At 65.9% G+C, this 206,235-nt stretch carries 199 protein-coding genes, 1 tRNA gene, 1 other RNA gene and 3 pseudogenes; 100 read left to right on the forward strand and 104 right to left on the reverse strand.

Translation table 11 applies throughout. From position 1 onward, the window contains the following. Positions 1-240: 240 nt before the first annotated feature. From AC07YR_RS07245 to AC07YR_RS07280, 8 genes are all read left to right on the forward strand, one after another. Positions 241-450 (forward strand): hypothetical protein, encoded by a 210-nt coding sequence (locus AC07YR_RS07245; protein ID WP_494733552.1) that lies wholly within the window; start codon positions 241-243, stop codon positions 448-450. 398 nt (positions 451-848) lie between these two features. Further along, positions 849-2,444 carry a glycoside hydrolase family 68 protein gene (locus AC07YR_RS07250; protein WP_055801323.1) on the forward strand — a complete coding sequence of 532 codons (1,596 nt, stop codon included), beginning with the start codon at positions 849-851 and terminating at the stop codon, positions 2,442-2,444. A gap of 222 nt (positions 2,445-2,666) precedes the next feature. Beyond that, entirely contained in the window at positions 2,667-3,116 is a 450-nt protein-coding gene (locus tag AC07YR_RS07255; protein ID WP_436056497.1) for a hypothetical protein, read from the forward strand. Between the two features lie 88 nt (positions 3,117-3,204). After that, positions 3,205-3,666 (forward strand): Asp23/Gls24 family envelope stress response protein, encoded by a 462-nt coding sequence (locus AC07YR_RS07260; protein WP_436056498.1) that lies wholly within the window; start codon positions 3,205-3,207, stop codon positions 3,664-3,666. Further along, positions 3,663-3,854, forward strand: coding sequence for a hypothetical protein (locus AC07YR_RS07265; protein WP_436056499.1), 192 nt, complete (start codon positions 3,663-3,665; stop codon positions 3,852-3,854). The genes AC07YR_RS07260 and AC07YR_RS07265 overlap by 4 nt, the downstream gene beginning before the upstream one ends. After that, positions 3,851-4,234 carry a hypothetical protein gene (locus AC07YR_RS07270; RefSeq protein ID WP_055801313.1) on the forward strand — a complete coding sequence of 128 codons (384 nt, stop codon included), beginning with the start codon at positions 3,851-3,853 and terminating at the stop codon, positions 4,232-4,234. The genes AC07YR_RS07265 and AC07YR_RS07270 overlap by 4 nt, the downstream gene beginning before the upstream one ends. Then, entirely contained in the window at positions 4,231-4,899 is a 669-nt protein-coding gene (locus tag AC07YR_RS07275) for a hypothetical protein (RefSeq protein WP_494733553.1), read from the forward strand. Before AC07YR_RS07270 ends, AC07YR_RS07275 begins: the two co-directional genes overlap by 4 nt. Next, the gene (locus tag AC07YR_RS07280) at positions 4,896-5,507 is read left to right on the forward strand and encodes a hypothetical protein (RefSeq protein ID WP_436056501.1); all 612 of its coding nucleotides are present in this window, start codon (positions 4,896-4,898) and stop codon (positions 5,505-5,507) included. Before AC07YR_RS07275 ends, AC07YR_RS07280 begins: the two co-directional genes overlap by 4 nt. Positions 5,508-5,547: 40 nt before the next feature. Here the strand turns inward: AC07YR_RS07280 and AC07YR_RS07285 are convergent, their stop codons facing one another. Next, positions 5,548-7,413, reverse strand: a complete 1,866-nt coding sequence (locus AC07YR_RS07285; RefSeq protein WP_494733554.1) for a glycoside hydrolase family 13 protein — start codon at positions 7,411-7,413, stop codon at positions 5,548-5,550. Between the two features lie 109 nt (positions 7,414-7,522). Here AC07YR_RS07285 and AC07YR_RS07290 point away from each other — a divergent pair, with 109 nt between their 5' ends. The 5 genes from AC07YR_RS07290 to AC07YR_RS07310 all read left to right on the forward strand — a co-directional run bounded on the left by AC07YR_RS07290 (position 7,523) and on the right by AC07YR_RS07310 (position 12,189). Then, complete coding sequence (locus AC07YR_RS07290; RefSeq protein WP_436056502.1) at positions 7,523-8,809, forward strand: ABC transporter substrate-binding protein; 1,287 nt, start codon at positions 7,523-7,525, stop codon at positions 8,807-8,809. Between the two features lie 6 nt (positions 8,810-8,815). Beyond that, complete coding sequence (locus AC07YR_RS07295; protein ID WP_436056503.1) at positions 8,816-9,853, forward strand: carbohydrate ABC transporter permease; 1,038 nt, start codon at positions 8,816-8,818, stop codon at positions 9,851-9,853. After that, positions 9,850-10,746 (forward strand): carbohydrate ABC transporter permease, encoded by an 897-nt coding sequence (locus AC07YR_RS07300; protein WP_436056504.1) that lies wholly within the window; start codon positions 9,850-9,852, stop codon positions 10,744-10,746. The genes AC07YR_RS07295 and AC07YR_RS07300 overlap by 4 nt, the downstream gene beginning before the upstream one ends. Positions 10,747-10,754: 8 nt before the next feature. Beyond that, positions 10,755-11,024: a hypothetical protein gene (locus tag AC07YR_RS07305; protein ID WP_436056505.1), complete on the forward strand. Its 270-nt coding sequence runs from the start codon at positions 10,755-10,757 to the stop codon at positions 11,022-11,024. A 100-nt stretch (positions 11,025-11,124) separates the two neighbouring features. Continuing rightward, entirely contained in the window at positions 11,125-12,189 is a 1,065-nt protein-coding gene (locus AC07YR_RS07310; protein ID WP_494733555.1) for a LacI family DNA-binding transcriptional regulator, read from the forward strand. 44 nt (positions 12,190-12,233) lie between these two features. On the opposite strand, the gene AC07YR_RS07315 is transcribed toward AC07YR_RS07310, so the two are convergent. Beyond that, entirely contained in the window at positions 12,234-13,202 is a 969-nt protein-coding gene (locus tag AC07YR_RS07315; RefSeq protein ID WP_494733556.1) for a DUF8083 family protein, read from the reverse strand. A 10-nt stretch (positions 13,203-13,212) separates the two neighbouring features. Then, a complete protein-coding gene (locus AC07YR_RS07320; protein WP_494733557.1) occupies positions 13,213-14,019 on the reverse strand; it encodes an exodeoxyribonuclease III in 807 nt (268 codons plus the stop codon). Between the two features lie 322 nt (positions 14,020-14,341). Between AC07YR_RS07320 and AC07YR_RS07325 the strand changes: the two genes are divergently transcribed. Genes AC07YR_RS07325 through AC07YR_RS07340 form a run of 4 tightly spaced genes read left to right on the forward strand, consistent with a single transcriptional unit; the run spans position 14,342 to position 18,694 of the window. Beyond that, entirely contained in the window at positions 14,342-15,841 is a 1,500-nt protein-coding gene (locus tag AC07YR_RS07325; RefSeq protein WP_494733558.1) for a CoA-acylating methylmalonate-semialdehyde dehydrogenase, read from the forward strand. Continuing rightward, positions 15,841-16,953 carry an enoyl-CoA hydratase/isomerase family protein gene (locus tag AC07YR_RS07330; RefSeq protein WP_494733559.1) on the forward strand — a complete coding sequence of 371 codons (1,113 nt, stop codon included), beginning with the start codon at positions 15,841-15,843 and terminating at the stop codon, positions 16,951-16,953. Before AC07YR_RS07325 ends, AC07YR_RS07330 begins: the two co-directional genes overlap by 1 nt. Then, positions 16,946-17,878 (forward strand): 3-hydroxyisobutyrate dehydrogenase, encoded by a 933-nt coding sequence (gene mmsB, locus AC07YR_RS07335; protein ID WP_494733560.1) that lies wholly within the window; start codon positions 16,946-16,948, stop codon positions 17,876-17,878. Before AC07YR_RS07330 ends, mmsB begins: the two co-directional genes overlap by 8 nt. Positions 17,879-17,914: 36 nt before the next feature. Beyond that, positions 17,915-18,694: an enoyl-CoA hydratase gene (locus tag AC07YR_RS07340; RefSeq protein WP_436056509.1), complete on the forward strand. Its 780-nt coding sequence runs from the start codon at positions 17,915-17,917 to the stop codon at positions 18,692-18,694. Positions 18,695-18,743: 49 nt separating this feature from the next. Here AC07YR_RS07340 and AC07YR_RS07345 read toward each other — a convergent pair whose 3' ends face one another. From AC07YR_RS07345 to AC07YR_RS07360, 4 genes are all read right to left on the reverse strand, one after another. Beyond that, the gene (locus tag AC07YR_RS07345; RefSeq protein ID WP_494733561.1) at positions 18,744-19,376 is read right to left on the reverse strand and encodes a class I SAM-dependent methyltransferase; all 633 of its coding nucleotides are present in this window, start codon (positions 19,374-19,376) and stop codon (positions 18,744-18,746) included. Between the two features lie 142 nt (positions 19,377-19,518). Beyond that, positions 19,519-19,947: a DUF1761 domain-containing protein gene (locus tag AC07YR_RS07350; protein ID WP_055801269.1), complete on the reverse strand. Its 429-nt coding sequence runs from the start codon at positions 19,945-19,947 to the stop codon at positions 19,519-19,521. A gap of 87 nt (positions 19,948-20,034) precedes the next feature. After that, on the reverse strand, positions 20,035-20,541 hold the full coding sequence (locus tag AC07YR_RS07355; RefSeq protein WP_494733562.1) for a MarR family winged helix-turn-helix transcriptional regulator: 507 nt from the start codon (positions 20,539-20,541) through the stop codon (positions 20,035-20,037). Positions 20,542-20,566: 25 nt separating this feature from the next. Beyond that, entirely contained in the window at positions 20,567-22,345 is a 1,779-nt protein-coding gene (locus AC07YR_RS07360) for an AMP-binding protein (RefSeq protein WP_494733563.1), read from the reverse strand. 159 nt (positions 22,346-22,504) lie between these two features. Here AC07YR_RS07360 and AC07YR_RS07365 point away from each other — a divergent pair, with 159 nt between their 5' ends. Beyond that, positions 22,505-23,638 (forward strand): acyl-CoA dehydrogenase family protein, encoded by a 1,134-nt coding sequence (locus AC07YR_RS07365; protein WP_494733718.1) that lies wholly within the window; start codon positions 22,505-22,507, stop codon positions 23,636-23,638. Between the two features lie 24 nt (positions 23,639-23,662). On the opposite strand, the gene AC07YR_RS07370 is transcribed toward AC07YR_RS07365, so the two are convergent. Both AC07YR_RS07370 and AC07YR_RS07375 read right to left on the reverse strand, forming a co-directional pair. Next, on the reverse strand, positions 23,663-24,235 hold the full coding sequence (locus tag AC07YR_RS07370; protein WP_055801256.1) for a dihydrofolate reductase family protein: 573 nt from the start codon (positions 24,233-24,235) through the stop codon (positions 23,663-23,665). Between the two features lie 61 nt (positions 24,236-24,296). Further along, a complete protein-coding gene (locus AC07YR_RS07375; protein WP_494733564.1) occupies positions 24,297-24,839 on the reverse strand; it encodes a GNAT family N-acetyltransferase in 543 nt (180 codons plus the stop codon). A gap of 170 nt (positions 24,840-25,009) precedes the next feature. Between AC07YR_RS07375 and AC07YR_RS07380 the strand changes: the two genes are divergently transcribed. From AC07YR_RS07380 to AC07YR_RS07395, 4 genes are all read left to right on the forward strand, one after another. Continuing rightward, positions 25,010-25,411 (forward strand): cytochrome c oxidase subunit 4, encoded by a 402-nt coding sequence (locus tag AC07YR_RS07380; RefSeq protein WP_055801251.1) that lies wholly within the window; start codon positions 25,010-25,012, stop codon positions 25,409-25,411. A 346-nt stretch (positions 25,412-25,757) separates the two neighbouring features. After that, positions 25,758-26,051: a hypothetical protein gene (locus AC07YR_RS07385; RefSeq protein WP_494733565.1), complete on the forward strand. Its 294-nt coding sequence runs from the start codon at positions 25,758-25,760 to the stop codon at positions 26,049-26,051. Positions 26,052-26,196: 145 nt separating this feature from the next. Next, positions 26,197-26,931 (forward strand): TetR/AcrR family transcriptional regulator C-terminal domain-containing protein, encoded by a 735-nt coding sequence (locus tag AC07YR_RS07390; RefSeq protein WP_494733566.1) that lies wholly within the window; start codon positions 26,197-26,199, stop codon positions 26,929-26,931. Between the two features lie 24 nt (positions 26,932-26,955). After that, positions 26,956-27,954: a prenyltransferase/squalene oxidase repeat-containing protein gene (locus tag AC07YR_RS07395; RefSeq protein WP_494733567.1), complete on the forward strand. Its 999-nt coding sequence runs from the start codon at positions 26,956-26,958 to the stop codon at positions 27,952-27,954. Positions 27,955-27,981: 27 nt separating this feature from the next. Here the strand turns inward: AC07YR_RS07395 and AC07YR_RS07400 are convergent, their stop codons facing one another. Beyond that, the gene (locus tag AC07YR_RS07400; protein WP_494733568.1) at positions 27,982-29,019 is read right to left on the reverse strand and encodes a helix-turn-helix transcriptional regulator; all 1,038 of its coding nucleotides are present in this window, start codon (positions 29,017-29,019) and stop codon (positions 27,982-27,984) included. A gap of 120 nt (positions 29,020-29,139) precedes the next feature. On the opposite strand from AC07YR_RS07400, the gene AC07YR_RS07405 reads away from it, so the two are divergent. After that, positions 29,140-29,538 carry a DUF1304 domain-containing protein gene (locus AC07YR_RS07405; protein ID WP_494733569.1) on the forward strand — a complete coding sequence of 133 codons (399 nt, stop codon included), beginning with the start codon at positions 29,140-29,142 and terminating at the stop codon, positions 29,536-29,538. Positions 29,539-29,773: 235 nt separating this feature from the next. Continuing rightward, a complete protein-coding gene (locus AC07YR_RS07410; protein WP_494733570.1) occupies positions 29,774-31,480 on the forward strand; it encodes an alpha/beta fold hydrolase in 1,707 nt (568 codons plus the stop codon). Between the two features lies 1 nt (position 31,481). Here the strand turns inward: AC07YR_RS07410 and AC07YR_RS07415 are convergent, their stop codons facing one another. The 4 genes and pseudogenes from AC07YR_RS07415 to AC07YR_RS07430 form a co-directional block, all read right to left on the reverse strand. Next, positions 31,482-31,733, reverse strand: coding sequence for a KGG domain-containing protein (locus AC07YR_RS07415; protein WP_436059244.1), 252 nt, complete (start codon positions 31,731-31,733; stop codon positions 31,482-31,484). Between the two features lie 182 nt (positions 31,734-31,915). After that, a pseudogene (locus AC07YR_RS07420) lies at positions 31,916-32,401 on the reverse strand (SDR family NAD(P)-dependent oxidoreductase); the annotation flags it as partial. Positions 32,402-32,517: 116 nt separating this feature from the next. Next, positions 32,518-32,943 (reverse strand): NAD(+)--rifampin ADP-ribosyltransferase, encoded by a 426-nt coding sequence (arr, locus tag AC07YR_RS07425; RefSeq protein WP_494733571.1) that lies wholly within the window; start codon positions 32,941-32,943, stop codon positions 32,518-32,520. 30 nt (positions 32,944-32,973) lie between these two features. Further along, the gene (locus AC07YR_RS07430; RefSeq protein ID WP_494733572.1) at positions 32,974-33,369 is read right to left on the reverse strand and encodes a hypothetical protein; all 396 of its coding nucleotides are present in this window, start codon (positions 33,367-33,369) and stop codon (positions 32,974-32,976) included. Positions 33,370-33,525: 156 nt separating this feature from the next. On the opposite strand from AC07YR_RS07430, the gene AC07YR_RS07435 reads away from it, so the two are divergent. Both AC07YR_RS07435 and AC07YR_RS07440 read left to right on the forward strand, forming a co-directional pair. After that, entirely contained in the window at positions 33,526-34,092 is a 567-nt protein-coding gene (locus tag AC07YR_RS07435) for a dihydrofolate reductase family protein (RefSeq protein WP_055801225.1), read from the forward strand. Between the two features lie 10 nt (positions 34,093-34,102). Continuing rightward, positions 34,103-35,176: a DNA polymerase IV gene (locus AC07YR_RS07440; RefSeq protein ID WP_494733573.1), complete on the forward strand. Its 1,074-nt coding sequence runs from the start codon at positions 34,103-34,105 to the stop codon at positions 35,174-35,176. 78 nt (positions 35,177-35,254) lie between these two features. Here AC07YR_RS07440 and AC07YR_RS07445 read toward each other — a convergent pair whose 3' ends face one another. Then, a complete protein-coding gene (locus AC07YR_RS07445) occupies positions 35,255-36,124 on the reverse strand; it encodes an AraC family transcriptional regulator (RefSeq protein ID WP_494733574.1) in 870 nt (289 codons plus the stop codon). A gap of 92 nt (positions 36,125-36,216) precedes the next feature. Then, on the reverse strand, positions 36,217-36,846 hold the full coding sequence (locus AC07YR_RS07450; protein ID WP_494733575.1) for a hypothetical protein: 630 nt from the start codon (positions 36,844-36,846) through the stop codon (positions 36,217-36,219). 469 nt (positions 36,847-37,315) lie between these two features. On the opposite strand from AC07YR_RS07450, the gene AC07YR_RS07455 reads away from it, so the two are divergent. Next, positions 37,316-37,618: an antibiotic biosynthesis monooxygenase family protein gene (locus tag AC07YR_RS07455; protein ID WP_494733576.1), complete on the forward strand. Its 303-nt coding sequence runs from the start codon at positions 37,316-37,318 to the stop codon at positions 37,616-37,618. 19 nt (positions 37,619-37,637) lie between these two features. After that, positions 37,638-37,949: a hypothetical protein gene (locus tag AC07YR_RS07460; protein ID WP_055801214.1), complete on the forward strand. Its 312-nt coding sequence runs from the start codon at positions 37,638-37,640 to the stop codon at positions 37,947-37,949. A 202-nt stretch (positions 37,950-38,151) separates the two neighbouring features. On the opposite strand, the gene AC07YR_RS07465 is transcribed toward AC07YR_RS07460, so the two are convergent. Together AC07YR_RS07465 and AC07YR_RS07470 are read right to left on the reverse strand one after the other, a co-directional pair. Then, positions 38,152-38,781, reverse strand: coding sequence for a suppressor of fused domain protein (locus tag AC07YR_RS07465; protein WP_494733577.1), 630 nt, complete (start codon positions 38,779-38,781; stop codon positions 38,152-38,154). Between the two features lie 56 nt (positions 38,782-38,837). Further along, positions 38,838-39,974 (reverse strand): FAD-dependent oxidoreductase, encoded by a 1,137-nt coding sequence (locus tag AC07YR_RS07470; RefSeq protein ID WP_494733578.1) that lies wholly within the window; start codon positions 39,972-39,974, stop codon positions 38,838-38,840. Positions 39,975-40,244: 270 nt separating this feature from the next. Here AC07YR_RS07470 and AC07YR_RS07475 point away from each other — a divergent pair, with 270 nt between their 5' ends. After that, on the forward strand, positions 40,245-40,712 hold the full coding sequence (locus tag AC07YR_RS07475) for a hypothetical protein (protein WP_494733579.1): 468 nt from the start codon (positions 40,245-40,247) through the stop codon (positions 40,710-40,712). Positions 40,713-40,850: 138 nt separating this feature from the next. Here AC07YR_RS07475 and AC07YR_RS07480 read toward each other — a convergent pair whose 3' ends face one another. Next, positions 40,851-41,414 (reverse strand): hypothetical protein, encoded by a 564-nt coding sequence (locus tag AC07YR_RS07480; RefSeq protein ID WP_494733580.1) that lies wholly within the window; start codon positions 41,412-41,414, stop codon positions 40,851-40,853. Between the two features lie 209 nt (positions 41,415-41,623). Further along, positions 41,624-42,031 (reverse strand): hypothetical protein, encoded by a 408-nt coding sequence (locus AC07YR_RS07485; protein WP_494733581.1) that lies wholly within the window; start codon positions 42,029-42,031, stop codon positions 41,624-41,626. Between the two features lie 271 nt (positions 42,032-42,302). Here AC07YR_RS07485 and AC07YR_RS07490 point away from each other — a divergent pair, with 271 nt between their 5' ends. Next, positions 42,303-42,521: a hypothetical protein gene (locus AC07YR_RS07490; RefSeq protein WP_494733582.1), complete on the forward strand. Its 219-nt coding sequence runs from the start codon at positions 42,303-42,305 to the stop codon at positions 42,519-42,521. 48 nt (positions 42,522-42,569) lie between these two features. On the opposite strand, the gene AC07YR_RS07495 is transcribed toward AC07YR_RS07490, so the two are convergent. Then, positions 42,570-42,845 carry a hypothetical protein gene (locus tag AC07YR_RS07495; RefSeq protein ID WP_494733583.1) on the reverse strand — a complete coding sequence of 92 codons (276 nt, stop codon included), beginning with the start codon at positions 42,843-42,845 and terminating at the stop codon, positions 42,570-42,572. 406 nt (positions 42,846-43,251) lie between these two features. On the opposite strand from AC07YR_RS07495, the pseudogene AC07YR_RS07500 reads away from it, so the two are divergent. After that, positions 43,252-43,844 (forward strand): annotated as a pseudogene (locus AC07YR_RS07500) (recombinase family protein). A gap of 123 nt (positions 43,845-43,967) precedes the next feature. Here the strand turns inward: AC07YR_RS07500 and AC07YR_RS07505 are convergent. The 8 genes from AC07YR_RS07505 to AC07YR_RS07540 form a co-directional block, all read right to left on the reverse strand. After that, positions 43,968-44,171, reverse strand: coding sequence for a cold-shock protein (locus AC07YR_RS07505; RefSeq protein ID WP_013599688.1), 204 nt, complete (start codon positions 44,169-44,171; stop codon positions 43,968-43,970). A 144-nt stretch (positions 44,172-44,315) separates the two neighbouring features. Further along, positions 44,316-45,230, reverse strand: a complete 915-nt coding sequence (locus AC07YR_RS07510) for an alpha/beta fold hydrolase (RefSeq protein ID WP_494733584.1) — start codon at positions 45,228-45,230, stop codon at positions 44,316-44,318. An 11-nt stretch (positions 45,231-45,241) separates the two neighbouring features. After that, positions 45,242-47,998, reverse strand: a complete 2,757-nt coding sequence (locus tag AC07YR_RS07515) for a PEP/pyruvate-binding domain-containing protein (protein WP_494733585.1) — start codon at positions 47,996-47,998, stop codon at positions 45,242-45,244. 9 nt (positions 47,999-48,007) lie between these two features. After that, on the reverse strand, positions 48,008-48,325 hold the full coding sequence (locus tag AC07YR_RS07520; RefSeq protein WP_436056534.1) for a hypothetical protein: 318 nt from the start codon (positions 48,323-48,325) through the stop codon (positions 48,008-48,010). 91 nt (positions 48,326-48,416) lie between these two features. Further along, the gene (locus AC07YR_RS07525; protein ID WP_494733586.1) at positions 48,417-49,568 is read right to left on the reverse strand and encodes a GGDEF domain-containing protein; all 1,152 of its coding nucleotides are present in this window, start codon (positions 49,566-49,568) and stop codon (positions 48,417-48,419) included. Between the two features lie 140 nt (positions 49,569-49,708). After that, complete coding sequence (locus AC07YR_RS07530) at positions 49,709-50,764, reverse strand: zinc-dependent alcohol dehydrogenase family protein (RefSeq protein ID WP_494733587.1); 1,056 nt, start codon at positions 50,762-50,764, stop codon at positions 49,709-49,711. Positions 50,765-50,849: 85 nt separating this feature from the next. Further along, positions 50,850-51,476: a response regulator gene (locus AC07YR_RS07535; RefSeq protein ID WP_494733588.1), complete on the reverse strand. Its 627-nt coding sequence runs from the start codon at positions 51,474-51,476 to the stop codon at positions 50,850-50,852. Further along, positions 51,473-52,633, reverse strand: a complete 1,161-nt coding sequence (locus tag AC07YR_RS07540) for a sensor histidine kinase (RefSeq protein ID WP_494733589.1) — start codon at positions 52,631-52,633, stop codon at positions 51,473-51,475. The genes AC07YR_RS07535 and AC07YR_RS07540 overlap by 4 nt, the downstream gene beginning before the upstream one ends. Before the next feature lie 240 nt (positions 52,634-52,873). Here AC07YR_RS07540 and AC07YR_RS07545 point away from each other — a divergent pair, with 240 nt between their 5' ends. Both AC07YR_RS07545 and AC07YR_RS07550 read left to right on the forward strand, forming a co-directional pair. Then, positions 52,874-53,467 carry a GlcG/HbpS family heme-binding protein gene (locus AC07YR_RS07545; protein WP_494733590.1) on the forward strand — a complete coding sequence of 198 codons (594 nt, stop codon included), beginning with the start codon at positions 52,874-52,876 and terminating at the stop codon, positions 53,465-53,467. 55 nt (positions 53,468-53,522) lie between these two features. Continuing rightward, entirely contained in the window at positions 53,523-54,185 is a 663-nt protein-coding gene (locus tag AC07YR_RS07550; RefSeq protein ID WP_494733591.1) for an ankyrin repeat domain-containing protein, read from the forward strand. Between the two features lie 149 nt (positions 54,186-54,334). Here the strand turns inward: AC07YR_RS07550 and AC07YR_RS07555 are convergent, their stop codons facing one another. From AC07YR_RS07555 to AC07YR_RS07565, 3 genes are all read right to left on the reverse strand, one after another. After that, positions 54,335-55,519 carry an acetyl-CoA acetyltransferase gene (locus AC07YR_RS07555; RefSeq protein WP_494733592.1) on the reverse strand — a complete coding sequence of 395 codons (1,185 nt, stop codon included), beginning with the start codon at positions 55,517-55,519 and terminating at the stop codon, positions 54,335-54,337. Continuing rightward, positions 55,516-56,220, reverse strand: a complete 705-nt coding sequence (locus tag AC07YR_RS07560) for a 3-oxoacid CoA-transferase subunit B (RefSeq protein ID WP_494733593.1) — start codon at positions 56,218-56,220, stop codon at positions 55,516-55,518. The genes AC07YR_RS07555 and AC07YR_RS07560 overlap by 4 nt, the downstream gene beginning before the upstream one ends. A 69-nt stretch (positions 56,221-56,289) precedes the next feature. Then, positions 56,290-57,009, reverse strand: coding sequence for a CoA transferase subunit A (locus AC07YR_RS07565; RefSeq protein WP_436056543.1), 720 nt, complete (start codon positions 57,007-57,009; stop codon positions 56,290-56,292). Positions 57,010-57,209: 200 nt separating this feature from the next. Between AC07YR_RS07565 and AC07YR_RS07570 the strand changes: the two genes are divergently transcribed. The 3 genes from AC07YR_RS07570 to AC07YR_RS07580 all read left to right on the forward strand — a co-directional run bounded on the left by AC07YR_RS07570 (position 57,210) and on the right by AC07YR_RS07580 (position 60,166). After that, the gene (locus AC07YR_RS07570) at positions 57,210-57,995 is read left to right on the forward strand and encodes an IclR family transcriptional regulator (protein ID WP_494733594.1); all 786 of its coding nucleotides are present in this window, start codon (positions 57,210-57,212) and stop codon (positions 57,993-57,995) included. Positions 57,996-58,293: 298 nt separating this feature from the next. Then, positions 58,294-59,259: a plastocyanin/azurin family copper-binding protein gene (locus AC07YR_RS07575; RefSeq protein ID WP_436056545.1), complete on the forward strand. Its 966-nt coding sequence runs from the start codon at positions 58,294-58,296 to the stop codon at positions 59,257-59,259. Positions 59,260-59,275: 16 nt separating this feature from the next. Beyond that, positions 59,276-60,166 carry an NADP-dependent oxidoreductase gene (locus AC07YR_RS07580; protein ID WP_494733595.1) on the forward strand — a complete coding sequence of 297 codons (891 nt, stop codon included), beginning with the start codon at positions 59,276-59,278 and terminating at the stop codon, positions 60,164-60,166. 13 nt (positions 60,167-60,179) lie between these two features. Here AC07YR_RS07580 and nadE read toward each other — a convergent pair whose 3' ends face one another. Together nadE and AC07YR_RS07590 are read right to left on the reverse strand one after the other, a co-directional pair. After that, entirely contained in the window at positions 60,180-61,001 is an 822-nt protein-coding gene (nadE, locus tag AC07YR_RS07585; RefSeq protein ID WP_494733596.1) for an NAD(+) synthase, read from the reverse strand. Positions 61,002-61,065: 64 nt separating this feature from the next. After that, positions 61,066-62,112: a LacI family DNA-binding transcriptional regulator gene (locus AC07YR_RS07590; RefSeq protein ID WP_494733597.1), complete on the reverse strand. Its 1,047-nt coding sequence runs from the start codon at positions 62,110-62,112 to the stop codon at positions 61,066-61,068. A gap of 241 nt (positions 62,113-62,353) precedes the next feature. Here AC07YR_RS07590 and AC07YR_RS07595 point away from each other — a divergent pair, with 241 nt between their 5' ends. From AC07YR_RS07595 to AC07YR_RS07670, 16 genes are all read left to right on the forward strand, one after another. Beyond that, a complete protein-coding gene (locus AC07YR_RS07595) occupies positions 62,354-63,202 on the forward strand; it encodes a sugar phosphate isomerase/epimerase family protein (RefSeq protein WP_494733598.1) in 849 nt (282 codons plus the stop codon). Continuing rightward, complete coding sequence (locus tag AC07YR_RS07600; RefSeq protein ID WP_494733599.1) at positions 63,199-64,209, forward strand: Gfo/Idh/MocA family protein; 1,011 nt, start codon at positions 63,199-63,201, stop codon at positions 64,207-64,209. Before AC07YR_RS07595 ends, AC07YR_RS07600 begins: the two co-directional genes overlap by 4 nt. A 206-nt stretch (positions 64,210-64,415) precedes the next feature. Further along, positions 64,416-65,939 carry an ABC transporter substrate-binding protein gene (locus AC07YR_RS07605; RefSeq protein WP_494733600.1) on the forward strand — a complete coding sequence of 508 codons (1,524 nt, stop codon included), beginning with the start codon at positions 64,416-64,418 and terminating at the stop codon, positions 65,937-65,939. A gap of 6 nt (positions 65,940-65,945) precedes the next feature. After that, on the forward strand, positions 65,946-66,887 hold the full coding sequence (locus tag AC07YR_RS07610; protein ID WP_436056552.1) for an ABC transporter permease: 942 nt from the start codon (positions 65,946-65,948) through the stop codon (positions 66,885-66,887). Next, positions 66,884-68,743 carry a dipeptide/oligopeptide/nickel ABC transporter permease/ATP-binding protein gene (locus tag AC07YR_RS07615; protein ID WP_494733601.1) on the forward strand — a complete coding sequence of 620 codons (1,860 nt, stop codon included), beginning with the start codon at positions 66,884-66,886 and terminating at the stop codon, positions 68,741-68,743. Before AC07YR_RS07610 ends, AC07YR_RS07615 begins: the two co-directional genes overlap by 4 nt. A gap of 50 nt (positions 68,744-68,793) precedes the next feature. Then, the gene (locus tag AC07YR_RS07620) at positions 68,794-69,639 is read left to right on the forward strand and encodes an ATP-binding cassette domain-containing protein (RefSeq protein ID WP_494733719.1); all 846 of its coding nucleotides are present in this window, start codon (positions 68,794-68,796) and stop codon (positions 69,637-69,639) included. A gap of 76 nt (positions 69,640-69,715) precedes the next feature. Further along, complete coding sequence (locus AC07YR_RS07625; RefSeq protein ID WP_494733602.1) at positions 69,716-70,576, forward strand: sugar phosphate isomerase/epimerase family protein; 861 nt, start codon at positions 69,716-69,718, stop codon at positions 70,574-70,576. 31 nt (positions 70,577-70,607) lie between these two features. Continuing rightward, positions 70,608-71,774, forward strand: coding sequence for a Gfo/Idh/MocA family protein (locus AC07YR_RS07630; RefSeq protein ID WP_494733603.1), 1,167 nt, complete (start codon positions 70,608-70,610; stop codon positions 71,772-71,774). Between the two features lie 130 nt (positions 71,775-71,904). Next, the gene (locus AC07YR_RS07635) at positions 71,905-72,966 is read left to right on the forward strand and encodes a LacI family DNA-binding transcriptional regulator (protein ID WP_494733604.1); all 1,062 of its coding nucleotides are present in this window, start codon (positions 71,905-71,907) and stop codon (positions 72,964-72,966) included. A 115-nt stretch (positions 72,967-73,081) separates the two neighbouring features. Next, complete coding sequence (gene uxaC, locus AC07YR_RS07640; RefSeq protein ID WP_494733605.1) at positions 73,082-74,488, forward strand: glucuronate isomerase; 1,407 nt, start codon at positions 73,082-73,084, stop codon at positions 74,486-74,488. Next, positions 74,485-75,927, forward strand: coding sequence for a mannitol dehydrogenase family protein (locus AC07YR_RS07645; RefSeq protein ID WP_494733606.1), 1,443 nt, complete (start codon positions 74,485-74,487; stop codon positions 75,925-75,927). The genes uxaC and AC07YR_RS07645 overlap by 4 nt, the downstream gene beginning before the upstream one ends. Positions 75,928-76,132: 205 nt before the next feature. Next, positions 76,133-77,971, forward strand: coding sequence for a beta-glucuronidase (uidA, locus tag AC07YR_RS07650; protein ID WP_494733607.1), 1,839 nt, complete (start codon positions 76,133-76,135; stop codon positions 77,969-77,971). A gap of 59 nt (positions 77,972-78,030) precedes the next feature. Continuing rightward, positions 78,031-79,404 (forward strand): glucuronide transporter, encoded by a 1,374-nt coding sequence (uidB, locus tag AC07YR_RS07655; RefSeq protein ID WP_494733608.1) that lies wholly within the window; start codon positions 78,031-78,033, stop codon positions 79,402-79,404. Between the two features lie 44 nt (positions 79,405-79,448). Beyond that, on the forward strand, positions 79,449-80,678 hold the full coding sequence (manD, locus tag AC07YR_RS07660; protein WP_055801126.1) for a D-mannonate dehydratase ManD: 1,230 nt from the start codon (positions 79,449-79,451) through the stop codon (positions 80,676-80,678). Positions 80,679-80,757: 79 nt separating this feature from the next. Next, the gene (locus AC07YR_RS07665; RefSeq protein ID WP_494733720.1) at positions 80,758-83,052 is read left to right on the forward strand and encodes a gluconokinase, GntK/IdnK-type; all 2,295 of its coding nucleotides are present in this window, start codon (positions 80,758-80,760) and stop codon (positions 83,050-83,052) included. Between the two features lie 80 nt (positions 83,053-83,132). After that, positions 83,133-84,395, forward strand: a complete 1,263-nt coding sequence (locus tag AC07YR_RS07670) for an FAD-dependent oxidoreductase (protein WP_494733609.1) — start codon at positions 83,133-83,135, stop codon at positions 84,393-84,395. Here AC07YR_RS07670 and AC07YR_RS07675 read toward each other — a convergent pair. Genes AC07YR_RS07675 through acsA form a run of 5 tightly spaced genes read right to left on the reverse strand, consistent with a single transcriptional unit; the run spans position 84,384 to position 89,799 of the window. Then, positions 84,384-84,626 (reverse strand): acyl carrier protein, encoded by a 243-nt coding sequence (locus tag AC07YR_RS07675; RefSeq protein WP_055801120.1) that lies wholly within the window; start codon positions 84,624-84,626, stop codon positions 84,384-84,386. The genes AC07YR_RS07670 and AC07YR_RS07675 overlap by 12 nt on opposite strands. Beyond that, a complete protein-coding gene (locus AC07YR_RS07680; protein ID WP_494733610.1) occupies positions 84,623-86,008 on the reverse strand; it encodes a dihydrolipoamide acetyltransferase family protein in 1,386 nt (461 codons plus the stop codon). The genes AC07YR_RS07675 and AC07YR_RS07680 overlap by 4 nt, the downstream gene beginning before the upstream one ends. After that, positions 86,001-86,981, reverse strand: a complete 981-nt coding sequence (locus AC07YR_RS07685) for an alpha-ketoacid dehydrogenase subunit beta (protein ID WP_055801115.1) — start codon at positions 86,979-86,981, stop codon at positions 86,001-86,003. Before AC07YR_RS07685 ends, AC07YR_RS07680 begins: the two co-directional genes overlap by 8 nt. Further along, positions 86,978-87,979 (reverse strand): pyruvate dehydrogenase (acetyl-transferring) E1 component subunit alpha, encoded by a 1,002-nt coding sequence (pdhA, locus tag AC07YR_RS07690; protein WP_494733611.1) that lies wholly within the window; start codon positions 87,977-87,979, stop codon positions 86,978-86,980. Before pdhA ends, AC07YR_RS07685 begins: the two co-directional genes overlap by 4 nt. Next, on the reverse strand, positions 87,976-89,799 hold the full coding sequence (acsA, locus tag AC07YR_RS07695; RefSeq protein ID WP_494733612.1) for an acetate--CoA ligase: 1,824 nt from the start codon (positions 89,797-89,799) through the stop codon (positions 87,976-87,978). Before acsA ends, pdhA begins: the two co-directional genes overlap by 4 nt. A gap of 149 nt (positions 89,800-89,948) precedes the next feature. On the opposite strand from acsA, the gene pyrE reads away from it, so the two are divergent. The 4 genes from pyrE to AC07YR_RS07715 all read left to right on the forward strand — a co-directional run bounded on the left by pyrE (position 89,949) and on the right by AC07YR_RS07715 (position 93,244). Then, the gene (gene pyrE / locus AC07YR_RS07700; RefSeq protein WP_494733613.1) at positions 89,949-90,533 is read left to right on the forward strand and encodes an orotate phosphoribosyltransferase; all 585 of its coding nucleotides are present in this window, start codon (positions 89,949-89,951) and stop codon (positions 90,531-90,533) included. Between the two features lie 136 nt (positions 90,534-90,669). Next, the gene (locus AC07YR_RS07705; RefSeq protein WP_055801107.1) at positions 90,670-91,434 is read left to right on the forward strand and encodes a GAF and ANTAR domain-containing protein; all 765 of its coding nucleotides are present in this window, start codon (positions 90,670-90,672) and stop codon (positions 91,432-91,434) included. A gap of 122 nt (positions 91,435-91,556) precedes the next feature. Continuing rightward, positions 91,557-92,150, forward strand: a complete 594-nt coding sequence (locus tag AC07YR_RS07710) for a hypothetical protein (RefSeq protein ID WP_436056568.1) — start codon at positions 91,557-91,559, stop codon at positions 92,148-92,150. A 50-nt stretch (positions 92,151-92,200) separates the two neighbouring features. Continuing rightward, positions 92,201-93,244, forward strand: a complete 1,044-nt coding sequence (locus AC07YR_RS07715; RefSeq protein WP_494733614.1) for a thioesterase domain-containing protein — start codon at positions 92,201-92,203, stop codon at positions 93,242-93,244. A 72-nt stretch (positions 93,245-93,316) separates the two neighbouring features. On the opposite strand, the gene AC07YR_RS07720 is transcribed toward AC07YR_RS07715, so the two are convergent. Next, positions 93,317-94,147 carry an HAD-IIA family hydrolase gene (locus AC07YR_RS07720; protein WP_028272259.1) on the reverse strand — a complete coding sequence of 277 codons (831 nt, stop codon included), beginning with the start codon at positions 94,145-94,147 and terminating at the stop codon, positions 93,317-93,319. 271 nt (positions 94,148-94,418) lie between these two features. On the opposite strand from AC07YR_RS07720, the gene AC07YR_RS07725 reads away from it, so the two are divergent. The 4 genes from AC07YR_RS07725 to AC07YR_RS07740 all read left to right on the forward strand — a co-directional run bounded on the left by AC07YR_RS07725 (position 94,419) and on the right by AC07YR_RS07740 (position 97,748). After that, positions 94,419-95,378, forward strand: a complete 960-nt coding sequence (locus AC07YR_RS07725) for a hypothetical protein (protein WP_494733615.1) — start codon at positions 94,419-94,421, stop codon at positions 95,376-95,378. A 20-nt stretch (positions 95,379-95,398) separates the two neighbouring features. After that, positions 95,399-96,082, forward strand: coding sequence for a TrmH family RNA methyltransferase (locus AC07YR_RS07730; protein ID WP_494733616.1), 684 nt, complete (start codon positions 95,399-95,401; stop codon positions 96,080-96,082). Positions 96,083-96,303: 221 nt separating this feature from the next. Beyond that, positions 96,304-97,323: a class II fructose-bisphosphate aldolase gene (fbaA, locus tag AC07YR_RS07735; protein WP_028272257.1), complete on the forward strand. Its 1,020-nt coding sequence runs from the start codon at positions 96,304-96,306 to the stop codon at positions 97,321-97,323. 2 nt (positions 97,324-97,325) lie between these two features. After that, positions 97,326-97,748, forward strand: a complete 423-nt coding sequence (locus AC07YR_RS07740) for a DUF3151 domain-containing protein (protein WP_055801094.1) — start codon at positions 97,326-97,328, stop codon at positions 97,746-97,748. Between the two features lie 68 nt (positions 97,749-97,816). Here the strand turns inward: AC07YR_RS07740 and AC07YR_RS07745 are convergent, their stop codons facing one another. Then, entirely contained in the window at positions 97,817-98,449 is a 633-nt protein-coding gene (locus AC07YR_RS07745; protein WP_028272255.1) for a uracil-DNA glycosylase family protein, read from the reverse strand. Between the two features lie 436 nt (positions 98,450-98,885). On the opposite strand from AC07YR_RS07745, the gene AC07YR_RS07750 reads away from it, so the two are divergent. After that, positions 98,886-100,175: an adenylosuccinate synthase gene (locus AC07YR_RS07750; protein ID WP_028272254.1), complete on the forward strand. Its 1,290-nt coding sequence runs from the start codon at positions 98,886-98,888 to the stop codon at positions 100,173-100,175. Between the two features lie 110 nt (positions 100,176-100,285). Here the strand turns inward: AC07YR_RS07750 and AC07YR_RS07755 are convergent, their stop codons facing one another. Further along, complete coding sequence (locus tag AC07YR_RS07755) at positions 100,286-100,477, reverse strand: hypothetical protein (protein ID WP_055801091.1); 192 nt, start codon at positions 100,475-100,477, stop codon at positions 100,286-100,288. A gap of 296 nt (positions 100,478-100,773) precedes the next feature. Here AC07YR_RS07755 and AC07YR_RS07760 point away from each other — a divergent pair, with 296 nt between their 5' ends. The 3 genes from AC07YR_RS07760 to AC07YR_RS07770 all read left to right on the forward strand — a co-directional run bounded on the left by AC07YR_RS07760 (position 100,774) and on the right by AC07YR_RS07770 (position 103,058). Next, the gene (locus AC07YR_RS07760; protein WP_494733617.1) at positions 100,774-101,223 is read left to right on the forward strand and encodes an Hpt domain-containing protein; all 450 of its coding nucleotides are present in this window, start codon (positions 100,774-100,776) and stop codon (positions 101,221-101,223) included. Between the two features lie 444 nt (positions 101,224-101,667). Continuing rightward, positions 101,668-102,222 (forward strand): RNA polymerase sigma factor, encoded by a 555-nt coding sequence (locus AC07YR_RS07765; protein WP_055801086.1) that lies wholly within the window; start codon positions 101,668-101,670, stop codon positions 102,220-102,222. Then, positions 102,219-103,058 (forward strand): hypothetical protein, encoded by an 840-nt coding sequence (locus AC07YR_RS07770; RefSeq protein ID WP_494733618.1) that lies wholly within the window; start codon positions 102,219-102,221, stop codon positions 103,056-103,058. The genes AC07YR_RS07765 and AC07YR_RS07770 overlap by 4 nt, the downstream gene beginning before the upstream one ends. A gap of 23 nt (positions 103,059-103,081) precedes the next feature. Here AC07YR_RS07770 and AC07YR_RS07775 read toward each other — a convergent pair whose 3' ends face one another. The 4 genes from AC07YR_RS07775 to acs are packed head-to-tail and all read right to left on the reverse strand — an operon-like array spanning position 103,082 to position 108,267. Beyond that, positions 103,082-103,579, reverse strand: coding sequence for a CoA-binding protein (locus tag AC07YR_RS07775; protein ID WP_055801080.1), 498 nt, complete (start codon positions 103,577-103,579; stop codon positions 103,082-103,084). Further along, positions 103,576-104,916: an O-acetylhomoserine aminocarboxypropyltransferase/cysteine synthase family protein gene (locus AC07YR_RS07780; RefSeq protein ID WP_494733619.1), complete on the reverse strand. Its 1,341-nt coding sequence runs from the start codon at positions 104,914-104,916 to the stop codon at positions 103,576-103,578. Before AC07YR_RS07780 ends, AC07YR_RS07775 begins: the two co-directional genes overlap by 4 nt. Further along, entirely contained in the window at positions 104,916-106,124 is a 1,209-nt protein-coding gene (sfnG, locus tag AC07YR_RS07785) for a dimethylsulfone monooxygenase SfnG (protein WP_494733620.1), read from the reverse strand. The genes AC07YR_RS07780 and sfnG overlap by 1 nt, the downstream gene beginning before the upstream one ends. Before the next feature lie 10 nt (positions 106,125-106,134). After that, entirely contained in the window at positions 106,135-108,267 is a 2,133-nt protein-coding gene (gene acs, locus AC07YR_RS07790; RefSeq protein ID WP_494733621.1) for an acetate--CoA ligase, read from the reverse strand. A gap of 304 nt (positions 108,268-108,571) precedes the next feature. Between acs and AC07YR_RS07795 the strand changes: the two genes are divergently transcribed. The 7 genes from AC07YR_RS07795 to AC07YR_RS07825 all read left to right on the forward strand — a co-directional run bounded on the left by AC07YR_RS07795 (position 108,572) and on the right by AC07YR_RS07825 (position 112,459). Beyond that, positions 108,572-108,997 carry a CoA-binding protein gene (locus tag AC07YR_RS07795; RefSeq protein ID WP_055801072.1) on the forward strand — a complete coding sequence of 142 codons (426 nt, stop codon included), beginning with the start codon at positions 108,572-108,574 and terminating at the stop codon, positions 108,995-108,997. 42 nt (positions 108,998-109,039) lie between these two features. Then, the gene (locus tag AC07YR_RS07800; RefSeq protein ID WP_436056578.1) at positions 109,040-109,450 is read left to right on the forward strand and encodes an MmcQ/YjbR family DNA-binding protein; all 411 of its coding nucleotides are present in this window, start codon (positions 109,040-109,042) and stop codon (positions 109,448-109,450) included. Beyond that, entirely contained in the window at positions 109,447-110,043 is a 597-nt protein-coding gene (locus AC07YR_RS07805; protein ID WP_436056579.1) for a DUF1990 domain-containing protein, read from the forward strand. The genes AC07YR_RS07800 and AC07YR_RS07805 overlap by 4 nt, the downstream gene beginning before the upstream one ends. Positions 110,044-110,057: 14 nt before the next feature. Then, a complete protein-coding gene (locus AC07YR_RS07810) occupies positions 110,058-110,708 on the forward strand; it encodes a hypothetical protein (RefSeq protein ID WP_494733622.1) in 651 nt (216 codons plus the stop codon). 5 nt (positions 110,709-110,713) lie between these two features. Further along, entirely contained in the window at positions 110,714-111,031 is a 318-nt protein-coding gene (locus AC07YR_RS07815; RefSeq protein ID WP_055801063.1) for a putative quinol monooxygenase, read from the forward strand. A gap of 75 nt (positions 111,032-111,106) precedes the next feature. Further along, positions 111,107-111,400, forward strand: a complete 294-nt coding sequence (locus tag AC07YR_RS07820; RefSeq protein ID WP_436056581.1) for a DUF503 domain-containing protein — start codon at positions 111,107-111,109, stop codon at positions 111,398-111,400. A 117-nt stretch (positions 111,401-111,517) separates the two neighbouring features. Beyond that, entirely contained in the window at positions 111,518-112,459 is a 942-nt protein-coding gene (locus AC07YR_RS07825; RefSeq protein ID WP_494733623.1) for a type IV toxin-antitoxin system AbiEi family antitoxin, read from the forward strand. A gap of 70 nt (positions 112,460-112,529) precedes the next feature. Here AC07YR_RS07825 and purL read toward each other — a convergent pair whose 3' ends face one another. Genes purL through purS form a run of 3 tightly spaced genes read right to left on the reverse strand, consistent with a single transcriptional unit; the run spans position 112,530 to position 115,871 of the window. Beyond that, complete coding sequence (gene purL, locus AC07YR_RS07830; RefSeq protein ID WP_055801061.1) at positions 112,530-114,848, reverse strand: phosphoribosylformylglycinamidine synthase subunit PurL; 2,319 nt, start codon at positions 114,846-114,848, stop codon at positions 112,530-112,532. Then, positions 114,845-115,618, reverse strand: coding sequence for a phosphoribosylformylglycinamidine synthase subunit PurQ (gene purQ / locus AC07YR_RS07835; RefSeq protein WP_494733624.1), 774 nt, complete (start codon positions 115,616-115,618; stop codon positions 114,845-114,847). The genes purL and purQ overlap by 4 nt, the downstream gene beginning before the upstream one ends. A 1-nt stretch (position 115,619) precedes the next feature. Next, a complete protein-coding gene (purS, locus tag AC07YR_RS07840) occupies positions 115,620-115,871 on the reverse strand; it encodes a phosphoribosylformylglycinamidine synthase subunit PurS (RefSeq protein ID WP_011690410.1) in 252 nt (83 codons plus the stop codon). 264 nt (positions 115,872-116,135) lie between these two features. Here purS and AC07YR_RS07845 point away from each other — a divergent pair, with 264 nt between their 5' ends. Then, a complete protein-coding gene (locus AC07YR_RS07845) occupies positions 116,136-116,321 on the forward strand; it encodes a hypothetical protein (protein ID WP_055801054.1) in 186 nt (61 codons plus the stop codon). A 286-nt stretch (positions 116,322-116,607) separates the two neighbouring features. Then, complete coding sequence (locus AC07YR_RS07850; RefSeq protein WP_494733625.1) at positions 116,608-119,745, forward strand: S8 family serine peptidase; 3,138 nt, start codon at positions 116,608-116,610, stop codon at positions 119,743-119,745. A gap of 115 nt (positions 119,746-119,860) precedes the next feature. Here AC07YR_RS07850 and AC07YR_RS07855 read toward each other — a convergent pair whose 3' ends face one another. From AC07YR_RS07855 to AC07YR_RS07865, 3 genes are read right to left on the reverse strand one after another with little or no spacing between them, the layout of a single operon-like run. Next, entirely contained in the window at positions 119,861-120,244 is a 384-nt protein-coding gene (locus AC07YR_RS07855; RefSeq protein WP_494733626.1) for a serine protease inhibitor, read from the reverse strand. Beyond that, the gene (locus AC07YR_RS07860; RefSeq protein ID WP_436056586.1) at positions 120,241-121,185 is read right to left on the reverse strand and encodes a 3-methyladenine DNA glycosylase; all 945 of its coding nucleotides are present in this window, start codon (positions 121,183-121,185) and stop codon (positions 120,241-120,243) included. Before AC07YR_RS07860 ends, AC07YR_RS07855 begins: the two co-directional genes overlap by 4 nt. Before the next feature lie 4 nt (positions 121,186-121,189). Next, complete coding sequence (locus AC07YR_RS07865) at positions 121,190-121,741, reverse strand: SSI family serine proteinase inhibitor (RefSeq protein WP_494733627.1); 552 nt, start codon at positions 121,739-121,741, stop codon at positions 121,190-121,192. A 279-nt stretch (positions 121,742-122,020) separates the two neighbouring features. On the opposite strand from AC07YR_RS07865, the gene AC07YR_RS07870 reads away from it, so the two are divergent. Then, positions 122,021-125,041: a S8 family serine peptidase gene (locus AC07YR_RS07870; protein WP_494733628.1), complete on the forward strand. Its 3,021-nt coding sequence runs from the start codon at positions 122,021-122,023 to the stop codon at positions 125,039-125,041. A 40-nt stretch (positions 125,042-125,081) separates the two neighbouring features. Here the strand turns inward: AC07YR_RS07870 and AC07YR_RS07875 are convergent, their stop codons facing one another. Continuing rightward, on the reverse strand, positions 125,082-125,600 hold the full coding sequence (locus AC07YR_RS07875) for a MarR family winged helix-turn-helix transcriptional regulator (protein ID WP_436056589.1): 519 nt from the start codon (positions 125,598-125,600) through the stop codon (positions 125,082-125,084). 78 nt (positions 125,601-125,678) lie between these two features. On the opposite strand from AC07YR_RS07875, the gene AC07YR_RS07880 reads away from it, so the two are divergent. Then, the gene (locus AC07YR_RS07880) at positions 125,679-125,906 is read left to right on the forward strand and encodes a hypothetical protein (protein WP_494733629.1); all 228 of its coding nucleotides are present in this window, start codon (positions 125,679-125,681) and stop codon (positions 125,904-125,906) included. A 159-nt stretch (positions 125,907-126,065) separates the two neighbouring features. Further along, entirely contained in the window at positions 126,066-126,248 is a 183-nt protein-coding gene (locus tag AC07YR_RS07885; protein ID WP_156372364.1) for a hypothetical protein, read from the forward strand. Positions 126,249-126,392: 144 nt separating this feature from the next. Here AC07YR_RS07885 and AC07YR_RS07890 read toward each other — a convergent pair whose 3' ends face one another. From AC07YR_RS07890 to AC07YR_RS07915, 6 genes are all read right to left on the reverse strand, one after another. Next, on the reverse strand, positions 126,393-127,751 hold the full coding sequence (locus AC07YR_RS07890) for an aspartate kinase (RefSeq protein ID WP_494733630.1): 1,359 nt from the start codon (positions 127,749-127,751) through the stop codon (positions 126,393-126,395). A 134-nt stretch (positions 127,752-127,885) separates the two neighbouring features. Next, positions 127,886-128,473 carry a GNAT family N-acetyltransferase gene (locus AC07YR_RS07895; RefSeq protein ID WP_494733631.1) on the reverse strand — a complete coding sequence of 196 codons (588 nt, stop codon included), beginning with the start codon at positions 128,471-128,473 and terminating at the stop codon, positions 127,886-127,888. Positions 128,474-128,494: 21 nt separating this feature from the next. Further along, on the reverse strand, positions 128,495-129,094 hold the full coding sequence (gene recR, locus AC07YR_RS07900) for a recombination mediator RecR (RefSeq protein ID WP_055801029.1): 600 nt from the start codon (positions 129,092-129,094) through the stop codon (positions 128,495-128,497). A 60-nt stretch (positions 129,095-129,154) separates the two neighbouring features. After that, positions 129,155-132,400: a DNA polymerase III subunit gamma and tau gene (locus AC07YR_RS07905; protein WP_494733632.1), complete on the reverse strand. Its 3,246-nt coding sequence runs from the start codon at positions 132,398-132,400 to the stop codon at positions 129,155-129,157. Between the two features lie 51 nt (positions 132,401-132,451). Further along, positions 132,452-132,548: signal recognition particle sRNA small type (gene ffs, locus AC07YR_RS07910), an RNA gene on the reverse strand. 68 nt (positions 132,549-132,616) lie between these two features. Further along, a complete protein-coding gene (locus tag AC07YR_RS07915) occupies positions 132,617-132,970 on the reverse strand; it encodes a hypothetical protein (protein WP_494733633.1) in 354 nt (117 codons plus the stop codon). A gap of 404 nt (positions 132,971-133,374) precedes the next feature. On the opposite strand from AC07YR_RS07915, the gene AC07YR_RS07920 reads away from it, so the two are divergent. Beyond that, positions 133,375-133,459: transfer RNA gene (locus AC07YR_RS07920), tRNA-Ser, on the forward strand. A gap of 70 nt (positions 133,460-133,529) precedes the next feature. Here the strand turns inward: AC07YR_RS07920 and AC07YR_RS07925 are convergent. Further along, on the reverse strand, positions 133,530-134,459 hold the full coding sequence (locus AC07YR_RS07925; RefSeq protein WP_436056592.1) for an oxygenase MpaB family protein: 930 nt from the start codon (positions 134,457-134,459) through the stop codon (positions 133,530-133,532). A 610-nt stretch (positions 134,460-135,069) separates the two neighbouring features. Between AC07YR_RS07925 and AC07YR_RS07930 the strand changes: the two are divergent. Next, positions 135,070-135,423: pseudogene (locus AC07YR_RS07930) on the forward strand (M23 family metallopeptidase); the annotation flags it as partial. A 74-nt stretch (positions 135,424-135,497) separates the two neighbouring features. On the opposite strand, the gene AC07YR_RS07935 reads toward AC07YR_RS07930, so the two are convergent. Further along, entirely contained in the window at positions 135,498-135,989 is a 492-nt protein-coding gene (locus AC07YR_RS07935; protein WP_494733724.1) for a hypothetical protein, read from the reverse strand. 190 nt (positions 135,990-136,179) lie between these two features. Here AC07YR_RS07935 and AC07YR_RS07940 point away from each other — a divergent pair, with 190 nt between their 5' ends. The 3 genes from AC07YR_RS07940 to AC07YR_RS07950 all read left to right on the forward strand — a co-directional run bounded on the left by AC07YR_RS07940 (position 136,180) and on the right by AC07YR_RS07950 (position 139,246). Then, entirely contained in the window at positions 136,180-136,665 is a 486-nt protein-coding gene (locus tag AC07YR_RS07940) for a glutathione peroxidase (RefSeq protein WP_436056594.1), read from the forward strand. 234 nt (positions 136,666-136,899) lie between these two features. After that, positions 136,900-138,111 carry a formaldehyde dehydrogenase, glutathione-independent gene (gene fdhA, locus AC07YR_RS07945; RefSeq protein WP_055801011.1) on the forward strand — a complete coding sequence of 404 codons (1,212 nt, stop codon included), beginning with the start codon at positions 136,900-136,902 and terminating at the stop codon, positions 138,109-138,111. A 196-nt stretch (positions 138,112-138,307) separates the two neighbouring features. Then, on the forward strand, positions 138,308-139,246 hold the full coding sequence (locus tag AC07YR_RS07950; protein ID WP_055801009.1) for a phosphodiesterase: 939 nt from the start codon (positions 138,308-138,310) through the stop codon (positions 139,244-139,246). A gap of 18 nt (positions 139,247-139,264) precedes the next feature. On the opposite strand, the gene AC07YR_RS07955 is transcribed toward AC07YR_RS07950, so the two are convergent. Beyond that, complete coding sequence (locus AC07YR_RS07955; RefSeq protein WP_436056595.1) at positions 139,265-140,740, reverse strand: stealth family protein; 1,476 nt, start codon at positions 140,738-140,740, stop codon at positions 139,265-139,267. Positions 140,741-140,937: 197 nt separating this feature from the next. Continuing rightward, positions 140,938-141,852, reverse strand: a complete 915-nt coding sequence (locus AC07YR_RS07960) for a hypothetical protein (protein ID WP_494733634.1) — start codon at positions 141,850-141,852, stop codon at positions 140,938-140,940. Positions 141,853-141,998: 146 nt separating this feature from the next. On the opposite strand from AC07YR_RS07960, the gene AC07YR_RS07965 reads away from it, so the two are divergent. Both AC07YR_RS07965 and AC07YR_RS07970 read left to right on the forward strand, forming a co-directional pair. Further along, positions 141,999-142,298: a type II toxin-antitoxin system VapB family antitoxin gene (locus AC07YR_RS07965; RefSeq protein ID WP_028272925.1), complete on the forward strand. Its 300-nt coding sequence runs from the start codon at positions 141,999-142,001 to the stop codon at positions 142,296-142,298. After that, on the forward strand, positions 142,291-142,956 hold the full coding sequence (locus AC07YR_RS07970; RefSeq protein ID WP_494733635.1) for a LytR C-terminal domain-containing protein: 666 nt from the start codon (positions 142,291-142,293) through the stop codon (positions 142,954-142,956). The genes AC07YR_RS07965 and AC07YR_RS07970 overlap by 8 nt, the downstream gene beginning before the upstream one ends. A 61-nt stretch (positions 142,957-143,017) precedes the next feature. Here the strand turns inward: AC07YR_RS07970 and AC07YR_RS07975 are convergent, their stop codons facing one another. The 16 genes from AC07YR_RS07975 to AC07YR_RS08050 form a co-directional block, all read right to left on the reverse strand. Beyond that, positions 143,018-143,641, reverse strand: a complete 624-nt coding sequence (locus AC07YR_RS07975) for a TetR/AcrR family transcriptional regulator (protein WP_055801003.1) — start codon at positions 143,639-143,641, stop codon at positions 143,018-143,020. A gap of 52 nt (positions 143,642-143,693) precedes the next feature. Further along, positions 143,694-144,428: a DsbA family oxidoreductase gene (locus AC07YR_RS07980; RefSeq protein WP_494733636.1), complete on the reverse strand. Its 735-nt coding sequence runs from the start codon at positions 144,426-144,428 to the stop codon at positions 143,694-143,696. Positions 144,429-144,447: 19 nt separating this feature from the next. Continuing rightward, positions 144,448-145,029, reverse strand: coding sequence for a GNAT family N-acetyltransferase (locus AC07YR_RS07985; protein ID WP_436056599.1), 582 nt, complete (start codon positions 145,027-145,029; stop codon positions 144,448-144,450). 10 nt (positions 145,030-145,039) lie between these two features. After that, positions 145,040-145,522 (reverse strand): heme-degrading domain-containing protein, encoded by a 483-nt coding sequence (locus AC07YR_RS07990; RefSeq protein ID WP_390251807.1) that lies wholly within the window; start codon positions 145,520-145,522, stop codon positions 145,040-145,042. Next, positions 145,515-146,549, reverse strand: coding sequence for a Gfo/Idh/MocA family protein (locus AC07YR_RS07995; RefSeq protein ID WP_494733637.1), 1,035 nt, complete (start codon positions 146,547-146,549; stop codon positions 145,515-145,517). The genes AC07YR_RS07990 and AC07YR_RS07995 overlap by 8 nt, the downstream gene beginning before the upstream one ends. Next, the gene (locus AC07YR_RS08000; RefSeq protein WP_494733638.1) at positions 146,542-147,444 is read right to left on the reverse strand and encodes a TolB family protein; all 903 of its coding nucleotides are present in this window, start codon (positions 147,442-147,444) and stop codon (positions 146,542-146,544) included. Before AC07YR_RS08000 ends, AC07YR_RS07995 begins: the two co-directional genes overlap by 8 nt. A 2-nt stretch (positions 147,445-147,446) precedes the next feature. Continuing rightward, complete coding sequence (locus tag AC07YR_RS08005; protein ID WP_494733639.1) at positions 147,447-148,310, reverse strand: 3-keto-disaccharide hydrolase; 864 nt, start codon at positions 148,308-148,310, stop codon at positions 147,447-147,449. Between the two features lie 2 nt (positions 148,311-148,312). Then, complete coding sequence (locus AC07YR_RS08010; RefSeq protein ID WP_494733640.1) at positions 148,313-149,314, reverse strand: sugar phosphate isomerase/epimerase family protein; 1,002 nt, start codon at positions 149,312-149,314, stop codon at positions 148,313-148,315. A 1-nt stretch (position 149,315) separates the two neighbouring features. Beyond that, entirely contained in the window at positions 149,316-150,512 is a 1,197-nt protein-coding gene (locus tag AC07YR_RS08015) for a Gfo/Idh/MocA family protein (RefSeq protein ID WP_494733641.1), read from the reverse strand. A 10-nt stretch (positions 150,513-150,522) separates the two neighbouring features. Further along, on the reverse strand, positions 150,523-151,641 hold the full coding sequence (locus AC07YR_RS08020) for a Gfo/Idh/MocA family protein (protein ID WP_494733642.1): 1,119 nt from the start codon (positions 151,639-151,641) through the stop codon (positions 150,523-150,525). Next, the gene (locus tag AC07YR_RS08025; protein ID WP_494733643.1) at positions 151,638-152,399 is read right to left on the reverse strand and encodes a sugar phosphate isomerase/epimerase family protein; all 762 of its coding nucleotides are present in this window, start codon (positions 152,397-152,399) and stop codon (positions 151,638-151,640) included. Before AC07YR_RS08025 ends, AC07YR_RS08020 begins: the two co-directional genes overlap by 4 nt. Before the next feature lie 49 nt (positions 152,400-152,448). Then, complete coding sequence (locus AC07YR_RS08030) at positions 152,449-153,342, reverse strand: carbohydrate ABC transporter permease (RefSeq protein ID WP_494733644.1); 894 nt, start codon at positions 153,340-153,342, stop codon at positions 152,449-152,451. After that, on the reverse strand, positions 153,342-154,319 hold the full coding sequence (locus AC07YR_RS08035; protein WP_436056607.1) for a carbohydrate ABC transporter permease: 978 nt from the start codon (positions 154,317-154,319) through the stop codon (positions 153,342-153,344). Before AC07YR_RS08035 ends, AC07YR_RS08030 begins: the two co-directional genes overlap by 1 nt. A gap of 12 nt (positions 154,320-154,331) precedes the next feature. Further along, a complete protein-coding gene (locus AC07YR_RS08040) occupies positions 154,332-155,654 on the reverse strand; it encodes an ABC transporter substrate-binding protein (protein ID WP_494733645.1) in 1,323 nt (440 codons plus the stop codon). A 106-nt stretch (positions 155,655-155,760) separates the two neighbouring features. Then, a complete protein-coding gene (locus AC07YR_RS08045; RefSeq protein ID WP_494733646.1) occupies positions 155,761-156,597 on the reverse strand; it encodes a hypothetical protein in 837 nt (278 codons plus the stop codon). Beyond that, entirely contained in the window at positions 156,594-157,706 is a 1,113-nt protein-coding gene (locus tag AC07YR_RS08050; RefSeq protein WP_494733647.1) for a Gfo/Idh/MocA family protein, read from the reverse strand. The genes AC07YR_RS08045 and AC07YR_RS08050 overlap by 4 nt, the downstream gene beginning before the upstream one ends. A 186-nt stretch (positions 157,707-157,892) precedes the next feature. Here AC07YR_RS08050 and AC07YR_RS08055 point away from each other — a divergent pair, with 186 nt between their 5' ends. Together AC07YR_RS08055 and AC07YR_RS08060 are read left to right on the forward strand one after the other, a co-directional pair. Next, a complete protein-coding gene (locus AC07YR_RS08055) occupies positions 157,893-159,125 on the forward strand; it encodes an ROK family transcriptional regulator (protein ID WP_055800961.1) in 1,233 nt (410 codons plus the stop codon). An 83-nt stretch (positions 159,126-159,208) separates the two neighbouring features. After that, complete coding sequence (locus AC07YR_RS08060; protein ID WP_055800958.1) at positions 159,209-160,402, forward strand: MFS transporter; 1,194 nt, start codon at positions 159,209-159,211, stop codon at positions 160,400-160,402. A gap of 229 nt (positions 160,403-160,631) precedes the next feature. Here the strand turns inward: AC07YR_RS08060 and aceB are convergent, their stop codons facing one another. Beyond that, on the reverse strand, positions 160,632-162,296 hold the full coding sequence (gene aceB, locus AC07YR_RS08065) for a malate synthase A (protein ID WP_494733648.1): 1,665 nt from the start codon (positions 162,294-162,296) through the stop codon (positions 160,632-160,634). Positions 162,297-162,522: 226 nt separating this feature from the next. Beyond that, on the reverse strand, positions 162,523-163,839 hold the full coding sequence (gene aceA / locus AC07YR_RS08070) for an isocitrate lyase (RefSeq protein ID WP_055800952.1): 1,317 nt from the start codon (positions 163,837-163,839) through the stop codon (positions 162,523-162,525). A gap of 181 nt (positions 163,840-164,020) precedes the next feature. Between aceA and AC07YR_RS08075 the strand changes: the two genes are divergently transcribed. Continuing rightward, entirely contained in the window at positions 164,021-165,508 is a 1,488-nt protein-coding gene (locus AC07YR_RS08075) for a helix-turn-helix domain-containing protein (RefSeq protein WP_494733649.1), read from the forward strand. Between the two features lie 142 nt (positions 165,509-165,650). Here the strand turns inward: AC07YR_RS08075 and AC07YR_RS08080 are convergent, their stop codons facing one another. The 3 genes from AC07YR_RS08080 to AC07YR_RS08090 are packed head-to-tail and all read right to left on the reverse strand — an operon-like array spanning position 165,651 to position 168,771. Further along, a complete protein-coding gene (locus AC07YR_RS08080) occupies positions 165,651-166,676 on the reverse strand; it encodes a TAXI family TRAP transporter solute-binding subunit (protein ID WP_494733650.1) in 1,026 nt (341 codons plus the stop codon). Then, entirely contained in the window at positions 166,673-168,106 is a 1,434-nt protein-coding gene (locus tag AC07YR_RS08085; RefSeq protein WP_494733651.1) for a HAMP domain-containing sensor histidine kinase, read from the reverse strand. Before AC07YR_RS08085 ends, AC07YR_RS08080 begins: the two co-directional genes overlap by 4 nt. Next, complete coding sequence (locus tag AC07YR_RS08090; protein WP_028271128.1) at positions 168,103-168,771, reverse strand: response regulator transcription factor; 669 nt, start codon at positions 168,769-168,771, stop codon at positions 168,103-168,105. Before AC07YR_RS08090 ends, AC07YR_RS08085 begins: the two co-directional genes overlap by 4 nt. 257 nt (positions 168,772-169,028) lie before the next feature. Here AC07YR_RS08090 and AC07YR_RS08095 point away from each other — a divergent pair, with 257 nt between their 5' ends. Then, entirely contained in the window at positions 169,029-170,423 is a 1,395-nt protein-coding gene (locus AC07YR_RS08095) for an MFS transporter (RefSeq protein WP_055802386.1), read from the forward strand. A 199-nt stretch (positions 170,424-170,622) separates the two neighbouring features. Further along, positions 170,623-172,371: a pyruvate dehydrogenase gene (locus AC07YR_RS08100; protein ID WP_436056618.1), complete on the forward strand. Its 1,749-nt coding sequence runs from the start codon at positions 170,623-170,625 to the stop codon at positions 172,369-172,371. A gap of 135 nt (positions 172,372-172,506) precedes the next feature. Here AC07YR_RS08100 and AC07YR_RS08105 read toward each other — a convergent pair whose 3' ends face one another. Then, positions 172,507-172,863: an iron chaperone gene (locus AC07YR_RS08105; protein WP_436056619.1), complete on the reverse strand. Its 357-nt coding sequence runs from the start codon at positions 172,861-172,863 to the stop codon at positions 172,507-172,509. Positions 172,864-173,080: 217 nt separating this feature from the next. Between AC07YR_RS08105 and AC07YR_RS08110 the strand changes: the two genes are divergently transcribed. After that, positions 173,081-174,352 carry a serpin family protein gene (locus tag AC07YR_RS08110; RefSeq protein WP_436056620.1) on the forward strand — a complete coding sequence of 424 codons (1,272 nt, stop codon included), beginning with the start codon at positions 173,081-173,083 and terminating at the stop codon, positions 174,350-174,352. Between the two features lie 156 nt (positions 174,353-174,508). Here the strand turns inward: AC07YR_RS08110 and AC07YR_RS08115 are convergent, their stop codons facing one another. Further along, complete coding sequence (locus tag AC07YR_RS08115) at positions 174,509-175,351, reverse strand: hydroxymethylpyrimidine/phosphomethylpyrimidine kinase (RefSeq protein WP_494733652.1); 843 nt, start codon at positions 175,349-175,351, stop codon at positions 174,509-174,511. 252 nt (positions 175,352-175,603) lie between these two features. Between AC07YR_RS08115 and AC07YR_RS08120 the strand changes: the two genes are divergently transcribed. Continuing rightward, positions 175,604-176,299: a queuosine precursor transporter gene (locus AC07YR_RS08120; RefSeq protein WP_494733653.1), complete on the forward strand. Its 696-nt coding sequence runs from the start codon at positions 175,604-175,606 to the stop codon at positions 176,297-176,299. Positions 176,300-176,410: 111 nt separating this feature from the next. On the opposite strand, the gene AC07YR_RS08125 is transcribed toward AC07YR_RS08120, so the two are convergent. The 9 genes from AC07YR_RS08125 to AC07YR_RS08165 form a co-directional block, all read right to left on the reverse strand. Beyond that, the gene (locus tag AC07YR_RS08125) at positions 176,411-177,355 is read right to left on the reverse strand and encodes a type IV toxin-antitoxin system AbiEi family antitoxin domain-containing protein (protein WP_494733654.1); all 945 of its coding nucleotides are present in this window, start codon (positions 177,353-177,355) and stop codon (positions 176,411-176,413) included. Positions 177,356-177,507: 152 nt separating this feature from the next. Next, positions 177,508-178,815, reverse strand: a complete 1,308-nt coding sequence (tgt, locus tag AC07YR_RS08130) for a tRNA guanosine(34) transglycosylase Tgt (RefSeq protein ID WP_494733655.1) — start codon at positions 178,813-178,815, stop codon at positions 177,508-177,510. 43 nt (positions 178,816-178,858) lie between these two features. After that, on the reverse strand, positions 178,859-179,584 hold the full coding sequence (locus AC07YR_RS08135; RefSeq protein WP_055800919.1) for an SRPBCC family protein: 726 nt from the start codon (positions 179,582-179,584) through the stop codon (positions 178,859-178,861). A gap of 60 nt (positions 179,585-179,644) precedes the next feature. Continuing rightward, positions 179,645-180,655, reverse strand: coding sequence for a DUF6707 family protein (locus AC07YR_RS08140; RefSeq protein ID WP_436056625.1), 1,011 nt, complete (start codon positions 180,653-180,655; stop codon positions 179,645-179,647). Positions 180,656-180,764: 109 nt separating this feature from the next. After that, positions 180,765-181,304, reverse strand: coding sequence for an NUDIX hydrolase family protein (locus AC07YR_RS08145; protein ID WP_028271117.1), 540 nt, complete (start codon positions 181,302-181,304; stop codon positions 180,765-180,767). 44 nt (positions 181,305-181,348) lie between these two features. Beyond that, a complete protein-coding gene (locus AC07YR_RS08150) occupies positions 181,349-181,993 on the reverse strand; it encodes an RraA family protein (RefSeq protein WP_494733656.1) in 645 nt (214 codons plus the stop codon). Continuing rightward, positions 181,990-182,469, reverse strand: a complete 480-nt coding sequence (locus AC07YR_RS08155; RefSeq protein ID WP_494733657.1) for a RidA family protein — start codon at positions 182,467-182,469, stop codon at positions 181,990-181,992. The genes AC07YR_RS08150 and AC07YR_RS08155 overlap by 4 nt, the downstream gene beginning before the upstream one ends. Next, entirely contained in the window at positions 182,466-183,830 is a 1,365-nt protein-coding gene (locus AC07YR_RS08160; RefSeq protein WP_494733658.1) for an MFS transporter, read from the reverse strand. Before AC07YR_RS08160 ends, AC07YR_RS08155 begins: the two co-directional genes overlap by 4 nt. Before the next feature lie 179 nt (positions 183,831-184,009). Next, on the reverse strand, positions 184,010-185,203 hold the full coding sequence (locus AC07YR_RS08165) for a PucR family transcriptional regulator (protein WP_436056629.1): 1,194 nt from the start codon (positions 185,201-185,203) through the stop codon (positions 184,010-184,012). A 196-nt stretch (positions 185,204-185,399) separates the two neighbouring features. Between AC07YR_RS08165 and AC07YR_RS08170 the strand changes: the two genes are divergently transcribed. From AC07YR_RS08170 to AC07YR_RS08190, 5 genes are read left to right on the forward strand one after another with little or no spacing between them, the layout of a single operon-like run. After that, entirely contained in the window at positions 185,400-186,737 is a 1,338-nt protein-coding gene (locus tag AC07YR_RS08170; RefSeq protein ID WP_494733659.1) for an MFS transporter, read from the forward strand. Next, the gene (locus AC07YR_RS08175) at positions 186,734-188,359 is read left to right on the forward strand and encodes a thiamine pyrophosphate-dependent enzyme (protein WP_494733660.1); all 1,626 of its coding nucleotides are present in this window, start codon (positions 186,734-186,736) and stop codon (positions 188,357-188,359) included. Before AC07YR_RS08170 ends, AC07YR_RS08175 begins: the two co-directional genes overlap by 4 nt. Before the next feature lie 12 nt (positions 188,360-188,371). Next, complete coding sequence (locus tag AC07YR_RS08180; protein WP_494733661.1) at positions 188,372-189,826, forward strand: gamma-aminobutyraldehyde dehydrogenase; 1,455 nt, start codon at positions 188,372-188,374, stop codon at positions 189,824-189,826. A 28-nt stretch (positions 189,827-189,854) separates the two neighbouring features. Then, positions 189,855-191,612: an amidohydrolase gene (locus tag AC07YR_RS08185; RefSeq protein WP_494733662.1), complete on the forward strand. Its 1,758-nt coding sequence runs from the start codon at positions 189,855-189,857 to the stop codon at positions 191,610-191,612. Positions 191,613-191,621: 9 nt separating this feature from the next. Continuing rightward, positions 191,622-192,884, forward strand: coding sequence for a M20 family metallo-hydrolase (locus AC07YR_RS08190; RefSeq protein ID WP_494733663.1), 1,263 nt, complete (start codon positions 191,622-191,624; stop codon positions 192,882-192,884). Positions 192,885-192,907: 23 nt separating this feature from the next. Here the strand turns inward: AC07YR_RS08190 and AC07YR_RS08195 are convergent, their stop codons facing one another. Next, the gene (locus tag AC07YR_RS08195) at positions 192,908-193,624 is read right to left on the reverse strand and encodes a VOC family protein (protein WP_494733664.1); all 717 of its coding nucleotides are present in this window, start codon (positions 193,622-193,624) and stop codon (positions 192,908-192,910) included. Positions 193,625-193,719: 95 nt separating this feature from the next. Here AC07YR_RS08195 and AC07YR_RS08200 point away from each other — a divergent pair, with 95 nt between their 5' ends. Continuing rightward, positions 193,720-194,316, forward strand: a complete 597-nt coding sequence (locus tag AC07YR_RS08200; protein WP_436056636.1) for a YdeI/OmpD-associated family protein — start codon at positions 193,720-193,722, stop codon at positions 194,314-194,316. Between the two features lie 38 nt (positions 194,317-194,354). Here AC07YR_RS08200 and AC07YR_RS08205 read toward each other — a convergent pair whose 3' ends face one another. The 4 genes from AC07YR_RS08205 to AC07YR_RS08220 form a co-directional block, all read right to left on the reverse strand. Beyond that, on the reverse strand, positions 194,355-195,545 hold the full coding sequence (locus AC07YR_RS08205; protein WP_494733665.1) for an ABC transporter ATP-binding protein: 1,191 nt from the start codon (positions 195,543-195,545) through the stop codon (positions 194,355-194,357). Then, entirely contained in the window at positions 195,542-197,134 is a 1,593-nt protein-coding gene (locus tag AC07YR_RS08210; RefSeq protein ID WP_055800884.1) for an ABC transporter permease, read from the reverse strand. The genes AC07YR_RS08205 and AC07YR_RS08210 overlap by 4 nt, the downstream gene beginning before the upstream one ends. Positions 197,135-197,138: 4 nt before the next feature. Next, positions 197,139-198,194 carry an iron ABC transporter substrate-binding protein gene (locus tag AC07YR_RS08215; protein ID WP_055800881.1) on the reverse strand — a complete coding sequence of 352 codons (1,056 nt, stop codon included), beginning with the start codon at positions 198,192-198,194 and terminating at the stop codon, positions 197,139-197,141. A gap of 165 nt (positions 198,195-198,359) precedes the next feature. After that, positions 198,360-199,538, reverse strand: a complete 1,179-nt coding sequence (locus AC07YR_RS08220) for a glycoside hydrolase family 76 protein (RefSeq protein ID WP_494733666.1) — start codon at positions 199,536-199,538, stop codon at positions 198,360-198,362. A gap of 157 nt (positions 199,539-199,695) precedes the next feature. Between AC07YR_RS08220 and AC07YR_RS08225 the strand changes: the two genes are divergently transcribed. Both AC07YR_RS08225 and AC07YR_RS08230 read left to right on the forward strand, forming a co-directional pair. After that, positions 199,696-200,532 (forward strand): SDR family NAD(P)-dependent oxidoreductase, encoded by an 837-nt coding sequence (locus AC07YR_RS08225; RefSeq protein ID WP_494733667.1) that lies wholly within the window; start codon positions 199,696-199,698, stop codon positions 200,530-200,532. Positions 200,533-200,552: 20 nt separating this feature from the next. Then, complete coding sequence (locus AC07YR_RS08230) at positions 200,553-201,767, forward strand: acyl-CoA dehydrogenase family protein (protein WP_494733721.1); 1,215 nt, start codon at positions 200,553-200,555, stop codon at positions 201,765-201,767. 107 nt (positions 201,768-201,874) lie between these two features. Here the strand turns inward: AC07YR_RS08230 and AC07YR_RS08235 are convergent, their stop codons facing one another. From AC07YR_RS08235 to AC07YR_RS08250, 4 genes are all read right to left on the reverse strand, one after another. Next, positions 201,875-202,699 carry a DUF1684 domain-containing protein gene (locus AC07YR_RS08235; RefSeq protein ID WP_494733668.1) on the reverse strand — a complete coding sequence of 275 codons (825 nt, stop codon included), beginning with the start codon at positions 202,697-202,699 and terminating at the stop codon, positions 201,875-201,877. Positions 202,700-202,734: 35 nt separating this feature from the next. Then, positions 202,735-203,346, reverse strand: a complete 612-nt coding sequence (locus AC07YR_RS08240) for a TetR/AcrR family transcriptional regulator (protein WP_436056642.1) — start codon at positions 203,344-203,346, stop codon at positions 202,735-202,737. A gap of 118 nt (positions 203,347-203,464) precedes the next feature. Next, entirely contained in the window at positions 203,465-204,058 is a 594-nt protein-coding gene (locus tag AC07YR_RS08245) for a TetR/AcrR family transcriptional regulator (protein WP_436056643.1), read from the reverse strand. Then, on the reverse strand, positions 204,055-205,071 hold the full coding sequence (locus AC07YR_RS08250; protein ID WP_082506784.1) for an aldo/keto reductase: 1,017 nt from the start codon (positions 205,069-205,071) through the stop codon (positions 204,055-204,057). The genes AC07YR_RS08245 and AC07YR_RS08250 overlap by 4 nt, the downstream gene beginning before the upstream one ends. A 171-nt stretch (positions 205,072-205,242) precedes the next feature. On the opposite strand from AC07YR_RS08250, the gene AC07YR_RS08255 reads away from it, so the two are divergent. Together AC07YR_RS08255 and AC07YR_RS08260 are read left to right on the forward strand one after the other, a co-directional pair. Continuing rightward, positions 205,243-205,923 carry an NADPH-dependent F420 reductase gene (locus AC07YR_RS08255; RefSeq protein ID WP_494733669.1) on the forward strand — a complete coding sequence of 227 codons (681 nt, stop codon included), beginning with the start codon at positions 205,243-205,245 and terminating at the stop codon, positions 205,921-205,923. A gap of 13 nt (positions 205,924-205,936) precedes the next feature. Then, positions 205,937-206,235: hypothetical protein (locus AC07YR_RS08260; RefSeq protein ID WP_494733670.1), on the forward strand; the 299-nt coding region annotated here is incomplete at its 3' end.

Here is a 206,235-nt window from a genome sequence, read left to right on the forward strand (position 1 = left end):
CCGCCCGCCCGCCCGAGCAGTTTCGACGCGCAAATATCCCTGTGACGCGCAAATGCTCCCGCGCCCCCCGTATTCCGGTGTCGCAAGGTAATTTGCGTGTCGCCAGGCGATTTGCGCGTCGTCAGGATCAGGCTGGCGCGCAGCCCCTGATGATATTCCTGCTGCTATCGGGCCCCGAACCTGAGGCTGGCGCGCATCGTCAGGCTGCGTGACGGAGTCTTCAATCCCGTCAGCAGCGTCATGGCGAGTGTCCCGCTTCTGCTGAGCCATGGCGTCAGCTCCAGGCTCGAGGCCCGGGCGGCGGTTTCGGGGGAGCGGCTGCCGGTAAAGCTCGACGGCGCCGGAATCCTTTCCGTCGATGATGCCTCCCTGACCTCCGGAAAGGTGGGACTGATGGTATTCGACCGCCGGGCAGCGTATCAGGATGTGCGGGCGACAGGCTCCGTTTGAACCCGTCCGGCCGCCGCGTCCAGGTGAATTGCGGGTGGCCAGCGGGTGACTTTTCACACTAAATCTGATTTATCGCGCAACATTTGACTCGAAAAAGTGGATGTGGCACGCGCGCGCAATGGGCAATGTAAGCGCTTGCACAAACGGAGCGAAACTCGGTTTTTAGCCGCTCGAAACACGGCTTGATAAGCCTGCTTATGCGTGCCAGCGTAGAGACCGGCGCAGGAAAGGGTTCCTTTCCGAAGCGCCTTCCGGGGCCCTACCCAAGCCCCGTCCCCCTCGACACAAAGGCGTCCTCGATGACGCCCGCCGTGTCATCGGGAACGCCGGAGTTTCGGGGAATGAGGGCAGATGCCCGTCTTCCACGAATGGTCTCAACTCCGCGAGAAGAGCAACAAATGCACAAGCACCCCAATACACACCGGATGCTGCGGTGGCGCCCTGCCGCCGCAGCACTGGCAACGGCCGTGGCGGCTTCCGCCTTCCTTGCGGTTCCCTCGGCTTTGGCCAACGAACCCTCGGACCCGCCCGCCACCCAGCAGATGCCGGCACCCACGCCCGGCTTCCCGCTGCCCACCGATCACAGCCAGCAGGCGTATGATCCGGCGGCGGACTTCACCTCAAAGTGGACCCGCGCCGACGCCAAGCAGATCATGGCGCAGAGCGACTCCACCGTGGCACCCGGCCAGAACTCCATGAGTCCGGATGTCACCATGCCGGAAATCCCCGAGGATTTCCCCGCCATGAACGACGACGTCTGGGTCTGGGACACCTGGTCCCTCACCGACGAAAATGCGAACCAGATCAGCTACAAGGGCTATGACGTCATCTTTTCCCTGGTGGCTGACCGGCACGCCGGCTACGGCTTCGACCAGCGGCACTGGAACGCCCGGATCGGTTACTTCTTCCGCAAGACCAACGCCGATCCGGCCAAGGACAAGTGGAACTACGGCGGACACCTGTTCCTGGACAACACCTCCATCGGCAACACGGAATGGTCCGGTTCCACCCGCCTGATGCAGGGCAACCAGGTCAACGTGTTCTACACGGCCACCACGTTCTACGACGTTGCCGAGCGCAATGCTGGCGGCGGCGGCATCGCGCCGGACGCTGCCATTGCCAAGGCACTCGGCAACATCCACGCCGACAAGAACGGCGTCACGTTTGACGGCTTCAAGCACACCAAACTGCTGGAACCGGACGGCAAGATGTACCAGAACAAGGCACAGAACCCGGGCTTCGCCTTCCGCGACCCGTACACGTTCGCCGACCCCGCCCACCCGGGCAAGACCTTCATGGTTTTCGAAGGCAACACCGGCGGCAAGCGCGGCGAATACGAGTGCAAGCCCGAGGACCTGGGCTACAAGGCCGGCGACCCGAACGCCGAGAGCCTCAACGAGGTCAACAGCAGCGGCGCCTACTACCAGACCGCCAACGTGGGACTGGCCGTGGCAGACAACAAGGACCTGACCAAATGGTCCTTCCTGCCGCCGGTTCTCTCGGCCAACTGCGTCAACGACCAGACCGAGCGTCCGCAGATCTTCATCCAGAACGAAGGCGGGAAGAACAAGTACTACCTGTTCACCATCAGCCACCAGTTCACCTATGCGGCCGGCATGCGCGGCCCCGACGGTGTCTACGGCTTCGTCGGTGACGGCGTCCGGTCCGACTACCAGCCGATGAACAACAGCGGCCTGGCCCTGGGCTCGCCCACGGACCTCAACCTTCCGTCCGAGTCCCCGGAAGCACCCACTCCGAACCAGAACGGCCGCCAGTTCCAGGCCTACTCGCACTACGTGCAGCCGGGTGGCCTGGTGCAGTCCTTCATCGACAACGTGAACGGCGTCCGCGGCGGCTCACTCTCGCCCACCGTGAAGATCAACTTCCGTGACGGCGTGTCCAAGGTGGACCGCACCTTCGGCAAGAACGGACTCGGTCCGTTCGGTTACCTGCCCACGAACGTCAAGGTTGGCGGCGAAGGCCTCTACAAGTAAGCCTCGTCTGGCTAGCTAGCAGGCGCAGTAAACGGCAGGGCCGTCCGGAACCTCTCCGGGCGGCCCTGCCGCTTTTTTCCCTTATATAGGTAGGACCTTCCGCCCGCCGCTTGGGATCCCGGAGGCCATCCGGGCTAGACTCGCACGCCGGGGACAGAACGCCATCGCCGCCTGAAGCCGGAAACGGAACGGGCGGCACAATCTCGACCAGAAAAGTGACTCTTGAACAACCTCTCACGCACTCTGACCGCAGCCGCCCTCTTCGCCGCACTGGCGCTCACCGCATGCTCCGCGCCCGAAGCCGGCAGCGCGCCGTCGTCGTCCGCTCCCGCAACAGCAGTGGCAACGGCGACACCCACCCCCACCAAAAGCTCCGGACCATACGGGGACTTTTCCTCCGCGGCGGAGGCGTGCACCACCATCTCCCAGCAGGCCACCGGCGCCTCGCTGTTCCCGCTCTCGGCCGCACAGGGCAAAACCGCGGAACTGGAACAGCTCAAAGCGGAGCTCAGCGACACTGCCGAACGCGTGCCGGACGAGCTGAAAGCCGATTTTGCCCACCTCAACGAGGTGGCCGTCGCCGGGCTGAGCGACCAGACGGTGTACTCCAGCGGAAAGTTCGACGCCGCCATGGCCCCCGTTACCGGCTGGCTCGCCGCCAACTGCAAATAGCGGATTCCGGCGTGGCCATTTTCACTGGCGTCCGGCCGCTTGTCGCGGCCAAGGGATAGGGTGGTGTTCAAGAGAAGGGGAGTGCCTGATGGAATACCAGAACCCACATCCCGCGCCGGGGGCCCACGCTGATCCAGCCGTTGCCCTGACGGCCGGCACCGGACGTACCGTCATTTCCGAAACGGCAGTTGCCAAGGTCGCCGGCATCGCAGCCCGGGCCGTTCCGGGAGTGTATTCGCTCGGCACCGGTCCGTCCCGCGCCCTCGGAGCCATCCGCGATGCCGTCGGCAGCTCGGACCATGCCGCCGGCGTCCACGCAGAGGTCGGCGAGACGCAGGTGGCAGTGGACATCAACCTCGTGGCCGTCTACGGGACCCCGCTGCACTCCCTGGCGAACCAGGTACGTGCCGCCGTCTACACCGCCGTCGAAGAGCTCGTGGGCCTGCAGGTCATCGAGGTAAACGTGGAGATCAATGACGTCTACGTGGCGGGGCCGGCAAAGCCCGGACTGCCCGCGGAAGCCCGGACCGAAAGGGAGGCCATCCAGTGAACCTGACCGTGGTGGGAATTGCAGTGGGCGCCTTCGTGGCCTTTATGGCTTTCCAGTTCGGCGTCTGGGGCTTCCTGGTCTCGCTGCTTTTCATGGGGATCGGAGCCCTCCTTGGCCGTGCCGCGGAAGGGAAACTTGACCTGCGCAGCGTGTTCGACGCCATCACCGGCCGGCGCTCGTCCTCATGAGCAGCACGGCCGGAACCGTGGCCGGCGGCTCCGTGATGGCCGGGCACAACCGCATCAGTACCCAGGCGCTCACCAGCCTTGCCCGGGCCGCCGCCGCTGAAGCGCTGGGCGTCCCGGCACACGACGTCCGGGCAGACTGGTCCGACGACGACGGCCTGCTGGCCCTCTCGCTGGTCCTCCCGATCAGGATTCCGCCGCTCACCACGGTCCTGCGCGACCCCGGCCGGGTCGCCGGCTTCGGCGGCTCCATCCGGGACCGCGCCGTCGCGGCCAGATCCGTGATCCTGCACCGCGTTGCGGAGCTTAGCGGGGCGCAGCTGAGCCGGGTGGACATCCGCATCAGCGGCGCCGCCATCAGCGAAGGGGGAAGGGTCCAGTGAACAACGCCACCGACGTCCGCTCAAAGGGCAGCCACGCGGCAGGCAACGGGGAATCCGGTGCAGCCTCCGCGGTCAGCGCCCCGGACCCCCGCGGCGCCGGCATGCGCCGGATCCTGGACCGCGAAACACGCTCCTCCCGTGCAGGGGTGGCCGGAATCGCTGCTGTCCTGGTGATCATCCTGTGCGGCTACGGACTCCTCGAGGCCGCAGTCCGTGCGATCGGGCAGCCGCCGTGGCTCATCGATCCGCAGACCGCCGCGGAACGCATCATCGCGCTCCCGCAGGGCATCCCCCCGCTGCTGCTCGGCGCCATCGGAGCCGTGACGGCCATGGCGGGTCTGTTCTTCTTCCTTAATGCAGTGCTGCCCGGCCGCCGCGCCCGGCACCTGCTTCCGGACCGCCGCGCCGGAGTGGTGGCTGATGACGAAGTGATCGCCTCCGCCCTTGCCCGCCGTGCCAGGCTGGCCGCAAACGTCACGCAGGAACAGGTGATGGTGGTGGTGTCCCAACGGCAGGTGATAGTCAACGTGCGGCCCACCTCGGGCGTGCCGGTCAGCGAAAACGCCGTCCTGGCAGCCGTGCTCGACGAGCTGCGGGACATGGCTCCGGAACCGATGCCCGAAGTGCGCGTCAATGTGGCCACGTCAGGAGTGATCGGGGCATGAACAACACCCCCAGGACGCTGAACAGGATCCTGATCGGAATCCTCGGACTGAAACTGCTCGCCATCGGACTCTTACTGGTTGTGCTGGCCGCCGTCCCCGCGGCGGCATCATGGTGGCAGCAGTGGTCCGCCGGTGTATGGAGCGGAATGAGCCAGCTGCTACAGCGCACCAACATTCCCGGCCGCCAGGAAAGCTGGCTCTGGGCGGTCCTTGCGCTGCTACTCGCAGTGGTCATTGCCTTGATGGTCGCCTGGGTGGCCCAGCAGGGCAAGGGCCGCGCCGGCCTGATCCTTGCCGAGGACGACGCCGAGGGCGTCCCCGGCAATGTGCGGATCGGCGGCGGCGTTGCCGAGCAGGCGCTGCGGGCGGCGTTGGCCGAACGGCAGGACCTGGCCGGCGCCACCGTGGCCACCTACGAGGTCCGGGGGGAGCCCGCGCTGAAGATCCGGCTGCAGCCCCGGCAGGGAGTGGCTCCGCACCTCCTCGCCGCGGATGTCTCGGCCCTCGTGGAGGCGCTCGACGCCGTCGTCGGCAAACGCATCCCGGTGCTGATCCACATCGGCACCGGCGCCCGTTCCCGGTTCAGCCGCGCGGAACGCGTCCGCTAGCCCCCGCGCGCCAGACAGCCACGAGCCAGGTCTCCGTCAGCTAGATCGCCACGAGGTAGGCGGCCGAGTTCGGCGCAAGTTTCCGTGTGCCTCCCGGCACCGTCCCGGATTCCGTCGGGCCGTCCGTCACCGCCTCCGGCCTGCTGGCAAGGGCAACCCGGTAGCCCCCCGGCAGCGCGGCCGCGGCGATGCCCATGTTGGCGACCACCAGGACATCCCTGTTCTGGAAAGCGAGCACACCCTCCTCGGGAGCATGCACATCGGCCCAGCGGAAGGTTCCTGCGCCCAGCCGGTGTTCCTTGCGGAGTGCCAGCGCGGCACGGTACAGCTCTAAGGTGGAACCGTCGACGCCGTCCTGCCGGTCCGCGGCCAGTTCACCGAATGATTTCGGCTGGGGGAGCCAGGGGGCGGCGGGCGCGCTGCCGGTGAACCCGGACGCGAATCCGTAGCCGGGCTCGGCAGCTTTCCATGGGAGCGGCACACGGCAGCCGTCGCGCCCCCGCTCCACTCCGTTGGTTCGGAAGAACGTGGGGTCCTGGCGGGCTTCGGCCGGGACCGTGGTGTGCTCCGGCAGGCCCAGTTCTTCCCCCTGGTAGAGATAAGCCGAGCCGGGGAGGGCAAGTGAAACCATGGTGGCTGCCCGGGCACGCGCGAGGCCCAGCCGGGCGTCGGGCTGTTCGTCTTCGGCGGCGATGCCCTTCGGAAACGTGGTGGGGTCCTTCAGCCCGAAGCGGGTGGTGTGCCGGACCGTGTCGTGGTTGCTGAGGACCCAGGTTGTGGTGGCTCCCACCGTGGCGGCAGCCCGCAGTGAATCCTCAACGGCCACGGCCGTCCGCTCCGCATCCCAGCCCGCCAGCAGGAAGTCGAAGTTGAACGCCTGCTGCATTTCATCGGGCCGGACGTACCGTGCCAGCCGCTCGGCCGGCTCCACCCAGGCCTCGGCCACCATCATGCGGTCGCCGTCGTACTCGGCCAGCACCCGGTTCCAGTCGCGGTAGATGTCGTGCACGCCGTCCTGGTCAAAGAAGGGCGACGGCGGGTAAAGCGGCGAGACCACCTGGTGCTCGTCGGCGGAATCAGCGGCAGCGTGGGCGCGGTGCGGCTCCTCGGCCTCGGTGTGGCCGCCGTGGGCTTCGCCCGGCAGTTCGCTGGCTCCTTCCACCATCGCAGCGGAGCCCTCCCAGTCCGGCAGGCCCGCTTCCTTGACCATGCCGTGGGCCACGTCCACACGGAAGCCGTCCACGCCGCGGTCCAGCCAGAACCGCAGCACGGAGCGCATTTCCTCCTGGACCTCGGCGTTGTCCCAGTTCAGGTCCGGCTGCTTGGTGTCGAAGAGGTGCAGGTACCATTGGCCGGGCCTGCCGTCGGCCTCCGTGACGCGGGTCCAGGCCGGTCCGCCGAAGATGGATTTCCAGTTGTTCGGCGCCAGGTCGCCGTCTCCCGATCCGGGGACGGAATCCTTGCCCGGCCGGAACATGTACCGGTCGCGCTCGCGCGAACCCGGGGCCGCGGCGAGCGCCGCCTGGAACCAGGCGTGTTCGTCCGAGGTGTGGTTGGGGACCAGGTCAACGATGACCTTCAAGCCCAGCCGGTGAGCTTTCTGCAACATCTCATCGAAGTCCGCCAGGGCGCCGAAAAGCGGATCCACCTCACGGTAATCCGCCACGTCATACCCGGCGTCGGCCTGCGGCGACTTGTAGAAGGGGGACAGCCACACGGCATCCACGCCGAGCCCCTGCAAGTAGTCCAAATGCGCCGTCACACCGCTCAGATCGCCCATGCCGTCTCCGTTGGCATCGGCAAAGGACCGCGGGTAGACCTGGTATACGACGGCGCTGGCCCACCACTTCGGAATCGAGGAACCGTCTGTCGGGACTGGGCTGTGTGCCACAGATATCCTTTCCATAAACTTCGGTGTAAACGCTTGCATTTCTCACCGCAACGTTACTAGTGTGATGGGCACCACTTCAACCGCACCGCCGATTTTGCTCGACACTCAGCGAGGAGTCTCCTTTATGAAATCCCCTAAGTTCCTTTTGCCGGCCGCTGCCGCCGGCGTCCTAGCGTTAACCCTGTCCGCCTGCGGAGGCGGCGGCGGCACCACGGGCGGGGGTGGCGGCGGCGACGCTGAACAAGGCCTCGACGGCCGCGGCCCCATCACCTACGTCCAGGGCAAGGACAACAGCAACGTCGTCCGCCCGCTGGTCGACAAATGGAATGCCGAGCACCCGAACGAGAAGGTTACGTTCAAGGAGCAGACCGACCAGGCGGACCAGCAGCACGATGACCTGGTCCAGCACTTCCAGGCGAAGGACGCCGGCTACGACGTCGTCGATGTCGACGTCGTCTGGACAGCCGAGTTCGCGGCCAAGGGCTGGCTCCAACCGCTCAAGGACAAGATGGCGCTCGACACATCCGCCATGCTCAAGCCGACGGTGGAGAGCGGCACCTACAAGGGGACCCTTTACGCGGCCCCGCAGACCTCAGACGGCGGTATCCTCTACTACCGCAAGGATCTGGTTCCCACCGCACCCAAGACGTGGGAAGAAATGATGGGCATGTGCTCCATCGCCAAGGCCAATAACATCGGCTGCTACGCGGGCCAGTTCAGCAAGTACGAGGGCCTGACAGTCAACGCTTCCGAGGCCATCAACTCCTTCGGCGGCTCCGTGCTGGACAAGGACGGCAAGCCCAGCCTGAACACGGCTGATGCCAAGGCAGGCCTCGAGAACCTGGCGAAGGCCTACGCTGACGGCAACATCCCCAAGGAAGCTATCACGTACAAGGAAGAAGAAAGCCGGCAGGCATTCCAGGACGGCAAGCTGCTGTTCCTGCGCAACTGGCCGTACGTCTACAACCTGGCCACCACTGAAGGGTCCTCCAAGGTGAAGGACGTCCTGGGCATGACCGCCCTTCCGGGCAAGGACGGCCCGGGTGCCTCCTCGCTCGGCGGCCACAACCTCGCTGTCAGTGTCTACTCGAAGAACAAGGCCACGGCCCTGGACTTCCTGAAGTTCATGACCTCGGAAGAAACCGAGAAGTTCTATGCCACCCAGGGCTCGCTGGCCCCGGTACTGGGCTCGCTGTACGAGGACAAGGAACTCGTCGCCAAGCTGCCGTACCTTCCGGTCTTGAAGACCTCCATCGAGAACGCCGTGCCGCGTCCGGTATCGCCGTTCTACCCGGCGGTTACCAAGGCCATCCAGGAAAATGCATACTCTGCCATCAAGGGGGAGAAAACCGTGGAATCTGCTTTGTCGGACATGCAAAAGTCCATCGAATCCGCTAGCGCGGGACAGTAGCCACTCATGGCAACCGAATTGGGCCCGACGCCGGTAAAGTCACCGGCGTCGGGCGGTACCCCGATCCATCACGGACCCAAGGGGGTCGGTGAGGACAACAAGATCCTCAGTCAGGGCAAGTGGGCTTCCTGGCTCCTCGCCCCCACCATCATCGCCCTGGCCATCGTGATCGTTTACCCGATCATCAGCGCCATCGTGATGTCCTTCCAGAAGGATGCCGGCCTCGATCCGGTCACCGGGCTGTTCACCGCAGGCGGGCCGGCAGGCGTCCAGAACTACGTGAACTGGCTTGCTCAGCAGTGTGCGGCCCCCGGCGGCGGAACGGTGGCATGCCCGCCCGGAACCCTCGGCGGCCAGTTCTGGTCAGCCACGGCAACAACGTTCTTCTTCACCGTGGTGACCGTGACGCTGGAGACCGTTCTCGGTTTCTGGATGGCCCTCATCATGGCCAGGACGTTCCGCGGCCGCAGCCTGGTCCGTGCAGCAGTCCTGGTTCCGTGGGCCATTCCCACCGCCGTGACCGCCAAGCTCTGGCTGTTCATTTTCGCCTTCGAAGGCATCGCCAACAAGCTGTTCAACACCACCATCCTGTGGACGGGCAGTGAGTGGCCGGCCAAGTGGGCCGTGATCATCGCAGACGTCTGGAAGACCACGCCGTTCATGGCACTGCTGATCCTCGCAGGCCTCCAGATGATTCCTGCGGAGGTCTATGAGGCCGCCAAGGTTGACGGCGCCACCACCTGGCAGCGGTTCCGGATGATCACCCTTCCGCTGGTCAAGCCGGCGCTGATGGTGGCGGTCCTGTTCCGTACGCTGGATGCACTGCGGATGTTCGACCTCCCGTACATCCTGACCGGCGGCGCCAACAACACCACTACGCTGTCCATCCTGGTGATCAACCAAATCAGGCAAGGGTTCAACGCGGCTGCGGCATTGTCCACGATTACGTTCATCATCATCTTCCTGGTTGCGTTCATCTTTGTGCGCTTCCTGGGTGCGAACGTCGTGGAACAAAGCGGAGCCACTGGTAAGGGGAAGAAATGAGCGCCGGGACAGCCACGACTGCCCTCAGGGCACAGCAGGACAGGGGCCGGAAGGCTGCCCAGAACAGGGAGAAGTGGGCGCAGGGACGCACGTACATCAGCGCCGTCGTCGTCCTGATCTGGTGCCTGGCGCCGGCCTACTGGATGGTGGTGACGGCATTCCGCGATGTGGGCTTCACCTACGACACTTCGATCCTGCCCACCCATGTCACGCTGGATAACTTCAATACGGCCTTCGATACATCCTTCGGCAACAGGTTCGGCCAGGCGCTGCTCAACAGTATTTTCATCGGCGTCGTCGTCACGGTAGTGTCGCTGCTGATCGGTGTGTTCGCCGCCTACGCGCTGGCCCGCCTGAACTTCCGGTTCAAGTATCTGGTGCTGGGCTTCATCCTGGGGGCGTCCATGTTCCCGGGCGTCGCCCTCATCACCCCGCTGTTCCAGCTCTTCACCAACATCGGCTGGATGGGCACTTACCAGGCGCTGATCATCCCGAACATCTCCTTCGTGCTGCCTCTGACCGTGTACACGATGACCTCTTTCTTCCGCGAAATGCCGTGGGAACTCGAGGAATCGGCACGGGTGGACGGCTGCACGCAGGGCCAGGCGTTCCGGAAGGTCATCCTGCCGCTGGCGGCACCGGCCATCTTCACCACAGCCATCCTGGCGTTCATCTCCTCCTGGAATGAATTCCTGATCGCCAGCCAGCTGTCCAGCGACGCGACCCAGCCGGTGACGGTGGCAATTGCCAGCTTCGCCGGAGCGCAGCCAAACCAGATTCCGTACACGGCCATCATGGCCGCCGGAACCATCGTCACCATTCCACTGGTGATCCTGGTCCTGGTCTTCCAGCGCAAGATTGTTGCCGGCCTCACCGCCGGCGCTGTTAAGTGATCCGTCGCGTGGCAGGTTCGGCAACGGGCAAGGAACAGAACCAGGGGCTCGTTCGCAGTGAGCACAAGCGTGCCCGCTCGGGTGAGGATTTCGACATCATCATCGGCTTCCTGGGCTTCTGGGCCGTCGTCCTGCTGGTGGTCACCGTCTGGATGGAGGTGACCGCCCAGCCGGCCCTCGGCTGGGCGCTGGGCCTGCTGGCCACGCTGCTGGCGCTGTACGGGATGGTGCGGCTCCGCCGGCGCCTGCCGGCCAGGACCGCTACACGTAAGAAATAGGAGCTGATCAAAGGCTCAAAGCTGAAGCGGAATAGACTGGCTTGTTGCCGCAGGAACACCCAGGTAGCAAGAATCTGCGAACAGCAAGCAAGGGGAATCCGTGGCACGCACAACAGACAGGGCTCAACGGGGCGGCCATTCCGGCGTCAGCATTGAGGACGTCGCCGCAGCAGCCGGGGTTTCCACAGCGACAGTCTCGCGCGCAGTCCGCGGACTGCCCAGGGTTTCGCCGGCCACCCGGGAAAAAATTCTCGAGGTGGCCGGCGCTTTGGGCTACGTGGCATCTTCCTCCGCGTCGGGCCTGGCCACCGGGCGGACAAAAACCATCGGTGTGCTGGCGCCGTTCGTCAGCCGCTGGTTCTTCTCCAAGGCGATCGAGGGCGCGGACCGGGAACTGCACGCGCGCCAGTACAACCTCTCGTTGTTCAACCTGGGCGGCCACGGCAGCAACCGCGAGCGGCTCTTCAGCAAGACCATGGTCTACAAGCAGATCGATGCCCTCCTGGTGCTTTGTATGGCGCTGACCCATGAGGAACTCGAACACCTGCAGAAGATTGACATTCCCCTGGTGGTGGTCGGCGGCCACGTGGAGGAGTGCCCCTACATCGGCATTGACGACTACGCCGCGGCGTCCACTGCCGTCCGGCACCTGATCAGCCTGGGCCACAAGGACATCGCGCTACTGCACGGCGACGACGAAACCGACCTCAACTTCGATGTTCCCCGCGTCCGTATCAAGGCGTTCCAGGACGTCATGGCAGGATCCGGGCTGACGGTGCGCCCGGAATGGGACGAGTGGGGCGACTTCACGGTGCGCAGCGGCCAGGACGCCTTCACCAGGATGTGGGCCCGGCCCGGCCCGAAGCCCACCGCCATCTTCTGCGCGTCGGACGAGATGGCCATGGGGGTCATTTTCGAGGCCACCAAAATGGGCGTACGGATCCCTGAGGACCTGTCCGTCATCGGGATCGACGACCATGACTTCTCGGACGCCATGGGGCTGACCACCGTGAGGCAGCGGCCTGACGAACAGGCCGAACTGGGCACCAAGATGCTGCTGGACGAACTGGACGGCGCCGTGGGGGCGGTCCGCTCACAGGTCGCGCCCCACCAGCTGATCGTTAGAAGGACGACGGCGCCGCCCCCGTCCCGCGCGCAGGTTTAGCCGCGCACAGGTTTAGCCGCGCACAGGTTTAGCCGCGCACAGGTTTAGGAGGCCCGCGCCAGCTGCCTGATGGGAATCCAGCGCGAGGCCAGCCGGCGGTAGGCAGCCGCGGCTCCGGTCATGTCCCCCTCAGCCAGGCATTCGATGCCCAGGCGCACGTCCATGGGCGACTCATCCGGGTACACCTTGTCCGCCACCGCACCGTAATCCAGTTCCACGACCGAACCGGGGTGGAAGAGTTCCAGCCACTCGGTCAGCTGGGTCATGTCGTCCAGCATGTCCAGGTCGGGGGCTGCCAGGGCAAGGTTGGCTACGGCATAGCGGACGCGTTCCAGCGCTGCACCGATCGGTGCCCATACCCGGACCGTGATGATCCGTCCGTCCGACTCCACCACATCCTGGGGGTCGGATTCCTGGAATAGCGAGAACCAGCTGAAAGGGATGCCCCAGGTGGACGCCCGCGTGTGGACGCGGCTGGTGCCCTCGCGGGCCTTCACCAGGTCAATGCGCTCCTGGTGCTTGTCCCGCTGTTCCTCCGGAATCAGCAGCTCAGCGAGCGGACCGTGGATACCCTCCATGAGGGCGTTGGCAGCCAGTCCGGCCCGCAGCACGAGCTGGCTGGGACAGTACAGCAGAGCCTGTTCTTCACTACCGGCGCCTGCAGCGGCGGTGCCGGCAACGGCGTCACCGGGCCCGCCGGCGTCGGACGTCCCGGACGCATCGGGTGCGCCGGAAGACTTCTGCGTCATTGGCTGTTTCGGCTCCGGGGGAGCCGGAATGACCCGGACCAGGTCGGTGCGCCCGGTGGGGAAGGGGTCGCCGCCGGGGCGGGTGATCCGGCCGAGGGACGCCTGCAGCTCAGCGTTTTCCACCGCCGCGCGGGAAGCAGTCCTGGCACCCGCCGCCCGGAGCGCTGCGCGTTGATCCTCCGGAAAAGCGGTGAGCGGCTCGTAGATCCGCAGTGCGGAGGAGAAAGGCAGGCCCGCCTGGCCCCGGTAGATGTTGCCCGTCATCGCGGCCCCATCAGTCGGCCAGTTCCACGATGACCGGAGCGTGGTCCGAAGCGCCCTTGCCCTTGCGTTCCTCGCGGTCGATCGAGGCACCGGTCACGCGGGCGGCGAGGGCGGGGGAGGCCAGGACGAAGTCGATACGCATGCCCTCTTTCTTGGGGAAGCGGAGCTGCGTGTAGTCCCAGTAGGTGTAGATGCCCGGGCCCGGCGTGTGCGGACGGACGACGTCCTGGAACCCGGCGGCTTCGAAGGCGTGGAAGGCGGCGCGCTCGGGTTCGCTGACATGGGTCATGGCGTTGGCGCGGAAGAAGTCAATGTCCCAGACGTCGTCGTCCTGCGGTGCGATGTTCCAGTCGCCCATCAGGGCGATCTGCGCCTCGGGGTTATCAGTGACCCAGGTCTGGGCGTGCGTTTTCAGCATGTCCAGCCAGCTGAGCTTGTAGGGCATGTGCTCGTCATCGAGGGAGCGGCCGTTGGGAACATAGAGGCTCCACACCCGGACGCCGCCGCAGGTGGCGCCGATGGCGCGGGCCTCCTGAACGGGGTCTTTTCCGTTCTTGCCGAAGACCGGCTGGTCAAGGAAGGAGCGTTCCACGTCCTCAAGCCCCACGCGCGAGACGATGGCCACGCCGTTCCACTGGCTCACGCCGAAGTGGGCCACCTCGTAGCCCATGCGCTCAAAGAGTTCCCAGGGGAAATTGTCGTCCTTGCACTTGGTTTCCTGGATGGCCAGCACGTCGCAGTCACTGCGCTCGAGCCAGGCCTCCACACGGTCGGCGCGGGCACGGAGGGAGTTCACATTCCAGGTAGCAATCTTCACAGTTCCTAACTTACCGAACTTGGGCGCCGGGCATCTGTCCAGCGCAGCTCTTTGCCGCCGTCGTGACCCTGTTTCGCCAAGAAGGTGGGCAAACACGCGGGGCGCACGGCGACTACGGGGACGGAAGCCAGCAAAGAAGGTCACGACGGCGGGCCCCACCGGGTCGCCACCTCGCCGTCGCCCGCCCCGGCGGCGCTCAGCGGCGCTCGACGGCGGTGGCCAGGGGGCGCGCGCGGCCCTCCCGCACTCTGGAATTTAGTAGGAAGTCCGAGTATATTCAGCTTCAGGATGATGTAGGTCACATGCAAAGGAGCATTCCGCCATGGTTCGCGAGCTTTCCCATTACATAGACGGGCAAAGGGTTGAAGGCACCTCCGGGCGCTTCAGCGACGTCTACGATCCCTGCACCGGGCAGGTCCAGGCCAGGCTGCCGCTGGCCAGCGCCGAGGAAGTCCGCAACGCCATCGCCAGCGCGGAGAAGGCCCAGGTGGAGTGGGGCGCCATGAATCCCCAGCGCCGCGGCCGGATCCTGCTGAAATTCGTGGACCTGGTGAACGAGCACATCGACGAACTCGCCGCGTTGCTCTCCTCCGAACACGGCAAGACCCTCCCGGACGCCAAGGGGGACATCCAGCGCGGCATCGAGGTGGTGGAATTCGCTGCCGGCGCCCCGCACCTGCTCAAGGGCGAGTTCTCGGACAACGCCGGGACCGGCATCGACGTGCATTCGCTGCGCCAGCCCCTCGGCGTGGTGGCCGGCATTACGCCGTTCAACTTCCCTGCGATGATTCCGCTGTGGAAGTCCGGACCGGCCCTGGCCGCAGGCAACGCGTTCATCCTCAAGCCCTCGGAGCGCGACCCTTCGGTACCGCTGCGCCTCGCCGAATTGTTCACCGAAGCGGGAGTCCCGGACGGTGTGTTCAACGTGGTCAACGGGGGCAAGGAAGCAGTGGACGCCCTCCTCGAGGACGAGCGGGTGAAGGCCATCGGCTTCGTGGGCTCCACCCCGATCGCCCAGTACATCTACGCCACGGCGGCCGCCCACGGCAAGCGCGCACAGTGCTTCGGCGGAGCTAAGAACCACATGGTGATCATGCCGGATGCGGACCTGGACATGGCTGTGGATGCACTGATGGGAGCAGGCTACGGCTCCGCCGGCGAACGCTGCATGGCCATCTCCGTGGCCGTCCCGGTGGGCAAGGAAACGGCCGACGCCCTGGTCTCCAAGCTGGAGGAACGCGTCAAGCACCTCCGGGTGGGGCACAGCCTGGACAAGGACTCGGACTTCGGGCCCGTGGTGGCAGCGTCCGCCAAGGAACGGATCGAAGGCTACATCCAGTCCGGCGTGGATGAGGGCGCCACCCTGGTGACAGACGGCCGCGGCCTCACCGTGGACGGCTACGACGGCGGATTCTGGGTGGGCCCCACCCTCTTCGACAACGTCACCAAGGACATGAAGATCTACAAGGAGGAAATCTTCGGGCCCGTGCTGAGCGTCCTCCGCGCCTCCGATTACGACGAAGCCCTCCGGCTCTGCAGCGAGCATGAGTTCGGCAACGGCGTGGCCATTTTCACCCGCGACGGCGACGCCGCCCGTGACTTCGCCAGCCGTGTGCAGGTGGGTATGGTGGGCATCAACGTTCCCATCCCGGTGCCCATCGCCTACTACACGTTCGGCGGCTGGAAGGCTTCCGGCTTCGGGGACCTGAACCAGCATGGGGCCGACGCGTTCCGTTTCTACACCAAGACCAAGACCGTGACCACCCGCTGGCCCTCCGGCATCCGGCAGGGCGCCAGCTACGTGATGCCGGAAGGCAGCTGATGAGCGCAGGACCTACCGCAGGTACGAACACGGCAAGCCCCGATGAGACGCCCACTGACGAGGTCCTGTTTGAGCGGCGCGGCCACCTCGGCGTCATCACGCTGAACCGGCCCAGGGCGGTGAACGCGCTCACCGCAGGCATGGCGGCCGCCATGCTGGAACAGCTCACTGCATGGGCGGACGACGACGGCGTGGCCACAGTTCTGGTGCACGGCTCCGGGGAGCGGGGGTTGTGCGCTGGGGGCGACATCGTGGCCATCTATGAGGACATGCTGGCGGGCGGTGACGCCACCGCGGACTTCTGGCGCACCGAGTACCGGCTGAACGCACTGATCGACGGGTACCCCAAGCCGTATGTGGCCTTTATGGACGGCCTGGTGCTGGGCGGCGGTGTGGGGATCTCGGCGCACGGGTCCGTGCGTGTGGTCACCGAACGCACCCGCACCGGCATGCCGGAGACCACCATCGGTTTTGTGCCCGACGTCGGCGGCACCCTGCTGCTGGCCCGCTCGCCGGGGGAGGCGGGCACCCATGCGGCCCTGACGGGCGCCCACCTGAGCGGCGCGGATGCCCTGTTCCTGGGCCTGGCGGACCACTTTGTGGCGTCCGGGAACCTTCCCGCGCTGGCGGCCGCGCTGGAAACCGAAACGGCGGAAGCCGCCGTCGGACGCTTCGCGGAGACGCCGCCGGTGTCGGTGCTGGCCGGGCAGCGGGACTGGATCGATTCCTGCTACGCAAGTGACGACGCGGAGGACATCCTCCGCAGGCTCCGCACCTTCGACGGCGAAGCCGCCGCTGAGGCGGCTGAGGCGGCGGACACCATCGAGGCGAAGTCGCCCACTTCCGTGAAGGTGGCGCTGGCATCGCTCCGCCGCGCGCGTGGCCTGAGCCTGGCGGAAGTCCTCGCCGAGGAGTACCGCGTGGGCCTGCGGTTCCTGGCCCGCGCGGACTTCCGCGAAGGCATCCGCGCCCAGGTGGTGGACAAGGACCGGAACCCGCAGTGGAAGCCGGCCACGCTGCACGAGGTCTCCGCCGCCGACGTCGCCAGGTTCTTCGAGCCGCTGGGGGACCGGGAGCTCAACCTGCAATCTAAGGAGGCCCGCAATGTCTGAAACAACAGGAGCCGGGAACCGGGGACACGTGGCGTTCCTCGGGCTGGGACACATGGGCGGGCCCATGGCCGTCAACCTGGTCAAGGCCGGGTACACGGTGGCAGGGTTCGACGTGGTGCCCGCAGCGCTGGACGCGGCCCGGGAGCACGGTGTGCCCACCGTGGCGTCACCGGCCGAAGCTGTGGCCGGTGCGGATGTGGTGCTCACAATGTTCCCCAGCGGCCAGCATGTCCTGGATGCCTACCGCGGGTCGGGCGGCCAGCCGGGCCTGCTGGACGTGGCCGGACCGGGCACCATGTTCCTGGACTGCTCCACCATCAATGTGGACGAAGCCCGCGCAGCGTCAGCGATCGCCGTTGCCGCAGGCCACCGGGCCGTGGACGCCCCCGTCTCGGGAGGCGTGGTGGGTGCCGAGGCCGGAACCCTGACCTTCATGGTGGGCGCACTCGCTGAGGACTTCGACGCCGTGCGGCCCCTGCTGGAAGTGATGGGCAAGCGCGTGGTCCATTGCGGCGGCCACGGGGCGGGCCAGGCCGCGAAGGTCTGCAACAACCTGATCCTGGGTGTTTCCATGATCGCGGTGAGCGAAGCGTTCGTGCTCGGCGAGAAGCTGGGGCTCACGCACCAGGCCCTCTTCGACGTTGCGTCCGCGGCATCCGGGCAGTGCTGGGCGCTGACCACCAACTGCCCCGTTCCGGGGCCGGTGCCCACCAGCCCCGCCAACCGCGACTATCAGCCGGGATTCGCCGGCGCGCTGATGGCCAAGGACCTCAAGCTGGCCCTGAACGCGCTGCAAAGCACCGGAGTGGCCGCCCGGATGGGCCCGCTGGCATCGGAGATCTACGATACGTTTGCGGCTGAAGGCGGGGCGGGCCGGGACTTCTCCGGCATCATCACGGATATCCGGGACAAGTCCGCGCACTAGGCAGTTTTCGAAGCAGAACCACGTGAGGAGTCAGGCATGACGGAGCAGTACGGGAACATTCTGGTGGAGCGGCGCGGACGCGTGGGGCTGGTGACGCTGAACCGGCCCGAAGCGCTGAATGCGCTGAACAAAGCCACCATGGATGAACTCGTGGCCGCCGTCACGGCCATGGACGCGGATCCCGCAGTGGGCGCCGTGGTGGTCACAGGGTCCGGCAAGGCGTTTGCCGCCGGCGCGGACATCAAGGAGATGGCCGACCAGGGCTACATGGACATGTATGCCGCGGACTGGTTCCGCGGATGGGAGGATTTCACCAGGCTCCGCATTCCGGTGGTGGCGGCTGTCTCCGGCTTCGCCCTGGGCGGCGGCTGCGAACTGGCCATGATGTGCGATTTCATCATCGCGGGGGACAACGCCAAGTTCGGCCAGCCCGAGATCAACCTGGGCGTCCTGCCGGGCATGGGCGGATCGCAGCGGCTCACCCGGGCCGTGGGCAAGGCAAAAGCCATGGACCTGATCCTCACCGGCCGGTTCATGGACGCGGAGGAAGCGGAGCGCGCCGGGCTCGTCTCCAGGGTGGTGCCGGCGGCAGACGTTGTGGAAGAGGCTGTGAAAGTGGCCGAGGTGATTGCCTCCAAGTCAAAGTCGGCTGCGATGCTGGCCAAGGAAGCCGTCAACGCCGCCTTCGAAACCGGACTGGGTCAGGGCGTGCTTTTCGAGCGCCGCCTCTTCCACTCGCTGTTCGCCACCGAGGACCAGAAGGAAGGCATGGCCGCTTTCACGGAGAAGCGGCAGCCGGTCTTCAGGCACCGCTAGGGGTTCGGTTCCCAGCGCCCGGGCGCGGCTAGCCAGCGCCGGGGCGCCGTTAGGGCCTTGGCGCCCGGCGGTGGGCTCGGAGCACTGAATCGGTGACGGTCACAGTGCCGCCGGCCGCGTCCGTCACGGACCTCGGGCGGGCCTCGCAGACGTCGATTTCCCATTCGTCCGGGTCCAGGCCGGCGGCGATTTCCTCCGGTGTGAATAGCAGGCCGGGATCGCCGGGGCGGTGGACTCCCGTTTGCAGGTCCGATGGGTGGTGGCCGACGATCAGGAGCGTTCCGCCGGGTGCCACGGACGCGGCGAGCCGGTGATACAGCTCGGTCCGTTCGGGCGCCGGAAGGTGCATGAACTGCGCGGACACGAGGTCGAACGTGCCGGGCGGCGGCGGTGAAGCCGTCAGATCGTGATGCGCCCAAGTGATCCGGGCAGCCGCCTCCGCGTCCTGCGCTGCCCGTTCGGCTGCCCGGGCCAGAGCCACCGAGGAGATGTCCACGGCCGTGACCCGCCAGCCCTGGCGTGCCAGCCAGAGGGAATCGGCGCCTTCGCCGCTGCCCACGTCCAAGGCAGAGCCGGGACGCAGGCCGGCGGTCTCGGCCAGCAGGTTCGCGTTCGGGTTGCGGCTCCAGACCGAGCCGTGCTGGCGGTAGCGCTCATCCCAGAACGACTCGTCAAACTTCATCCATACTCTCCTTGCTGGCCGGCGCTCGCGTCCCGGCAGGGTGCCCTCAGGGGCGGTCCGCGCTACGCCGTGACAATGCCACGATACGCCGTGACGGCTTCCTCCAGTTCCTCCGGCCCAGCAGCCCGGCTCAGTGGCGCAGCTAGGCGGCGCTAATGCCGAACAGGCCGATAATCAGGCCCATGACCACCAGGGTCACCAGTTCGTGGGCGCAGTTTAGAATGGTCAGCCCGGCCGGGCGGCCCTCGAAGGCGTCGTGCGTGATGAAGCGGGCGGCCGTGAAACCGGCCCAGAGGATGACGGCGGTGATCAGGGTGTTGGCCAGGAAGTTGCCGCCGTAGAAGTGCTGGGAGATGGCGGCGGATCCGGCCAGGACCAGGGCGCTGATGAAGCTGACCACCAGCGTGATCAGGATGGGTTTGACGGCGTCCTTTGCTTCCCCGCTGGGCGAAACCTTCGCGACCTTCATCCAGTAGTTGCCGAACACCTTCGGGGTGTACCAGACCGAGCCCACCACCATGCTGGACAGGGTGGCCAGCAGTACCGCCCAGATATTGATTTCCGGAATCATTGCGCTCTCCTCGGGTCCAGCGTCAGGTCATGTCCTAGACATCAGCAGTCTAGGGCCGGCTGTGGCTTCTTCAAGGCAAAACGGTAGTCAGTCGGCGAAGTCGCCGGCGTTCTGCCGGAATCGCCCGAGGATCCGGATCAGCTGGTCCACGTCCTGGCTGGCGAAACCGGACTGGCCGAATACCTCGGTGTTGAGTGCCGCCGTCGCCCGTTTGGCCAGGGTGCGTCCTTCGGTGGTGAGTTCGATCAGGGTGGTGCGCCCGTCGGTCGGGTGCGGGGAGCGGACCACGAGGCCCGCGCCCTGGAGGCGGTCGACGGCGTTGGTCACCGAGGTGGGGTGGACCTGCAGGAGCGCGCTGGCCTTGTTCATGGGCAGCGCGCCGCTGCGGGCGAAACTCAGGAGCGCCAGGAGTTCGTACCGGGCGAAGGTGAGGCCGAAGGGCTTAAGGACGCCCTCGATCCGGGCCAGCAGGATCTGCTGGGTGCGCATGATGGCCGTGATGGCCGCCATGGGCGCGGCGACATCGCCCCAGCCATGCCGTTCCCAGTTGCGCTGGGCGTCGGCAATGGGATCGCGCGGGAGCGGGTTTCCCATGGCACCTCCTGACATGTGGGTTGCTTCAGCCTAGCTTTTCAGCCCCGGGGCTTTTCAAACCCGGGAAATCCGTCTCCGAGTACTCGACGCCGAGGCCTTCGGGCTGCGGGCCGCCGCCGTGCCGGAGCTCTTCGCTGTGCCGGAGTTCCACGCGCCGGATTTTGCCCGAGATGGTCTTGGGCAGTTCCGCGAACTCCAGCCGCCGGATGCGCTTGAACGGGGCCAGATGGTCACGGCAGTAGCGCAGGATGTCTTCGGCCAGTTCGGGGCCGGGCTGGTGCCCGGCGGCCAGGACCACAAACGCCTTCGGCACGGACAGTTTCAGCGGATCGGGGGATGGGACGACGGCGGCCTCCGCCACGGCGGGGTGTTCGATCAGGACGCTTTCCAGCTCGAACGGGGACAGCCGGTAGTCGGAGGATTTGAAGACGTCGTCGCCGCGGCCCACGTAGGTGATGATGCCGCGCTCGTCCCGGCTGGCCATGTCCCCCGTGTGGTAATAACCGTCACGGAAGGCGTCGGCGGTCTTCTCCGGGTCGCCGTAGTAGGCCTTCATCAGCCCCGCGGGGCGGGGGTCCAGGCGGAGGCAGAGCTCGCCGTCGTCGGCCTCTTCTCCCGTTGCGGGGTCAACGAGCACCACGTCGTAGCCGGGCAGCGGCCTGCCCATGGCGCCGATCTTGATCGGCTGGCCCGGGGTGTTGGCCACCTGCACTGTGGATTCGGTCTGGCCGAAGCCGTCCCGGATGGTCTGGCCCCAGGCGCGGTGGACCTGGTCGATCACCTCGGCGTTGAGGGGTTCGCCGGCGGACACCACCTTGGTGGGCGGGTTCTTCAGGACAGTCAGGTCCGCCTGGATCAGCATGCGCCACACTGTGGGCGGGGCACAGAAACTGGTCACTTTTTCCCGGTCCATCTGTTCCATGAGCGCCTTGGCGTCGAACCGGCTGTAGTTGTAGATGAACACGCACGCCTCGGCGATCCAGGGCGTGAACACGTTGGACCAGGCGTGCTTGGCCCATCCGGGGGAGGCGACATTGAGGTGCACATCGCCGGGGCCCAGCCCGATCCAGAACATGGTGGACAGGTGGCCCACGGGGTAGGACGTGTGCGTGTGTTCCACCAGTTTGGCCTTCGAGGTGGTGCCTGATGTGAAGTAGAGGAGTAAGGTCTCGTCCGCCTTGGTGGGCGCGTCCGGCGCGAAGTCCGTCGGAGCGCTGTGGGAATCGGCGTACTGCAGCGCGGCTGAGTGTTCATCGGCGCTATCTGTGCTGGACACATCGGTGCTGCTGCGCTCGCCGTCGGCAATTTCAATGAGCTTGTAGTTGCCGGGAACGCCGGCAAACTTGCCGATGTTGGAACTTCCGACGGCGGCCCAGCCCGCTTCGCCGCGCTCCACCCGGTCCGCCAGGTCCGCGGGACCCATGAGCGTGGTGGTGGGGATCATGACGATTCCCAGTTTGATGCCGGCCAGCATGAGCTCCCACAGTTCCACCTGGTTGCCGAGCATGATGATCATGCGGTCACCACGGCGGACGCCGCGGCCGCGGAGCCAGTTGGCCACCTGGTTGGAACGCTCGGAAAGCTCCCCGAAGCTCCGCCTGGTGGCGCTGCCGTCCTGCTCCACGATCACCAGGGCCGGTTTGGTGCCCTTGGCGGGGTCCGCGGCGATCTGGTCGAACCAGTCGAGGGCGAAGTTGAATTCTTCGAAGCGGGGCCACTGGAATTCATCCCGTGCCCGGCCGTAGTCCTCGCGCAGGGCCAGAAGCCTGTCCCTCGCGGCCCGGAAGTCGTCGGTGACTGTCATGGGGCCCTTTCGCCTAGTGATCCATATCACTGTGCAATATACTAGGACATCCAAGGGTTTGGAAGAGCGAAGGGATGCGTGCCGGTGCAGCCACAACGACGTGACGGCGGGGAAATCACAACAGTTGCGGAGCAGCCGCCGTTCCCGGATGCGGACCTCATGTACATCGTGGACCTGCTGCCGGAGGGGGAGCGGTCGCGCTACCTGGAGGTGCGGGACTTCCTGCAGTCCCGTATCCGCGCAGCGTCCATCGAATACTGGAACCGCGAGGAATTTCCGTTCGGACTGCTGGCCGAAATGGGCAAGTACGGGCTGGGCGGGCTGCAGACGGACGGGACGTCGGCTCTCTTCAAAGGCCTGATGTATGTCGAAGTGGCCCGGGCGGATGTGTCCCTGTCGGCGCTGGTGGGCATCCACAATGAGCTGATCGTGGGGATGATCGACGAGCTCGGTTCGGACGAGCAGAAGCAGCGGTGGCTGCCCGGGTTGCAGGCGTTCACCCAGCTGGGAGCCTTCGCGCTGACGGAGCCGGAGCACGGCTCGGACATTGCCGGCGGCCTCGAAACGTCAGCGCGGCTGGAGCGCGGCGAATGGGTGATCAACGGCGCCAAGCGGTGGATCGGTGCCGGGACCATCGCCGACTTTGCGCTGGTCTGGGCCCGGGATGAGGCGGACGGCCAGATCAAGGGGTTCATCGTGGAAACGGACCGGCCCGGCTATTCCGCCACAAAGATCTGCAACAAGATCGGCCTGCGGATCATGCAGAACGCGGACATCGTTCTCGAGGAGGTCCGGATTCCGGAGTCCAACCTCCTGCCCGGTGCCACGGATTTTTCCAAGGCCAACGACCTCCTCCGCGACTCGCGTGCCTGGGTGGGCTGGCAGGCTGCCGGGATCCAGCTGGCGGCGTTCGACGTCGCCCGTTCCTATGCCCTGGAACGGAAGCAGTTCGGCAAGGAGCTGGCCCGGTTCCAGCTGATCCAGCAGCAGCTGGCCGAAATCCTTGGCAATGCCAGTGCCTCCCTGGCGCTCATGGCCCAGCTGGCCCGGATCCAGCAGGACGGCAAGCTGGAAATGGTCCAGGCGGCCATGGCGAAGTCCACCACCACCCGGCTGGCGCGGGCCTCAGTGGCGATGGGCAGGTCCCTGCTGGGCGGCAACGGCATCAGCAGCGACTACGAGATGGGCAAGCTGTTTGGCGACGCCGAAATTCTGTACACGTACGAGGGCAGCTACGAGATCAACTCACTGATCGTGGCCCGGGCCGTGACCGGGAAGTCCGCGTTCGTCTGAGGGTTATCTTTATTCCCGTTCTCTTTAGTCCTGGCCGCGCTCGTAGTGGAGGAGAACCACGCCGTTGCCGAACGCATGTGTGCCGGCCAGCTTGAGGTTCATTCGGACGTCCGGTGACTCGAACAGCGGCCGGCCGTTGCCCTGGCCCAGGACCACAGGGTGGACGTAGATCCTGTATTCATCCACCAGGCCGAGCCGCAGGAACGTCGCGGTCAGATTGGCGCCGCTGAGCGCAATGTCGCCGCCCGGCTGCGCCTTTAGTTCCGCGATTTCTTCAGGCACGACGTCGTGCTTCACGGTTGTGTTCCAGCCGGCTTCGGTGAGGGTCCGGGAGAACACGATTTTGGGAATCTCGCGCCAGATCGCTGCGAACTCGGCCTCGACCGCCGTGCTGTTCGGATCCTGGTCGGCGGTTGGCCAGTAATCGGCCATCAGTTCGTAGGTGACCCGCCCATCAATGAACGCGCCCATCTCCCTGCAGACATCGTTGAAGTGCTGGTGCAGTTCCTCGTCCACCATGTTCCAGCTGATGTCGCGGTTCAGCCCTTCGAAGTATCCGTCCACCGAAACTGACGCGATCAGAATGATCTTCCGCATGTCGATCCCTTCGTGGCAGGGCGGGCACCCGGGCGGGGCCGCCGTCGTACCCTCCAGTGAATCACTCAAGGATGCGTTGGAACAGGACATGGTCCTGCCAGGAGCCTGCAATCTTGAGGTAGGACGGTGCCAGGCCGATCTCTTCAAACCCGGCGCGGGACAATACTTTGCGGGAAGGCGTGTTGTGTTCGAGGGTGGCCGCCTGGACCCGGTGCAGGCCGAGCTCGTCCTTCGCTGCAGCCAGCACGGATGTGATGGCTGAGCTGCAGACGCCGCGGCCGTTGAAGTCCTTGTCCACCCAGTAACCGACGTGGGCGCTGAGGAACGGGCCGCGGACGATTCCTGTCAGCGTGATCGCTCCGACAATGCGGCTGCCGGCCAGCAGAACCCACGGCACCTCCTGCCCCGCAGCCTGCAGGGCGAGCTTGGATTCGATGACGGCGCGCTGGCCGGCAGCCGTGAAGAACTCGGCAGCCCGGGCCGGTTCCCAGGGGGCAAGGTGGTCCCGGTTCAGCACGTACGCCGCACTGAGCCGCTCAGCATCAGCAGCCTGAAGCAACCGCATTTGGATATCGCCGGTCACGGTGGCGGCCTGAGTAGTCATCCTCCGACTCTATCCGCGGGAGGCTGCCCTGCCCGGGGAGGGGCCGGTAGGGATGGTGCCGCGGCAAGGGGGGTCCTTCGTCCCTTCCGCGGGGCGGGGAGTGAAGGCCACAGTTGGATCAGGAGGGTTGCGCTTGCCTAACCCCGGTTTGATTCGCAGAAAGAGGAGTCATGAAAATCGAATCCTGGATTTTCGGAGGCATGGCCATTTTCTTCGTACCCGTTGGGGTGGTCTACGGCTTCGTCACGGAGTGGACCGAGCCGGTTGGCTTCCTGGCCTTATGGCTGGTGGGTGGCCTGGCGGGGCTGATCGGCGGCTACCTTGGCTACACGGGCCGGCGGGTGGGGATGCGTCCCGAGGACCGTCATGATGCGGAGATCCACGAGGGCGCAGGCGAGCAGGGCCAGTTCAGTCCCTGGAGCTGGTGGCCCATTGCCCTGGGCTTTTCCGCGGCAACCGGGTTCCTGGGCTTGGCAATTGGATTCTGGATCCTCTACATCGGTGCAGGGTTTGCACTGGTTGCGCTGATTGGCTGGGTATTTGAATACAGCCGCGGAGACCACGCCCACTAGCTAAGAGGTGCAAGGCGCGCGCCCGGAGAGGGCGTCGAGCAAAAAAATTCGCCCATCGACTTGAAACTAAGCCTACTTATGATTAGGGTTGAAGTTATGAAGGGGTGCGGCGTTATGCGCACTGACGCCCTTTCGGAAGGTCCCAACGGGACCGGACAGCTTGGGAGAATGGCCTGTTCCATAGGCGCTCCCGGTGCCCGCCGAGGCGAAGAGCTGTAAGCAACCAAAAAGAGATGCGGTGAACCGCGGCCTGAACCTGGGCTGCAGCCACCTTGGTAATCGCGTAACCGCGGTGCCGGGGGAGTGTTTGCGTGCATCAAAATCGAGGGAGCAAAAGATGTCAGTTATGAAGAAAGCTACTACCGCCGTTGCCGGATCGCTGTTCCTGGTGGGGATGGCCGCAGGGCCTTCGATGGCTGCGGACAACAGCACTGTCAACGACGGCCTGGTGAGCGTCACTGTCGGCGATGTGACAGTCCTTGAGGACGTCAATGTCGGCGTAGCCGCTGATGTGACGGCACAGATCTGTGGTGTGGAAGTCGGGCCGGTCGCCGTTCTGGGTGAGGCTGTCGACGCCACGAGCACCGAGTCTGTCGTCTGCGACGACAATGGCGGTCCGGTCACTATTATTCAGAACTGACGGACTGCGCCTGCGTAGAGGGCGTTGATGTCCTCTAGCGCAAACAAAAAGCGGCGGGGCCATCTGGTCCCGCCGCTTTTGCCGTCCGTAGAGCTGGTGTACGTAGTACACTCGTGGCAACAAAATCGCAAGGTAAGGTGCCCACATGACGCAGCAGGCGGAAGCCACGCGCCGAATCCCGCTGAACCGGGAGCGGGTGCTGACTGCCGCCGTCGTACTCGCCGACGAAGCGGGCATCGAGGCGCTCAGCATGAGGCGCCTGGCGCAGGAGCTCGGCGTCGTACCGATGGCGCTCTACAAGCACGTCGCCAACAAGGAGGAGCTCCTCGACGGCATGGTGGACGTCCTAGTCGGCGAAATCGATCCTCCCGCCCGCGATACCGGGTGGCAGAGCGCGGTCCGGTTACGGGTGCTTTCAGCGAGGAAAGCCCTATTGCGGCATCCGTGGGCCCGGCAGGTGCTTGAGTCCCGCACCACCCGGACACCGGCGGTCCTTGGCTACATGGACTCGTTCATCGGGATGTTCCTGGCCGGCGGCTTCTCCGTGGACCTCACCCATCACGTAATGCATGCACTCGGCAGCCGCATGTGGGGGTTCACCCAGGAGCTGTTCGACGATTCCGCCGGCAATGCGGCGGCCGGGGTGGCGCCGTCAGGGGTAACGCCGGAAACGCAGGAGGCCATGCTCCGGGAGATGGCGCAGCGCTATCCGAACATCCTGCAAGTAGCCATGGCGGCCAATCACGACGACGGATCCGTGGTGTCGCAGGGCTGCGACGACCAGTTTGAATTCGAGTTCGCGCTTGACCTCCTCCTGGCCGGGTTCGAGCGCTTCCACCGGCAGGGCTGGACGTCGGAGCGGGCGAAGCTGGAGCGGTAGCCCGCCGGATGCTAGCTTGTGGGGATGGAGGCACTCGACTGGCTGCTTGACTCCGATCCCGCGATCCGCTGGCAGGTCCTGCGCGACCTCACGGACGCGCCGCCTGAGGAAGTGCAGTCCGAGCGTGCCCGCGTCGCCACCCAAGGCTGGGGCGCCCGCCTGCTCGCGCTGCAGGACGGCAACGGTCAGTGGGACGGCGGAACGTACTTCCCGGCGCAGTTCGACGAGTCGGAGCCAGGCCAGCCCTGGACTGCAACCACTTACAGCCTGTTGCTGCTGCGCGATTTCGGGCTTGATCCCCGCGGCGGCCGGGCACGCCGCGCCGTCGAGCTCGTCCGCGACAACAGCCGCTGGGAGGAAGGCGATCAGCCGTTCTTCGAGGGCGAGGTGGAGCCGTGCGTCAACGGCATGGCCGTGGCACTTGGCGCCTACTTCGGTGAGAAGGTCGACGGCGTCGTGGAGCGTCTGCTGGGTGAGCAGCTCGTCGACGGCGGATGGAACTGCGAGGCGGAACGCGGTTCGGTGCGTTCGTCGTTCGGGACAACCATCAACGTGCTCGAAGGGCTGCTGGAACACGAGCACGCGACCGGCGGGTCCCCGGACTCAATCGAGGCCAGGCAGCGCGCCGAGGAGTACCTGCTGGAACGCGGGCTCCTTCGGCGCAAGACCACCGGCGAACTGATCGACCGAGACTGGCTGGAGTTTTCCTACCCCACCCGCTGGTTTTACGACGTGCTGCGCGGCCTCGACTACTTCCGCGCGGCATCCACCAGTCCGGACGAACGCATCGCCGAAGCGGTGGAGGTGCTGCGCTCCAAGCAGCAGCCCAATGGCACCTGGCTGCTGGAAAACACGCATCCGGGCCGGATCCACTTCGCCTTGGAGGACGGTGACGGGCGCCCGAGCCGGTGGAACACCCTAAGGGCGCTGCGGGTGCTCGGATGGTATGAGGGCAGTATCGCTGGCGGCAGTGCTCGAGCGATGCCGCTGCGGGAAACCACGGGGGGCAACGGGCCGGGCTGACCTCGTAGCTAGCCGGAACCGGCCACCTCAGCCGAGAAGTCTCGCCACCAGTTCGCCGCGGCTCCCGACTCCCACCTTGTCGAAGAGGGACTTCAGGTGGTCATGGACCGTGTGGGGCGAGATGAACAAATGGTCGGCTATGTCCGTCGTCGCCGAGCCGGAGACCACCTCAAGGCAGACCTCCCGCTCCCGGGCCGTGGCGCCGTAGGCGGCGAGCAGGAGGCTCACCATTTCGTGGGTGGTGGCGGGTTCCACGGTGACCACCATCTGCCCGGGGTCGTCCCCGGTGATGAGCCGGCTGGCCTGGAGCACCACCCAATGATCTCCGGCGTCGCGCATCCTCATGCGGGCCGTCCCGGAAACAGAAGCCTTCGCGGCAGCCACCACCGCGTAGAGCGTCATGCTGAAACGGCCGGGCGCCTCATCGTCCAGCTGAGCCAGCCAGGTGGCGGCTGCCTCAGTCGCGGCACGCAGCTCACCGCGCGGTCCGACCAACACGATCACCGGACCCTCCGGCCCGTGCGCCGCGTGCCGCTCCGCGCGGACCGCGACCCGGGTGGCCGCGGCCAGGGCTGATGCGATGGAACTCAGGAATTCCACTTCCCGGTCGGTGAAGTCCGCGCCCGGCTCACGGAAGAGCCCGCCCACGGCCCAGCAGGCGGCATCGGCCCGGAACACCGCACGGAGTTCGTGCTCCAGCCCCTGCGGACGGAGCAGGTCGTTGAGCCGCACGCTCCTGACCACATCGCGGTGCGGCACATCGGAGAGCCGGGCGGCCGGTACCGGCCGCCGGATCAGCGCCGCGAAGGCATTCGGCTCCGTGCCCGCATATTCGGTCTCGGCGAAGCGCGCGGCGTATTCATCGGGCACAGGCCAGGGCGGCCAGTTGGTGATCGACGTCATGATGAGGGAGTCCGGGTCGACGCCGGACCAGCAGGCCTGCTGAAACGGCACGGTGTGATGGACGACGGCGAGCGCTGCAGCATGCAGCTCGGCTACGCCCATGCCGGTGGTCGCCATGGCCGAAATCTCGCGCTGGGCCCGCTGTGCACGATCTGCCCACATGCTTTCAGTATCCGCCCCCAAGGACGGACTGCAATCCCCAAATTGGGGGATGGCGGAGGCGCTGGCGGAACCCCCTGGGCGGGGATGGGACAGGCTTCGCGGCGGACGTAGTCTTCGACCATGAACGCCGTTGCCCAACTGTTTGCGCTGCTGGAAGCCCTGATCTATATCGCGGTGTTTCCCCTTGAGGCCTTTCTCCTGCGCCGCCCCGCTGTGCAGAGATTCCTCAGCACCCCTGCAGAAAATGTCCCCGCCGTCATGATGTGGGCGATTCCCGTCGGCTTCCGCAATCTCCTCATAGCTTTGGGGGTCATTGCGGGACTCGTGGCGTTGAATACCGGGAACGACGTGGTCGGCCGGACGCTGGTTACCTACTGCTGCGCGTACATGGTCCTGGGTGGATCCACCATGGCCCTGGCCGATGCGCTGGGACACTACCCCAAGAAGGGCGACAGCATTCCGGGAACTCTTGCCGCCACTGTGCCGGCCCTCATTGCGCTCGCAGCCTCGGTGTTCTGAGCGGGCATTGGCCGCCGTTCTGAACGCAGGGACAAACGAAGGCCCGCCTATGGGGGACAGACGGACCTTCGCAGTTAAGACGGTACGCCTCTTCTAAATACCCATCGAGTGGAGATGCATTACTGCCGCGCGCCGGCAACTTCGGGACCTGATCGCGGCGTGCGTCACCGTCCTTTCCGAGTCCCGGCCTGCGGCGTAGTCTGCCTCTTATCACGACACCCGGGCGGGAGGATCTTTGGATGGCTACGCCGAGCTGCGGGCGTTCCGCGGCACGCACCCGTACCGATCGGTGACGGTCGGCGGCGTCGAATGGAAGTACATCGCCGGCCCGGTGCCCGACGAGGCCATGCCGGCACTTCTCGTCCTGGGCGGCGGGTTCTCCTTCGGCGATTCCGCGTTCCGCACGATCACTGCCTTCGAACCGCACTTCCGGGTGCTCTCACCCTCGTATCCGTCGGTGCGGACAATGGCCGAACTCGTGGCAGGGGTTGCGGCCATCCTCGACGCAGAGGGTATCCAGTCCGCGAGCATTTTCGGCCACTCCCTCGGCGCCGGCGTCGCGCACGCCTTTGCATGCCACTATCCGCAGCGCGTGGACAAGCTCATCCTGTCCGGGTTCGGTCTCTATACCCGTGGTCACGTGCGCCTGGTGAGCGCCTTCGTCGGTCTGTTCTCGATACTGCCCAAAGATGCCCTGGCGGCTTTCTACCGTCCGAGGATCGCACGCCTTGTCGCAGGGGCGGAAGCCGACGAACGTGCTTTCCTCAGCGCCTACACGGAAGACCTTTTCGCAGCACACACGAAGGAATCGGCCCTTGCCCGCCTGGCAGTCGTGCTGGATCTGGCGGCGCATCCGGACCGTTACGCCGCCTCGTCCACCTTCGAGCGTCCGGACGACGTGCTGGTGATCGCCGCTGCCGACGACCGCGGTTTCACCCCGCGCGAACGCGAAGCGTTGCTTGCCGCCTACCCCGGCGCCCGTGCCTATGTTTTTGGCGAGGGCGGCCACCTGACGGCCGTCACCCACCCGGCTGAATACGCCGACGTCGTCGAACGCTTCCTCAAGGGCCGTCCCCTTCCCGCGGGGCGTAGCGAAAACCCGGCCGTGGCGGCCCTGGAGGCCAGGCTGGCCGGCTTCCGTGCCAGGCACCAGTACCGCACGCTCGACGTTGACGGTGTGCGCTGGCGCTACCTTTCGGGCGGCTCGGGCGAACAAACGGTGCTTCTGCCCGCCGGTGGTACACGGATGCCGGACATGTACCTGCTGCTGATCGAGGCGCTGGAGCGGGACTTCCGAGTCCTCGCGCCGGCCTACCCCGCCGGTGCCGGCATCGCCGGGCTCGCGGACGGACTGGCCGCGATCCTTGACGCCGAGGGAGTCAATCAGGCGGATGTGCTGGGCTCGTCTTTCGGCGGATTTGTGGCCCAGACGTTCGCCCGCCGGCATCCGGAGCGCGTGCGGCGCCTGGTGCTGGCGAACACCGGCAGCCCTGCCGCGGCCCCGCTCCCTTGGCTCCCGCTCCTCATCCGCTTCCTCTCCGTCCTTCCCGAAAGCGCCGTGCGATCCCTGACCGGCCGGAACTGGCGCCGCTGGTTTGTCCCGGACTCACAGGACGACGCGAGTTTCTGGACCATGCTGCTGTCGGACGTACTCAGCCGGCTGGGCAAGGAGGATCTGCTGTCCGGCCTACGGGAGATGAAGGAGTTTGCCCATCTTCCGGCCGAACGGGCAGGCGGGGTGCGCACGCCCACCCCGCCTGTACCGGTGCTGCTGATCGAATCGGAGCGGGACGAGGCGTTCCCGCCCCGGGCACGTGCGGCTCTCCGCGCCCTTTATCCGTTTGCGGAGATCCGTCTTTTCGCGGGCGCGGGCCACGGGGTCATGGCGACGCGGACCGCCGAGTACCTCGCCACCGTGGGGGAGTTCCTTCGCCGACTCTGACCTAGGCAGCCCTGATTTTCACGGGAGCCCGGCCAGGTGCGAGCAGGCGTCCCACAAGCGCTTGCGGACTTCGGGATCCGATCCCATGCCCGGCGTCGGGAGCTCCTTGCGCTTTGCCCAGAGCTTGCCGGAGACCGCCGCCGTTTCCCCCGAGGTGGCGAGCCAGAGCGCTGTGTCTGCCGCCTTTTCGGCCGGCGCACCGAGCGCGTTCGTGATCCAGCGAAAGGGGCCCCCGACGTCGAGCAGCAGCGATGTGTTCTTGACCAGTCCCGGATGGACGGCATTCGCCACCACGCCCGAGCCGTGCAGGCGCTCAGCGAACTCTTGGGTGAGCAGAACCCTGGCCAGCATTGTGGGCGGGGTCGAGCGCAGGTAGCTGTACCTGCCCTTGGCTGTCTGGAGGTCGTCGAGATTGAGTTTGGTGTTGCCGTATTTGGACGCGATATTCACGATGCGGGACGTGCGCGCGGCCCCGGACGGCCGGCCCGCAACTCCGCCGTCCCCTGGCGGTACGGCCGCGGCGTGTTTGAGTGCGTCCAGCAGGAGGTTGGTCAGCAGGAAGTAGGCCATCACATTGGTGGCGAAGGTCAGTTCGAGCCCGTCGGGGGTCACATGCCGCTCTTTGCGGAACACTCCCGCTGCGTTGACGAGCACGTCGAGCCGGTCATGGCGCGACAGGAACCCGGCGGCCGCCGCACGGATTGAGGACTGGACTGAAAGGTCACAGGTCAGCGGCTCAAGCCGGGCGTCAGGGACGAAGAGGCGGATGCCCTTAACCGCCTCTTCGGCCCGGGCCCCTGAGCGCCCCACCACCACGACCAACGCGCCCTCGCGGGCAAGTCCGGTTGCCACGGCTTTTCCCAGGCCGCTCGCAGCCCCCGTCACCAGCGCCACGGTTCCATCCATGGAAGCCATCGTCATCGCCTCCTGAGGCTTGTCCTGCCAACTAGGTCGCCGCCTTGCCGCCGGGCGCTTTAGGCCCTCCGTCTCGACTGGTCACATCACAGCACACCATAGTCGGGTTGACCAGCGTTGAATCAGTTGATTGCCTCAATGCCAAGCCGCTTGAGTTCTTCAAGGTGGTTCCGCATGTTCTGAAGCACCCCGGGGGAGTGCGGCTGCCAATCCAGGATCTCGTCAACCACTCGCAGTGGCGCTCGGGCGCGGTAGGACCTCGTCGGGTTGCCCGGGAACTTCTTGTCCGTCAGATTGGGGTCATCCTCAAAGGGGCCCGTGGGTTCCACACGGTAGATTCTGCCGGGTCCCTCGCCCACGCCGAGTTCCGCTCCCCAAGTAGCCGCATCGAGGGTTGCGGTCAGGTAGATGAAGTTCGCCCGCTTTCGCTCCCCGAAATTCGAACTGTAGCCGGGTTCCAGCAGGTCCCCCGGCTTCAGCTCAGCCTTCGTGCCGTGGTAGAAGGGCCCGGGATCCTTGGCCTCGGACGACAGCGGTTCGTTGTCCATGCACACCCTCCTCGAAGTTGGGCTACCACTCTAGCTCGCCGACGGCTGATGCCACGGTTTTTGGGCCGGGGTCGTGAGGGAGGCCAGCGCGGCCGCCAGGGCGGGCACGTAGAACCAGCCAATGGTTGCGGAAGCGAGCAGGGTGAAGATGGTGAGGGCAACGGTGGTCGCGACGGATGAGGGCATCCGTGCCGGTCCCCTCACTAGGAGAGGCAGGCCGGTCAGAGCGACGGGGATCAGCACCAGCACAAAGACGTAAGGTCCTACGTTCTCGAGCAGGGTTGAGGCAGTGACTTGGTCTGGCCCGTCATTCGAAATTATCGCTGTGCTGTACACAGGAACCAGGAGTAGCACCAGGGAGGCTGCAATCGTGAGCGAGAAGGCAAGGATCTGGCGAACACTTTTCGGATCCGAGCGGTATCTCATGTGTCCCCCCAAAGTGGAGTTGCGTCTAAGCCAACGAAAGCACGGTTTTAGGCATTCGACCAGACGATTTCATCGCTTTCGATGTCCGCTCGGATGCCGTCCAGCCCGAAGACTTGGGGCTCGTTGATCGCGCGCCAGCGGGCTACAGTTGGCGCCATGCGAAAACTCATAGTTCAGCAGTGGGTCACCGTGGACAACATCGCCGCGGAGGAGAACGGCGGGCTCAGCTTCGTGTCAGGGGAGGCGTTTTCCGAGACCACCAACAAGGCGTTCAAGGCAAGCCTGATGGGGTTCATCGACTCTGTCGACACGATGATTCTCGGCGCGAATACCTACAACCAGAACAAGGACTACTGGCCATCTGCCAATGAACAAGGTGAATACGGTGAGAAGCTCAACAACCTGACCAAGTTCGTCGCCTCGTCGACGCTGGCTGACGCGCCATGGGGTGACTTTCCCGCCGCGACCCTAACGCGCGACCCGGCCGCCACCATCCGGGAGCTCAAGGAGGAGAGCGGCAAGGACATCTGGCTGTGGGGGAGCTTGAGGCTCATGCACTCACTGATGGACGCCGGCGTCGTCGATGAAGTCCGGATGCTGGTCTGTCCGGCGTCACGCGGCAAGGGAAAACGGATTTTCGAGGATTGGCAAGACCTGCGGCTGCTTGAGGCCACCCCGTTCGAAAACGGCGTGGTACTTCTGCGCTACGAGATCAAGAAATAAGCGCCAAGGAGTGAGCGGAATCCGGTGGGTACTGCACGTCGATCTCGACCAGTTCATTGCGGCTGTCGAAGTGCTCCGGCGGCCGGAGCTTGCGGGCAAACCGATCATTGTCGGCGGTCGGGGCGACCCCACGGAACGAGCTGTGGTGTCGACCGCATCCTATGAAGCAAGGGCGTTCGGCGTGGGTTCCGGAATGCCCTTACGCATTGCGGCCCGGAAAGTGCCCGACGCCGTGATCCTGCCCGTCGATCACGAGGCGTACCTCGCGGCGTCTGAAACGGTGATGGCTACCCTGCGTTCGCAGCCCGGCGCCACCGTGCAGGTGCTGGGTTGGGATGAAGCCTTTGTAGGCATTGAGACAGAGAATCCGGAAGCCTACGCCCGGCAGGTGCAGGCCGCTGTCCTGGAGCGGACGCAGCTGCATTGCAGCGTGGGCATCGGCGATACCCTGGTCCGGGCCAAGGTAGCCACCGGCTTCGGCAAGCCGGCCGGAGTCTTCCGCCTCACCGCCGGGAACTGGCTGGAGGTCATGGGCAGTCGGCCCACCAAGGATCTGTGGGGCGTCGGAACCAAAGTGTCGGGCCGACTGGCCAGACTCGGCATCAACACCGTCGCCGAGCTCGCCGCGTGCGACCCCCAAGACCTGGTCCCGGAGTTCGGCCCCAGGATGGGTCCTTGGTACGCGGAGCTCGGACGCGGGGACGGCGCCAGCGTTGTGGACGACACCCCGTGGGTTGCCCGCGGGCATAGCCGGGAGACCACCTTCCAGCGGGACCTGACCGAGCCCGCCCAGGTGGACGACGCCGTCAGGGAACTGACAGCGCGCGTCCTTGAGGATGTTGTGGCTGAAGGGCGGCCCGTCATCGGATTAACCCTCAAAGTTCGGTACGCGCCGTTCTCCACCAAGACCCACGCGAAAAAGATCCCCGAGACTTTCGACCGGCACGAAATCCTCGCGCGGGCTTTGGACCTCGCGGCCGGAATCGAAGCGGGCCGACCGATCCGGCTCCTGGGCCTGCGGGCCGAAATGGCCATGCCCGATGATGCCCGAAAGGGACATACGCCGACCCGCAGCGGCTGGTGACGGCGTCGGTCCTTTCTTACTTCCGCGAATGAACCCTTCGCGGAAGCAACCAACGCCGGAACGTTTCCCCGAATGCAGCTATCTGGTATCGGTGGTGATTGCTTCGATGGGGATCCATAGTTGGCCGCGGCCACTAGAGCCGTCTGGTTCCGACTGGACGCTCAGCAGTTGTGGTCCGGGCGCCCAGCGATATGGATTCGCGGGGAACCATTCGGCCGCTGCGTCAGCCCAAAGATGCTGCAGGACCTCGGGAAACTTGCCTTCTGTCTCGAACACAACCCATAGCCCGGCCGGGATATCCGTAGAGTCGTATCCGACCGGCGCCGTCCGTGATGATGCCGCAGCGCGCCAGTAATCCAATTCGCTTCCCTCTGTTCCCGGGTCCTCGAGATTTTCGGTGACAGCGAGCAGCCCGAACGGCTCCGTGTCCGATAACTGTGCCAGTCGCGGCCTCACCGTCGAGTCCAGGTTCCGCTCGAACTCTTCGATTAGCGGATTCGGACCCTCGTAGATGAGCCGGACACGTGTCTTGAGCCCGATAAGGCGGAAGGCGTCCTTCTTCACTATGCGGTGCTTCATGTCGGCACTCCCTTCGATTCGAAGATGGAATCTCAATTGCGGTTGTGAATGGAGCACGACGCCCGGGCGTCGCGCCTGTGACGGAGTGAGCCCGTGCATGGATTTGAAAGCCCGGGTGAACGCTTCGGCCGACCCATACCCGTACCGGATCGCTACGTCCAGTACCGCCTGGCCAGCGACAATTTCCGCTGCCGCTGCCGTCAGCCGCCGGCGCCGGATGTATTCGGACAATGGCAAGCCCGCGAGTGAGGCAAACATTCGCCGAAAGTGGTACTCCGAGGTGAGAGCCACCTGTGCCAGACGTCCAACGTCGATCTGCGAGGCAAGGTCAGCCTCGATGAGCTCGATAGCCCGGTTCCATTCCTGCACGGCTGCCTCCTTCCTTCACTACGGTACGGAGACTCCGACCCGTTGACCCGACAATGCCTGCCCGAAAAGATCAGTCGTCGGTCGACGCGAGGTCAGGCGTAGGCCAGGCTCATCAGCAGTGCCTTGAGTTGGACGTATTGGTCAGTTGCCATCCAGGCTCTGGCTGCGCCCCTGTTTGGGAACGCGGGGTCGTTGAACAGAACTCGGGTGCTCAGGCCGCCGTTCGCCGTTGAAACGAGATTGCACCACGATGAGACGCACTCACCTTGCGCCAGTGAACGGGGATCGCTTAGCCCCATGAAGTAGGCGTCGCCATCACCATAGGACTCCACGACGAAGCCGAAAACGGGCTCGGCGCCGTCCGGTGCAGCCATTCCAGGAACAGCCACTTGATCGAACACCCGACGCGATACGGGACCGCCAGCACAACCAGCGGTCAAGCCATTTCCCAGGGAGAGCAGATCATTGCCTCCGCTGTCAGCGACGATCGCTTCAACGCCGGGGAGGCCTGCAGGGGGGAGCACGGTTCGCACCGTCCATGCTTCCGGATAGGCGAAGGAGATGTGTCCGTCCGGGAAAGTGAAGGTCTTCAGTGCTGGAGATGCGTGCTTCGCCGACGAAGCGGGCAGCTCTGACCCTGATACCGCACTGGCGGCAGAGGCCGCCGGTGCCGCAGCTGACAGAAATGCTAGCGCTGGTGTGGGTTCGGCCGTGTCGTTCACGGTCACGTTCGAGGCGGCGGCAGGGCCGGTTCCTGGCTGTGGCCCACATCCGGCGAGTACAAGGCCGACGGCGAAACCCGCCATGCTGACGGCCGTGAAGATTCCGGCGCGATTGGAATTCATTGTTATAACCCCCAATATCTGTGACGGCGGGCTGAATGTCCCGCTCGGTAACTAAATTTCCGGGACGTCGCGTGGAGTTACAGTCAGAGCAAAAAAACATCCGGTGATGGCCACCCGGGACAATTCGGTTCACGACGAACGGCGCGCAGCGCCAAGATGGATGCTTCTGTCAGCGAAAGCACCCCCTCCGTGAGACGGCACGATGGGTAACGGGTGTCGGGTTAGCTGGGCAGTCGCGGTCATAGGAACCGCCCCAAATGCCATCAACAGGATGAATTCTCCATCATGGCCGACCGAGTGGAGCGTTCCTAACTAACGATCTATGCGAACCTGCGAGACTTGCCTAATGATTACCGAGCACGCGCTGCTTCCCGTCATTTCCGGTCATGAAGAAGATTTTGAGGCAGCGTTCGACCGGGCTAGATCGATTATTGCGTCGACGCCAGGCTTTATCTCGTTGTCGCTCTCGCGTTCGATCGAAAATCCCAGCACTTATTTGCTGCTCGTGCAGTGGGACAGTTTGGAGGACCACACCGTTGGTTTCAGGGGATCCCCGCAGTACCAGCAGTGGCGGCAGCTACTGCACAGATTTTACGAACCGTTTCCCTTGGTCGAACACTACGAGCTCGTGAACTCTGCTCCTCGATAGAAAGCCTTAGGGGGCAGATGTGAAATACATCCTCGTTTTGCAATGGCCAGTTACCTCTGAGGCCGACTTTGATGCGCTCATCTCGATGGAGGATCTGCTTGAGGCAGACCTCCCGGATGCACACGGTTTCGTGGACGGCCACGACTTCGATGCCGGCGAGATGAACATCTTCGTCCACACCGACCGACCACTCGAAGCGTTTCAGGACGCGATGACATCGCTGCGCCCTGACCCACGATGGGTCGGCGTACGGGCGGCATACAGGCCGGCCGATGGAGATCGTTATGTGGTCGTGTGGCCCAAGACGCTTGAAGTGTTCTCAGTGTCGTGACGCGGAGAATCCGTGCTCTGCTTTCATGGCTGCGACAATCCTCTGGACGTTGGACATGCTGCCGGGCACCACTGCGTCCGACACTCGGATGGTAGTCCCACAGACCCACACGTCCTCCCTAAAGTTTGCCGAAGGGCTACGAGGCCAGACACAACGGGCGCACATATCGATGCCCTAAGGGAGTCGGATCACAGGTTAGTTATCAAGGTCTTTCATTGCGCAGTGCCCACGAGGGCCAGCGAAGGATTGAGCGTCTTTCTATCCCCGCTGGCAAGTCTCTGTCCAGGTCCCAGGATCTAACGCCGGTCCCTTCCCAGATTCCGAAGAGCTCGTCGGATCGGTTACCGTGCCTGTACTCGGCTTCCTCGGGAAAGACCGGCAAGGCGTCGAGGAACGCGACGTGCCGGCCGTTCGTCAGCTGGAGTTCCGGGATCAGGTCATCGGGACGTTCGGTTAGCACCCATCCCGTGAATTTCCGACCCTTTATGACTTTCCAATTGCCTGCCACAAAGACGCCGTGTTGAGGCACTGTGTTGCTTTTGAGGACGCTCAAAACCATGTTGGCGAACGCCTCTTTTACCGCCTCGGAACCGGACTTCACTCCCACGAAGAGCTCAACGGCGTGCTGTCTGGCTCCCGGGCCATGGCGGGTGGCGCCAGCCGAAGCATAGAGGTGGACGCCCATCCGGCTCGTACCTTTTGGCCACTCGAAGACGCCCACAGATTCCCCTGAGTGCGTACGCATATCGTGGTACTCCGGCTCAGATCCGACTACTGCAACGTAGTGCTCGCGCAGCTCCTCAACCACCGACATGCTCCCCATGAGTTCCATCTAACCATCGACTAACGGTCGCCAAGTGACATTTAGCGCTGCGAATAGTCCGCCACTTATCGCTGCGAATCTGGGGCTCGTCGCTCGTTCCGAAAGGGGAGCGCGTTTAACACCGCATTGCGCATCGTGATGCCCGATCGGGTCTTGGGTACGAGGAGGCGCGATGCTATGCCGGCGCCCCGTTGTAGCGGTCGGATGTGTTTGCGGTGCGTGTGTTCATAGCCGGCGAAAGCGGCGGTGTGGTCGTCCGGGTGGGCGGCAATCGCGTCGGCGAGGGTCTTGGCCCCGACGATCGCGCTGCTGGAGCCGTCACCGAACAACGAGATGCAACTCGCCGCGTCACCGAGCAGCACCACGCGGCCGGCAGTCCACTGCGGTACGTCCACGCGGGTGACGGCGTCGAAGTACCTATCGTCGGACGCGCCCCATTTCTCAAGCGCGAGCGTGGTGAGCCATCCGCCGCCGGCGTAGGTGGACTCGACGAGGCGTCTGCCTTGTTCCGCGTCGCGGTAGTCGAAATCGTGCTGTCCCCGGAAGATGAATGCGAACCCGGGCTTCCCACCCGCCGGATGGATGGTCAAGGAGGTTCCCGGTTCGTTGTACAACAGCACGGTGCGCGCATCCTCGATCGGTGCAGGGGCGCGCACGGTGCCCACGAACATGCCGAACAGGCGGGAAAAACGTTCTTCGGGGCCGAACGCCAAGCGCCGAACGGTGGAGTGGAGTCCGTCGGCTCCGACGACCAGGTCGAAGCGACGGGAAGGGGCCCGCTGAAACTCGACGTCGATTCCGCCGCCGTCCTGGTGCAAAGCGGTGATCGAGTCGTCCCGGATGATGAGACTTGTCTCTTGGGCCTTCTCGAGCAACAGGGCGACGAGTTCATTGCGTGCGACCTCGACCTCCTCGTGGCGGTCGACACGCTGGCGCGTGCGGATCGTCGCCTGTGGCCGCCCGTCGGCGCCGACGAAGACCAGGCGCTCGACACCGGTGGCAGCCTCCTCCAGGCGCGACCAGATGCCCATTTGCCGTGCAACAGCGACCGCTCCTGCGCGTACGTCGACAGGGTTGCCGCTAGATGGTGTGTCGGCCGCTCGTTCCACAATCGTGACCGACCAACCGGACTTCGCCAGCCAGTACGCGGCGGTCGAGCCGGCAATGCCGCCGCCAGAGAGCAGTACGCTGCGATCCACCATGCCCTCATTCAAGCACTCAACGCCAGAGGTAAGTCCGCATCGCTGGGGATTCCACGTCGGCAACCCTTACCGGGCCGAAAAGATGGGCGGCCCGGTGTATCCGACGAAAAGTCATTTCACAGCGAGAACGACGCGTTTTGGGAGATAGCGATGGAATGCGGGCGGCCAGGACCCGGTCTTAGGGATGGGCTGTTTTGGGGACCTGATTCTGGTCTACGCTCTGGGTCATGGCAAGCGGAACTGAGACCCAGTGAGCTATGAGAGGAGCGAATGGTGCGAATACTCATTGGATCTAGCAGTGTACAAAGCATCAATGCCGTCGTCGCGTCCACGGCGGCTGAACAGGCTCCGTGGCTGACGGGGATCGCGCTTATCCCACAAGCTCCTGGCGAGATAACGTTATCGACGGATGCAGACATGTTGGGGTCGGCATCCGTGCAGCTTGAGAGTCTGAGCCTGATGGCAGTTGCAAGCGCTGCCGAAACATTGCCGGTCGTCCCGACTGGTCCCGTTGGCGAGCGGCGGCCGTTTCAGGCTCGCTTGTCGATCAGCGCACGGGACGTTGCAGGCTCGCTACACGTCGATTTGGAGTTGCCGCGCCTGGTGGCAGCTGATCAGAGCGGCGCGTCAACAGCGTGGGAGGAGGTGCCTCCGAGGGCTCATATTCTCTTGGTCGATACCCACATTATGGGCAGGGCGCAGATGGAAATTGCCTACCTGCGGTTTCGCTACGTCTGATTGGAACTCCTTATCCGGAGGCTGACCGAGATGCTTCTATATCTTTCAAGTAGGTGCATGCCGCAGTCGTGAGCTAAAACGGCGAACTGATTCCGGCCGAGTTGGTCCGCGGTTCGCGCTTGTTTTTGTAGAGATAGGTCAGGAAGGACCAGCGTGGTCGGTATGGTCCGAGAGTAGGCTGAGACCTGCTTCTCCGGTGGCTACTTCCAGATCTCCCTTGTCTGTCCCGATTGCTGCGATTTTCCAGGACCGCTGGAGCTCCGCCGGCTTCTTCGGGGGAAGGTCGAGCAATCCGTAGAAGGACAGCTCGCTGAACTCCCGCAAGTGCCCCGTGGGGGATCCCATGCCGGCAAACAGAGGCTGGAACTTGATAGTTCCATTGTTCACTTCTGCGAATCCCTGTTCCCACCTGCTGCTCAGTGAACCGGGGAGAGCCTTGGGGTACCGGATTGCGCATTCGATGAGTCCGCGCTCAACGTCCCGGAGGAGACGAGTCTCCCTTTCCGCCGTTGCCAGTCGCGAGACTATGAGCGTAAGGGCAGCCATGACGGCGACTGTGAGGGCAATTGCGGGCCAGAGGCCAAGTGGTTCACGGAGGGTGCTGGAGACCAAAAAGCCAACTAAGAGCACCCACCAGTACGATCGCGTGAGGGCCTTTTCCCACCTTCCGAGTGGCGAGGGTTTCTTTATCTCAGCTGCCATGTTTTGATCCTAGCCCGCACTGATATGCACGCCAGGAGGAATTGGATCTTGAACGAGAGCCGAACCCTCACCGGGCCGAAAACTGGCAGACCACTACAACGGGCGAAAATATCGCCAGGATTGACCAGCCTCGTGGAATGCGACCCTCTACGGGACGCTTCTGGACGCTGAGCAGCTCAGTTTGCCATCAAGCCTGACTCGGAATTGCTTTAGGCTTTCGGAGATGCCTCTGCAGCGGCAGCTGCCTGGCGTAGTAGAACCTCGAGCCGATCCTCAAAATTTTCTCGGGCTCCGAAAAATGTGTGGTCGGTTAGTCGGAAACCGAAGGTGTCGAATGCGTGCGCATCAATATGGACGCCGTGCTCCGCTGCTCGCACGCGCACTGTTAACGCCACCGGTATTTTCCGGCGGCTCCATGAAAATAGGTTGCCCCAGAGGCGATACTGCAGATTGGATCCCGTTCGTATTTCAAGGAGTTCACCGTCCTGGTGGATCCTTGCCTTGTCCGACGCAAACGCTTTGGAGATTGCCGTCAGCGCTTCGTCCTGAGTGAGCGGCGACGACCAGTGTTCGGTCTTTTCAAACAGCGGCTTTGTTCGGCTTCCGTCTATCTCCATTGCACTACTCCTCGCGCCAGTAACGTAATGACAGCCTAGTCTTGGGGCGTGGGAAGCGGAGAGCAATCTCTGCGTTCTCGCGGTCATCGGTCCAACGGATGGAAGCCAGCCACTGGAGGTATGGTCCGAAGCTGTTTCGTCATCAGCCGAACCCATACCGGGACGTCGGCCTGCCATCTGACGCGTCTGCCGCTCAGTGGGGTCCGGGCCCCGGAATCGTGGAATGCTTCTTGCAAGGCACCGCATGAACGTGTCTTCCAGAGGAGCGGGCATGGACGAGATAATTTTCGGATCAATACTTCTGATAGCTGGAGTCATCAGCCTTTTCACCGCCCGACGTGCTGTTGAGAAAGGCGCGGCGCGGCTTAGGGACTGGGCGCCGAACTCGGATCGAAGAATTTTGAAGGTTGGATCTGCCTTTCGATCGGCCTTCACTGTTCTTTGCCTCGTCCTCGGAATTGGCTTCATTTTGTTCGGCATCGTCAAATAACGTTGGAGCGCGCGACGGGTTGGGAGAAGATTCGTGTTCACGAGGAAGCTAAGTGGTTGGGCCCCTGTCCTCGTCTCTCTGGTCAGTAACCTCAAAATCTGGCTTGCTGTCGGAAGGTCTACTTTTCGAGATCAGCTCCTGGCGATACCTCTCGACCTTGGTGGCGTAGTCGCCGCCCCAGCCAACGGCAAAATAAGCACCCACGCCGATTGAAATCATGAGCATGGCAGTCCCGCCGGCTTCGGGTCCACCTATCCAGTAAACGACCGCGGAAAGAGCCAGAACCGCCAGGATAACGAGAAGAACCTTCCCAGCTTTCCTCATGTCGCTACTCCGAATTAGGGTCATTATTCATGTTGGGGTCCTTGGTGCGAGGGTACCGACGAGTCGCGGTGGGAGCCATACCTTTGCAGCTGACTTTTCGCTGATAAGGCTTGGGACCTTCCGTTTGACCAGCGAGCTGGGCATCCTGTTTTCCGTACGCTGCAGGCCGAGGTACCCTTCCGGGCACCCGCGCGCACCCACCACCCCACGAAACACAGCGAAACATTTCTCGCACACCTGCCCGTACAAGCCGTCCCGTAAGCCGGTCCTCTTCCGGGCGGACCCACCCCTCACCTGCACAAACGCAGTCCTGCGGAGAGCCGCCGCCGTAAGACCCGTCCGGTGGCATGCCCGGTGACGGTGGCATATCTGGTCCACCTAAAAGTCGCGTGGCACACTGTTGCGCATGACCGCTTTGCTGGTCGGCTACGCGCGGGTGTCCACGGAGCAGCAGGACCTCACGGCGCAGCGCGACGCCTTGGCAGCCTTGGGGATCACTCCGGACCGGATCTACGTGGATCACGGGCTGACCGGTACTGACCGGAACCGTCCGGGCCTCCGGGAAGCGATGGCGGCCTGCCGGGACGGTGACACGTTCGTGGTGACAAAGCTGGACCGCCTGGCCAGGTCGGTGCGTGACGCCCACGAGATCGTCGACGAGCTTGCCCAGCGGAATGTGAAACTCAGCATCGGCGGATCGGTGCACGATCCAACTGACCCGGTCGGAAAACTGCTGTTCAATGTCTTGGCCATGGTGGCTGAATTCGAGAGCGACCTGATAGGTGCCCGCACGCGCGAAGGCATGAAGATCGCGAAAGCCAAAGGCCGCCTGCGCGGAAAGAAGCCCAAGCTGTCACCTGCGCAGGAGGCTCATTTGGTGAAACTGCACGACGCCGGCGAACACACCACGGGCGAACTCGCAGAGCTCTTTCCGTGGTCAGGTCCACGGTGTACCGGGCAGTACAGCGCGCCAGGCACAAGACAGGACCGGCCCGCTAACCGCCGGCCCTCCGGGAGTTGCGGGATTGCCAACGCAACAGCCCCTTCGAACCGGATGGTTCGGAGGGGCTGTTGTTGGTGCAGGGTGGGCCGGCTGGGCGCCGGCGCCTTTACCCTAAGCCTTTAGAGAGGGCGGATGTTCTCTGCCTGCGGGCCCTTCGGACCCTGGGTCACATCGAATTCGACCTTCTGGTTCTCATCCAGTGAACGGTAACCGCTGCTTGCGATCGCCGAGTAGTGGGCGAAAACGTCAGCTGATCCGTCATCGGGGGCAATGAAGCCAAAACCCTTTTCGGCGTTGAACCATTTAACTGTGCCTGTTGCCATGGCTGCATTCCTTTATGTGACTCTGATTTTCTCTGCAGACACGGAGGCCCGCAGAGCGGAGAACGTCCCCCGCTGTCCCCAACGTACGGGGCTGACGCATAACGTGCAAGGGTATAAGTGCCCTTGCGACACTTTGTGTCTCTCTCAGTTGTCCGCGGCATACATGGCAAGCAGGTCCCGGCCGAACTGGTGCGGCGATGTTTCGGACGGGCTATGGCCTCCGCGGTAGACCGAAATCCGGGCACCTATCGACTGCGCGAACTGGCGGTGCAGCCGTAGCGGCCAAAGATCGTGCTCTCCCACGGCCACGAATTTCGGCACATTGGCGGCGGCGATGGCCCGCCGGAGGTCCGGCACTTGTTTCATCAGTTCGTAGATGTCCCGGACCGATTGCCGCCGCGTAAACCGGAACCGTTCCCGGACAAACCGCAGCCGGTTGGGGGAGACCTTGTTGACGTTGCGACGGATGGCCCAGATCATCACCGCGGCCCCCACGCGGCCGTTGGCCCAGCCGGTGAACCGCCCGATCCTGCTGACTCCGCGGAAACACTGTCCCGTCAAGGGCGGGCAGCTGAGCAGCGTGAGGCTGCGGAACAGTTCCGGGCGCTGCGAGTAGGCGATCTGCGCCAGGATCGCGGCAAAGGAGTAGCCCACCACATGCGACGGACCTTCGCCCGACTCAAGAACAGCGAGGAAGTCGTTCACGAAGAGCTCATAGTCATAATGCCTTCGGGGCGGGACGAGGTTCTCCGGGCCGGCGCCTGCCGATTGGTACTGGCCCGCCAGATCGTAACTCAGCACGTAGAAGCCTGCCTCGGCGAGTTCGGGCATCATCACGGCGAAATCCTCCTTGGAACCCGTGGCCCCGGGAACCAGCACCACCCGCGGGTTCTGCGGCTTGCCCATGGTGACCACCGCGAGGCCTCCGCTCGGTGCTGCAAACCGGCTACTCGTCGAGCCCTCAGGAAGGACGGCCCAGTCCCAGTCGCGGATCTCCGCGTCCCTCTGCGTTGCGTCATCCGCAACCCCACCGGCGGAACGGGGTTCCTCCTGCGCCATGGAAAAGAGCCTCACCACGTTACGGTTCCGGCCGCGCCGTCCACGGTGACGGTCTGCCCGTCGCGCAGCCGAACGGTGGCATCGGCAACACCCACGACGGCGGGGATGCCGTACTCGCGGGCCACCACCGCCCCGTGAGAGATGACGCCGCCCATCTCCATCACCAGTGCGCCTGCTGTCATGAACAGCGGCGTCCAGCCGGGATCAGTGGAGGGGGCCACCAGGATTTCCCCGGGTTCCAGATGAGCCCCGACCGGATCCATCACGACCCGGACCTTCCCGGTGGCGGTGCCTGCGGACGCCGGCGTCCCTGACAGTCGGTCCGGCGCCGCGGTCCCGGGCAACGCGGAGGCCGCCGCCATCATGGCTGCCTCGACGTCGGTGCCGTCCGAGAGCAGGAGGCGCGGCACGCGCCGCCGCCGCAATTCGACGTCGTACAGCCGACGGCGGCCGGCGACGATTCCTTTCAGGTCGGCCCCGCGCAGGCCCACCCGCAACTCATCGAAGTCCAGGAAGAACACGTCGCCGGCGTCCGCGACGGTGCCGGTCCCCGCCAGCTCGGCACCCACGGCCGTGAGCTGCCGGTGCATCTCCGCGAGCACCATCACGATGTAGAACTTGGGCAATTCACGCTGGCCGCACAGCTGGCGTGCCCGGCGCAGGCACAGCGCCACGAGTCGCCCACGCAGCCGGCCCTTCTTCCCGGCCCGTTCCACCAGCTCGCTGATCCGGGCCTCCGCATGATCGGTGGCCCTCGCAAACTGGCGGTCCGGCGCCTGTTCGGGATCCTCCACCCGGAGATAATTCGAGATCATTCCCAACAGATGGTCCGGTTCCTCAGCCCACCTCGGCATCCCCAGGTCGATCTCCGCCACGGCCCGGTGGCCGTACTTGGTCAGGAACTTCCGCAGCCCGTCCTGGGCAGCGGCTGGCAGCGTGCCCGCCTGGTAGAGGTCAGCAAGCCCGTCAGGCCGCAGCTCCGAAAACACCCGCCGCACTTCCGGGTCCCGGCCCAGGGAGACCGCCAGATGCCACAGTTCCAGGTCCATAATGGTGGTCACGTTATGCGGAAGCCCCCGAAGGACTGCCTCAAGTTCGCGCGGCTGGGCAATCCCGCGGAGCAGCCTGCGGGCCGCGGCCAGCATCAGGTACCCCACGGACGGACCCGGCAGAGTGGCCTGGATCAACCCGTTGATGACATCGGTTCCCAAGACGTCCTCCGCGTGCTGGAGCCGCCTCGCCGCAGAGGCGGGAAGGGGGAGCGTCAGCCGGGCTTCGAGGCGGTCCTGGAAGCGGCGGGCCCTGCGCAGTTCCCCGTCCGGCCACAGCAGAGTACGGGTCATCGCCGGAACGAGCCCTGCCATCAGGCCCAGGCTCTGGGTTCCTTCGCTGCCCTTTGCTTCCGTCCTGGCGGGGCCCGGAGTGGCCTTCCGGTCCGATCTCTTGCGGGCCGGCCGGACAATGTTGAACCTCGGGTCCTCCAGCAGCCACGGGAAGACGGCAGCCGACCTTCCGTCCGCGAGCGGCAGCATCCTCACCAGTGCCTTCCGGCCGGATTTGCTGCGGATGATCGGTGTCAGGTCGATGTACATCCGCAATCCCGGGTTCACGTACTTCCAGGGACCCTTGTTGCCCCGCATGAGTCCAAGGACCGAGAGCCCCATCGGGGTGATGGGGCGCGTGAGTCCCTGGAGCAGCGTGCCGCACAGGTAGACGCGCGTATCCGCGCCGGATGCCGCGCCGGCCGCGCCCGAGGCCGCATCCGTTCCGGCTTGTCCGCCGAGCGGGTCGTCGTCCGGCAGCGGATACAGCGTGGTGATGGGCCGCGACTGGGTCAGCCAGGCCTTCCCGCCGGGGTCGATCACCCACTCCACGTCCTGGGGTGCGCCAAAAAGCCGCTGGGCGGCGTCACCGAGGGACGCCAGTTCGCGCAGCTGGGTCTCGTTCAGGCCGGGCGCCGTGCCATCCGGCCGCTGCAGGCTCCGGCTCGATGCCGTGTCCACCACGAAGTGATCGGGATTCACGGCGCCGGACACTACCGCCTGTCCCGGCCCGGCAGCGGCGTCTATGACGGTCTCGGTGCGCGTCCCGGTCACCGGGTTGGCGGTGAACAGCACGCCGGCCATGCCGGCGTCGACCATTTGTTGAACGACGACGGCGAGGCCCACCTCGCGGTGACTGATCCCGTTCGAAGTGCGGTAGGCCACCGCCCGGTCGGTCCACAGGGAGGCCCAGCAGCGCCGGACGGCCTCGACGACGGCATCGGCGCCGGCGACGTCCATGAAGGAGTCCTGCTGCCCCGCAAAACTTGCAAACGGCAGGTCCTCGGCGGTGGCCGAAGACCGCACCGCCACCGGTGTGTTGCCCATCGCCGCGTAGGCCCCGCGGACTGCGGCCTCGACCTCGGACGGCACCGGTGCTGCTACCACCGTCTCCCGGGCACGCCGCGCGAGTTCGTCACGGTCCCCGTCCGACAGCCCGGCGGCGCCGTCCGGGCCGGCGCCGTCCAAGGCAGCCCCGTCCAAGGCAGCACCGTCCAGGCGGGCGGCAATGGCGTCGAGCTCCGCTGTCGCGGCCATCCGGTAACCCGCCGTCGTCAGGCAGAAACCAGGCGGAACCGGAAAGCCGGCCGCCACGAGTCTTCCGAGGTTCAGGGCCTTGCCGCCCACCAGGGCCAGCGACCCAGAGGGCAGCTCACCGAGCTCAATAACAAGGCTCCCGCGGCCGCCGGCGTCGTCCGGTTCCGGACCAGGGGTTACCGAAACCATGCCCTGCTCCTAGCTGTTGTCCGCATCCTCTCCGGTGTCCTCCCACATGACGTCCAGATTGTGGAAGATCACGGGGCCGTCGCACAGTGCGGCCATCTTCGCTGCGAACTCCGACGTCTCCGGGCGGCCGGAGTTCTCCATCGCCGAGTCAAAGGAATCAAAGTCGACGATGGTGAAGTAGGTCCCTGGATGGTCCCGGTCCGCGGTGGCAACAATGCGGCGGAACGTGGGCGTCGTGCTGCCCTCTGTTCTCGACGGACGGCCCAGCTCTTCAATTTCCTTGATGCGGGAGGACTGGAATTGGATGATCTGCACAAACCCGGCCATGACGGCTCCTTGACGGCGGTGGATGCTGATGCGGATCACGCTAGACCCCGCGGCGGGGCGCGCAAAGGGGACAAGTGCCCTACTTTGCGGGCTACGGCGCGGGGAGTCCCCGGACTGTGCGGTTGCGGCCCTGCGATTTGGCCTCGTAGAGGGCGGCGTCCGCCGTCGCGATCAGCTCATCGAGGCCGGACGGGCCGTGGCCGATGGGCGCGATGCCGTAGCTGACCGTGGGCATCCGGGAACCGTCGGGACCGCGGACTGCCCTCAAATGCCGGTTGATTTCCTTTGTGATGGCTTCTGCCCGGTCCGGGCTCACACCCGGCAGAAGGAAGATGAACTCCTCGCCGCCGTAGCGTCCCACAAGATCTGTTGAGCGGACCGTGCCGTTGCAGGCGGCGGCGAAGGACTGCAGAGCCGTGTCGCCGGCAGCGTGGCCGTAGGTATCGTTGACCGCCTTGAAATGGTCCAGGTCGGCCAGGATCAGGGAGCCCAGCGCCCGGGTGTGCCGCAGCCGCTGCAGCTCATCGGAGGCCAAATCCAGGAACGCCGCACGGTTGAGGAGCCCCGTGAGGCCGTCCTGGGTGGCCACGGCCCGGAGCGCGCGCGTCTGCTGTTCGCTGCTTAGGGCCGCCATGCTGAAGGACACCACTACCAGCAGCACCATGGTGACCAGGGTGGTGACCGCCGAGCCGAAATAGGTCACGAAGATCCGGCCGTCCGGGCCTTCGCCGAGATACACGATCAGCCGGCCGGAGTAGTAGGCCGAGAAGAAGGCAGCGGCGATGGCCAACGGGATCCGGACCCTGGAGTAGCCCGGTTCCAGCCGCCAGAGTTCGCGCGAGGCAAGGCCCAGCATCAGGCTCATCAGGGCGAGGAAGACGGCGCCTCCAGCCCAGATGTTCACGCCCGGATTTTCGAAGGCTGACGACACGGTCACAACGGCAGGACCCGCCGCCAGCTGCCAGGAACGCGGCCGCGAAGCCCGCAGGGACCTGGCACCGGCCCACACGCACGCCGCCCCGGCCACTAGCAGGCAGTTCCCCAGCGGATTGGCCCACACCTGGTGCGGTGTTCCGTTGAAGAGGTAGGAAGCGGATCCCGCGAGGAAGAGCGTCAGGGCCACGCACCACCAGGCGCTGTACGGGGACCGCGTGCTCCGGTATGCGGCAAAGTAGAACAGGAGCGCCAGCGTGAACGCGACAATGGCGAAGGCAACCCTGAGGGTTAAGGTGTCGAGTTGCATTCAGTTCCCCCGGCTCGCAACGAAGCGACGTCCCGGACGGCACGCGGCCCGAGACACTACGCAGACTTAGTATCGCATTCGGTGGCACCGGCGGAGCGCCGGCGTCGCGCCTGTTAAGTGCGTGCGGGCCGTCGGCCGGATCAGGGAGTCAGCAGCACCTTGATGGCGCGCCTTTCATCCATCGCCTTGTACGCCTCCGGCGCTTCCTCCAGCGGCATCACGGAGTCAAAGACGCGGCCGGGGTTGATGGCTCCGGCCAGCACATCCGCCAGCAGTTCGGGGATGTACGTCCGGGCCGGAGCCATGCCGCCGGCGATGGAGACGTTGGAGTCGAACAAGTAGCGCAGCGTGACCTCGGCTCCGCCCGTGGGAACGCCAACGAAACCCAGCGCCCCGCCGGGCCGGACACAGTGCAGCGCCTGCTCCATGGATTCCTTCGTGCCCACGCATTCCAGCACCGAATCGGACAGCACTCCGCCCAGCAACTCGCGGACCTTGGCCACGCCGTCGTCGCCCCGTTCCTCCACGATGTCCGTGGCGCCGAACTCGCGGGCCAGCGCCTGCCGGTCCGCGTGGCGGGACATGGCAATGATCCGCTCTGCCCCCAGCCGTTTGGCCGCGAGGACACCGCAAAGTCCGACGGCGCCGTCGCCCACCACGACAACGGTGCGGCCCGGTGCGACTTTGGCCGCAAGTGCCGCGTGGTGGCCGGTGGCCATGACATCGGAGAGCGTCAGCAGGTTGGCTGTGAGCGCAGCGTCCGGCTCGGTGACACCCGGAACCTTGACCAGGGTGCTCTCCGCCCGCGGAACCCGGACGGCCTGGCCCTGGCCGCCGTCGATCGTGTGCCCGGTGTCATCCCGGCCGCCCCAGCCGGCCAGGTGGTCGCAGGCGACGGTGACGCCATTGAGGCACTGCGGGCACTCGCCGCAGCTGACCACGAACGGCGCGATGACAAAATCGCCCTCCGCCAGCTCGGTCACGCCTTCTCCGATGCTCTCCACCACACCGACGAATTCGTGGCCGATGGCCGTCGGCTTCTTCGTGGGCCTGACGCCGCGGTACGGCCACAGGTCCGAGCCGCACACGCAGGACGCGGTGACCCTGACCACCACATCGGTGGGCAGCTGGATGGTGGGGTAGTCCCGGTCTTCAACCCGGATGTCTCCGGGGCCGTGGATGATGGTGGCGCGCATGGGTGGGCTCCTTCGATGGGGTGCTGGGCCAGGTCCGAGTCTAAACCCGGCTGCGGGACGCGCGCTTGGCTGCGGCAAGGATCCGCTAGCGCATTCCCTCGCGCCGGATCGCAGTAGCAATCGCCGCGGCCCGGGTCTCCACGCCGAGTTTGGCATAGATGTGCGCCAGATGGGTTTTCACGGTGGCCTCGGAGATGAACAGCCGCCGGCCGAGCTCCCTGTTGCTGAGGCCTTCAATCAGCAGGCTCAAGAGCTCCGCCTCACGGGGCGTCAGGATCTCGTCCGGGTTCCGCAGCTGTTGGAAGAGCCGCGACGCCACGGGTGCGCTCATCACGCTCTTGCCCTGCACCGCCCCGCGGATGGCGGCGAAGATCTCCTCCGGCGCCGCGTCCTTGAGCAGGTAGCCCATGGCTCCCGCGTCGACGGCCCGGACAATGTCGGCATCCGAGTCATACGTGGTGAACACCAGCACGGCCTGCCTGGCATTTTGCCGGCGCAGCTGCTTGATGGCCTCGATTCCGTCCATGCCCGGACCCATCGCCAGGTCCATCACCACCACCGCAGGACTGCGCTGCTCCGCCAGGGCCAGGGCGTCCTCGCCGGAAGCCGCCTCAGCCGCCACCTCGATGTCCGGCTGCGTTCCCAGCAGCGCCTTGAGGCCGCTGCGGACCACCAGATGGTCGTCCACCAGCAGCACGGTGATGGGCTTCACTGTTCGTCACCCGTGGGCAGTTGCGCGGCCACGATCGTCCCTTCCCCGGGGCTGCTTTCCACCGAAAATACTCCGCCCAGCTGCTCCACCCGCTGGCGCATCGCCCGGAGGCCGTAGCCTCCGGCGTCCGACGGCGGTGCCAGCGACAGCGGGTCGAAACCGGCGCCGTCGTCGTACACATCCAAAGTGACGGCGCCCGGCAGGAAGCCCAGCGTCACGGTGGCGTTCGCCGCCGCTGCGTGCAAATGCGTGTTCGCTGCGGCGCTCTGGACCACCCGTATCAGCGCGTGCCGGACATCGGCGGGGACTGGGCGCGGCTCGCCGGTGACCAGCAGGCGCACGCCCGGGAGGTACTGGGAAGCTGCCTGGCTCAGGGCGTCAGGCAGCGGCGCGCTGTCCAGGCCGGGGCTGGCGAGTTCGTGGACCAGGCTGCGCGTGTCCGCCAGGTTCCGGCGCAGCATCCCGCTGGCGGAGAGGACGTCGTCGCGCGCGGCTTGGCTGGGCCAGGACCGGTTCGCGGCCTCCAGCAGGAGGAGGCTGCTGGCCAGGCCCTGCGTCACGGTGTCGTGGATTTCCCGGGACACGCGTTCGCGCTCCTCGATGGTTCCGGCCCGGCGCTCGCTGGCCGCCAGCCGCCCCTGGGCCAGGGACACCTCGGCGTGCAGCCGGCGCTGCTCGGCGGCGTCCTGCTCGATCCGGTCATAGATGAGCGTAAGCATGACGCCCACGGCCACAGGCCCCAGGAGCATGGCAACATCGCTGCCGCCGCTCAACCGGAACAGTCCGACGGCCGTGGCCGCCGCCGTCGCACCTCCCGCCAGGTAGGCCACCCAGCCGCTGAACGCGGTCCGGCAGAGGAAGAACAGCGCAAACGAGCACCAGGCAAAGCTGGGCGCCGCGATCACCAGCACCGCCCAGAGCGCCACCAAGACGAACATCCACACCGCCCACGGCCGCCTGCGCTGTGAGAGCACGGCGATCACGGCATAGAGCGAACACACCGCCGCGGCGAGAGCCAGCACCCACAGGTTGTCCGCGGGGCTGTGCCGCATCACGTAGCGGACGGCCGACGCCACCAGCAGCACGGCAAAACCAAGATGGACGACGGCGTCAATGCGGCCCAGCGGTGTCCGAAGGGCTGGTGGTAAGGAGGGCATGGGGGTCCGGTTCCGGTGGAGGAGTTCTCTTCACCATGCTAGGGCCCGCGCCGTTATTGGTCTCTCAGTCTTTTGGCTGATACGTCCAGCCCGATGGGGGAGCCTGCGGCAGACCATTGCCGGATGCCGGCTCCGTCCCCGGCCGGAAGGATGGATTCGAGGCCCGGGAACGAACCCGGGCAGTGCCGCTGAGGTCACCGGAAAACGCAAGCCCCTGATGCTCATATCCAAGGAGAACCCGTGAAGAAGTCCAACAAGATCGCCGCCGCTGCCGCCGCCGGAGCGCTGCTCCTGACCGGCGGGCTGACGGCTGCGGCCAACGCCGTGCCCGCACCTGTTGCTGCGCCGGCAGCGGTTGCCGGCGCGGTGCCCGCCGTCGATGTCCAGCCGGCGCCAGAAACCGTGGTGGCGCAGAACCGGATCAGCGTGGGTGCCTCCGCGGACGCCGTCAAGTCCGCCCTCGCCAAGTGCCAGGCCGACAAGCTGCCGTTCGTGACGGTGGCCCTGGTGGACAGGTTCGGCACCGTCCAGGCACTCCTCCGCGGCGACAATGCAGCCGAGCACACCATCGAGGCGGCGCAGCAGAAGGCCTACACCGCTGCCGCCTTCGGAACGCCCACCAGTGAGCTCGCCAAGCGCATCAACGGCAACGGCCCCAGCATCGCAGACCTTCCCGGCACCCTGTTCCTTGCCGGCGGCGTCCCGCTCAAGGTCAACGGGGTGTCCGTGGCCGGCATCGGCGTAGGCGGCGCCCCCGACGGTGCCCTGGACGAAGCCTGCGCAACGGCGGGCGCCGAGGCCATCGCCGCTGCGGTCGCCGGAACCGCGAAGTAGGCTCTGGTTCATGGGGCGGTCCAGGACCTGGCGCAGGACGTCGAGCAGGCGCCGATTGGCTGTGCTCGTAGCCACCGGCGGCATGGCAGCTTTCCTAGCTGGCTGCCAGGCGAGTCCGGGACAGCCGGAGCGGCTGGACTCCCCGCCGTCGACCGTGAACGTCACTCCCGCGACGCCCACGGCAACGCCGTCGGCAGTGGCTCCGCCGGCGTTGCCCCCTGGGGCGCAGGCGGAGCTCGACCAGCGGCTCATCCGGGCGGCCAAAGCCAATGACGCCGGTGCCGTTGCGGAGCTCATCCGGGCTGGCGGCAACGTCAATGCCAAGGACGCCATCCAGGACTCGGCGTTCCTCTATGCCGGGGCCGAGGGCTTCAACGAAGTGCTGCAGCTGACCCTGGCAGCCGGGGCGGACGTGCGCAGCACCAACCGCTTCGGCGGAACGGCGCTCATCCCCGCGAGCGAACACGGGCATGTGGACACCGTGCGGATCCTCATCGCTGCCGGCGTGCCCGTGAACCACGTGAACAACCTCGGCTGGACCGCTATGCAGGAAGCCATCCTGCTCAACGACGGCGGTCCCAGGCAGCAGGACGTGGTCCGGTTGTTGCTCGAAGCCGGCGCCGACCCCGGCATCCGGGATCCCCAGGGACGCACTGCTCTGGAAAATGCTGAGCGGCTGGGGTTCAGCGGGATCGCCGCCATGATCCGGGGCGGCTAGCCCAACTGCTGCTACTTACATGGGTGGGGTAGACGGCCTAGCGCCGTCCCGACCTTCTTTCGACGGCCACAAGGCCCGACACGCGAGTACATGCGCGTGTCGGGCGCTGCCTGTGGACAAAAGAAGGTCATGGCGGGGGAGGACTCCGGTTAGACGGCCTCGAGGACGCTGACGTAGTTGGCGATCCCGACGCCGCCCATGTTCTGCACCGCAGCCCGGCGCGGGTTGGTCAGCTGCATGTCGCCCGCGGTCCCGGTGAGCTGCATCGCGGCGATGACGTGCTGCGAGACGCCGGTGGCGCCCACGGGGTGGCCCTTGGCCTTGAGTCCGCCGGAGACGTTGATGGGCAGCTTGCCGTCCTTGAAAACCCAGCCCTCCTCGATGGCGCGGGTACCCTGGCCCGGTTCTGTCAGTCCCATGGCCTCATAGATCAGCAGCTCGGCGATGGTGAAGCAGTCGTGCACTTCGGCGAAATCCAGGGCGTCAAGCCCGACGCCGGCCATCCCCAGCGCGCGCTGCCAGGACGCGCGCGTCGCTGCGAACGCGGTGGGGTCCCGGCGTTCCCCCGGGAAGAAGTCGTTGGCCTGGCCGAAACCGGCGAGCCGCACCGGGGCGGTTGCCCCGCCCGTCGGCGAGACGGACAGCACGACGGCGGCGGCGCCGTCGGACACGGGGGAGCAGTCGGTGCGGCGCAGCGGGTCCGCCACCATCGGGTTCTTGTCCGAGACGGTGCGGCAGAACTCTTCGCCGAGGTCCTTGCGGAGCTGGGCGTAGGGGTTGTCCACACCGTTGCGGTGGTTCTTCGCCGCGATGGTGCCCAGGACGTCGGACACCGGTCCGTAGCGCTTCTCGTAGTGCTTGGCCACTTCGGCGAACAGGCCGGTGAAGCCGGTGCTGGAGGCCTTGCCGGCCATGTCGTAGTCGGCTCCCAGGAGGGCGGCTCCCACGACGTCGGCGCCGGCGTGCGTCATCTTTTCGGCGCCGATGACCAGCACGGTCTTCGCGGTGCCGGCGAGCAGCGACTTGGTGCCCTGCTGGAACGCGGCCGACCCGGAGGCGCAGGCGTTCTCGACCCGGGTGGACGGGACGTTAGCCAGCTGCTCCGAAACCTGCAGTGCCAGCGAGGACGGGAACGCCAGCGGCATCATGCCGGAGTTGAACTGGCCGAGGTAGATCTCGTCAATCTGACCCGGCTCGATCCCGGCGTTGGCGATCGCCTCCGTGGCGACCTGGACAATCAGGGATTCCAAGGTCTCGTCCGTGAGTTTGCCGAAGCGGCTGTGGCCCCAGCCGGTCAGCAGGACGTCTTTGCCGAACTGTTCGCGCAGGCTCATGCGATGGCTCCTTCAAGGGTGCTGGCTTCTATGGTGGGGGTTGCGTCGAGGGAGGGGGCGACGTCGAAGAGGGCTTCGGTCTTACCGCGGAGTTCCTCCACGGAGACGCCCGGCGCAAGGCGGGTCAGCGTGAGCTGCCGGACGCCGTCGTCCGTCTTGTCAAGGTCAAACACTGCGAGGTCGCTGATGATCCGGTCCACGCAGCTCAGGCCGGTGAGCGGAAGGGTGCACTCCTTGACGATCTTGGCGGTGCCGTCCTTGGCGTTGTGTTCGGTCAGCACCACAACGCGCGGGGTGCCGGCCACCAGGTCCATGGCGCCGCCCATGCCCTTGACCATCTTGCCGGGGATGGTCCAGTTGGCGAGATCGCCGGCTCCGGACACCTGCATGGCGCCCAGGATGGCGACCTTAACGTGGCCGCCGCGGATCATGCCGAAGGAGGCAGCGGAGTCGAAGATGCTGCCGCCGGGGAGGACCGTAACGGTCTGCTTGCCGGCGTTGATGAGGTCGGCGTCCTCTTCGCCTTCGTAGGGGAATGGTCCCATGCCGAGCAGGCCGTTCTCGCTCTGCAGGACCACGCGGACGCCGTCGCGCAGGTTGTTGGCGACCAGCGTGGGGATGCCGATGCCAAGGTTCACGTAGTCGCCGTCGTTCAGTTCTTCGGCCGCGATGGCAGCCATTTCGTCCCTGGTCCAGGCCATGGGGTTCTCCTTGGGTTTTCTTGAAGTCTTGGGGCTTAAGTGTTCGTTCGCGCTGTGTGGCGGGGCGGTTCAGGCGGGAACGGGCTCGGAAGCGCGGGGCCGGACCGTCCGCTGTTCGATGTCCTTGACCCGGCCGCTGGCCTGGACAAGGCGCTGGACGAAGACGCCGGGGGTGATGATGTTGTTCGGGTCCAGCTGGCCGGGTTCGACGATGACCTCGGCCTCCGCGACGGTCACGGCGCCGGCCGTGGCCACCACCGGGTTGAAGTTGCGGGCGGTGTAGCGGTAGATCAGGTTGCCGTCGGTGTCGGCGGTGTGCGCGTGCACCAGGGCGACGTCGGCACGGATGGCGCGCTCCTGGACGTACGTTTCGCCGTCGAACTCGGCGAGCGGTTTGCCTTCGGCGACGAGGGTCCCGACGCCGGTTTTGGTGTAGAAAGCCGGAATGCCGGCACCGCCGGCGCGGAGGCGCTCGGCCAGGGTGCCCTGCGGGGTGAACTCCACCTCCAGCTTGCCGGCAAGGTACTGCTCGGCGAACAGCTTATTCTCGCCCACATAGGAAGCGATCACCTTGCGGACCTGTCCGGCCTCAATCAGGATGCCGAGGCCTTTGCCGTCCACGCCCATGTTGTTGGACACCACGGTGAGGTCCTTGACGCCCGAATCGCGCACCGCCTCGATCAGGTCCGCCGGGATGCCGCTGAGGCCAAAGCCTCCGACGGCGAGCGTCATGCCGTCCCGCAGTACGTCCTGCAGCGCGGCGGCCGCTCCGGATTTCAGCTTTGACATCGCATCTCCTCATTGAGCTCGTGACGCAGTCCACTTTGTGGACTGTTCTTCTGCTGTTGGAGCCTACGGTGCCGAAATGGGGGCTGTCAATGGACGATTAATGCGCCAAAGATGCCGTTTTTACAGTGTGGACGGTAGGCTGGTGAGTGTCCATAATATGGATGGTCTGGGCAGATTAAACGTAACTGCGAGGAAAAAAGATGTCTTCATTACCGGTCCAAGGCGCACAAGTCGTCAGCCGTGTCGCGTCCCTGCTGCGCATTGTTGGACGGAAACCGGAAGGTTCCCCGCTCGTGGAACTCGTCAGGGAATCCGGGCTCACGCGCCCCACCGTGCACCGGCTGCTTTCCTCGCTGGCCTCCGAAGGCCTGCTGGACCAGGACCCGCAAAGCGGAAACTGGGTGCTGGGACCGGAGATCCTGCTGATGGGTTCCGTTGCCTCAGCCCGCTTTCCGCTCGAGGACATTGCCCGGCCCAGCCTCCGCCGGCTCGCCGAGGAGACCGGCGAAAGCGCGTTCTTCTCCATCCGCCGCGGAGCGGAAACGGTGTGCCTGCTCCGCGAGGAGGGCAGCTTCCCGGTGCGTTCCTTTGTGCTCCACGAGGGCGTCCGCTTCCCGCTGGGGGTGGCGTCTGCCGGAACCGCGATCATGGCCTTCCTGCCTGAGGCGGAGCAGGAGGAGCTTCTGGCGGACTGGCCCATGCACGCGGGCAATTTTGCTGCGGCGCACACCGAAGCCCTGGTCCGGGAGAACCTGGCCAAGACCCGGCAGGCCGGCTACTCGGTCAACCCCGGACTGGTGCTGGAGGGCAGCTGGGGGATGGGCGCAGCGGTATTCGACCAGCGCGGGCGCCCGGCCTGGGCGTTGTCGCTGACCGGGATTGAGCCGCGGTTCCGCGGCGACAGGCAGGAGATGCTGGGCCGCCTCCTGCTGGAGGAGGCGCACCGGATCTCCACGCTGCTGACCCGTTCGCAGGGCCGTTCCTAGCGCCCGGACGATTGCGCCGGACTATCGACAAATGGTGCGCCCCGGAGCACGATTTAAACTGCAACGGCGATGTCCAACCGTCCGGACCGACCGCCATGACGCTGGCGTCATCCGGTCTTCTCCGTGGCCAACGAATCTACAGTCGCATCCCTCAGGGGAGTGCGGGCGGGCCGCCGGAGCATAGTGACTGCAGACCCGCCCGAGCCTGGGTAGGCGCGGCGCAGGAGAGTGCCGGAACCGGCCGACCGGTTTCCCGGCGTAGACGAAAAACAGGGAACACAACGAAGGAATGAGTCTTATGGCTCTCCACCAAGAAAGCCGCCACATTCCGCGCCTGGTGCGCGCCCTCGTGGCGGCGTTAATCTCGCTGCTAATGCCCGTGGCACTTGGCGGCATCGCCGTCGCCGACGGCGGAAAGTCAGCCCGGACCTGGACTGTGCAGGTCGGTTCCGAATCATCGGACCAGGCGATTCAGGGGATGTCGTTCCTCCCCGAAAATATTTACATCAATGCCGGGGACAAAATCACCTGGAAGGCGAACTCAGCGGAAATCCACACCGTCACCTTCCTCGCTGAAGGCCAGTCGCTGGAGTCCACGCAACCGTTCAACCCGGCCAATCCGCAATACGTGAATCAGCAGGGCGGAAAGTCCTACGATGGAAAGTCCTACTTCAACTCCGGTGTGATGACCAACGTTTCCGACAGCGGTTTCAACGAGGTGGGACGCTACACCCTGAAATTCCCGGATTCCGGCGAGTTCACGTACTACTGCCTGGTCCACGGGATGGCCATGAAGGGCACCGTGCATGTGCGGGTGGCCGGGACAGACTACCCGTACACTCAGTCGCAGTATGACCGTCAGTCACAGAAGCAGGAGCGGAAGATCCTGCGGGACGGCAAGGACCAGTGGGAGGCGGCGCGGGCCAAAGCCGACAACCACACCGTCATCGCGGGAACTGACAATGAGACGGCCATGCTCATGCGGTTCGTCCGCGACCACATCGTGGTGCATGTTGGCGACACGGTGACGTTCGTCAATGACGGCATGGGAGCCCCGCACACTGTCACCTTCGGTGAGGAACCGGCAGATGAGTTTGCCGCCGTGGGCGATCCCGCTGACTTCACCGGCGGGGACCTCAGCTCCGGCCTGATGCTGCCGAAGAGCACCTTTACCGTGAAGTTCAACAAGGCCGGAGAGTTTGATTACATCTGCGCCCTGCACGACTTCATGGGAATGAAGGGCACTGTGGAAGTCAGGGACTGAACCTATGGGCGTCAGAATGCAGTTTGCGGAATTTGGCAGCCCCGACGTGGTCACCCCGGCTGAGGAGGAGCTGCCGCCGCCGGGCAACGACGAAGTGCAGGTGGCCGTCCGAGCCGTCGCCGTCAACCCGGTGGACTGGAAGGTTGTTGCCGGCTACCTGGAGCGGTTCTTCCCGCTGCAGCTGCCCGCGGTTCCGGGCTGTGAAGCGGCGGGAAAGGTCACGGCTGTCGGCAGCGGGGTCACAGACTTCGGGGTGGGCGAAGATGTCATCTGGAACGGGATCGTCGGCGGCTACCGTTCCGTTGCCAACTTTCCGGCCGGCCAGCTCACGCCCAAACCGGCGGGCCTGGACGTCGAGCAGGCAGCATGCATGGCGATAGCCGGAGGTGCCGCGTATTCCGCCTTGGTCCAGCTGGGGGCCGGTCCGGGGGATACGGTGCTGGTCCACGGTGCGGCGGGAGGCGTGGGCTCGGCAGCCGTCCAGATTGCCCGGAACCTTGGCACCCGCGTCATCGGCACTGCGTCGGAACCGAACCATGAGTATCTGCGCGGGCTCGGAGCCGAGCCCGTGACCTACGGCGACGGGCTCGTGGAGCGCGTCCGCTCCCTGGGCAGCATCACCGCGGTGGTGGACACCGTTGGCGGGGAGGAGTCGACGGCGGCAACGGTCGCGTTGCTGGGCGGCCACGGCACCGCGGTGACCACGGTGCCCGGGAAGGTATCCAACGCCGCCGGAATTGCCCCGCTCCGGCTGCTCGACGGAAGGGTGGCGGAAGCTGCCAGGCTGGGCGCCGACGGAAAGCTGCGTTTCAACATCCAGGAACGGCTGCCCCTCACCGACGCGGCGCGGGCGCTGGACATCAGCCGGGCCGGCCACGTCCGGGGCAAGCTCGTGCTTATTCCGTAGGAGTCGAGCCGCGCTACTTCCACCACGTATCGAAGATGGTGACCGGGACAGTGCGCTTGTGGCGGGTGCGGAGGTACTTCTGCTCGATCGATTCGGCAACGGCGTCCGGGACGTCGCGGCCTTCCAGGTAGTCGTCGATCTGGTCGTAGCTCAGTCCAAGCTCGTCCTCGTCCGTGCGGCCGGGCTTGCCGTCGAGCAGGTCTGCCGTGGGCACCTTCTCCCAGATCCGGGCAGGGGCTCCGAGCTCGGCGAGGAGTGCCCTGTTCTGGCGCTTGTTCAGCCCGAACAGAGGCAGGATGTCCGCGCCGCCGTCGCCAAACTTGGTGAAGAAGCCGGTGACGGACTCGGCGCCGTGGTCCGTACCGATGACCAGGTAGTTGTGCTCGCCGGCGAGGGCGTACTGCGCGATCATGCGGGTGCGGGCCTTGGTGTTGCCCTTGTGGAAGTCGGAGATACCGTTGCCCACGGTCTTCTCGAATTCGTCCTCAAAGCCGTCCACCGCAGCGGAGATGTTGAACGTCCACTCGGTCTTGGCCTTGATGAAGTCCAGGGCGGCCTGGGCGTCGTCCTCGTCGTGCTGCACGCCGTAGGGGAGACGGACCGCCACGAAATTGGCGTCCGTTCCTTCCGCCGCGAGCTCTTCAACGGCCAGCTGGGCAAGCCGTCCCGCGAGCGAGGAATCAAGGCCTCCGGAGATACCCAGGACGAAGCCTTTGGTATTTGTCGCCTTGAGGTAATCCTTCAGGAACGTGACGCGTTTGCGCACCTCCCCGGCGGGGTCGATCCGGGGCTGGACGCCCATTTCTTCAATGATCCTGGCCTGGAGTTCGCGCATGTGATCCAGACTAGTCAGCAGTGTCAACCATGCTCAACTGTGTCTGCCTGAATCAGCCCCGGAATTACTGCGTCCCAAGCCCCGGCGCAGCCTGCGTCGGCGCAGGCCCGGTGGAGCCACGGACGGTCAGATGCGTGGGCATCACGGAACGGCTGCGGGTGCCGCCTCCCGCCAGCGGGTTCAGCTGGGCCAGCAGCATGGAGACTGCCACGCGGCCGGCCTGTTCGATCGGGGAGGCCATGGTGGTCAGCGGCGGATTGCAGAAGTCAGCGCCGAAGATGTCGTCGCAGCCCACAATGCTCATGTCCTGCGGAACACGGATGCCTCGTTCGCGGAGGCGCTGGAGCATTCCGATGGCGATGAGGTCGTTGAACGCGATGCAGGCAGTCACCCCGCTGTGCACGGCGGCGTCCGCGGCTGCTGCGCCGGACTGCGTCTTCGGAGCGAAGGGACCCAGCCTGCGCACCTCCACGCCGCGTTCCTTGGCTGCCTCGGACAGGGCCGTCCAGCGCCGCGTGCTGGACTGGGACGTTGCGGGTCCGGCGATGTAGGCGATGCGCGTGTGGCCCAGCGAAACGAGGTGGTCCAGGGCCTGGCTGGTGGCTGACGGGGTATCAATGAGGACGGCGGGAACGCCGGGGACGTCGCGGTTGACCGTGACCATCGGCATCTTCGCCGCAGCCGCGAGCAGGGCGTCGTCGCTCAGCCGGGAGGCGGCCACCACAATCCCGTCAGCACTCTTGCGCAACTGCTCCATGGTGCTGGCCTCCACCTCATCGGATTCCTCCGTGTCCACCAGCAGCTGGGTGTATCCGGCCGCCTTGAGCTGGAGCTGGGTGCCCCGGATGAGGTCGAAATAGAAGGGGTTGGTGATGTCCGGAACCAGCACTCCCACTGCGCCGGTGCGGCCGGAGCTCAGCGCCTTGGCCTGGCTGTTGGGGATGTAGTTCAACTGCGCCGCGGCCGCCTCGATCCGCTGCCGTGTCCTGATGTTGACACGGTCGGGCGTGGAGAGCGCCCGGGACACGGTAGAGGCCGCCACACCGCAGAGCGCGGCAATGTCGTGGATGGTGGGCGGGCGGTCCACAGCTGCTGGTTGCGTCGTAGCCACGGCGCTCCTCTCTGAACGTGGTGGCCGGGCCGTGACGGCCGGGTCGGGTAGGCGGGCCTGTGACTGCCGCCACAGAACCGTTCTGCAAAGGATGCCACAGATTGTCAAAGTTTGGCAACCGGTTGTCATGCGGGATCCGGCTGGCTAAACTGGGCTGGACACCGTTTGTGAACTGCGTCACCGCACTGGAGCCTGAATGACAGCTGCCCGGCGCGGCGGCCGCGAGCCCCAGGAGATCCGCGTGAGCGAAACAACCACCGCAGTCTGGCCCCTCTCAGGTTTCGGGGACGAGATAGATCCGGATCCTGCGGTGCAGGCCGCGGTCCTGCTGGCACTGGGGGCAAGCCACATCGAAGTGCGCAGTGCCTGGGGTACCAACGTCTCCGAGCTTGAACCGCCGCAGGTCGCGGCCCTCAAGGAAATCCTTGATGAAAAGGGCCTCAAGGTCTCGGCCGTCGCCAGCCCCATCGGCAAGGTGGACGTGAGCCTCCCGGTGGAACACGAACTGGACCGGCTGCGCCAGATCATTTCCGTGGCCAAGGGCCTGGACACCAAATACATCCGGATCTTCTCCTTCTACCGCGCCGGGGACCAGAGCGCCCAAGACATCCGCGACGACGTCATGGTCCGCATGGGTGCGCTGGCAGCGCTGGCTGCGGAGTCCGGCGTCGTGCTCCTGCATGAAAACGAAAAAGGCATCTTCGGTGACACTCCCGAGCGGGTCCTGGACCTCATGAAGACCGTGGATTCCCCGGCACTGCGCATTGCCTGGGACAACGCCAACTTCGTCCAGGTGGGCGTTAAGCCGTACACCGACGGCTATGCCATGCTGCGGCCGTACCTTGAGTACTTCCAGGTCAAGGACGCTCTGGCCGGCACCGGCGAAGTGGTTCCCTCCGGCGAGGGCGACGGCGAACTGGATGCCACCATCGCCGCGCTGAAGGCGGACGGTTACACCGGCTTCGCCTCGCTGGAACCTCACCTGGCCAGCGCCCATGAGCTGGGCGGTTTCTCGGGCCCGGTTGCGTTCGGCATCGCGGCCCGGGCCTTCGCGGCGCTTGCTGCCAAGAACGGGGTTGAACTCTCTTGAGCACGTCGGTGGCCGTCATCGGCTGCGGCGATGTTTCCGCCGTGCACTTCGAAGCGGTGGCAAAGCTCGACGGAGCCACGCTGGTTGCGGTCTGCGATTCGGATCCGCACCGGCTGGCGGCCGCGACGGCCGCCCATGGCGTCCCCGGCTTCGCAGACCACCTCAGCCTCATCGAGGCGGTCCGGCCGGACGTTGTGCACATCTGCACCCCGCACGACCAGCATGCCTCGCTGGCCGCGGACTGCCTGGAACGCGGCGTCAATGTGATCGTCGAAAAGCCGCTGGCCCACACACTGGCGGAGGGCCGGCGGCTGGTCGAGGCCGCCTCAGCAGGTACCGCGAAAATAGCGGTGTGCTTCCAGAACCGGTACAACGCGACGTCGCAGGCTATGCACGCCCTCCTGCGGTCCGGCGAGCTGGGCGCGGTGGTGGGGGCCTCCGCAACGGTCATGTGGCAGCGCTCCGCCGAGTACTACGAAAGCCGGCCGTGGCGCGGGACCTGGGCAGGCGGCGGTGGCGGTCTCATGATGAACCAGGCCATCCACACCGTGGACCTGCTTCAGTGGCTGGTGGGGGATGTCGTGTCCGTCACCGGCAACGCTTCCACCCGCTTCCTGGCCGGTGCCATCGAAGTGGAGGACACCGCGGAGTTCGTCGCAGAACATGAGGGCGGGGTCCGGAGCGCGTTCTATGCCACCCTGGCCAATGCCTACAACGCCCCCGTAACGCTTGATGTTGTCACGGAAAAGGCGGTCCTGAGCCTGCACGGCGACCTTACGGTGACGCATGCGGACGGCCGCGTGGATGTCATCCCGGAGCGCACGAGCGAGTCCGGCGGCCGGTCCTACTGGGGGGTCTCGCACGAATTGCTGATCAACGACTTTTACGGCCGGCTGGATGACCCGGAGCCGTTCTGGATCAGCCCCGCAGAGGCCGAAAAATCACTGCGCATCATCAAGGATGTCTACCGGCAGAGCTACCCGGAGTCGGCTGACAGGGTGTCCTGAAGCCATTGAAGCAACCGGTTGTCGGACATCAGATGGCCTGAGAATGTTTCATTCCCGCCCTCGGAAAGCAATTCTGCAACATCTTTGACAATCGGTTGCCAAACGAAGCAACAATGCGTACTGTGAGTCTCACAAGGCCGGTGTGGCCTACGCCACACCGGCCTTACTCTGCAAGTCTCCCGTTCCACAGATCCAAGGAGCCAACAATGAAGTTAGGTCCCAAGGCGGTAGCAACCGCCCTCACCGTCAGCGCGGCGCTCGCCCTGACCGCATGCGGCGGGACGGCAAACTCCGGCCCGAAAGCCGCTGCTGCCACTGCGCTGACCATCGGCACCATCCAGGACGTACGCTCCTGGGACCCGGCCCAGGCGCACGTGGGTCACGTCCTGCAGCCCTACCAGGCTGTGTACGACACCTTGATCCTCCGCGAGCCGGACGGAAAGCTCAGTCCGATGCTTGCCACCGAGTGGAAGTACAACGAGGCCAACACCAAGCTGACGGTTGACCTGCGCACGGACGTCACCTTCAGCGATGGCGCCAAGTTCGACGCCGAGGCTGCCAAAGCCAACATGGACCACTTCAAGAAGGCCAACGGCCCGCAGATGGCCCAGCTCGCATCAGTCTCCGACGTGGCCGTGGTGGATGCGGACACCATCGACATCAACCTTTCCGTCCCGGACCCTGCCCTGGAGTACTTCCTCAGCCAGGCCGCCGGCCTGATGGGCAGCCCCAAGGCACTCGGTACCGAAGGGATCAAGACCGAACCCGCCGGCTCGGGACCGTATGTCATGGACAAGGCCGCTTCGGTCAAGGATTCCCAGACCGTGTTCAATGCGCGAAAGGACTACTGGAACAAGGACCTGCAGAAGTACCAGAAGCTCACGTTCAAGATCCTGACGGACATCACGGCGCGCACAAATGCCCTGGTCTCTGGCCAGGTGGACGCCACCATCCTGGACCCCAAGACGGGCAAACAGGCCGAGGGCGCCAAGATGAAGCTCGCCGCCAACGAGGTGGACTGGCAGGGGCTGCTGCTGCTTGATCGCGACGGCACCAAGAACCCTGCGCTCAAGGACGTCAAGGTCCGCCAGGCCGTCAACTACGCGTTTGACCGCAAGACCATCCTCGACCAGGTCATGCTGGGCCAGGGCACTCCCACGTCGCAGCCGTTCGGCAAGGCCAGCGGAGCCTGGACCGAAGAGCTGGAAAACCACTACAGCTACGATCCGGCAAAGGCCAAGCAGCTCCTCAAGGAAGCCGGCTACGAAAACGGATTCACGATGGAAATCCCCGCCGTCCCGAACTTCGAAACCCAGATTTCCGTGGTCAAGCAGCAGCTGGCTGATGTGGGCATCACGCTCAATGTCGGCGCTGCGATCACGAATACCTTCACCTCGGATGTTGCAGCCCAGAAGTTCACCACCATGTACTTCTCCCTTTTCCAGGGCGAGCCGACGGTTGCCATCAACCAGATCATCTCCACGAAGGCGCTCTACAACCCGTTCAAGAACGCCAACCCGGAGCTGGACAAGGAGATCGAGGCAGTGCGCGCCGGTGGAGCCGACGCCGGCAAGCTGGCCCAGGACGTCAACAAGTACGTGGTGGAGCAGGCATGGTTCGCGCCGCTGTTCCGTGTGAACCAGATGTACTACCACAACTCCAAGGTTGAGGTAACGCCGCAGATCCAGCAGGCCGTCCCGTCCATCTACAACTACTCACCCGCCAAGTAGGGCACCATGATCAGGTTCATTGCGAAAAGGCTGGGCAGCGGGGCGGTGGTGCTGCTTGTTGTCTCTGCGCTCACGTTCTTCCTGCTGTATATGTCCAGCGGCAGCATCGCCCGGAACATTCTGGGCGACCAGGCCACCGCTGAACAAGTGGCCTTGAAGGAACAGGAGCTGGGACTGGACCAGCCACTCGTTGTCCGCTACCTCGCCTGGGTGGGCGATGCCCTGGCTGGAAACCTTGGCGCATCCTGGTTCACCTCCGAACCGGTAGCCAACTCCCTGGCCAGCCGGATTCCGGTCACCATGACCATGGTTTTCGTAGCAATGATCCTGATCGCCATTTGCGCCGCACTGATCGGTGTAGCCGCTGCAGTCAAGCGCGGCTGGGTGGACAGGGTGGTCCAGGTTGGCGCCATCATCGGCGACTCCGTTCCGGGGTTCGTCATCGGCGTCATCCTGGTCACCATCCTGGCCATCCAGCTGGGCCTCTTCCCCGCCACGAGCACCATCTCACCGGACTCCGGCGCGGACGCCTGGGTCTACTCGATGTCCCTCCCGGTGATCGCCCTGCTGATCAACGGAGTCACCGGCGGCGCGCAGCAGATCCGCAGCGCCGTCATCAAGCAGCTCGAGCGGGACTATGTCCGCACGCTGCGGAGCCGGGGCATCGGCGAGCGCGAAATCCTGTTCAAGCACGTGCTGCGGAGCGCCGCCCCGGCCGGACTGACCGTGCTGAGCCTGCAGCTGATCGGCATGCTCGGGGGTGTGGTCATCATCGAGCAGATCTTCGCCCTCCCGGGTATGGGGCCGATGGCGGTCACGGCAACCACCCAGACGGATCTTCCGGTGGTGATGGGCGTCGTGATGTACACGGTGGTCGTCGTCATTGTGGTGAACCTGCTGGTGGACATTCTTAATGGCTGGCTGAACCCGAAGGTACGTGTGTCATGAGCGATTCTGTAGAAACAGCGGCTGTCGCCGACAGCGCCGTCGCCGTCGCCCCGCCCACGGGCCAGTCCGGCACGGTGGTCCGCTCCACAGTGATCCGGCGCCTGGTCAGGAACCCGCTCGGCATCGCCGCGCTGCTGATCCTGCTGACCATCTCCGTGCTCGCCGTCCTGGCTCCCGTCCTGGCGCCGTTCGATGAGAACTACGCGAATATTGCTAAGACCCTGGCCGAGCCGGATGCCGTGAACATCCTCGGCACGGACAGCGCCGGCCGCGATGTCTGGAGCCGGCTTCTCTTCGGCGCCCAGCTGACGCTCCTTTCCGCCTTGCTCTGCGCCGGGGTTGCCATCACCATCGGCCTGCCGGCCGGGCTGATCGCCGGCTACTACTCCGGGAAATTCGAGGCAGTCTCTAACTGGATGGTCAGCATCACCATGAGCCTCCCCGGCCTGATTGTGCTGCTCACCATCCGGGCCGCTTTCGGTCCGTCGGTTTGGATTTCCATGATTGCCTTCGGCATCCTGATCAGCCCGGCCTACTTCCGGCTGACTCGGACCGCCGTCCAGTCGGTCCGCAACGAGCTGTACGTCGACGCCGCCCGCGTGTCAGGGCTGTCTGACTGGAGCATCATTGTCCGCCACATCTTCTCCGTGGTCCGGGCACCGATCATCATTCAGACTGCAGCCATCGCCGGCGTGGCCATCGCCATCCAGTCCGGCCTGGAGTTCCTTGGCCTGGGCGACCCTTCCAAAGCCACCTGGGGTGTGATGCTCAGCGAGGGCTTCAAGAACGTCTACCTGAACCCGACACTGCTCTTCTGGCCGGCGCTGGCTATGGCGCTCACCATCGGCGGCCTGGTGCTCCTTGGCAATGCCATCCGCGATGCCCTGGAAGACGGCGAGAAGATCAAGCATCGCAAGAAGAAGGTCCATGCAGCGGAAGCCGCTGCTTCAGCCAGCGCCTCTAAGGTAGCGCGCAAGACCCTTGCCGCCGTCGAAGCCGGAACCGAACACCACCTGGTCAAGGTGACCAACCTCGGCGTCGGGTACCCGCAGGCGGACGGCTCGGTCAAGAAGGTAGTGGACGACGTCTCCTTCCACGTGGACCGCGGCGAAATCCTGGGCATCGTGGGCGAGTCCGGATCGGGCAAGTCCCAGACGGCGTTCTCGATCCTTGGCCTGCTGCCTGACACCGCCCGTATAGTGGGCGGCGCCATCCAGTTCGACGGCAACTACACCGTGGCCCCGGGCGACGACAAGGTCAACCAGGACCGGCTGTCCAAGCTTCGCGGCAAGCGGATCTCCTACATTCCGCAGGAACCCATGAGCAACCTGGATCCGGCCTTCACCATCGGCTACCAGTTGGTCACGCCGATGGTGCGCGTCCTGGGAATCTCCAAGGCGGAAGCCACCGAACGTGCCATGAAGCTGCTGTCCGACGTCGGAATTGTCCACCCCGACCGCACCTTCAGGGCGTACCCGCACGAAGTCTCCGGCGGTATGGCACAGCGTGTGCTCATCGCCGGCGCCATCAGCTGCGAACCGGACCTCATCATTGCCGATGAGCCCACTACGGCCCTGGACGTCACCGTGCAGGCCGAGGTCCTGGACCTCATCCGTGACCTTCAGCGCCGCCTCGGCGTCGGCGTGATCCTGGTGACGCACAACTTCGGCGTGGTGGCCGACCTTTGCGACCGCGTGGCCGTGATGCAGAACGGCCGCCTGGTTGAGGAAGGATCCGTCCGCGACATCCTCCGCAACCCGAAGGAGCCCTACACCCAGACCCTCCTGGCGTCGATGCTGGAAGGCAAAACCCCCATGTCCATGCTTGTATCCAGCCAGAAGGAGCCGGTCGCGTGAGCACTGTTGAAGTCAACGAAATTGCCCCGCTCCCCACGGGCCCGCTTCTGATGGTGGACAACCTGGTTGTCGAATACCCAAGCAAGACGTTCCGGGCCAAGCCCTTCCGGGCCCTGACTGACATCAACATCACCATCGGCCGGGGCGAGACCCTCGGCCTGGTGGGGGAGTCCGGTTCCGGCAAGACCACCCTGGGCCGTGCGGTCCTGGGCCTGGCCCCGGTGACGGGCGGCAAGATCACCTTCGAAGGCAAGGACATCAGCCACGCCACCCGCAGGCAGCGGCGGACCCTGAGCCGTGACCTGCAGGTGGTGTTCCAGGACCCTTACACCTCGCTCAACCCGGCCCTGGAGATCGGCGCCATCCTGGCCGAACCCCTTGGCGTGCAGGGCATGGAACAGGCTGCCGCCAAGAAGCGCGTCAAGGAACTCCTGGACCAGGTGGGGCTGCCTTCGGATGCCATCCACCGCCTGCCGCGGGAGTTCAGCGGCGGCCAGCGCCAGCGCGTGGCCATTGCCCGGGCACTGGCCCTTTCGCCAAAGCTGATCGTCTGCGACGAACCCGTCAGCGCGCTTGACCTCTCCACCCAGGCACGCGTGCTGGACCTGTTCCTTCAGATCCAGAAGGACACCGGAGTTTCGTACCTGTTCGTCTCGCACGACCTTGACGTGGTCCGGCACATCAGCCACCGTGTGGCAGTGATGTACCACGGCGAAATCGTCGAGCAGGGACCTGCCGAAGTGGTGACCCGTGACCCCGAACATCCCTATACCCAGCGTCTCCTGCTGGCGTCCCCAGTACCCGATCCGGACCGGCAGGAACAACGCCGGGCGGATCGCCACCGCCTGCTGGACATCCAGCGGCAACAGACCGAACAGGCCGGCGCGCTCGCCTGACACCGGGCGTCAGCCACGGCAGCAGCAATAACAGCAAAGCGGCCCTCGAGGGTCCGGAACATTACGGAGGAACACAGTGGCCAAAATTGGCGTACAGGCGATGATGCTCAGAGACAGCTTCGCCGAGGTGGGGGCGTTCGAGACGCTCCGCAAGGTCAGCGCGATCGGTTACAACGCCGTCGAGATTTCCCAGATCCCGATGACCCCGGAGAACGTCGCCGAGCTGGACCGCTCCCGGACTGAACTGGGCATGGACATCGCGGCGCTGTCCGTCGCGACGGAGACCCCCAAGGGCCGCCCTGGCGACTCCCTGGCAGAGCACTTCGACAAGATCGTGGACGACGCCAAGCGGCTGGACTCAAAGCTCCTGCGGATCGGCATGCTGCCCTTCCCGGCCATGAAGTCGATCGGTGCCGTGGTGGATTTCGCCAAGCAGGCCAACGAATACGCTGAGCGCCTGCAGGAACAGGGCCTGGGCCTGTACTACCACAACCACCACATCGAGTTCGCGAAGTTCGACGGCAAGTTCATGCTGGACATCATCGCCGAGAACTCCCCGGCCATGGGTATGGAAATCGACGTGCACTGGGTGCAGCGCGGCGGGCTTGACCCGGTCCGCACACTGGAAAAGTACGCCGGCCGCACCGCCATGGTGCACCTGAAGGACTACCGGATCGGCGAGCTGCCCGAAGCCTCCTTCGACATGCTCGATTCCGGGGACATCATGGGATTCATGGCCGAATTCAAGAACGTTGTCCAGTTCGCGGAAGTGGGCGAAGGCAACCTGGACTTCGCCTCCATCATCCCCGCCGCGCAGGCTGCCGGCGCCGAGTACATGCTGGTGGATCAGGACGAGCTCTACGGCCGCACCGTCTGGGACGCTTTGCAGACTTCGTACGACAACCTCGTGGCTCTGGGCCACTCGAACCTTTTCTAGACCGCACCGACTGACTACGGAGAATCAGCACATGAGCAAGAAAGTACGCCTCGGCATCATCGGCCTGGGCCAGCAGGGCGGCGCCTACGCCAAGTTCATCACGGACGGCCTGGTCCCCAACATGGAGATCGGCGCCATCTGCGATATCGATCCCGCGAAGAAGGACCTGGCCTCGGCCGCGTACCCGCACGTTCCCTTCTACGATGACTACATCGCCATGCTGGAAAGCGGCGACGTGGACGCCGTCGTCACCTGCGTGCCGCACTTCCTGCACCCGGAGATGGGCATCGAGACGCTCAAGCGCGACATCCACGCGCTCGTGGAGAAGCCGGCCGGCGTTTACACCAAGCAGGTCAAGGAGCTCAACGAGTTTGCCGCTGGCAAGCCTGAGCTGTCCTTCGCCATCATGTTCAACCAGCGCAACAACCCGCTGTACCAGAAGCTGAAGGAAATCGTCGACAACGGCGAGATCGGCAGCATCCGCCGCAGCAACTGGATCATCACCAACTGGTGGCGTCCGCAGGGGTACTACAACTCCAGCGAATGGCGCGCCACGTGGGGCGGCGAAGGCGGCGGCGTCCTGGTCAACCAGGCACCGCACCAGCTGGACCTGTGGCAGTGGATCTGCGGCGTCCCCAAGTCCGTCTACTCCAAGGTTGCCTACGGCTTCCGCCGCGACATCGCAGTGGAGGATGAAGTCACCGCCGTCGTGGACTACGGCAACGGCGCCACCGGCGTCTTCGTCACGGCCACGCACGACCTCGTAGGAACCGACCGCTTCGAGATCCTGGGCGACCAGGGCAAGATCGTCGTCGAAAATTCCAAGACCGCAACGGTGACCCGCCTGAAGAAGCCCGAACGCGAACTCAGCGACGCCATGGACATGAATGATGTCCGCAAGCTCTTTATGGGCGAGCTGAACCCCGCGGAGTACTACACCACCGAAGTCATCGAGTTCGAGTCCGTATGGGGCGGCCAGCACGCCGGTGTCCTGGAGAACTTTGCCGCCAACATCCTGGACGGCACCCCGCTGCTTGCTCCGGGATCGGACGGCATCAACGGTGTCCGCCTCGCCAACGCCATCCACCTCTCCAGCTGGACCGGCACCGAAGTGGGGCTGGACTTCGATGAGGACGTGTTCCTGGCCGAGCTGAACAAGCGCATCGCGGACGAAGGCAAGTTCCCCGAGCGTTCATAGCCCGGGTCGGGGCCGGCGCGGCAACCGCTGGCCATCCCTAGCCCAACTAGCTCGCAGTTAATGTCGTTTTGAGCCCTGAAAACGACATTAACTGCGACCCAGTTGGGGTGTTCCTCGTTAGGATGGGGCGGTGACTGAACCCAAGACGCCGGACGCTGCGGCCCCACCAGCTCCGGCGAAGAAGCATTCCCGGGACGGCAAATCCAACGCCACAATCTACGACATTGCCAAGGTTGCCGGCGTCAATCCGTCCACGGTTTCCCGGGCGCTCAGCAAGCCGGGCCGGGTCAGCGCCAAGACGCAGAAACTCATCGAGGACGCCGCCGCCGAGCTGAACTACCAGGTCAACCCGTTTGCCCGGGCGCTGCCCACCGGCCGGACCAACACCTTCGGCCTGATCGTCGCGGATATCACCAACCCCACGTTCTTCGACATCATCCGCGGCGCGGAAACCACCGCCACGGTGCGGGACTACACCCTGGTGCTGGCCGAGTCCGCTGAGTCCGCCGTTACCGAGCTGACGGCAGCGCGCCGCATGATGGCCACCGTGGACGGCCTCATTCTGGCCAGCCCGCGCATGGACGACGACGACATCCGCGCCCTCGCCCGCGACAAGCCGGTGGTGGTCATCAACCGCGAGGTCGACGGCGTGCCCTGCGTGGTGCCCGACGTGAACAAGGGCATCAGCGAGGCAGTCCGCAGCCTGGCCGCGAACGGCCACCGGAAGGTTGCCTTTGTTGCCGGGCCGCCGCAGTCGTGGATGTCCGCCCGCCGTTGGGAAGGCGTGCAGGCCGCCTGCGAGTGGTCCCGGCTGGAAGCCGTACGGCTGGAATCGAGCAAACCCACGGTCGACGGCGGCAGGCAGGTAGCGCGCGACGTCCGCGCCAGCGGCGCCACGGCCGTGCTGACGTACAACGACCTCCTGGCCATCGGCCTTATGCAGGAACTCCAGGCTGCGGGCATGGTGGTGCCGGACCAGATCAGCATCGTGGGCTTCGACGACATCTTCGGGGCGGATTTCACCACACCCCCGCTCACCACCGTCCGCTCGCCGCTGGGGGAGTGCGGCTCCGGCGCCACAACGCTGCTCCTTGACCTGCTGCACGGCACGGGTGACCCGGCGGGGACGCTGCGCGTCGAGACGGAGCTGGTGCTGCGGGGGTCCAGCGGACGGCTCCTCCCCGCGGGCTGAGTCCGGGCCGCCCCGTCCCGGCCACCCACCCCGGCCGCGCGGCCGCCCTCGCAACTTAATGGCAATTTATGGCAACCGGTTGACAAAAGGCTGGAACAGGCCGGACCATTGAGCTATGTCACAGTCGATTGCAGCCAACCCAGACCGGCTCCTGCCCGCGGATCCCGGAACGCGCAGCATTGCGCGCGACCTCCTGCAGCGCGTCCAGGACCTGCCCATCATTTCCCCGCACGGGCACGTTGACGCCGCAGTCATCGAGCACAACACCCCCTTCCCGGACCCGGCAGCGCTGCTGGTCAGCCCGGACCATTACGTCACCCGGCTGATCCACGCCAGCGGGGTTCCGCTGGACCGGCTGCGCGGCTCGAACACCGCGGAGCCGGACTCCCGCACCGTCTGGCGCGAGTTCTGCCAGGCCTGGCCGCTGTTCGAGGGCACCGCCTCCGGCTACTGGCTCCGCACCCAGTTCGACAGCGTCTTCGGCCTCCAGCAGGAGATCAGCGCCGAGACTGCCGATGCCAGCTACGATGCCATTTCCGCCAAGCTGATGGAGCCCGGCTTTCGGCCCCGCCAGCTCTTCAAGGACTTCAACATCGAGGTCCTGGCCACCACGGACGATCCCCTGGACAGCCTGGCCAGCCACAAGGCAATCGCCCAGGACCCCACGTTCCACGGCCGCGTCCTGCCCACGTTCCGCCCTGACCAGTACCTGAACATCGCGCATCCCGCATGGTCCGCCAACGTTGACCGCCTCATCGCGGCAGCGGGCGACGGCGCCACCGGTTACGCCGGCTACATCACCGCGCTGGAAAACCGGCGTCGCTATTTCGTGGAGCACGGCGCCGTTTCCGCGGACCACGGCGTCCGCACGCCCGCAACGCTGAAGCTCGACGCCGGTGACGCGGCAAAGCTGTTTGACCGCGCCCGTTCCGGCCAGACCACGGCGCGGGACCGCGAAGACTTTGAAGCGCACATGATGTACCAGATGGCGCGGATGTCCGTGGAAGACGGCCTGGTGATGACCATCCACCCGGGGTCTTACCGCAACCACCACGAACCCACGTTCAACGCTTATGGCGCCGACACCGGCCACGACATCCCGTTCGCCGTCAACTACACCGAGGCGATCCGCCCGCTGCTGCAGGACTTCGGCACGGCCAAGGACTTCCACCTGGTGCTCTTCACCTTGGACGAGACCGTGTTTTCCCGTGAACTCGCGCCGCTGGCGGGCTTCTACCCGTCCGTGTACCTCGGCGCCCCGTGGTGGTTCCTGGATGCACCGGACGCCATGCTGCGTTTCCGCTCGGCCGTCACCGAGACTGCCGGGTTCTCCCGCTCGTCCGGCTTCATCGACGACACCCGCGCCTTCTGCTCCATCCCGGCACGGCACGATGCGTCCCGCCGGATCGAGGCCTCCTTCCTGGCCCGGCTCGTGGCCGAGCACCGCGTCAGCGAGGACCGCGCCCACGAACTGATCGTCGACCTCGTCGACGGTTCGCCCCGAAGGGTCTTCAAGCTGTGAGCACCGAACTGCGACCTAATGCTGCCGAGGAAGCAGGGCCCGCTACGGACCTTCCCCGGCTGAACCGCCGGCTGCGCCCGTCCGCCAAGGCGCCAGTGCGCATCGTCCACCTGGGTCTGGGCGCCTTCCACCGCTCGCACCAGGCCTGGTACACCCACCAGGCGGGGGACGCCGCAGACTGGGGCATCGCCGCCTTCACCGGCCGCCGGCCTGACGCAGCGCTGGCGCTGGCCGAACAGGACGGGCTGTACACCGTGGTGGAGCGCGCCGACGGCGGCGACACCTTCGCCGTGGTCAGCAGCATCGTGGAGGCCGTGGACGGCGCCAACGTGCAGCGCCTGGCGGAGCTGATCGCGGCTCCCGCCACCGCCCTCGTCACCCTGACCATTACCGAAGCGGCCTACCGCCTCGGGGCCGACGGGCACCTCGACGCCAAGGCGCCCGACGTCGTCGCCGACCTTTCGCTGCTGGCCGGCAACGGATTCCCGACGACGCCGCTGGGCCGGCTGGTGCTGGCCCTCGCCGCCCGCCGGGCTGCCGGAGCGGGACCGCTCGCCGTGGTCTGCTGCGACAACCTCTCCAACAACGGCACCGTGGCGCACAACGCCGTGGTGGGCATGGCCCGCGCGTGGGACGCTGGCCTCGCTGACTGGATCGATGCCAACATCAGCTTCGTCAGCACCTCGGTGGACCGCATTACGCCGCGCATCACTGACGCGGATGTCGCTGCTGTCCAAGCCGCGTGCGGCTATCGGGACACTTCGCCCGTCGTTGCCGAGCCCTTCGCCAACTGGGTGCTCAGCGGGGAATTCCCTGCCGGCCGCCCTCGCTGGGAAGACGCCGGCGCGGTGTTCGTGGCCGACATCGAGCCGTACGAGAACCGCAAACTGTGGCTCCTGAACGGCGCCCACTCGCTGCTGGCGTACGCGGGCCAACTCCGCGGCCACACCACCGTGGCGCAGGCCCTGGCGGATCCGCTGTGCCTTCAGGCCGTGGAAAAGTTCTGGGACGAAGCCGAAGCGAACCTGTCCGGGCCGGGTGGAAACGCCGCCGGGCTGCAGATCCCGGAGTACCGTGCCGCCCTGCTGGCACGCTTCAGCAACGCCAGGATCGCGCACCACCTCGCGCAGATCGCCATGGACGGCAGCACCAAGCTGCGGATGCGTGCCGTTCAGGTGCTGCAGGCCGAGCGTGCCGCGGGCAGGAGCGGGGCGGCGGCCGCACTCATGATTGCCGCCTGGATGGACTACAGCGCTGTCGCCGCCGCGTTCCAGGATCCGCTGGCCGAGGCCGTGGCTGCAGCCAACCTGCTCGGCGGCACCGAACGGATCCGCGCCCTGCTCAACATCGTGGACCCGGTCCTGGCAGGGGACGGCGCCGTCGTGGACCTGATCGAAAACCTGTGCGGAACGTTCGGGGAGCTGGCTGTCTCCTGCTAGCGTCCTCCGCACGCGCTGCTGCCCGGCTCCCGGATCACCGGGATCCGGGCAGCGGTGTTTAATGAACTTTCAACAAAATTTTATGGCAACCGCTTGCCATTTGATTGCCAAGTGATTAGCATTACAAGAAGAGCAAAACCGGCGCACCGCCGTACTCGCCAGAATCCCCCCGGCACAGACCGCAAAGACGCGATAGGACCCCCAGATGCTGAAGCCCCAAGCCAGCGAAACGCGCGAACTGGTCAACCTCGACGGCCTCTACGCGTTCAAGGTGGACTTTGACCGCGCCGGCCACCGCGAGGAATGGTTCAGGGCGCCCCTGGACACCGGGCTGGAGATGGGCGTCCCCGCCAGCTACAACGACGTCTTCCCGGACAAAGCAATCCGCGACCATGTGGGCTACGTCTGGTACCAGCGCGAAGTCCGCGTCCCGCGCGGCTGGGCAGGTGAGCGCATCCACCTCCGCCTCGACTCGGCCACCCACGAGGGCATGGTGTGGGCCGATGAGGTCCTCGTGGCCCAGCACACCGGCGGCTACATGCCCTTCAGCGCGGACATCACGGACCACGTCACTCCGGGCAAGACGTTCCGGCTCACCGTCGCCGTCAACAACGAGCTCACCCAGGCCACCATTCCGCCGGGCAGCATCACCGTCACGGAAGACGGCCGGCGCCAGCAGAGCTACCTCCACGACTTCTACAACTACGCCGGCCTGCACCGCAGCCTCTGGCTGTACAGCACCCCGGCGGTCACCGTGGACGACATCACGGTGGTCACCGGCTTCGACGGCCCCACCGGCACGGTGGACTACACGATCGCGACGGCGGACGCCACCGCCGGTGGGACGGACAGTGCAACGGTGACCGTTTCGCTCAAGGACGCCGACGGCGTCGAAGTTGCCCGCGCGGACGGTGCCAGCGGCGCACTGGTGATCAACGACGTCGTGCTCTGGCAGCCCGGCGCCGCGTACCTCTATAGCCTGACCGCCGAAATCCGCGAGGGCGGCCGGCTGCTGGACAGCTACACGCTGCCCGTCGGCGTCCGCACCGTCGAAGCCCGCGGCAAGGAATTCCTCATCAACGGGGAGCCGTTCTACTTCACCGGCTTCGGCATGCACGAGGACCACGTCACCGTCGGCAAGGGACACAGCAACGCCCAGATGGTCAACGACTTCCAGCTCCTGGACTGGGTGGGCGCCAACTCGTTCCGTACCTCGCACTACCCCTACGCCGAGGAAGTCATGGACTTCGCCGACCGCCACGGCATTGTGGTCATCGACGAGACCGCGGCCGTGGGCCTCCACCTGGGCTTTGGCGCAGTGTTTGGCGGCATCGCCAAGAAGACCTACGAGGACGGCGTTGTGGACGCCAATACGGCGGCCAACCACCGGCAGGCGATCACCGAGCTCGTGGCCCGGGACAAGAACCACCCGTCCGTGGTCATCTGGTCCATAGCCAATGAACCCAACGGGTCCGAGGAAGGGGCACGCGAGTACTTCCAGCCCTTGGCGGAACTCACCCGCGAACTGGACCCCACCCGGCCCGTGGGCTACGTCAACGTCATGTTCGACACCCCGGACAAGGAACTGCTCGGGGACCTCTTCGACGTCATCCTGCTCAACCGCTACTACGGCTGGTACCTGAACAACGGGGACCTGGAATCAGCGGAGCAGGTCCTGGAGAAGGAACTGCGCGAATGGGAAGCCAAGTACGGCAAGCCCATGATCATGACCGAGTACGGGCCGGACACCATGCCCGGCTTCCACTCCATTTATGAGCAGCCCTGGAGCGAGGAATACCAGGCCGCCTTCCTGGCCATGTACCACCGGGTGTTCGACCGGGTGGACGCCATGGTGGGCGAGCAGGTCTGGAACTTCGCGGACTTCCAGACGTCAAACGGCATCATGCGCGTGGACGGCAACAAGAAGGGCGTCTTCACCCGCGACCGCCGGCCCAAGCCCGCCGCGTACGCCCTCCGCCAGCGCTGGACCGCGCTGGCAGCCACCAAGAACGCCACCCCGAACAGCAGCGTCACCACCCCCTAGCGTTTTGACCATTTTTTCGCCGGCTCCGCGGAGCCGGCACCGGGTAAAGGAGCCCAATTATGAAAAAACTCGGCAAGCTCAGCATCCTCGGCTACGGCGCCGGCGATGCGGCCAACAACCTCGCCTTCACCTCGGCCACCATGTTCCTCCTGGTCTACTACACGGACGTTGCAGGCATCTCGGCCGCCGCGGCAGGCACCCTGCTGCTGGTGGTCAGGATCTTTGACGCGTTCGCCGATGTTTTCGCCGGACGCATGGTGGACCGCACCTTCAGCAGGCGCTTCGGGAAGTTCCGTCCGTTCATCATGTTCGGCTCCATCCCGCTGCTGCTCCTGAGCGTGGCAACGTTCTCCGTCCCGCAGCTGGGCGAATCCGGCACCCTGCTCTACGCCTACGTCACCTACGCGGCACTCGGCCTGGCCTACAGCCTGGTCAACATCCCCTACGGCTCCCTGGCCGGCGCCATGACCCAGGACCCGGGGGAGCGCGCCAAGCTCGGCTCCGCCCGCATGGTGGGCGGCCTGCTGGTCGGTTCGGCCCTCGGCATCTTCGTGGCACCGCTGATCAAGCCGGGCGCTGACCTGCAGTCAACCTTCACCACCATCACCCTGGTGTTCGTTGTCATCGGCGCGGCCTTGTACTTCTTTACCGTCATGACCGCCAAGGAACGCGTCCACCGCGCCGTCCCGAACGTCTCGGTCAAGCAGAGCATGGAAACCCTGAAGGGCAACAAGCCCCTCCTGATGCTGTGCATCAGCTCGTTCTTCTTCCTCTCCGGCTACCTGGCACTGACCTCGGTGCAGCTGTACTACCTGCGCGACGTCCTCGGCAACCTGGGCCTGTACCCGGTGCTGTCCATCATTCAGCTGGCCGCCACCTTCGTACTGGCCGGGTTCATGCCCAGGCTGGTCCGCACCATCGGCAAGAAGCGCGTCTACATCTACTCGTCCGTGCTCACCGTCATCGGCGGCACCATCATCTTCCTCACCCCTGCCAGCCAGGTCTGGATCGGCTTCTCCGGCCTCGTGATCAGCCTGGTGGGCGTCCTCGCGGTCAACATCGTGGTGTGGGCCCTGGAAGCAGACACGGTGGAATACGGCGAATGGAAGACCGGTGTCCGCACCGAGGGCATCACCTACGCACTGTTCTCGTTCACCCGCAAGACCGGCCAGGCCGTAGGCGGCGCCCTCGCCGCCTACGCACTGGCACTGGGCGGCTACAAGTCCGGCGGTGCACAGACTGCCGACGCCCTCTTCGGAATCCAGCTGGCAGCCGGCGCCATCCCGGCAGTGCTGACCATCCTCGCCGTCCTGGTCATGTCCAAGTACAAACTGACCGACGCCATGCACGCCGGGATCCTCACCGAAATCCAGGCACGCCGCACCAGCGAAGAACGCGCAGACGCCGCCAAGCCTCTCACCACTTCCAACTAAGCCCCGACCTACCCTCGACCCAGCCCCGCTCGAAAGGAACAGCTGTGAAAATCATTGCCGCGGAAGTCTTCGTGACAAGCCCGTCCCGTAACTTCGTGACCCTCCGGATCACCACGGAGGACGGCGTGACCGGCATCGGTGACGCCACCCTGAACGGCCGCGAACTCGCCGTCGCCGCCTACCTCAAGGAACACGTCGCGCAGCTGCTGATCGGCAAGGACCCGCACCGGATCGAGGACACCTGGCAGTTCCTGTACCGCAGCTCCTACTGGCGCCGCGGCCCGGTGACCATGGCTGCCATCGCCGCCGTGGACATGGCGCTCTGGGACATCAAGGGCAAGGTGGCCGGCATGCCGGTGTACCAGCTCCTCGGCGGTGCCTCCCGCAACGGCCTGCGCGCCTACGGCCACGCCTCCGGCGCGGACATCCCTTCCCTGTTCGACTCCGTCCGCGAGCACCTGGAACTCGGTTACAAGTCCGTCCGCATCCAGACCGCCGTCCCGGGCATCAAGGCCGTCTACGGCGTCGCCGCGCAGGCCCAGGCCTCAGGCGAGCGCTACGACTACGAGCCCGCCGGCCGCGGCGCGTTCCCGGTGGAGGAAGACTGGGACACCCGGGCGTACCTGCGCCACCTGCCCACCGTTTTCGAAGCCGTCCGGAACGAGTTCGGCCCGGAACTGCCGCTGCTGCACGACGGCCACCACCGCATGACCCCGATCCAGGCCGCCAAGCTGGGCAAGGCTCTGGAACCGTATGACCTGTTCTGGCTCGAGGACTGCACCCCGGCTGAGAACCAGGAAGCCCTGCGCCTGGTCCGCCAGCACACCACCACCCCGCTGGCCATCGGTGAAATCTTCAACACCGTGTACGACTACCAGACCATCATCAAGGAACAGCTGATCGACTACGTCCGGGCAGCCTCCACGCACTTCGGCGGGATCTCCCCGCTGAAGAAGGTCATGGACTTTGCCGCGCAGTACCAGATCAAGTCCGGCTTCCACGGCCCCACCGACATCTCCCCGGTCGGTTTCGCCGCGCAGCTGCACGTGGGCCTGGCCATCCACAACTACGGCATCCAGGAATACATGCAGCACTCGGACAAGACCAACGAGGTCTTCGAACAGTCCATGACCTTCAAGGACGGCTACCTGCACCCGGGCGACAAGCCCGGCATCGGCGTCGAATTCAACGAGGAAGCAGCAGCCGCGTTCCCGTACCAGCAGGCCTACCTGCCCTATAACCGCCTCGTTGACGGCACCGTCCATGACTGGTGAGGCGCGGGTCGTGACAGAGCAGCCCGTGACAGAGCAGCACCTGGTTGAACACGGCACCACCAAACACCGCATAATCGTCATGGGCGTCTCCGGCTGCGGCAAGACGACCATCGGCGACCTGGTGGCCCGCGAACTGGGCGTGCCCTTCCTCGACGGCGATTCGCTCCACCCCGTGGAGAACGTCGCCAAGATGGCCGCCGGCACGCCGCTGACGGACGAGGACCGCTGGCCCTGGCTGGCCACCGTGGGTTCCGAACTCGCAGCCGCCGGGAACGGAGGCCTGGTGCTGGCATGCTCGGCGCTCAAGCGCAGCTACCGTGACGCCATCCGGGAACAGGCGCCGGACACCGTGTTCCTGCACCTGCACGGCAGCAAAGAGGTGCTGAGGGCACGGACTGAAGGCCGCTCCGGGCACTTCATGCCGCCCGCCCTGCTTGATTCCCAGCTCGCAACGCTGGAACCGCTCGGCGCCGACGAAGCCGGCATCGTGGTGGACATCGCCGCCCCCGTAGACCATGTGGTGGCCGAAGCACTGGCCGGGATCGCCGCCGCCGTGCGTTCCACGGCTGCCGCCGTCGTCGGAATTCCCGACGGCGGGACTTCCGCCGGTGCCGCAGGCACCCAGCCGCGCCAGTTCGACGTCGACCTCCAAGCCGCGCCGTTCAACCTCGACGACGCAGCGGTCCAGTGGGTGAACAGCACCCTGGAGTCGATGAGCCTCGAGGAAAAGATCGGGCAGCTGTTCATCAACCACAACAACGACTACTCCCCGGATTACCTCGACGGCGTGCTGGAGAACTACCACGTGGGCGGCATACGCTACCGGCCCGGCCCCTCCGCCGCGGTGCAGGAGCACATCCGCTACGCGCAGTCCAAGACCCGCATCCCGCTGCTGGTGGCCTCCAACCCGGAAATGGGCGGAGCCGGAAGCTGCGACGACGGAACGTTCGTGTCCACGCACCTACAGGCCGGCTCGCACCCGGACAAGGCCATCGCCCGGCAGATGGGCCAGGTGGCCGGCGTCGAAACCGCCGCGCTGGGCTGCAACTGGGCCTTCGCGCCGATCGTCGACATCCACTACAACTGGCGGAACACGGTCATCTCCACCCGGGCCTTCGGCAACACGCCGGAGATCGTGGTGGAGCGCGCCAAGGAGTACTTCGACGGCATCAGCGAGTCACCCACCGCCTGCGCCATGAAGCACTTCCCGGGCGACGGCATGGACGAACGCGACCAGCACGTGGTCACGTCCTACAACACCCTTGGCTACGAGGAGTGGAACCGGAGCTACGGGCACGTCTACCGGGAAATGATCGGGCACGGCGTGCAGTCCATCATGATCGGGCACATCGGGGCGCCGGAACTTTCCCGGCATTTCCGTCCCGGCCTGGCGGACAAGGACATCCGGCCGGCCACGCTGGCGCCGGAACTGCTCCAGGACCTGCTCCGCGGCGAACTCGGCTTCAACGGGCTTATCCTCACGGACGCCTCGCAGATGATCGGCCTGACCCAGGCCATGAAGCGCAGGGACCTGGTGCCGGCCACCATCGCGGCGGGCTGCGACATGTTCCTGTTCTTCCGCAATCCCGCGGAAGATTTCCAGTACATGCTGGACGGCTACAAGTCCGGCGTCATCACCGAGCAGCGCCTGCATGACGCGCTGCGCCGGATCCTGGCCCTCAAGGCCTCGCTGGGGCTGCACCAGAAGGGGCGCAACGAGCTGGTGCCGCCGGTGGAAGCACTCGCCGTGATCGGCAGTGCCGCCCACCGGGCCGTCGCCGCCGAAATCGCGGACAAGACCGTCACCCTCGTCAAGGACACCGCCAACAACCTGCCCATCACGCCGGCGACGCACAAACGCATCCGCCTGTACGGCATCTCCGGCGGTTCGGACTTCACCCGCGCCGACCCGCTGGCCTACCTGGACACCGTCAAGGCGGAGCTGGAAAACGCCGGGTTTGAGGTGCACCTGTTCAAGACGGCGGACCAGCGTGAGGCGGCAGGGGAGACCGGTGTGAACTTCATGTCGGTCATCTCCGAGGAAGCCACCGGCGACTACGCGGACAAGTACGACGCCGCTTTCGTGTTCGCCAATGTGAAGGGCTTCGCCCAGGAGGCAGCCATCCGGATCAAGTGGTCCACCCCGATGGCCGCGGAGATCCCGTGGTACGTCACCGAGGTCCCCACCGTGTTCGTCTCGCTCAACCAGCCCAACCACCTGATTGACGTGCCGATGGTGAAGACCGCCATCCACGCCCACGCAGGGTCGCCCGAGGCCATTCGGGCGACCGTCCAAAAGATCATGGGCAGTTCGGAATTCCAGGGAACGTTCAACGAGAACGTGTTCTGCGATTCCTTCGACACCCGGCTCTGATCCGGTTCAGGCAGGACACCCGGGCCGCACGCGCAGCAATTGCGCGTGCGGCCTTTGTGTGTCCGGCGTAGCGTGGGTGCATGGAGCAAACGGGGTGCGTTGTTGCCGGCGGAGGGCCGGCGGGGATGATGCTGGGCCTGTTGCTGGCCCGGGCCGGAGTGGAGGTCACTGTGCTCGAAAAGCACGGCGATTTCCTGCGCGATTTCCGTGGCGACACCGTGCACGCCTCCACCATCAGGCTGATCGACGAACTGGGACTCGGCGACGAGTTCCGGAAGCTTCCGCAGAGCAGGTTGAACGCCGCCGCCTTCCCCCTCCCCAACGGCGGGATGCTGACGCTCGGCGATTTCGCCTCCTTGAAGCCGCCCTACAATTACATCGCCATGATGCCGCAGTGGGACTTCCTGAATTTCCTGGCCACCGAGGCCGCGCGCGAACCCACATTCCGGCTCCTGATGAGGCATGAAGCCACATCGCTAATGTTCGACGACGGCCGCGTCACCGGCGTCCGCTACCGGACACGTGCGGGCAGCGACGAGGCAAGTACCGAAGGGGCGATCCACGCGGACCTCGTGGTGGCCACGGACGGGCGCCATTCCGTGCTGCGCCGGTCCGCCGGCCTGCAGTCGAAGGAGTACCCCGTTCCCTTCGACACCTGGTGGTTCAAGCTCCCGCGCCACGCGTCGGAAAAAGGCGCCGTGGCGGGCATCGTCCCGGCGTTCCGGGGCCGCGAAGCCATGATTGCGCTGTTCCGCGACGACTACTACCAGATGGGATACCTCGGCCCCAAGGGAACGGATGCCCGGATCCGTGCCGAGGGAGTTGAACGGTTCAGGGAACGCGTCGCCGCCTTGCGGCCGGACCTGGCCGACCGTGTGGACGCCATCCGTTCGCTGGAGGACCTTCACTTCCTGGATGTGCGGCTGGACCGGCTGCGGCGCTGGTACGTTGACGGGCTGTTATGCATCGGCGACGCCGCCCATGCCATGTCCCCGGCAGGCGGGGTGGGCATCAACCTGGCCATCCAGGATGCGGTGGCCGCGGCCGCAAGGCTGGCACCGGGCCTGCTCCAAGGCCAGGTGACGCTGCATGATCTGGCTGCGGTGGAACGGCGGCGCCGGATGCCCACCGTTCTTCTCCAGACCGTTCAGCGCATCATGCACCGGGCGGTTTTCGTGCCCCTGTTCGCCGGGAGGAGGTCCGGGGTTCCGTCAGTGGTGTTGTTTCTTGCCAGGCACGTTCCGGCGCTGACAAGGCTCATGCCGCGGCTCATCGCCTTCGGACCCAGGCCGGAGCATGCACCCGACTTTGCCCGCCGGGCCCAGCCGCGCTCAGCCGCGTGAGGCGACGTAGTCGATCAGGCCCCTCACCGTGGCCACGGAGGCGTAGTCGCGTTCAGGGATGTCGACGCCCGTGGCCTCATCGATGGTCTCCACCAGCCTCAGGAAATCCAGCGAATCCAGCTCGAGGTCCTGCCGCAGCCGGGACCCTTCGTCGAGACCGTCAAGGTCCACGTCCGGGGCTACCTGGTTGATGGCCGCGTGCACGGCCTGCCGTGCGTCCTGCTCATTCATAGCTCCTCCGGTTTTTGCAGCAGTTCGTCGATCCGGGCCAGGAAGCGGGCCCCCCGGAGTCCGTCGCTCACCCGGTGGTCGGCTGACAATGTGGCAGTGACTGCGGGCCGCACACCGAGCATGCCGTCCTGCGCCCAGGGCTGCTCCACCACCTTGCCCAGGCCCACCATGGCCACCTGCGGCGGGTAGATGACGCCGTACACAGCCTCCACCCCCAAGTCGCCCAGATTAGTGACCGTGATGGTGGGGTCGGCCATTTCCGCGCGCTGCAAGCGCCCCGCCCGCGCCCGGCCCACCAGGTCCCGCAGCTTCTGCATCAGCACGTCCACGGCCAGGGTGTCGGCATCGTGGATGGCAGGCGCCACCAGGCCGCCGTGCCGCAGGGCCACGGCAACGCCCAGGTGCACGGTGCTGCTCGGCCGGAACACCCCGTCGGTGAAGAAGCCGTTGACTTCCGGAATTTCCCGGGCGGCCACTGCTGTGGCCTTCAACAGCAGGGCCGAGGGAACCAGCCGCGAGGCCACCGGCCGCTGTTCGTTGACCTGCTGCATCCATCCGATGGCGGCACGAAGATCCAGCGTGGTGCTGACGTAGTAGTGCGGGATGGTCTGCTTGGACCGGGTCATGAGCGAGCCGATGGACCGGCGGAGGCTGGACAAGCGGTCCTGCGCGTCCGGCGACGGCGTTTCTTCCGCTGCCGGTTCTTCTTCCGGTTCTTTTTCCGGTGCCGGGGCCTCCGCGGGAGCGGACGCCCCGGCTCCCTGCACGGCACGCTGGATGTCAGCCTCGGTGACGGCGCCGTCCGGGCCTGTCCCCGGCACCGTGCCGATGTCGACGCCGAGCTGGTCCGCCAGGCGCCGTGCCCGGGGCGAGGACCGCACCCGGGTCCCGTGGGGTGCCGGCGCAGCTTCGGGAACCGGCGCAGCCTCAGGAACCGGCCGATCGGACCGCGCGGCCGCCGCGCGTTCCACGTCGGCGCGGGTGACCGCCCCGTGCTTGCCTGTCCCGCGGATCCCGGACGGATCCACGCCGAGCTGGTGGGCCAAGTGCCGGACCGGGGGAGGAACCTGCGCCGCGGCTGCTTCCGGACCAGCCTTTGCCGGCGGGACCGCCGGCTGCCCTCCTGCCTGGCCGGCGCCGTCGTCCGGGGTCCGGGTGATCCGGGCCAGGGGAGTGCCGATGGGAACAGTGGTGCCCACATCCACCAGGAGCTCGGCCACGACGCCCTCTTCGAAGGTTTCGACGTCCATGACGGTCTTGTCCGTGTCCACCACGGCCACCACATCTCCGCGGTGCACGTAGTCGCCGGGTTTAATCAGCCACTCCACCATCTTGCCGTGCTCCATGTCCGCACCAAGGGACGGCATCCTGAAATCACCCACGGGCGCCTACCGCTTCCCGGGCTGCGGCGACGATGCGCTCCGCCGTGGGCAGTGCCGCCAGTTCCAGGTGTTTGGCGTAGGGCAACGGCACTTCGGCGCTGCAGACGCGGCCCACCGGTGCGTCCAGGTCGAAGAAGGCGTTCTCCGTGATCCGCGCGGACAGCTCTGCGGAGATGCTGCCGCTCCGCCAGCCTTCGTCCACCACCACTGCGCGGTGGGTCCGGGCCACGCTCCCCAGGACGGCGGCGTCGTCGAGCGGGCGCAGCACGCGCAAGTCCAGCACCTCCGCGTCGATTCCCTCGGCTGCCAACTGCGTGGCGGCGTCGAGCACTGCCGGTAGCGTTCCGCCGTAGGTGATGAGCGAAATGTCCTTGCCGGGGCGGCGGACGGCGGCCGTACTGATATCCACCGGGCCGGCGTCGTCAGCGAGGTCCCCGGCCACGTTGTACAGGGTTCCGTGCTCGAAGATCAGCACCGGATCCGGGTCTTCCAGCGCCGTCCACAGCATCCCCCGGGCATCCTCCAGGGTTGCGGGGGTGAGGATCCGCAGCCCCGGGATGTGGGCGTACCACCCCTCCAGGCTGTGTGAGTGCTGGGCTCCCAGCTGGCGCCCGGCTCCCGTGGTCATCCGGATGACCAGCGGCACGTTGAACTGCCCGCCGGACATGTGCAGCAGGGTGGCCGCGTTGTTCACCAGCTGGTCCAGCGCCAGCAGGCTGAAATTGACGGTCATGATCTCCACAATGGGCCGCATCCCGCCCAGGGCCGCCCCGATGCCTGCGCCCACAAAGCCGGATTCGGACAGCGGAGTGTCCCGGATCCGCTCCGGGCCGAACTCCTCGAACAGGCCAAGGCTCACCGCGAAGCATCCGCCGTACGCGCCAACATCCTCGCCCATGAGGAACACCCGTTCGTCGCGCTGGAGGGCGTCCCGGATGGCAGCCCGCATGGCTTCGCGGTAGGTGGTCTTCATTGCGGGCTCCGCTCGCTGTACACGAACCGGGTCAGTTCCTCCACCGGTTCCAGCGTGCCGGCTTCGGCAAACTCCACGGCGGCCTTCACTTCCGCGTCCACGTCCTGCTGGATCTTCTTCCAGTCCTTCTCCGTCAGCTGGCCGGCGGTTTCCAGGGCGTTCCGGAGAGTGCTGATCGGATCGCGCTCCATCCAGCGGGAGACCTCCGTTTTTTCCCGGTACCGTTCGGGATCGAACATGGAATGGGCCCTGAACCGGTAGGTCCGGAGCTCGAGGAAGTGCGGTCCGCCGCCGGCCCGGACGGCGTCCACGGCACGGCGCGCAGCCTCTTCGACGGCGAGCACATCCATCCCGTCCGCGGACCACGAGGAGATCTCGTACGCGGCGGCCTTGAGGGCAATATCGGTCTGCGATTCGGAGCGGGCCAGCGCGGTGCCCATGGCGTACAGATTGTTCTCGCAGCAGAACAGGACCGGCAGCTGCCAGAGCGCGGCGAGGTTCAGGCTTTCGTGGAATGCGCCTTCGGCTACGGCGCCTTCGCCGAAAAAGCAGGCGGTCACCCGGGAGCGTCCGGACATTTTATCGGCGAGCGCCAGGCCCACGGCCAGCGGCAGCCCGCCTGCCACGATCGCGTTGCCTCCGTAGAAGCGGGTGGCGGCGTCGAACAGGTGCATGGAGCCGCCGCGGCCGCGGCAGCAGCCTTCCACATAGCCGTACATCTCGGCCAGGATGGCTCCCGCGGACACACCGCGCAGCAGCGCATGGCCGTGTTCCCGGTATGTTGCCACCACGGCGTCGTCCGGAGCCAGGGTGCTCATCACACCCGCGGCGACCGCTTCCTCTCCGATATAGACGTGCAGGAACCCCCGGATTTTCGCCGCGCTGTAGAGCTCCACGCACTGCTCCTCGAGCCGCCGCACGCGCAGCATCTGATGGAGCAGGTGGCGTGTATGGTCGGAGTCCGCGCTTCCGGATCCCCGCGCTGATGTGCCGCTCACGCCGGCGCTCCGGGGTAGCTGCCGGGCGGGGTCTCGATGGTAGACGTGTCACCTTCGGGGAGGCCGAGTTCGCGGGCTTTCAGGAGCCGCCGGAGGATCTTGCCGCTCCGGGTCTTGGGCAGCGCGTCGGTGAAGTCCAGCAGCCGGGGGGCAACCGCCGGGCCCAGCCGTTTGCGGGCAAAGCCGATGATGTCCAGCTTGAGCGCCTCCGAGGGCTGCCACCCGGTGCGGAGTTCCACGAAGGCCTTGACCACTTCGCCGGCCAGGTGGTCGGGGACGCCGATCACCCCGGCCTCGGCCACCGCTTCGTGCTCCATCAGCGAGCTCTCCACCTCGAATGGTCCGATCAGGTGCCCGGAGGACTTGATGACGTCGTCGCCCCGGCCGACGAACCAGAAGTACCCGTCCGCGTCCTGCTTGGCCAGGTCTCCGGTGAGGTACCAGCCGCCGGCGAAGCAGCGCCGGTACCGTTCGTCTTCATGGAGGTAGCCGCGGAACATGGACGGCCAGCCCGGCCGGAGCGCCAGTTCGCCCACCGCATCCGGTGCGGTGACCAGCACGGCCTCGCCGTCCCGGAGCACCGGCTTGCCGTCCGGATCCCGCGCCACAATCGCGGCCTCAACGCCGGGCAGGGGACGGCCCATGGAGCCGGGCCGGATCTCCATGGCGGGGTAGTTCGAGATCATGATGCCGCCGGTTTCGGTCTGCCACCAGTTGTCGTGGACGGGCCGGCCGAACGCTTCCTGTCCCCACACCACCACTTCGGGGTTGAGCGGTTCGCCCACGCTGGCCACAAACCGCAGGGCGGACAGGTCATGCCCGGCGGCGTGGCCGGCGCCGGCCTTCATCAGCATGCGCAGGGCGGTGGGGGCGGTGTACCAGACGGTGACGTGCTGCTCGGCGAGGATCCGGTACCACCGGTCCGCGTCCATCTCCTCTTCGTCCACAATGGTGGTCACGCCGTGGGTGAGGGGAGCGATCACACCGTACGAGGTGCCGGTGACCCAGCCGGGGTCCGCCGTGCACCAGTAGACGTCGTCCGGGTGCAGGTCCAGCGCAAAGAATCCGGTGGCGCGGTGGGCGGTGACGGCGTCATGCACGTGGATCGCCCCTTTGGGGGTGCCGGTGGTCCCGCTGGTGAAGTGCAGCAGGGCCATTTCTTCGGCGCGGGTGGGTGCCGCCTCGAGCGGCTGCGCGTCCCGCATGAGTTCGGCCAGGTCCAGCGTTCCGGGGTCCGGCAGGCCCTCGGCATCGATCAGCAGCACGTGCTCCAGTTCAGGCAGCAGGTCTCGGATCGGGGCAACCTTCCGCCGGTACAGCGCCCGCGTGGTGACCAGGGCGCGGCCGGCACCCAGATGAAGGCGCTGGCGGACGGGCTCCGGGCCGAAAGCGGAGAACAGGGGGCAGAAAACGCTGGCATTCTTGAGCGTCCCCAATACCGCGACGTACAACTCCGGGCTGCGGCCCATGAGCGAAAAGACCCGTTCCCCGCGGCCGATTCCCAGCCCGTGCAGGACGCCGGCAAACCGTCCGGTCTGTTCGGCCAGTTCCGCGTAACTGAGGGAGCGCGCCGTACCGTCGGCGCGGATGAAACGCAGGGCCTCATGGCCGGCCCGATCGCCCGCGGCGTGGCGGTCCACAGCCTCGTAGGCTATGTTGACGCCGCCATCCGGCAGCCCTGCCAGCTCATGACGCGCCTCATCCCAGGAGAAAGCGGCGCGGCTGGCGTCGTAGTCCACCATGTTCGGGCGGACTGCCAGGCCATGGACGTCCTTCGGGATTGCGGACCAGCGGGTGGATGGAGCGGTTCCGGCCGTCATGGTTCAATCGGACTCCTCGCCGGGAGAACTGGCTAGAGTAGAAAGTCCCGTGGGACGCCCCGGCCCGCTCTCCTGCCCATGTTCCGGCCCGTTCTCCCGCCAGCACAGGACGCGCCGTCACAAACCGCGGAGCCACTAAACTGGACCCCATGACTGCCACCAGCCCCCGTGCAGCTGACGCTGCTGCCGCCCGTGCCCGCCTGCTTGAACTCATCAAGGAACTCGCCGTTGTCCGCGGCAAGGTGATCCTGTCCAGCGGGGCCGAAGCCGACTACTACATCGACCTCCGACGCATCACGTTGCACCACGAGGCGTCCAAGCTGGTGGGCCAGGTCATGCTCTCGCTGATCGACGACGCCGGCATCGACTTTGAGTGCGCCGGCGGCCTCACCATGGGCGCCGATCCGGTGGGCACCGCCGTGATGAATGCCGCCGTGGACGCCGGCCGCACCGTGGACGCGTTTGTTGTCCGCAAGGCCCAGAAGTCCTACGGCATGGGCCGCCAGGTGGAAGGACCCTCCGTGGAGGGCCGCAAGGTCCTGGTGCTCGAGGACACGTCCACCACCGGCGGGTCCGCACTGACCGCCGTCGAGGGTGTCCGCAAGGCCGGCGGCAACGTTGTGGCCGTCGGCGTAATTGTGGACCGCGACACCGGCGCCAAGGAAAAAATCGAAGCGGAGACCGGAGTTCCCTACCTGTTCGCGTTCGGCAAGGATGAGCTCGGCCTGAGCTAGCGTGCGTGCCGCCGGCGGCGGACAATTCAGCGGCGGACAATTCAGCCGGGAGCTAACCCCGCTTGAATGGCCAAGAGGCGGCACCCTACAATTTGCGTAGCTCAAATTCAAGTCACGCACCTGGAGAGACCGCGCCATGCTCCCGTCCAACCCAGCACCCAACACCGTCGAACAGATCCAGAACCTCATCCTGGAGAGTGCCGACTTCGAGGACTTCCTCAACGAACTGGCGCGCTTTTCCGCGCACCAGATGGCGGGCGACGGCGACGACGCCCTGTGCGGCATCACGCTGCTCCGGGACCGCAAGGCGGCCACCATCGGCTGGAGCAGCGATTCCGCGCGCGAGGTGGATGAGATCCAGTATTCGCTCTCGCAGGGGCCCTGCCTGACGGCCGCCGAGGAAGAACGGGAAGTCCACGTTCCGGACCTTTTCGAAGAGGACCGCTGGGGCCCTGACTACGCCGATGCTGTTGCCTCGCACGGACTGCGTTCGGTGTTGTCCCTCCCGTTCCACCTCCAGGGCGATGCGAAGGCCGCCCTGAACCTCTACTCGGATGTCCCGCACAAGTTCGATGAGAAAGCGGCGGCGCGCGCCCGGGGGTACACGCGCGAAGTGTCTCAGGCCCTGCGCCTGGCCGTCAGGTTCTCGCTGCACACAGACAGTGCCACCAACCTCCGGGCAACGCTGGAGTCCCGGACCACGATCGACATCGCCGTGGGCATCGTCATGGCGCAGAACCGCTGCAGCCAGGAGGCGGCCGTGCAGATCCTGACGGACGCGTCCAGCAACAGCAACGTCAAGCTGCGGGACATCGCCAGATCCTTGGTGGATTCCGTCGGCGGAGCGGGCACCCGGACCCACTTCGAGGAGCCCAGGCAGGGCAAGTCCCGGGTCGGCTGACCGCACGGCAGGTCCGGGTCGGCTGAACCGGGCCACGCCGCAGGCTTGTGTTGGACGGGCCGCGGAAGCTACGCTGTCCGAGGTTGAGCCGTCGGCCATAGACACCCTTTTTTGGAGTACCTATGGACCGCAAACTTCACGCCCTCGTTAAGCTGGACGTCGCTGCAAATGTTGTTCGGATCGACGTCCGGGGCAGCCTCAACCAGGAATCCCGACCCGCCCTGGTGCACGTCATCCGCCGTATCCGCCGCATGGGTGTCACTGCCCACATCCGGGTGGATCTCTCGCAGGCCGCGTTCGTGGAATCGCCCGCTTTGGTGGGGCTCCGCAACGACCTCAACGCGGTCGACGGCGACACCTCCGGCGGCGGCTCCGCGGCGGGTTCAGGCGTTTCGCTCGAATTCATGCCCAGACCGGACGGCCTGGGCCCTGATGCCGGACCCGGTGTGAAGACCGTTGAAATCACCGGTGAATTCGCGGCCTCCATCGACCCTTCCGGATGCGGACCGCTGGCCCAGTACTCCGACGACGAACTCCTGGCTGCCAGCGACTCCGTCTTTGGACTGCTGGACGATCCCGCCGCGATTGCGGGCACCGAGCTGCTGGCGCAGTATGACGCGATCGGGGTGGAAATTTCGCGGCGGGAGAATGCCGAAGCCGGCCGGAACGCCGCAACGGATCCCCTGCAGGCGCTTCCGGCCGAGCCCGCGAACTAGCCGGTTCCGCGCGTTTCATATCCGGCTTCCGCTGTGGCTACGGTAGAGGTGTGCCGAAAGTCCAGGAGCCACCACAGCCTGAGGGCGGCCCTGGAACAGCCGAGGGCCGCCTCCTCAAGCATGCCGCCGAACTCAGGAGATTTTCCCGGCGAAACTTCCTGGCGGGATCGGGGGCGGCAGCGCTGCTGGCCACCGACATGTTCTTCACCCGTTATGTCCAGGCAGAGCGGCGCACCAACAGGATCCTGACGTTGGGCGACGATTTCGCGGAGAGCTACTACCCGAACGCCAGCTGGATCCTGTTTCCCGGCTACAAGACCAGCTGGGAGGAAGCGCAGTGGATCCTCAATTCCCTGCGCGGTGCGATGCGCCAGCGCGGCCAGCTGGCCGCCGTCGGCTATTCCAACCAGGGGCTGGACATTGACCAGATCGTGATCGCGGTGATTGAGCATGTCCGGGCGAAGCAGCTGACCAGCCTGTACTTCTACGGCCACAGTTTCGGCGGCATGGTGGCTACACAGGTCGCTGCCCGGCTTCGCGAGCTGCACGGCGTGGAGGTGAAATTCATCCTGCTGGACTCCAGCCCGTATAGCAAGTACGACGTCCTGGACCAGAGCTGGTTCGAAGGCGTGGTGGTGCTCTACGAGGGCGGGTTCCGGGTTCCCACGGTGCTGCGCGGCGGGTACGAGCTGGGCGAACGCATCGTGCACAAGGATGAACGGTCCTGGCGCCAGGTGGTGGACCAGAGCCTGGAGCAGCTGTCACCGATTGCGCCGTCCAGCGTGCTGATCCAATCCGAATCCGCGTACATCTACCACTTCGACGCCACCCGGTTCGCCGACAAGCTGGGCGGGACTCGGATGGCGTTCATCGGCAATCCCCGGGACGGCACCGTGAACTATCAGACGGCCCGCGAATCGTGGGCGCGGACCTTTGCGGCCAACATGGTGTCCAACGACCGCCGTACCGATGACGCCCTGCCGGCGCACGCCAGTCCCCAGTGGAACCCGTTCGTTTATCGGCCCATCCTGGAGGAGTTGCAGGATGAGATCTTCCCGCTGCCTACCGGCGGGCCCAAGATGACTGCATTCTGACCCTGCCGCCCGGGCCCTTCGGCCCGACCCCGGAAACCCGGGCCGGCGCCCGGGCCCGCGCCTTGAACCCGGCTAGATCTGGCTCTTGAGGTCAGCCACCGAGTTCAGGATCTGGTTGGGCCGGAACGGGTAGGCGGCAATGTCGTCCTTGTGCGTGATTCCGCTGAGGACCAGCACGGTGTGCAGCCCGGCCTCCATTCCGGCGATGATGTCGGTGTCCATCCGGTCGCCGATCATGGCGGTGGTCTCGGAGTGGGCGTCGATCTGGTTCATGGCCGAGCGGAACATCATGGGGTTCGGCTTGCCCACAATGTAGGGTTCGCGGCCGGTGGCCTTGGTGATCAGTGCTGCGATGGCGCCGGTGGCGGGCATGGGGCCGTCCTTGGACGGTCCGGTGGCGTCCGGGTTGGTGGCGATGAAGCGGGCGCCGGCAAGGATCAGCCGGATGGCCATGGTGATCGCCTCGAAGGAGTAGGTGCGTGTTTCGCCGAGCACCACGAAGTCAGGGTTCTGGTCGGTGAGGATGAAACCGGCCTCATGCAGCGCCGTCGTGAGTCCTGCTTCGCCGATGGTGTAGGCGCGGTTCCCGGAATCCGAGCCGCGGACCTGGTCCTTCAGGAACTGCGCCGTGGCCAGCGCCGAGGTCCAGATGTTCTCCTCGGGAATTTCCAGGCCGGAGGACTTCAGGCGGGCGGCCAGGTCGCGGGGAGTGAAGATGGAGTTGTTGGTGAGCACCAGGAAGCGCTTGGAGGTGTCCACCCAGCGCTGGATCAGTTCCGCGGCTCCCGGGATGGGCTGGTTTTCGTGGACCAGCACTCCGTCCATATCCGTCAGCCAGCATTCGATCTCCTGGCCGCTTCGGTAAAGCGCTGCCGATGAACGTACTTCGTCTGACTTTGCCATGGTGATCCTCCAACGATGATGTGCCGGTTCCGGCTCCCAGTCTGTCATTTTTGGGGCGCCGGAACATCCGGCACGGAAGAATGACAGACCCGGTGCGGCGTTGTGGCGCCATTCGTTGGACTAGGCTCGTGGCTGGCACCAGTGTGCCAGCGGCCGCGGATCGGGGGAGTCCGCGGTGGTTGCTGTGCCGGCCTGCGCCGGGAGGTCCCCAAGGATATTCCGGGCATCCAAAGAACCGCAGGATGCCCGCCAGCACCTGAAAGGGACAGCCATGAGCAACAACTACGGCCCGCCGCCACCGCCCCAGCAGCACTACCCATCGAACAACTTCCCGCCGCAGACTCACCCCCTGCAACCCCATCAGCCTCGGAACAAGAAGAACCTGATCATTGTCCTGGCTGCCGTCGCCGCTGCCGTGACCGTTGCGCTGGTGGCCGTGTTTGTCTGGGTCATTCCCGCGTTCAGCAAACCGCAGGCTGAGGACAGCCCGGCGCCCGTGGCCACTTCCGCCGAATCCGCGTCCCCGAACGCGGCAGAGGACAGTGCTGCCCCCGAGGAATCCGTGGCACCATCCGAAGACGCCGGAGCCGATGACATGCCGGCCGGGGCCTTCCCGCTTCCGGCCGGCTGGGATGACCTGCAGGGTCCCGCCAACATTCCAGCCAGCGACGACCCGCTTTACAACCGGTTTGTCACCGGGGAATCCTCGTTCTCCTACCTGTCCGCCTGGAGCAGCGACGACACGTTCGGGATCACCAAGGACCCCGCCACCGGCGCCCCGATGCAGCAAGTCGCCAAGGGCACTGAAGAGCGCGACGGCGACGGCATCTCCACGGCGTTCTCGTTCTTCGCCGAAGCAGAGGAAGGCAAATACGGCAAGGAGCCTGAAAAGGTCCAGGCAGCCATCAAGGAGATCGAGGCAAAGCTCAAGGCCATCCCCGCCGCCGAACTGCCGCAGCACCTGGTCGGCCACAAATGCACCGGCAATTTTGAGGCGTCGACGCCGGAAATCAGGGAGTTCCGCCGGGCGGCCGCCGTGGTGGTCGGCTTCACCTGCACCAACGCCGGGGGAGACGCCATCCGCGCCGTCAACCTGTTCACCGTGACTCCGTGGGGCACACCGCAGATGATGGGCGTCAGCGGGCACGAGAGTTACTGGACCGCCAACCCGGAGGCACTGGAGAAGATCGGCAACTCGTACCGGGCGAACCGCTGGAAGCTGGACGGCTAAGCCGCGGCTAAAGTTGAAGCGTGACTGACCCCCAGACCCCTACAGCGCCCGCCTCCCCGCCTGATTCCCCCTCCGGCGGGGAACCGGAGCCCAAGGCGGAGGTCGGCGTCGGGCCCTGGGAAGGCGAGTTTCCCGAAGGGGAACACTGGGACCCGGACCTCCTGGCCGACGGCGACCGCCGCAATGTGGTGGACAAGTACCGCTACTGGAAGCACGAGGCGATCGTGGCGGACCTGGATTCGAAACGCCATGACTTCCACATCGCGATCGAAAACTGGCAGCACGACCTCAACATCGGCACCGTGGTGCGCACCGCCAACGCGTTCCTCGCCAAGGAAGTGCACATCATCGGACGACGCCGGTGGAACCGCCGCGGGGCAATGGTCACCGACCGCTACCAGCACGTCCGCCACCATCCCACCGTGGAGGACTTCGTGGCGTGGGCGCAGGGGGAGGGGCTGGCGATTATCGGCATCGACATCTTCCCCGATTCCGTGCCGCTGGAAACCTACGACCTCCCGAAGAACTGCGTCCTGGTGTTCGGCCAGGAAGGTCCGGGCCTGACGCCGGAGGTCCACGAAGCGGCCCTGGACACTCTGTCGATCGAGCAGTTCGGCTCCACCCGGTCCATCAACGCGGCGTCCGCGGCCGCCATCGCCATGCACGCCTGGATCCGCCGGCACGTGTTCAGCCAGTCCGTCTAGTCCCCGCCGAGGTGGCGCGGGAGGTGACAGATCGCGGCAGTTGGAGGGCCTGAAACTGCCGCGGAGTGCCACCACGAGGCAGCGGGCCCAGTGCAAAGTGTTACCCGGCCAGTGACCCGAAACACTGCCCCTTCGCAGAAATGGCTAGGATGGGTGCTAGCCGACGAGGTCCACTCCAGGGTCAACACAACCCGTAGACGAAATTCACTTTAGGAGTCAGCATGCCCATTGCAACCCCAGAGATCTACTCCGAGATGATCGACCGCGCTAAGGCGGGCGGCTTCGCATTCCCGGCCGTGAACGTCACGTCCTCGCAGACGCTGAACGCGGCCCTGCGCGGCTTCGCCGAGGCAGAGTCCGACGGCATTGTCCAGGTTTCCACCGGCGGTGCGGCCTACTGGTCCGGCGCCTCCACCAAGGACATGGTTGCCGGCTCCCTGGGCTTCGCCGCGTTCGCCCGCGAAGTCGCCAAGAACTACGGCGTCAACATCGCGCTGCACACCGACCACTGCCCCAAGGACAAGCTGGACGGCTTTGTCCTGCCGCTGCTGGCCGCCTCCGAAGCCGAGGTCAAGGCCGGACGCAACCCGATCTTCAACTCGCACATGTGGGACGGCTCCGCCGAGACCCTGCAGGAAAACCTGCGCATCGCCCGTGAACTGCTGGAGCGCACCGCTGCCGCCAAGATGATCCTCGAGGTCGAGATCGGCACGGTCGGCGGCGAGGAAGACGGCGTCGAAAACGAGATCAACGAGAAGCTGTACACCACGGTGGAAGACGCCCTGGCCACCATCGAAGCCCTCGGCGCCGGCGAGAACGGCCGCTACATCACCGCACTGACCTTCGGCAACGTGCACGGGGTGTACAAGCCCGGCGGCGTTAAGCTCCGCCCGGAGATCCTCAAGGACATCCAGGCCCAGGTCGGCGCGAAGATCGGCAAGGACAGCCCGTTCGACCTCGTCTTCCACGGCGGCTCCGGCTCCTCGGACCAGGAAATCGCGGACGCCGTTTCCTACGGCACCATCAAGATGAACATCGACACCGACACCCAGTACGCCTACACGCGTCCGGTGGCGGACCACATGTTCAAGAACTACGACGGCGTGCTGAAGGTTGACGGCGAGGTCGGCAACAAGAAGACCTATGACCCGCGCGTCTGGGGCGCCTCCGCTGAAGCAGGACTCGCCGCCCGCGTGGTTGAGGCCACCAAGCAGCTCGGCTCGGCCGGAAAGACGTTCTAACCATGTCCGACGAATTCCGCAGGAACCTCATGGGCCCGGAGCCCACGCTCCTGCCCGCGGAGTCCGAGATCTACCAGCACCTGGCCCTCGGCCAGGAGGCACTGGATCTTGTGGCGAAGCACCCCACGTCCTCGCTCCTCTGGGCCATCCTGGCCGAGGAGGCCTGGAACGAGGGGCGGACCGTCGACTCCTACGCCTACGCCCGCGTGGGCTACCACCGGGGCTTGGATTCGCTGCGGCGCAACGGCTGGCGCGGAGTGGGACCCATCCCCTGGGAGCACGAGCCCAACCGCGGCTTCCTGCGCGCCCTGTACGCCCTGGGCCGCGCATCGTCGGCCATCGGCGAGGCGGAGGAACCGGAACGCATTGAGAAGTTCCTCAATGACTCCGATCCCGCCGCCAAGGCTGCCATCGAAGGCAAATAACTGAACATACGACGGCGGCTCCCCACCTTTCCGGGTGGGGACCCGCCGTCGTTGTTGGTTCAGCGCAGTTAGTTCGCCTTGGTCAGGCCGGTGCGGGCCATGGCGTCAGCGTACGCAACGTGCATTTCGTCGAGGTACTGCTGCTGGCGGGCCTCGGTGCCGGCGAATGCGCGGCCGCTGAGTGAACGGACCTTGTAGGTCTTGAGGCCGCGGCGCCAGAGCAGCGGCACTTCGGTCTTCAGGAGCAGCTGGGCCAGGCGGTTGGCCTCGGTGCCGTGGGCCACGATGACGGAGGCGCGGGGCACCAGCGCAAGGAACTTCAGCAGCGGCTTGAGGCCGGCCGAAATCTGGTCAGGCGTGAACTTGCCGTTGGGCTCGCCGGGGATGTGCCACGGGTGCACGTTCCAGGGCATGACGAATTCGGGGCGGAGGCCCAGCTTCCACTGCACGCCGAGCATGCGGGTGGCAGCTTCGCTGTCGCCGGCGGTGATGAAACCGGATTCATCGGCCGTGCCGATGTTGGAGTACAGGCTGATGATGCGGCACTCGTCGACGTCGTGCATCGGGTCCACGTACGGGACCACGGTGTCCGGCTTGAGGCTCTGGAAGGTGTCGCACAGCTCGTTGACAACTGCGACGTTGGGTTCGTAACGGCGGCTCAGAAGCTGCTCGCGGAATGATTCAGTAGCCAGGGCTGTCATGTATTGCTGTGTCTCCTGCGGGATCGGTGACGCTGCCAGACCGGATTAAGGCATGCCAAGTACCGGGCACGCCATATACGGTGTGGTTTGAAAATGTGGTGAGTGGACCGATTCCTGATCGATCATTACCAGTCTATCAAGCCCAGCGAAATGCCGGGCGGCGGTAGCATCTCGCCACATTGTCGTCCCCGGAGCAGGCGCAGAGCGCAGCCCCGGTGTGAAGCCGCTCCGCCAACGGGCGAAAGCGGTGCTTGTCACTCATATCGGCTAAACTTGGGTGGTAAGAGCCCCGGAACTCTTGCGTTGCGCGTGACGGCCAGTCGGCCGGACAGGCGCGGCAGTGGAATTCGGGGCATTCTCATGAACGGCGCTGTCCCCTGGCGGTCACCTCGGTGAACCGGCTGCGGTCCAGCCCGAACGAATGGGGGAGGATCCCATGCCAGCAATCGTGATCGTCGGAGCCCAGTGGGGCGACGAAGGCAAAGGTAAAGCCACTGACCTGCTTGGCGGCCGCGTGGACTACGTGGTCAAGCCGAACGGCGGCAACAACGCCGGGCACACCGTCGTCGTAGGCGGTGAGAAGTATGAGCTCAAGCTCCTTCCTGCCGGCATCCTGAGCCCGAACGCGGTTCCGATTATCGGCAACGGCTGTGTGGTGAACCTCGAAGCCCTGTTCCAAGAAATCGACGGCCTGGAGGCCCGAGGCGCGGACACCTCCAAGCTCCGCGTCTCCGCCAATGCCCACCTCGTGGCGCCCTACCACCAGGTGCTGGACAAGGTCACCGAGCGGTTCCTGGGCAGCCGGGCCATCGGCACCACCGGCCGCGGCATCGGCCCGGCGTACATGGACAAGGTGGCCCGCCTGGGCATCCGCGTCCAGGACGTTTTTGACGAATCCATCCTGCGCCAGAAGGTGGAAGGGTCGCTGCGACAGAAGAACGAACTTCTCGTCAAGGTCTACAACCGCCGCGACATCGAGGTCGAAGAGATCGTCAGCTATTTCCTCTCCTTCGCCGAACGCCTGCGCCCGCTGGTCATCGACAGCACCTTCGTCCTGAACAAGGCACTGGACGAGGGCAAGGTTGTCCTCATGGAGGGCGGCCAGGCCACCTTCCTGGACGTGGACCACGGCACCTACCCGTTCGTGACCTCCTCGAACCCGACCGCCGGCGGCGCGTCGGTGGGCTCCGGCATCGGCCCCACCCGGATCTCGCGCTCCATCGGCATCATCAAGGCGTACACCACGCGTGTGGGCGCCGGCCCGTTCCCCACGGAACTGTTCGATGAGATGGGCATGTACCTGCAGAAGACCGGCGGCGAGTTCGGCGTCAACACCGGCCGCCCCCGCCGCTGCGGCTGGTACGACGCCGTCCTGGCACGCCACGCCTCGCGCGTCAACGGCTTCACCGACTACTTCGTCACCAAGCTGGATGTGCTCACCGGCATCGAACAGATCCCTGTCTGCGTGGCCTACGACGTGGACGGCGTGCGGCACGACGAAATGCCCATGACCCAGACCGAGTTCCACCACGCCAAGCCGATCTTCGAGTACTTCGAGGGCTGGACCGAGGACATCACCGGTGCACGCACCCTGGAGGACCTCCCGGAGAACGCCAAGAACTACGTGCTGGCACTCGAGAAGCTGTCCGGCACGCGATTCTCGGCCATCGGCGTCGGCCCGGACCGCGACCAGACCATCGTGGTCAACGATTTGATCAACGACTAACGATCCAGAACAGATGTTCGACGGCGGCGGGTCACCTGGAAAGGTGGCCCGCCGCCGTCGTCGTTAACCGGTGTGACGGCGCTCGTGGGCGCCGGCGCACATGGGTGCAGCTAGGCGCCGGACTGCTTGTTGCGGATCTGAAGCAGGTGCTGCTGCAGTTTTGCTTCGGCATCCCGCCGGCGTCGGGCCTGCTCGCGCATGGCCCGCGTCGCGGCGGAACCCAGTGGATTCATCAAACCGGTCACATGTTTGGGGGTCGCTGCCGGACCGGCGGCAGGGACGGCCATCACTTCCTCGCTCATGCCGGTATCCTGACACCCGCGCCCGCCGCACGTAACCCCCGGCACGGGAGCGTTACAGGATCGGAACCTGCCCCTGTCCGGACGAGCCGCCGTACTCGTGCCGCCGGCCACGAGGCTGATACGTAGTGGTGCGCATGATGCAGGTGGTAGCGGGTGTGTTTCGGGTAGGGGCCACTCGTGACCGCCACTGTCCTCCCTCCCTATCTTGGACTCACCGGCGCTGTGCTGGGAGTGGGGCTTCCACAGGCAAATCGTCGGACTGCTAACGGGAGGGGATGGACGTCATGGGTCTCAGCGTGAAGTCAGGAAAGAACAAGACCGCTCCGGAGCCCGGGCAATCGGACCGGACCGCAACGGTCGAACTGGGGCCGCGGCGGTACCGCGCCCGCATCAACAGGGCACCGGTCCTGGACCGCACGCGCGTGCAGGAGCTTGCCGGGGATATCCATTCCCAAAGCCGGCTCCTTGAATTCCTTAACCTCTTCCTGGTCCTGTTGCCCTCCAGGGTGAACAATGTGGCGGGTGCCTTGGCCAGCGGAGACTTTGAGGCCGCGAGTGCGGCCGCCCAGAGCCTTGCCTCGTCTGCCGCGATGGCCGGAGCAGCCCGGCTGGAGCTGGTTGCCCTGCTCGTCGACAGCGATCTCCGCATCGGCCGGATGGACCGGGCCCGCGAGACCGGCAGGCGCCTCGGACCGGATGCTGCCGAGCTGGCATCAGCCCTGTCCCGGCTGCTGACGGGCCGCTGACAGCGAACCCGGAAATTCCCGGAAATTGTTGCCCGTTCCCCCTCTGATCATGCCCGGATCCGGTCCCTGAGCCAGCGCCGGATCCGATCCCGGAACGGTGCTCAAAACTTTTTTGAAGTTTTTTGGATTCCGCGTAACCCTGGACCGTGCCGTGACGATTACCACTATGAAAGCGCCGGGTTCGAAGTTGTCCCCCATCAGGTTCGAACCTGGCGCTTGACTGCAAAAAGAGAGCCGGGCCGGAACTGTCCCCCATCATGTTTCCGGCCCGGCACTTTTTTGTCCGGGGCCGGTTCAGCGGGACGCCTGCCCAGGAGTGCGCGGCCTCTGTGGGCTTTCCCCTTCTTTACCCGGGGTAAAGTTGTTGAGCGGGTTCAACCCACAGCCGCCACATGATGGCCATACAATGATGTAGCCATCTCCCTTGAACGAAAGCCCACGTCCGTGACCGAAGCGCTGACCGACGATGCCTTGCGGGCCCTCAAGGGCCGAGATGGCGAGTTGTTCAATCTGGTCTACCGGAGCTATGCGTCCCAGGTACTGGGATACCTGACCGCCCGTGGCGTCGAGGACCCGGAGGCCACCATGCAGGATGTGTTCCTGGCCGTCCTGCCCCGGATAGATACCATCAGCGGCGGAGCCAGCGGCCTTCGGACTTTCCTGTTCTCGGTGGCCCATGCCCGGATGGTTGACGATCACCGAAGGCAAAGCCGGACACCGCCGAAACAACCGTTCGAACCTGAGTTTGACCGGCGGGAATCCTCCTCGGCTGAAGCCGCGGCGATGCTGCTGGTTGCGCCGGGGGAAGTGCTTGAACTGCTTGAGGTCCTGGGTGAGGACCAAAAAGAGGTGCTGACCCTGCGGATCATCGCTGATCTTACTGTGGAGCAGGTGGCCGAAATCATGGGGAAAAGTGCCGGAGCCGTCAAACAGCTTCAGCGACGTGCTTTGGACAGACTCCGTGAACACTCGGCCGTAAAGGACTACGTAGCGCCATGACAACCAGGGATGACTTTTCTGGTGGGACCGTTGACCGGATTCTCCTCGACGCCGGCCACACGGACGTGCCCGAACTCAGGGCCGCCCTCCTGTCCATCGCTTCGCTGGCGCAGATGCCGGTTCCCGCTCCCGGGGCCGAGCTTGCGGCCATGCTGGCCGGTCCACGGGATGAACTGACCCGGAAGCGTTGGCTGCGCCAATACCGCCCAACGGTGGTGGGCCTTGCAGTCCTTGCCGGCATGGGTCTCGGCGTTACGGGTGTTGCCGCCACCAGCCAAGTGTCCGAAGACGGCTCCGGCCTCTGGTCCGTGCAGCAGCTGACCACGGACTGGGCCCCGGACTGGACGCTTCCCCTCGCCCCGGCCGCAACGGACCAGGACGGGCCGGCGGGGTGGGTTTCACCGCTCTTCCTGCGGCTTGACCAGGACAGTCCTTCAACCGCGCACGGGGCAGCCGAACCGCTGACACCCCCGGCGGCCCAGAAGCATGCCAATGGCCAGCCGGCGGCAACACCGCCGGATACCCGCGTGCTTCCGCCGGCCAAACGTCCGGAATGGGCTCCGGGCGTGGCTTCCGGCCATGGCAAAGCAGGGCAGCCGGGCCCCGAAACTGCCGGCGCGGGCACGGGCGACGCTTCAGCGGAGGGGCAGTCCGGTCAGGGCTCCGCGCAAGAGGCCGGCGTGCTTTCCGAACAAGCCGCTCCGGCTCCGGAGGAAGGCAGTGAGGTCCGCGGCGAGTCCGGCCGGAAGAACGAAAAGTCCGGCACGGGCCTGCTCGACTCCGCACTGGACTCTTCCCTGGATCCAATCAGCCGCTGGCTCGGCAAGCTGCGGTAAAACCGCCAGGGGCTCTACAGGCTTTAGGCCAGTACCTGCCGCTTAGAGGAAATAACACCCGTGTCGAAACCGGCCAGGTGGAGTCCGCCGTGGAAGCGTGCGTGCTCGATCTTGACGCACCGGTCCATCACGACGTCGAGCCCGGCGGCTTCCGCTTCCTTGGCCACGTCCTCGTGCCACGAGCCCAGCTGCAGCCAGAGTGTTTTGGCGCCCGCGGCGACGGCCTCGTCCAGGACGCCCGGGAGGTCGTCGTGCTTGCGGAACACATCCACGATGTCCGGGCTCTCGGGAAGGTCGGCCAGGGAGGCGTAGGTAGGCTGGCCAAGGATCTCCTTAACAACGGGGTTCACGAAGTACACCTTGTACCGTGTGGAGGACTGCAGGTACGTGGCCACGAAGTAGCTGGCCCGCGACGGCTTGTCCGAGGCGCCCACAATGGCAATGGACTTTGCCTGCCGGAGCAGGTTCAGCCGTTCCGGGGCAGTAGGGCCTTCCCAGGTCCTGGTTTCTGCTGCGCTCATGCGATTGCTCCGATCGTGCAGGTATCGGCGGCGACGGTTTCGTCGGCACCAATGGCCGACGCCGCATCCAGCGCCTGGTCCAGGTCCCAGAGGATGTCCTCGATGTCTTCGAGGCCCACGGAGATGCGGACGAGGTCTTCGGGGACGCCGGCGGACTCGAGCTGGGCGGGGCTCAGCTGCTGGTGGGTGGTGGAGCCGGGATGGATCACCAGGGTCCGCGAGTCGCCCACGTTGGCCAGGTGCGATGCCAGTTGCAGGGACTCGATGAACTTCTGGCCCGCCGCCCTTCCGCCCTTCACGCCGAAGGAGAACACCGAGCCGGGACCCAGGGGCAGGTACTTCTGTGCCCGCTCAAAGTGCGGGTGTGAGGGCAGCCCGGAGAAGTTCACGTACGCCACCCGCTCGTCCGCTTCGAGCCATTCGGCCACGGCCTGGGCATTCTTCAGGTGCTCGTCCAGACGCTGGGGAAGCGTCTCCACGCCCTGCAGCAGCTGGAAGGCGGACTGCGGTGACAGCGCGGGACCGATGTCGCGCAGCTGCTCGCAGCGGAGCTTGGTCAGGAAGCCGTACTCGCCGAAGTTGCCCCACCAGGAGACGTTGCCGTAGGACGCCACGGGCTCGGTCATGGTGGGGAACTTGCCGTTGCCCCAGTTGAAGCGGCCGCTTTCGACGATTACGCCGCCCAGCGTGGTGCCGTGTCCCCCCAGGAATTTGGTGGCGGAGTGGATCACGATGTCCGCCCCGTGTTCGATCGGCCGCACGAGGTACGGCGTGCTCAAGGTGGCGTCCACCACGAGGGGGATGCCGGCGTCGTGCGCTACCTTTGCCAGCCCGTCAAGGTCCTGGACTTCTGACGACGGGTTGGCCACCACCTCGACGAAGATCGCCTTGGTGTTGTCCCGAATCGCGGCGGCGTAGTCCGCCGGATCGGTGCCGGTGACGAATGTGGTGTCCACCCCGAAGCGGCGCAGCGTCACATCGAGCTGGGTGACCGTTCCGCCGTACAGCTGGGAGGCCGCCACGATGTGGTCGCCGGCCTGGGTCAGTGCGGCGAAAGTGATGAATTCCGCAGCCATGCCCGACGACGTCGCAACAGCGCCGATGCCGCCCTCCAACGAGGCTATGCGCTCTTCGAACGCCGCCACCGTGGGGTTGCCGATGCGCGAGTAGATGTTGCCGTACTTCTGCAGCGCGAAGAGGTTGGCAGCGTCCTGGGTGTCCTTGAACACGAAGGACGTGGTCTGGTAGATCGGGACCGCCCGGGCGCCGTGCTCGGCGTCGGGCGTGCCGCCGGCGTGCAGGGCGCGGGTGCGGAAGCCGAACTTGCGGTCGGCCATTACGCGTCCACCAGCTTGCTGGTAGTGCCGGCGTTTGCCACCGGGGTCTGGGAAAGGTCCAGTTCCGTGCCGTTCCTGCGGGCGAGGTCCGCCTCGAGTTCGCGGACGATCGGCAGGATGTCCTGGCCGAATGCGGCCACTTCCTCCTGGAAGTGCAGGTAGCCGGTGAGGAAGAGGTTCACGCCGATCTTCTTGTACTCCACGATCCGTTCCGCGATCTGCTCGGGGGTGCCGATCAGCTGGGTCTTGAAGCCGTCGTTGTACTGGACCAGGTCCTCGAAGCTCGAGTCGGCCCACATGCCCTTGCCGTCCTTGGTGGACGCGCCGGCTTCCTGGACCGCGTCGCGGAAGCCCTGGACTGCAGGCTTGTGCGCCTTTTCCACGATTTCGCGGAGGGTGTCGCGGGCTTCCTTTTCGGAATCGCGGGCGATGACGAAGCCGTTGAGGCCAAAGCGGGGTGCGGCCAGCTGGCCGGACGTGCCGCGCCGGGTCTCCCCGGACGCTGCAACAACACCGGCGATGTTCTCCTTGAAGCCCTCCAGATCCTTGCCGTTGGAGAAGTACCAGTCCGCCACACGGCCGGCGGTTGCCTGGGCCGCGGTGGAGTTGCCGCCGAAGAAGATCTCCGGGTGCGCACGGCCCGGAACGTCCACCGGCGCCGGGTTCAGGGTGAAGTCGGTGATGTTGTAGTACTTGCCGGACTGGCTGTATTCCTGCTCGGTCCAGAGGCCGCGGAGCACCTTGATGAATTCCTCGGTGCGGACGTAGCGTTCGTCGTGCTCGAGCCATTCGAGGCCGAAGTTGGTGAACTCATTCTTAAGCCAGCCGGAGACGATGTTGACGGCGGCGCGGCCGTTGGAGATGTGGTCCGCGGTGATGATGAACTTGGCAAGCACACCGGGGTGCCACATGCCGGGGTGGACGGCCGAGATGACCTTGAGCCGCTCCGTGGCCGCCAGCAGCGCCAGGCTGAAGGACGTGGCCTCGTGCTGCTTGTCCGCGCCGTAGGAGGCGGCGTAGCGGGTCTGCGTCAGTGCGTATTCGAAGCCGGAGTTCTCGGCAATCCGTGCAAGCTTCTTGTTGTAGCCGAAGTCCCAGCTGGTGCGCTGCTCGATCGTGGAGACAACCAGGCCGCCGGATACGTTCGGCACCCAGTAGGCGAACTTGAGCGGTTCGGAAGGACGGGCAACGTTGCTGATGTCGTTCATGATGGTTCCTTTACTTCTGTCCGTTGAGGGGAGATGCCGGGACGGTGGCGGCGTAGCCGGCCAGGGCATCCTGGATTCCGGCGATTGCCGGCTCGTTCTGGAGGGACGTGGTGTCGCCGAGGGTGGTTCCCTCGAAAAGCTGGGTGAGCAGCCGGCGCATGATCTTGCCGCTGCGGGTCTTGGGCACATCGGGAACCACGACGACGTCGCGCGGCTTGGCGATCGGCCCGATCGCCTGGGCGACGTGGTTGCGGAGCTCGGCAGCTACTTCCCCGGAAACCCCGCCCTTCAAGACAACAAAGGCCACCACCGCGTGGCCGGTCTTCGGATCCGCCACCGGGCAGACGCCCGCTTCCACCACGGCCGGGTGGGAGACGAGGGCGGACTCTATTTCGATCGTGGACAGCAGGTGGCCGGAGACGTTGAGGGTGTCGTCCACCCGCCCCAGGATCCAGATGTCGCCGTCGTCGTCGTATTTGGCGCCGTCCCCGGCCAGGAACCAGCCCTGCTCGGCGTACTTGCGCCAGTATGAATCGAAGTAGCGCTGCGGGTTGCCCCAAACGGTGCGGGCAATGGCCGGGCCGGGGGAGTCCACCACAATGAAGCCCTGGACGCCCGGTGGCACGGTATTGCCGGCGTCGTCCACGATCCGGGTGCTGACGCCCGGTAGCGGGCGGGCCGCGCAGCCGGGCTTGAACTCGGTGTCCGTCGGGGCGGGGGAGAGGATGGTGGCGCCGGTCTCGGACTGCCACCAGGTGTCCACCACGGGGGCGGTGCCGGCGCCGACGTTCCGGCGCAGCCAGCGCCAGGCTTCGGGGTTCACGGCTTCGCCCACGGTGCCGAGCATCCGGATGGAGGAGAGATCGTAGCTGTCCGGGACGCCGTCCGGGAACCAGCCCATGAGCGAGCGGACCAGGGTGGGTGCCGTGTAGTACTGGGTTACGCCGTAGCGCTCGATGATCTCGAAGTGCCGGCCCGGGTGCGGAGTGTTCGGGGTGCCTTCGAAGATCACCTGGGTGACCCCGTTGGAGAGCGGGCCGTAGATCTCGTAGGTGTGGGCCGTGACCCAGGCGAGGTCGGCGGTGCACCAGTGCACATCCTGGTCCCGGAGCGCCGGGTCCGGGTTGCTGAACAGGTGCTCGAAGCTCCAGGACGCCTGCGTCAGGTAGCCGCCGGAGGTGTGCACCAGTCCCTTGGGCTTACCGGTGGTCCCGGAGGTGTACATGATGAAGAGCGGGGTCTCGGCGTCGAACGCTTCGGGTTCGTGCACGTCGGATGCCCGTCCGACGGCGTCGTGCCACCACACGTCGCGGCCCGCGGTCATGGGGACGGTTGCCAGCTGGTCAGCAGGGGTGGTGCGGTTGACCACCAGGACGTGCTCGACGGCGTTGTCCCCGGCAACCGCGGCGTCCGCGTTGTCCTTGACCGGTACGGCCACACCGCGGCGGAACTGGCCGTCCGTGGTGACCAGGAGCTTGGCCCGGGTGTCCTCGACGCGGAATTTCAGCGCCTCGGCGGAGAAACCCCCGAACACCAGGGAATGGATGGCGCCGATGCGCGCCACGGCGAGGGTGATGATGACGGTTTCGGGGATGACCGGAAGGTAGATGACCACGCGGTCGCCCTTGGTGATGCCCAGGGCCTCGAGCGCGTTGGCGGCCTTGGACACTTCGCGCTGCAGTTCGGCGTACGTGATGGCCCTGCGGTCGCCGGGCTCGCCCTCGAAGTGCAGGGCCACTTTGCCGCCGCGGCCGGCGGCGATGTGGCGGTCCACACAGTTGTAGGCGACGTTGAGCTTGCCGCCTTCAAACCAGGTGATGTCCGGGCCGGTGCCGGCGTCCAGGTCTGCCGGCACTCGCCGGTGGGCGGTGTGCCAGGGCTCCGCCCAGTCGAGGCGGAGGGCCTGTTCTTCCCAGAATGCAACGTTGGTGGTACTGCCGTGACGCGCCGGTCGGTCAATGGGGACGCCGTGCACTGCGCCGTCCGTGGGCTCGGTCAGGGACCATCCCGAAGAGCCGCGAGAGGAGCCGGGCGCGTCACGCAGCCCTGCTTCGTTCGCCGTCGCGTCCGAAGTGGTTTGTGGGGTTGCCTCGGACGGACTCCGGGCAAGGGTGGGCAGGGCGGAAGAAATCTCTGGGGTCATTGCAGCACTCCATCGGTCCTGGCAGTAGCACCCTTAGTTCCCTGGGCTCCTTCGAAATTCATCGAGAGAGAAGGAACAGTTCCGTGGGAATGGTCGTCTCACGTCACCGGGGGTTGCTGCGGCTTCATCGATCCAGGTCTCTCGGCCGCTCGGGATGGTCACTACCAACTAGAACCGAGATGCACGATTTCACAAAATCTGCGGCTTTGGGGCTGTAATATTCGTTCATCGCTTAGCTGTGCTCGGTTGATTCATTCATATATTCGGGGATATGCCGGAATCGCCGCAGGAGTAAGGTTGATGCATGGCCCATGTTAACGATCCGGCAGTCATTGACCGACTCATGCGAACCAAAGGCACGTGGGCGGTGGTGGGCCTGACCACCAACGAATGGCGCTCGGCGTATGACGTTTCCCTGTACATCCGTGACCGGATGGGCATGGAAATCATCCCTGTCAACCTTCCCGGCGACGACGTCCACGGCGAGAAGGGGTACCGCTCCCTTGCGGACATCCCCGCGGAGAAGCACCCGATCGACGTCGTGGACTGCTTCGTGAACTCCCACAGAGTGGGGGCTGTCATCGACCAGGCAATAGCCGTGGGTGCCAAGTCGGTGTGGCTGCAGCTCGGCGTGTTCGACGACGCCGCCGTAGAGCGTGCCAAGGCAGCCGGACTGGACGTGGTGGTCAACGAGTGCCCTGCCCGCGAAGGGTGGCGTGTGGGCATCTAGCGCCCCTGCCTAATGCCCCGGGAGTCCGGATAGGCTCGTGCCATGGACGTTGCCACCCTCCGCGATATCTGCCTGAGCTTTCCCGGCACTTTCGAGGACTTCCCGTTTGGGCCTGAAACCTCCGTCTTCAAAGTGCGCGCGGCGGTGCCGGGCGGAGCGCGGCACGACGCCAAGATGTTCGCTGCGTCCGCCATGGACCTGGCGGACTGGTCCGTGAGCCTCAAATGCGAACCGGCGCTGGCCGAACAGCTGCGCGCGATCCACCCTGAGATCACCGGTGCCTGGCACATGAACAAGACCCACTGGAACGGGGTCAGGCTGGATGGATCACTGCCGGACGACATGATCCGGGACATGGTGGAGGACTCCTACGACCTGGTGGTGGCCACGCTGAGCCGGAAACAGCGCGAACAGCTGGGATGGGCAGGGCTCGCCCGGGGTGAAGCCGAATGAGGCGTGACCGCGGGGCGGGCCGGACCGGCAGCCTCCGCCTGAGCCGCGGCTCCCGCAGACTTGCCCGCGGCAGCCTGAATTACCCCGGCATCGGGTCCACCGACGACGGCAGACCGCCGGACGGCATGCCCTGCGTGGTCACGCAGGCCTACCTCGGCGAGGGGCCGGCCCTCTACCGGAGGGTGGCCCAGGGAATCCTGGCCTGGCAGCTGCAGAAACGGTCCGGGCTGCGCGTCCGCACAGACTCCGACACCGTGAGGCCCGGCGCGCGCGTGGTGAGCGGATTCGGCGTCGGGCCTTTCCGGATCAACGCTCCCTGCGAGGTGGTGTGGGTGCGGCGCCCGGTCCCCGGAGGGGGCCCGCAAAGCGCCGGTTTCGGCTACGGAACCTTGCCCGGCCATCCGGTCCAAGGCGAGGAAGCCTTTGTGGTGGAGTTAGACGGCCAGGGCCGGGTGTTCCTGAAGATCACTGCTTTCAGCCGGCCGTCGAACTGGTTTTACGCCGCTGGCAGCGCCGTCACGGCCCGCGCACAAAGGCATGTCACTTCCCGATACATTGGGAGTGCACACGAACTGGCCGCAGGTGAAAGCTGAGCAGGAGCAGGTGGATGCTGGAACAGAAAACCCTTGACCAACTGTGGAATTTTGACGACCCCGCCGGATCGGAAGTCCGCTTCCGGAAGGCCGCTGCAGATGAACACTACGACGCCGACGAACAGGCGGAACTCGCCACCCAGGTGGGACGGGCCATCGGCCTGCAGGGCCGCTACGAGGAAGCCGATGCGCTCCTGGACGCGATCGACGCCGACGAGCCCACCGTGGCCGTGCGGGTGCTGCTGGAACGCGGCCGGCTGCTGAACTCCAGTGGCCATGCCGCCATGGCCGTGCCTCTGTTTGAACAGGCCGCAGAACTCGCGGACCACCTCAGCGAGGAATTCCTGGCCGTTGACGCGCTGCACATGCTGGCCATCGCGGACCCTGCGCATGCCGAGTCCTGGACCCGCAGTGCCCTCGAGTACGCCTCCACGGTTCACGATCCGCGGACCAAACGCTGGATGGTCTCGCTGCACAACAACCTCGGCTGGACGCTGCACCAGGCCGGGCGCTTTACCGAAGCCTTGGTGGAGTTCCAGCTGGCCGAGCAGTGGGCTGAACGCGTCGGCACTCCCCAGCAGCAGAAATGGGCCCGTGAGGCGATCGAGGAGTGCGAGCATTCCCTTGCCGACGGGCTGACAGCAGAAACACAACGAAAGGCATAACCCCCGTGATCTTTATTGTCGTCAAGTTCAAGGTCAAGCCCGACTGGTCGGAGAAGTGGCTGGGCCTGGTGGAGGACTTCACCCAGGCGACGCGGCAGGAGCCAGGCAACCTGTGGTTCGACTGGTCCCGCAGCGTGGAGGACCCCAACGAGTTCGTCCTCGTGGAGGCCTTCAAGGACGACGCCGCGGGCGACCACGTCAACAGCGCACACTTCCAGAAGGCCATGGCGGACATGCCGCAGGCCCTCGCCGAAACGCCCCGGATCATCAGCCGCCAGCTCGACGGCGACGGCTGGGACCAGATGGGCGAACTCACCGTCTGATTTCATCGATTGCTCCGTGGCGGCCCTTTTGAGGCCTCAAAACGGCCGCTACGGAGCAATGGATAGGCTTATGGCATGTGGATCGGATGGATCGAGTTCGACATACTCCTGGGCGACGTTCACAGCCTCAAGGAGAAGCGTTCCGTGGTGCGTCCCCTGCTGGCGGAGCTGAAGCGGCGCTTCGAGGTGTCCGTTGCCGAGGTGGGTGACCACGAACAGTACCGGCGGGCGCAGCTGGGCGCAGGCCTGGTGGCTGCCGACCGCGCGCACCTCGTGGAGGTGCTTACCGCCGTCGAACGCTTCGTGGCCTTCCGCCCCGAACTCGAGCTCCTCAGCGCCCGCCAGCGGGAGCTCCGCAGCGACGACTGACTCATCGATTGCTCCGCACGGGCCCTTTTGACACCCCAAAACGGCCGTTACGGAGCAGCCGATGGGTCTTGTGGATAACTTCTGCGGACTCGGGTGGCGTTCTGCTCTGATGAACCCATGAAGACTCCGCGCCCACTGCCCGTTGATTTCCAGGATCGACCCTTCACCGTGGTGGACGCGGCGCGCGCCGGAGTATCACCCAAACGGCTGCGGCACAGCTCCCTGAAGCGCCTGGGGAAGGGAATACGTGCGGAAAGCCCGACGGCGGAGCTCCCCTTGAGTATCAGGGTGCGGCCCTTCATTGAGGTCAACGAGCGATGCGCCGCATCGCACCTCACTGCGGCGGAACTGCTCTTGCTGCCGCGACGTCTGCAGAAGGGATCGCAGGATATGTTTCATGTCATCAGGCCTGAGGGCGAGGCCCATCTGAACCGGCCCCATGTCATTGTGCACCGGATGAAGCTGTACAGCGACGAGGTCACAACCGTCGAGGGCGTGCCCGTGACCACTCCGGAGCGGACCTGGCTGGACATGGCGGAGACGCTGTCAGTGGACGAGCTTATAGCCATGGGCGACAGCTGTGTTCGAGTGCCGCGGGCGGGCCTTGAGGACAGGGCCTTGCCGCTCTGCTGTCTGGCTGACCTTCAGCGGATGATTGACAGGCACAAGGGAAAGCGCGGATTGCGCAAGGCGAAGGAAGCCATCAAGCTCATCAGGGTGGGCTCCGACTCACCGCAGGAGACGCTCCTTCGGTTGGCAGTGGTCAGAGCCGGGTTGCCGGAACCGGAGTTGAACGTGCCCATCATCGGCCATGATGGTCTCCGCCATCACGAGCCTGACTTGTCATACCGCGAGTACCGGGTCGGGATCGAGTACGAAGGCGAGCATCACGGTGACGAGGTGCAAATCGTCCGGGACATTGCCCGTTCTGAATGCTACGAGATGCTGGGATGGACAGAGGTTCGAATTTCCAAACGGCACATGCTGAACGACGCCAAGCCGGCGGTGGCCAAGGTTCGTACCGCGCTGGTCCAAGCAGGTTGGCGGCCCGGGCGTTAAGCAACGATTGCTCCGTAACTGCCGTTCTGAGGGTTCAAAAGGGCGGTTACGGAGCAATCGATGAGGGTGCCTAGTCGAAGTACTTCGGCAGCGTGGCCTCGTGCGCTTCGCGGAGGGCGGCGAGGGACAGGGTGTCCACGCCGTTGATCTCCAACTGACCGCTGGCCGCGTCCACCACACCGATGCGTGTGTGGGCGAAGCCGCGGGCGGTGCACATGTCCGTGAAGCGGACTTCCTCGGAACGCGGCACACCAACAACCGCGCGGCCCTGCGTCTCGGAGAACAACGCCGTGAACAGGTCCACGCCGTCGCGGTCCATGACGTCCTGCAGGGCAATCCGCGCACCGACGCCGTAGCGCAGCGAGGACTCCACCAAGGCTGCCGCGAGGCCGCCCTCGGAGAGGTCGTGGGCGGAGTCCACCATGCCGTCGCGGGAGGCGTTGATCAGGATTTCACCCAGCGCGCGTTCGGCGGCGAGGTCAACCTTGGGCGGCAGGCCGCCGAGGTGGCCGCGCATGTTCGCCCATTCGGATCCGTCCAGTTCTGCCGCGGTGGTGCCCAGCAGGTAGATGGCCTGGCCGTCTTCGCGCCAGCCCGACGGCGTGCGGCGGGCAACGTCGTCGAGCTTGCCCAGCACTGCCACCACGGGGGAGGGGTGGATGGGGGTGGTGCCGGTCTGGTTGTACAGCGAGACGTTGCCGCCGGTTACCGGGATGCCCAGCACCATGCAGGCGTCGGACAGGCCGCGGATGGCCTCGGCGAGCTGCCACATGACATCCGGGTCCTCGGGGGAACCGAAGTTCAGGCAGTCGCTGACGGCCATCGGCACGGCGCCGGAAGTGGCGACGTTGCGGTAGGCCTCAGCCAGGGCGAGCTGTGCGCCGTGGTACGGGTCGAGGTAGGTGTAACGGCCGTTGGCGTCGGTGGCCAGGGCCACGCCCAGGCCGGTTTCCTCGTCCACCCGGACCACACCGGCGTCGTCCGGGAACGCCAGCGCGGTGTTGCCGCCGACGTAGCGGTCGTACTGGTTGGTGATCCAGTCCTTGCTGCACATGTTCGGCGAGGCAATGAGCTCGGTCACGGCAGCGGCGAGTTCCGCAGGGGCGGCGGGTCGGCCGGCGTCCTGGACTGATCCGGTGAAGGAGTCGGCCTGGACGGAGTCCTGCCATTCAGGGCGGGCGTACGGACGGTCGTAGACCGGACCGTCGTGGGCAACGGTGCGCGGGTCGACGTCGACGATGACTTCGCCTTCCCAGGTGATGATCAGGCGGCCGGTGTCGGTCACCTCGCCCAGCCAGGAGTACTCCACGGCCCACTTGTCCATGACCGCTTCGAAGGCGGCGATGTTCTCGGGGGTCACCACGGCCATCATGCGTTCCTGCGACTCGGACATGAGGATCTCGCCCGGGGTCAGGGTGGGGTCGCGCAGCAGGACCGAGGTCAGCTCGACCTGCATGCCGCCGTCGCCGTTGGAGGCGAGCTCGGACGTGGCGCAGGAGATGCCTGCGGCGCCCAGGTCCTGGATGCCCTCAACGAGTGAACCCTTGAACAGCTCCAGGCAGCACTCGATCAGGACCTTCTCGGCGAAGGGGTCGCCTACCTGGACCGCGGGGCGCTTGGACGGCTTGGTGTCGTCGAAGGACTCCGAGGCCAGTACCGAGGCGCCGCCGATGCCGTCGCCGCCGGTGCGGGCACCGAACAGCACCACTTTGTTGCCCTTGCCGGAGGCGTTGGCGAGGCGGATGTCCTCGTGGCGCATGACGCCGACGGCCAGCGCGTTCACCAGCGGGTTGCCCTGGTAGACGGAGTCGAAGACCATTTCGCCGCCGATGTTGGGCAGGCCCAGGGAGTTTCCGTAGCCGCCGATGCCGGCAACGGCACCGTGCATGACGCGTGCAGTATCCGGGTGGTCGATGGCGCCGAAGCGCAGCGGATCCATCACGGCCACCGGGCGGGCGCCCATGGAGATGATGTCGCGGACGATGCCGCCGATGCCGGTGGCGGCGCCCTGGTAGGGCTCCACGAACGACGGCGAGTTGTGGGACTCGATCTTGAACGTCACGGCCCAGCCGTCGCCCAGGTTGGTGACGCCGGCGTTTTCGCCGATGCCCACCAGCATGTCCTTCTTCATCTCATCGGTCACCTTTTCGCCGAACTGGCGCAGGTGGTTCTTCGAGGACTTGTAGGAGCAGTGCTCGCTCCACATCACGGAGTACATGGCGAGCTCGGCGCCGGTGGGGCGGCGGCCCAGGACCTTGACGACCTCGTCGAACTCGTTCTGCTTCAGGCCCAGCTCGGCCCAGGGGAGTTCGGTGTCCGGGGTCTTGGCAGCGTTTTCGACCGTGTCGATGTTGAACTTCCTGCCGACGGTTTCAGCTGAAGTACTCACTTTGCGCCTCCCACAATCTTGTTCAATACGGAGGTGAAGAAACCGAGGCCGTCGGTATCCGAGCCGCCGATGCCGTCGAGGGATGCCGGGCCGAAGCCGGCCTCTACGGCGTGCTCGGGGTGCGGCATCAGGCCCACCACGTTGCCGGCGGCGTTGGAGATGCCGGCGATGTCGCGGCGCGAGCCGTTCGGGTTGAAGCCCACGTAGCGGAACACCACGCGGCCTTCGGCCTCCAGGGCATCCAGGACCTTCTCGTCCGCGATGTACTGGCCGTCCTGGTTCTTCAGCGGAACGGTGATTTCCTGGCCGGCCTCGTAGTCGAGCGTCCACGCAGTGTTGCTGTTTTCAACGCGCAGGACCTGGTCACGGCACATGAATTTCAGGTGGTCGTTCTTGATCATGGAACCGGGCAGCAGGTGCGATTCGGTCAGGATCTGGAAGCCGTTGCAGATGCCCAGCACGGGCAGCTTGGCGTCGGAGTTGGCCGCATCGATGATCTTGGACATCAGCGGCGCAAAGCGGGCAATGGCGCCGGCGCGGAGGTAGTCACCGTAGGAGAATCCACCGGGAATCACGACGGCGTCGACGTCACCCAGCGCGCTGTCCGCGTGCCAGAGCGGCACTGCGGTGCCGCCGGCCAGCCGGACTGCACGGGCGGCGTCGCGGTCATCCAGTGTGCCGGGGAAGGTGACGACGCCGATCTTCGCACCCGCGAGCGGGGGGTGCGCGGCGACAGCGACCGCCTCGCCGATCAAGGGAAGTTCAGTCATCTCAGGCCTCGACGACCTCGACGTTGACGACGTCCTCGATGACGGGGTTGGACAGCAGGGTTTCTGCGGCGTTCCGGGCCTGGGCCAGGATTTCCTCGGTCACCTCGCCGTCGACAGTGAGTTCAAAGCGCTTGCCCTGGCGGACAGAGCTAAAGGCAGTGAAGCCCAGCCGCGGGAGTGCACCCACGATGGCCTTCCCCTGCGGGTCCAGAATCTCGGGCTTGGGCATGACGTCGACGACGATCCGGGGCATCCGGTAACTCCTGTGCGTGAGCGTTGGGTAAGGGCGCAGCGGAGTGATGCCGTCTCACGCTGGTCTGCTGCTGTATTCACAGCCACTGCGGACTCCAAACATAAGACAGCGGGAACGAGCGCTCCGCGAGCTTGCCTGCCCATTCTACCGGGCGCAATGCGTCAAGCCGCATTCGTGGTTGGACTGTGAAATGGGGCACTCGCCGGAGTGTGCAGAACGACGCCGGCTCTGGTGGTGCGCTGGTGCGCTCAGTAGGATTGCGGCATGGCTCAGAAACCCAGATCCGTCCTTCTTCCGGTCATGGCCGCGGCAGTGTTCGCAGGCCTGGGCCGAATGGTCATCCAGAAGATCAAAGCCGATCGCGCGGCCCGGGAAACAAACGTAGCCGGCCCCATCGACGCGAAGACGCGCGAGTGGATCAGCGAGGTTGTCCGGACTCCGCGCCAGTAAGGCCGGTTTCCCGATCCCGGGACCTGAACCCCTGACCTGAACATCTGACTTGAACTGAGGGCGGTTTCCACTGCGGAAACCGCCCTCAGTCGTGCCCTGCCCAAGCCCGAGATGACAAAAGCAAAACGATACTTGTGTCCTATGTCATATCCGGCTCTCACTCTGTACTGTTTGACTCGGCTGGTCTCGCCGGATGACAGGAACTGTCGATCCGGCTGTCATTTCCCAGCTGACCGAGACCGGCCGCACCGCCGGACCCGTACCTCATGAAAGGTTTCAGTCGCTCGTGAAATCAAAAGGAATAAGCCTTGTCCGGGGCGGGGGACTCCGGAAGGCTGCAGCGTTGGCTGTGGGCCTCCCGCTGCTGCTCTCCTCCGTCGCGGTGGGTCCCGCTACCGCGGCACCCACCGAACCCAACGGGGTTGAACAGGCAAAAAACGTCAACCCGACAGATTACAAGGACGGCCGCTACATCGTTGTCCTGGCTGAGAAAGCCGCGGCAGCCTACGAAGGCGGAACGGACGGCATAGCGGCAACCAAACCGCAGCAGGGCCGCAAGCTGGATGCCGGGAGCCAGAACTACAAGGCGTACGACGCACACCTCCGCAAGGCCCAGCGTGACGTCGCGTCCAAGCAGGGCGTGACCCCGTCCAAGCAGTTCACTGGCGCGCTCAACGGCTTCGTCGCTGAGCTCACCGCGCTGCAGGCAACCGAACTTGCCAAGGACGCCAATGTGCTCCTGGTGGCACCGGATGTGGAGAACACCCCGGACTACACCACCACTGACTTCCTGAAACTCACGGGCAGCGAGGGAGCCTGGGCGAAGCAGTTCGGCGGCGAAGCCGGTGCCGGGAAGGGCGTGGTGGTCGGCGTGATCGACTCCGGCTACGCCCCGGACAATCCCTTCCTGCAGGGGGACGCGGTGCAGCCGCTCAAGGGCAAGGCTGAGGTGGGCGTCCCCTATCTCACGGCGGGCGGCAAGATCGCCATGCTCAAGTCGGACGGCACCACCTTTGAAGGCGAATGCCAGAAGGGCATCGAGTCAGGGGCTTCGTTTGACGGGACGCTCTGCAACTCCAAGGTGGTCGGCGCCCGCTACTTCGCAGACTCCTTCCGTCAGTACGTGACGCCCGAACACCGCGCCCCGGAGGAACTGATCTCCCCGGTGGACGTGGGCAGCCACGGCACGCATACGGCCACCACCTCCGCCGGCAACGCCAACGTGGAGCAGGTCATCGACGGCGCCAGCTTCGGCAGGAGCTCCGGCGTTGCACCGGCCGCGAAAGTCTCCGTCTACAAGGTCTGCTGGGAAGACGACAATCCCGCTACGGGCGGCTGCTACTCGTCCGCCTCGGTCGAAGCTGTTGACGCGGCCATCAAGGACGGGGTGGACGTCCTCAACTACTCCATTTCCGGCAACACCAACAGCACCTCGGATCCCGTTGCGCTGGCCTTCCTGAACGCGGCCGCGGCCGGCGTGTTCGTTTCGGTCTCGGCCGGCAACTCCGGACCCACCGTTTCCACCGTGAACCACGCCTCGCCGTGGCTGACCACCGTCGCAGCCTCAACGTTCCCCAGCGACCTGCTGGGCACGGTCAAGGTATCCGACGGCAGCATGTACCGCGGTGCGTCCATCATGAAGACTGAAGTCAAGGACGCCGGCGTGGTTGTTGCCGCCGACGCTGCGGCCCCGGATGCGCCAACGGCCGCGAACCTGTGCGGCCCGGGAACGCTGGACGCCGCCAAGGTCAGCGGCAAGGTCGTAGTCTGTGACCGCGGCGTCGTGGACCGCACGGCCAAGAGCCTCGAGATCCAGGCAAAGGGCGGTGTGGGCATGATCCTGGTCAACCTGTCCTCCAGTTCCGAAGATGCAGACAACCACGTGCTGCCCACCGTCCACGTCAATGCCCCCAAGAGCCTGGAACTCAAATCCAAGCTTGCTGCCAATCCGGCGCTCACGGTGAGCCTTCTCAAGGGTGACCTCACCGGCCAGCCGCTCGCCCCGGCCCCTCAGGTGGCAGGGTTCTCCTCGCGGGGCCCCAGCCTGGCCTCCGGCGGCGACCTCCTGAAGCCGGACATTTCGGCTCCCGGCGTGAACGTCCTCGCGGGCGTTTCCACCATCGGCAACAACGGCGCGCAGTTCGGCTTTATGTCCGGCACCTCCATGGCTGCCCCGCACATCGCCGGCTTCGGAGCCCTGGTGCTCAGCAAGCAGCCCAAATGGTCGCCTGCCATGGTCAAGTCCGCGATGATGACCACCGCCTACCCGCTGGTCAACGCCGACGGCACCCCCAACCGGAACCCGTTCGAAGGCGGCGCCGGGCACATTGACGCCACCCGGGTCCTGGACCCGGGACTCGTGTACAACTCGGACATCAAGCAGTGGCTGGCCTTCCTGAACGGCCAGGGCGTGGCGACCGGTGCACCCCAGGCCGGCACCATTGCCGCGCGCGACCTCAACCTGCCGTCCATTGCACTGGGCAGCCTCGTGGGCGAGATCCAGGTCAAGCGCCAGATCACGGCGCTGATGCCGGGAACATACCGGCCCGTGGTGGACCTGCCCGGCGTCAGCGTCCACGTGGAGCCGCAGATGCTGAACTTCGCCAAGGCAGGGCAGACCCGCGAGGTCACCCTCACCATCAAGAACGTCAGTGCGCCGGTGGGCAAGTTCGCCACGGGCACCCTGACGTGGAAGGGCCCGCGCACGGTCAGCTCGCCCATTGCGGTCCGTCCGGTGGACGCCCAGATTGCCCCGTCGTTCGCCTTCAGTTCGGCCACCGGCACCGGCAGCGGAACCCTGGACCTGGTCTCCGGCTCGGACGCACCCATCGCGGTGGGAGTCGAAGGGCTTGCGCCCTTGTCCGAGACGGCCGTCACCAAGACACCCGGCGCCTATGCGGCAAAGAATGACGAGCACAACGCACTCGTCAAAGTGGACGTGCCCGCCGGCGCCACCTTCGCCCGGCTGGGGATCCAGGCCGGAACGGACGACGTCGACTGGGACATGGTGGTCTACGCACCCAATGGAAGCGGCGGCCTCGTGGCAACCCAGGTAGCAACGGCATCCGCCAGTGAGTTCCTGGACCTTGAATCGCCGCGTGCAGGCACCTACTACATCGTGGCGAACCTCTACTCCACCCCGGATAACGGACCTGCCACGGCGGTCGTCCAGGCGGTTTCGTTCCCCGGAAAGCCGGAGGCGAAGCTCGCCGTCAACCCGAACCCGATCGTTGCCCCCAACGGCACGGCCACCACGGCGACAGCCAGCTGGACCGGCCTGGAACCGGGATCCTACCTGGGACGCCTGAGCCTGGGCACAAACGGGATCAAGACGTGGATCAACGTCAAGGTGGGCACCGCAGCGGCGTCCAACCCTGCCGGAGTTCCGGCGATCACGACCGCTGACGCGGTTCCGGGAACCTAACCCCGAGCACCAACTGTAAACAGCAGTAAGGAACGTCCCGGCAGCCGCAAGGCCCCCGGGACGTTCCTGCGTGATGGGCCTGTTCGCTCAGGTCCGGCAGATTAGACCGGACTGCTCAGGTTTGGCCGGTGGATCCCGGTGTGCCGCCGAAGAGCGGCGCGAGGGAGCGCCACCGCGCAATTTCGCACCCGTCGGTCAGACTGAAATGACTGTTGACGGGGCGGCCATGGAACATCCCCGTGACCACGGCCACCTGCGGGCCGCCGTACTGCTGCGTGCAGAGCATGTCGGCCCGCCGCGGCGTGAAGAAGGCTTCCTCACCAAAACGTTCGACGGCGGCAAGCGCCGCCGCAGGGTCCGGCAGCGTTGAGCCGTCAGCCGCAGCGGCCTGCGGCGATGTACCCCTGCGCACGACCAAGCGGAACTCATACTGCGGCGCGCCCGGAGCCTCGGTCAGCCGGACGGTCAGGTCCACGTCCAGGTCCACGTCGGCCGTCATTCGCCGTCCCCAAGCTCGTCGATCAGGGGCGCCAGGGCTTCCAGTAGCCGTCCCCGCAGTTCCTGGGCCTCGGCGGAGAATCCACGCTGATATTCAACGTACTCCGCCTTGCCGGCGGCGGTTTCTATCGGTATGGGCGGGTAGCCCCACTCTTCGAGGTCGTAGGGGGACGCCTGCATATCCATGGCGCGGACGCGCCAGGACAGTTCGAAGCAGTCCATCACGAGTTCACTGGGAAGGGCGGGCGCCAGCTTGTAGGCCCACTTGTACAAGTCCATGTTGGCGTGCAGGCAGCCGGGCTGCTCCATGGACCGCTGGTTGTCCCGGCTCGGAGTGAGTTCGTTCAGGGGTGCGGCATCCGGAGTGTAGAAGCGGAAGGCATCAAAGTGGGAGCACCGGATCCTGTTGTCCTCCACCACCCGGTCGGTGCCAGCCGCCCCCAGGCGCAGCTGCAGGTATTCGTGGCGCAATTCAAACTTGTCCTGGCGGTACACCATTGCCCACTCGTGCAGGCCGAAGCAGCCAAACTGGGCGGGCCGCAACGCCGTGCCGCGCAGGATGATCCCGGCGAACTGCAACGCCTCCTTGCGTTCGGCGAGGAACGAGGTGAGGTCGACAGTCGCGGCCGTGGTGCCGGGCGGCAGGCCAGCGGCGGCAAGGTCGCCGTCGTCGAGCATTGTGTAGTACTTCCAGCCGGAGCGGGCGGCGGCTTCCGGCCCGGTCAGGACGACGCCGGCGCCCGGGTGCCAGCGCAGGAGCTGGCCCGGTTTCTGGGTGTAGTACGTGAAGAGGAAATCCTCCACGGGGTGTTTCTTACCGGCCGAGCGGCGGGCAAGGTAGGGGTCGGCATAGCGCCGGACCCGGGCCTGATGGGCTGCTTCGAGGCGCTGCCAGGCGTCCGCCGGCAGCGCCTTCTGCTGGCCGTGCTTCAGAATCTGCATCAGCCTAGGAAACCCCGCCTGCGGAGCCCAGGATGTCCTTGGCCGCATTCCACAGGCCGATTTCGCAGCCGTCCCTGCGGGCGAAGGATGAATCCACCGGCGACCCGTCCACGATCCCGGTGACAGTGGCCTCCTGCGGGCCGCCATATTGCTGGGTGCAGGCCTGGTCCGTGCTGCGGGGAGCCGGGCTGAGCGCCGCCGGGTTGTCCTTCAACGCGGTGCAGGCCGCAGCAGCCGAGGGGTGGCTGCTTTCGGCCGTCGGAACGCCGCCTTTACACACCAGCGTGTAGTTCAGCGCGGCTTCCGATTCCGACGGCTTGACCATAATGGCGAGCTCGGCGTCCCCCTTGCCGGGCCCGGATGTGGCGGGCGCCGACGCCGGCGGAGGAGAGGGGGCCGGGACCGTAGTTTCTGTGTCCGGCGAGGGCGTAGCCGAGGGGCTGGCGGTGCTGGAGGTAGCAGAGGAAGAAGGGCTTGGGCCGCCACCGCCCGGCGAGCAGGCAGCGAGACCGGCGACGGATACCAGGACGAGCGCGTGAATCCATGCCTTACGCATTACCGGTCCTCCTCATTTTGGTCCATTCTATCGCCGCAGCCCCACGATGAACCCTGCCGTTCGGCCCGGCCCCGGTCTTGGGCGCGCCAGTCCGGGCACCCCGGCGCGGCCGGCGATTAAATCTGTCCCGGACATCTCGATTCCGCGGCCCCACTCCGGTATGTTTCTCACATCACTGGATGTATGGCCTCACGCCCACGTTTCGCCGACGTGGACGGATACATCCGGGAGGTGGGACCGGTTATGCCCCCGGTCCGGCAACCTAGGAGGCCGTTCGTCATGACTCACCCGCCTGTGGGCTCCCGCCTTCAAAGCAGAAATCCAGCCACACGCCTCGGCGCCGCCGTCGCTTTGGGAATTGCACTCATGATCGGCCAGGGGCTGGCGGCGCCCGCCCAGGCAGCCGCGGACCCCGTTGTGGAAGACACGCCGTCGCTCGACGCCGGACGCTACATCGTGATGTTGAAGGACAAACCCCTGGCCGCCTACACGGGCGGCATCGAAGGCATCCCCGGGACGGCCGCGTCCAACGGCAGAAAGCTCGACGCCGGCAGCGCTGAGTCCCAGCGCTACTCGGCACACCTGGAGTCAGAGCAAAGCAGGCTGGCCGCGGAGGAGGGTGTGGCCATCGACGACAACTACACACTGGCGGTGAACGGCTTCAGTGCGGAGTTGTCCGCGGAGCAGGCCAGCGCGTTAAGCAAGGACGGAAGCGTCCTTGCTGTCGTTAAGGACAGCTTGAACAAAATTGACTACTCCAGCACCGAATTCCTGGGTCTGCCAGGTCCTGATGGGGTCTGGGCACAACAGTTTGCCGGCGTCGCCAACGCAGGCAAGGGAACTGTCGTGGGAGTCCTGGACACGGGCTACACACCGGGCAATCCGTTCTTTGCCGGCGAACAGGTGAAGCCGCTGGCCGGAGCGCCGCAAGTGGGCGAGCCGTACCTGTCGCCCGCAAACCAGATCACCATGCTGAAAGCGGACGGCAGCACTTTCACGGGCGTCTGCGAGGCGGGCGTCGAATTCGCCGGAACAGAGTGCAACAGCAAGGTTATCGGCGCCCGGTACTACGACGAAGCCTTCAAGGCAGGCGTACCACCGGGGCTGCGCTCGCCGAGGGAAACGTTCTCACCACGGGACATCAACAACCACGGGTCGCACACCGCCAGCACCGCCGCGGGAAACACCGATGTCAGCCAGGCCGTGGGCGGCCGGGACTTCGGCAAGGGTTCTGGCGTTGCCCCGGGTGCGAAGCTCGCCGTCTACAAGATCTGCTGGGAGGGCGTCAGCCCCGCAACCACCGGCTGCTTCGCCTCCAGCGCAGTGGAGGCCATTGAGGATGCGATCAGGGACGGGGTCGACGTCCTGAGCTACTCCATCTCCGGCACCAACAACTCCGCCGCCGACCCGGTGTCCATCGCGTTCCTGAATGCTGCGGCGGCCGGGATCTTCGTGGCCGCTTCAGCCGGCAACTCCGGCCCGGCGGCCGGCACCGTCAACCACGCCGCTCCGTGGGTTACCAGCGTGGCTGCCTCCACCCACAGCAGCAGCCTCCGCGGCACGGTGGAGCTGTCCAGCGGCGAGAAGTTCGCGGGCGCCAGCATCATGGCCACGGAAGTTGCGGATGCGCCCATCGCGCTCGCTGCCACTGTGAAGGCCGCAGGTGCACTGGATGCCAATGCCGCACTGTGTGCGCCCGGCACGCTTGACCCGGCCAAGACAGCCGGCAAGATCGTAGTCTGCGACCGGGGTGTGGTGGACCGGACGGCCAAGAGCATGACCGTGGCCCAGGCCGGCGGTGTCGGCATGGTCCTGGTCAACCTGACAACCAACTCACTGGATGTGGACCTGCACAGCGTTCCCACGGTCCACCTCGACGATCCCGCCATCAAGGAGGCCGTAGGGGCGGACACGGCGTTGACGGCGAGCCTGGTGTCCACCGACACCACCGGCCAGGACCCGCCACCGGTCCCGCAGATCGCCGGGTTCTCCTCCCGCGGGCCCACCCTTGCGGCCAGTGGTGACCTCCTGAAACCGGACATTGCGGCTCCCGGCGTGGGCGTCCTTGCTGCTGTCTCGCCGGCAGGTTCCAACGGCCAGAACTTCGGGTTCCTGTCCGGGACGTCCATGGCAGCGCCGCATATTGCCGGACTCGGGGCACTGTTGCTAGGCAAGAACCCCCTGTGGTCCCCGGCCACGGTCAAATCAGCCATGATGACCACGGCCTACGATCTGGTGGATGCCGAGGGATCTCCCGTCCACGACGTCTTCGCCCAGGGCGCCGGACAGATCGATCCGGCACGGATGGCAACGCCGGGGCTGGTGTACGACGCCGGCCCCAGCGACTGGCTCGGTTTCCTGCAGGGCCAGGGCTATCAGCTGGGCGTTGCGCCGGTGGCCGCCAAGGACGTCAACCTGCCCTCCATCGCGATCGGCGGGCTCACCGGCACGCAAACCGTGACGCGGACAGTGACCGCGTTGACGGCCGGAACCTACAGTGCGGAAGTCGATGTTCCCGGAATCACGGCTGAGGTGACCCCGGACGTGCTGACCCTGGCCGAAGGCGAGAAAGCCACATTCACGGTGCAGTTCACGAACTCCGGCGCGGCCCTGGACGCCTTCGTTGGCGGATCGCTGACCTGGAGCTCTGGTGAAGCCACTGTCCGAGTGCCAGTGGCCATCCGTTCAGTGACCGCTGTTGCGCCGGCGGTGGTTAATGCCGCTTCCGCGGGCGGCACGGGCAGCATCGTCATTCCGGTAACGTCCGGCAGCCCCGAGCCGATCGACGTCACCGTCAAGGGGCTCGCCAAGGCAAACTCGACGGCGATCAGCCTGGTTCCCGGGCCATACACCGGGGTCAAGGACGCCGCGAACGACGTTCAGATCGTCACCGTTGCGGCAGGTTCGTCGCTGGCCAAGTTTGCGGTGAACTCCGCCAATCCGGCAGCGGACTTCGATTTATACGTGGTCTCTCCGGCGGGGCTCTTGTATCCGGGGGCTACGCCTGCTGCCAGCGAGGCAGTGTCCATCACGGATCCCGTGGCAGGTGACTGGAAGGTGACCACCAACCTGTTCGCCAGCCCCGGCGGCGCGGCGACTGCAGCTTCGGTTGACGTGATGATCCTTGGGGGAGACGCCGGAAACCTGAAGGTGAGCCCTAATCCACTCAACATTGAAAACGGCACCACCGGTGAGCTTACGGCCAGCTGGGCCGGACTGGCGGCGGGCAACTGGGTGGGCCTGATCAAGTACGGAACGGGGCCGACAACGCAGCTGAATGTCGGCGTAACAGCGCAGTGATTGCCGGCCGCGGCTGCCATCCGGGCGGGGCGGGTCCGGGCTAAGCTCGTGCGGACTCTTCGCCTGTGTTGTCCCATCCGGCGGCGTCCCGTTCGGCTGCGGTCCTGGTGGCGGCGATCAGGTCCGTCATCGCCTGGTGCAGTGCGCCTACCTGGTCGCGGGTCAGGCCCAGGCGTTCCATCATGGTGCCGGGAACCGCCGTCGCCTGCTGCCGGAGAGCAGCGCCACTCGGTGTCAGCCCCACGGCCAGAGCGCGCTCGTTGCCGGCAGCGCGGCCGCGGGTGATGTATCCGGCCGCCTCGAGGCGGCGCAACAGCGGCGAGATCGTGGCCGGTTCCTGGGCCAGCGCATCGCTGATGTCCCGGACGGTGCGGGGGCTGGACTCCCACAGGCACAGCATCACAAGGTACTGCGGATGGGTCAGTCCCAGTGTGTCCAGAACCGGCTTGTACGCGCCCACGACGCTTCGGGACGCTACCGTCAGGGCGAAGCAGAGCTGGTGTTCCAGCAGGAGGTCTTCGTCAGACGCTTCGATGGCCGCGGCCGAGCGCTGATTCATCGGCATACTCTCAATCGTTAGTGGGCTAATCATTAGCGTACACTGGATTGGACTCGACCGTTCTGAAGGGAACCCGCAATGGCTAACAAGGAAAACGCCTCCCAAAGGTTCATGCGCGCCACCGGCAGGCTCCGTGCCATCTTCGGGCCGGCGAACCGCAGTGCCTTGGGCCATGAGATGACCGACGAGAACAAGGCGCTGCTTTTGCGCCGGGAAGCGGAGTCCCAGCAGTGGGAAACCATCCGCAGGCCGGACGGCAGCACGTATGTAGTGCCCAGGAATCCGGAGGATAAGTCCCTCCGCTAGCCTGCGAACCGGGGTGCCGCACACTGGCATGCGGGCCGGGGCCTTTTTCTGTCCCCGGGCGTAAAATATGGGCACAGATACCAACCGGCCAATGCATCACTGCTTGACCCGAGCAAGGGAAAGGGGGTGGGAATTGTGGCAAAGGCGATACAGCGCTTCATGATGAAGACCGACAAGCTGCGGTTCTTCTTTGGACCAGCCACCCGCGGTGATCCAACAGTCCCCGTTGTTCACAAGCACGACGACTTTGAGGCTGCTTCCGAAGAGGACCTCGCCCATTTCGAGGTAGAGACAGACTCCGAGGGACACCACTACGCAGTCCGCAAGGAAGACATCACGTAGGCCGTTGCGGCGCAAGGCCGGAGCTGCAACCCCTTTGCAGCCCATCAACACCACAAAAGGAACGGCACCGCGGGTTCCCTGCGGTGCCGTTCCTTTTGTGGTGTTCTTTTATTGCACTGGTCCTGGGACCCGGGCGGGCCTGCCTTAGCGGCCGGTGCCGCCGTACACAGTTGCTTCGTCTTCGCTGTCCAGGTCAAATGCCTTGTGGATGGCCCGGACTGCATCATCCAGCAGGTCGGCGTGCGTCACCACGGAGATGCGGATTTCCGACGTCGAGATCATGTTGATATTGATGCCGGCATCGGAAAGCGCCTTGAAGAACGTGGCCGAGACGCCGGGGTGGGAGCGCATGCCGGCGCCGATCAGCGAAAGCTTGCCGATCTGTTCGTTGTACTCGATGCTTTCGAAGCCGATTTCCGGCTGGGCCGCACGGAGGGCGGCGAGGGCGTCGGCACCTTCCACGATGGGGAGCGTGAAGGAAATGTCCGTCCGGCCCGTTCCATGCGTGGAGACGTTCTGAACGATCATGTCGATGTTGGAGTGTGCATCGGCGATCACCTGGAAGATCGCGGCGGCCTTGCCCGGGATGTCCGGGACGCCCACCACAGTGACCTTGGCTTCGGAACGGTCGTGTGCAACGCCGGAGATGATTGGCTGCTCCAAGGCAACTCCCTCTTGAGTCTTGATCTTGTCGTCGGCTCCGGGCATGACCCAGGTGCCTTCGTTCTGGCTGAATGACGAACGAACGTGCAAAGGCACGCCGAATCGCCGCGCGTATTCCACGCAACGCAGGTGCAGGATCTTGGCGCCGGAAGCTGCCAGCTCCAGCATTTCTTCGCTGGAGATGCGGTCGATCTTCTGGGCGGAGGGCACAACGCGGGGATCCGCCGTGTAGATGCCGTCCACGTCCGTGTAGATCTCGCAGACATCGGCGTCCAAGGCGGCGGCGAGGGCCACCGCGGTGGTATCGGATCCGCCGCGTCCCAGGGTGGTGATCTCGTTGGTGGTGCGGCTCATTCCCTGGAAACCAGCCACGATGGCGATGTGCCCCTTGTCCAGGGCGGTGCGGATCCGGTGGGGGTCGACGTCGATGATGCGCGCCTTGCCGTGGATGCCGTCGGTGATCATGCCGGCCTGCGAGCCCGTGAACGACTGGGCAGAGGCACCGAGCTTGTTGATGGCCATGGCCACCAGGGCCATGGAAATGCGCTCACCGGCGGAGAGGAGCATGTCCATTTCACGCGCGGGGGCAGCGTCGGTGACCTGGGCGGCAAGGTCCAGCAATTCGTCCGTGGTGTCACCCATGGCGGAAACCACCACGACGACTTCGTTGCCGGCCCTTTGTGCATCGACGACGCGCTTGGCAACCCGTTTGATGCCGTCCGCGTCGGAAACTGATGAGCCGCCGAACTTTTGCACGATGAGCTGTTTGGTGCGGGCAGTAGCGACAGGCAGCACGCCGGGCTGGTTCTCGGTTTTCACTTCGGTAGTGGGCATACTCATGCGCGCACCCTCACTGCATCAAATCGGGGTTCCGGGGCCAAGCAACCAAAAACGGCGCGACGGCGTAACTGATGTGCCCAGTTTATCGCCGGGAACAGCGCCGCGCTGAATTGTGACCGCATGGTGGCCTCCCGTTAGTCATCTTCGACAAGGGGCGACGCCACGCGGTCCAGGCGGTAGCGCCACGAGGCCAGCCCCTTGCCATAGGTGTCCTGGGCGGCGGTGAAATATTGATCCTGGACGAAGCCGAGACCTTCCAGGAGGCGCCGCGAAGCAGTGTTCGGTTCGTAGACGCCAGCGTAGATGGCGTTCGTTCCGCGCTCGGTGAAGAGCCAGCGGACCAGTGCCCCGGCGGCTTCGCTGCCGTACCCCTTGCCGTGGTGGTTCGGGTGGAGGAGGTAGCCAAGGCTGGCAAAGTCCGCCGGAATGCCGCCCGACAGCGGCGGCTCGGCCGTGTTCCATGTGCGGGCATCGCCGATCACGGCGCCGGTTGAGCGGAGGACTACCGCCCAGGCGTAGTGGAACCAATCGGCCGTGGAGCGTTCAGCGCGGACCAGCAGTTCAGCGAGGAGCCGGTCCGTTTGCCCCGCCGTCAGGGGTTGATGCGACAAATAGCGGACTGCGTCGGGATGGCCCCGGAATCCTCGGAGGGCGGCTGCGTCGGCTTGCGCCACGAGGCGCAGTTCCAGGCGTTCAGTGACGATGGAGGCAATCGATTCCATGGTGAGCCGTCGCTGTCGGGATCAGCTCAGGGCGTTGCGGCGGCCCTCGAAGGCGCGCCCCAGGGTGACCTCATCCGCGTACTCCAAATCTCCGCCCACCGGCAGACCGGAAGCCAGCCGGGTGACGGTGATGCCGATCGACTTCAGCATCCTGGCCAGGTAGGTGGCGGTAGCCTCGCCCTCAAGGTTGGGGTCCGTGGCGATGATGATTTCCTGGATGGCGCCGTCGTTCAGCCGGGTGAGGAGTTCCCTGATGCGCAGCTGCTCCGGGCCGACTCCGGCGATGGGGTTAATCGCGCCCCCGAGGACGTGGTAGCGGCCTCGGAAGGAACGGGTTCGCTCGACTGCCAGGACGTCCTTGGACTCCTCCACAACGCAGATGACCGAGGGATCCCGGCGCGTATCGCGGCAGATGTTGCACAATTCCTGCTCAGTGACGTTGCCGCACACCGTGCAGAACTTCACCCGTTCCTTCACCGTGGTGATGGCTTCGACGAGCCGCTTCATGTCCTGCGGGTCCGCCTCGAGGATATGGAAAGCCAGCCGCTGGGCGGACTTGGGCCCCACCCCGGGAAGGCGGCCCAGTTCGTCGATCAGCTCTTGAACTGCACCTTCGTACACAATGTCCTCGTTCGTTTGACTCGTTGGTTTGAAGGATGCCCGCACATCCCGCGGGGAAGGCTAGAAGCGGGGGGCGATCGGGCTGCCGTCCAAGGACCGTTCCTCCACCAGTTTTCCGCCCAGAATACGCTCGACGGCGGCGCGTCCAAACACGCTCGATTCCTCGATCGTTTCGTCGTCCGGGCTGGGTGTGTCCTGGACATAGGTCTTGACCGCCTCGGCCTGTCGCGCAGGGGCCTTGGCCCTACCGGCTTCCGCCTCGGGGCTGTTGGACAGCCGCTGGTACAGGCTCTGCTTCACCGCGCCGGGCGCGGTTGCAGGGGCCGGGGCCGGCTGGGCGGGAGCGGACGCGTAGGCCGCCGGTGCAGTTGCGGACGCGATGTTCCGGACATCCGGGCCGGCCATCGCTGTCGACGGGTCAGTGGCCGTGGCGGGAACATACTGCGCGGACGTTGCCCAGCCTGCGCCGGGTGCACTGTTCGCACCAGCCAGTGCACCCACCGGCTGCCGGATTTCGGCCGGGCGCGGGGAGCCGTCCGGTTGGTGGGCGGAGGCTTCGTCAGGCGTCCCGCCGGGCCGGGGGAGCTGGGCCGCCGCCGGCTCGTACTGGGGCGCCTGAGGTTCTGGAACCACAGGAATGCCGGCGCGGTCCGGGTCTTCCACGGACTTGCCAACGTTCGACTCGGCACCTACGGTCCAGACGCCCGGAGCCTCTTCCTTGGCACGGGACCATGGATCGTCGTTGGAGAGCTCGCCCGCGGCACGTGAAGAGTCGGCGGAAGTCGACCTCCCGGAAGGCTGTTCGCGGGAGATCCTACTATCCGCGCGTGCACGTTCCGGTGCGCCGGGAGAGGTCCTGCCGGACTGGACCGGCCCTGATTGGACCGGCCCTGATTGGATCGGCCCTGACTGCGCCGAACCTGACTGCGCCGGAACGGACGGAGCCCAGTCCATGGGCGGCTCCTCGTCCAGCGGGGGAGCATCTTCGTCCAGGGGCGGCCCCCAGTCATCGTCGGGGTAGCTGTAGGAACCGGACGCGTCATCTTGCGGCCGCTGTGCCGGGCGGACCTTCGCGGGCTCAAGCTCGTTGGCCTCGTTGGCAGCGTTGGCGGCGTTGGCAATGTTTGTGGCCTTGAGCGCGTCGGCAGGGCCGGCAGGGTCGGCGGCACGGAGCGGAGAGGTGTCAGCGACCTGGCGGCCGGCAGGCGTGGCGGCCGGGCGCTGAGCCGCAGGGCTCACCGCGGGGCCTGCGGCCGGCGCAGCGGTTGCGGGGGCAAGACCCCAGGCAACGTCAGCGGACGTCGCCGGAGGTTCCTGGCTAGCGGGTGCTTTTGGGTTTGGCTCAGAGCTCGCTGAGCTGCTGGCGCTGCCGGACACTGCATTGATCTGGCAGTCGATCCCCACGGTTTTGTGGATTGCCTGGCGAAGATTTTCCGAATGGTCTGCCCGGCCGAAGGCACCGGCCAGTCCGGACGTGGTGAAGGCCAAGGTGAGCACCTGGCCGTCGAACTGGCTCACCTGGGCGTTGGGCTCCACAAGGGCCCAGGTGCTGCGCTTGATTTTGCTCAGGGTCTGCAGGACATCAGGCCAGGCGCGGCGCAGGACCTCGACGTCGCCGGCGGGGCCGTGGGCCGCAGGGTTGCCGGCCGCCGCCGTCTGGGCCGCTTCGGACTTCAGGGGTGTGCGCTCAGCCGCAACCGGTTCAGCCGGTATTGGCGTTGCGGGCGCGGAAGCCGCGGCAGGTGCAGGCGGGACCTGCTGAGCAGCGGAACGTGAGGGCGCCTGGGTGGCCGGGCCCCGATTCGCGGAGGGCTCGTCAACAGGCCAGTCGGTGGTGGAAACCCGCGGCGGAGTGATGGATTCGCGTGCGGGCGCTTCGCTTCGTCCTGCGGCGGCTTCGACCGCGGGGACGGTTGCCTGAACCGGCGCGGCCTGTACCGGTGGTGCCTGAACCGGCGCGGCCTGTACCGGAGGTGCCTGTACGGGTGCGACCTGAACCGGACGTGCCGGAGAGGGTTCGGGTGCGGCGGCGGGCGCGGGGGAAACAGCGGGGCCAGCGGAAGCCGCCGGGGCAGGCACAGGTGCGGCCGGCGGGGTCGGCGCTGAAGCAGCGGCGGGAGCACCGACGTCGTTCCCGCCGTAGTTCAGGCGCCGCTCCACGCGGTCGATCCGGGCGGCGATGCCGCGTTCGGTCTGCTCGGAATTGGGGAGGAGGATACGGGCGCACAGCAGCTCAAGGTGAAGCCGCGGCGACGTCGCCCCGGTCATCTCGGTGAGTGCAGTGTTGGTGACGTCTGCCGCCCGGGACAGCTCGGCTGCGCCCAGGTTGTGGGCCTGGTTCTTCAGCCGGGCTATCTGGTCAGCCGGCATGCCGCGCAGGATCGACTGGGCGCTCTCCGGCATGGCCTGGACGATGATGAGGTCGCGGAAGCGCTCCAGCAGATCCTCCACGAAGCGGCGCGGATCGTGGCCGGTCTGGATGACGCGGTCCACAGCACGGAAGACAGTGGCTGCATCCGAGGCTGCCACCGCTTCAACGACGTCATCCAGAAGGGATGCGTGGGTGTAGCCCAGCAGTGCGACAGCGAGTTCATAGTCCAGTCCCGCGGGGCCGGCGCCGGCCATCAACTGGTCCAGGACTGACAGCGAATCCCGGACGGAACCGCCGCCGGCGCGGATCACCAGGGACAGCACTCCCGGCGCCACGGGAACGTTTTCCTGGTTGCAGAGCAGCTCAAGATAGGCCATGAGGGGCTCGGGCGGGACCAGCCGGAACGGGTAGTGGTGGGTCCGCGAACGGATGGTGCCGATTACCTTGTCCGGCTCCGTGGTGGCAAAGATGAACTTGATGTGTTCCGGCGGCTCTTCCACGATCTTGAGCAGGGCGTTGAAGCCTGCCGAAGTGACCATGTGGGCTTCGTCGATGATGAAGATCTTGTACCGGTCCCGGACAGGAGCGTACGTGGCGCGTTCGCGAAGGTCTCGGGCGTCGTCCACGCCGCCGTGACTCGCAGCATCGATCTCGATCACGTCAAGGGAACCGGAGCCGCCGCGCGCAAGCTCGATGCAGCTGGGGCACGTGCCGCAGGGGGTGTCCGTGGGGCCCTCGGCACAGTTCAGGCAACGGGCCAGGATGCGGGCCGAGGTGGTCTTGCCGCAGCCGCGCGGACCGGAAAACAGGTAGGCGTGATTGACGCGGTTCTTGCGCAGCGCCGTCATCAGCGGCTCCGTGACGTGTTCCTGCCCGATAACGTCAGCAAAGGAGTCTGGACGGTATCTGCGATAAAGGGCGGTTGTAACACTCACAGAGAAAACCCTACCAATCCGGGCTGACAGTTTGCCGCCCTGTGGGGGAATAGTAAAGACCCCCCATGCACCCGCCAGAGCCCATTTACCCTTGCTACCTTCCGGTCCTGGGGGAGTTCAACAGGATGACGCCACATGAGGGGCCGTCAATGAGTTTACCCGATGATTTGGTGTGCCCCGAATCGGCTCCTGGCGGCCCGTTTCAGCCCGCTCCGGTTACCTCCCCGGGCCATTCTGCGCTGTCGAGAGTGGGTGCCCGTTGACCGCCCAGCTCATCAGTGCGGGCTCCTCGTAGGGGTGGGCCAGACGCAGGGCAGCCACGACGGCGTCGAGCACGTCTTCGTCAACAACGCATTCGATCCTTATTTCCGGAACCTGTTCGCTGTGGCCCTCCGAACCGATAAACGGCCGGGACCCGGCGAGCGGAGTGAACCGGCCGGTGCCAGGGGCGGTGAACGCGCAGTGCGAATAATTCCCGATCCGCCCGGCGCCCGCATCGCCCACGGCTGCCAGGACAGCCTCCGCGTGGTCTGCGGGAACGTAGGTCACCAGGGCATGCAGTTGCGTCATCCGCCCATCTTCTCAGTAGCTGCGGAAGGGCAGTGACAAATGGCTAACGCCACAAGTCGATAACGGTCGGCCGATAATGCGGTAGGAACCCTTGCTTATCATCGGCACAAAGCGGACGATGGATATGTACACCGATTGGGGCAATCTCAACTTGAACTCAAGGTTGTGAGCTGCAGGGCCTGGCGCGAGGGCCGGACCCGGCAGCTCAACGGTGTTCCGGAAGAGTGGGCGCATTGGGGGCGTCCATTTTTGCGTTAATGGCGCTTTCGGGCAGTGGGATTGCCCTTGCAGTGCACGGGTGTGGGCGGCCGCTGAACTCGCAGCCGTCACGTTCAATCCGGCCCAATTGGGTGATGCCGAAAAGTTCAGGTATTCTAGTATCTGCTTTTGATTCAGAAGCTACTGGAGAATTCGCCTAGCGGCCTATGGCGCACGCCTGGAACGCGTGTTGGGTTAACGCCCTCGGGGGTTCAAATCCCCCATTCTCCGCGTATTGGCCCCGGTCCTTGGACCGGGGCCTTTTTGCGTTCCGGACCTTGGCGGCACATCCGTTCCGCACCTAGGCGGCAAATCCCAGCCGACGAAGCCGCCGTCGTGCGGCCTGCTCGCTCGGTCCCATCCTGCCGCCGGGACGGACCCCGCCCAGGGCCACCCCGACGACGGCGAGCGTCACTTTGGTGCCAAACCTCACCGGAAGCGGGAAGGGGCCCAGCCGAGGCGCCCGGAGTCCCAGCATGTCCCGGTATTTCGGTTCGAGGCTTGAAACCGCGGCGGCAAACAGCATCTTGTATCCGGGCCGCAGTGATGGGTGAAGCGGGGGATTGCGGATGAAGGCCACAATTTCGGCCACCCTTTCATCGGAACGGAGGTCGCCGGCGCAGTACCAGCTGTCCAGCTGCTCCCGCATTTCCGCCTCACTGAGGGGCGGCGAATCCACGCCCATTAGCCGTCCCGCGTGCGCCCACTCCCGAACGTAGGCATCCGGGCCGCCGGGGATGGGCCGGCCCCAGATCTTGTGTGCCGAGAGAAACGCGTCAGTGAACGCGATGTGTACCCACCGGAGCAGCTCGGGGTCGTTGGCCGCGTAGCTCCTGGCGATGCCGTGGGCGTCCACGTAGTCTCCCCGCACCGATTCGTGCAGCCGCAGGACGAAGCCGGATGCTTCATGCGCGGCGGACGTGGAGCCATAGGACACGGTGAAGATCCAGCGGATTGTTCCAGCCAGCCGCCCCAGCGGATCTTCGCGGAACCGTGAATGGTCCTGGACGCCGGCAAGGGCGCCCGGATGGAGGGCCTGCATCAGGAGGGCGCGGATTCCCGCCACAATGGTGGTCATGGAGCCGTGGACCGCCCAGACGGCGGACCCCGGAAGGTGATAACCGGCGTCGTCACCCTCTTCCAGCCGGGGAACCCAGCCCGGCACTGCCCCCCGTGTACCGGTGAATGTTTGCCTGAGCTCGGCCTGCCACTCCCTGAGGACATTGCGCATGGTCCATTCTTGCGCATTCGGGTCCAAATATTCGTCCGGGCTCAGCTCCGGACGAGCCCAAGGAGCCCCCGGCGCCTGTGAATCAGCTGGGAATTCCGGCCGGAAATGGCGGAATCCCGCGGTAGCGTTCTGACGGTCCCGATGTTGGGGGTTCACAGACGGGAGGGGGCTGTGTTCCCATAGGAATCGTAAGTCCGTCGAGATTGGGGTCTGGCGGGCCTATCGCAGGAGTCAGCACGTGGGAAATCACTGGGGATATGGACACGACGAAAATCCCGGCAGGCCTTGCCTCGTCGCTGCACGGATACTTGGCGTCTGCGCTGTGTCAACGTTTGGCGTGATTGCCCTTGGCCTCCAGGGCCCCGCCTCACCGCCGTCGGCAGCGGTTGGTGCAACCTCGCAACAGGCCCCGATGGGCGGTGCAGGAAATGCGCCTTGGTGGCCGGATGCCTTTATGAAACCGCTGGGTATTGCACCGGCGGCCATTAACGCCAATATCAATGCTCTGGTTTCCTACAGCCGCAGCGATATCCGGACCATATCCAAAAGCGGCCACCGCGAACTGAACGTTGCCTCCGACGAAGCGCGGCGGCCACCCGCCGGCTCGCTGATGGCCCCCCTTGAAGTGCTGACGGAAACCTCAGGCTTCGGCCTCCGGGTCAGCCCTTTGACCGCTACTGCGGGTGAGTTCCACTGGGGGCAGGACTTCGCGGCTGCCTGCGGCACCCGGGTCTACGCGGCCGACGCCGGCGTGGTCAGGGCCGTTGGCTGGCACCCCTGGGGCGGTGGCAACCGCGTGGAGATCGACCACGGCAACGGGCTGATCACCACCTACAACCACCTGGAGGGAATTGCCGTCAAGAAGGGCGACTCCGTCCAAGTGGGCGAGGTCATCGCGAAAGTGGGCACCACAGGATCATCCACGGGGTGCCACCTGCATTTCGAGACCATCCTCAACGGCGTCCATGCGAACCCGTTGGACTGGACGCTCCTGCCCACTAAGCAAGTGGATGAGCTCGGGAACATAGACATGATCAGTTACGTCCCCGGGGCCGGCGCCCCTGCGGGAGATCCCACCTGGGCCATTCCCGTCTCGGCAAGCAATTCGCACGCGGTGGAGGGCGGGGACGCGGAAGCACCCGTTCCGGGGTCGCCTTCGGCGTCGGCCACGGCGACGCCTTCCACCTCGGCGACGCCTTCGCCTTCGCCTTCGCCTTCGCCTTCGCCTTCGCCATCGGCGAGTGCGGCGGCGACGACGACTACGTCGGCCGCTCCGGCGACGTCGGGAAGCCCGACGGCGACCACTACGCCGCCACCCACGGGCACCTCAACGGCAACACCGTCGACCACTCCTTCACCGACTGAAACGCCGTCGCCAACCCAGACAGAGCCGTCCACTGCGACGGCGACTCCGACGGAGACCGTGCCGACGGCGCCCCCGGCCGAGCCCACGTACACGCCGACAGCCGAGCCCACGCTCATCCCGACAGCTGAGCCCACGCTCGCGCCGACAGCCGAGCCCACGCTCACTCAAACAGCCGGGCCCGAGCCGACAGCCATTGTTGAACCGTCACCAACCGAGACAGCCACGCCCACTCCCTGACAGCACCTCCCTTCACCGGCTGGAAGCCGGCCGCCGAACTCACCCCGGGCACCAACCCATACACTTGGCCGTTGTCAACGAATAGCAGCCATGACCAGTTTCTTAAGGAAGCCCACCGTGAATTCGATCCACTCCATTCCGCTGACCCTCAACGACGGCACGAAAACTGAATTTGGCCGCTTCAAGGGAAGCGTGGTGTTGGTGGTCAACGTGGCTTCCCAATGTGGTTTCACGCCGCAGTACGCCGGCCTGGAACTGCTGTACGGGAAGTTCCGGGACCGCGGATTCGAAGTCCTGGGCGTCCCGTGCAACCAGTTCGCCGGGCAGGAGCCGGGCAACGACGCTGAAATTGCCGAGTTTTGCGAACGCAACTTCGGTGTCACCTTCCCGCTGACCGCGAAGGCAGACGTGCGCGGCAAGGACCAGCACCCGCTGTACACCGAGCTCACCCGGTTTAAGGCCGGACTCCTTCCCGGCCTCGTGAAGTGGAACTTTGAAAAGTTCCTCGTAAACCGCGACGGCGTGGTGGTGGCACGCTTTGCTCCCACGGTGGAGCCTGACTCACCTGAGGTCATCGCCGCCATCGAAGATGCACTGGCCTGACGGGCTCCCGCCGGAGCAATCTGTTCCGGCCGCTAGGGCCCAACGACCCCTGTTCCTAAGTATGCTTACCGCCTAGACTGGCCGGACCCTCCAATCTGTCAGCACGGCCGCGGCTTCCCGGCGGCGGCACAGCGGACGGCGCGGCCGGTCAATACCTGCCTGGGAGGGCGCATCAGTACTTCGTGAATCACACGGGGCATCCTTGCGGGTGACCGTGAAACCAGGAGGAAAGAGATGACAGGGAACAAAGCCGTTGCCTACAAGGGGCCTGGCAAAGTCGAACTGATCGACATTGACTATCCCAGCTTCGAACTCAAGGACGGGCCGGGCGTCAACCCCGCCAACGTGGGCCGTTCAGTACGTCATGGCGTCATCCTCAAGACCGTCGCCACCAACATCTGCGGCTCCGACCAGCACATGGTTCGCGGCCGGACCACCGCACCTCCGGACCTCGTGCTGGGCCACGAAATCACCGGTGAAGTGGTGGAAGTAGGACCCGACGTCGAATTCATCAAGGTGGGGGACGTCTGCTCCGTTCCCTTCAACATCGCCTGCGGCCGCTGCCGGAACTGCAAGGAACGCAAGACCGGCATCTGCCTCAACGTCAACCCGGACCGGCCGGGAAGCGCCTACGGCTACGTCGACATGGGCGGCTGGGTGGGCGGCCAGGCCAACTACGTCCTGGTGCCCTATGCGGACTGGAACCTGCTGAAATTCCCGGACAAGGACCGGGCCATGGAAAAGATCCTCGACCTGGCCATGCTTTCGGACATCTTCCCCACGGGATTCCATGGGGCTGTGAGCGCCGGCGTCGGGGTCGGCTCCACCGTCTACATTGCCGGGGCCGGCCCGGTTGGCCTGGCCGCGGCAACAAGCGCCCACCTGCTCGGTGCCGCCGTCGTGATTGTGGGCGACCTGAACGAGGGTCGTTTGGCGCAGGCGCGCAGCTTCGGCTGCGAAACCATTGACCTGTCCGAGGGCGGCCCCGCCGAGCAGATCGAACAGATCCTGGGTGTCCCGGAAGTCGACTGCGGCGTCGACGCGGTCGGCTTCGAGGCCAGGGGCCACGGCCACGACGCCAAGGAGGCTCCGGCCACGGTGCTGAACTCGCTGATGGAACTCACCGCGGCCGGCGGCGCGCTGGGCATCCCAGGGCTCTACGTCACGGGAGACCCGGGCGGCATTGACGAGGCTGCCAAAAAGGGCGCGCTGTCCCTCAGCCTGGGAACGGGCTGGGCCAAGTCGCTGAGCTTCACCACGGGCCAGTGTCCCGTCATGAAGTACAACCGCCAGTTGATGATGGCGATCCTGCACGACAAGGTGCATATCGCCAAGAACGTTAACGCCAAGGCAATCACCCTGGAAGATGCGCCCAAGGGCTACGCCGAGTTCGACGCAGGCGCCGCCACGAAGTATGTCCTGAACCCGAACGGCTACCTAAGCTAAGCCGTCAAGGACCGAGTAACCACGTGCCGGCGGACGCATTCTGAGCACGGAGTGTGTCCGCCGGACTACTCGTTTTTTCCATATTTTCAAACATGCCTACTGGAGTTTGCACATTGTTGGCCGAATGTCTGGTTGGATAGACCTTACTGAGAGGGACACTGGAAGCACCAGCTTCCAACCAACCACGAAGGCAGTAATGGAGCTCATCGAGGCCGAACACCCGCGGCCGCGTCATTTTCTTCTCCACCTGAGCGACCCCCACCTGTTGGGAGGTCCGGATCATCTTTATGGCGCAGTAGACAGCGAAGCCCGCCTGAAACAATTGTTTGAGGAAGTCAAAGCCTCAGGGGCCCGTCCGGAAGCCGTGATTTTCACCGGCGATCTTGCTGACCAGGGCGAGGCCGAGGCGTATGCGAAACTCCGGGCCATCGTTGAGCCCGCGTGCAAGGCAATGAACGCTCAGGTCATCTGGGCCATGGGAAACCACGATGACCGTGAGAATTTCCGGACCGGGCTGCTTGACCAGACCGGCAACGACGCGCCAGTGGACCACAGCTACTTCATCAACGGGCTCCGGGTGATCACCCTGGATACGTCAGTGCCGGGATTCCACCACGGCGAACTGAGCCAGGCGCAGCTCGACTGGCTTGCCGAGGAGCTCTCCACTCCCGCTCCGGACGGCACCATCCTGGCCCTGCATCATCCTCCGGTGCCGTCGGTGCTGGACCTTGCCGTCCTCGTGGAGCTCCGGGACCAGCCGGCCCTCGCTGCAGTGCTCCGCAACTCGGATGTCCGCACCATCCTGGCCGGGCACCTGCATTACTCCACCACTGCCACCTTCGCCGGCATTCCGGTATCGGTGGCCTCTGCCACCTGCTACACCCAGGACCTGAACGTCCCTGTGGGCGGCACCCGGCCGCGCGACGGCGGACAGGCTTTCAACCTGGTGCACGTGTACGAACACACCATCGTGCATTCCGTGGTGCCGATCGGCAGCGCGGCGGCAGTGGGCGAAGTGGTCAGTGCGGCCGAAACCCAGCGCCGGCTGGCCGCGGCCGGCATCCGGATCCCGCGGCAGGCGAAACATGGCAACCCGCCGACGCAGACCATCCCGATGATCCGTGCGGGCCGCTGACCCGTACTGCTTTTCGCCCTACTTTTCCCAGGGCGCCTTGATGGGGTAGTACTTTTCCAGGAAGTCCGTCACCAGTTCGGCGCGCTCCTCGGCCTCGACCTCGGGGAAGCTGCCGTCATTTAGGCAGAAGAAGTCCATATTGCGCTTGGCCAGGAGCTTGGGCAGGTAATTGAGGCCGGACCGCATGGTGGTGTCGATGTACCTCACCTTTGCTGCCGTCTGGGTCACCGCCCGTCCGGTCAACAGGGCGTAGTAGTGGTAGAACGAATTCGTCACGGAAATGTTGTCTGCCGCCCGGAACCGGCTGGCGGCGGTTTTGGCGAACTCCTGCGGGAATTCCTTCTCCATGGTGGCCACCACGCTGCGCCGCAACGGAGCTGCGGTGTGCTCCAGGTGCCGGGTGGTGATACGGCCGAACCGGTCCCACAAGAGCTTACGGTTCACCCTGGCGGCATTTTCGAAACCGCTTCGCTCGGCGTCGTTGTCGCCCAGGCCGATGCGGGTTTCCGCCTCGATGAACTTGGTGACGCCGCCCGGGGTGAAGAACATGTCCGGGCCCACGGCGCGGCCGAAGAACATGTCGTCGTTGGAGTACAGGAAGTGCTCAGAGAGTCCTTCGATGTGGTGCAGCTGGCATTCGACCGCCTGCGAGTTGTGGGTCGGGAGCACTGACGGGTCCGCGAAGAACTCCTCGCTGCGCACAATGGTCACCGAGGGGTGGTCAGCCAGCCACTCGGGTGCGGGTGAGTCTGTTGCGATGAAAATGCGCCGCACCCACGGCGCGAACATGTACACCGAGCGCAGGGCATACTTCAGTTCGTTGATCTGGCGGAAGCGGGCCTCGTGGTCATCGCCTTCGCCCACCACAACGCCGGCCATCCGCGCGCGCCGTGCCGCGATGTACTCCGGCGAGCTGCCGTCCACCCAGGAAAACACCATGTCAATATCGAAACTGATGTCGCTGGCGTGGTCCGCGAACATGTTCTCGATGGTGGGCCAGGTGTGGCCGTACCGCTCCACAGTGCCACGCTTGGCGTCGCTGGTGAGCATGGTGCGGCGGGTGAGCGAGTTTTCGATCGGCAGGATCAACTGGTTGCCTTCGAAGCTCCACAGCTCGATCTGCACGCCGGCGGACGAGCCGAAGTCGAAGCCGCCGTCCGGTTCCACGCGCGGGCGGTAGAGCCGGAAAATCCGGGCCTGGCGGTTGGGGGAGAGCTCGCCGTCGGCCACCAGGACGGAGGACTTCTTTTTGGCATCCACGGTCATGGAGTAAACGGGCTCGTCGCGGCACGCCTCAACCAGCGCGTTGCGGAGCTTCTTCCGGTTCTCCCAGTCCAGCGCGATAACGGGCCGGTGGTTGTTGCCGCGGACCAGCAGGTAGTCCAGGCCCGCGTTGGCGAGGACGCCGCGGATGAACAGCAGGTCCTCCACCATGGCCTGGTACGGAGTGCGGGTGGAATTGATCAGCGCATAGCGCCCCCGGTGGCGGACCACGTCGGGGCGGTTTTTCAGCCGTGCGACAGCGGCCGGCGACGTTACCTCGGCGTGGCTCCTGCCGTCGTCGGACGGCTGGCCGCCGTAGTAGATCTCATCCTGTACCAGTGCGTCTGTAATGGTGTTTCTCCGAGCTTTTGTTTATAGAGGTCCTACCTGCATGATAACCCGCCTAAAAAAACTGGACTAATCCGGACTTAGCCGGCCAGGGCGTCCCGCCAGCTGCGCAGGAAAGCCCCGCCGGCGTCGTCGTGGATCACGTCTTCGGCGAGCCCCAGGTCGGCGGCCGTCAGGATCGTGTACGGCTTGACGGGCACTCCGTCCGCGGGGCGGACGTCCACGTGTTTCACGGCGTGGTCGTTGTGGTGCAGCCAGTCGGCCATGGCGTAATCGGTGCGTGAATCGCCCACGGTGCGCCACGCGAGGGGCCGGATGCCCTGCGCTGCGAGCATTTCGACGGCGCGGCTGGCCCCCAGGTCTTTGCCCAGGCGAACAGACTCGATGTCCGTGGAAATGATGGTGGGATCGACACGGTAGTCCACCTGGTCGTCTGAATCGGGTGCGTGGTGGTCCAGCCGGACCACGCCCAGGCCGTGACGGGCCATCAGTTCCATGGCGTCGGCGTCGAACAGTTTCTGTTCTTCGAGGTAGTCCTTGCTGGCCACCTCGATATGCTGCTCCACGGAGACCATGGCACGCTTGGTTTCGTCGTAGAACATGTGTTTCGCGTAGTCCTCGGAGACCAGCCGGCGGACGTCATCGCCGTAGGCGCGGGGAACGGCGAGTTCGTGGTCCACATGGACGGGACCGGGTCCGGCAGCCGTGTAGCTGAACCAGACGGCACCTTTTTCGCAGATGGCGTGGATGACGGTTCCGGCGGGCATGCCGGCAGCGATCATCGGCTCCATCACCTGTTCGCGGATGAATGCGTCCGAGCGGCCCGTATTGAAGATGACGGGAATGCCCGCGGTGGCCAGCGCCACCATGTCCGCGATGATCTCCGGCTTGACGTTGCGGGTGACGGGACTCGCCACCGGACCGTCGACGTCGAGCAGGAGGGCAAGGGGAGGGGCCGACGGCGACGCGGCCGCATGGTTTTCGGGTGCAGTCATGGCTCCATTCTCTCAGTCCGGAACGGGCCGGTGCAGAATGTTGCCTTGAGGGTTGCTGCCGGTCAATGGTCACTGTTTGGCTACAACCTTGGAACTGTGCGCGGTCATTCGTTCCCTTGGGCGGGCAACGTCTTTAGGCTTGCAGGGTGATATTCAAAGCTGTGGGCGAGGGCCGCCCTTACCCCGACCATGGTTACAACACTCCCAAGGAGTGGGCCGCCCTTCCTCCGCGCCCCGTCAGGCTCGATGAGCTGGTGACCACCAAGCGCACCCTCGACCTCGAGGCCCTCCTCGCCGAGGACTCCACGTTCTTCGGTGACCTCTTTCCCCACGTTGTGCAATACCGGGGAACCCTGTACCTCGAGGACGGCCTGCACCGTGCCGTCCGGACCGCACTGCATCAGCGCACCGCCATCCACGCCCGTGTGCTGGTGATAGATGGCTAGGAAACCCAAGGACATCACTGTCCTGCACGGCCACCGCGTGGTCTCCGGGCAGGAACTCCGGGCCACTTTCGTTGAGCATGACGACACCGAAGAAAACCCTGTCCGGCTGCGCCGGCGGATCCTGCACGGGGTGGTGCTGGTCCTGCTGGTGGGGCTGATCATCTCCGCGATCGTCGTAGCGCTGGCCATCATCAACGGACAGATCAAGATTCCGACGGCGGAGCGGAGCCGGTCTGCAGTCTCGGCGTGTCCCGCAACAACGTTTGACTACACACCGAACGACAAGGTCAGCCTCAACGTCTACAACGCCACCAACCGGCCCGGCCTGGCGCGGTCCGTGGCCGACGAGTTCCTGGCCAGGAAATTCGCGGTGGCCGTGGTGGACAACACCCAGTCCGGTTACCGGGGTGTGGCCGCAGTGGTTTCCGGTGCCGCGGGCCAGTCGGCCGCCTTCAGTGTCCAGCGGAACCTGCCAAAGTCGGACTACTTCCAGGATGGCCGTTCGGACGGCAGCGTGGATGTGATCCTCACCGGAGAATTCAAGGAACTGACTGCGCCGGACCTCGTGGACCAGACGCCCGGCCAGCTCAGCTGCCCGCGGGAGAGCCGCCGGATCGTCGACAGCTCCAAGTGGCCGGTGATTCCGAAAGCGGGCTGAGCCGGGGATGTTGACCAGGCGTGCTCAGCCGGGGATGCTGGAGCCGCCAGGCTGAGTCCAGCTACGGCGTGGCAAGCCTGACGGGACGGCCGTCGTCGTCGAACCGTGCCCCCGCGCCCAGCTGGATGAACCGGACGGTGCGGAGCACTGCTTCGGGCGTGCCGTCGCCGCGGGCGGCGCTGGAGGACAGCGTGCCGTGGATGAGCTGGGCCAGCTGGGTGATGTCCGCCTCGGGAAGGTAGCCCTGCGCCATCGCGTCACGCAGGATGTCCTGCAGGAGGAGGCTGAGTTCGCCCACGTGGTCCGCGAGCTTCGAAAAGGACGTGGGCGAAAGCACGGCGGCCATGGCCGGACCGGGCGGCAGGTGGCGGCGGCTCAGGTCCTCCACCTGGGTCCGGACGTACAGTGCCAGGCGCTCCACCGGATTCTCCAGGGACTGCAGCGACTCCCGCAGGCCGTCGAGGAAGCGCTCGGTTTCGTCCAGCGCGTAGGCGATCAGCAGTTCTTCGATGTCCGCGTAGTAGTTGTACACGGCGGTGCGGCCGATGCCGGCATGGCGGGCAACGTCCGTCATGGTGAGCCCGGGCAGTCCGTGGGTGAAGAGGAGCTCTCCGAAGCCGGTCAGGATGCGGCGTTGGGTCTCGGCTCGTTGGGCAGCATTCGTGGCGGCCGAAATCCTAGGCATACAGACACTTTACAGTGATCTGTCAGCAAACTGCGGCCGCCGGCGCCGGGAGTTAGACGGCGCAGCCGTCGGGGCCGCAGGCTTCCGCGCCGCCGTGGCTGACTTTGCCGCCTTCGCTGCCCGGAGCGCCGGCGCCCGCCATGACCAGGGGCTGCTTTTCCTGCCACGCCTGGTTGAGTGCCTGGCTGAACATCGCTGACGGCTGGGCGCCGGACAGGCCGTACTTGCGGTCGATCACGAAGAACGGCACGCCGCTGATGCCCAGGGCGCGGCCTTCCTCGAAGTCGGACCGGACGTCGTCCGCATACTTGTCGGTGGTGAACAGCTCGTCCAGTTCGCCGGCGTCGATGTCCAGGTCCTGTCCCAGGGACGTGAGGTACTCGCGGCTGCCGATGTCCTTGCCTTGCTCGAAGTGGTCGCTCAGTAAGCGCTCTTTGGCGGCATCCTGCTTGCCGTGGGCGGCAGCCAGGTGGATCAGCCGGTGGGCCGTGAAGCTGTTGGCAACCACGACGGCGTCAAACCGGTAGTTGAGGCCCTCACCCTTCGCCTGTTCCGCCACATGTTCGAACATCTGGGAGACCTGTGCCGGTGCCATGCCTTTACGAGTGCTTAGGTACTCCAGTTCGGTACCGTCGTAGTGTTCGGGCAGGGTGGGGTCCAGCTGGTAGCTGCGCCACTGCACCTCCACGGACTCGCGGTGCGGGAACTCGGCCAGGGCGGCTTCGAAACGGCGCTTGCCGATGTAGCACCAGGGACACGCGACGTCGGACCAGATCTCAATCTTCATGCTGGCGACAACCGCTTGCTTACCTGGTCCATTCCCCGGCGGGCATGTCGCGTTCGTCACTGGGCACACCTGGGACTGCCCGCTCCATCACGAAGTCGTGCTCCACCGTGGCTCCCAGGTTGAACGATTTGGTGCCGACTTTCCGGAAGCCCGATTTTTCGTAGAAGCGGATGGCCTTTGCGTTCTGGCTGTTGACGCCAAGCCACATGCCGCGGGCACCGGATGCTGCGGCCTCGCCCAGGCTCGCGTGCATCAGTTCGGCCGCGGCACCGAGCCCGTGATGGTCGGGGTGGACGTAGCACTTGCTGAGCTCCGCCGCCGGCAGGATGGTCAGGGCGGCGGCAACGTCCGGGTCAGCGGCCGGACGGTCCACGAGCATGCTGTAGCCGCGGAGGTCGCCGTCGGCATCGATCACCAGGACAGTGATGCCGGGATCCGCCAGATAGCTCCGGAAGTTCGCGTCGCTGAGCGTGTTCGCAAGGTGCGCCGCGATATCGGCGGGGGAGGACTGCGGCGGGCAGGCAAGCGGAAAGGTGACGGCGGCGAGTGCAGCCAGCCGGCCGGCGTCGTCCGCTGTTGCTTTGCGGATGGTGTGCGTCATGCCCAAAATCCTAGTCCGCGACCTCCGCGAGGTAGGTTCTGATGCTGTCGACCACCAGCTGGTGGTCGTCGTCGGAGGACAGCCCGGATGCCGTAACGGCGGCGACAACGCCCGTGCCCCGGACACGGATAGGGAATGAGCCTCCGGCCAGCGTGTAGTCCTCCGGCGTGAGCCACCCTCCCTGCGTGGGGTCGAAGCGCTTGGCCGCGAACTCCTCGGACATCAGGGCCGTGCTGCGTTCAAAACGCAGGGTGCTTGCCGACTTGCGGCGGATCCATTCCTCCTGGTCGGCGGTGGCGCCGGGCAGGACACAGCGGAAGAGAACCACGTTGTGGCGCCGGATATCGATGGCCACGGAATGGCCCTCGGCGATGGCGCGGTTGGCGATGAGCGAGCCGAGGCGCCAGGCGTCGTGATGGTCAAAGCCGGGGAAGACGAGCTCTTCCTCGTGCCGGCGCAGTTCGGTGATTCTTGGTGAGTCGGTGTCAGTCAAGGGAAGTCCCGTCGGGTGTGGCGTCGGCGTCGTAGCTGAGGCCGATCTGGCGGCGGATTTCGTCCATGGCGGCCATGACGGCGACTGATTCACTTGGAGGAAGGATGGTGCCGGCGGTATCGCCCGCGCGGATCAGGCGTTCCAGTTCTGCAGCCTGGTACTGCATACCGCGACTGTTGACGGGCTGCTCGTAGCGTTCAATAACGCTGCCATCCAGCGTATGAACGGTGAATGGCACGGGGTTGTACCAGGTGGATTCGATGTCGATCCACCCTTCGGTCCCGATGACCATGGCCCGGTTGGCGCTGGCGGCGTCCAGTTCGCAGTCCACAATGGCCTGCCGGCCGCCGGCGTATTCAAAGATGGCCGCAGTCTGCCGGTCCACACCCGTCGCGGTCATGGAGGCACTGGCGCGAATGGTCTCCGGGGTGCCCAGGATGTCGAACGCAAAGGAGATCGGGTAGATGCCGAGGTCCAGCAGCGCTCCGCCGCCCAGTGCAGGATCGTTCAACCGGTGGGCAGGGTCCTTGGGCAGGCTCTGGTTGTGGCTGGCGACCACCTTCCGGACCTCGCCGATGGTGCCTTCCTGGATGATGGCGCGGAGGCGGACCATGTGCGGGAGGAACCGGGTCCACATGGCTTCCAGGGCCACGAGCCCCTTGGATTCCGCGAGGTCAACAATGTCCTGGGCTTCGCGGGCGTTCATGGTGAACGACTTTTCCACCAGCACATGCTTGCCGGCATTCAACGCCAGCACGGCATTGGCATGGTGGAACGGGTGCGGCGTGGCGATGTAGACCACGTCAACCGACGGGTCTGCCACCAAGTCCTCATAGCTGCCGTGCGCGGTTGCCACGCCGTACTGCTCTGCAAACGACTTGCTGGAGTCGGGCGAGCGTGACCCGACGGCCTGTACCGTGAAGCCGTTCTCGTTCAGGTCCTGCGCTTGCAGCCCGGCGATGAATCCGGTGCCGAGGATGCCCCAGCGGATTGCTCCGTCGGACGTGCCGGTGGGTTGATTAGTCAAGAACGTTGTCCTTTGGTGAGTCGGTGTTGGCCAGCGGGTACGCCACAAACGCAAAGCGCCTGGAATCCGGCGACCAACTATTGACGTTGAGGGTTCCCTGGCCGCCGAAGAGAGGCCAGGTGTGAAGCGGTGCGGTCCAGTCGCTGGTGGAGACAAGCACGACGGCGACCGGCAGGTCCGCGGGGTGGCCCTCCGTGCCGCCGGGGAAGCGGATGTAGCTGGCCAGCTCGCCATCGGGGGAGAGATGGGGAAACCAGTCGACGGTTTCGCTCTCAAGGAGGCGCTCGAAACCGCTTCCGTCAACCTGCACGCGGGCAAGCTGGGCGTGGCCGGGGAGAGAGCTGAAGGACTCCGTGTTCAGGTAGAGCCACTTTCCGTCGGGCGAGTATTCCGGTCCGTCGCAATGGCCGGGGCCGACATCAATCCCGGCGGTAGCGCCGCCGTCGGACGGTATGGTCCTGAGCCGGCCCGGCTGCGTAAAGTCGCCCGCCTCGATACCCACGTAAGCGAGTTCGCAGCCGTCGGGACTCACGCCGTGGAGGAAATGGAACGAACCGTCGTCGGGAGTGACCCGCGCCGCCGGACCTCCACTCAAAGCTGCACGGTAGATGTGGCCGTCGTTCGCCGAGAGGTAGATCGCCTGGCCGTCGGGTGCCAGGACGTGGTCGTTGTTGAGGTCGGGGATGCCGGCCAGGGGGACCTGGTCGAGTGTCCGGTCCGCCACATCAAAGCTCCACAGCTTCCCGTCCCCGTTGAGGATGAGGGCCGAGCCGTCCAGGGTCCAGTTCGGCGCTTCGAGGAGGAGCTCCTCGGTGCTGTAGACAAGTTCGGATTCGCCCGTGGCGGACGCTATCCACACCTCGCAGCGCTGGCCGGGCTGAAGGGTACGCAGCATGTTCAGAGCTCCTTGATCCGGATGTTCCGCCACCGGCACTGCGCGCCCTTGCCCCAGCGGGCCTCGCCGAACATGGAGTCGTTGTCGTGGACTTCCAACGCGATGTGCCCGCGCTCGCCGAGAACTGCCAGGACATCCGCCGGGTTGTAGTTCGGCGAGTCCAGCGTAGCGGTGTCCAGTTCGGCGATCTTGAGCCCGTTGACCCAGGTGGTGATGACCGGCAGCGCGCCGACGCAGCGGATGCGGAGTTCGTTCCAGTCGTTCCAGCGCCAGACGCTGAGGAAGTCCTCGACGTCGGCGGCGTGCTTCAGGCGTGCACGCTTTTCTTCCGTGACGGGCTCCACCGACGTGGCCGGGTTGTCCGCTATCAAACCGGTGGGCCGCCCGTCGGCGTCCGTGGCCACGTTGACGGCGAAGGGCACAGCGGAGAAGCTCGCCAGCCCGTTGCCGAAGAACCCGCCGATGCCGCCGGAGGGACGGTGGTCCACCAGGACCTGGAAACCTTCCCACGTATCCGGCCGGCGCCGGATCATCACGCCGGTGTCCGCCGGCCAGTCGGGGCGCATTTCCAGCACCAGTTCGAAGTCGCCGAACGCCTGCTCGCTCACCAGGTAGCCGCCGTAGCCGCTGCCGGGGGAGTCCTGCTCGCCGACCAGGACGCCGTCTTCCACGAACCAGCGGGCCGGGTGCTTCTCGGGTTCCACAGGCGGGGTCAAACCAAGGTCGGCAAAGCGTTCCAAGAGGGCCGGACCACCCGGATACTCGGTGCCGTAGATACGGGGTACCGTTCGCCAGCCGGCCAAGGTGGTGCCGTCGAACAGCGGGACAAAACCATCGCCGCCGCCGGGCGTTTCAATTCCTGGCATGACTAGTCCTTGCTGCTGAAGGCGGCGTCGAAGCTGGTCTGCGAGGCGGGGAAGTCGAACTTCTTCAGCGCTGCCAGGGCCTCGGGGGCGCCGTGGAGGCGGTCCATGCCGGCGTCTTCCCATTCCACGGAGATGGGGCCGTTGTAGCCGATCGCGGTGAGGGCGCGGAAGGACGATTCCCAGGGGACATCGCCGCGTCCGGCGGAGACGAAGTCCCAGCCGCGTCGGGGGTCGCCCCAGGGCAGGTGGGAGCCCATGACGGTGTTGCGGCCGGTGGGGCGGAGCTTGGTGTCCTTGCAGTCCACGTGGTAGATCCGGTCCTTGAAGTCCCAGATGAAGGAGACCGGGTCGATGCCCTGCCACATGAAGTGGGACGGGTCCCAGTTCAGCCCGAACGCGGGCCGGTGGCCGATCGCTTCGAGGGTGCGGACGGTGGTCCAGTAGTCGTAGGCGATCTCGCTCGGGTGGACTTCGTGGGCGAAGCGGACCCCGCATTCGTCGAAGACGTCCAGGATGGGGTTCCAGCGGTCCGCGAAGTCCTGGTAGCCGGCCTCGATGACTTTCTCGGGGACGGGCGGGAACATGGCGACGTACTGCCAGATGGAGGAGCCGGTGAACCCGACGACGGTGTCCACGCCGAGGGCTTTGGCAAGCCGGGCAGTGTGTTTCATTTCCTCGGCGGCGCGGGTGCGGACGCCTTCGGGGTCGCCGTCGCCCCAGACCTTGGACCCGACAATCGCTTCGTGGCGGAAGTCGATGGGGTCATCGCAGACGGCCTGGCCCTTGAGGTGATTGGAGATGGCCCAGACCTTCAGGTTGTACTTCTCCAGGACGGCAAGTTTGGACTCGATGTAGCCGGGTTCGTCCCAGCGCCAGGCGTCCAGGTGGTCCCCGGAGACGGCGATTTCGAGGCCGTCGTAGCCCCAGCCTGAGGCGAGTTTGGCGACTTCCTCGAAGGGGAGGTCGGCCCACTGGCCGGTGAACAGGGTGTACGGGCGGGGCATGTCAGGCTCCTTCAATGGCGGGGACGGGGGAAGTGGTGAGCTGGATGATGGAGGACTTGGCGTTGGCGGATTCTTCGATGGCGGCCAGCACCCGCTGCACGGCCAGGCCCTCTTCGAACGACGGCGACGGCGGGGTGCCGCCGTCGATCGCGGTAAGGAAGTCCCGGATTTCGTGCGTGAAGGTGTGTTCCCAGCCGATCACGTGGCCCTGCGGCCACCAGGCGGCCATGTACGGGTGCTCGGGTTCGTTGACCAGGATCCGGCGGAAGCCCTGTTCGCGGACAGGGAGGGTGGCGTCCAGGAAGCCGAGTTCGTTGATGGTTTCCAGGTCGAACAGGAGGGAGCCCTTGTCCCCGTAGATCTCCAGTTTCAGGGAGTTCTTCTGTCCGGTGGCCATGCGGGAGACCTCAACGGAGGCGATGGTCCCGGAGTCCAGGGTGAGCGTGGCCCAGGCGGCGTCGTCGACCGTTACTTCTTCGGGGCCGTCCGCGCCGGGGCGGTGAGAAACGAAAGTGTGCAGCCGGCCGGAGACCTCCGTGACGGTGCCGCCGAGCAGGAACATGACCTGGTCGATCGCGTGCGAGGCGATGTCGCCCAGCGCGCCGGACCCGGCGGTTTCCTTGTTCAGCCGCCACGTCATGGGGGAGTCCGGGTCCACGAGCCAGTCCTGCAGGTAGGCGGCGCGGACGTGCCGGACGGTACCGAGCCGGCCTTCGGCGATGAGCTCTTTCGCGAGGGCCAGAGCCGGGACGCGGCGGTAGTTGAAGCCGATCATGGACTGCACGCCGCGTTCCCGGGCGGACCGGGCGGCGTCCGCCATCGTTTCGGCCTCGGCCAGGGTGTTGGCCAGGGGCTTCTCGACCAGGACATGCTTGCCGGCCTCGAGCGCCGCGACGGCGATCTCGGCATGCATCCACCCCGGGGCGCAGATATCCACAATATGAATGTCGTCCCGCTCCAGGACCGAGCGCCAGTCGGTCGCTGTTTCCGCCCAGCCGTATTTCCTGGCGGCCGCCGCGACCTGCCCGGCGTCGCGGCCCACGAGCACTTTCTGCTCGAAGGCCGGGACGTCGAAGTAGGACGCGACGTTCCGCCAGGCGTTCGAGTGGGCCTTGCCCATAAACGCGTAGCCGATCATCGCCACACCCAGCGGTGAGTTGTCGGGGTTGGTGCCGTCCGTGCTTTCGGGGGAGTTCATTGCCTGGTTCCTAGAGGGTGGAAGCGGTGGGGTCCCAGTCCTCGGGGAGGGCAGAGGACGCGGGCGCGGAGCTTTCGACGTTGACAAAGGTGCCGGATTCAACGGATTCGGAAATCGAGACCATGGTGTCCAGCACGTGGTAGGCGAGGTTGCCCGTGGCGCGGTGCGGAACCCCGGCCCGGATGGAACGGGCCATATCCAGCACGCCCATGCCGCGGCCGTTGGTGGGGCCGGTTGCGGGGATGACGGTCCACTCTTCGTCGCCCGCGCGCCAGAGCCGCACATCGCCGTCGAAATAGTTGGGGTCCGGGAGGGAGATGGTCGCTTCCGTGCCGGTGATCTCCACGAAGCCCATCCGCTGGCGGGGGGACTCGAACGAGAAGACGCTGTGCGAGGACTGGCCGCCCTCGAACTGGGCCATCGCGGACACATGCGTGGGGACCTCCACCGTGAACTCCTCGCCCAGCTTGGGTCCGGATCCGATGACGCGGACTTCCTTGGCTTTGGAGCCGATGGCTGCCACGCGGCGCACGGACCCGAAGGTCTGCACCAGTGCGGTGAGGTAATACGGGCCCATGTCGAACAGGGGCCCGGCGCCGTACTGGAAGAGGAACGCCGGATTCGGGTGCCAGGATTCCGGTCCCGGGGTCTGGAACGTGGTCATGGCCGTCAGCGGCGTGCCGATGTCGCCGCGTTCGATGACCCGCCGTGCGGTCTGCAGCCCGGCGCCGAGGAACGTGTCCGGGGCGCAGCCCAGCCGCAGCCCCGCGGCGTCGGCCGCTTTCAGGAGCCCGAGCCCGGATTCCCGGTCAAGCGAGAACGGCTTCTCGGTCCACACGTGCTTGCCGGCGTTGACGGCCGCCGTGGCCACCTCCACGTGCGCGGCCGGGATGGTGAGGTTGACGATGATTTCGACGTCGGGATGGTTCAGTGCGGCGTCCACGCCGCCGGATTCGGCGATTCCGTATTCCTTCGCCCGTGCGGCAGCGGCGTCCTCGAACAGGTCGGCGATGACGTGGACCTTCAGGTCCGGGAAGACGGTGAGGTTGTCCAGGTACTGCTTGCTGATGTTGCCGGCGCCGATGACGGCGACGCCCACCGGGCCCTTCTTCGGGGAGGAGGTGCTCATGCCCGCGCTCCTTCGCTTGCTTCGGTGTTGGCTCCGGTGTTCAGGAACGCCAGGCTCTGGGTGATGCCGTCGAAGATGTCGCCGGAGTAGTCGTCGAACTCCACGACGCCCACTTCCAGGGACTTGGCGGCGCCGATGACGTCCCAGACGGGGATCGTGCCTTGTCCGGCGGGCTGCTGGGCCTTGGTGTCTGTGGTGGCGGGGCCGTCCTTGATGTGGATGAACTTCACGCGGTCCCCGAGCTTGGCCAGGATGTCCACGGGGTCCTGGCCGCCGACGGCAACCCAGTAGGTGTCCACTTCCAGGACCAGCTCGGGGTCCAGGAGGTCAGCGAAGTATTCCAGTGCCGTGCGGCCCTCGATGATGGACTCCAGCTCCCAGGCGTGGTTGTGGTAGCCGACGCGGATGCCGTATTCGGCGCCCTTCTTAGCTGCCGCGTTGAGCTTGGCGGCGGTGGCCTGGATGTCCTCGGCCTTCTGCCAGTGCTCGGCGGGCAGGTAGGGGTCGATGACGGTGCTGATGCCCAGGTCCTTGGCGGCGGCGAAGATTTCGTCCTGGTCCTGGCTGAGCAGCGGTGCGTGGCCGGACGGGGCGGTGAGGCCGTTTTCCTTCAGGGCGGTACCGAGTTCGGCTGCCGTGGCCACGAAGTTGTAGGGCTCAACCTGGGTGAAGCCGATCTCAGCCACCTTCCTGATGGTGCCGGGCAGGTCCTCCTGGATGGCATTGCGCAGGGTGTAGAGCTGAAGTGAGTAAGACATGTCGTTCCTTTGCGGGAGTTACGTTACGGAAGTGCGGGGAGGCTCAGGGCTAGCGGCCGGCGAGGGATCCGCCGATGCCGCCGACGCTGAAGTATTTGTTCAGGGTGGCGAAGACGATGACGGGCGGGAGCATCATGATCACGGCGAGGGCCATGACTCCGGACCAATCGGTGTTGTTCTGTTGGAAGAAGGACTGGACCCCCATGGGGAGGGTGAAGATCTCGTTGGAGCGGAGGAACACGATTGCTACAAGGTAGTCGTTCCAGGCCAGCAGGAAGGCGAAGATGGCGGTGGAGAGGATGCCGGGCAGGGAGTTTCGGAGCACCACCTTGGTGAAGGAGCCGAAGACGGAGCAGCCATCGATCCACGACGCTTCCTCAAGGCTGATCGGGATGGAGTCGAAGTAGGCGGCCATCATCCAGGTGGCGACCGTCATGGTGGAGCCGACATAGATGATGGTCAGGCCCATGAGGTTGTCCACCAGTCCCATGCCTGCAAACAGGATGAACAGCGGTACCACGGAAGTGATGACGGGCAGTGACTGCATGACGAACAGCAGCAGGGAGTAGCCGGAGACTGCTTTGCTCCGGCCGCGGGAGAGGACGTAGCCGGCCGGTGCTGCCACCGCTACGGAGACCACCACTGTGGCGAGTGTGGTGATGAGGCTGTTCTGCAGCCAGGTGGCGGCCAGTGTCTTCGAGAAGACGTTGCTGAGGTTCTCGAACGTCAGGCCGGTAGCGGTGCTGTTCGGACCGGGCGTGAACGCGAGCACCACAGTGACCATGATCGGTACGAGGACGACCGCGGTGATGATCAGGATGGCGATGAACCGCCACCACTGGCCGCGGTGGCCGGCTTCGGAGAGGACGCGCTTGTTCTTGGCGGGGCCGGCGACGCCAAGGACCGGGCCGGACTCGGGATGGGCGTGGACTACTGCGCTCATTATTCGACGCTCGACTTTCGGATCTGGCGGTACAGGAGAACGGAGATAACCACCAGGGTCATGGTCATCAGGAACGCGATGGCGACGCCGGGTCCGGTGGCAAAGTCCTGGAAGACGGTTCGGTAGGCCAGGACCACGAGGGAGGTGGTGGCGTCAACGGGGCCGCCGCCGGTGAGCAGGTAGATGGTGGGGAAGTCGTTGACACAGAAGATGGTCATCAGGATCCAGCTGATGTAGGTGGACCGGGCGATCAGCGGGAGTGTGATCTGGCTGAACTGCTGCCAGCGCGTGGCGCCGTCCATGCTGGCTGCCTCGTAGACGGTGTTGTCCACGGAGGCCAGGGCGGCAGAGATCATCATCATCATGAAGGGGAAGCTGACCCAGACTTTGAAGATCATGACGGTAGTGGCGGCGAGGGTGGGGTCCGCCAGGAAGAGCGGGGTGCCAAGGCCAAGGTTGCGGAAGAGGGAGGGGATGAGGCTGTCCGGGGTGGCAACCAGCCAGTTCCAGGCGGTGGAGGACACCACGATGGGGACCACCCACGGAAGGAGCAACAGGACCTTGAAGGTGCCGCCGGCCGGGATCTTCGTGCGGAGCAGCAGGGCGAGCCCAAGGCCTACGGCCCACGAGCCGAAGACGCCGACGATGGTGAACAGCAGGGTGAACTGGGCGGCTTTCCAGAACGCCGGCGATGCCAGCACGCCCTGGAAGTTTTCGATGCCCACGAAGTCACCGGTTTGGATCAGGTTGCCGTTGTGGGTGGCCTGGATGCCGGCTTGGAAGAGCGGGTAGCCGTGGATCAGGACGAGCAGGATGACTGAGGGAAGCAGGAGCCAGAAGAATGTCCGGCTGGTCTGTGCACTGAGCTTGCTCTTGCGATTCTGGTTCCCGGGATTCGGTGACCCGCCCCCGGGCCCGCCGGGGGCAAGCCCCTTACGGGCCCGGGCGAGGCCGGACGGTGCTGTTGTGGACGACATGGTGCTGGCCGCCTACTTCTTAAGGATGGACTTGAGGCCGGACTCGAAAGCCTGCAGGGCGGACTTGGCGTCGGACTTGCCGGTGAGGATGGTCTGGGTGAACTGGTTCAGGGCCTGGCCACCGTCGAGGGCAGCGAGATCGGCGCTGAGGGCAGTGCCCTGGGAAGCGAAAGTCTTGGCGATCGGCACGTATTCCTTGACGATCTTCACGTTGTTGGGGTCGGACGTAAATTCGGGCATCTCGGTGATGGACTTGAACACCGGCAGGGCGTTCATGAGCTTCTGCTTCCACAGTTCTTTCAACTGGCCCAGGTAGTAGACCACGAACGCTTCGGAGGCTTCCTGCGACGGCGTGTTGGTGTACATCATGATGTTGTTCGGGAAGATCAGGGCGGCCTTGTCCCCGTGTGGACCGGCCATCGGGCTTGCCACCACGATGTCGCCGGAGGTATCGCCAACGCGCTCGGGAACTCCCAGCGTCAACATGCCGTACGCTGCCTTGCCGTCCTTCCACTGGGCGTTGAGGTTGTCCGTGGTGTAGCTGACGGCGGCAGGATCGATAATGCCATTCGAGACCAGCTCAAGCATGAACTCGACGGCCTCCACGTTGCGGTCGTTCATGATATCGACCTGGCCTTCCTTGCTGAAGACGCCACCGCCGTTGTTGAGCATCATCATGATCATGAGGTGGTTGCCGATGTTGTTGCCCGCCCCGGAGCCGGTGGCGAAGCCGACGGCTCCGGCGCTCTTCAGCTTCTTGCCGGCCTCAAGCAGGGTTGCCCAGTCCTTGGGAACCTCGACACCGGCTTTCTCGAACAGGGACTTGCGGTACCAGAGCGGCCGGATGTCCAACTGCCAGGGAACCGCCACGTAGCCCTTGTCCGTCTTGAAGGGCTCCACGACGCCGGGCAGGAAGTCATCGAACTGGCCGTTCTTCTTCAGTGCCTCGAAGACCTTGTCGGCGTACGCGATCTGGCCCTGCTGCTCGAACTGGAACGCCTGGAAGCCGCCGCCGGTGGAAACTGCCGGGCCGGTCTTTGACGCAATGGCCGAGGAGAACGTCTGGTAGAAGTTGTTCCACTGGATGAGCTGGTAGCTGGCCTTGCTGTTGGCCCCGGAGAAGCCTTCGGCGATCTTCTTGGCGGCGTCGTTGTAGGCGGGGGTGGCCCAGGGCATGTCCCAGAACTTGATGCTTCCTGCTGCTCCGCCACCGCCCTGCGAAGCGGAGCCGCCGCCGCAGGCAGCGAGGAGGGGGACGGAGGCCGCGGCGGCAGCGAAGCCCAGGAACCCCCGCCGGGAGAAGGCGGAAGATGCGATGGAGGGATTGGTAGACACGATGGTTTCCTTTCAGGGCCCGGAGTGACTGAATGCCCGGGCCCTTCTCGACAATGAGTGGATGCTGACTGGAGAGCGGGAACTGCTGGTGGTTCGGTAGGGCTGTCTAGCTGGTGAGTTGGGTGACGAGGGACAAGACGGTAGAGAACTGGGCGAGGTCCGTGGCCGGGATCCCGGAAGAAAGATGCGAGTGGATCCTCGACCAGCTGGTCCGGTGGGACGATTCGTACAGCGTGGGAAGCGCCGTTGCTCCTTCTTTGGTTACTGCCCGGACCACGGCAGGCCAAGCCGCTGCGGGGTCCGGCAGTACGACGTCGGCACGGCCGGTTGAGGTGAGGATCGAGACACTCGCGGTGGCTGGCAGCGCGGAGGTGAGGATGCCCTGCAGGGCGACCGGCACGCCGCCGGCCAGGACTCCGGCAACCGTGTAGCCGTTTTCATTGCGCTGGACCATGCGCACGTTCCGCACCTCTATCCCGCATTGGACCAGCACGGAGAACTGTTCCGTCAGCAGGTCCCGGGGGTCCGTTCCGGGTGCCGCAATGGCAACCGAGTCGAGCAGAACGGCATCCTCGAGGGCACCGGCGATGACGTTGTGCACGTTCTCGCTGGAACCGGCCAGCGCCAGGTTGCCGGCCCACGGCTGGTCAAGCACCACCACGGAGCCGGCCGCTTCGGCGACACCGACCAATGCCGCGGGATCTTCTGCCACCGGCGAAGACACCACAATGCCCTTGGCCCCCTTGCGGACCGCGGCGGCCGCCCGTTCGGTCCAGCCAGCATGGCCGGAGACGGCGATGACGTCCGGCCCGGACGCTGCCGGTGCGGCGGCAATGGCGGGGGCGGCAGGGGCAAAAGACAAGGGCAGGGAAGCGACGACGGCGGACACCGCACCTGCTGCTTCAGCCTGCGGATCCGCGTACACGGACAGCTGCGTGGTCATGCGTTGACCTCCTGGTCTGCTGTTGTTCCGCCGGCGGCACTGCCAGCATCAACTCGGCCTGTATCTACCCGGCCGGCGGCCGCTTCGGCGATCGCCAGTGCGAACTCAAGGTCATGGATCAGGGTCTCGGCGGACGGCGGCTGGCCCGTGCCGCGGGCCAGTTCGGCCAGTTTGCGCCACTCGCCCTCGTAGCCGTTGTGGCCGAAGGGGCCCAGCACCGTGGTTCGTCCGGCCGTCCGGATCCGGGCCGTTGCCGAGCCGGCCTGGACGTAGGACGGGGTGAAGTCGATTTTCAGGGCGGCGTCGTCGCCGATGGCCTCAAACTCCCAGGCGGGTTCCCAGGTGGCGTTCATCGCGGCACGGAGTTCGATGGCGACGTTTCCGGCCCGCAGGGAGATGACATAGCCAAACGGGCGCACGATTTCAGCATGCAGGACCTCCACGTCTGCGAAGTCCGGGGTGAAGCGGCGGACCAGCGGAAGGTCGTGAATGGCCAGGCCCATCACCCCGCCCGTGAGCATGCCCTTGATGACCTCCGGATCGGTCGAGTCACTGGACGGCGGGGTCACGCGGCCCACGATCTCCGTGGCAAAGTCCTCAAATCGCGGGTTCGGCGGAAGGACGATGGAGGACCGGACAGTGTGCACCTGCTCCGGCAGGTCGCCCCAGGCATCTTCCGCTGCAAGCCAGCCCGGATCGAAGGTGTGCATGGCGCCCACGATGATAGGGACGCCGGTTTCGGCTGACACGGCGGAGATTGCGGCGGCCTCTTCGCCGTTCATGGCGAACGGCTTTTCGCAGAGCACAGCCTTCTTGCCCGCCCGGCAGGCCGCGATGACCTGGGCTGCGTGGAACTGGTGCGGGCTGCAGATGGCCACGATGTCCACGGCAGGGTCCGCGAGGAGTTCGTCCATGCTGGTGCTGAAACGTGCTCCGACCCTGCCTGCCACCGATTCGGCCACTGCAGGGTCGACGTCCATGATGTGGCGGACTTCAAGGATGTCCCCCAACCGTGCGAGCGACGGCAGGTGGATGGCCTGGGTAACAGGTCCTGCGCCCAGAATGCCGACGCCCAGGAGGGCCGGTGATGCCTGTGCTTGGCTCGACAAGTTGCTTACCTCTTTGTAATAGCTGGAGCGTGGTGGCCGTGACTTCTCGGCGGCGCCTGGCTTCAGTGACACCGCTCACACATCAAGCTAGAACGACTTTTGTCGATCGTCAAGCAAAAGTTGAAAAGTTATCGACGATCTTTCGGTGGCGTGACATGCATAAGCGCTTCGTGCTATCACTGACTCATGAGTCCAACGTCTGGAAAAGAGACCGGCACCGACGCCGGAACCGATACCGCCCCCGAGGGTGCCGGGAGCCTTTCCCGGGCAGGCGATCTCTTCCAGCTGCTCCGCGACGGCAAAGCCCGCACGCGGGCCGAACTGGCCTTGACCACCGGCCTGGCGCGGTCCACCGTGGCCGCCCGTATCGACGCACTGATCTCCTCCGGGCTGGTTGGACCCGCCGGTGAGGCGAGCTCCAGCGGCGGCAGGCCGCCGTCGCGCTTTGCCTTCAACCCCGCCGCCCGCTCTGTTCTGGCAGTCGACGTCGGCGCCACGCACGTGATCGTTGCCGTCACCGACCTCGGTGGCAATGTGTTGTCCGAACGCCGCCTGGCCCAGGACGTTGCCGACGGCCCCGAAGCGGTCCTGGGCCGCGTGGTGGAGGAAGGCAAAGCACTCCTCGGTGAAGCCGGCAGGACCACCGCGGACCTCGCCGGCATCGGGATCGGGCTGCCGGGTCCGGTGGAGCACGCCACCGGCATGCCGGTGAAGCCGCCCATCATGCCCGGCTGGGACGGGTTCGACGTGGTCCGCTACGTCCAGCGCTCACTGCCGGTTCCGGTGCTGGTGGACAACGACGTCAACATCATGGCCCTTGGCGAACGGACCGCACACTGGCCCGAACACGACAACTTCCTCTTCATCAAAGTGGCCACGGGCATCGGTGCCGGCATCATCAGCAGCGGGGAACTCCAGCGCGGCGCCAACGGAACAGCAGGAGACCTGGGCCACGTGCGGGTGCCCCGCGGCGACGACGTCCTGTGCCGCTGCGGCAACTACGGCTGCCTCGAAGCGCTGGCATCAGGCCCCGCCGTCGCCCGGGAACTGGCACGCCAGGGCCTTCCTGCTGAAAAGGGCGGCGATGTCCTGCGGCTCGTCGGCGAGGGCAACCTCCAGGCGATCCAGGCGCTCCGCCAGGCCGGCCGGGACGTGGGGGACGTGCTGGCCATGGTGGTCAACCTGCTGAATCCGTCGGTGATCGTGATCGGCGGCAGTCTCGGACAGGCGGGCGACCACCTGATGGCCGGAGTCCGGGAAGTGGTTTACCGGCGGTCCCTGCCGCTGGCCACGTCACATCTGCGGATAGCGCTCGCGATGGCCGGCGACCAGGCTGCGATCCTCGGCGCCAGCCAAATGGTCACCCAACATGTGTTGTCTCCTGCCGTGATCGAGGCCACCCTGCAGGCGACGGGATAACGCCCGTCATCTTGCCGCGGCCATGATAGCAATGAATTGATGAAACCGATTTCCAGCTTCCGCACCCAGCCGCAGCCCGCCTCATGACGGCGAATATCCTCGCCAGGGTTCCGCGCGGCTGGATCCTGCTGGCGAGCATCGGACTCATCGCACTGAACATGCGCGGCCCGTTTGTCGCTGTCGCCCCCGTGGTGGGCCCGATGCAGCAGGACCTTGGGTTCTCGCCGGTGGAACTGGGGCTGCTTACCGGTATTCCGGTGCTGTGCTTTTCCCTGGCGGCGCCCCTCGCGTCGTTCGCGGGCAGGAAATTCGGTGCTGAGTTCGCCATCATGCTCACCCTCCTGGGCGTGCTCGCCGGCGTCATAGTCCGCTCCGCGGGCAACGGTGTCCTGGTGCTGTTCGGCACCGCGATCATCGGCCTGGCCATCACGATCGGCAACATCGCCGTGCCGCTGATCATCCGGCGTGACTTCTCGCCGCGGCGCCAGGGGACTGCCATGGGCATCTACACCGCGGCCCTGAACATCGGATCCTTCCTGACCTCGGTGGTCACCGCGCCGCTGGCCGAGTTTGCCGGCTGGCGGCTTTCGCTGGCGGCCAGCGGGCTGTTCGCCGTGGCCGCTATCGTCTTCTGGGTGATGGCAGCCGGCAGGCAGGCCTTCGTGCCGGCCGCCGTCGAGGACTCCAATCCCCGTCCGGCCGGCGGCAGGCCGGCGTCGCGCTGGATCACTGTGGGGCTCACGGCAGGCTTTGCCGGGCAGGCTTTCTCCTACTACGGCGTCACGGCGTGGCTGCCGACCTTCCTGATCGACGAACTGGGCATGGCGCCCTCCGCCGCCGGTGCCGGGTCCTCGCTCTTCCAGATCCTCGCCATTGTGGGCGGCCTCGGCGTGCCCATGGTGGCCAGGTTTGCCAGTACGACGGCGGTGGCGGTCACCTTGGGCGTTATGTGGCTGACCGTTCCCCTTGGCCTGCTGCTGGCCCCGGAACTGTGGTGGCTCTGGTCCTCCCTGGGCGGCGCGGCGCAGGGCGGCGGCATCACGGTCATCTTCATTGCCATCATCAAACTGGCCCGCGACCAGGCGTCCGCCGGCCGGATGTCCGCCGTCGTGCAGGGGGTGGGCTACTCGGTTGGCGCCACTGCGCCGACACTCCTCGGCTACGTCCACGGGTTGTCCGGATCATGGACCAACCCGCTGCTGCTGATCCTCGCTTCGGTGGCGGCATTCTTCCTGGGCACCACCCTCTCCGTGCGGAAGGTGCCGAGGACCCGTTGACGGGTCCCGCCGTCGTCGTCCTCCCCCACCCCCCGCCGGGCGCGAACGGACACTTAAGTCCCACGCAGAAGCGCGAACGGACAGTTGAGGCCCTCAAAAAGGGCCTCAACTGTCCGTTCGCGCTTAATGGTGCTTCCGTTGCCGGGCCGCCGCCCCGGATTTCGGGGGTGCCTGTTGCGAAGGGCGTGGTTGCCCGGCGAACGGAAATCTCGGCTCGACTGCCGCGGGCCTATGCGGCCACGAGCGCAGCGTCCTCGACCGGGTCCTCTGACCGGTCCCGTGCCTCGTGCAGGAAGCGGGCGTAGGCCGGCAGGGTCAGGAACGTGGGGAACGCGTCGGCCAGGGTGACTTCCTCAAAGATGTCCCGGGCGTCGGCGAAACGGTCGCCTTCGAAGCGTTCCAGCCGGGTGAACTCCTCGTCCAGCAGGTCCTCCACCCACTCGCGGGTGATGATTTCGCCGTGGTCGGTGATTGCGTGGGAGTAGATCCACTGCCACAGCTGCGAGCGGGAGATCTCCGCCGTTGCGGCGTCCTCCATCAGGTTGTGGATGGCCACCGCGCCGTTGCCGCGCAGCCAGGACTCGATGTAGCGGATGCCCACCTCGATGTTGTTCCGGATGCCCTGCTCGGTGATGGTGCCCGTGGTGGAGGCAATGTCCAGCAGCGCACGGTCGTCCGGGATGACGTCCTCGCGGAGTCGGTCCAGCTGGTTCGGTCGGTCGCCGAGGACCCCGTCGAACACTTCGCGGCACACCGGCACCAGGTCCGGGTGGGCCACCCAGGAGCCGTCAAAGCCGTCGCCGGCCTCGCGGGTCTTGTCCGCGCGGACCTTCTCGAACGCGATCGCGTTGGCTGCCTCGTCCTTGCGGTTGGGGACAGCTGCAGCCATGCCGCCGATCGCCATGGCGCCGCGCTTGTGGCAGGCGCGGACCAGCTGTTCGGTGTAAGCGCGCATGAAGGGGGCCGTCATCGTCACCTGAACGCGGTCCGGCAGGACGAAACGGGGGCCGCGGGTGCGGAAGTTCTTGATCATCGAGAAGATGTAGTCCCAGCGGCCGGCGTTCAGGCCTGCCGCGTGGTCGCGGAGCTCGTAGAGGATCTCTTCCATCTCGAAGGAAGCCGTGATGGTCTCGATCAGCACGGTGGCGCGGATGGTGCCCTGCGGGATGCCCAGCAGGTCCTGCGCCAAGATGAAGATGTCGTTCCAGAGACGTGCTTCGAGGTGGTTTTCGATCTTCGGCAGGTAGAAGTACGGGCCCTTGCCCTGGGCCAGCAGGCGGCGGGCGTTGTGGAAGAAGTACAGGCCGAAGTCCACAATGCCGCCGGCGATCGGGGTTCCGTCGATCAGCATGTGCTTTTCCGGCAGGTGCCAGCCGCGCGGACGGACCACGATGGTGGGCAGCTCGCCGGCCGGGCGCAGCTTGTAGTCCTTGCCCTCCGGGGAGGTGAAGTCGATCCGGCGTTCCAGTGCATCGGTGAGGTTGAGCTGGCCCTGGATGACGTTGCGCCACGACGGCGTGGAGGAGTCTTCCATGTCGGCCAGCCATACCTTGGCGCCGGAGTTCAGCGCGTTGATTGTCATCTTCTTGTCCACCGGACCGGTGATTTCGACGCGGCGGTCCTCCAGACCGGGGGCCGGGGGAGCGACGCGCCAGTTGGGATCGTTGCGGACGGACTCGGTTTCGCGGAGGAACCGCGGGTCGAGTCCCTTGGCGATGTCCGCCCGGCGGGCCCGGCGGGCCTGCAGCAGCTCCTGGCGCCGCGCCGCCGTCGCCCGGTGCAATTTGGCCACAAAAGCCAAAGCATCGGGAGTGAGAACCTCGCCCTGCCGGCAGATAGGCTGCGCGGTCAAAGTGATGCCATTGATCGTGAAGTTGTCAGTGAAGCTGTTCATTTCAGTCTCCTTAAAGACGAAAGGGAAGTTCGACGGCGTATAGCGGCACTGCGGTAACCGAGGCACAAGGCCGAAGGAGCCGGTATCGCGGCAGCCTGCGTAAAAGGGGCCCTGCGTCCCGGTCCGTCCTCGCTCAGCGAGGTCGAACCGGGACGTGGGGAATAGCAGGCCGAGCGATGCCGGTCCGAAGGCCGGAAGTGACCAGTCCGCCGTCGAACGGGAAGTGTTAGTGGAACTGGCCTTCTTCGGTGGATCCCACCAGGGCCAGCGTGGATGCGTTCGGGTTGAGCGCAGTTGCGATGTCGTCGAAGTAGCCGGTGCCGACTTCGCGCTGGTGCTTGGTCGCGGTGTAGCCGCGGGACTCGGAGGCGAATTCCTTTTCCTGGAGCTCGACGTAGGCGCTCATGCCTTCACGGGCGTAACCGTGGGCGAGGTCGAACATCGAGTAGTTCAGGGCGTGGAAGCCGGCCAGGGTGATGAACTGGAACGTGAAGCCCATGGCGCCGAGTTCACGCTGGAACTTCGCGATGGTCGCGTCGTCCAGGTGCTTGCGCCAGTTGAACGACGGCGAGCAGTTGTAGGAGAGCATCTGGTCCGGGAAGTCGGCCTTGACGGCCTCGGCGAACTTCTTGGCAAGCTCGAGGTCCGGGGTGCCCGTTTCCATCCAGATGAGGTCGGAGTACGGGGCATAGGCCTTGGCGCGGGCGATGCAGGGTTCGATGCCGTTGCGGACCTTGTAGAAGCCTTCCGGGGTCCGTTCGCCGGTGACGAATTCCTGGTCACGGGGGTCGACGTCGGAGGTGATCAGGGTTGCTGCCTCGGCGTCGGTGCGGGCGATGACCACAGACGGCGTGCCGGCGACGTCGGCGGCCAGTCGGGCGGCGTTCAGGGTGCGGACGTGCTGCTGGGTGGGGATGAGCACCTTGCCGCCGAGGTGGCCGCACTTCTTCTCCGAAGCGAGCTGGTCCTCCCAGTGAACGCCTGCGGCGCCGGCCTGGATCATGGACTTCATGAGCTCGTAGGCGTTCAGGGGGCCACCGAAGCCGGCCTCGGCGTCGGCGACGATCGGCACCATCCAGTCCTCGACCGTCTGGATGCCCTCGGAGAACTCGATCTGGTCGGCGCGGAGGAGGGCGTTGTTGATGCGGCGGACCACCGTGGGAACGGAGTTGGCCGGGTACAGGGACTGGTCCGGGTAGGTGTGGCCGGAGTTGTTGGCGTCGGCGGCGACCTGCCAGCCGGAGAGGTAGATGGCGCGGAGGCCGGCCTTGACCTGCTGCACGGCCTGGTTGCCGGTGAGGGCGCCGAGGGCGTTGGTGTAGCCGCCGGTCTTGTGCTCTTCGGTGAGCTGCTTCCAGAGCTTCTCGGAACCGCGGCGAGCCAGGGTGTGTTCTTCGGAGACGCGGCCGCGGAGGCGGATAACGTCGGAAGCCTTGTAGTCCCGGGTCACACCTTCCCAGCGGGGGTTGGCGGCCCACTCGAGCTCCAGTGCGGCGGCCTGCTGCTCGGGCGTCTGCTGGGTGGGCTCAAATGCTGCAGTCATCTTTGTCTCCTTGTTTGTGCTCCGGGTTGTCCGGGCCGGTCCCGTCCTGCGCCTTTGCAGTGGGGGACCGGCTGGACCGGTGCGGTGTTTCTTTCCGTGAGATCTACTTTTCTGCACTTTCAAGAGGGTTACTAGAGGAAAACCATGGAAAGAAACGCACTTCTTCGCGTATGCTCAATAAATGTCGCCTACGAGCTGGAACCGCAAAGCCGTCACCCCGCCGTCGTCCCCTGCCACCCCTGAACTGGACGTCATCAGCCTTGGCCGCCGTGTCCGCCACCTGCGCAAAGCGGCGGCGATGACCCTCGATGACCTGAGCGCCGCCGTCGGCACCGCGCCGAGCCAGCTCAGCCTGATCGAGAACGGGAAGCGCGAGCCCAAGCTCGGGCTGCTGCAGCAGCTGGCAGTTGCCCTGGGTGTCAGCATCGACCAGTTGCTCGGGGCGGAACCGCCCAACCGCAGGGCGGCTTTGGAGATCGAGCTGGAACGGTACCAGCGCAGCCCCCTCTACGGGTCCCTGAACCTGCCGAAAATCCGCATCAGCTCGCGGCTTCCCATGGATGTGCTGGAGTCCATGGTGGGCCTGCAGCATGAGCTGGAGCGCAGGCTCAACGAACAGGTGGCGACGCCGGAAGAGGCACGCCGCGCCAACGGTGAACTGCGGGCCATGATGCGGGAACGGAACAACTACTTCCCGGAGTACGAGGCCGAGGCGCAGAAGGTCCTGGCGTCCGTGGGCCACACCAGCGGTCCGCTGTCCCACCACGTCATTGCTGATATCGCCGGGCACCTCGGTTTCAGCCTCCACCACGTGGGCGATCTGCCGCATTCGACCCGTTCCGTGACGGATCTTAAGAACCGTCGAATTTATCTCACGCAGAACCAGCGCACCGATCATGACCCCCGCTCGGTGCTGCTGCAGGCCTTGGGACACTACGTCCTGGGCCACCAGACGCCGTCCAACTACGGGGATTTCCTGATGCAGCGCGTGGCCACGAACTACTTCGCCGCGGCGCTGATGCTGCCGGAGCAGGCCACCGTGGAGTTCCTGCAGCAGGCCAAGCAGGCCAAGGAAATCGCCGTGGAGGACATCCGGGACGCCTTCGCCGTGTCCTACGAGACCGCGGCGCACCGCTTCACCAACCTGGCCACCCAGCACCTGGACATCCGCACCCACTTCCAGAAAACCCACAAGAGCGGCATCATCTACAAGGCCTACGAGAACGACGGCGTGACGTTCCCGCAGGATCACACCGGCGCCATTGAGGGCCAGCCGTCGTGCAAGAACTGGACGTCGCGGGTGGTGTTCGACGTCCCGGACAAGTTCAGTGCCTACAGCCAGTACACGGACACGCCGTCGGGGACCTACTGGTGCACCGCCCGCACCGAACGCTCCGCCACCGGCGAGTTTTCGCTCTCCGTCGGGGTGCCGTACGCCCAGGTGAAGTGGTTCCGCGGACGTGAGACCACGGAGCGGTCCAAGTCCACGTGCCCGGATGAGAACTGCTGCCGCCGGCCGCCGGCTTCGCTGACCTCCGAATGGGCGGGCAATGCCTGGCCGTCGGCGCGTGCCCACTCGCACCTGCTGGCCGCCATGCCGCCCGGCGCTTTTCCCGGCGTGGACGAGACCGAGGTGTACAGCTTCCTGCAGGCACACTCAGGCAGCTGAACAAACGCTCTCTCACTTCCTGCGCTGTTTCCCCGAACCCTCTCTCACTTTCCTGGGGAAAGTGAGAGAGGGGCCGGGTTTTCGGTGCGTAAAGTGAAAGAGCGTCCGGGTTTTCGGTGCGGAACGTGAGAGAGCGTTTCGCTTAACCGTGCAGTTTCCGGTAGGCGGCAGCGGCTGCCGGGTGCAAGGGCAGTCCGGCCGTGTTGATCAGCGATTCCGGGCTCAGGAACTGGACTCCCAAACTGGAGCGGGGGATCAGCTCCTCCGCATGACCCACCAGCAGTTCGACCGTCCTCGTCACGGTCCGCTCATGCAGGTCACTGCGGCACAGGAGCAGATTGGCCACACCCACCGCCCAGACAGCCGGAATGCCTTCGTAGGCGCCTTCCGGGATCAGCACGCGGTCGTAGAACGCTCCGTACCTGGTCCGCAGCTTCGGAAGCAGCGGGGAAAGGTCCAGGAACCCGAGCCCGATCTGATTGTTGGTGGCGGCAATGGCGGCTGTCGGCACACCACCGGACCAGAACAACGCATCCACTGACCCGTTCTGCAGGGCCGCAAGCCCCGCGTTGAGTCCGAGGTTCATCACGGTGACCGTTTTTTCGACGCCGGCGGCGGGGGACTCGCCCACGGCCACGGAAGCCAGCCCGGCAGCCGCAATCAGGCGCGGAGTGGTGAGTGATGTCCCGGAACCCGGCTCACCGACAGCCACGGTCCGGCCGGCCAGTTCCGTGAGGTCGCGGATGCCGCTGGCCTTCCGGACCACGCAGTGGACGTAGTTTTCGTACACTCTTCCGAGGGCCGTGATTCCAACGTTCGACGTGCCGCGCGCCTCGCTGGTTTGAGCCGCGGCATCTGCCAGTGCGACAGCGAGCGTGGCCTGCCCGGTCAGAAGCTGCTCCAGGTTGTCCAGGCTGCCGCCGGTTGTCAGCGCTGATGCACTGGCGGCCACGCCATGGCGCTGGAGGGACTCCGCCAGCAGCGCTGCGAATTCAAGATAGAAGCCGCCCGGTTCACCTCCCGCAACCGTCACGGTGCCAGGCCGGTCCTCGGTGGTGCATGCGTTGAGGGCCGGGATAAGCAGCCCGGCCAGCCCGGCGGCCAGGCCTGCATTGAGGACGGCCCTCCTCGGCGGAAGGGCTGCTGCCAGGCCAGACATGCCGTTCATGAACGGGCCTCCGGTCCGTGGGAAGCTGCGGCATGCGGAAACTCGATGCGCGCGATCAGGCCGTGCGGCGAGGCTTCCGCCAGCAGCAGGCGGCCTCCGTTGGCTCCCGCCAGTTTGTCCACAATGGTCATGCCCAGACCGTTGCCGCGGATCTCCCGGGCCTGCGGGGAGCGCCAAAACCGGCTGGTGGCAGCAGCCCGTTCCTCAGCGGAAAGCCCGGGGCCGTCGTCGGCGACTTCCACGGTGACCGTATCCGGACGTGCGCGGACTGCCACGGATATCCGGGCGCCGGGTGCGTATTTGATGGCGTTGTTGATCAGTTCCCCCACCATCTGGGCGAGCTCGGCGGCATTGCAGGCAATGTGCACCGCCGGGTCCGGCGGATGCGCCAGCAGGATTTTTGAGCTGCCGTGCCGCGCCGCGGGTCCCGCCCGTTCGGTTTCCTCCTGCAGGACCGGGTACGGGTCGATGACGGCCGGGCGCCCGCGGGAAGGGGTCCCCAACGGTCCTCCGGCGGCGTCTTCGAAGGCCCTGTGCTCGGCGGTCGCGAGCCTCAAAACGCCGTCCAGGATTTCTTCCACACGTTCCAGCTCCGCAAGGACTCCAGCCGCAGCCTGGTGTTCCCGGGCGGTTTGCAGTTCAAGCTGCAGCAGGTCGAACCTCAGACGCAGGGCGCCGACAGGATTCCGTAGCTGATGCGACGTGTCGGCAATGAGCTGGCGCTGGGAGTCGATGCTGGCGCTGACGGTCCGGGCCATTCTGGTGAAGGAACGGCTCAGTTCCCGCAGTTCCGGCGGTCCGTCCTCCGGAAGCTGGCCGGTCCGGCCTGTCGCCTCAAGCTCCGTTACCGCGGCATTCAGGCGGTGCACAGGACGCAGCACCCAGCCAGTCACCCGGGCGGCACCGAGGAGGAGCACCGCAGCGAGAGCGGCCGCCGCCAGTCCGACGAGGAGCCACCGTTCCCGCAGTTTCTGCCGGGCCGCATCCAAATTGACCTCCAGGACCGCCTCGCCTAGGACCTGGCTTGCGCTGCCGAAGGAACGCGAAATCACCTCGGAACCCGTTCCGAACGGCTGGAGCGGACTGAGGGTGGTGTCGTTCAGGTTCAGCTTTGCCCGGGCAACGGCGTCGCGAACGTCCGCCCTGTCCTCGCTCAGCCCGCCCGAGCGAAGGGTTCCCTGCTGGAGGCCGATCAGCACCCCCTCACCGTAGAGTTCCGAGTATCGGTCCATTTCCGCCTGCAGCTGCGTGGATTCCCCGTCGGTCGCGGCGTCGAACGCCACTTGCGCAAGCCTGTTGAGGGCAGCCGCCCTGTTGATCTGGAGTTCCTGGGTGAGTTCCCGGCTGGCGGAGGTCAGGATTGCGGTGGAGGCGAAGATGACGATGAGGACGGACAGCACACTCAGGATTCCGAGGACACGCAGCTTCACGCCGGATCCGCCTCGACCCGGTAGCCCACGCCGCGTACATTGATGATGAAACCGGGAAGCTGGAGCTTGGCCCGGAGACCGGTCAGATGCACGTCAAGGGACCGCGACGACGCCACGAAGGCGTCGCCCCACAGGGCGTCCAGGATCTGTTCCCGGGTGACCACCGAACCTGCATGCTTGGCCAGAAGGGCGAGGAGGTCGAATTCGGTGGCCGTCAGGGGCAGGACCTTGGGACCGACGGCGGCCACGCGCCGTTCGAGGTCCACCTCGAGTTCCCCCAGCACGATGCTCTGCTGCCGGCTGTCCTTCGCACGGCCTGAACGCCGCGTCACCGCCTCGATGCGGGCCAGCAGCTCGACCAGTTTCACCGGTTTGACGAGGTAGTCATCGGCTCCGGACCGCAGGCCAAGGACCACGCTTCGCTCGTCGTCGCGGGCGGTGAGGATCAGGATCGGGACCGGTGTGACCTGGCGGAGCTTCCGCAGCACGTCGAGGCCGTCCATGTCCGGAAGCCCCAGGTCCAGCAGGATGACCTCGAACCGGCGGTGTTCAAGGAGCGCGTCAGCCCCGCGGGCAACCCGGGAAGCCGTGTGTCCGGCGGAAACCACTGCTGCGTCGAGGGCGGACGCCATGGCGTCGTCGTCCTCGACGATGAGCACATCCATTGCCTGGTCCTGTTCGTTGACGGGGCATCTTCGATCTGCCCGCTGTGGAGATTATCCCTTGTCCCGGCGAAACCTAAGGAAGTGTTAGGAATTCCCGTTTCGCGTAGGTAGTGGGGTGGATCACCCATAGCGTGGATGGGTCCTCGGCTTTCGGAGGACCGTCAATGTCGAGGAGGAACCATGAGCAATGTTGCCATGGACAGCACAGGAATATGCCCGGAACGGTTCCCGGGAGCACAGTCAAGCGAGGTTCAGCGATGAGCACCCAGCAAGCCGAAATCCAGAGTGAGTCAGCCCAGACCCGCCGTGCCGTGAGCAACATCCTCAAAGGCTCGGCCGGCAACCTGGTGGAGTGGTACGACCTCTACGTCTACACAGTCTTTGCCGCCTACTTCCAGTCCCACTTCTTCAACTCCAAGGACGAGCTGCAGGCCGGCCTGGAAGCGATGGCGGTGTTCTCGACGTCGTTCCTGATGCGCCCCATTGGCGCCTGGTTCTTCGGCCGTTACGCCGACCGCAAGGGCCGCAAGGCCGCGCTGACGCTCAGCGTCACGCTGATGTCCGCGGGCTCCTTCGCGATCGCGCTCCTGCCCACAACGCAGCAGGTCGGCGTCTGGGCACTCGTGCTGCTGATCCTCATCCGCCTGATCCAGGGATTCTCCGTGGGCGGCGAATACGGCACCAGCGCCACCTACATGTCCGAGGCCGCCACGTCCAAGCGCCGCGGCTTCTTCTCCAGCTTCCAGTACGTCACCCTGATCGGCGGCCAGATGATGGCCCTGCTGGTCCTGGTCATCCTGCAGAACGTCATGCCCAAGGGCGACCTGACCGAGTGGGGCTGGCGCATTCCCTTTGCCATCGGCGGCGTGGCCGCGCTGGTGGTCCTGTGGCTGCGGCGCTCGATGGAGGAAACCGTATCGGCGGAGCAGGTCGAAGCTGCCAAGATCCCGGCTGTTGCGGGCGTGGCACAGCCGGGCACCATGAAGCTGCTCTTCACGCAGTACTGGAAGCCGCTGCTGATCTGCATCGGCGTCACGCTCGGCGGCACAGTGGCGTTCTACACGTACACCAACTTCATCCTGAAGTTCATGAACGATACGTCAGGCATTGCCAAGACGGACACCTCGGTGATCAACTTCTGGGCATTGTTCATCTTCATGCTGCTGCAGCCGGTCTACGGCATCATCTCGGACAAGGTGGGCCGCAAGCCGCTGCTGCTCTGGTTCGGCATCACCGGTGTCCTCTTCACCTGGCCGCTGCTCTCCACGCTGTCCAACACCAAGGACCCGTTCACAGCGTTCCTGCTCATGATGGGCGGCCTGCTCATCGTTGGCGGCTACACCTCCATCAACGCCCTGGTGAAGGCGGAGCTGTTCCCCGCATCCATCCGCGCACTCGGCGTCGGGCTGGGCTACGCGATCGCCAACTCGCTCTTCGGCGGCACCGTCCCCCTGATCGGCGCCGCGTTCCAGAAGGCCGAGCGGGTGGATCTGTTCTTCACCTACGTCACGGTGGCCATTGCCATCTCGCTGGTGGTCTACATCTTCGCGCTGAAGAACAAGAAGTCCACCCATCTCGATCACGAACAGGGCCACGCCTGGTCGCAGACCCGCAAGGACGACGACAAGGACAAGGACCTCCTGAACGTCTGATCCCGGTAAGACTACGACGGCGGTAGCAAGACGGCGGTAAGAGCACGACGGCGGCTGGCTGGCTCAGCGGTGACCTTCCGGTCCCCAGGGCGGCGGGCCGCCGTCGTCGTTCTCGCCCCAAACCTGGGCACGGCCCCAAGGTGGGCGGACTATATTGGCCCTGTCAGCTCATCAAACCCGATCGCGGGAGTGTGCACTCATGGCCAAGGAACTCGCCACCCAGCTCGTTGAACAACTCCAGGCTGCCGGAGTGCAGCGAATTTACGGGATCGTGGGCGACAGCCTCAACCCGATTGTCGATGCGGTCCGGAAAACCGGCGGCTCACAGCAGGGCGGCATCGACTGGATCCACGTCCGTCACGAAGAGGCAGCCGCCTTCGCCGCCGCGGCCGAAGCCCAGTTGACCGGCAAACTTGCAGTCTGCGCGGGATCCTGCGGCCCCGGCAACCTGCACCTGATCAATGGGCTGTACGACGCCAACCGCTCGGGTGCGCCCGTCCTGGCCATAGCCTCGCACATTCCGAGCAAGCAGATCGGCAGCGGATTCTTCCAGGAAACCCATCCCGACCGGCTCTTCAACGAGTGTTCGGTGTACTCGGAGCTGATCAGCACGGCGGAGCAGGCGCCGCGGGTCATGCACAGCGCCATCCAGCACGCCGTCGGGCTCGGGGGAGTCGCGGTTGTTACCCTTCCCGGCGACATCGCCGGCCTGGAGGCCACCGGCGAAACACCGTTGCCCGCAACGTTCCGGCGCGCCACGCTGACTCCGGACGCTGCGAGTGTCCGGGAGCTGGCTGACGCCATCAACGCTGCGAACAAAGTGGCCATTTTCGCCGGCGCGGGAACGCAGGGTGCCCACGACGAGGTGGTGGCACTCGCCGAAGTGATCGGCGCCCCGATCGGCCACTCGCTGCGGGGCAAGGACTTCATGCAGTACGACAACCCGTACGACATCGGCATGACCGGGCTGCTCGGCTACGGCGCCGCGGCCGAGGGCATCGAGGACGCCGACCTGCTGATCCTGCTCGGCACGGATTTTCCGTACGATCAGTTCCTCCCCGGCACCCGCACGGCCCAGGTGGACCGCGCCGCGCACAAGCTGGGGAGGCGGACCGACGTCGACATCGCCGTCCATGGCGACGTGCTGCCCACCCTCGCAGCCTTGAAGCCGCTGATCACACCGAAGAAGAGCCGCCGCTTCCTTGACCAGATGCTCAAGAAGCATGACCGGCTCATGAACAAGGCTGTGGGCGCCTACACACGCAGGGTGGAAAAGAAGCAACCGATCCACCCTGAGTACGCCGCCTCCCTGCTGGACCAGGTTGCGGCGGAGGATGCCGTTTTCACTGCGGATACCGGCATGTGCAACGTCTGGACTGCGCGCTACATCAATCCGCTGGGTACCCGCCGGCTCATAGGCTCCTATCTGCACGGCTCCATGGCCAATGCCTTGCCGCACGCAATCGGCGCCCAGCTGGCCTATCCCGGCCGCCAGGTCATTTCCGTATCAGGCGACGGCGGGCTGTCCATGCTGCTGGGCGAACTCATCACCGTTGCGGCGCACCGGCTTCCGGTGAAGGTGGTGGTTTTCAACAACTCGACGCTGGGCATGGTCAAGCTGGAGATGCTGGTGGACGGGCTGCCTGATTTCGGCGTGGACGTGCCCGACGCCGATTACGCGGCCGTTGCCCGCGCGCTCGGCTTCCACGCGGTCCGCGTCACGGATCCTGCCCGGATCGAGGACGCTTACCGGGAGGCTTTCGCCCACCCGGGGCCGTCGCTGGTGGAGCTCATCACGGATCCGAAGGCGCTGTCCATCCCGCCTAAAATCACGGGCTCGCAGGTGCTGGGCTTCGCTACCGCCATGTCCAAGGTGGTCCTGAATCGCGGCGCCGGCGAGGCCGTGAGCATGGCCAGGAGCAACCTGCGCAACATCCCGCGGCGGTAGCTTCCGGGACGGAAGGAGGGAAGGACGGAAGGGCGTACGACGGAACGACGGAACGACGGAACGACGGCGGCGCTGCCGGCCGCCGTCGTACGCCTCCGTGCGGCTTACGCTTCCGACGGCGGCGACAGCCGGCCGCTACTGCCCGCGGCGCTCCGCGGCAAGCAGCGCCGCTGTTTTTTCGATGAGCTCGTACGGCACCGGCTTGCCGAGCGGAAATTTCAGCGTCCCCTTGGCTGACCGGTACGGGGCGATTTCGGCTTTGAAGCCCGCGTCCCCGGCCGGCACGGGATATACCGAAAGGTGGTGTGCCCACCCCGCGAAATACACCACGTACTTGCCGTCCAGAGTGATGGTTGGAATGCCGTAGCTGATCATCTCGCCGGAATCCGGGACTGCCGTGTGGCACCTGCGTCGCACTTCCCGGAGGATGCCCTGAACCTCGGTAGGGAAGGACGCGATGTACTCGTCAATGGTGTTGAAATGCTGGGCCAATTGGTGCTCCTCCGACAAGTCACGAGGATACGCCCGCTTGTATGTGGGAGAGCGTTGCCCGAAATGTTGCAGGACGTGGGAGAGCGTCCGGAGACGAGACCAAAACGACGGCAAACCGTGACCCTACGGGCATCGTTCTGCAGCGGGCAGGCTGGTTGACTGAAGGGGACAGGCGGATTCCCGCCGAGTGCCGGCAAGGCATTTCCAAGGGGGAAACATGAAGACTTTCCGCGTGGCCCGGCTCGCGACGGCAGGTGCCCTGGTGGCGCTCACGGCATGTTCGGCGTCGTCTCCGGAGATCCTGAAGGCCGACGGCGTGCAGCGGGTTTCAGTGGACGGCGCGGCGTACGCCGCTGACCTGCGCTCCTTCCGGACATCCGCTTTCGGGCTCGGCGAGGCCCTGCTCGCCGACGGCGGCGACGGCTCGCAAGGGAACGTGGTGTCCTCGCCAGGGAGCCTGCTGGTTGCTTTGGCCATGCTCCGCGCCGGTGCTTCGGGCGAGACGGCTGCGGAGATGGACGCTGTCCTGAAACTCCCCACGGAGCACCGCGACGAGGCCATGAACGCGCTGCTCACCTCACTGGAGAAGTTCGACGGCGACCCGGGCACGGTGGACGAGGACAACCCGCCGCGGAAACCCGTGATGCACGCCGCCAACGGCCTCTTTGTGGACAAGGGCGTCCCCACGGGCAAGCCCTTCCTGGACACACTGGCCCGGCACTACGGAACCGGGGTGTACCCCGTCGACTTCAAGAATGAGGGTGCAACTAAGCCCGCCATTGATGCCTGGGTCAACAGGAACACCGGCGGCCGGATCAAGAAGGCCCCGGCGAAATACGACCCGGACAATACCTTCAGCCTGCTCAATTCCCTGTACTTCGCGTCCGCCTGGAGGGCGCCGTTCGATCCGAATGACACGTCGGACCTGCCCTTCACCACGGCCGCCGGCGAGGAAATCGAAGCCGCCGCAATGCACAACGAGCTGGAGATGAAGTACGCGGAAGGGCCCGGATGGCAGGGCGTGGACCTCCCTTATGCTGACGGCTTTGTTATGCGGTTGGTTCTTCCGGAGGCCGGCGCGGACGCCGCATTCCGTGCGGCAGTACTCACCGACATCGCGGACACGTTGGACAGCGCACCGCTGGAGACCGTGCAGATCCAGTTGCCGCGCTGGGACCACAAGTGCAGCTTCGACCTGAGGAAAGTCTTCGAAGCCCTGGGGCTCCGGAAAACCCTCAACACCACCGAGGACTTCAACAATATCCAGCCCAAGATGATGATCACCCAGGCTGCCCAGGCCGCCAACATCACGGTCGCGGAAAAGGGCACGGTCGCCGCGGCTGTCACCCAGATTAACGGCGCTGTCACCAGCGCGCCGCCGCAGCCGGAACGGACCATCACCTTCGACCGGCCGTTCCACTATCAGATCGTGCACGTGGAAACCGGGCTGCCGCTCTTCATGGGAATAGTAGCCGACCCCCGCTCCTGATCGGACGCTCTCTCAGATCCTGCCGCTCGGAACGGAACGCTCTCTCAGATCCTGCCGCTCGGAACGGAACGCTCTCTCACTTTCTTGAGGAAAGTGAGAGAGCGTGAGGTGTTTTCGCGCGAACAGTGAGAGAGCGTCCTGAGGGGTGGGGGAGAGCTAGCGCGGGCCACCCTGCCACAGGGCGTCGAACGGAGCGCCTGAGGCCACGCGGTTACGGATTCCGGCAGTCACAAACTCCTTCGCGGTGCGGGCAGCCTCGAGCGGGGTCGCACCCTTGGCCAGTTCGGCCGTCACCGCGGCAGCGAGGGAACACCCGGCACCGGACACGGCCACTTCGCCCACCTTGGGCGCGGAGAGGATTTCCAGGGTGTCGCCGTCGTAGTAGACGTCGACGGCGTCGGGCCCGGCCAGGCGCACGCCGCCCTTGGCAAGCACTGCCGCGCCGCTCAGCTCATGGATGCGGACGGCCGCAGCCTTCAACGACTCGACGTCGGTGATTTCCAGGCCGGACAGCGACTCCGCCTCGAAATGGTTGGGCGTGACAAAAGTGGCCAACGGCAGGATCTGGGCCTTCAGCGCCTGATCCGTGTCGAGCGCGTGGCCCGGCTCCTGGCCCTTGCAGATCAGCACCGGGTCCAGCACCACGTTCGCGAAACCTCCGGCGGCCAGCGCGGACGCCACGGTCGAAATGGTGGCCGGGCTGCCCAGCATGCCGATCTTCACGGTATCCAGCACGGACGGCGCGCCGGAAGCGGCACCGTAGGCCGCCGTCGTCGCCTCCAGCTGATCCGCGATGACCTGCTGGTCTACCGGGACAAAACGGTGGTTCCAGTTGTCGTTCGGGTTGAAGGAGACGATGCAGGTCAGGTTGGCGATGCCAAAGACACCCAGTTCCTGGAACGTCTTGAGGTCAGCCTGTGCACCGGCACCGCCCGTCGCCTCGGAACCGGCAATGGTCAGGGCGACGGCGGGATACGTGTCAACAGCAACAGAAGTCATCCACCCATACTGCCACCGCCCCCGAACAGCCCGCATTGTGCGGATGACCAATATGAACGCGTACTTCGGGCGCGGCCAGGCTGTCCGCCGTCGTTGTTCCGCCCGCCGGGGCGCAATGGTGCGAGAATGGTAGACGGTTCCGGCGGAAGCACTTCGCGGGAGCCCTCCCAGTGCTAATACAGCCGGCCGCCGCTGCGGTTCATCACCGCGGCTTGACGTGCAGCCGAGCGAACCACTCCGAATGGACCACCCATGACTTCCGCCAAGACTTTCCCGGCCTCCGCGGCGCCGAAATTCGCTTCGATCGGTTCCCCCTATTTCGGCATCCTGCTGGCCGTCATGGCGGTGGTGCTGATCCTGTCCAACATCGGGGCATCAAAGGGCGTGGCGATCGGTCCGATCATCACGGACGGCGGCTTCTTCCTGTTCCCGCTGGCCTACATCCTGGGCGATGTCATCAGCGAGGTCTACGGGTTCAAGGTGGCGCGGAAGGCCATCATCACCACGTTTGCCCTGTCCGTGTTCGCCTCCCTCTGCTACTGGGTGATCATTGCGCTGCCCGGCTTCGACGACGAGTTCGGAGCCTCCAAGCAGGCCGCGCTCGAAGGGGCGCTGGGGCCGGTTCCGCAGATAGTGCTCGCGTCGCTGCTGGCATTCCTGGCCGGGCAGACCATCAACTCCTGGATTCTGGTGAAGATGAAGGCCCGCACCGGCGAAAAGTCGCTCTGGGCGCGGATCATGAGCTCGTCGGTGGCCGGTGAGTTCGTGGACACGCTGATCTTCTGCAGCATCGCGGCGTCGGTCATCGGCATCACGGACCTGGGCATGTTCGTGAACTACGTGCTGGTGGGCTTCCTTTACAAGACCCTGGTGGAGTTCCTCTTCGTGCCCGTGACGGCGTTGGCCATCGGCTGGATCAAGAAGCGCGAACCCAGCTACGGGGCGTAGGGCCCGGCTCCCTCCCTCCCTGCCCGCCGAAGTCGCCGGAAACGTGCGAGTTCGCCGTAAGTTTGCGGCGAGTTCGCACCGTTCCGGCGAACTCGGAAAGAAGTCCGCGGTTCAGGACACCCGTGGGCGGCCGGCCAGCGCCTGGAGCACACGGTTCTTGAATTCCTGCTCGCGGAAGAGGTCCTTCCACTCGATCCGGACGAAGAACCATCCCTCCTCCGTCAATGCCTTTTCGCGAAGGCGTTCCTGGAAGAGCACCTCATCGGTGGGTTGGAAGTCGAAGTACTTGAGCCTGCCGTCGAACTCGAGGGCGACCTTCTCCTTCTTCCAAGCAAAGTCCAGGCGGTGCCTCCCGGCCCGGCTCGTGACCTCAACCTGGGGCTCGGGCGGCCTGATGTTGAGTCGGAGGATCAGCTCCCGGGTCAACGTCTCGCCGGGGGATTCAGAGCGGGCGTCGGCGATGGCCAGTACTCGACGGAAGGTCCGGATACCTCGGCGCCCGTCCAACGAATCCGCCATCTCCTGCAGCAATGACCGGTCCGCACCAAGGCGCAGCGCGTGGTCCATTACGATGAGTGCCTGCCGATAGTTCAGCAGCATGGCGCAATCCGCAGCCGTCCTCTCCAGCGAAGTGCTCCGCAGGCCGCCCACCAATGTCACCTCGTGGTCGGAAAAGGGGCGCGTGTGGCACCGCACATCCTTGCCATGGCGCTCACTCGACGGGCGCACGCGCTGCAGAAGATGGACTACGTCATCCACGTTCCAGAGGTAGAGGCGGTGCAGGCGTGCGGCGGAGGTGTGGCTGTAGACAAAGGCACCTGCCGACGTCGTGCGTGTTCCGTGCGCATGCGCGTAGATCAACTGCCGGCTCCGAACCCGAGGGGACTGGGAGTTCCAAATGCTGGCGCGGAGATAGCAGCCGTAGCGCAGCCGGACGAGGGAACCCGAGTCCAACAGGGACTTGATGGACCGCGAGCCAAAGCCGAGGTCGACGAGCTGGTCCGTGCGCCAGAGGTTGCCCGTCGCCGGGAGCGCGGGGGTGATGTGAGAAGGCATGGGATTAGCATCCGGTGCCGCTGGATCTTCCGGGAGGCGCCGCCGTCGTTATGTGGAAAGCGCCGGGTCGCCGGAACGCTGCGAGATCGCCGTAGCCTTCCGGCGACGTCGCACGTTTCCGGCGAATTCGACGACGGCGCGCCCGCCCAACCCTACGAGTAGTAGCGCCGCAGGGTCTCCGCCTTGAAGTCGAAGAAGTTGCCGGCCTCGATGGCGAGCCGGGCGTCGTCCACCATTTTCACCACGAAGCGTTCGTTGTGGATGGAGATCAACGTGGCCGAGACCATCTCCTTGGCCTTGAACAGGTGGTGGATGTAGGCCCGCGAATAGTTCAGGCAGGCGTAGCAGTCGCAGCCTTCCTGCAGCGGGCCGAAGTCGCGCTTGTACTTGGCCCCGGAGAGGTTGAACCGTCCCTCGGGATGGTAGAACGCCGAATTGCGGGCCACCCGGGTGGGGGAGACGCAGTCGAAGGTGTCCGCGCCGTTCTCGATGGCGGTGAAGATGTCGTCCGGCTCGGAGATGCCCAGCAGGTGCCGAGGTTTGTTCTCCGGCAGTTCCTCGTTGCACCAGCGCACGATCGTGCCCAGGTTCTCCTTCTCCAGCGCCCCGCCGATTCCGAAGCCGTCGAAGTTCATGGCGCCGAGGTCCCGGCAGGCCTTGCGGCGCAGGTCCTCGTACTGGGCGCCCTGGATCACGCCGAACAGCGCCTGGTATGGCTTGCCCGTGCGCTCGGACGTCAGCCGGAAGTGTTCGGTGATGCAGCGTTCGGCCCAGCGGCGGGTGCGTTCCAGCGACTCCTCCTGGTAGCCGCGGGAGTTCTGCAGCGTGGTCAGCTCGTCGAAGGCGAACATGATGTCCGCACCGATCTGGTGCTGGACGTTCATGGAGATCTCGGGGCTGAAGCGGTGCCGGTCGCCGTTGAGGTGGCTCTTGAACCACACCCCTTCCTCATCCACGTGGGCCAGGCGTTCCTTGCCCGGAGCGACGGCATCGTCAGGGCCGGAAGTGTCCACCGATTTCATGTCGATGACCTTCTTGAAGCCGGAGCCCAGGCTCATCACCTGGAACCCGCCGGAGTCCGTGAACGTGGGCCCGGACCAGTTCATGAAGGCGCCCAGCCCGCCGGCCTCGTCCAGGATGTCCGCCCCCGGCTGGAGGTACAGGTGGTAGGCGTTGGCCAGCACGGCCTGCGCACCCAGTTCGGCAATCGACTCGGGCAACACGGACTTCACCGTGGCCTTGGTGCCCACGGCGATGAACGCCGGCGTCTGGATGTCGCCGTGCGGAGTGCTGATGGTGCCGGTCCGGCCCAGGAACCCACCGCCGTTGGCGGCCATCTGCTCCGGCGTCGGCGAACACGTTTCGCTCAGCCGCTTGCCCACGGTAAAGGAAAACTCGGACTGCAGGGCTGGGGCACCCGGCTCGAGAGGCGAGAGTGAGGGTTCAGTATTGGCTGGCACGGTTCAAGTGTGCCAGCTTGGCTCCCGGAAACTTAGCCGGCGGTCAGTGCACGGGGTCCGATGTGGGATAGTTCTCAGCCCGCCAGTTGTCCCAGCTGGTGCGGATTTCCTCCAGCCGGTGGGCCCCCAGATCGTAAGTGGACACGATCACCATGGAACCGCCGTCGGGCCTTACTTCGGCAATGGGCGGCTGGTCCGCCACGACTAGCAGGCCGTCGCCGTGTTCAGCGTAGCTGTGCACGGTGAGCCCCACCTGGTGGTTGGTCCGGTACCAGACCTTGCCGGAGATCTCCTCACCGGTCGGCAGCGTCAGCGAGTACGGCTCACCCCGCTTGGGGAGATCCGCCAGGCCGAGCTTGTCGATCGCCGAGCCGTCCCCGCCCGGAACAGAAAAAAATGCCGTGCGGCGTTTACTGTGCGGGTGGTGTTCCAGTGCGAAGCGGAGCTGTTGGAGGAACGTCAGCCAGCTTTGGGTGATGTCCTCGTCCCAGGCGGCCCACTCCGAATTGTGATCCAAGGCGGCCCGTGTCACGCTGACTTCGGTGCCGGTGGGAACGGGTTTCAGGTTGAACTCGTCCCCGCCGTCCACGGTCAGGCTGGTGTGGTCCGGGCCTTCGACGACAGTGTCCTTGAAGTAGATCTCGTTGATTTCGGCGGCAAGGTCGTCGGCCTCCCAGCCGTGCCACTGGGCCACCTTGGCCGGTTCACGCAGCATCGTCCAAACCTGCTGCGCATCGGAATTAATCACAACGCTCAGATTGTTCGTCATGGGGTGAATCTACAACTCCCGGCGCCCCCGGGGTAGGGCCTAACGGGTGGGGCACAGCCCTCAGGCGCGTACGGACTCCAGTTCGTTGCCGATCCGGCGGTCCAGCTCCTTGATCCCGATCGTTTCCGAGCCGCCATGGGCCCGCAGGAACATCAGGGCCTCAAGCCGCAGCAGCCGCCATTCGCGTTCGGCGTCCGGGTTCGAGTTGTCGATGGCCCGGAAGATTTCCTTGTCATACAGGTTGGGTTCATTCAGCGAGCGCTGGCGGACCTTGGCGTTCATCCGGGCTTTGAACGGGTCCGTTTCCATCGCTTCGGGGGCCCGGAGGAGTTTTTCGTACACGTCGGCACGGTCCTCCTGCCCGGTCTGCCGGCAGATGTAGCTGGACAGGGAGAGCGCCGCCTCAACCGACGTCCACCGGCCCGGGTTGCCATCGAAGGGCAGGACGTTGAGAAGGTCCGCGACGGCCAGGGCGCTCTCGGTATCCCTGAGGACGACGAAAAGTTCGTGGGCGAGGTCGTTGAGGTCCTTGAGGCAGCTTCCGGATTTGGTGTTGATGCCCTTGGCCAGGCGGTCGCTCAGCAACATCACGCCCAGCGCGTCCGGATGGGCGGCCGCGGCCGCCTCCACCACCGACTCGGGCGTTCCCGAAGGCGCCGGGATGAGGGCCAGCTCTTCCTCGCTTGGGCCGGCCGCGATGGCGGCTGCGGCAGGGGTCGTGGCCGGTTGCGGAGGTACGACGACGGCGGGAGCCGCCGGGGCGGTGTCCCCCCCGGCAGAGTCTGCCCCTGCGGTGGGCGGCTCAACGAGCTGCAGGGCGGCGTCGTCGGACTCTTCGGAAACAGTTGTGGCGCCCGCCACGAGGACCGTGGACCCGGCCGCGATGCGCAGGATCCCGCCGCCGGTGAGCGTTGCCAGGACCACGGCCGGGGTGCCGAAATCGTCTTCCTCAACGAGCACGCTCTGGATTTCGGCGGACCGTTCGCCATCGGGGAGAAGCAGCAGGTGGCCGGTCTGCAGAGAGCCAGCCTGGAGCTCGCTGTAGTGCTGGGCGGCTGGGCGGTGGGTCATCGGGAGTCCTTAAGTTCTCTTGCGGTCCGCCCTACAGTCTACAAAGGAGCCTGCCGAAAATCGGGGACGCCCGGGTTCCTTCGAGCGTCCCCGCTGAAGCCCGGGGAACTTAGCTGCCGACGCCCGCGAACGCGAGCGCCTGCCGGACGAGCGCGCCGCGGCCGCCGCTGAATTCCAGCTGTACGTCAGGGCTCAGGACCTCTTCAGGGGTCATCCACGTGAGCTCGAGGGCGTCCTGGCGGGGTTCGCATTCGCCCGTGACCGGGATGATGTAGGCCAGCGAAACGGCATGCTGGCGGTCGTCCGTGAAGCCCGTGTGGGATGGCGCCGGGAAGTATTCGGCCACGGTGAACGGCACCGGGCTGATGGGCAGCTGCGGGAACGCCAGCGGGCCGAGGTCCTTCTCCATGTGGCGGAGCAGGGCTGCGCGGATGGTCTCGCGGTAGAGGACGCGGCCGGACACGAGGGAACGGACCATGGTGCCGTCCTCGTCGGCCTGCAGCAGCGTGCCAACTTCGTTCACGAACCCGAGGGGATCAAGGCGGACGGGTACGGCTTCCACGTAAACCATGGGAAGCCGACCCCGGGCTTCGAAGAGGTCCTCATCGGACAGCCAGCCGGGATTCGGGTCAGGAGTGCGCACGTTCATGCTTAAGTTCTACCCCATCCCTGCCCGAACCCCGCGCCGGACGTTCACACTGCTAGGACTGAATCGAGTGGTTCCCCTGCCGTGATCCTTGCCAGGAGGGCGGGTTCGGCGGCGTCTGAGGCCAGGGCCCGGTCAAGGATTGCGCCCAGTGCCTCCGGGGATAGCACGATGACCCCGTTGTTGTCCCCCAGCACCCAGTCCCCGGGACGGACCTCGACGCCGCCGCACATCACGGGGATGTTGACGGCGGACCCGTCGTGGTGAATCCGTTTCGTGGTCAGGCACGAGGTACCGCGGGCAAAGACCGGCAGGCCGGTTGCCCGGAGCTCTGCGAGGTCCGTGGCCACGCCGTCGACCACCACCCCCGCGGCGCCCCGCGACAGGGCCGCCGCCGCCGTGACCGCGCCGACCGGGGCATGGCGGTGGTCACCGGACATGTCCACCACCAGCACCGCGCCAGGGTGCAGCGCCAGCAGGGCGCGGTTCATGGCGAAGGCGTCGTTCCCCGCGATCCGCACCGTCACTGCCCGTCCGGCCACCTTGATGCCGTCGAGCAGGGACTGGATGGCAGGATCCAGGAAGCCGTCCTCCAGGAAATGGCCGATCGTGGGGTAGCTGACGTTCGCGAGCCTGTCCGCCAGCACGCTGGCCAGGTCCTCGGCGGTTCCTTCAACGCGGGTGGCACTCATGGCGCCACCGTCGCTGACGCTTCGCCGGCAACCACCGCGACACACTCGATCTCCAGGGACACACCCCAGAGGCTGACGCAGACGGATGTCCGCGCAGGCTTAGCGGCGCCGAAGAATTCAACGTACACGCGGTTGTACTCCTCAAGCTGCCCGGGATCGGTCAGGTAGGTATTCACCTTGACCACGTGTTCCAGGCCCGAGCCCGCGGCTATCAGTACGGACTCGAGGTTGCGGATGGTCTGGCGCACCTGGTCCGCGAACGATTCGGGCTGGTCGTCCAGGCCGCTGACCGCGGGGATCTGGCCGGCGGTGAAGACGAAGCCGTTGGCAACGACAGCCTGGGAGAAGGGTCCGACGGCGGCGGCCCCGCCGGGGATTTCGGCGATCCGGCGCACGGTGCCACCCCCGGCCGGCGCTGCAGGCAACAGATCTGCCGTGTTGCGTCCGGCAAGTGACGGATGGTGTGTGGCAGTCACTTGGCGGCCACCGCCTGGTGGGAGCCCTCGGCCGGTGCCTCGTCCATGGCGTCGGTGTTGCCGTGGCGGGTTTCGGTCAGGACGAACAGCGCGCCCAGGGATACCAGTGCGGCGGCCATGATGTACCAGGCGATGGAGGAGCTCTGGTGCGTCACGCCGAGCAGCCACGTGGTGATGAACGGGGTCGCGGCACTGCCAAGGAGGCCGGAAAGCATGTAGGCGACCGAGAGGCCTGAATAACGGACCTTGGAGCCGAACAGCTCGGCGAGGAACGTGGCGATGGGCCCGTAGTTGGCGGCGAAAGCGGTCATCATGGCCAGGTAGGCGATGAACAGCAGGGGCACCGATCTGGTGTCCATCAGCCAGAACATGGGGAAGGCCAGGGCTGCCTCCGCGGCTACACCGGCGTAGATGATCGGCTTGCGTCCGTACTTGTCGGAGAGCCGGCCGAAGAACGGGATCAGGACAAAGCAGAGGGCGCAGGCGGCCAGCACCACCCAGAGCATGAGGGCCTCCGAGTGGCCCAGTTCCTTCTTGCCGTAGGAGACGCCGGAGGCCACGAGGAGGGTGAACGTGCTGCCGGTGGACAGGGTGGCAACGCCGCCCAGGATGACCTGTTTCCAGTACTTGGCCATCAGGGCCGCGAAGGGCAGCTTGGCTTTCGCTCCGGCCTCCTTGACAGCCTGGAAGGAGGGGGTTTCTTCGATGTTGAGGCGGATGTAGATGCCCACCGCCACCAGCAGCGCGGACGCCAGGAAGGGAATGCGCCAGCCCCAGCTGAGGAGGGCTTCGGTGCTGACGGTCGAAGCGACGATGAGGAAGGCCACGTTGGCGATGAGCGTGCCGGCGGGGACGCCCACCTGGACCAGCGAACCGTAGAAGCCTCGGCGGTCCGCCGGTGCATGCTCCACGGTCATGAGCACCGCGCCGCCCCATTCGCCGCCAAGGGCCAGGCCCTGGATGACGCGGAGGAAGAGCAGCAGCAGGGGAGCCATGATGCCGATGCTGTTGTAGTCCGGCAGCAGGCCGATGGCGAAGGTGGCCGCGCCCATGGTCAGCAGCGAGATGAGGAGCATGGATTTGCGGCCCAGCCGGTCGCCGAAGTGGCCGAAGATGATGGCGCCCACCATGCGGGCGATGTAGGCCGAAGCGAAAGTGCCGAACGCGAGCATGGTGCCCACGATGGGGTCGAAGCTCGGGAAGAAGATCTTGTTGAAAACGAGGGCGGACGCCGTTCCGAAAACGAAGAGGTCGTACCACTCCACGGTGGTGCCGATAACGCTGGCGAGGGCAATCTTGCGCATTTTGGCGAGGTCGAGCCGGGCTGTTGCGGCGGTGGTTGTTTCTACCATTTGAGCCATCAGTATCTCCAGATGGGGTGCGGGGACGAGCGTCCGATGCAAGGTAGGTACAACTCTTGTGTGTAGCGGATCACACCTCAATGGCAGAAATACCATCAAAAAAGCGCCAGCAATGTGAAAACACACAACGGCGACGGCCCGATGCGGCCCCGGACATCAGCGGCCGCCCAGGCCCGGGCTCAGGCCCAGGCCACCACCAGCCGGGCTGCCTGGGACGGAACGGTGAGATCGATGCCCGTGAGCTCCTCGAAGCGGTTGAGCCTGTTCAGGATGGTGTTCCGGTGGCAAAAAAGCTGCTCGGCCGTCACTGTGATGTTCCCGGTGGACAGGAAATGCCGGACGGTTTCCATAAGCCGCTCGCGTTCCCCGCCGCGGCATTCCTCCAACGCCTCCTCCACCTGGGCGGCGAGGTCCAGTCCGGCGTCCTGGAGGTTCTGGTTCGCCAGCCGCGCCCAGGCGGCATCCGCGGAGAGCGGTCCTGAGTCGTTCGGACGGATCAGCGCCGCAAGGCTTTCCGCCGTGCGGGCTGCAGCGGGAAGGGCCCGCAGGCCGTGCACTTCGGGGACGAATCCGCACGGGATGCCCGCGAGTGAGGGCGGCAGCTGGGGGACCTGGACGGGGGCGCCCCGCGGTGTTGCCCGGGGTGCGGGCAGTGGCCAGAACAGGTAGGTGGTTCCGCCGGATTCATGCAGGAACAGCCGGTGGCGGAGCTGCAGTCCCGAGCCGAACTGGGCCGAGGCCGCCCTGAGGCCGGCCCCTGCTTCGCCGCCCGCCGCCACCAGTCCGCACCACGCATCCGGGCTGATGCCAAGGGCGGACCCCACTTGGGCCGACGTTTCGGTGGACAACGTGCTTTGGTTGAACAGCCTGGCGATGAATTCGCGCTGGATGCTGGACTCCTCCTGGGCCATCCGGACCCGTTCGGTGAGGTAGCTCATGTGTGTCCTGGTAGCGAATTCGTCCACCACCCGCCACACGAGGTCCACGCGGGAAGCCAGCAGTCCGGCGTCGTCCGGGGCGGCGATCTCGAGCAGCTCCGCCCACAGGATGCTGAAGTCCAGCCGCACCGCGGAGGTCAGGGACTCGGGTGGAATCCCGGCCCTGGCGCGCTTGGAGCCCAGGTCGGAAGCGAAGGCCAGCAGCCCGTCCCGGCCGTTGTCCGCCTCCCCGCCGCGGAGCCCGTGAGTGAGGCGCCGGAACGTCTCCCGTGCGGTGTCGCGGATCTCCGGGACAGTCACCTGGCTTTCGCCGTATTCCGGGATTTCCCGAACCCGTGCAGTGAAGGTCTGGGCGAGCTTGTCCAGCCGTCCTTCGAGCTGGTCCACCAGCTCGATCCAGCGAATGGCATCTCCGGGAGTACTAAAATTGTGCATTTTCACAGTGTAGAGCGTGATTTCCGTGGTGCAATGCTAGTTTTTTTGGCAAATCCTACTGGCAGAATGGAATGAAGCGCCGGGTGAGCCCAGTCACAGGGCCCGCAGCTCACAGGGCCCGCAGCCGACAGCTGGCATGACGGCCCCGGGCAGCGCCAGTCACCTTTCCCGTCCAGTCACACTACTTGGAGTAATCATGGCAAGCAGCGCAAGCAACGCCACCACCACAGTGGGTCCGCAGACGCCACGCGTTATCGACGAACGAGTCACCAGGAAGGTGGCCCTGGCTGCCCTCGTGGGCACCGCGCTGGAGTGGTACGACTTCTTCCTGTTCACCACGGCCGCCGCGCTGGTGTTCAACGCCCAGTACTTCGTCTCACAGGATCCGTTCGTTTCGGCCATGAGCTCCTTCGCCACCCTTGCCGTGGGCTTCGTGGCCCGCCCCATCGGCGGCTTCATCTTCGGCGCCCTCGGTGACAAGGTGGGTCGCAAAAAAATCCTGATGGTCACCATTGTGGGAATCGGCATCGTGACCGGCCTGATCGGCCTCCTGCCGAACTACATGACCATCGGCGTCGCAGCCCCCATCATCCTGGTGGCCCTGCGGATCCTGCAGGGCCTGGCAGTCGGCGGCGAGTGGAGCGGCGCGGTGATTATCGCCGTCGAAAACGCCCCCGTGGCCAAGCGGGCACGGTACGCGGCGCTGCCGCAGATCGGTTCGCCGATCGGCACCATCCTGTCCTCCGGCGGCTTCTTCGGAATGCTGTACCTGGTGGGCCAGACCAACTTCGATGCCTGGGGCTGGCGCATCCCGTTTGTGGCGGCCATCCCGCTGCTGGCCATCTCCATGTGGATCCGCAGCAAGCTCAGCGAATCGCCTGAGTTCGAGGCCCCGATGGAGTCCGGCGAGACCGAGCACGCCCCCATCCGCGGCGTCCTGACCAAGAGCTGGCGCCAGATCCTGGTGGGCATGTGCTCGGCGCTGCTGGGCATCGGCGGCTTCTACCTCATCACCAGCTTTGTGGTCTTCTACGGCACCAAGGTCCTCAAAATGCCCTACGAAACCCTCCTGCTGGGCTCTCTGCTGGCCGCGGTTTTCGAAATCTTCGTCCTCATCTGGGCCGGACGCATGGGCGAAAAGTACGGCGCCAGCAAGGTGATCCTCTGGGGCGGCGTGGCCTCCGCGCTCGTTGCTGTCCCGGTTTTCCTGGCCATCGACACCGCCAACCCTGTGCTGGTCATCATCGCCATGATCATCGGCGTGTGCACCCTGTCCATCCCGTACGCAGTGTCCGGAACGGCCCTCACCGCGTTGTTCGCCACCAGGGTCCGGTACACCGGCGTGGCCATCACTTCCAACAGCGCCGGCGTCATCTCGGGCTTCGTGCCCCTGGTTGCCACCGCCCTGGTGGCCGCCAACGGCAACTCGTTCTGGCCTGGTGCCATCATCCTGCTGGTGGTCTCCGTCATGACGGCACTGTCCGGTATCTTCCTGCCCGCACTCAGCATCGAAGAAGAGGGAATGAAGCATTGAGCACCTCAACCACGGCCGGGCACCTCATCGTTGCCCAGCTTGAACGGGCCGGCATCCAGCGCGTCTACGGCGTCCCCGGCGAAAGCTTCCTGGACGTGCTGGACGGCCTCCACGGCTCCAGCATCGAAACCGTGGTGACCCGGCACGAAGGCGGCGCCGGTTTCATGGCCCTCGCCGAAGGCCGCCTCACCGAACTCCCCGGAGTGGCGATGGTGACCCGCGGTCCCGGTGCGGCCAACGCCTTCATCGCCATCCACACCGCGCACCAGGACGCCACGCCACTGATTCTCTTCGTGGGGCTCATCCCGGTGGCGGACCGGGGCCGCGAATCCTTCCAGGAATTCGACATCAATGCCTGGTTCGGCAGCACTGCAAAGAAAGTCGTGACGCTCGACGACGCCGCTTCCGCCGCCCGCGTGGTGGACGACGCGATCTTCACGGCGCTCAGCGGCCGGCCCGGCCCGGTGGTCATCGGGCTTCCCGAGGACGTCCTGGTCCACGCCATCGAGCAAGGCACGGTGGAACCCCGGGCTGTGGCACGGACCGAACCGACCGCCTCGGACCTCGCCGCGCTGGAGGAGCGCCTGGCGGCAGCACGCAAGCCGCTGCTCGTGGTGGGCGGCGAAGGCTGGGACCAGGAAAGCTCGGAGGCGCTGGCCGGCTGGGCTTCCCGCCACGGCGTGCCCATCCTGGCCGACTTCCGAGCCTACGATGCGGTTCCGCACAACAGCGACGCCTACGCCGGCTACCTTGGCTATGCCCGCAGCGACGACAACGCGCGCCGCCTCGACGAGGCCGACCTGCTGGTCTTCGTCGGCTGCGTCCGCGCCGACGTTCTTTCGGACGGCTACAGGCGCGGCCTGGATGCCGTCAGCGTGGTGGTCAACCTTGATGCCGACCTGCTGGGCCACTTCGGCCGGCTGGACCAGCACATTCCGGCCCACGTGGCATCGTTCTCCCGGGCGCTCGCCGCCACGGCCTCCGCGGTGCAGCCCGCTGCCGGCTGGCTTGCCGACGCCCGCGCGGACTACGAAAAGTTCTCGTCCGCCCAGCCGGACGGTGGAACGGGTGTGGATCTCGCCGTCGTAATGGAAATCCTCAAGCAGGAAATGGACGACGACGCCGTCATCACTTACGGGGCCGGGAACCACACGCTGTGGCCGGCGCGCTACCTGAAGCACAACTCGGCAAACTCCCTTGCGGCACCGCGCAACGGCGCGATGGGGATGGGGATCCCGGCCGCCGTTGCCGCCTCCCTGGCCTATCCTGGCCGGCAGGTCATCTCCGTTGCCGGCGACGGCTGCTTCCTGATGAACGGCCAGGAAGTGGCCACGGCCATGGGGCACGGCGGCAGGTTCATCGTCCTGGTGGTGGACAACGGCATCTTCGCCACCATCCGCGAACACCAGGAAGGCCACTACCCGGGCCGCCCGTCCGGAACGCACATGACCAACCCGGACTACGCCGCCCTGGCCCGCTCGTACGGCGGCTACGGGGAACGCGTGGACAAGGCCGAGGACTTTGCCGCAGCGTTCCGCCGCGCCGTGGAGTCCGGACTTCCGGCCGTCCTGCACCTGCCGCAGGATCCCGCCACCCGTTCACCCAAGACCGCCAGCAACTGACCGGAGCGTTCCATGATCACGCTGAACAACATCATCAACGGAGAGATCCCCAACGGGGGCGCTGACGGAGGGACCGTCCACGGGACCGGGACAACCGGCCCGGTTCAGGCCACGCTGCCCTTCTTCGACCCCGCCACCGGCGTGCAGCTCGGCACCGCCCCGGACAGCGATGCCGCCACCGTTGACCGCGCCTTCCAGGCCGCCCGCACCGCCTTCAAGAGCTACAAGCGGACCACCCCGGCCGAGCGCCAGGCCATGATGCTCAAGCTCGCGGACCTCATCGAGGCCAACGTGGACCGGATCCTCGAGGCGGAAGTTGCCTGCACCGGCAAGCCGAAGGCTGTCACGCGGGAGATCGAGATCCTGCGTGGCGCGGACCAGCTGCGCTTCTTCGCCGGCGCCTGCCGGGTGGTCTCCGGCACTGCCCAGACCGAGTATGTCACCGGGTTCTCCTCGACCGTCCGCCGCGAGCCGCTCGGCGTGGTCGCCCAGATCACCCCGTGGAACTACCCGTTCATGATGGCCATCTGGAAGATCGGACCGGCCCTCGCCGCCGGCAACACCCTGGTCCTCAAGCCGGCGGACACCACCCCCTGGTCCACCGTCATCCTGGGCGAGCTGGCCCAGCAGGCCTATCCTGCCGGCGTCGTCAACATCGTCTGCGGCGGACGCGGCACCGGGGCCGCGATGGTGGATCACGAGATTCCCGAAATGGTGTCCATCACCGGCTCCACCCGCGCCGGAGCCCAGGTCATGTCCGCTGCGTCGGCAACGCTCAAGGATGTCCACCTGGAACTCGGCGGCAAGGCGCCGGCCATCGTTTTTGCCGACGTCGACATTGAACTGACCGCCCAGGAGATAGCGCTGGGCGCTTTCTTCAACGCCGGTCAGGACTGCACCGCAGTGACCCGCGTCCTGGTGGAGGAGTCCGTCCACGCCGAGTTCGGTGCAGCGCTTGCCGCTGCCGCGTCTGCGCTGACCGTTGGCGGCGACGCAGCCGACCTCGGCCCGCTGAACAGCGCCGCCCAGCTGGACCGCGTGGAGGGCTTCATGTCCAGGCTGCCGGCGAACGCCAAGGTCCTGGCCGGCGGCAAGCGGACCGGGGCGGGCTTCCACTTCGAACCCACCGTGATCGACGGCGTTTTCCAGAGCGACGAGGTGGTGTGCGACGAGATCTTCGGTCCCGTGGTCACGGTGCAGCCCTTCCGCTCCGAGGAGGAAGCGCTGGAACTGGCCAACGGCACCAAGTACGCGCTGGCCTCCAGTGTCTGGTCCAACAACCACGGCGTGGTCACGAGGGTGTCCAACGAACTGGACTTCGGCGCCGTGTGGATCAACTGCCACCAGGTGATCCCGGCAGAGGCCCCGCACGGCGGCTTCAAGCACTCAGGAACAGGCAAGGACCTGTCCGTTTTCGGGCTTGAGGACTACACCCGCATCAAGTCCGTCACCACCTCCCACCGCTAACCCGCCCGTTCCAAACGCTAGGAACCCCATGAAACTCGATCTGCTGCTGCGCAACGCGGACATCATCACCATGGATGACCGCCGCCCGCACGCCACGTCGCTGGGAATCTGGCAGGGCCGCATCGCCGGCCTCGATGACGAGCTGGACGGACTGGACGCGGCCGAGCTCCTGGACCTTGGGGGTGCCACGGTGACCCCCGGATTCATCGACGCGCACTGCCACACGACGTGGTTCGGGCTGGGCCTGGGCGAAGTGGACGTCTCCGGCGCCCGCGGCCTGGACCAGCTGTACGCCCTGCTTGAGGCGGACATGGCCGTCGGCGCGTCCGGCTGGCTCATGGCCACCGGGTTCAGCCAGACGCAGCACGGCGGCGGGTTCCCGGACATTGCCGTGTTGGACCGGATCACTGGAAACCGGCCGCTGTTCATCCGGCACAACTCCGGCCATATGGCCGTGGTGAACACGGCCGCGCTGCGGCTGGCAGGCGCCGAATCGGCGTCGTTCCCGGATCCCGACGGCGGCGTGATAGTCCGCGACGCCCACGGCCGGCCCACGGGCCTGGTCCAGGAGACGGCGCAGCGGCTGATCCAGGAGTTGATCCTGCCGTATTCCCTCGAAGCCATCGAGGATGCACTGGACCGTGCCACACAGCACTACGCCTCGGAAGGCATCACCAGTTTCACCGAAGCGGGGATCGGCGGCGGCTGGATCGGCCACAGCCCGGTGGAACTGGCCGCCTACCAGCGCGCTGCGGCCCACGGCAGGCTCCACGCCCGGGCCCAGCTCATGCCGGTCCTTGACGTTCTCCATCCGCTGGACGGACACGGGACTCTTGGAGCTGTAGCCGCCGGGCCGGGGCCGGCAGCCGCCGGAGCTGTCGGCCTTGACCTGGGCATGGCTAGCGGTTTCGGGAATGACTACCTTTCCCTCGGCCCGGCCAAGGTGTTCCTGGACGGCTCGCTGCTGGGTGAAACCGCGGCCGTCAGCGAGGACTACTGCAGCCACGGCCACACGGACAACAGCGGCAACACCGGGTATTTCCAGGCCGACCCGGAGGCGCTGCGGAACAGGATTGAGGCGGCCTACGCGGCGGGCTGGTCCATCGCTGCGCACGCCATCGGGGACCGGGCCGTGGACCTGGCGATCAGCATCATCACGGACTGCGCCGGCAAATACGGGCCGCGCGTGCTGCCCAACCGGATCGAGCACGCTTCCGTCACCAGGCCGGACCAGGTGCAGCGGCTCGCGGACGCAGGAATCGCGGTGACCCCGCAGGCCAGCTTCTTCGCGGAGGGCGGCGACGGCATGACCGCCTCGCTGGGACCGGAACGGCTGGGCTGGGCCTACCGCGCGGCGTCGTTCACGGACGCCGGCGTGACCCTCGCGGGAAGCTCGGACCGTCCCGTCGCGGACGGCAACGTGCTCCGGGGAATGCAGGCATTCGTGGACCGCCGCACATCCTCAGGGGCCGTTTTCGGCAACCCGGACGAGCGACTGAGCCCCCGTCAGGCATTGGCGGCGTACACCACCGGAGCCGCGGCGGCCACCGGCCTGTCGCACCTCAAAGGCACCCTGAGGGCCGGCAAGCTGGCTGACTTCACGGTCCTGAACGGCTCGCCGCTCACCGCCCCGGACATCGCGGCCCTCCGGGTCCTGGCCACCGCAGTCGGCGGCTCCTTCACCTACGGGCGAGGCCGCTTCCCGGGTGCGGACCGCGTAGGGGAGTCAGCCCGCAACACCTCCGCCGGCAGTACCTTCATCCGTCCAGCCACCAACCGTTCATAGGGGAACTCCGTGACCGCAACAACAATCCTCAGCGCCCGTGATACCGCTTTCGTCCGGGACTTCTACACCATGAGCGAATTCGGAGCCACCCCGAACGGCGGCGTGGACCGGCAGGCCGGCTCCGTCCCGGACGGCCAGCAGCGGCAGTGGCTCACGGGCCTGCTGGAGGCAAGGGGTTTCACGGTGAGGTTCGACCACGCCGGCAACCAGTGGGGCCTCTACGAGGCGGTGGCGGGTGCCGCCTACGTAGTGGTGGGCTCGCACATGGACTCGCAGCCCACCGCCGGACGCTACGACGGCGCCTACGGGGTGCTGGCGGCAGCCCACGCCGCCTTCCGCCTCGTGGAGAAGTGGAACGCTTCCGGCCCTGACGGCCAGCCCCGCTTCAACATTGCGGTGGTCAACTGGTTCAACGAGGAGGGCTCGCGGTTCAAGCCCTCCATGATGGGTTCCTCGGTGTACACCGGGAAGCTGGAGCTGGAGACGGCGCTGGCCACTACCGATGCCGCCGGTATCTCGGTCCGCGATGCTCTGGACGCCATCGGCTGCCGCGGGGAGTATGAGGGACCGCAGGCCGCCTTCTGCGCCGAAATCCACATCGAGCAGGGCCGGAGCATGGAGCGGGAAGGCGTTACCATCGGCCTGGTCCACTCCAACTGGGCCGCCAACAAGTACGAATTCGTGGTGAACGGCGAGCAGGCCCACACCGGCTCCACCGTGATCGCGGACAGGAAGGACGCCCTGCTGGGTGCCTCCATGATGGTGGTGGCCGCCCGGGAGCTGGCCGACCGCTTCCCCGGCGTGCTGCACACCTCCGTGGGGCAGCTGACCGTCTACCCCAACTCGCCGGTGGTGGTGCCGTCCCGCGTGAACCTGCTGCTGGACCTGCGCAGCGCCGACGAAGCAGTACTGGCTGAGGCCGATGCCCTGCTGCACCAGCGGATCGCCGAGATCGAGCAGCTGGCGAACGTCACCGTGGAACGCGGCCATTCCCACTCCTGGCCGGTCACCCCGTACCAGCCCGAAGGCGTGGAACTGGCAGCGAAGGTGGCCGCCGACCTCGGCCTGGCGAACAAGCCGGTGATGACCCTGGCCGGGCATGATTCCACCAACATGAAGGACATCGTCCCCACCGTGATGCTCTTCGTGCCCAGCGTGGACGGCATTTCACACAACGAACACGAATACACCACCGACGAGGACATCGTGGCCGGCCTCACCATGCTCACCGAGGTGGTCGCCCGTCTCTGCGACGGCGCCCTGGAGGACTGAGCGGAGCGCCGGCATCGGGGGATTCAGTGCCGCGAAGACACCCAGAGCGCCGGGACGTCCCGGCCTGCCGCGTCGGGGCTGGCCACATGCAGGGTCCGCCCGAACGCTTCCTCCGTGATGGTCACGTTGATGCCCGCTTCGGCCAGCCGGTCCCGCAGGGCCGTGAGCTCGCCCGTGTACTCAAAGCCCAGCCCGGGCCGGGCGGCGCCGTCCACGGGGCGCACCATCAGCACGCCGCCGTTCTTGGCGGTGAAATCCGCGGTTTCGTCGTCATCCGGCACCGGCCGGAGCCGGGCGCCCATGTTCCGCAGGGTCTGTGCCGCGGCAGCGGCGTCCGGCGTGAACCAGACTTCGACGACGGCGAGTCCCGGATCGGCGTCCGCGCACTGGGCGCCGTGGGCGGCTTTGTCCGCGAAGAAGCTGAAACCGTCCTCGCCGGTGATCCGGCAGGAGGCCCCGTGGTCCGCGTCGACCAGTTCGGCCGGTGTGGTCCCGTCCTCCACGGAGGCCAGGTTGGTCCGCCGGGCGAATTCGGCGAGGTCGCCCACTTCGACGCCGAACGCCGTCGTGCCGTCTTCGGCGGAACCGGCTTCGGCGGAATGCAGCGCCAGGCGGCCCGAACCGGCGTCGTACTCCTTCCAGGGACCGTCATCAACGGTCTTCACCATTCCCAGCTCCGTGAGGAGCTGCTCCCACTGGTCCGGGCGGGAGGTGAAATGGACGGGTCGGACACGCAGCATGGGACACTCCTGGGCTCGCTTTGCGATGACTTTGACGGCGACACTGCCATGATGCCACGCCTTGATTAAGTAATGCCGGGTAGCAGAATGGTGCCATGGCCATCGAACTTGAAGAACTGCTGGTGAAGGACGCCGCCGAATGGCGCAGCTGGCTGGAACAGCACCACACCACCAGCCCTGGCGTCTGGCTGGTGCTGCACAAGAAGGGTGGCAACACCACCGAGCTGGACTACGAGGCCGCGCTGCAGGAGGCGCTGTGCTTCGGGTGGATCGACGGCCAGGGCAGAAGGCGGGACGACGACAGCTCCTTCCAGCGGATGACGCGCCGCGGCCCCAAGAGCGTATGGTCGGCCCGGAACGTTGACCGCATCGAAAAGCTCGAGGCAGCGGGCAGGATGACCGCGGCCGGCCGGGCCGCCGTCGAAGCCGCAAAAGCGGACGGACGCTGGGAGGTGGCGTATTCCGGGGCGGCCTCCGCCGAAGTGCCGGCGGACCTGGCGGCTGCCATCGCCGCCGAACCGCGGGCGCAGGCCATGTTCGATGTGCTGACGTCGGTGAACCGCTTCGCCCTGATTTACCGCACCAACTCGGTCAAGCAGGCGGCCACCAGGGAACGCAAGATCGCAGGATTCGTCGAGATGCTGGCACGCGGCGAAACCCCGTACCCGCAGAAGAAGCGCCCCGCGGAGTAAACGCCCGTGCGGGCGGGCGCCCCGCGGAGTAGCAAGCGTCAGGCGCTGGCGTCCTCGTCCATGGGGAAGGCCACGGCCTCGCCCACCACGCGCAGGCAGAGCTCCATGCCCGGCCGCGCGATGGAGGCGTTCCAGTGCCGGATGGTGATCACTTCGCCGCCGCCCGGGAACCGGTGGTCCGGGACAGCGCCGGCTGCCAGCTCCGGCGGCACGGCCAGTTTCAGGCGCACGGTTGTTTCCGGGCCGAAATAGTCCGTATCAACCACCACGCCGCGGATGGGGCCGTCCTCCGCGATGCGGATCTGCTCGGGCCGCAGCATGAGCTGCACGCGTCCCTGGGCCGGGGGCCTGCGCACCGGGATGCCGCCCAGCGAACACGTGGCCAGCGAACCCTCCATCCAGGCGTCCAGGATGACGGCGTCGCCCAGGAACTCCGCCGTTGCCCGGTCCGCGGGGCGGGTGTAGACCACGAAGGGGTTGCCGATCTGGGCCAGCCTGCCGCCGCGCATCACGGCCACCTGGTCCGCGAAGGAGAGCGCCTCGGCCTGGTCGTGCGTGACAAGGATGGTGGTCACGCCGGCTTCGCTGAGGACCTTGGCCACCGCGCGGCGGGTGGCAACGCGGAGGCCCGCGTCCAGCGCGGAGAAGGGCTCGTCCAGCAGCATCAGCTCCGGCTCGCGGGCCAGGGCCCGGGCCAGTGCCACCCGCTGCTGCTGACCGCCGGAGAGCTGGTGCGGCCGGCGCTTGGCCATGGACGGATCGAGGGAGACCATCTCCAGGAGCTCGCCCACCCGGGCCGCGACCTCGCGCCGCCCGCCGGAAAGGTGGCTGGCACTGAGGCCGAAGGAGACATTCTGGCCCACCGTGAGGTGCGGGAACAGGGCGCCGTCCTGGGCGACGTAGCCGACATGGCGCTTGTGCGCCGGCACCCAGAAGCCCTCGCCGGCCACCTTGGCGCCGTTGAGCGAAATGCTGCCGGTATCGGGATGCTCGAAGCCGGCGATCAGGCGCAGCAAGGTCGTCTTGCCGGAGCCGGAGGGGCCGACGATCGCAGTGGTTCCGCCCTTGGCCACGGACAGGTTGACGCCCTTGAGGACCGCCTGTGAACCGAAGTTCTTGGTGACGGACTCGATCTCCAGGTGGCTGTTGGTGCTGGGCGCCACGGACGCGGCGATCCGCGGTTCCGGAAGCCTGGAGGGGGCATCGCGGGAAGTGTAGGAATCGGTCACTGTCCGGCCACTTTCTTGGACTGCTGGAAGAGGAGGTAGGTCATGGGGGCGGAGATGAGGATCATCAACAGCGCATACGGTGCCGCGCCGGCGTAGTCGATCTCGCTGCTCTTGCTCCAGAATTCGGTGGCAAGGGTGCGGGTGCCGTTGGGGGAGAGCAGCAGGGTGGCGGTGAGTTCGTTGACGATGGCAAGGAACACGAGTGCAGCGCCGCCCGCCGCTGCGGGCGCCGTGAGCCGCAGCGTGACGCGGATGAAGGAGACCAGCGGCGGTTTGCCCAGCGCCTGGGCGGCTTCGTCGAGTTCCTTGGGCGCCTGGGCCAGCCCGGCCCGGATGTTCACCAGTGCGCGCGGCAGGAAGAGCAGCACATAGGCCGCGATCAGCAGCACCGTGGTCTGGTAGAAGCCCGGGGCAACCCTGATGCTGACGGTCACGAAGGCCAGGCCCACCACGATGCCCGGCATGGAACTGGTGATGTAGTTGGACAGTTCCAGTGCCTTGCTGAACCAGCTCGGGTGCCGGACAGCAAGGTAGGCCATGGGGAATGCCACCACGGTGGTGGCCGCTGCACCGGTCAGGCCGTAGCCCATGGTCTGCAGCAGGGCGGGAAGGAATTCGTCGGCCACCCAGATGTCCGCCCCGCCCGCGACGATCCAGCGCAGCACGAACATCAGCGGAAGGCCGAACGCCAGGGCGGTTAGGGCGGTCAGGAAGAGCTGGGACGGAACCTGGTAGGCGTGCAGCGGCAGGCGCAGCGCCCTGGCCTGCGCACCGGACCCCACCCGCGCGTAGCGTGCGGTGCCGCGGCTTCGCACCTCAACCAGGAGCAGGATGAGGCAGAAGAACACGAGCACGCTGGCCAGCATGTTCCCGGCGGTGCCGTTGAACGTGGACTGGTACTGCACCATGATCGCGGTGGTGAAGGTGTCGAAGCGGATCATCGCGAACGCGCCGTATTCGGCCAGCAGGTGCAGCGAGACCAGCAGCGCCCCGCCGGTCATGGCGATGCGGAGCTGGGGGAGGACCACCCGGAAGAAGGTGCGCCACGCGCCCAGGCCCAGCGATGCGGCGGACTGTTCGATGGCCGGGTCCAGGCGGCTCAGTGTCGCGGCGGCCGGGATGTAGACCAGGGGGAAGTAGGACAGCGTGGCGATCAGCACACCGGACCAGAGACCGCCCATTGAGGGCACCGCGGAGACCCAGGCGTAGCTGTTGACGAAGGCCGGGATGGCCAGCGGCGCGGCGAGCAGGACGGCCCACCATTTGTGCCCGCGCAGTGTGGTCCGTTCCACCAGCCAGGCGCCGCCCACGCCCAGGACCACGCAGAGCGGCACGGTGATGGCCATCAGCAGCACGGTGTTGAGGAGAAGCTCACCGACGCGCTCACGGAAGATCAGCGCGACGGCGGTGTCCCACCCCGTGGCGGCCGTCATCACGATGACGTACCCCAGCGGGATCAGGGAAAACAGGGCAATGAGGACGGCGATGACGGATACTGCGGAAACGCCGAAAGGCGGGCGGGGGCGCTTGCCCCTACCCGCCGTCGTCGTGCTTCCGGAAGTGTCCGGTGCCGCTAGGTCAGTTGGCACTGATTTACAGGAGTCCTGCCTTGGTCATCAGCTCGGTAACCTTTTCGGAATTGAGCTTGGCCGGGTCAACGGTGGGCGCCTGCAGTTCGGTCAGCGGAACCAGCTTGTCGTTGGCCGGGACATCGGAGGCGATGGCGTACTCGAAGGAGGTGCCCTTCTGCAGGACCTCCTGGCCCTTCTTGCCGGTGATGAACTTCAGGAAGGCCTGCGCCGCCGCTGCGTTCTTGGAGGAGTTCAGCACGCCGCCGCCGGACACGGAGACGAACGCGCCCGGGTCCTGGTTCTTGAAGTAGTACGGGGTGACGTTCTTGGAGTTCTCGCCGGTCTTGGCCTGGTCGCCGTAGTAGTAGTAGTGGTAGATCAGGGCGGCGTCGACTTCGCCGGCGTTGACAGCCTTCATTGCCGTGCTGTTGCCCTTGTAGGCCTTGAAGTTTTCCTTCATGCCCTTGAGCCATTCCTCGGCCGCGGCTTCGCCCTTGAGCTCAAGCAGCGCGGAAACGATGGCCTGGAAGTCGGCGCCGGACGGTGAAGCGGCCCACTTGCCCTTCCACTCCGGCTTGGCCAGGTCCAGCATGGACTTGGGCAGCTGGGCCTCGCTCAGCTTGGCCTTGTCGTAGACCAGCACGGTGGAGCGGGCTGCGATGCCGGTCCATTTGTTGGTGGAGGGGCGGAAAGCGGCGGGCACCTGGTCAACGGTGGCCTTGTCCACGTCCGCGAAGAGTCCGGCGTTCTCAACCTGCGCCATTGCGGGCGAGTTTTCCGTCAGGAACACGTCGGCCGGGGAGGCTGCGCCTTCCTGGATGATCTGGTTGGACATTTCGGTGTCCGAGCCCTGGCGCAGCGTAACCTTGACGCCGGTTTCTGCGGTGAAAGCGTCGATCCATTCCTTGGTGAGGCTTTCGTGCTGGGCGTTGTAGACGGTGATTTCGCCGGCAGCCTTGCCGTCCGCTGCCGCCGTGCTGGCGGCGGGGGTGGAGCTTCCGGAGCCGCAGGCGGCCAGGCCGAGGGCTGCGGTGGCGGCGAGTGCGATTCCTGCCAGCGCGTTGGTGCGGATCTTCATTGGGGGCTTCTTTCTGGAAAAAAGTCTTGGTGGACCGGAGTCCGCGTGAGGGGGAAGTTAGGGCATGCTCACTGCCAAAAACTGTAGGTTAGCCAAACCTAAGAGACCAAGTCGAAGCGGCCTTAAGTGATCAGGATCACATCAATTACGGAACTTTTACGTGACTTAATTCTGGATGGCCCACACTGCGGCGGCGGCCTCCAGCACCATCCAGGCCTGGAGCTGGGTGGAAAGTTCGACGGCGGCACCGGCCGGATACGAGCCGCTCGCCGGCGTCTCGGGATATACCGGGAACACGAGGTGCGCACCGTCCCGCGCCAGAGGCTCGTCGGTTCCCACGGTGCGGCGCCCCTCCCAGAGTGCCTGCGCGGTTTCGATGACCAGAGCTGCCGCGACGGCCCTCGTCCGGTCGGAGAGCCGTCCGTCCACTGCCGCCAGCGCAAGGTACCGCGCCAGGATCCCGGTGAACAGGCCGCCGTCGCCCGTTCCGTCACAGCGGAGCACAGCGGCAGTCTTGCCGGAAGCCAGGATGGCGGGGCGCGTCAGGTTGCGGGACACGGCATCCACCAGGCTGGCCGCCCGGTCAAGGTTAGGCTGGCCGCCGAGCTCCAATAGCGCACCCAGGACGGGACCCTGGTTGTAGGTGTATATGGCGGCTTCCAGCACCACCTTGCCGTCGGGTCCGATCCGCAGGCCGTCCTGGTACATGCCCTGGGCGGGGTCGAACAGCTTGGTGTGGAGCCAGTCCACCAAGGCCTGCGCCTTGGCCGTATTCCCGGTGCGGGCATAGTAGAGCGCTACCGGCGCCGTGGCAGGTGTGTTCTTGAAGTCCCGTTTGGTACTCCAGAAGGTGCCGCCGCCCAGGTCGTCCGTGGACGCGGAATCGAACTGCAGCGTGAGGCTTTTCCGGATCCGGGCGTGGCGGCGGGCGCCCGGCTTCCGCGTCTGCTCGGCCAGGTTCGCAAGCCGGAGGGTGGATAGTGCGAGCCAGGCCATGTCGTCGTAGTAGTTGTTGACCACGGTCAGGAAGTTGCGCAGCCGGATGCCGGTGACCAGCTGCGAGGCCAGCCGTCCGGCGCTGGGCCGGCTCCCGCCGTCGAACCTTGCGCCTTTCGCCAGCTCCCGGCGGCCGGCGTCCACCAGGCAGTCCACGTAGTGGGCCTGCCACCAGTAGTGCCAGGGGCGCCTCAGGTTCTTCAGCCTGCCGGACGGCCGTTCAATGGCCGCGATATGCGTTCCGGGGAGGAAGAACAGCCGTTGCCCGAACATCCTGGTGACGGACCGGGCGGCCTCGTCGGCGCGGACAGGCCAGTCCGCGGGGGTGGCGGCGTCCGGGGAGATCATGGTGCCAGCGTAGCCCGGAGTCCGGACAGGGCGCAGCCGGGATGGCCGTCCGGGGCGCGTCCGGGGCGGCGGGCGGGTGTGCGGTTTGCTCCTATTCCAGTTAACATTCATTAACTAGCGTTACACCGGGGTTCCGGTTCCACATCAAGGAGGATGCATGGACATCAAAGGTACTGTCGCGCTCATTACGGGCGGGGCCTCCGGGCTGGGCGCCGCGACGGCACGGCGTCTGTTCGACGCCGGGGCCTCCGTGGTGCTGGTGGACCTGCCCTCCTCGCGGGGCGAGGAGTTCGCGGCCGAGCTGAACGGCCTCGGCGGCGCCGGAACCGAGGCAGGTGCGTCGGGTGGTGCCGGGGCCGCTGCCGGCGGAACCGCTGTTTTTGTTCCTGCCGACGTAACCAGCGAGGACCAGGTGCAGGCCGCCGTCGACGCCGCCGTCGCCCTGGGGCCGCTGCGCATAGTGGTGAACTGCGCGGGCATCGCCACGCCGGGGAAGGTCCTGGGCCGCGATGGTGTGCTGCCGCTGGAGACCTTCAACCGCGTCATCCAGATCAACCTGGTGGGCACCTTCAACGTGATCCGCCTGGCGGCCGCTGCCATGGCCGCCACCGAGCCCGTCTCGACCGAACTCGGCGGCCCGGAGCGCGGCGTCATCATCAACACCGCCTCCGTGGCCGCGTTCGACGGCCAGATCGGCCAGCCCGCCTACGCCGCCTCCAAAGGGGCCGTGGCGGCAATGACCCTGCCGATTGCCCGCGAACTGGCCCGTTCCCTGATCCGCGTGGTCACCATCGCGCCGGGCATCTTCGAGACGCCCATGATGGCCGGACTGCCGCAGGACGCCCAGGATTCGCTGGGACAGCAGGTTCCGCACCCCTCACGGCTCGGCCGCCCCGCCGAATACGCCAGCCTGGCCGCGCACATCGTGGACAACGCCATGCTCAACGGCGAGACCATCCGCCTCGACGGCGCCATCCGGATGGGGCCGAAGTGATGCCGGCGGCAATTCCGGGGATGCCGGACCCGGCTGCGAACGCTGTGGATTCTCTGCCTACCGCCGACTTCTTCGGGTTCGAATCGCTGCTTAGCGAACGCGAACGGCAAAAACTGCAGGAGCTGCGGGAATTCCTGGCCGCCGAGATCGCGCCGTTCGCCACAGAATGGTGGAACAACGCCGAATTCCCCGCCCATATCCTGCCCAAGCTGGCGGCCCTGGAACTGAGCGCACCGGCCCAGCGCGGCTACAGCCACCTGTTCGCGGGCCTGGTGATCGCCGAGATCACCCGGGTGGACACGTCCATCGCCACATTCTTCCTGGTGCACCATGACCTCTTCGTGGAGTCGCTGTACGGATTCGGCTCCGACGAGCAGAAGGCCCGCCTGCTCGACGACGCCGCCAACCTCCGCACCACCGGCGCCTTCGCGCTGACCGAGCCGGAGCACGGCTCCGACGTGGCCGGCGGAATGGAAACACGGGCGCGCCGCGTGTCCGGCCCGACGGGGACTGCCGACGGCGGCGGCGACGTCTGGGTCCTCAACGGGGCCAAACGCTGGATCGGCAACGGGACGTTCTGCGACTACATGCTCGTCTGGGCGCGGGACGAGGCCGACGGCGCCATCCGGGGATTCATCGTGGACGCGACGCTGCCCGGGGTGGGCCGAAGCCGGATCGAGAACAAGATTGCCCTGCGCACGGTGCAGAACGCGGACATTGTCTTCCGGGATGTGCGGGTGGCGGAGGCAGACCGCTTCGCCGGCATCGGAAGCTTCGAGGACACCAACGAACTGCTCCGGGGGTCCCGGATCATGGTGGCGTGGCAGGCGGTGGGCCAGCAGCTGGCGGCGTTCGACGTCGCCCGGCAGCACGCCGTCGAACGCCAGCAGTTCGGGCGTCCGCTGGCCAAATTCCAGCTGATCCAGCAGCAGCTGGTGACCATGCTGGGAAATGCCGTGGCCAGCATGGGCATGATGGTCCGGATCGCGCAGCTGCAGCAGGAGGGCAAGGCGGACATGGCCCAGGTGGCGCTGGCGAAGTCGTACACGAGTGCCCGGATGCGCGAAACCGTGGCCATGGGGAGGTCCATCCTGGGCGGCAACGGGATTGTGTCGGACTTCCGGATGGCCAAGATCTTCGCCGACGCCGAGGCCATTTACACCTATGAGGGGTCGTTCGAGATCAACACGCTGATCGTGGGCCGCGCCGTCACCGGAGTATCCGCGATCGTCTGAGCCTGGAGCGCGAACGGACACTTGAGGCCCCTCACCCGAGTGTGAACCTTGAGCGCGAACGGACACTTGAGGCCCCTCACCGTGGGGGCTTAAGTGTCCGTTCGCGCTCAGTCGGCGATCATCGGGTCCTTCTCGCCGGCTTCGATCCGGTAGTCCAGGCTGTTGTTCTTCACCGGCATGGGGCAGGTCCCGTAAGGCGTGAAGGCGCTCGGGTAGTTGATGGCGCGGTTGAAGTCGAGGACCACTGATCCGTCCGGCCTCGGCTTCGCAGTGGACACCTTGCGCCAGTCGTCCGTTGAATCGCCGTTGGTCTCATCGTGGAACGTGACGGTCAGGGCGCCGAGCTTTTCTTCTTCGGCCTGCAGGTGGAACTCGTGGTCCTTGCCGGGCAGCCGGAACACCAGTTCGCCCACGGTCCGGTGCACGCCGTCCACCAGCGGATTCGCTGTGCCGATCGGGACGTCCACGGGCTCCGGATAGGCGCGGAAACTTGCTTCGATCACCAGGTCGGGGCGGTACTCAAAGGTGGGCACGCCGTCGAACTCGGTAAACACCGGCGACTTCGAATCCCTGGTGCGGATGGCGTACTTGTCCGCCCGCATGGCCAGTTCCACCACCACCTGCTTGCCGTCGTGGCCGCCGAACTGAACCCACATCAGCGACTCCTCGTCCGCCAGTACGGCGGAAATGGTGCCGTCCACCGGCTGCCCGGAGTCCACCAGCGTCAGCCCGTCCGCCGACCCCGCGGTGAGGAACGCCGTCGTGCCGTCCGTTGACCAGAGTCCCGGGGCGAGGTCGACGGCGGCGGGCTGGGTTTCCAGCCACTGGAACGACGTGAGCGTCAACCAGCCGTAGTCACCGGCCAATGCTTTGTTGCGGTTGGCGCGGAACCGGTTCCAGCGTTCCACGATGGCATCAGGGGCAGTGTTCATTGTTCCTCCAAGGTGGGGCGGCCGTCGCGGCAACCTTACTCCGCGGCGCCCAAGCTTGCAGCGATCAGCCGGGAGGCAGCATCCCTGGCTGTCTCGGCGGCCTCCGGGTCACCGTCGAGCACACCGCTGGCCAGGCCGCCGTCGAGGATCAGCGACAGGCTGCGTGCGAGCCGGTCCGGACGCGCGGCGCCCGCCTCGGCAGCGAGCCCCTGCATCCACGCCAGCACAGCCCTCTTATGCGCAACCGTGCGTTCGTGAACGGGGGTTCCCGATGCCGACTCGGCCGCTGCGTTGATGAAAGCGCAGCCCCGGTAGCCGTCACGGCGGCAGGCAGAGGTCAGGGCATCGAACAGCCCAACGAGCTGTGCCGCCGGGTCCGGTCCTGCGGCCTCCGCAGCAGCGTGGAGCTGGCCGGTCCAGATGGCGTCGACCCTGTCCAGGTAGGCCAGGATCAATTCGTCCTTCGCCGGAAAGTACTTGTAAAACGTGGCCTTGGAGATCCCGGACTCGGCGATGATGGTGTCAATGCCGGCGGCGCGCAGGCCGTGCGCGTAGAACAACCTGAAGGCGGTTGCCAGGATCTTCTCCCTGGCGGGGCCGGCGGAAGTTCGGACAGCCTGCGGTGCGGAGGCTGCTCGCGTCGTCATACGTCAATGGTACACAGACAAGTCTGTCTCAGGCGGGGCCCGCGCGGCTGGTAGGCCAACCCGCCCGGGGCCTGGGGCGGGCGCCCGCGCGGCTGGTAGGCCAACCCGCCCGCGCAGGTCAGGGGCGGGCGTCCAGACCGTTCACCAGCAGCTTCCACACTTCCGTCAGATCGTCATGGATCGCCGGATCCGCCCACTCCGCGGCGTGCAGCGGGTGGTGAAACCGGGCAGTGGCATACAGGACGGTGCGGCCGGCAGTGACCGCCTCCGTCCGGGCGAACTCGCCGTTTTCGATGCCGTCCGCGATGATTTCGGTCAGCTGTGCGGCGAGGTGGTTCACATGGGCGGCCACCACTTCCCTGGCCTCAGCGGTCAGTTGGCTGAAGGTCCCGAACAGCTCGGGGTCTTCCAATGCCATGCCTTGTTTGATGGCCGCGAGCCGCTGAAGCCAGCGAAGGAGCCGCTCGGACGCGGGGCCGGCGGTGTCCAGCGACGGATCCAGGGGTTCGATGATCCGGTCAAGCCACCTCCTTGCCACCGCGTCCCGGAGCGCAACTTTCGTGGGGAAGTGCCGGTAGACGCTGCCGTGGCTCACGCGAAGGACCTTGGCAACGTCCACCACTGTGGCCTTTGCCAGGCCGAAGCGGCGAAGGACGTCCTCGGCGGCGTCCAGGATGCGCTCTTCCGTCAGTACGACGGCGGCAGGGCTCACTTCCGCTCGCTGTCGAGCATGGCCATCTGGCCCGCGTCGTAGCGTGTACCGGCGGCGGCGTCAGCCGGAACGGCCGCTTCGATGTCGGCGAGATCCTGGCTGGAGAGGGTCAGCGAGGCGGCTCCGAGGGACTCGGCCAGCCGGTCGCGTCGGCGGGCGCCCACCAGGGGGACGATGTCCTCACCGCGCGACAGCACCCAGGCGATGGCCACCTGGGCCACGGTGGCGTCCTTGCTGTCGGCAATGAGGCGCAGCCGCTCGACGAGCTCGAGGTTGCGCTGCAGGTTTTCGCCGGAGAACCGGGGGAGATGGGCGCGGAAGTCCCGGCGGTCGCCCTCGGCCTGGGCGGGCCAGTGGCCAGAGACGAGGCCGCGGGACAGGACACCGTAGGCGGTGATTCCGACTCCCAGTTCACGGGCTGCGGGCAGGATCTCTTTTTCGAGGCCGCGGGAAATCAGCGAGTATTCGATCTGCAGGTCTGAGACCGGGTGCACGGCGTGCGCCCGGCGCAGCGTTTCAGCCCCCACCTCCGATAGCCCGATGTGGCGGATGAGGCCCTGTTTCACGAGCTCGGCCAGCGCGCCCATGGTTTCTTCGACGGGGACGGCGGGATCGAGGCGGGCCGGCCGGTAGATGTCGACGTAGTCGGTGCCGAGGCGGCGCAGGGAGTAGGCGAGGAAGTTCTTGATGGCTGCCGGCCGGGTGTCGACGCCGTTCCATCCCCCGCGCGCGTCCCGCAGGACGCCGAACTTGACGCTGATCTGCACGTCTTCGCGGCGCCGGCCGCGGATGGCGTCGCGCAGCAGGAGCTCGTTGTGCCCCATGCCGTAAAAGTCGCCCGTGTCCAGCAGGGTGACGCCGGCGTCGAGGGCAGCCTGAATTGTGGCGACGCTCTCCGCGTCGTCCGCGGGTCCATAGAGGTCGGACATGCCCATGAGGCCCAGCCCGATGGGCGCCGTGGCGGGTCCGGCGGAGCCGAGGGTGCGGCGGAAAGCTTGCATGGAAGTGGTCATAAAGCGAGCTTACAAGAATCAGCTGACAGATTTCAATAATTGTCAGTCGTTACCACTTTGCCTTCAGCCGATCCCTTGCGGTGCTCGGATCGGCCTGATACCGTCAAGCCCACGGGTAGACGAACCTGTCTACCCCAAGAACCTAACCAACGCCCAGAGGATGAGAACGCCATGCAAATTGCTGTACTAGGAACCGGGACCGTTGGCCGGACCATGGCCGGAGCGCTGGCAAGTCTCGGCCATGAAATCGTCATCGGAACCCGCGACCCGAAGGCGACCCTTGCCCGCACGGAGCCGGACGCCATGGGTGCGGCTCCCTTCGGCACGTGGCTCCAGGAGCACCCTCACGTCCACCTGGCCGCGTACGCCGATGTGGCTGCAGGCGCGGAGCTGGTAATCAACGCAACTGAAGGTGCAAGTTCCATCGCTGCGCTCTCTGCCGCGGGTGCGGAAAATCTTGCCGGCAAGATTCTCTTGGACATCTCGAATCCCCTTGATTTCTCCCATGGCATGCCGCCGACGCTCAACCCGGTCAACACGGACAGCCTGGGGGAGCAGATCCAGCGGAAGTTCCCCGAAGCCAAAGTGGTCAAGACCCTCAACACGATGAACGCAAGTCTGATGGTTGATCCCGGCCGCGCGGCGGGCGGCGACCACTCCGTGTTCGTCTCGGGCAACGATGCGGACGCCAAGCATGAAGTGGTCACGCTCCTCAAGAGCCTTGGGCACCAGGACGTGATTGACCTGGGCGACATCACCACGGCACGCGGCACCGAGATGCTCCTGCCAGTCTGGATCCGGCTCTGGGGCGCGCTGGGGACCGCAAACTTCAATTTCAAGATCGCACGCTGAGCCGGGGCGAGGCATGGACGCGCTGCTCACCGTGGTGGCCTGCCTCGCGCTAATCGCCGGGTTCACCGTGGCGGGAATGTCCGTCTTGAAGCGTCGCGGAAACGCCAAGGGGGCAACGGGATCGCTGGGAAGCGTCCTGGGCATCTTTGACGCCACGGGCGTCCCCACCCGCACGGAATCTGCTGCCGCCAGGGAAGAGCTGAAACAGCGGCGGCACGAGTCCACGCAGTCCGGGAAGGGCCCCGACCACAACGAGGCCTACACCGGGAAAATCACCATCAGGGCGGCACGGCCGCCCGCGGCGGGGCCGTA

It is taken from the genome of Arthrobacter sp. GW460-12-1-14-TSB2, from assembly GCF_059423525.1.

Excerpts from the sequence above, each read along its gene's own strand:
- AC07YR_RS08255 (WP_494733669.1), top strand. The coding sequence starts at position 205,243 with ATGCAAATTGCTGTACTAGGAACCGGGACCGTTGGCCGGACCATGGCC.
- AC07YR_RS07540 (WP_494733589.1), bottom strand. The coding sequence starts at position 52,633 with ATGCCCTCCTTACCACCAGCCCTTCGGACACCGCTGGGCCGCATTGAC.
- AC07YR_RS07285 (WP_494733554.1), bottom strand. The coding sequence starts at position 7,413 with ATGGAAAGGATATCTGTGGCACACAGCCCAGTCCCGACAGACGGTTCC.
- AC07YR_RS07630 (WP_494733603.1), top strand. The coding sequence starts at position 70,608 with ATGAGCAAGAAAGTACGCCTCGGCATCATCGGCCTGGGCCAGCAGGGC.
- AC07YR_RS07395 (WP_494733567.1), top strand. The coding sequence starts at position 26,956 with ATGGAGGCACTCGACTGGCTGCTTGACTCCGATCCCGCGATCCGCTGG.
- AC07YR_RS07370 (WP_055801256.1), bottom strand. The coding sequence starts at position 24,235 with ATGCGGAAGATCATTCTGATCGCGTCAGTTTCGGTGGACGGATACTTC.
- AC07YR_RS07845 (WP_055801054.1), top strand. The coding sequence starts at position 116,136 with ATGGCTCAGAAACCCAGATCCGTCCTTCTTCCGGTCATGGCCGCGGCA.
- AC07YR_RS08145 (WP_028271117.1), bottom strand. The coding sequence starts at position 181,304 with ATGAACGTGCGCACTCCTGACCCGAATCCCGGCTGGCTGTCCGATGAG.
- acs (WP_494733621.1), bottom strand. The coding sequence starts at position 108,267 with ATGACCCCAGAGATTTCTTCCGCCCTGCCCACCCTTGCCCGGAGTCCG.
- AC07YR_RS08095 (WP_055802386.1), top strand. The coding sequence starts at position 169,029 with ATGAGCACCCAGCAAGCCGAAATCCAGAGTGAGTCAGCCCAGACCCGC.
- AC07YR_RS08110 (WP_436056620.1), top strand. The coding sequence starts at position 173,081 with ATGAAGACTTTCCGCGTGGCCCGGCTCGCGACGGCAGGTGCCCTGGTG.
- AC07YR_RS08005 (WP_494733639.1), bottom strand. The coding sequence starts at position 148,310 with ATGCCAGGAATTGAAACGCCCGGCGGCGGCGATGGTTTTGTCCCGCTG.
- AC07YR_RS08025 (WP_494733643.1), bottom strand. The coding sequence starts at position 152,399 with ATGTCTTACTCACTTCAGCTCTACACCCTGCGCAATGCCATCCAGGAG.
- AC07YR_RS07430 (WP_494733572.1), bottom strand. The coding sequence starts at position 33,369 with ATGAGATACCGCTCGGATCCGAAAAGTGTTCGCCAGATCCTTGCCTTC.
- AC07YR_RS07925 (WP_436056592.1), bottom strand. The coding sequence starts at position 134,459 with ATGCGCAATGTCCTCAGGGAGTGGCAGGCCGAGCTCAGGCAAACATTC.
- AC07YR_RS07515 (WP_494733585.1), bottom strand. The coding sequence starts at position 47,998 with ATGGTTTCGGTAACCCCTGGTCCGGAACCGGACGACGCCGGCGGCCGC.
- AC07YR_RS08195 (WP_494733664.1), bottom strand. The coding sequence starts at position 193,624 with ATGCTGCGTGTCCGACCCGTCCATTTCACCTCCCGCCCGGACCAGTGG.
- AC07YR_RS07775 (WP_055801080.1), bottom strand. The coding sequence starts at position 103,579 with ATGAGCGCAGCAGAAACCAGGACCTGGGAAGGCCCTACTGCCCCGGAA.
- purS (WP_011690410.1), bottom strand. The coding sequence starts at position 115,871 with ATGCCCCGGATCGTCGTCGACGTCATGCCCAAGCCCGAGATTCTGGAC.
- AC07YR_RS07705 (WP_055801107.1), top strand. The coding sequence starts at position 90,670 with ATGCTCCCGTCCAACCCAGCACCCAACACCGTCGAACAGATCCAGAAC.
- AC07YR_RS07745 (WP_028272255.1), bottom strand. The coding sequence starts at position 98,449 with ATGACAGCCCTGGCTACTGAATCATTCCGCGAGCAGCTTCTGAGCCGC.
- AC07YR_RS07340 (WP_436056509.1), top strand. The coding sequence starts at position 17,915 with ATGACGGAGCAGTACGGGAACATTCTGGTGGAGCGGCGCGGACGCGTG.
- AC07YR_RS07520 (WP_436056534.1), bottom strand. The coding sequence starts at position 48,325 with ATGGCCGGGTTTGTGCAGATCATCCAATTCCAGTCCTCCCGCATCAAG.
- AC07YR_RS07620 (WP_494733719.1), top strand. The coding sequence starts at position 68,794 with ATGGTGGACAACCTGGTTGTCGAATACCCAAGCAAGACGTTCCGGGCC.
- AC07YR_RS07475 (WP_494733579.1), top strand. The coding sequence starts at position 40,245 with ATGGTGCGAATACTCATTGGATCTAGCAGTGTACAAAGCATCAATGCC.
- AC07YR_RS08135 (WP_055800919.1), bottom strand. The coding sequence starts at position 179,584 with ATGACGAACAATCTGAGCGTTGTGATTAATTCCGATGCGCAGCAGGTT.
- AC07YR_RS07825 (WP_494733623.1), top strand. The coding sequence starts at position 111,518 with ATGAAGACTCCGCGCCCACTGCCCGTTGATTTCCAGGATCGACCCTTC.
- AC07YR_RS07770 (WP_494733618.1), top strand. The coding sequence starts at position 102,219 with ATGACAACCAGGGATGACTTTTCTGGTGGGACCGTTGACCGGATTCTC.
- arr (WP_494733571.1), bottom strand. The coding sequence starts at position 32,943 with ATGGACAACGAACCGCTGTCGTCCGAGGCCAAGGATCCCGGGCCCTTC.
- pyrE (WP_494733613.1), top strand. The coding sequence starts at position 89,949 with ATGACTGCCACCAGCCCCCGTGCAGCTGACGCTGCTGCCGCCCGTGCC.
- AC07YR_RS08000 (WP_494733638.1), bottom strand. The coding sequence starts at position 147,444 with ATGCTGCGTACCCTTCAGCCCGGCCAGCGCTGCGAGGTGTGGATAGCG.
- aceB (WP_494733648.1), bottom strand. The coding sequence starts at position 162,296 with ATGAACAGCTTCACTGACAACTTCACGATCAATGGCATCACTTTGACC.
- AC07YR_RS07480 (WP_494733580.1), bottom strand. The coding sequence starts at position 41,414 with ATGGCAGCTGAGATAAAGAAACCCTCGCCACTCGGAAGGTGGGAAAAG.
- sfnG (WP_494733620.1), bottom strand. The coding sequence starts at position 106,124 with ATGAACGACATCAGCAACGTTGCCCGTCCTTCCGAACCGCTCAAGTTC.
- uidA (WP_494733607.1), top strand. The coding sequence starts at position 76,133 with ATGCTGAAGCCCCAAGCCAGCGAAACGCGCGAACTGGTCAACCTCGAC.
- AC07YR_RS07720 (WP_028272259.1), bottom strand. The coding sequence starts at position 94,147 with ATGGCAAAGTCAGACGAAGTACGTTCATCGGCAGCGCTTTACCGAAGC.
- AC07YR_RS08015 (WP_494733641.1), bottom strand. The coding sequence starts at position 150,512 with ATGAACTCCCCCGAAAGCACGGACGGCACCAACCCCGACAACTCACCG.
- AC07YR_RS07485 (WP_494733581.1), bottom strand. The coding sequence starts at position 42,031 with ATGGAGATAGACGGAAGCCGAACAAAGCCGCTGTTTGAAAAGACCGAA.
- AC07YR_RS07975 (WP_055801003.1), bottom strand. The coding sequence starts at position 143,641 with ATGCCTAGGATTTCGGCCGCCACGAATGCTGCCCAACGAGCCGAGACC.
- AC07YR_RS07295 (WP_436056503.1), top strand. The coding sequence starts at position 8,816 with ATGGCAACCGAATTGGGCCCGACGCCGGTAAAGTCACCGGCGTCGGGC.
- AC07YR_RS07670 (WP_494733609.1), top strand. The coding sequence starts at position 83,133 with ATGGAGCAAACGGGGTGCGTTGTTGCCGGCGGAGGGCCGGCGGGGATG.
- AC07YR_RS08230 (WP_494733721.1), top strand. The coding sequence starts at position 200,553 with ATGCCGGACCCGGCTGCGAACGCTGTGGATTCTCTGCCTACCGCCGAC.
- AC07YR_RS07495 (WP_494733583.1), bottom strand. The coding sequence starts at position 42,845 with ATGAGGAAAGCTGGGAAGGTTCTTCTCGTTATCCTGGCGGTTCTGGCT.
- AC07YR_RS07260 (WP_436056498.1), top strand. The coding sequence starts at position 3,205 with ATGGAATACCAGAACCCACATCCCGCGCCGGGGGCCCACGCTGATCCA.
- AC07YR_RS08115 (WP_494733652.1), bottom strand. The coding sequence starts at position 175,351 with ATGACTTCTGTTGCTGTTGACACGTATCCCGCCGTCGCCCTGACCATT.
- uxaC (WP_494733605.1), top strand. The coding sequence starts at position 73,082 with ATGTCACAGTCGATTGCAGCCAACCCAGACCGGCTCCTGCCCGCGGAT.
- AC07YR_RS08030 (WP_494733644.1), bottom strand. The coding sequence starts at position 153,342 with ATGAGCGCAGTAGTCCACGCCCATCCCGAGTCCGGCCCGGTCCTTGGC.
- AC07YR_RS07800 (WP_436056578.1), top strand. The coding sequence starts at position 109,040 with ATGGACGTTGCCACCCTCCGCGATATCTGCCTGAGCTTTCCCGGCACT.
- AC07YR_RS07385 (WP_494733565.1), top strand. The coding sequence starts at position 25,758 with ATGAAGAAAGCTACTACCGCCGTTGCCGGATCGCTGTTCCTGGTGGGG.
- AC07YR_RS07300 (WP_436056504.1), top strand. The coding sequence starts at position 9,850 with ATGAGCGCCGGGACAGCCACGACTGCCCTCAGGGCACAGCAGGACAGG.
- AC07YR_RS08225 (WP_494733667.1), top strand. The coding sequence starts at position 199,696 with ATGGACATCAAAGGTACTGTCGCGCTCATTACGGGCGGGGCCTCCGGG.
- AC07YR_RS08020 (WP_494733642.1), bottom strand. The coding sequence starts at position 151,641 with ATGAGCACCTCCTCCCCGAAGAAGGGCCCGGTGGGCGTCGCCGTCATC.
- AC07YR_RS07895 (WP_494733631.1), bottom strand. The coding sequence starts at position 128,473 with ATGGAATCGATTGCCTCCATCGTCACTGAACGCCTGGAACTGCGCCTC.
- AC07YR_RS07435 (WP_055801225.1), top strand. The coding sequence starts at position 33,526 with ATGCGAAAACTCATAGTTCAGCAGTGGGTCACCGTGGACAACATCGCC.
- AC07YR_RS07390 (WP_494733566.1), top strand. The coding sequence starts at position 26,197 with ATGACGCAGCAGGCGGAAGCCACGCGCCGAATCCCGCTGAACCGGGAG.
- AC07YR_RS08165 (WP_436056629.1), bottom strand. The coding sequence starts at position 185,203 with ATGCACAATTTTAGTACTCCCGGAGATGCCATTCGCTGGATCGAGCTG.
- AC07YR_RS08080 (WP_494733650.1), bottom strand. The coding sequence starts at position 166,676 with ATGAACGGCATGTCTGGCCTGGCAGCAGCCCTTCCGCCGAGGAGGGCC.
- AC07YR_RS08010 (WP_494733640.1), bottom strand. The coding sequence starts at position 149,314 with ATGCCCCGCCCGTACACCCTGTTCACCGGCCAGTGGGCCGACCTCCCC.
- acsA (WP_494733612.1), bottom strand. The coding sequence starts at position 89,799 with ATGACGGCCGGAACCGCTCCATCCACCCGCTGGTCCGCAATCCCGAAG.
- AC07YR_RS08075 (WP_494733649.1), top strand. The coding sequence starts at position 164,021 with ATGTCGCCTACGAGCTGGAACCGCAAAGCCGTCACCCCGCCGTCGTCC.
- AC07YR_RS07560 (WP_494733593.1), bottom strand. The coding sequence starts at position 56,220 with ATGGCCTGGACCAGGGACGAAATGGCTGCCATCGCGGCCGAAGAACTG.
- AC07YR_RS07860 (WP_436056586.1), bottom strand. The coding sequence starts at position 121,185 with ATGCAGATTCTGAAGCACGGCCAGCAGAAGGCGCTGCCGGCGGACGCC.
- AC07YR_RS07885 (WP_156372364.1), top strand. The coding sequence starts at position 126,066 with ATGATGAAGACCGACAAGCTGCGGTTCTTCTTTGGACCAGCCACCCGC.
- AC07YR_RS07960 (WP_494733634.1), bottom strand. The coding sequence starts at position 141,852 with ATGACTGCACCCGAAAACCATGCGGCCGCGTCGCCGTCGGCCCCTCCC.
- AC07YR_RS07685 (WP_055801115.1), bottom strand. The coding sequence starts at position 86,981 with ATGAAGACCACCTACCGCGAAGCCATGCGGGCTGCCATCCGGGACGCC.
- AC07YR_RS07865 (WP_494733627.1), bottom strand. The coding sequence starts at position 121,741 with ATGCGTAAGGCATGGATTCACGCGCTCGTCCTGGTATCCGTCGCCGGT.
- AC07YR_RS07675 (WP_055801120.1), bottom strand. The coding sequence starts at position 84,626 with ATGAATGAGCAGGACGCACGGCAGGCCGTGCACGCGGCCATCAACCAG.
- AC07YR_RS08055 (WP_055800961.1), top strand. The coding sequence starts at position 157,893 with ATGAGTCCAACGTCTGGAAAAGAGACCGGCACCGACGCCGGAACCGAT.
- AC07YR_RS08150 (WP_494733656.1), bottom strand. The coding sequence starts at position 181,993 with ATGAGTGCCACCCGCGTTGAAGGAACCGCCGAGGACCTGGCCAGCGTG.
- AC07YR_RS07915 (WP_494733633.1), bottom strand. The coding sequence starts at position 132,970 with ATGACGCAACTGCATGCCCTGGTGACCTACGTTCCCGCAGACCACGCG.
- AC07YR_RS07325 (WP_494733558.1), top strand. The coding sequence starts at position 14,342 with ATGGTTCGCGAGCTTTCCCATTACATAGACGGGCAAAGGGTTGAAGGC.
- AC07YR_RS07505 (WP_013599688.1), bottom strand. The coding sequence starts at position 44,171 with ATGGCAACAGGCACAGTTAAATGGTTCAACGCCGAAAAGGGTTTTGGC.
- AC07YR_RS07365 (WP_494733718.1), top strand. The coding sequence starts at position 22,505 with ATGTACATCGTGGACCTGCTGCCGGAGGGGGAGCGGTCGCGCTACCTG.
- AC07YR_RS07890 (WP_494733630.1), bottom strand. The coding sequence starts at position 127,751 with ATGAGTATGCCCACTACCGAAGTGAAAACCGAGAACCAGCCCGGCGTG.
- AC07YR_RS08125 (WP_494733654.1), bottom strand. The coding sequence starts at position 177,355 with ATGCCTTCTCACATCACCCCCGCGCTCCCGGCGACGGGCAACCTCTGG.
- AC07YR_RS07810 (WP_494733622.1), top strand. The coding sequence starts at position 110,058 with ATGCTGGAACAGAAAACCCTTGACCAACTGTGGAATTTTGACGACCCC.
- AC07YR_RS07570 (WP_494733594.1), top strand. The coding sequence starts at position 57,210 with ATGTCTTCATTACCGGTCCAAGGCGCACAAGTCGTCAGCCGTGTCGCG.
- AC07YR_RS07750 (WP_028272254.1), top strand. The coding sequence starts at position 98,886 with ATGCCAGCAATCGTGATCGTCGGAGCCCAGTGGGGCGACGAAGGCAAA.
- AC07YR_RS07360 (WP_494733563.1), bottom strand. The coding sequence starts at position 22,345 with ATGACAGTCACCGACGACTTCCGGGCCGCGAGGGACAGGCTTCTGGCC.
- AC07YR_RS07455 (WP_494733576.1), top strand. The coding sequence starts at position 37,316 with ATGATTACCGAGCACGCGCTGCTTCCCGTCATTTCCGGTCATGAAGAA.
- AC07YR_RS08220 (WP_494733666.1), bottom strand. The coding sequence starts at position 199,538 with ATGATCTCCCCGGACGCCGCCACCCCCGCGGACTGGCCTGTCCGCGCC.
- AC07YR_RS07725 (WP_494733615.1), top strand. The coding sequence starts at position 94,419 with ATGAGCAACAACTACGGCCCGCCGCCACCGCCCCAGCAGCACTACCCA.
- AC07YR_RS07855 (WP_494733626.1), bottom strand. The coding sequence starts at position 120,244 with ATGACGGCCGACGTGGACCTGGACGTGGACCTGACCGTCCGGCTGACC.
- AC07YR_RS07665 (WP_494733720.1), top strand. The coding sequence starts at position 80,758 with ATGGGCGTCTCCGGCTGCGGCAAGACGACCATCGGCGACCTGGTGGCC.
- AC07YR_RS07555 (WP_494733592.1), bottom strand. The coding sequence starts at position 55,519 with ATGAGCCTGCGCGAACAGTTCGGCAAAGACGTCCTGCTGACCGGCTGG.
- nadE (WP_494733596.1), bottom strand. The coding sequence starts at position 61,001 with ATGCGCGAACTCCAGGCCAGGATCATTGAAGAAATGGGCGTCCAGCCC.
- AC07YR_RS07405 (WP_494733569.1), top strand. The coding sequence starts at position 29,140 with ATGAACGCCGTTGCCCAACTGTTTGCGCTGCTGGAAGCCCTGATCTAT.
- AC07YR_RS08170 (WP_494733659.1), top strand. The coding sequence starts at position 185,400 with ATGGCAAGCAGCGCAAGCAACGCCACCACCACAGTGGGTCCGCAGACG.
- AC07YR_RS07605 (WP_494733600.1), top strand. The coding sequence starts at position 64,416 with ATGAAGTTAGGTCCCAAGGCGGTAGCAACCGCCCTCACCGTCAGCGCG.
- AC07YR_RS07465 (WP_494733577.1), bottom strand. The coding sequence starts at position 38,781 with ATGGAACTCATGGGGAGCATGTCGGTGGTTGAGGAGCTGCGCGAGCAC.
- AC07YR_RS07985 (WP_436056599.1), bottom strand. The coding sequence starts at position 145,029 with ATGACGCACACCATCCGCAAAGCAACAGCGGACGACGCCGGCCGGCTG.
- AC07YR_RS08250 (WP_082506784.1), bottom strand. The coding sequence starts at position 205,071 with ATGACCACTTCCATGCAAGCTTTCCGCCGCACCCTCGGCTCCGCCGGA.
- AC07YR_RS07875 (WP_436056589.1), bottom strand. The coding sequence starts at position 125,600 with ATGAATCAGCGCTCGGCCGCGGCCATCGAAGCGTCTGACGAAGACCTC.
- AC07YR_RS07330 (WP_494733559.1), top strand. The coding sequence starts at position 15,841 with ATGAGCGCAGGACCTACCGCAGGTACGAACACGGCAAGCCCCGATGAG.
- AC07YR_RS08235 (WP_494733668.1), bottom strand. The coding sequence starts at position 202,699 with ATGAACACTGCCCCTGATGCCATCGTGGAACGCTGGAACCGGTTCCGC.
- AC07YR_RS07510 (WP_494733584.1), bottom strand. The coding sequence starts at position 45,230 with ATGGCGCAGGAGGAACCCCGTTCCGCCGGTGGGGTTGCGGATGACGCA.
- AC07YR_RS07355 (WP_494733562.1), bottom strand. The coding sequence starts at position 20,541 with ATGGGAAACCCGCTCCCGCGCGATCCCATTGCCGACGCCCAGCGCAAC.
- AC07YR_RS08160 (WP_494733658.1), bottom strand. The coding sequence starts at position 183,830 with ATGGCTCAAATGGTAGAAACAACCACCGCCGCAACAGCCCGGCTCGAC.
- AC07YR_RS07315 (WP_494733556.1), bottom strand. The coding sequence starts at position 13,202 with ATGACGGGCAACATCTACCGGGGCCAGGCGGGCCTGCCTTTCTCCTCC.
- AC07YR_RS07250 (WP_055801323.1), top strand. The coding sequence starts at position 849 with ATGCACAAGCACCCCAATACACACCGGATGCTGCGGTGGCGCCCTGCC.
- AC07YR_RS07710 (WP_436056568.1), top strand. The coding sequence starts at position 91,557 with ATGGACCGCAAACTTCACGCCCTCGTTAAGCTGGACGTCGCTGCAAAT.
- AC07YR_RS07870 (WP_494733628.1), top strand. The coding sequence starts at position 122,021 with ATGACTCACCCGCCTGTGGGCTCCCGCCTTCAAAGCAGAAATCCAGCC.
- AC07YR_RS07565 (WP_436056543.1), bottom strand. The coding sequence starts at position 57,009 with ATGTCAAAGCTGAAATCCGGAGCGGCCGCCGCGCTGCAGGACGTACTG.
- AC07YR_RS07950 (WP_055801009.1), top strand. The coding sequence starts at position 138,308 with ATGGAGCTCATCGAGGCCGAACACCCGCGGCCGCGTCATTTTCTTCTC.
- uidB (WP_494733608.1), top strand. The coding sequence starts at position 78,031 with ATGAAAAAACTCGGCAAGCTCAGCATCCTCGGCTACGGCGCCGGCGAT.
- purQ (WP_494733624.1), bottom strand. The coding sequence starts at position 115,618 with ATGACTGAACTTCCCTTGATCGGCGAGGCGGTCGCTGTCGCCGCGCAC.
- AC07YR_RS07290 (WP_436056502.1), top strand. The coding sequence starts at position 7,523 with ATGAAATCCCCTAAGTTCCTTTTGCCGGCCGCTGCCGCCGGCGTCCTA.
- AC07YR_RS07270 (WP_055801313.1), top strand. The coding sequence starts at position 3,851 with ATGAGCAGCACGGCCGGAACCGTGGCCGGCGGCTCCGTGATGGCCGGG.
- AC07YR_RS07880 (WP_494733629.1), top strand. The coding sequence starts at position 125,679 with ATGGCTAACAAGGAAAACGCCTCCCAAAGGTTCATGCGCGCCACCGGC.
- AC07YR_RS07380 (WP_055801251.1), top strand. The coding sequence starts at position 25,010 with ATGAAAATCGAATCCTGGATTTTCGGAGGCATGGCCATTTTCTTCGTA.
- AC07YR_RS07575 (WP_436056545.1), top strand. The coding sequence starts at position 58,294 with ATGGCTCTCCACCAAGAAAGCCGCCACATTCCGCGCCTGGTGCGCGCC.
- AC07YR_RS07610 (WP_436056552.1), top strand. The coding sequence starts at position 65,946 with ATGATCAGGTTCATTGCGAAAAGGCTGGGCAGCGGGGCGGTGGTGCTG.
- AC07YR_RS07470 (WP_494733578.1), bottom strand. The coding sequence starts at position 39,974 with ATGGTGGATCGCAGCGTACTGCTCTCTGGCGGCGGCATTGCCGGCTCG.
- fbaA (WP_028272257.1), top strand. The coding sequence starts at position 96,304 with ATGCCCATTGCAACCCCAGAGATCTACTCCGAGATGATCGACCGCGCT.
- AC07YR_RS07280 (WP_436056501.1), top strand. The coding sequence starts at position 4,896 with ATGAACAACACCCCCAGGACGCTGAACAGGATCCTGATCGGAATCCTC.
- AC07YR_RS07400 (WP_494733568.1), bottom strand. The coding sequence starts at position 29,019 with ATGTGGGCAGATCGTGCACAGCGGGCCCAGCGCGAGATTTCGGCCATG.
- AC07YR_RS07345 (WP_494733561.1), bottom strand. The coding sequence starts at position 19,376 with ATGAAGTTTGACGAGTCGTTCTGGGATGAGCGCTACCGCCAGCACGGC.
- AC07YR_RS08035 (WP_436056607.1), bottom strand. The coding sequence starts at position 154,319 with ATGTCGTCCACAACAGCACCGTCCGGCCTCGCCCGGGCCCGTAAGGGG.
- AC07YR_RS08240 (WP_436056642.1), bottom strand. The coding sequence starts at position 203,346 with ATGACGACGCGAGCAGCCTCCGCACCGCAGGCTGTCCGAACTTCCGCC.
- AC07YR_RS07350 (WP_055801269.1), bottom strand. The coding sequence starts at position 19,947 with ATGATTCCGGAAATCAATATCTGGGCGGTACTGCTGGCCACCCTGTCC.
- AC07YR_RS08045 (WP_494733646.1), bottom strand. The coding sequence starts at position 156,597 with ATGACCACGCAGCTGTCCGTGTACGCGGATCCGCAGGCTGAAGCAGCA.
- AC07YR_RS08215 (WP_055800881.1), bottom strand. The coding sequence starts at position 198,194 with ATGAAGATCCGCACCAACGCGCTGGCAGGAATCGCACTCGCCGCCACC.
- AC07YR_RS07580 (WP_494733595.1), top strand. The coding sequence starts at position 59,276 with ATGCAGTTTGCGGAATTTGGCAGCCCCGACGTGGTCACCCCGGCTGAG.
- fdhA (WP_055801011.1), top strand. The coding sequence starts at position 136,900 with ATGACAGGGAACAAAGCCGTTGCCTACAAGGGGCCTGGCAAAGTCGAA.
- AC07YR_RS07530 (WP_494733587.1), bottom strand. The coding sequence starts at position 50,764 with ATGCGCGCCACCATCATCCACGGCCCCGGAGACATCCGGGTTGAAGAC.
- AC07YR_RS08200 (WP_436056636.1), top strand. The coding sequence starts at position 193,720 with ATGGCCATCGAACTTGAAGAACTGCTGGTGAAGGACGCCGCCGAATGG.
- AC07YR_RS08120 (WP_494733653.1), top strand. The coding sequence starts at position 175,604 with ATGACTTCCGCCAAGACTTTCCCGGCCTCCGCGGCGCCGAAATTCGCT.
- AC07YR_RS07375 (WP_494733564.1), bottom strand. The coding sequence starts at position 24,839 with ATGACTACTCAGGCCGCCACCGTGACCGGCGATATCCAAATGCGGTTG.
- mmsB (WP_494733560.1), top strand. The coding sequence starts at position 16,946 with ATGTCTGAAACAACAGGAGCCGGGAACCGGGGACACGTGGCGTTCCTC.
- AC07YR_RS07245 (WP_494733552.1), top strand. The coding sequence starts at position 241 with ATGGCGAGTGTCCCGCTTCTGCTGAGCCATGGCGTCAGCTCCAGGCTC.
- AC07YR_RS07795 (WP_055801072.1), top strand. The coding sequence starts at position 108,572 with ATGGCCCATGTTAACGATCCGGCAGTCATTGACCGACTCATGCGAACC.
- AC07YR_RS08090 (WP_028271128.1), bottom strand. The coding sequence starts at position 168,771 with ATGGATGTGCTCATCGTCGAGGACGACGACGCCATGGCGTCCGCCCTC.
- AC07YR_RS08100 (WP_436056618.1), top strand. The coding sequence starts at position 170,623 with ATGGCCAAGGAACTCGCCACCCAGCTCGTTGAACAACTCCAGGCTGCC.
- AC07YR_RS07525 (WP_494733586.1), bottom strand. The coding sequence starts at position 49,568 with ATGCAACTCGACACCTTAACCCTCAGGGTTGCCTTCGCCATTGTCGCG.
- AC07YR_RS07615 (WP_494733601.1), top strand. The coding sequence starts at position 66,884 with ATGAGCGATTCTGTAGAAACAGCGGCTGTCGCCGACAGCGCCGTCGCC.
- AC07YR_RS07755 (WP_055801091.1), bottom strand. The coding sequence starts at position 100,477 with ATGAGCGAGGAAGTGATGGCCGTCCCTGCCGCCGGTCCGGCAGCGACC.
- AC07YR_RS07780 (WP_494733619.1), bottom strand. The coding sequence starts at position 104,916 with ATGGCCGACCGCAAGTTCGGCTTCCGCACCCGCGCCCTGCACGCCGGC.
- AC07YR_RS07740 (WP_055801094.1), top strand. The coding sequence starts at position 97,326 with ATGTCCGACGAATTCCGCAGGAACCTCATGGGCCCGGAGCCCACGCTC.
- AC07YR_RS07970 (WP_494733635.1), top strand. The coding sequence starts at position 142,291 with ATGGCTAGGAAACCCAAGGACATCACTGTCCTGCACGGCCACCGCGTG.
- AC07YR_RS08140 (WP_436056625.1), bottom strand. The coding sequence starts at position 180,655 with ATGACCCACCGCCCAGCCGCCCAGCACTACAGCGAGCTCCAGGCTGGC.
- AC07YR_RS07490 (WP_494733582.1), top strand. The coding sequence starts at position 42,303 with ATGGACGAGATAATTTTCGGATCAATACTTCTGATAGCTGGAGTCATC.
- AC07YR_RS07980 (WP_494733636.1), bottom strand. The coding sequence starts at position 144,428 with ATGAAGATTGAGATCTGGTCCGACGTCGCGTGTCCCTGGTGCTACATC.
- AC07YR_RS07805 (WP_436056579.1), top strand. The coding sequence starts at position 109,447 with ATGAGGCGTGACCGCGGGGCGGGCCGGACCGGCAGCCTCCGCCTGAGC.
- AC07YR_RS08185 (WP_494733662.1), top strand. The coding sequence starts at position 189,855 with ATGAAACTCGATCTGCTGCTGCGCAACGCGGACATCATCACCATGGAT.
- AC07YR_RS08060 (WP_055800958.1), top strand. The coding sequence starts at position 159,209 with ATGACGGCGAATATCCTCGCCAGGGTTCCGCGCGGCTGGATCCTGCTG.
- AC07YR_RS07820 (WP_436056581.1), top strand. The coding sequence starts at position 111,107 with ATGTGGATCGGATGGATCGAGTTCGACATACTCCTGGGCGACGTTCAC.
- AC07YR_RS08180 (WP_494733661.1), top strand. The coding sequence starts at position 188,372 with ATGATCACGCTGAACAACATCATCAACGGAGAGATCCCCAACGGGGGC.
- aceA (WP_055800952.1), bottom strand. The coding sequence starts at position 163,839 with ATGACTGCAGCATTTGAGCCCACCCAGCAGACGCCCGAGCAGCAGGCC.